The sequence below is a fragment of the uncultured Lutibacter sp. genome (assembly GCF_947495725.1).
GTDB lineage: Bacteria > Bacteroidota > Bacteroidia > Flavobacteriales > Flavobacteriaceae > Lutibacter.
In genome coordinates this window covers 115,344-346,029 of sequence record NZ_CANLZZ010000002.1, presented here as the reverse complement: position 1 = coordinate 346,029, position 230,686 = coordinate 115,344, and the positions used below count along the sequence as shown (strand labels likewise).

Below are 230,686 nucleotides of genomic sequence, written 5' to 3'. Positions count from 1 at the left end.
ATCTTCCGTATCAATTCCTCGCCCAGTATCTTTAACGTGTACAATTAAGTTGTTATTCTTACGTTCAAAATCTATTTTAATTGTATCTCCTGATTTTGTGTATTTAAATGCATTATTTAACAAATTATTAAATATCTTCTCTAATTTATCTTTATCTGCTGAAACAAATATTTTCGAATCATTATTTTTTAATTCAAATTCTTTTTTATCAATTTCAGCCATAAACTTAAAATCGGAAACCAATTCTTCAATAAATTCATTAAAACAAAAACTTGTAAAATGCATTTTCAACAAATTAGCATCGGCTCTTTGAAAATCGTGAACCTGATCTATTAATTGAGATATTTTTTTAGACTGACGTTGAATAATTGACAGTTTAGAACTAACATCTTTATTGCTTTTAAACCTATCAGCTAAAATTGAAACCGGACCAGATATTAACGTAAGTGGTGTTTTTATTTCATGTGAAATATTGGAGAAAAATCGCAATTTAGCTTTGTTTAAGTCTTTTACATTATCAATTTCTAATTGTTCAATTTCAACTTTATGATTTAAAGATTGTATTTTTAAAACTACATATACTACAATGTAAATTAATAAACCTAATAGCGATAAATACAGAAAATATGCCAACCCTGTTTTCCAAAATGGAGGCGTTATATTGATTTTTAGTTTTTTAGGAGGAGTCCAGTTTCCAGCGGCATCAGAAGCCATAACATTTAACTCATATTCGCCAGCAGGCAAACCATTGTAATGAATTGTATTTTGATTTGACGGTACTTCAATCCATTCCTCACTAATTGGCAACAATCTATATTTTAAACTATGGTTTTTAGGGTTTGAAAAGTGAAGAGAAATAAGATCTATCGAAAATACATTTTCATTATATTTTAAATTAATTTTTTCAAGTTCCGTTAAACTCGATTGCAATAATATTCTATCGTTTATTGTGTCCCCTGGCTCAATAATATTGTTAAACAGTTTAAATGCTCCAAACTCTAATCTGGGTAGTATTTCTTTGTTCGAAATTTGATCCGGTTCAAAATAACAAAATCCATCAAGCCCAGAAAACACCAATGTTTTTTTCCCAACTGCTTGAGCCGCATACCAAAAATCTTCAAATGGCAAACCGTCCTCTTTGGTAAACCTCCTTACACTAAAATCTTTTATGTTAACTTTATTTAGTCCAATATTTGTGCTTACCCATAAATTATTTTCTTGATCGTATAATATGCTTTTTACAACATTATTTGATAATCCATTTTTTTCTGTTAGAGATAAAAATTCTGGATCTTTTTCGCTGTTAATTACTTTGCAAATTCCTCCTCCTTCGGTACCAATCCATAACTCTTTATTTGGCAACCTTATAATAGACGTTACAAAATTGCTTGATATTGATTTTTTATCATTGTAAGAATTTACATATTGATCAACTTTAATATTTTCTACTTTAACATTCTTATTTTCAAGGCTTAATCTATACAACCCGTCCGAATCGTCGCCAACCCAAATAAAATCATATAAAGGGTCTACATAAATAAATCTAATTAGCGATAATTTATTTTTTTGAAAATATGGATGCTTTTCATTAAGAGATACTATTTTTTGTACATCTCCATCTTTATTAAAAGAAATCCTATGAATATCTGAAGAACTTCCTATCCAAATATTTCCTTTTTCATCTTCCGCAATTGTTCTTGGTTGAATACTGTTGTATTTTTTTGAAAAATCATCAGTAATATTTTCAATTCGTGTGCTGTTGGCCTTTACCCTACATAAACCTTTTACTGAAATTTTAAACCATAAATTCTTTTTTGAATCAACAAAACAGTATCCAACATTTTTTCTTAGGCTTTCGGGTAAATTAAATGGTAGCGGGTCAAATTTTTCTTTACTAATATCAAATATGCCTAAACCGCCTTGACTTGCAGAAACGTAAAATCGATTTTCATCTAGAGTTGATAAACTAAGTAGGTTGTTTGTTTGAATGGCATTTTTAAAATCCATTTCAGTATTAAAACTTCTAAATAAGTTTTCATTTATATCAAATTGAAAAACTCCTTTATTAAAAGTTGTAACCCAGCATCCACTTTTAGTATTAGATGCAATTGAACTTATTCTTGTTACTCCTGATTTTAAGAAAAACCGTGATATTTTATAATCTTTACCCTCTGTAAAAGAAAAAACATTATTTATCTTTACAACACCCTCAGTGGTTGTACCTAACCATAAATTATTCAATTTATCAATTGACAAACTTGAAAACTTATATTCCTTTAATTCAATGCTTTTTAATTTAAATTTTTCCTCAATTGGTTTATAATTTATAAGTGCAACTCCGCTGTTTAAGGTTACCAAAAACGTATTTCTGTTTACTTTTACTAAATCATTTGTTGGAGTATTGACTTCTAGTTTATTATGTAATACTTTTTGAAATTTTCCAGTATTAATATTGAATAACTCTAACCCATTACTAGCACAAAATAAATACTTTTCATTATCAATTTTAAGTCCCGTAAAAAAACTATTCTTGCCCGATTTATAAGAAGTTTTATAACTCCTTATAAATGAATAATCTTCATCAAAAACCATTATACCATTATCTTCAGTAGCACATACAATTAGTTCATTATGTTTATCTACTAAAATTTCTCTAACAATTGGCCCGTTAACACCTTTATTTAAATCATTATTTGAATAAATATTTTTAAACTGCTCTGTTATATAATCGTAAATTGTAATACCTCTATCTGTACCAATCCACAAATTACCATTTGTATCTTCCTTTAAAGATCTAACTCTATTGCTAACTAATAATTTTTCATCAACAGTATTTTTATAAGTTTTTAAACTATAACCATCATATTTATTTAATCCGTCATAGGTTCCAAACCATAAATAACCTTTTGAATCTTCAAGTATTGAAGTAACACCATTATGCGCTAATCCCTCGTATATAGAAAGTTGTCTCGAATATTCCAAATTTGATTCTTGAGAAAACAAACTTGTTATTGAAAATAAGACTATAAAAAATAATTTAAATGTTAATTTTAACATAGAATAAATTTGACATTAAAATAACTTAAATTCATTAAAACTTAACTTACTATTAACCAATTATGGATAAAAACAAAAGTAATTAATTTTAAGTAAACTATTCTATTAAACTTATATAAGCGCTGATTTCACTAAGAAAAAGTTATTTTTTAGAGTTATTTTTCTTCTAAAAAATGTTTATACAAAAAAAGCTTCTCAATTGAGAAGCTTTTTTGTTGACCCACAAGGACTCGAACCTTGACTGACGATACCAAAAACCGGAGTGCTACCATTACACCATGGGTCATTTTGCGGGTGCAAATTTAAAGTAAAGTTTGAATTCCGCAAATAAATTTCACTTTTTTTTTAATAAAATAAATTTAATCTAATCTTTTAATACATTATTAACTATTGATACATACCTTATTTTTCAATAATTACGTTTAATTTTATTAAATTCGCCTCGTACAAAATATACCTTATGAATTCATTCAATTTTTCTAAATGGAACACCATTCTTGGATGGGCAACATTTACAATTGCATTAATTACTTATTCGTTAACCCTAGAACCTACCGTGAGTTATTGGGATTGTGGAGAGTATATTTCAACAGCAGTAAAATTAGAAGTTGGACATCCACCAGGGGCACCATTATTTCAAATGCTTGGTGCATTTTTCGCAATGTTTTCTACAGATGTTACCGAAATAGCTAAAATGGTAAACTTTATGTCAGCGCTTGCAAGTGCTTTTACAATTTTATTTATGTTTTGGACCATTACAATTTTGGCTAAAAAATTGGTTAAAAAATCTTCCGAAATTTCTAAAAGTTCATCTATTGCTATTTTAGGAAGTGGAGCTGTAGGAGCTTTAACTTATACTTTTTCCGATAGTTTTTGGTTTAGCGCAGTAGAAGGTGAAGTATATGCAATGTCTTCTTTTTTAATGGCTTTATTATTTTGGCTAGGTTTACGTTGGGAAGCCGAAATTGGTAAACCAGGAGGCGATAAATGGCTTTTATTAATAAGTTTTGTTGTTGGGTTGTCTTTTGGAGTTCATATTTTATCTTTACTTGTAATTCCTTCAATTGTATTTTTATACATTTATAAAAAATATAAAAATTTAAATCCTAAGCAGTTTATAATCGCCAATATTGTGTCGATACTTGTATTAGTTTTTGTTTTTAAAATGTTATTCCCATTTACATTAAAATATTTTAGTGCATTAGAATTGTTTTTTGTTAATTCTATTGGACTTCCATTTAATTCAGGAACTATTATTGCTGGAATTTTACTAATTGCTGGGTTTTATTTTGGATTGAATTATACTCACAAAAAAAATAAGGTTGAAGCTAACACCATTCTTCTATCTGTTCTATTTATTATGATTGGCTTCTCTTCCTGGTTAATGCTTCCAATTAGAGCAAATGCAAATACAACCATAAACGAAAATAATCCATCAAGTGCAAGAGAATTACTTGCCTATTACGATCGTGAACAATATGGAGATGCAAATGTTTTTTACGACACATATTACTCCGTAGTTTACAATAGAGATATTGATGAGAGCAACCCAACAAAAGATGACAAACCAAAATATGAAAAGGATGAAAAGCTAGGTAAATATGTAATTGTTAATCATTATAAAGATGCGCTTCCAAATTACAGTGATAAACATAAAGGGTTTATTCCTCGAATGGTAAATCCTGATCCTTCGGTAGTTAAAAATTACAAAGCTATAGCCGGAATTCCTCAAAATAGTAAAAGAAGACCAACATTTATCGAAAATATAAAATTTATGATCGATTACCAATTTGGTTATATGTATGGAAGGTATTTTATGTGGAATTTTGTTGGAAGACAAAGCGATGAACAAGGTCAGCTTGATTTACAAAATGGTAATTGGATAAGTGGAATTAGTTTTATTGATGAATTATTTTTAGGACCACAATCTAAATTACCTTCAGAAATAAAAAATAATAAAGGTAGAAATGCTTACTTTTTTCTTCCCTTAATTTTAGGAATTATAGGACTTCTTTTTCATCTTAAAAAAGATAAAAATGATTTTTATGTGCTACTAATGTTCTTTGCATTTACAGGACTTGCAATTATATTTTACACAAATCCGAAACCCTTTGAACCTAGAGAACGTGATTATGCTGTGGTAGGATCGTTTTATATTTTTGCTATTTGGGTTGGATTTGGAGTTTTAGCCATTTTCGAAAAATTAAAACAATACGCAAACAAACAAACTGTGGCAATAGCAGTTTCCGTAATTTCTTTAATTGCCGTCCCTTCTTTAATGGCTTCCGAAAATTGGGATGACCACGACAGATCAAATAGATACACATCTCATTTAAATGCTAAAGCTTATTTAGATTCTTGTGATGAAAATGCCATTTTATTTACAATTGGCGATAATGATACTTTCCCCTTATGGTATATGCAAGAGGTTGAAAATTATAGAACTGATATGAAATTAGTTAACACTAGCTTATTTCAAACAGACTGGTATATTGACCAAATGAAACGCAAAACCTATAAAGCAGACCCTATTCCTTCACAACTAACACATGATAAATATAAATGGGGCACATTAGATGTTGCCTATTACTTTGAGGAATTATTCCCTCAATTGAAAGATTCAGTAGTAGATATAAACTATTTTATGAAATGGGTAGAAAGTGACAAGGATATAACCTATTATGATTTAGATGATGACGGTATAAAAGAAAAAGTACTACCTACCAATAAAATAAGAATTCCTATTGATAAAGATGCTGTTTTAAAAAATAAAATTGTTGCCGAAAAAGACGCCGATTTAATTGTTCCTTTTATAGATATTAAATTTAGTGGCGCACTAACAAAAAACAGAATTTTAATGCTAGATATTTTAGCAAATAACAACTGGGAAAAACCAATTTATTTTACAGGTGGCGCACAAGCAGATGAAGAATATATATGGCTTAAAGATTATTTACAATTAGATGGTCTAACATACAAATTAGTTCCAATTCATACTCCAAATGAAGGTAACTTCTTTGAAATGGGTAGAATTAACACAGACATAATGTATAGAAATGTTAAAAATTGGGACTGGAGAAACATAACCGATGATAATATATATTTAGATCCTGAAACTAGAAAAAATTCGGTTACTTACCGAAATAATATGGAACGCTTGGCCAGAGAATTAATGAATGAAAAGCAATTTGATAAAGCTGAGGAAATCCTCGATATCTCACTTGAAAAAATGCCCGTTCATAAGTTTGGACATGTTAGTATGTTAATTTCATATATAGATTTATACTACGGATTAAACAAACCTGAAAAAGCACGAAAATTAGTTTCAGAATTAAAAACAGTTTTTCAAGAAAATTTAACTTATTACAGTCAATATGACGAGCGTAATATTGATTCTGTATTTGACCAAATAGAGCGAACATTTTTAATGTACGATCAGTTAGTTAGAACTTCTATTAAATTTGATGATGATGAAGAATATGCAACTAGTATTAAAGAGGAATACGTTGTGTTTTTAAAACTATTCGATTTTTTAATGCCAAGTGAACAACCTTCAAATTAATGAAACCTTATTTTATTAAAACTCCAAATCTAATTAAAATCATTTTTAATAAATGGATTTGGAGTTTTAACAATAAAGAAAAGGTCCTATTTTTAACTTTTGATGATGGTCCAACACCCGAAATAACAAACTGGACATTAGATCAATTAAATAAATTCAATGCTAAAGCTACTTTTTTTTGTATTGGTAAAAATGTTGTTCAACATCCTGAAATATTTCAAAATATAGTTGACAATAATCATTCTATTGGTAATCATACTAACAATCATTTAAACGGTATCAAATATTCAGCTGAAGCATATATCAAAAACTTTAAAAAAGCACAAAATAACATTCCTTACTTCAAAACTAAATTGTTTCGACCACCTTATGGACGATTAACACTTAAACAAGGAAATAGAATAAGAAAACAAGGATATAAAATTATTATGTGGGACGTTTTAAGCGCAGATTTTGATCAATCAATTTCATTGAAAAAGTGTTTCGATAATGTTGTGAAAAATGCAAAGAATGGAAGTATTATTGTTTTTCACGATAGCCTAAAAGCTAGTAAAAATTTACAAAATACGCTTCCAAAAGTTCTAGAATACTACAGTTCGAAAGGTTACACATTTAAAAGCATTAGCTAGCTTTTAAACGTATTGCTGTACTAAGCTTATTAAGGTATTGGCATCTTGCTCTCCAGACTGCCTCCATTTCATTTCTCCTTCTTTATATATAATAAAGGTTGGATTCCCTTTAATTCGCAATGCATTTGCCAATACTTCATTTTTTTCAACATCTATTTTAATCACTTTTGCACTATCTCCAAGTGCTGCCGCAACATCACGTAATATTGAATGTAAATCATCTGAACCATCTTCCCAATCCGCATAAAAATCTATTAAAACAGGAATTTCAGAGCCAATTAATTCTCCAAATTTTGTCATAACCTTTTATTTTTAATTCAGTACAACTTCAAAAAAATATGAAGCTGCCTATATACAAATGTAACATTTTAATTGAATAATGGCAATTTACAGCTTAAAGAGCTATTAATCAATTAAATCAATTTGTCTATCATGATATCCTAGCAGATATAAAACTCCATCCAATCCTATGCTTGAAATAGAACTTTGGGCATTATCTTTTACCGTTGGTTTTGCGTGAAATGCAATACCTAAACCAGCAACATTTAACATTGCTAAATCATTTGCTCCATCACCTACTGCAATGGTTTGACCAATATCTATTCCTTCTTTTACCGCTATTTCTCGAAGATATTCGGCTTTTTTATTTCCATCAACAATTTCACCCAGATAATTACCTGTTAATATTCCATTCTCTATTTCTAATTGATTAGCATATACATAATCCATACCTAGCTCTTTCTGTAAATAATACCCAAAATAGGTAAACCCACCAGAAAGAATTGCTGTTTTAAAGCCATAACTTTTAAGTGCATCTATTAATCTTCTCGCACCTTTGGTAATTGGTAAATTTACTGCCACATCTTGCAGTACATCTTCACTTAAACCTTTTAAAAGTTTCATTCTTTCTTTAAAACTTTCTTTAAAATCAATTTCGCCATTCATTGCGGATTCTGTAATAGCTTTTACCTGCTGTCCAACTCCTGCACGTTCAGCCAATTCGTCAATAACCTCAGTTTGAATTAAAGTTGAATCCATATCAAAACATACCAAACGTCTGTTTCTTCTAAATATATTATCTTCTTGAAAAGCGATATCTACATCTAAATCTTTAGAAATTTTCATAAACTTCTCCGTAAAATCAGCTTTACAATCTATTTTTCCTCTTATAGATAATTGTATAGATGCTCTCGGATAATCTTCTTCCTTTACCAACGACAAACGACCGGTGAGTCTTTTTATAGAATCAATATTTAGGTTTTTTTCGGAAATAACTTTCGTTACCTCAGAAATATGTTTTGCTTCCAATTTTTCACCTAAAATTGTAATAATATATCTGTTTTTACCTTGAAGTTTTACCCATTTTTCATAGTTATCTAAAGAAATTGGTTCGAACTTTGCCGAAATACCTAACTCGTATGATTTAAAAAGCAAATCTTTGAGTACTGCCGCAGAACGTTTTCCAGACTGGATTTCAAACATCATTCCTAATGACAAAGTATCATGAATGTTTGCTTGACCAATATCTAAAATTTTTGCACCGTATTCTGATAAAACGCTTGTTAATGATGAAGTTAAACCAGGTTTATCTTGACCTGATATACTTAATAAGAAGATTTCTGTTGCCATAATTTATTTAATGGCGTGAAATTGATAAATTTTTTGATAACAACCAAGTAGTAAAGCTTTAAATTATTATGAAGTTTATTGATTTTACATATTTAATTATATCCTTAATTAAATAACAATTATTAAACTTATAGTCTATTCAATTTTATTTTTTTAATTTTCTTAAGGTAATAACCGTAATTTCTGGCCAAATTCCCACTCTTCCAGGAAATGCTAAAAATCCAAATCCTCGATTTACATTAATATACCTATTAAACTCTTTATAAATCCCAGCCCAATATTTATAAACATATTGTACTGGACTCCATTTAAACCCTGGAATTTCAATTCCAAATTGCATTCCGTGTGTATGACCACTTAAAGTTAAATGATAATTACTTTCATGATTTCTAACCACTTGCTCCCAATGCGATGGATCGTGGCTCATTAATATTTTAAAATCTTTATTAGATATTTTTGAGGAAGCTAATTCTAAATCGCCTGCTTTTTTAAATCTACTTCCCCAGTTTTCAACTCCAACCAATGCTATTTTATCTTCGCCTTTATTTAAGTAAATACTATCATTTAACAAAAGGTTAAACCCAATTTTAGGGTGAATATTTTTAATTTTCTGAAAATTGTTCTCTTTTTCTTCCGCTGATTTCCACCTAACATATTCTCCATAATCATGGTTTCCTAAAACCGAATACTTTCCATCTTTTGCTTTCAATGATTTAAAATGAGATATCCAAGGATCCATTTCATCTGCTGTATTATTTACAATGTCTCCTGTAAATAAAATAACATCCGATTCTTGCTCATTAATCAATTCCATTCCATAGGATATTTTATCTGCATCATCAAAACTACCGCTATGTATATCCGATAGGTGAGTAATTTTATAGCCATCGAAAGACTCAGGTAAATCATCAAAAAACAAGGTGTGTTTTATTACTTGGTAGTTATATTTCCCTCTAACCATTCCATATAAAACTGAGGTAAACGGTATAGCAGCCAATCCTAGAGCAACTTTACTAACAAACGCTCTTCTTTCTGGAAAAAAAGAAGTTTCATTAGATTTTGACACATAATTGAATCCCGTCTTAAATATTCTAAATACATCTTCGCTAAACATTATTAGGAGCGCAATAATTTTTGGAGCAAAAGCTAATATTAACAAACCAAAAGCCAACATTACCTGTTGATTCAAACCCTTAGAATCCCCTATAGAATTTATACTGTAAATTACATTTACAATTACTGCAATTGATACTAACCAATAAGCAATATAAATTATCTTGTTTTTTGTAACCGTTTTTACACTTTGAAAAGCATAAAAATCAATTAATAAAAATATTATTATAAAAACTACCCATCTAATCATAAAAACAAATCTAAATTTATTTTTTGATAAGGTATTCCAGATTTATAAACATTAAGCTAATTTTAACAAGTTGAGTACTTAATGTATGGTTCCATTTATTGTTTTACAAAATTATTTAAAAACTTTCACCGCCACATTTATTACAAAAATTTATTCATATAGACACCTCATTTTAATAAAGGCAATTACAGTTAATCTTAAATCTTTATATTAACAAAAAATAAAAAATTATATTTGCTTTATAGCTTTAACATGTTATAAAAAACATTTTTTCAACAATTAGTTACCCTTTGCATTATGAGCCAAAAAAGACTTTTTTTATTAGATGCTTACGCCTTAATTTTTAGAGGTTATTATGCCTTAATTAAAAATCCAAGAATTAATTCTAAAGGAATGGACACCTCGGCCATATTAGGTTTTACAAATTCCTTATTAGATGTAATAAAAAGAGAAAAACCAGATCATTTGGCAGTTGCTTTTGACAAAGGAGGTTCAGACATAAGAAATGAAGCTTTTCCCGAATATAAATCAAATAGACAAGAAACTCCTGAGGCTATAAAAATAGCGGTACCTTATATTCATAAAATATTGGAAGCAATGCATATTCCAATTATTGAAAAACAAGGTTTTGAAGCAGATGATTTAATAGGAACACTTTCTAAACAAGCGGAAAAAGCAGGTTACCAAACATTTATGGTAACCCCGGATAAAGATTTTGCTCAATTGGTTTCAGAAAATATTTTTATGTACAAACCAGCTCGAATGGGCAATGGCATAGAAATTTGGGGGATTCCTGAAGTTCAAAAAAGATTTGAAGTTGAGCGTCCCGAGCAGGTAATTGACTATTTGGGAATGATGGGAGATGCCGTAGATAACATACCTGGTTTACCTGGCGTTGGCGATAAAACCGCTAAAAAGTTTATTAAGCAATATGGCAGTATGGAAAACCTTTTAGCAAACACCCATGAATTAAAAGGAAAAATGAAAGAAAAAGTTGAAGCGAACAAAGAACTCGGTTTACTTTCTAAGCAGCTAGCAACTATAATTTTAGATTGTCCTGTTGAGTTTCATGAAGAAGATTTTTTACTAAATCATCCTAATATTGAAGAAACAAATGAAATATTTAAAGAGTTAGAATTTCGAAGAATTTCTGCAAGTTTGCCAACTATTTTTAAATCATTTCCTGCATTTGGGCAAGAGTCTATTGAAAATTTAATTGAAACTTCAACAAAAGAAAAATCAACACCATCCACAAATCAGCAATTTGATTTATTTTCAGCACCAAATGACGAAACATCACAATCGCATTCAGGATATGATTCAAACGAAAATCGCAATCATTTTTATCAATATGTAAAAACTCCTTTGGCAAGAAAATTATTGCTTAAAAAATTACAAGAAAAATCATCCGTTGCAATTTATTTAGAAATAATTGGCGAAAATTGTTTTGAGTCCCAAATTATAGGAATTGGTTTTTCATATGAAAAAGGTAAAGGACACTATATTCCAATTATAGCTAAAGAAGAGAACAATATTTTAAACGAATTTAAGCCGTTTTTTGAAAATGAAACAATTGAAAAAATAGGACACGACCTTAAATATACTATTAAGGTATTGCTCAAAAACAATATACATTTAGGTGGCCAGTTATTTGACACGGAATTAGCACATTATTTATTGCAACCAGATATGAGACATGATTTAAATGTTCTTTCTGAAACTTATTTAAATTATCAACCCATACACTTAAATGATCTTATAGGAAAAAAAGGCAAAAATCAACTTTTAATTGAGGATATTGACATTGAAAAACAAACTCAATATGCCGTTGAAAATGCAGATATCATATTTCAACTAAAAGAAATTTTTAAAAACAATTTAAATGAATTAAACCTTAATAGTTTATACAATGACATTGAAATTCCAGTTTTAAGAGTATTAGCCTCAATGGAATTAGAAGGAATTAAATTAGATCAGGAATTTTTAAATTCGTTATCTAAACAATTAACTGAAGACATAAATAATCTCGCAAACTCCATTTATTCTGAAGCTGGAGTTGAATTTAATTTAGCTTCACCAAAACAATTAGGAGATGTTTTATTTGATCACCTAAAACTTGTTGAAAAACCAAAAAAAACCAAAACAGGTCAATATGCAACTGGAGAAGAAATTTTATCAAAATTAGCCTCCAAGCATTCCATTGTTCAAGAAATATTAGAGTGGAGAAGTTTGGTAAAACTTAAAAACACTTATATCGATGCCCTACCAAAAGAAGTAAACAAAGTTACAGGTCGTATTCACACAACATATAGTCAGGCAGTAGCAGCAACAGGAAGATTAAGTTCTAACAACCCAAATCTACAAAACATACCTATAAGAACAGAACGTGGAAGACAAGTAAGAAAAGCATTTGTACCACGAAATGAAAATTACACATTAGTAGCCGCCGATTATTCTCAAATTGAATTACGTATAATTGCCGCCTTAAGTGAAGATGAAAGCATGATTGAATCTTTTAGAAGAGGTGAAGATATTCATGCTGCAACAGCAGCTAAAATATTTAACATACCTTTAGAGAAAGTAACACGTACTCAACGTGGAGATGCAAAAGCAGTAAACTTTGGGATAATATATGGCCAAGGAGCTTTTACATTAGCGCAACAATTAAATAAATCGAGAAGTGAAGCAAAAGAATTAATAGATAATTACTACAAAACTTTCCCTAAGTTAAACAAGTACATTTCGAATCAAGTTAATTTTGCTCGAGAAAATGGATATGTAGAAACAATTTTAAACAGAAGAAGAAATTTAAAAAACATTAATTCACAAAACGCCATTGTACGAGCTGGTGACGAACGAAACGCAGTAAATGCTCCAATCCAAGGAAGTGCAGCTGATATAATTAAGATTGCTATGATTCATATTCATGAATTCTTAACAAAAGGCAATTATAAAACCAAAATGTTATTACAAGTTCATGATGAATTGGTTTTTGATATGTTTAATGATGAAATAGAAGAACTTAAACCTATAATTAAAGAAAAAATGGAAAGCGCCTTTAAACTATCAGTCCCATTAACTGTTGATTTAGGTATTGGTCAAAATTGGCTCGAAGCACATTAATAAAAAACAAGGTTTAGTATTAGTATTATCATAAAATATATAGACCATTTATAGTTTGTAAAACCACCCATTTATAACTTACATTAAATATTTAAAATTATTATTTATTAACTTTCTATAAAACAAACTTTTAAGTGTTTTTGACACTTAAAACAATATACTTAATTTCCTATTTGATTTATAAATAATTGTTCGTACATTTGCACTCCCTTTTTAGGGAGAAAAAAATAATGTTTAACAATAACAAAGAATTTAATTGTGAGTAAATTAAGTTACAAAACAGTATCAGCTAACAAGAATACCGTTACTAAAGAGTGGGTATTAGTTGATGCAGACGGCCAAACGTTGGGTCGTCTAGCTTCTAAAATAGCAATGCTAATTAGAGGTAAATACAAGCCAAATTACACTCCTCATGTAGATTGTGGAGACAATGTAGTGGTTATCAACGCAGAAAAAATTAATTTAACTGGTAAAAAATGGAGTGACAAATCTTACATTCGTCACACAGGCTATCCAGGAGGACAAAGATCATTAACTGCAACAGAAATGTTTGAAAAAGACCCAACACGTCTTGTTGAAAAAGCAGTAAAAGGAATGTTACCTAAAAACAAATTAGGTAGTGCGTTGTTCAGAAATTTATATGTTTATCATGGAACTGAACATAATCAAACTGCACAATCACCTAAAGTTATTAACCTTAACGATCTTAAATAATGGATACAATTCACAAAATAGGTAGAAGAAAAACTGCAGTAGCTCGTGTTTACCTTTCGGACGGAAATGGAAACATTACTGTAAATAAAAAAGATTATAAAGCTTACTTTACTACTCCAACATTACAATACAAGGTTTTACAAGCATTAAACTTAACAGATAATGCTGAAACTTTTGATATTAAAGTAAATGTGTTTGGTGGTGGTGTAACAGGACAAGCAGAAGCTATTCGTTTAGCAATTTCAAGAGCGTTAGTTGAGTTAAATCCTGAAAACAGATCAATTTTAAAACCAGAAGGATTACTTACTAGAGATCCTAGAATGGTTGAACGTAAAAAATTCGGTCAAAAGAAAGCAAGAAAAAAATTCCAATTCTCAAAACGTTAATCGTTTTATACAAAAATTGGTACACCAAATCATTTGGTGTTTCATTGAAATTAAAAACAAAGTTGTCGTTGATCAGTCAATGACTGTAAAAAGTTTAGCATCCAAATAGGGAAGATCGATTATTCGCTACTTCCCTATTGCTAAGTCTCAACGGAACGTAAACTAAATACAAATGGCAAATATTGAAATTAAAGAATTATTAGATGCAGGTGTACACTTTGGTCACCTAACTAGAAAATGGGATCCAAACATGGCTCCTTACATTTACGGAGAGCGTAACGGAGTTCACATTATCGACCTTTACAAAACCGCTGCAAAAATTGAAGAAGCTTCTGAGGCTTTAAAGAAAATCGCAGTTTCTGGAAGAAAAATACTTTTCGTAGCTACAAAAAAACAAGCAAAAGAAATTATTTCAGATAAATCTAAAAGTGTTAATATGCCTTACATCACTGAAAGATGGCCAGGTGGTATGTTAACTAACTTCATTACTATTAGAAAAGCAGTTAAAAAAATGGCTACTATTGATAGAATGAAACAAGATGGTTCATTTGATGCACTTTCAAAAAGAGAAAAATTACAAATTAACCGTCAACGTGAAAAACTTGAAAAGAACTTAGGTTCTATTACAGATATGACACGTTTACCAGGTGCTATTTTTGTAGTTGATGTAAAGAAAGAACACATTGCTGTTGCTGAAGCTAAAAAATTAAACATTCCTATTTTTGCAATGATTGATACTAATTCTGACCCAAGAGGTATTGATTACGTAGTTCCTGCAAATGATGATGCATCTAAATCTATTGAAAAAGTATTAGGTTTTATAACTGATGCTGTTGCTGAAGGATTAGCTGAAAGAAAAGCAGGAAAAGATAAAACTGCAGAAGCTAAAGCTTAATTAGAAGTTAACAAAAATTAATATAACATAGTTGAATTTATTTCAACAAAAAATAAAATAAAATGGCAAAAATTACGGCCCAAGAAGTTAATAAATTAAGACAGTCTACCGGAGCTGGTATGATGGACTGTAAAAATGCACTTGTTGAAGCAGAAGGAGATTTTGACAAAGCAATTGAAATTTTACGTAAAAAGGGACAAAAAGTTGCTGCTAAAAGAGCTGATAGAGATTCCAAAGAAGGTGCAGCTATAGCAGCAGTTAATGAAAATGCTACTGAAGGAGCTATTATTTCATTAAACTGTGAAACTGACTTTGTTGCTAAAAATGATGCATTTGTTGCTTTAGCACACGAATTTGCTGCAATTGCAGTGAACTACGATTCAAAAGAAGCATTTTTAGCTGCTGATTTTGGAGGAATGACAGTTGCTGAAAAATTAATTGAGCAAACTGGTGTTATTGGTGAAAAGTTAGAAATTGGAGCATTTGAAAGAATTTCTGGTGGTTTTGTTGGAGCATACATTCATGCTGGTAACAAAATTGCTTCAGTAACTGCTTTATCTGAAAATGTTGACGGTGCTGATGTAATTGGAAAAGACGTTTCTATGCAAGTTGCAGCAATGGGAGCTTCAATCTTATCATATAAAGATTTTGACCCTGCATTTGTTGCTTCTGAAACTGAAGCTAGAATTGCAGTTATCGAAAAAGAAAATATTGAATTAGGAAGATTAGGAAAAACTTTGAAAAATGTACCTACCTTTATTTCTAGATCTCAATTAACTGATGAAGTTCTTGCAAAAGCAGAAGCAGATATTAAAGCTGAATTAATCGCTGAAGGTAAGCCTGAAGCTATATTAGACAGAATTGTACCTGGAAAATTAGAACGTTTTATTTCTGACAACACTACTTTAGATACTGAGCAATGTTTATTGGATCAAAACTTTATTAAAGACGAAAAAATGACTGTTGCTGATTATGTAGCGAAAGCTGGTGTATCTGTTACAGGATTTAAAAGAGTTTCTTTAGCTTAACAATTTGTAAAGCATTTAAGATATAAAAAAAGCCTCGCAAATTGCGAGGCTTTTTTTATATCAAATATTTATCTCTTACCTAGTTTGTATCCTTTTAGCGAAAAGTACAAAATAATAATATAGCAAGGAAGTAAAATCCAATAACTAGAAGTATATGCACTTGCCAAAACCTCTCCATCTGTTACTCCTTTTAAAATAAGATTTTCCTTATTTAAATCAACTAATTTACCATACAACGGCGGAATAACTGCACCACCTGCAATTGCCATAATTAATAATGCAGATGCGGTTTTCGTAAATTTCCCTAAACCATCTAAAGTTAATGGCCATACTGCTGGCCAAACCAACGCATTTGCCACACCTAATGCCGCAACAAATAAAACAGATGTAAAGCCAGTTGTTATCAATATACAAATACTAAAAATAATTCCCAGTAAAGCACTAATTTGTAATGCTCTATGTTGTTTCAAATATTTAGGAATTAAAACTACACCCAATCCATAAGTAGCAACCATTGCCATAAGTGTAAAGGTTGTAAAGAACTTGGCCTTTTCGGCCGTAAAACCTAATGATATACCATATGCAATTATTGTATCACCCGCAATTACTTCTGCTCCTACATACACAAACAGTGTTAATACTCCAAGCCATAAATGTGGAAACTGAAATATACTTGTTTTAGATGTTTCTCCTTCAAATGCGTCATTTATTGGTGATGCTTCAACATGTGGTAATGGTGCTTTTCTGATTAAAACACCTAACACAACTAATACTACCGCCATTATAATGTATGGCATTACAACATTATCAGCCATTACGTCCAAAAGCTTACCTTTTTCTTCAATTGAAACTGTACTTATTTTATTTTTTACTTCATCAATTCCTGATAACAAAAGTGCTCCAAAAATAACTGACCCTAGTGCACCCGCAACCTTATTAGCAATACCCATAATAGCTATTCTCTTTGCTCCGCTTTCAATAGGCCCCAAAATTGTAATATATGGATTAGCCGCAGTTTGTAAAACCGTCATTCCCGTACCTTGTAAAAATATTCCTCCTAAAAACATCCAATATGTTCTTGCTTCGGCAGCCGGAATAAAAACTAAAGCTCCAATTGCCATAATAAAAAGACCTAAAGACATTCCTTTTCTATACCCAATTTTATTTAATAAGTATGATGCTGGGAGTGCCATTACAACAAATGAAATATATGATGCCGATGCTACTAAATATGATTGTGCTTCAGTTAACTCATTAATAGTTTTCATAAATGGAATTAAGGCTCCATTTATCCAAGTAACAAATCCGAAAATAAAAAACAGTCCGGCAATTATAATAATTGGAATTATAGTAGCATTATTTTTACTTTCTGAAGAATTTTCAAAATTGGTCATAAATTCACTAATTAAAATTTAACCGTGAATATACAAAATTGAACCACATCGTAATTTAAATGAATAGTAATTTCCTTAAATTCTATAAAATTCACTTATTACAATCCATTTAAACTTATAAACAATTTCATATATTTGCATAACTTTCAAAGAAATTATGGCTTACAAAAGAATTTTATTAAAATTAAGTGGCGAAGCTCTTATGGGCGAACGTCAACATGGAATTGACCCTAAAAGGTTATCGGAGTATGCTCAAGAAATCAAAACAATTGTAAATCAAGGATATGAAGTTGCAATTGTAATTGGTGGAGGTAATATTTTTAGAGGTGTGGCAGGTGCAAGCAATGGAATAGATCGTGTGCAAGGAGATTATATGGGTATGTTAGCTACCGCTATAAACGGTTTGGCTTTACAAAGTGCCATTGAAGCTGCTGGAATTAAAACTCGATTATTAACTGCAATTAAAATGGAGCAAGTTGCTGAACCTTTTATTAAAAGGAGAGCTGTACGTCATTTAGAAAAAGGACGTGTTGTTATATTTGGTTGTGGAACAGGAAACCCATACTTTACAACTGATACGGCTGCAGTTTTAAGAGCAATCGAAATAAACGCAAATGTAATTTTAAAAGGAACTAGAGTTGATGGTATTTACACCTCAGATCCTGAAAAAAATAAAGATGCTGTTAAGCTAGACACATTAACATATGAAGATGCAATTAATAAAGGTTTTAAAATTATGGATTTAACTGCATTTACATTAAGTCAGGAAAATAATTTACCTATTATTGTTTTTGATATGAACACTAAAGGAAATTTAGAAAAAGTTGTTTCAGGAGAAAATATTGGAACAAAAGTTGATAAAGTAAAAATTAATTAAATTTTTCAATTATGAATGAAGAATTAAGTTTTATAATAGATAGCACTAAAGAATTGATGCAAAATGCAATTACGCATTTGGATAAAGAATTTAGAAATATTAGAGCTGGAAAAGCGAGTCCATCAATGTTAGGAAGCGTACAAGTTGATTATTATGGGTCTCAGGTACCTTTGAGTCAAGTTGCAAATGTTGGAACTATGGATGCTCATACTATTACCGTTCAACCTTGGGAAAAAAAGATGCTACATGAAATTGAAAAAGCTATCATGATTGCAAATTTAGGGTTTAACCCAATGAATAATGGTGAAATTGTTATTATCAATGTTCCTGTTTTAACTGAAGAAAGACGTAAAGAATTATCAAAACAGGCAAAGGCAGAGGCAGAAGTAGCAAAAGTTAGTATTAGAAATGATCGAAGAGAAGCAATGAACGAAATTAAAAAAACGGATGCTTCTGAAGATATGAAAGCTAATGCGGAGGTTGATATTCAATCATTAACAGACAAATATATTAAAATTGTTGATGAGCATTATAAAGTTAAAGACGAAGAAATAATGAAAGTTTAATTTCCTTTATATTAAGGGTTAAACTTATCATAAAATAAAAAAGCACTCTAAAGAGTGCTTTTTTATTAAACTATATTTGCTTCAATTGAAAAATTAATTAAATGAGAAAAATTCTTTTTATTATTTATTTACTACCATTAGTAATTTTCTCTCAAACACAAATTCAAGGTTTGGTATTGGATGTAACAACTAAAAATCCACTTCCATTTGCTTCCATAGTTGCTAATAATGGCTTTGGAGCATTAACCAATGTTGATGGAACTTTTTTAATAGAAACAAAAACTCCGTTTAATGAATTAACAATTTCGTATGTAGGTTACGAAACTTCTAAAATTTCAGTTAATCCAAATAATAAATTTATAAAAGTACTTTTAAATACTTCCGTTGAAAGCTTAAATGAAATTGTAATTACTTCAAAAGAAAATCCGGCACTTCAAATAATTAGAAACGTAATAAAAAACAAACCCCGAAATGATATTGAAAAGTCATTAAGAAGTTTTAAATTTAATTCTTATAATAAAATACTTGTTACAGCAAATCCAGATTCTATAGATGGCAAAATAGATTCGGTTTTTATTGTTAAAAAAGATGGAATAAAAGAATTTTCTAGACTAGATTCTTCCAACTTTAAATTTAAAAAAGATATTTCAAAACATCATATTTATATTTCTGAAAAAATATCTGAATTCAAGTTTCAAAAAGGCAAAAAGAAAAAGGAACTTATTCTAGCGTCAAGAATGGCAGGATTAAAACAACCAATCTTTGAAATATTAGCAATTACATTTCAAGACTTATCTTTTTATAAAGAATTTTATACTCTGGCTGGTACTAAATATACAAATCCTATTGCTAATAACGCTCTTAAACACTACAACTATAAAATTTTAGACACCGTAAAAAATGAAAAAGGCTCTTCTATTTTAGTTTATTTTAAACCAAAAGAAAAAAAAGAAATTCTTGGAATAGAAGGTGTTTTGTACATCGACTCAGAATTATATGCAATTACCAAAGCAATTGCAGAATTAAAAGGAGTGGTAAATGTAAAAGCCACTCAAAATTATAGTTTCAAAAAAAATTATAATATTTGGTTTCCTTCTAATATGAATGTTGTTCTAAAAAAAGGTAATAATAATGAAAAAATTGCCCTTTTTGGTGGAGCTCTTCAGGTTTCAAAAAACAATAAAAATGATTCTATTTTAAACACCAAAGAAAAAGAAGAGAGTGATATTACTTATTTCATTTCCAAATCTGTGAATTCAAATATTTTAATAAATACACCAGTAAAAGTAAAAAAATCCTCATCTACCATTGAATTTATGGACAATGCACATAAAAAAAATGAAGACTTTTGGAATATTTACAGAACCGATTCTTTAACAAAAAGAGGTGAAAATGCCTATATCTTTTTAGATAGTATTTCAGAAAAAGAAGGTGTTGACAAAAAAATAAATTTAGCTCGAAATATTTTAAAAGGTTATTTTCCAACAAAATACATTAATCTTAATTTAGGTAAAATTTTAAACCTTAATAATTATGAAGGATTAAGATTAGGATTTGGCGGTGAAACTAATAATAATTTTTCAAATAAATTTAAAATAGAATCGTATATAGCGTACGGTACAAAAGATAAAGATTTTAAGTACAGTATTGGCGCATCAACACGTTTAAATAAAAATTCGAATACATGGTTTGGCGCTAATTTTACAAACGACTTAAAAGAAGCGGCTGCATTAAATTTTATAAAAGAAAACAATTCGTTTTCGCCAATTAACCCTAGAAATTTAAATATTGATAAGTTTTACAATTACAAAACATTTAGTGCATTTATAAAACACGATATTCAACCAAATTTAGAAAGTAAAATACAGTTTAGTAGTGGAGATTATTTACCTGTTTTTGACTATCAATTTATTTCTTCCTCCAAAAATTTAGTTAATTACAAGTTAACAACAGCAGTTGTTGGATTTCAATTTAACCCAAAAAATGAATATATGAATTCTCCATTGGGTAAAATAACTATTAAAAATAGATTTCCTCAATTTACATTTCAAATTACCAAAAGTTTTGATGATGTTTTACAAGGAGATTTCGATTTTACACAGATTAATGTTAGAGTTTTACAAAAAATAAATAGATTGCAAAAAGCAAAAACAACAATTTTAGCTGAAGGTGGAATTGTATATGGAGAAGCACCAATTTCTCACTTATTTAATTCAACACCTAATTATACTTTTAAAAGTCCTTGGATAAAACGTATAACATTTGCAGGTAAAAACAGTTTTGAAACTATGGGTTATAATGAATTTATTTCTGACAAGTTCGCTGCCATCCATATAAAGCATCAACTAAATTCCTTTAAAATAGGATCAAAATTTAAACCCCAACTTACACTAGTAACACGTGCAGCAATTGGGTCTATTAAAAACCCCGAATACCACATTGGATTGCAATTTAAAACCTTAAATAAAGCATATATAGAGAGTGGACTCGAATTTAATAGTTTATTTAAAGGGTTTGGAATCAGTTCATTCTACAGATATGGCGCATATAAAAATGCAAATTGGAGCGATAATTTAGCCGTAAAATTAACTTATAAATTAAGACTTGGTTTTTAATAAGTAACAAGTTAAAAGCCCAACTATTTTGTTACCTTTGCAAAAATTTTTTTATGGATTTTTGGTCTCAAGTCTCAAGATTAATCTTAAAAGGAAGGTATATTATACTAGTTCTTATAGCAGCCTTCACTTACTTTTTATCACTTCAAATGGAAAACATGCGTTTTTCATATACAGAAGCAAACCTATTACCCGAAAATCATGAAATAAATATTGAATATAAAAAGTTTTTAGACCTTTTTGGAGAGGAAGGCAATTTGGTGATACTTGCAGTTCAAGATTCTACAATATTTAATGTAGACAAATTTAATGCTTGGAATAATTTATCCAAAAAATTAAATGCATTTAATGAAGTTGATTTTACTGTAGCCATTGGAGACATTCAAAAACTAAAGAAAAATACATCAAAACAAAGGTTTGATGTAGAACCGCTATACGATAAAGAACCTACAACAAATGAAGAAGTATTAAAAATAAAACACGAACTTTTTGAAAACCTTCCATTTTTTGACAATTTTCTATACAATAAAAAAACGGGAACCATACGAACTGTTGTTTACATGCGTAAAGACATTGTTAATACAGCTGCAAGAAAAGACTTTATTTTCGATTCTTTAAACCCAACTATTGAACAATTTGAAAAAAACAATAATATAGATATACGCGTTTCTGGTATGCCATACATACGCACTATGAACGCACAAAATATAATAGATGAAATTGGAATGTTTGTTGGACTTGCACTTGGTATAACAGCATTAATATTCTTTTTCTTTTTCCGTTCGTTTCGAGCCACCTTTATAACTTTATTAGTAGTTAGTATTGGTGTTATTTGGGCATTTGGCTTTATTGGTTGGTTTCAGTATGAAATTACTGTTCTTATGGCTTTAATTCCGCCATTAATTATTGTAATTGGAGTTCCAAATGCAATATTTTTAATTAATAAATACCAGCAAGAAGTAAAAAAACACGGTAACCAGGCTAAATCATTGCAACGCGTAATTTCAAAAGTTGGAAATGCCACTTTAATGACCAATGTTACAACTGCCTCGGGATTTGCAACATTTATTTTTACAAAAAGTCAATTGCTTAGAGAATTTGGTACCATAGCATCCATAAACATATTAGCCATTTTTGTGTTGGCATTATTAATTATACCAATTATGTATAGTTTTATGCCATTGCCAAAAGAAAAACATTTAAAACATTTAGAACGTCAATGGATTGATCGCATTGTTAATTGGATGGAATCTATTGTTAGGCATCATAGAATTGCGGTTTATATTACAACAACTACAATTATAATTATAAGTATGATTGGAGTTTACATGATTAAAGTTTCAGGAAGTTTAATTGAAGACATGCCAAAAGGCAAACAATTTTTTAAAGATATTGTCTTTTTTGAAGAAGAATTTGGAGGAATTATGCCTTTAGAAATTATGATTGATACCAAAAAAGAAAATGGCGTTATGAAACTTTCTACTTTAAGAAGAATGGATAAATTAAATGAAACCATTGACGAAATTCCACAACTCTCTAAATCCATATCAGTTTTAAACATTGTAAAATATTCTAAGCAAGCTTTTTATAGCGGAAAACCAGAATATTACCAATTACCCAGTAATCAAGAGAAAAACTGGATACTTTCTTACACCAAAAATTCAACTTCCAACTCCGATTTACTAAACAACTTTGTAGATTCAACAGGAAGATATGCCCGAATGACAACCTATATGAAAGATATAGGTACAGAAAAAATGGCCATTATAGAAGATCGCATTCATCAAAAAATAGACAAAGAATTTCCTAAAGAAGATTATAAAGTAAGAATGACGGGAGGAGCTCTTATTTTCTTAAAAGGAACAACTTTTTTAATTAACAACCTTGTTATTTCATTGTCTTTAGCAATTTTATTAATAGCAATTTTTATGGCTGTAATGTTTAGGTCGTTTAGAATGATTTTAATTTCTTTACTCCCAAATGTATTTCCACTACTAATAACAGCAGGATTAATGGGTTATTTAGGCGTACCGATAAAACCATCAACAATTTTAGTTTTTAGTATAGCCTTTGGAATTTCTGTTGATGATACCATTCATTTTTTAGCAAAGTATAGACAAGAGTTAAAAGAAAACAATTGGAGAATAAAAGAATCTGTTTACGCAGCTTTAAGAGAAACAGGAGTAAGTATGTTCTATACTTCAATAGTATTATTTTTTGGATTTTTAGTGTTTACTGTTTCAAGTTTTGGAGGCACAATTGCATTAGGTGGTTTAGTTTCTATTACTCTGTTATTTGCAATGATTTCTAATCTTATTCTTTTACCTTCATTATTACTTTCATTAGAAAAAAGTATTGCTAATAAAAAAGTTTTTAAAGAACCTATTTTAGATATCTTAACTCCAGAAGATGAAAACGGTGACAGGTAGTTATAAGTGATTAAAAACATTTCTAATTTAGGTAATTCAATAGTAAACTTTCCTTTCCAACTTTCATTAGTTCATGTATATTTGTTATTCCTAATAATTCGAATATGAATAGAACTAATGTAGCTGAACTTTTAAGTTCAAAGAATTTTTTACAAGATGTAAATTTAAAAGGATGGGTAAGAACTTTTAGAGCAAATAGATTTATTGCTATAAATGACGGTTCTACCATTAATAACATTCAATGTGTTGTAGATTTTGAAAACACAGACGAAAATATATTAAAACAAATTACAACTGGTGCAGCTGTTTCCATTTCAGGAATTTTAACTGAAAGCCAAGGAAAAGGTCAGTCGGTTGAAATTCAAGTTAATAAAATTGAAATACTTGGAACTTCAAATCCCGATGAATATCCAATTCAACCAAAAAAACATAGTTTCGAATTTTTAAGAGAAAATGCACACTTAAGAATTCGAACATCTACCTTTAGCGCAGTTATGAGGTTAAGATCTGCTCTTTCCTTTGCTGTTCATAAATATTTTACTGAAACAGGATTTTACAATTTTCATGCTCCAATTATTACAGGTTCAGATGCCGAAGGAGCAGGTGAAATGTTCCAGGTCTCAACATTAGACCTAGGAAACATTCCTAAAACTGAAGAAGATAAAGTAGACTATTCGAAAGATTTTTTTGGAAAAGAAACAAACTTAACAGTTTCTGGTCAATTAGAAGCCGAAACCTATGCAATGGCATTGGGAAAAGTTTATACTTTTGGACCAACTTTTAGAGCCGAAAACTCAAATACAACACGCCATTTAGCCGAATTTTGGATGATTGAACCTGAGGTTGCATTTAATAATTTAGATGACAATATGGATTTGGCAGAAGATTTTATTAAATATGTAATTTCATACGTTTTAGATAATTATCCTGATGACCTTGCCTTTTTAGACAACAGACTAACTCAAGAAGATAAAAGCAAACCTGCCGCAGAACGAAATGACATGTCATTAATAGAAAAATTAAATTTTGTAGTAGATAATAATTTTAAGCGTTTAACTTACACTGAAGCAATTGATATTTTAAGAAACTGCAAGCCAAATAAGAAAAAAAAGTTTCAATTTCCAATTAATGAATGGGGAGCAGATTTACAAAGTGAGCATGAACGCTATTTAGTTGAAAAGCATTTTAAATGTCCAGTAATATTGTTTGATTATCCTGCCAATATAAAAGCATTCTATATGCGTTTAAATGATGATGGGAAAACTGTTAGAGCAATGGATGTTTTATTTCCAGGAATAGGTGAAATTGTTGGTGGTAGCCAGCGAGAAGAACGTTTAGATGTTTTAAAACAGAAAATAACAGATTTAAACATCGACGAAAAAGAACTTTGGTGGTATTTAGATACTAGAAAATTTGGAACCGCTGAACATAGCGGATTTGGATTAGGATTTGAACGATTGGTACAATTTGTTACAGGAATGGGAAATATAAGAGATGTAATCCCTTATCCTAGAACTCCACAAAATGCCGATTTCTAAATAAAGCACATTAAAATATTACAATTATATATAATTAGTTTTTTGTATTTTTATAAAAAACCACAATAAATATTTATGCTTAAACAGAGCTTACAATTTAAATTATTACAAAAATTATCTCCTCAACAAATTCAGTTAATGAAGTTAATTCAATTGCCTACACAAGCATTTGAACAAAAACTAAAACAAGAATTAGAGGAAAATCCTGCTTTGGAAAGTGGTAAAGAATCAATTGATGAATACGAAAATTCACAAAATGATGATTATGATGATGATGGAAATGAAAGTATAAGTACTGACGATATAAATATTGATGAATATTTAAGTGATGACGAAATTCCTAATTATAAAACCCAAGCAAATAATTATTCATCTGATGATGACGAAAAAAATGTTCCATACGCTTCTGGAACTTCCTTTACACAACATTTAAAGAATCAAATGAACACCTATCGTTTAACAGAAAACGAAGAAATAATATGTGATTTTTTAATTGGAAGTATTGACGAAAGTGGCTATTTAAGAAGAGATTTAATCGATGTTTTAGATGATTTAGCATTTACCCAAAACATATTTTCAACTATAGAGGAGCTAGAAAAATTATTGCATTTAGTGCAGCAATTAGATCCTGCTGGAGTTGGAGCTAGAGATTTAAAAGAATGTTTAATTCTTCAATTAAAAAGAAAAAAAGAAAAACCAAGTAGAGAACTTGCAATTAATATCCTTGAAACTTCATTTGAACATTTTGCAAAAAAGCATTATAAAAAATTATTAAAAAAACTTCATATATCAGAAGAACAACTTAAAGAAGCAATTTCTCAAATAGAGAAACTTAACCCAAAACCTGGAGGTTCATATGTTGGTAATAATAAAATAGCGGAACAAATTGTTCCAGATTTTAACATTAGAATAGTTGAAGGAGAACTAGAATTAACGTTAAACTCCAGAAATGCACCCGAATTACACGTTTCAAAAGAATATAACGATTTATTGTTAGGCTATAAAGATTCTAAAGAAAAATCTAAGTCGCAAAAGGAAGCTGTACAATTTATAAAACAAAAATTAGATTCCGCAAAATGGTTTATTGACGCTATTAAACAACGTCAGCAAACATTATTACTAAATATGAATGCAATTATGCAATATCAAAAGGAATATTTTTTAACCGGAGATGAGCGTAAATTAAAACCAATGATTTTAAAAGATATTGCAGACACTATAAACATGGATGTATCAACAGTTTCAAGAGTTGCAAATAGTAAATATGTAAATACACCTTATGGAACTACCTTAATAAAAGATTTCTTCTCTGAATCAATGAAGAATGATCAAGGAGAAGATGTTTCAACTCGTGAAATAAAAAATATTTTAGAAACCGTAATAAAAGAGGAAAACAAAAAGAAACCTTTAACCGATGATAAATTATCAATTATTTTAAAAGAAAAAGGTTACCCTATTGCACGAAGAACAGTTGCAAAATATAGAGAGCAATTAGATATACCAGTTGCTCGATTAAGAAAGAAAATTTAGGAAAATGGCTGTGAAATTTTCAAAATTTATTTCTATATTTTTTCATCCGATTAATTTTCCAATAATTGGGGCATTTATATATTTTTTATTCATTCCTAAACATATTTTTAAACCGCAAGAGTATACCATTTTAATGGTTATTTTTATTGGAACCTATGTGTTTCCTTTGGTATTTCTTTACCTTCTTAAACGCTTTGGAATGATTAATAGTTACTATATGGCAAATATAGAAGAACGAAAATTTCCCACACTATTATTCCTTTTTATCTCTATAATAATTGGAAATTGGCTTTATAGAACTGAAATTGTCCATTTATTATCTATATTGTATTTTGGATATGGGTTAGGATTTTTAGTATCCTATATCTTCTTATATCTCAATTTAAAAATAAGCCTTCACACTGCTGCTATTGGAGGATTAATTGGTTTTTTAATCTATTTTAGCATTTCCTATAAATTAAATATTATTGGAATTATATCCGCGTTTTTTGTTTTAGCAGGAATTATTGCATCTGCTAGACTACGATTAAAAGCACACACTCTTTCAGAAGTTTTTATTGGATTCCTAGCGGGTATATTTACTCAATTTATCACCTATGCTATTTATTACATAATGTAAAAGATAACTCCAATTTTAAAATCTTTTAAATCTAAAGGTTCATCACTTACATTTCCTTCTTTAAAAATTGGATTTAAACCATAATAAATAAACAAATTCCAGGTACTATATCCTGCCGATAAAGTTAATCCATATTGAAATTTATTAATTTCGGATATTTTTTTAACTTTAATTGACTCAAGATCATCTTTATATACAGATTCTGAAATAAACAGATATGAAGCCTTAATACCAGCATAAACCCTAAAAAACTTATACTTTTCTAAAGTTGAATTCCTCCATCTTAATTCAAATGGTATATCAATTGAATGCAATCTCAGTGAATTTGATTTATAATCAGATGCCAATTCAAATGTAGTATCAAAATTATTTTTCGAAATTTTCAGGTTTTGGATAAAGACATTATAACCGTAACCTAAACCTAGGCCTAAACCAAATTTCCCTTCAATGTTAAATGGTACATCTTTTATAAACCCAAATGAAAGCCCCCCTGAGAAACCATTTTCAGAAAGTTCACTAGGCTTATTCGTTAAAATATTGTATGTTAATGATAAATATAATTGATCCTCTAAATAAGGCGATTTTAACGAATCTTTCTCTTCTTGGGCAGTTACTATAACAAAGCTAAAGAGGAATACTATAAAAAGATTTTTTTTTATCATAAAAACAAAGATACTTTATAAACACAAAAAAGGCAACCATAACTGATTGCCTTTTTTGTGTTTATGAAAATAACAATACTAATTAGTAAAATTACTTTTTAGGTCATTTCCTTTTGTTGTTGAAAAACTAACTTTAAGAGCGTTTATATCTCTTAACTGTTCTTTAATATCCAATATAGTACCTACGTTAGCTTCTTTATCTGCTTTTATTGAAGTAGTCATATACTTAACTTCTTCTTCCTTTCGAGCAGCTCTTTCTGCAAAGATAAAACTTGGTACATCATTCACGTCAATAATTTTATCATTAACCTGAATTTTATCCCCTGCTATTCTTGTATCTTTTGATTTACCAACATAAATTGTACTTACCAAACTTTTGTGCTCTAATTTCTTTACTTCACTTGCAGTTGGTAAAATTGGTTTTTTAATTAATAAATCTGTCTCCCTCATAGTTGTTGACACCATAAAAAAGAATAACAACATAAATACAATATCAGGTAAAGATGCCGTAGAAATTGCAGGTAAACCTTTTTTCTTCTTTTTAAATTTACTCATATCTGATATTATTTAATTGGTTCTGGCTCTGAGATAATTTGAGGATAACTATCCTTTAAAAAGTCAATTTTCTCTTTTAATTTTTCTCCACCATTATCATTATAGTCCTTTAACATATCGCTATATGTTCTTTTATATTTTGCCAAAGCTAAACGATTTCTCAACTCATTATAAGATGCCTCAATTTCATTTTGAATAGACACATACATACCATAAGTAGTACCTCTATCACTTTGTAAAGATATAATTGCCTTAGATGGGTGATCTGAAGATGCCGGATCTTTTGCACCTTGACAATAATCACAAGGTGTTCCAGGAGTACCATCTGCTTTTGGAGCAGAAACACCACCTCCATTGTCAATAAAATCCATCGCTATTTTTCTAATATCAGAAACCTGAACAAAGTCAGTTCCTTCAATTAAAATTTGATTGTTTCTATTAACCGTAATATCTAAAACATTCTTTTCTTTAATAGTAACTTCAGGAGTATCTTCAGTTTTCTCAGGTAATTTACGAGCAATCCCTGAATCAACATCCATAGTTGTAGTTACTAAGAAAAATATTAAAAGCAAGAACGCAATGTCCGCCATTGAACCAGCATTAATTTCTGAATTTTCTCTTCTTGCCATAGTTCTTTTATTTTGCTAGTCCTTTAATAAAGTCTAATAGGAAAAATACTAATCCAATAGCTCCTAATATAAAACTAAAGTTTATACCAGTACTTACCCATTTAGAAATACTTCCAGCTTCTCCATCTTCTAATACTCTTCCACTTACATCTAATACTGCAGCATCTGAAGAAACAGAATATGCAATAACCAAGATTACAGCTAATGCTCCTAGACCAATCAATGTTCTTTTAAGCACTTGTGGATTTTTAACCAAGTTTATTAAAGAAAACACTACAGAAATTACTGCAGTAGCAATTAAGATAAACTTAGCAAAGCTAATAAACGGAGAAACAATACTTGCCTGTACATCGGCATCTGTTTCTATTGTATCATCACCTATCATAACAATTCTAATGAAGAAGTAGAATGCTACTAATCCAATAAGACCCGCTACAATAGTTAATATTTTTGATAGTTTCTTATTCATAATTTCTCTTATTTTTTGTGTTTAACCAAAAGGTCAACAAGTGAAATTGAAGCATCTTCCATATTATTAACAATACTATCTACTTTTGAAATAATATAGTTATAAAATATTTGAAGAATAATTGCAACAACTAAACCAAATACTGTTGTTAATAATGCCACTTTAATACCACCTGCAACAACAGTTGGAGAAATATCTCCTGCCGCTTGAATAGAGTCAAATGCACTAATCATACCAATTACCGTTCCCATGAAACCAAGCATTGGAGCCAAAGCAATAAATAAAGATAACCAAGAGATATTTTTCTCTAATAATCCCATTTGAACTCCACCGTAACCTACAACTGCTTTTTCAGCTGCATCTACACCTTCGTCCATTCTATCTAAACCTTGATAAAATATTGAAGCAACAGGACCTTTTGTATTTCTACAAACTTCCTTTGCAGCTTCTACTCCACCAGATGCTAAAGCCTCGTCAACTTTATTTACTAATTTTTTAGTATTAGTAGTTGCCATATTTAGATAAATAATTCTTTCGATTGCGATTGCCAACCCTAAAATTAAGGCTACTAATACAATTCCCATAAAGAAAGGTCCACCTTCAATAAAACGTTGTTTTAATTCTTGGTGAAATGTTTTCGATTCCGCGTCAGCAACTTGTTCCGTTTTTGCTGCATCTTGTGCAATAGCCTTAGGAGCTGCTCCAAATAACAATAATCCTGTGATTGCAAGGATAGTAAATACTCTTTTCATCGTGTAATAGTTAATTTATTAATTTTTATGGTTTAAATATATTAATTTTCTCTGCTAAAGTAATATTTTAAGAGTAAAATTAAGGAAATTCATTCGTCAAAAACATCTCTTTTTTTACAACTTTGCGAATGGCAAGTAACAAAAAAATGTTGAATTTTAAAAGTTTTATAGACACTTTAAATTATTTTTTTTTCGAGCTATGTATTTTTTAAATTCATTAAAATAAAATCATAAAATTCTAATTTTATTGTATTATCGTCTGTAAATTTAACAATTATTTGCCAATATTTTAATAGAAAAAAATATTTTTAACTAATTTCACCTCTTATTGAAGTTTCAAAAATTTCTTTGAAACCAGTTTTTGGAATATCTTGTCCTAACATGTACATTAATTTCGCCAAAGCAGACTCTGTTGTTATATCTTTTCCATCAATAATTCCCATCTCTTTCATTCTTTCGCTCGTTTGGTAATGTCCCATTATAACAGAGCCACTTAAACATTGTGTTACATTAACTATTACTATATTTTTCTTTAACGTTTCTTCTAAAACAGTTAAAAACCATTCTTCCGTTGGTGCATTTCCCGATCCATAAGTTTCCAGTATTACCCCTTTTAGATCTTTAATTGACAATATACTTTCAACAATATTTTTATTAATTCCAGGGAATATTTTTAAAATAACTATATTTCTATTTAAATTTTTTCTTACAATTAATGGTTTATTTGTCTCCTTTTTCTTCTGAAGCTGCTTATTAAATTTTAAATGAACTCCACTTTCAGCCAAAGGGGTTAAATTTGGCGAAGCAAATGCTTGAAAATGTTCTGAATTAACCTTGGTAGTTCTATTTCCTCTGTATAACTTATACTCAAAATATAAACAAACTTCTGAAACTATTGAACGTCCATTTTCTTGTGATGATGCAATTTCAATAGAAGTTATTAAATTTTCTTTAGCATCTGTTCTTAAATCACCAATTGGCAATTGTGATCCTGTAAAAATAATGGGCTTATTCAAATTTTCTAACATAAAACTTATTGCCGATGCAGTAAATGCCATTGTATCTGAACCATGTAGTACCACAAAACCATCAAAATTTTTATAATTATTTTCCAGAATTTCAGCCAAATTAATCCAATGCTCAATATTCATGTTAGATGAATCTATAGGAGTTCTAAACGAAATACTCTCTATTTTACAATTTAATAGATTAATTTCTGGAATTTGCTTTAATAATTCATCAAAATTAAAAGTCTTTAATGCCCCGGTTTTAAAGTCCTTAACCATACCGATTGTTCCTCCAGTATATATTAAAAGAATTTTAGGTTTTTTTGTCATTTTGTCTATATGCTAAAAAATGGAATAATTTATGTTGTAAATTTACCAAATTATAATACATTAACTAAAAAAGAATAAAAATGGGTGGATATTATATAATTATTGGTCTTATCTCAATAATAAGTTGGCTAGTAAGTCAACAATTAAAAAGAAAATTTAATTATTATTCAAAAATTCAATTACAAAATGGGCTTAGCGGAAGAGAAATTGCTGAAAAAATGTTGAAGGACAATGGCATATTTGATGTGAAAGTAATTTCAACGCCTGGACGACTTACGGATCATTACAATCCAAGTAATAAAACTGTAAATTTAAGTGAAGCTGTTTATAACGAAAGAAATGCGTCGGCTGCTGCCGTGGCTTCACATGAAGTAGGTCATGCAGTTCAGCATGCACAAGCTTATCAATGGCTTCAAATGCGTTCCAAACTAGTTCCAGCAGTTAGTATAACTTCAAAATTTTCTATGTGGTTAGTAATTGGAGGAGTTGTATTAGGTGCTGCTTCGGGTAGTTCTGGTATAGGATTTACCATAGCAATTGCGGGACTTGCAATGATGGCATTAGCAACGGTATTCAGTTTTGTAACACTTCCTGTAGAATATGATGCTAGCAATAGAGCCTTAGCTTGGTTAAAAACCAATAATATGTTAACCGCTAATGAACAAGATGGAGCAAAAGATGCATTGAAATGGGCAGCAAGAACCTATTTGGTTGCTGCACTTGGTTCACTTGCAATGCTATTTTATTGGGGATTGAAGATTTTTGGATCAAGAGATTAACAAGAATAAAATTATTGAATTTTTAATTATCTCTTAACCTATTGAAAATGGACCAACTATTGGCGTTTTAGTGGCTTTCAGTTACTTTAGATACTTTTCTATGTTTTTTTATTGGTGAAGGAGAATTTAATTGTTGCTTACAAAAATTCCGTAATTTTGGTAAATAGAGGCTTCTATAATACTAATATCTTATAACAAGTATTATAAGTTTTTTTAGCTATTCTATTTTTTTTTAGAATAGTTTTATCTAATTAATGCAGATACACTTATTTTTCTTTTATTTAAAATAAATGTAAAAAAAAAGGATATGAAATTTCATATCCTTTTTTTTTTATAATATTTAAAATTAATCCTCTTGAGGAATAATTTTAAAATCTTCCATAAATTTTGTGGTATAGTTTCCAGACAAGTACTGTTCATTTTCCATTAATTGCCTATGGAAAGGAATTGTTGTTTTTATACCTTCAATAACAAATTCATCTAAAGCTCTTCTCATTTTACTAATAGCCTCTTCCCTAGTTTGAGCCGTAGTAATTAACTTTGCTATCATTGAATCATAATTAGGTGGAATAGTGTATCCAGCATACACATGCGTATCAACTCTTACTCCATGACCACCTGGAATATGTAAGGTTACTATTTTCCCTGGACTAGGTCTAAAATCGTTAAAAGGATCTTCTGCATTAATTCTACATTCAATCGAATGTAATTTTGGCATATAATTTTTACCAGAAATTGGAATTCCTGCAGCTACTTTTATTTGTTCATAAATTAGGTCGTGATCTATAACCTGTTCCGTAATTGGGTGTTCAACTTGAATTCGCGTATTCATTTCCATAAAATAGAAATTTCTATGCTTGTCTACTAAAAATTCAATTGTTCCCGCTCCTTCATATTTAATAGATTCTGCTGCCTTAACCGCTGCATCACCCATTTTTTTTCTTAATTGAGGAGTCATAAACGGAGAAGGTGCTTCCTCTGTTAATTTTTGATGACGACGTTGAATAGAACAATCTCTTTCTGATAAATGACAGGCCTTTCCAAATGAATCTCCAATAATTTGAATTTCAATATGACGAGGTTCTTCAATCAACTTTTCCATGTACATACCATCATTTCCAAAACAAGCAAAGGCTTCTTGTCTTGCGGCATCCCAAAATTCTTTTAATTTATCTTTCTCCCAAACGGCTCTCATTCCTTTTCCTCCTCCTCCAGCAGTTGCTTTTAACATCACAGGAAAGCCCATTTCATTTGCTAAGGTTTCCGCCTCCTCAAAAGTTTCTAAAATTCCATCTGAACCAGGAATAGTTGGCACACCTGCAGCTTTCATAGTGGCACGAGCTGAAGCTTTATCTCCCATTTGGCTTATCATTTCGGCTGAGGCTCCAATGAATTTTATTCCATGTTCTTCACAAAGTTTTGAAAACTTAGCATTTTCGGATAAAAAACCGTAACCTGGGTGTATTGCATCTGCATTGGTAATTTCCGCTGCAGCTAAAATAGATTGCATTTTCAAATAAGATTCACTACTTGCTGGTGGTCCAATGCATACTGCTTCATCGGCAAATCGAACATGTAAACTTTCAGCATCTGCAGTTGAATAAACTGCTACAGTCTTTACTCCAATTTCTTTACAGGTTCTAATAACTCTTAAAGCTATTTCACCTCTATTGGCTATTAATATTTTTTTAAACATAAATTCTTCTAATTTTCAATGATCAAATAACAAATTCCATAAATACATGGATTTTGAGAATTAAAAATTGGGATTTATATTATGATGGATCAACTAAAAATAGAGGCTGTCCAAATTCAACCGGTGTTCCATCTTCTAATAGTATTTTAACTATTTTCCCAGATACTTCAGCTTCAATTTCGTTGAATAATTTCATAGCTTCAACCATACACACAACTGTATCTGGACTTACATTGTCACCTACTTCAACAAAAACAGGCTTGTCTGGTGAAGGTTTTCTATAAAAAGTCCCAATAATTGGTGAAGTAATTTCTATGTATTTTGATTCAGCAGAATCAGCTTTATCTTCAGTTGAAGCCGCTTCAACCGGAGCTGATGTTCCAACTTGTGGTGTAAGAGACATTTGAGGCATACCCATTGGTGCTTGTTGCACAATAGTAGTTTCAGTTTTTTCAGCTCCTGTTTTAATGGTGATTTTAATATCCTCCATTTCTAATTTAACCTCATTTGCACCTGATTTGGCAACAAATTTTATTAAATTTTGAATATCTTTTAAATCCATATTCATTAAGTTTTAGTTGTTAATGTTATTTAAGAATTATATGCCCAAGTTAGGTAGATTGACCCCCAAGTAAATCCACCTCCAAATGCGGCAAAAATTATTTTATCTCCTTTTTTTAATTGTTTTTCGTAATCGGCAATAAGCAATGGTAGTGTAGCCGATGTAGTGTTTCCGTAATTTTGAATATTCATCATTACTTTTGAGCTATCTAATTTTATTCTATTAGCTGTTGCTTCAATAATACGCTTATTTGCTTGGTGTGCTGCTAACCACGCAACATCATCTTTTGTCAAGTTATTTCTAGTTAACATTTTTTCAGCAACGTCGGCCATATTAAAAACTGCATTTTTAAAAACAGTTTTCCCTTCTTGATATACGTAATGTTCTCTTTTATCAAATGTATCTTTGTTATAAGGATAACATGAGCCGCCAGCTTTCGCTCTTAAAAATTCTCTTCCTGCTCCATCACTTCTTAAATATTCATCTTGAACTCCTAGCCCTTCTTCATTAGGTTCAAATAAAGCAGCACCAGCTCCATCTCCAAAAATTATACAAGTAGCTCTATCTGTATAATCAATCATTGAAGAACATTTATCTGCACCAATTAATAATACTTTTTTGTATTTACCTGATTCAATATATCTGGATGCTACGGACATCCCATATAAAAAACTAGAACAAGCTGCTTCTAAGTCGAACCCGAAGGCATTTATTGCTCCAATTTCAGTAGCAACATATGCAGCGGTTGCAGCTGCTTGCATATCTGGTGTTGCTGTGGCAACTAATACAAGTTCTATTTCTGTTGGATCTAAATTTTTCTTTTGAATTAATTCTTCGGCCGCTTTAATTGCCATATAAGAGGTGCCTAAACCTTCTCCTTTTAGAATTCGCCTTTCTTTGATTCCGGTACGTGTAGTAATCCACTCGTCATTGGTATCTACCATTTCCTCCAACATTTTATTTGTTAAAACGTCTTCTGGTAAATATTTACCCATGGCTGTAATTGCTGCAGTAATTTTAGTCATATTTATATGTCTTTTATAAAAAAAGAGTGCTCAAAGTAATGAAATTAATTTTACTTTTATGATAATTTTCAACACAAATAAACAAATTTCACTCCAAAAAACACAAAAAACCCTCAATTTGAGAGTTTTTTTAATTCTTTTTTTAATACCTATTAAGCTTGAACTTCTTCAGAATCAATTACTATTTGACCTCTATAATAAAGTTTTCCTTCATGCCAATGAGCTCTGTGGTATAAATGCGCTTCACCTGTAGTAGGATCAACCGCAACCTGAGGAGCTACAGCTTTGTAATGAGTTCTTCTTTTGTCTCTTCTAGTTTTTGATATTTTTCTTTTAGGATGTGCCATTACTCTTATTTTTTTCTATTAGTATATTCTTTAATTTATTCCATCTTGGGTCAATTTCTTTCGATTCATCGACCTCTAGACTTTCGTCTATATCATTAATTTCAAATTCTTTTAACTTTTCTAACATGTCCGATTTTAAAGTTCCGTCCTCAACTCCAGGATGCACTTTTTTTATTGGAACATCTAATACAATTGCTTCATATATATATTGGGCAATGTTTAATTTAAATTCTGAATGAGGTATTATTAATAATTCCTCGTTATCATTATTAAATTCGTCTCCAAATTTCACAATTAAATAAAAACTTGTTTCAATTGGTTGGTGAAATAACTCATTTGTTAAATCACAAGAAACCTCAACCCAACCTAAAAAAGTAAAATTTAACTCAAACATTGTAGCCTTTTTTAAAAAGGATACATTTACGTTTACGTTTGAATTGTAAAACTCTTCGTATTTAAAAAAATTAAAGAACTCTTTTTCTATCTTATAATCAAATTGAGAAATTCCTTCCTTTAAACCAACAAAAGAAATATCATAATCTTTTAAATCTTTCATAATTGAACTTCAATTTGAGCGTGCAAAGATATAAATTATAATATAAAAGCATAAAAAAAAAGTAAAATTTATACTTTTTCTTTAGTTTGTTTTGATTTTAAAATGTTTTTAGTCAAACTTTTATACTCTTTTCTAGTTTTAAACACTTTAATTCCAGTAAAAACCGCTTCTTTAAAGGAATTAACATTTGCTTCATTTTTACCCGCTAATTCATATGCGGTTCCATGATCAGGAGATGTTCTAATTTTATCTAAACCGGCTGTATAATTTACCCCTTCGCCAAATGATAACGATTTAAATGGGCCTAAACCTTGATCGTGATACATTGCTAAAACCCCATCGAAATTTTTATAATTTTCTGAACCAAAAAAACTATCTGCAGCATAAGGCCCATAAACTAGTTTCCCTTGGTTTTGAATTTCTAAAATTGTTGGTCTAATTATTTCATCATCTTCATTACCTATTACTCCATTATCTCCACAATGTGGATTTAAACCTAATATTGCAATTTTCGGTTTAGAAATGGCAAAATCCTGAACCAAAGTATTGTATAGTACTTCTACTTTAGCTTTAATTAATTGAGGGGTAATTGTTTCAGAGACTTTTGAAACCGGTATATGTCCTGTTATTAAACCTATTTTTAATGAACTTGTCATTAAAATCATTAAACTTTCGCCTTTAAGTTTAGATTCTAAATATTCTGTATGCCCAGGAAATTTAAATTCCTCCGATTGGATATTATCTTTATTTATTGGGGCCGTAACTAATACATCAATTTCTTCATTAATAAGAGCATTTGTTGCCGCCTCTAATGATTCAAAAGCTAATTTACCTGATTGTGCTGTGGGTTTCCCCAAATTAATTTGTATTTCATCTTTCCATAAATTTAACACATTAATTTTTCCGTCAATAGCGGCATTTATATGTTTAATACCATTTACAGGAACATTATTGTTTAAACTCTTTTTATAAGTTGAAATTAATTTTGTGCTACCAAATATAATAGGAGTACAAAAATCTAACATTCGTTTATCTGAAAAGGTTTTTAAAATAATTTCTATACCAATTCCATTAAAATCCCCAATAGAAATCCCTAATTTTATTTTTTCAAATTCATCCATAAATACACTTATAATGCTTAATTTTGAGTTCTCAAAAGTAATGAATTAAATTAACAAATTATGTTTACAGGTATAATAGAAGGATTGGGATTAGTTAAAAATATTGTTAAAGAAGGAGATAACTTACATATTAGTATAGAATGTGATTTTACTTCAGAATTAAAAATTGACCAAAGTGTTGCACATAATGGTGTATGTTTAACTGCTGTAAACATTAAAGATTCTACTTATACCGTAACTGCAATTAAAGAAACTCTTGATAAAACTAATTTAAAACATCTTAAAATAGGTGATAAAGTAAACCTTGAGCGCGCAATGATTTTAGGAGCGCGTTTAGATGGTCATATTGTACAAGGGCACGTGGATCAAACTGCAATTTGTACAGAGGTTATTGAAGAAGATGGTAGTTGGGTTTTTAGTTTTGAATATGATAGTTCCTTAAATAATGTTACCATTGAGAAAGGCTCAATTACCATAAATGGAACTAGCTTAACAGTTGTAAACTCTAAGAAAAATAGTTTTTCTGTTGCTATTATTCCTTACACCTATGAACATACTAATTTCCATACTTTTAAAAATGGAACGGTAGTGAATTTAGAATTTGATGTTATAGGAAAATATGTTGCTAAATTACTAGAAAAATAATTTTTATTTTTTCTTTAATAAAGAATAAACTCCAAAAGCAACACCCGAAATTAAAAGCATTGACAAACCCCCATCAATAGGTAAACCTGGTTGTCCATCATTAGATTTTGGAAATGGTGGTATTTTGTTTGCAAATACATTAAAGCATGTAAAAACTAACAGAAGACTTATATAGTATCTTATCGGGGTACGATACATATCAATAGTTGGGGTTAACTAAATTTTAATGATAATTCAAACAAATATAACAATTTTCAATTGATTTAAACTTTACAAATCTATAAACGGTAATAAATCACAAATAATTAGAGCATATCCTACAACTAATTGGAATATAGCATTGATATTTTTTTATTTTTTACCAAAGCAAAAAAAAATCAATAAAAAAATTGCAACCTAAAATTGATTTAAAAATAATTCCGAAATTTAAAAAAAAGCCTTACATCTCTGTAAGGCTTTAACGTTTCTAAAAAGTGGTCCCACTTGGGCTCGAACCAAGGACCCTCTGATTATGAGTCAGATGCTCTAACCAGCTGAGCTATGGGACCTGAAACAGGTTGCAAAATTACTACTTTTTATATTATACACAACTGTTTTTTTATTTTTTTAAAAATATTTTTAATAAGTTTTTTTAATTCTTTCTTAATCTTACACTTAAGATATTAAAAAATAACTGTTGATTTAGTTTGCAAGTTAATTATGCTTTATAATTTTTCCTTAGCCATACTTTTTGGTACTCTCTTTTTAATATTAAAAACACTAATTGGTGAACTATTACTTCAAACTTCTCCTGTCCAACTTTTGCTAACTCTTTTTCTGAAACATCTATACGATATACTAAATTTAAATAATCATCATATTTATACTTCAACAAGCTAAGAATTACTTCGTTTAAATGGTCAAAAAGTTTTTCGGTAGATAATTCTAAATTGAATTGTATATCAATATTTGCTAATTCAAAATCCTTGTTTAGTTGTTGAATTAGATTTACAACTAAATTTTCAGATTCTAAAACACCAATTAATTCAATTGAATTTTTGGGTGTTAACATTATATCGTACGTTTCATTAAACCTAAACCAAAGTTCTTAAGAACCTCTTTTTTATTCTCTGAAATTGATAAGTCATCTAAATATTTAAACGCCTTTTCAGTATAATTCTGAATTTCATTTTTAATTAAATTATCAATGCTATTATCCTTAAAAATTGAAGTAACTTTCTGTACCTTACAACCATCAATATCTTGCGAATTATACAATGTAAATAACTCTTTTTTTACATTTTCATCGCAAATTTCAGCGGCTTTTAAATACAAATAGGTTTTTTTATTTTCTATAATATCGCCTCCTATTTGTTTCCCAAAGGTCTCTGCGTTTCCAAAAGTATCTAAATAATCATCTTGTAATTGAAACGCTAAACCTAAATTTAAACCAAAATTATAGATAACTTCTGTTTCCTTTCCTGAAGCATTTGAAACCATTGCCCCCATTTGCATTGCCGCCCCAATTAAAACCGATGTTTTATTGGTTATCATTTTTATATATTCGTTAATAGTAACATCATTTCTAGTTTCAAAATCAATATCCCATTGCTGCCCTTCACAAACTTCCAAAGCTGTTTTGCTAAATAACAACATTAGCTTTTTAAACAAATTGGGCTCATAATTTTCAACGCATTGATAGGCCATAATCAACATTGCATCTCCAGATAAAATTCCTGTATTCTCATCCCACTTTTTATGAACAGTTTTCTTTCCTCTTCTAATTGGAGCACTGTCCATTATATCATCATGTACCAATGTAAAATTATGAAACACCTCAATTGCCAATGCAACATCCAAAGCTTTTTTATAATCTTCACCAAACAAATCACAAACCATTAAGGCTAAAATAGGTCGCAATCTCTTACCTCCTATTTCCAATATATATTCTATTGGTTTATAAAGATTTACAGGCTCTTTTACCTGAATTTTTTCATTTAAGAAACTTAAAAACTCTTGCTTAAAATCTTCTAAATTCATTCCATTTTGTTTAAGTGTAAAAATACACTTTTATAATAAATGGAATTCAATTAAGACTCAATTGTTATAAAAGTGTTAAAACTAAGGAAACTTTTTTTGTTTCTAAAGTTTCCTTAACTATATTTGCACACTCAATTTTAAGATAGAAATTTGAATAAATGAAAGAATTAATACTAAAAAAAACCGGAGATATTTTTCTGAAATTTGGTTTTAAAAGTGTAACAATGGATGATATTGCTAACGATTTAGCAATATCAAAAAAAACGTTGTATAAATATTTTAAAAATAAAGAAGATTTAGTTGATCAAGCAATTATTGGTTTTCACGAGGAATGCTTATGTAAAATTAATGGCATTTGCTCTTTTGGCTATAACGCTATTGAAGAAAATTTTGAAATTAAAAAAATTTTCAAAGATTTACTTCAAAACTCAGATGAATCTCCAATGTTTCAACTAAAAAAGTATTATCCCAAAACTTATAATAAGGTAATGACTAAAGAGTTTAATGTATTTCAAAACTGTATCATTACAAATATTAACAAAGGAATTTCAGAAGGATTGTACAGAAATAATTTAAACCAATCTGTTATTTCAAGGTTTTATTTTGCATTGGTTTTTAGCGTGCACGATGAAAATTTATTTACCTATAAAAAAAATTCGGTAAAACAACTAGAAATTGATGTACTAGAATATCACACCCGAGCAATTGCAACCGAAAGAGGAATTAAAGAGCTCGAAAAACAACTATTAAAATTAAACAATATTTAGTAATGAAAAAATCGCTAATAATTACACTCACTCTATTAATAAGTGTAGTATCAACTGCGCAGCAAAGTATATCACTTTCACTAGATCAAGCAATTGATTACGCATTAAAAAACAGTTATACAGCTTTAAACGCTAACCGAGACATAAACGCAGCTAAATTAAAAAAATGGGAAACCACAACAATTGGTTTACCTCAAGTAAGCGCCACAATAGATTATCAGAATTGGATAAAACAACAAGTTTCTTTAATTCCGGCAGAATTTTTTGGTGGAGTTGAGGGAGAATTCGCAGAAGTTGCTTTTGGCACAAAACAGAATATGACAGCAACAGCAACTCTTAATCAGTTAATTTTTGACGGCTCGTATATTGTTGGGTTGCAATCGGCAAAGGTATATTTACAAATTTCGGAAAATGCAAAAGAAAAAACCGAGTTAAGTATTCGCGAAGCCGTTATAAATGCATATGGTAATGTTTTAATGAGCGAAGAAAGCGCTGAAATATTACAAAACAACTTAGCTTCCCTACAAAAAACACTTAATGAAACAACTGAAATTTATAAAAATGGACTAAATGAAGAAGAAGATGTTGAACAATTAAAAATTACATTGGCGTCTGTAAAAAGCAATTTATCACGAACAAAAAAATTAAATAAAATTGCTTATCAAATGCTTAATATTACTTTAGGTATTGACATAAACACAAACCTTATTTTAACAAATAAGCTATCAGAACTAGCACAAGAATCATCTGTATTTAATTTCAATTCTGAAAATTTTAATATTGAAGATCATATTGATTATAAAATTGCTAAAAACACCGAAAAATCAAACGAATTACTGGTAAAACTAGAACAAAGTAAAGCATTACCTACATTATCTAGTTTTATTAATTTTGGATATTCTGGGTTTGGTCAAGATTTTAATTTCCTTAAAAGTGAACAAAAATGGTTCGATTCCTCAATGTTAGGTGTAAGCTTAAATGTTCCCATTTTTAGCAGTTTCGCAAGAAATTCGCGAACACAACAAGCAAAAATTGAATTAGATAAAGCAAAAACCGATTTAACCCAAATACAACAAAATTTATTATTGAAATTAGCATCAGCCAAAACTGATTACAACTATAACATTGAAGAGTTAGAAACTTCAAAACAAAATTTAGCGCTAGCTAAACGTATAGAAAACAAACAACAAATTAAATTTTTTGAAGGAATCTCAAGCAGTTTTGAACTCGCTGAAGCTCAAAGACAATTATATCAAATGCAACAAAATTATTTACAAGCAATGCTAAATGTAATAGCAAGCAAAGCAACTTTAGACAACGCCTTAAACACACCTATTAACTAATAATCAATAGAAAAAAACAATGAAAACTAAATTAAACATATTACTAATAATTTTCGCCATAACATTAAGTAATTGCGGAGGCGGTGAAAACGTAAAAGTAAACACTAAAAATATTGAAAAATTAATTGAAAATAATGACTTAAGTGGTTTAAAATCAGCAAAAGAAAAAATAACTGCAGAATACTCTTCTTTAAGAAATGAATTAGACAGAATTAATGAAGTATTAGCAAAGTTAGACACCGTTACAAAAGCTTATGATGTAACAGCTATTAAAGTTAAAGATACTTTATTTTCACATTTTGTAGAATTTCAAGGAAACGTAAAAACAAAACAAAACCTAGTTATCCTTTCCGAATACAACGGAACTTTAAGTAAAGTTTATGTAAAAGAAGGACAAAATGTTGTTAAAGGTCAAATTTTAGCAAAAATTGATGATGGAGGATTAAGTAAACAAGTTGCCCAATTACAAGCACAAGCCGAATTGGCAAAAACTACATTTGAACGTCAGAAAAAATTATGGGAACAAAAAATAGGTTCTGAAATTCAATACTTACAAGCCGAAACTAATGCAAAAGCAGCTCAAAACTCCTTAGAGCAATTAAAAGTTCAATTAGGAAAAACAAATGTTCGAGCTCCATTTTCTGGAACAATAGACAATGTAATTACAGACCAAGGTTCAATAGTTGCTGCTGGCACTCAATTATTTAGAATTGTAAACCTAAACAGCATGTATGTTGAAGCCGAAGTACCAGAAAAGTACATAACCTCAATAAAAAAAGGAACATCGGCAAAAGTTTACCTACCAATGTTAGACCAAACTATAGAAAGCAACGTTCGCCAAGTAAGTAACTTTATAAACCCTAACAACCGCTCGTTCACTATTGAAGTTGCTGTTCCTAATAAAAACGGAAATGTAAAACCAAATTTAACTTCCAAAGTAAGTGTAAATGACTACAACAATGAGAAGGCAATATTAATACCCCAAAGTGTAATTTCTGAAAATGCAAATGGAGAAGAATATGTTTATGTTACCTCTGTTGTTGACGGAAAAACAAAAGCCAAAAAAGTAATTATAAAAACTTCAAAATCCCAAGGAGGAGTTATTGAAATTACTAATGGTTTAACAATTAACGACGAATTAATTGTTGAAGGAGCAAGATCTATTAGAAACGGACAATTAATTAATATCAAGTAACCAATGGCTAATAACAAAACTGAAAAGGAATTTGGTTTATCCTCGTGGTCAATAGACAATAAAACTACTATTTATGTTATTGTAGCAATATTTCTATTTGTTGGATTATCGGCTTACTACAGTATGCCGCGCGAGAGTTTTCCCGAAATAAAAGAAACCAAAGTATATATAAGTTCTGTATACCCAGGAAATACAGCCGAAGATATTGAACGATTAATAACCGACCCTCTTGAAGAGGAAGTGAAAAATATTTCTAATGTTGTTGAAGTATTATCTACATCACAAGAAGATTATTCAATTATTACAGTTGAATTCGATGAAAATATAACTGTAGAACAGGCTCTTCAAAAGATTAAAGACGAAGTTGACGCAGTAAAAGCAGGCGAAGATTGGCCAACATATAACAATGCCAAAATTGAACCTAATGTTTTTGACTTAAATATAGCTGAAGAAACTCCAATTTCTAACATCAATATTTCTGGAGATTACCCAGTTGAAAAGTTAAAAGAATATGGAGAATATTTAGAAAAAGAAATTGAAGCTTTCCCACAAATTAAACAAGTTGATATTAGAGGAGCCCAAGAAAAAGAAGTTGAAATTGCGGTAGATATTTATAAAATGACGGCTGCAAAAATTAGTTTTGACGACGTAATTAATGCAGTTGGTGGTGGTAATGTTACAATTTCAGCAGGAAATTTAATTTCAAGTGGACAACGCAGAAACATTCGAGTTATTGGAGAAATTAAAGACCCTAAAGAACTTGAAGATTTTGTAGTAAAATCGGAAAATGGAGCAACTTATTTAAAAGATATTGCTAAAATTGCCTTTAAAGAAGAAGAGAAAACTACATACGCCCGATCATATGGAGAAAATGTAGTAATGCTGGAAGTTAAAAAACGTTCAGGTAAAAATATGATTCGTGCTGCAGAGCAAATTGATGAATTAATTACAAAAATAAAAAAGAATAATATTTTCCCTTCAGATGTTAAAGTTGAAGTAGCAAACGATCAATCAGATATGACTATAAACCAAGTAAACGACTTGGTAAACAACATTATTTTTGGTATTCTACTTGTAGTAGGAGTCTTAACTTTCTTCTTAGGTTTTAGAAATGCGCTATTTGTTGGTTTCGCTATTCCAATGTCAATGTTTATGTCGTTTATGATATTAAACTTGTTTGGCTACACTTTAAACACAATGGTACTTTTTGGTTTGGTAATGGGGCTAGGTATGTTGGTTGACAATGGTATTGTGGTTGTGGAAAACGTTTATCGTTTAATGGACGAAGAGGGAATGAGTCGAACCGAAGCTGCAAAAAAGGGTATTGGAGAAATAGCTTTCCCTATTATTATTTCAACAGCAACAACAGTAGCTGCTTTTTTACCATTAGGATTTTGGCCTGGAGTAATGGGACAATTTATGATGATTTTACCAATTACACTTTCCATTGTTTTAGGTTCTTCATTATTTGTAGCTGTATTTTTTAATTCAACCTTAACTTCAAACTTTATGAAGGTTGATGAAGGTGAAAAAGATGAAATAAACGTAAAACAATTAATACTTTATAGTGGTATTTTATTTGTTGTAGGGTTATTAATATTTATTGGAGGAGGAGCAATAAAAGCACTAGGAACTCTAATGATATTTATGAGTATAATGCTTTGGATTTACAAATTTGCATTAAGTAAAATTGCCGATTATTTTCAGAATGTTATTTTAAGAAAATTAGAAATTTCATATAGAAAATTCTTAAAATTTGCATTAACTGGATTTATGCCGTATGTATTTTTATTTGGAACTATTGCTTTGTTATTTATTTCGTTTGTGGTAGTTGGAATTGCACAACCTAAAGTTGAATTTTTCCCGGATAATAAACCAAATCAAATTATTGTTTACATAGAATATCCTCAAGGAACAGACATTGAAAAAACTAATCAAATAACAAAAGAAATTGAACAAGATGTTTATGCCGTAATAGAAAATTATGTAGATGATGAAGGTTACAACTACATGGTAGATTCTACAGTTTCTCAAGTTGGTGAAGGTGCAGGAAATCCACAAACCGATGGCGGTTCTAGTGCAGAAATGCCACATAAAGGAAAAATTACAGTTTCACTTAGAGAATTTAAATTCCGTAGAGGAAAAGATAGTGAAGAGCTGCGTAAAGAAGTTCAGGCGGCCGTAAAAGGATATCCAGGTGTATTAGTTTCTGTTGAAAAAGATGCAAATGGACCTCCTGTAGGTTACCCAATAAATATTGAAATTTTAGGTGATGATTATGATGATTTAATTGCTACCGCCGACCAAATGAGAACATTCTTAAACCAAAAAGGAATATCTGGTGTAGAAGAATTAAAAATTGATGTTAATAAAGATAAACCTGGACTTAGAGTTAATGTAGACAGAAAAAAGGCTGGTGAACTAAGTATTTCTGCTAGCCAAGTTGGTATGCAAATGCGTAGAGCATTATTTGGTGAAAAAGCAGGTGTTTATAAAGAAGGAGGCGAAGACTACGATATTAATGTTCGTTTTAACAGCGAAAATAGATATAATAAAAGTTCTTTATTCAATCAAAAAATAACCTTTAGAGACCCTGCAAATGGACAAATAAAAGAAATCCCTGTAGCGGCATTAGTTTCAGAAAAAAACAATAATTCATTTAGTGCAATTAAACACAGAGACCTAGAGCGTGTTGTTTTACTATATTCTGGAGTATTGGCTGGTTATAATGGAAATGAAGTGGTAAACCATGTAAAAGCCGAACTAAAAGGTTTTGAAATGCCGAAAAATGTAAAGTACAAATTTACTGGTGAAATGGAAGAACAGGAAGATAACATGAACTTTTTAACTGGGGCGTTATTAACTGGTCTTGGTTTAATTCTATTTTTATTAATATTCCAATTCAACTCCATATCAAAACCATTAATTATTATGATGGCAATTTTCTTGAGCTTTATTGGTGTCCTATTTGGCCTAGTAATATTTAATATGAACTTTGTTATTATGATGACAATGGTTGGTATTATTTCTCTTGCCGGTATTGTGGTAAATAATGGTGTAGTACTACTCGATTATACAGAGTTATTAATGACAAGAAAGAAAAATTCAATGGGATTACCTGCCAACTATCAATTACGTAATGAAATAATTTTTAATTTAATTGTTGAAGGTGGAAAATCTCGTTTACGTCCTGTATTATTAACTGCAATTACAACCGTTTTAGGGTTAGTACCTTTGGCAATTGGTTTAAATATTGATTTCTTCTCGCTATTTAGTGAGTTCGATCCAAAAATTTATGTGGGTGGAGATAATGTAGTTTTTTGGGGACCATTAGCTTGGACAGTAATATTTGGATTAACATTCGCTACTTTCTTAACATTGGTAATTGTCCCTGTTACATTCTATCTTGTTAATAAATTAAAATATAGAATTAAGCGCAACAGACAATAATATTAAATAAAGTTTGATAAAGAAAAGCCTCTTTTATAGAGGCTTTTTTTATTTTTACACAAATGAAACCACAAAAAACATATACGGTTACTGAAGCTACCCAAGCATTAGAACACTTTTGTGCTTATCAAGAACGTAACCATAAAGAAGTTGAACAAAAATTGCGAAATCTTAATATGATTCCAGAAGCTCGAGATCATATTATTTTACATTTATTACAAAACAACTTTCTAAATGAAGAACGCTATGCCAAAGCGTATGTACGTGGAAAATTTAACCAAAATAAATGGGGAAAAATTAAAATAATAAAAGAACTTAAATTTAAAAATATTTCTTCCTACAATATAAAAAGTGGTTTAAAAGAAATCTCTGAAGAAGATTATTTACTAACTCTTGAAATGTTGGCTACAAAAAAAAGTAACTTAATAAAAGAGCCTAATCAATTTAAAAAAACAGCCAAATTAGCAACTTATTTAATTTCAAAAGGCTATGAAACTGAACTAGTTTTTCCAATTGCTAAAAAGTTGGTATTAAATAAAATATAACTGATTTCCATCATATTTATTTGTTTCTAATTTTTCTAATTTTAGTTATTAATAAAAGTAAAAAATTATTCTTATGAAATCGTATATTACTGTTTTTCTCTTTCTTATTTTCAGTTCTTGTTTATATGCTCAACAAACAACATTACCAAAAAAAACAGCAAAAGGAAATTTACAAGAAATTACCCTTTTTTATGATAATGGTAACATTATGCAACATGGATTTTACACAAATGACGGTAAATTACATGCTTCTTGGGAAAGTTATAACATGGATGGTACAAAAAAATGCTATGCAACTTATAACTACGGAGTTAAAGTTGGAACTTGGACTTATTGGAGTAAAGATAAAATTACCAAAGTAGAATATGATAATAATAAAATTATTAGTATAGAAGAATTTGACAATCCAGAAAAACCAAAAATTAATGAATAGATTTTATTAGTTTGTTTTTTATAAAAATTGAATCGTGTTTTTTGGTTTGTTTAATTACATCTTGTATGGCATCATTTGGAATAGTTACTGAAAGAACATAATGCTCAATTTTCCACTCTTTACCATATTTTTTTACAACTCCCGAACCTCTGCAAATTCCCATCCAGGTATTTAAAAGTTCATCAAACCAACCTAAATTTGGACTGTTTTCAGAATTTAAATAAACATTTCTTTCAATTACTTTAAAATCCCAAGCTTTACCTTCATCAAAATAAGGTTTGCTAAATTTTTTAAACTCATTGATACTCCAATTTTCAGAAGCATCTGTACCAATAAAAACACCATTATTAGACATTGCATTGAAGTAGGCTTCAAAATTCGCATCAGCTGCGTTTTTGTGCCAATTATTAATTAAACTGTTGATAGTTTCCTCTTCATCTAACTTCTGCTTTAAATTATTTTTTGTTGGTAAATTGTTACAACTTAAAATAGTTAAACAAATTAAAATAAAGGCGCCTATTTTTTTCATAAATTATTGTTTTTTTCTAGAAACTCTAGGGCTTATTTTCACTCTAGCATCATTCTGTTTTTCTATTTCAATAGGCACTTCTGTATCAACATCTAATGCATTTTGTATGTCTTCAGCTTTATAAATTGTGTTTATTTTAGAATTAACAGCCGAATATAATTCAATAATTTTTTTCACCTCCTCCTTTACTTCATCCTTAGAAATTGAAGGAATATTAGCCATATCTGATAACCTAAGTGTTTCGTTATGAAGTACGTTAAATCTGGCTACTACATTTTTTTCTTTTAATTTATCAACTCTTATAGAATCCTTCATAATTTGCACTAAATCCGAAAGTTCTTTTGCATTGTTCAATGCTTCGAGGTTTGAAACATTGTAATACTTTAACATAAAACTATCTACATCTTTATACTCTTTCCAGTGATTTAATGCTCTCTTGGCATTAGGAATTAAGGTTTCGCTTATATTATTTACAATCCTATCAGAATCAACCACTAAGGAGTCAATATTTTCGGATACTTCCACCACTTTTCTTTCATCTTTACAAGAAAACGTTAGAAGAATGATTATTAATAAAACTGGATATATATGCCTCATTGTAAAACTAATTAGCCCCAAAAATACTAATAAAATAACTGTTCTAATTAAAAATTATTATTTTCATAAAAAACAATTACAAAGAAATTGAATATTTAATTTCAGTATATTTGATAAAATCAAAATTGAATTATTTTAAATGAGTAACGGCATTTTAATTATTGGAGCCTGCGGGCAAATTGGCACTGAATTAACTTTAAAATTGCGTGAATTAAACGGAAATAAAAACGTAATTGCTTCAGATATTAGAGAGGGAAACAAAGAACTAATGAAGTCTGGTCCGTTTGAAATAGTTAATGCAATGGAGTATGAATCTATTTTGAGCACTATTGAAAAGTATAATATTACTGAAGTATATTTAATGGCTGCAATGCTTTCTGCCACAGGCGAAAAATTTCCTGATAAAGCTTGGCAATTAAATATGGAGTCTCTTTTCAACGTTTTAAATTTAGCTAAAGTAGGGAAAATAAAAAGATTGTTTTGGCCAAGCTCTATAGCTGTTTTTGGACCAACAACTCCAAAAGAAAACACACCTCAGCAAACTGTTATGGAACCTAGCACTGTATATGGAATAAGCAAACTTGCAGGTGAAAGATGGTGTGAATATTACCACAATAAGTATGGAGTAGATGTAAGAAGCATTAGATATCCAGGCATAATAAGCTGGAAAACCCAGCCTGGAGGTGGAACTACAGATTATGCCGTAGAAATATTTCATAAAGCATTAATTATTGGAAAATATAACTGCTTTTTAAGTAAAGACACTAAATTACCAATGATGTACATGGATGATGCCATAGATGCTACCGTGAGTATTATGAATGCAAAATCTGAACATATTAAAATTCGTTCATCCTATAATTTAGCTGCAATGAGTTTTACTCCAGAAGAATTAGCACTAGAAATAAAGAAAATTGTGCCCGAATTTAAAATTTTGTTTAACCCCGATTTTCGACAAAAAATAGCTGACAGTTGGCCAAAAAGTATTAACGACATAAGTGCTAGAGAAGATTGGGGATGGAATCATAATTTTAACATAAAAAAAATGACAGAATCAATGCTAAACAATTTATACTCGAAATACGAAATTGTTTAAAAGTTTATAAACTTTTTCAATCTTTCATTTCTAAAATTAAATCTTTTTTTAAAGAAATCAAACCTTACCAAACCCCTCTAACAGCTAATATTACATTTGTATCTAACTGATATACAGACCTGAAAATTACTAAAACGTTTTAGTAATTTTTGATTTTATATGACATACATCATATCTTTAAACTATTGGTTACTCTAATTTTGTAGGGTAATTTTTCAGTTAAACAAAATAATAAATAAAACATATAATTATGAATATTTCACATATCGAACATATTGGAATAGCAGTTAACAACATAGAAGAATCAATAAAATACTACGAAGGTGTTTTAGGATTAAAATGTTATGCTATTGAAGAAGTTGCGGATCAAAAAGTTAAAACAGCCTTTTTTATGGTTGGTGAAACTAAAATTGAATTACTAGAAAGCACTTCTCCTGATGGGCCAATAGGAAAATTTATTGCAAAAAAAGGACAAGGAATACACCATTTAGCATTTGCAGTTCCTAATGCATCTGAAGCTTTAAAATTAGCTGATGAACTCGGAGTTCAGCTTGTTGACAAAGTTTCTCGTAAAGGAGCTGAAGGTTTAAATATTGGATTTCTTCACCCAAAATCAACACAAGGAGTACTTACTGAACTTTGTTCAAAAGAATAATTGACAAGCTAAAACATAACACATAAAATGGCAAACCAAGATAAAATTAACGAACTCATTGAAAAAAGAGTTAAAGCAAAACTAGGTGGTGGTGAAAAACGTATAGATTCACAACACGCTAAAGGTAAATTAACAGCACGTGAACGTATTGATATTCTTTTAGATGATGATAGTTTTGAAGAATTTGACATGTTTGTAACACACAGAACAAAATCATTTGGTTTAGATAAACAAATTTATTTATCCGATGGTGTTGTAACTGGGCACGGTACAATTGACGGAAGAATTGTTTATCTTTTCGCTCAAGATTTTACCGTATTTGGAGGTTCATTATCTGAAACTTATGCATTAAAAATATGTAAAGTAATGGATATGGCAATGAAAATTGGAGTTCCAGTAATTGGATTAAATGATTCAGGAGGAGCTCGTATCCAAGAAGGTGTTAGATCTTTAGCGGGGTACGCAGAAATTTTCCAAAGAAACATTATGGCTTCTGGTGTTATTCCTCAAATATCATCAATTTTAGGTCCTTGTGCTGGTGGTGCAGTTTATTCTCCTGCATTAACTGATTTTACTATTATGACAGACCAAACAAGTTATATGTTTGTAACCGGTCCTAAAGTTGTACAAACAGTAACAGGTGAAGTTGTAACTACAGAACAGTTAGGTGGTGCAAAAATTCATTCTACAAGATCTGGTGTATCCCATTTCTTAGCCGAAAGTGATGAAGAAAACCTAATGTTAGTTCGTAAAATATTAAGTTACCTTCCTTCAAACAATTTAGAAGAAGCTCCAATAATTACTTGTAACGATCCAATTGATAGATTAGAAGATGCCTTAAATGAAATTATTCCTGAAAATCCTAACCAACCTTATGATATTGTTGATGTAATTTCAATTTTAGCAGATAATGGTGAATTTACAGAAGTACATAGAAACTATGCAAGAAACATATGTGTAGGTTTTGCAAGATTTAATGGTCATCCTGTTGGAATTGTAGCAAATCAACCAAAATATTATGCAGGAGTTTTAGACATAGAAGCTTCAAGAAAAGCAGCGCGTTTTGTACGTTTTTGTGATGCATTCAACATTCCACTTGTAACTTTAGTTGATGTACCAGGATTTTTACCAGGAACAGGTCAAGAATACGGAGGAATTATTTTACACGGAGCAAAATTATTATTTGCTTATGGTGAAGCTACTGTACCTAAAGTAACTATTACGTTACGTAAATCTTATGGTGGAGCTCACGATGTAATGAGTTGTAAACAATTACGTGGTGATGTAAACTACGCTTGGCCAACTGCAGAAATTGCTGTAATGGGTGCTAAAGGAGCCGTTGAAGTATTAGAAGGTTCTAATATTAGAAAAATTGAAGATGCTGATGAAAAACAAGAATACATCGATAAAAAAGAGGAAGAATACACTCAAAAATTTGCAAACCCATACGAGGCTGCAAAATATGGATTTATTGATGATGTAATTGAGCCAAGAAATACACGTTTCAGAATTATTAGAGCACTAGAATTACTTCAAAACAAAAAAGAAGTAAATCCTCCTAAAAAACACTCAAATATTCCATTATAATGACAGTACTACCTTTATTTACAGATCAAATTAGCGAAGGATACGTTATTTTGATTACAGGATTACTTATTGTTTTTAGTGCATTAGTTACGCTCGCCTTATTCTTTAATTTTGGTTTGCCCGTTTTACTTTATGTGTATAAAATAATCACTAAAAGAAAAGACAAAAAAATTAGTGAAATTAAAGTAGAAGCAGATCGCGATTTTACAGGAGAAATTGCCGCAGCAATTGGTGCAGCAGTTCATATGTATTTAGATCAGCAACACGATCATGAAAGCGCTATTTTAACAATAAAACAAGTTAAAAAACCATATTCACCTTGGAGTTCTAAAATTTATGGAACGCAAAACAGATTATAAAAGATGAAAACTTATAAATTTAAAGTAAACGAAAACGGGTATACCGTTAATATAAAATCACACGAAGATAACATTATAAACTTGGAAGTAAATGGTACTACTTATGAGGTTAAAATGAAGGAGGAAATTAAAAAAACTAAAACTCCTACTTTGGTTCGTGCAGCATCAAAAAGACCTGCTGAACCATTAAAAGTAAATCCTAAATCACAAAAAACAAGAATTGTGGCCCCAATACCTGGAGTTGTATTGTCAATTGATGTTAAAGTTGGAGATTCTCTTAAAGTTGGTGATAGAATGCTGGTTTTAGAAGCTATGAAAATGGAAAACAATATTGTTTGTGAAAAGGCTGGTACAATTACCGCTATAAAAATTGCAGTAGGACAACAAGTGCTTCAAGATGAATTAATGATTGAACTAGAATAAAACAAACAAAATGAAAAAAGTAATTTTAATATTTTGTGTTTTATCATTGTTGATCTTTATTAGACCAGCGTTAGGTTTAAACACAAATTCAAGCTCAGCAAATAGCGGAACTGCCGTTTCGACCACTCAAGTGGATGATTCTGGAGACAGTGTATTTGAAGGAGCATTTAAAGGAATAAAAACATTTTACAGTTATACAGGATTTGCAAATGCAACTTCTGGAAACTTAATAATGATTATAATAGGTATAGTATTTATTTACTTAGGTATTAAATATGATTATGAACCCTTATTATTAATTCCAATTGGAACCGGTGTTATATTAGGTAATATTCCTTTTGTAGCCGGTAATCAAACTGGTATATACGAGACAGGGTCAGTTTTAAACTACCTTTATTTTGGAGTTGTTAAAGGTATATATCCACCGCTAATTTTCTTGGGAATTGGAGCAATGACAGATTTCTCATCATTAATAGCAAATCCTAAATTAATGTTATTAGGAGCAGCTGCACAAATAGGTGTATTTGCCACATTTTTAGGAGCCCTATATTTAGGATTTAATCTTCCCGAAGCTGGTGCTATTGGAATTATTGGTGGAGCCGATGGACCAACCGCAATATTTCTATCATCAAAACTAGCAAATGGTGTTAATATTTTAGCTGATGGAACCGTAGTTAAAAACTTAATTGGTCCAATTGCTATTGCGGCTTATTCATATATGGCATTAGTACCTGTTATTCAACCTCCATTAATGAGATTGTTAATTTCAAAAGAGGATAGAAAAATTAGAATGAAGCCACCAAGAGCGGTTACTCAAAAAGAAAAAATGATTTTCCCTGTAGTTGCTTTATTGTTAACAACTTTTATTTCACCAAGTGCATTACCACTATTAGGTATGTTATTCTTTGGTAATTTATTAAAAGAATCTGGAAGAACAGAAAGATTAGCTGATACAGCTAGAACTAAATTAATTGATATTGTAACAATTTTATTAGGTGTTACGGTAGGAGCTTCAACACAAGCAGACATCTTTATCACTAAAGATTCATTATTAATTTTTGGTTTAGGAGCTATCTCATTCGTTATTGCAACTTGTGGAGGTTTACTATTTGCTAAATTTATGAATAGATTCTTAAAAGGAGACAACAAAATTAATCCATTAATTGGTGCCGCAGGTGTATCTGCCGTTCCAGACAGCGCACGTGTTGTACATCATGAAGGATTAAAATCGGACCCAAGTAATTATTTATTAATGCACGCAATGGCTCCAAACGTATCTGGAGTAATTGGTTCTGCAATTGCAGCAGGTATTATATTAAGTTTCTTAGGGTAATTAAATATAAACAAACAATAATCTTATAAAAAATGAAAATACCAAATTCAATGACTGCAGATGAGGCAGTTAAATTAATAGAGTCAGGAAATAGAGTATTAATACAGGGTGGTTCAGCAACTCCTCAAGCTTTAATTAAAGCAATGGTTGCTAGAGCTCCAGAATTAAAAAACGTAGAAGTTGTTCATTTACATACTGAAGGTGAGCACGGTTATACAAATCCAGAACTAAGAGAAAGTTTCCATACAAACGCCTTCTTTATTGGAGGAAACATTAGAAAAAATATTGGTGATACAGCAGATTATATTCCAATTTTTTTGAGTGATATCCCTAGTTTATTCCGTCAAGGATATATGGACTTAGATGTTGTAATGGTAAATGTTTCTCCACCAGATAAACATGGTTTTTGTTCATTAGGTGTTTCAGTTGATATTGTTCTATCTGGAATTGAACAAGGTAAAAAGGTAATTGCACAAATTAACCCTTTAATGCCTCGTACTTTTGGAGATGCTCAAATTAACATTAGCAATTTTGATGCTTGTGTTGAAATAGAAGAAGAAATCTATGAAATGAAATTTGTAGAACCTTCAGAAACTGAAAGTGCAATTGGTAAAAATATTGCTGAAATTATTGATGATGGAGCTACGCTTCAAATGGGTATTGGAGGAATTCCAAACGCAGTTTTAACTTTCTTACATAACCACAAAAACTTAGGTGTACATACAGAAATGTTCGCAGAAGGAATTGTAGATTTAGTTGAAAAAGGAATTGTTAACGGTTCGAAGAAAAAAACAAACCCATATAAAATTGTATCAGGTTTCGCAATGGGTACTCGTCGTTTATACGATTTTATGGATGATAATCCAGAAATTGAAATGAGAGACATCGCCTATGTAAATGATACTGCAGTTATTCGTCAAAACCCATCTGTAACAGCTATTAATTCTGCTATCGAAGTTGATTTAACTGGTCAAATTTGTGCTGATTCAATTGGTATGAGAATGTTCTCTGGTGTTGGCGGACAAATGGACTTTATGCGTGGTGCCGCCCTATCACATGGTGGTAAGCCAATTTGCGCTATTACTTCAACAACAGCTAAAGGAGTTTCTAAAATTGTATCTTCACTTAAACCTGGTGCAGGTGTTGTTACAACTCGTGCTCACGCTCGTTTTGTTGCTACGGAATATGGTGTTGCTGAATTATTTGGAAGAAGCTTAAAACAAAGAGCTGTTGCTTTAAGAGATGTTGCACATCCAGATAGTAGAGAAGAATTAGACAAAGCTATTTTCGAAAGATTTGGAAGTAGTTTAATGGTTAAATAAATCTATTAAAATTAGAGTTCTTAATTTTTGTAATTTTAAGAACTCTAAATTTTAAAATCATAATAAATTCACATATAATGAGCGATAAAAATAAAGCACTTTTTTCTGAATTCCCTCCCGTTACTACGGAGCAGTGGATGGAAAGAGTGACCGCAGATTTAAAAGGAGCTGATTTTGATAAAAAACTAGTTTGGAAAAACCTTACTGGCATCAATATCCAACCTTGCTACAATACAGAAAATAAAATCACGCAGCTTAAAAATACTGGAGAAAATTCACAATCATTAGTGAATTACCGTAACGTTGCTGTTACAACTGCTGAAAGCGGTAACAAACTAGCTATAAAAGCAATTGAAGAAGGAATGAACGGAATCATTTTCACTTTAAAAGAAAATGTTTCTGCTGCTGCACTTTTAAATGGTATTGATTTAAATACAACAACCGTTTCATTTGAAATAGAAGCTAATGCTGTTGCATTTGCAACAGATTTACTGAACTACGCTAAAGATAGCGACCTAAAAGGATACATAAACACAGGTATTATTTCAAATTATGTAACAACTGGTTCTTTTGACGAAAGTCAAGTTGAAGTTGCTGCAGAATTAGTAAAACTAACTGCTGATTTTCCAAACTTTAAAGCAATTACCGTTTCAGGAACTGAATATTTAGATTCAGGTGCAAACCAAGTTCAAGAAATTGCTTACACATTAAACTCTTTAGTTTTCTTAATTGAAAAACTTTCAGAAAAAGGTGTTGAAGCACAAATAATATTTAACAACTTAAACTTTAAACTAGCAATTGGTTTAGAATACTTTGTTGAAATTGGAAAATTTAGAGCATTCAATAGTTTATTAGCTGAAGTTGCTGCTAAATACGGAGTTGCTGAATTAGCAAATACTATTACAGCAAAAACTTCTATATGGAGTAAATCTGTAACGGATGCTGAAACTAACTTATTACGTTGCACAACTGAAGCAATGTCTGCAATTTTAGGAAATGTAGATGGTGTTTTAATTGATGCTTACGATAAAGAATTTAAAAATTCTTCAGATTTTTCAAGTAGAATTGCTGGTAATATCACTACCATTTTAAGAGAAGAATCTTACTTTGGTAAAGTTTCAAATCCAGTTGATGGATCTTATTATATTGAAGAAGTTTCTTCAAAAATAGCTGAAAAAGCGTTAGAATTATTCCAAGCTATTGAAGCTGAAGGTGGTTTTTACTCTGCTTTTGAAAACGAAACAATTCAAGCTCAAATTGCTGAAATTCGTTTAAAAAAATTAAAATTAATTAGCCAACGTAGAACTCCATTAGTAGGTGTTAACAAATACCCTAACTTAATGGAAACTGTTGCTGTAGATGTTCTTTCTAAAGGAGGAACAGAAAATTCTAAAGTGTTAACTCCAAGAAGAGCATCGTTAGAAATTGAAGCTTTAAGAAGAAAAACTGAAGAATTAGTAGCAGAAACTAATGTACGTCCAATTGTACAACTAGCTAGTTTTGGAAACTTAAATATGCGTAAAGCTAGAGCAGCCTTTGCTTACGATTTTATTGGTGTTAGCGGTTTTGACGTTCACCAAGAAGAAAGTTTTAACAGTGTTGAAGCCGCTGCTACAGAAAGTGCAAAATCAGATTCTCACGTTGTAGTTATCTGTAGTTCAGATCAAGATTATGATGAAAGTGCTGTTGCATTTATTAAAGCATTTAGAGCTATTGCTAAAAACAAAGTATTGTTATTAGCTGGTGCTCCAAAAAATATAGATGAATTAACTGAAGCTGGTTTAGATGGTGTTGTAAATATGAGAACTGATGTTCTTGTTACACTTTCTGCTATTCAGGAAAAAGTTCAAAAAACCTTAAAATCTTAAGAAGTATGAAACCAGATTTTTCAGATATAAAATTAAATTCAGCTGTTAAGCAAACAGCTGCAACTTCAGAGAATCAAGACGTTTGGAATACTCCTGAAGGAATCCCTGTAAAAAAACAATTTGCAAAAGAAGATATTTCAGAAGCAGAACATTTAGGTTACGCTGCTGGTGTACCACCATTTTTAAGAGGTCCTTATAGCGCAATGTACGCTATGCGTCCTTGGACGGTTCGTCAATACGCAGGTTTCTCAACTGCAGAAGAATCAAATGCTTTTTACAGAAGAAATTTAGCTGCAGGTCAAAAAGGACTTTCAGTTGCTTTTGATTTAGCTACACACCGTGGATACGATTCTGATCACCCACGTGTAACTGGTGATGTTGGTAAAGCTGGTGTTGCTATAGATTCTATTTTAGATATGGAAATTTTGTTCGATCAAATTCCATTAGATAAAATGTCTGTTTCTATGACAATGAATGGTGCTGTATTACCAATTATGGCCTTTTATATTGCTGCTGCAAGAAAACAAGGTGTTTCTTTAGACAAACTTTCTGGAACAATTCAGAATGATATTTTAAAGGAATTTATGGTGCGTAACACTTACATTTACCCACCTGCACCTTCAATGAAAATTATTGGAGATATTTTTGATTATACAACTCAAAATATGCCAAAGTTTAACTCAATTTCTATCTCTGGTTACCATATGCAAGAAGCTGGTGCAACTGCAGATATTGAATTGGCTTATACATTAGCAGATGGTATGGAGTACATTAGAACTGGATTAAAATCTGGTTTAAAAATTGATGAGTTTGCTCCACGTTTATCATTCTTCTGGGCGGTTGGTATGAATCACTTTATGGAAATTGCAAAAATGCGTGCTGCACGTATGCTTTGGGCAAAAATCATTAAGTCTTTCAACCCAAAAAATCCAAAGTCAATGGCATTGCGTACGCATAGTCAAACTTCAGGATGGAGTTTAAGTGAGCAAGATCCTTTCAACAACGTAGCACGTACTTGTATTGAAGCTATGGCTGCTGGTTTAGGTGGAACGCAATCACTACACACAAATGCATTGGATGAAGCTATTGCTTTACCAACAGATTTCTCTGCACGTATTGCACGTAACACGCAAATCTTTATTCAAGATGAAACGCAAATGACCAAAGCGGTTGATCCTTGGGCTGGTTCTTACTATGTTGAGTACTTAACACAAGAGATTGCTAAAAAAGCTTGGAAATTAATTGAGGAAGTTGAAGAACTTGGTGGAATGGCAAAAGCTATTGAAACTGGAGTTCCAAAATTACGTATTGAAGAAGCTTCTGCACGTAAACAAGCTCGTTTAGATTCTGGTCAAGATATTTTAGTTGGTGTAAACAAATTCCAAACAGCTGAAAAATCTAACATCGAAATTTTAGAGGTTGACAATACAGTGGTTAGAGATTCTCAAATTGCTCGTTTAAATAAATTAAAAGCTGAACGTAATTCAGAAGTTGTTGCTGCAAAACTAAAAGCATTAGAAGATTGTGCTGGCGGTGCTAAAGGTAACTTATTAGAACTTGCTGTTGAAGCTGCGGAAAATTTTGCTACTTTAGGTGAAATTTCTGATGCTTTAGAAGTTCATTTTGGAAGACATAAAGCGGATACTAAATTAATAAGTGGTGTGTACGGTAAAGAAGTAGATAACGATAGTACGTTTGCAAAAGCTCAAAAATTAGCTGATAAATTTGCAGAAATAGAAGGTAGAAGACCAAGAGTTATGATTGCAAAAATGGGTCAAGACGGTCACGATAGAGGTGCAAAAGTAGTTGCATCTAGTTTCGCTGATTTAGGTTTTGATGTGGATATGGGATCTTTATTCCAAACTCCTGAAGAAGTTGCAAAACAAGCTATTGAAAACGATGTTCACTTTGTAGGTGCATCAAGTTTAGCTGCTGGTCATAAAACATTAATTCCTCAATTAATTGAAGAATTAGCACGTTTAGGAAGACCTGATATTATGGTATTTGCAGGTGGAGTTATTCCAGCTCAAGACTATGAATACTTATTCGAAAGAAAAGTAGCTGCTGTATTTGGTCCTGGTACTGTTATTTCAGAATCAGCAATTACAATTATGGAAAAATATTTAGAGCAAGAATAAGCTTCTAGATTTTAGATATAAAAAATCCCGAACATTCATTTGTTCGGGATTTTTGTTTTCTATTGTAATTCTTAATAACCAAAAAAAGGTTTAAAGCAATTTCAATAATAATAATTTATTAGCTCTGTTAGGTTTGTTTTATATCCCGCTTTAGAAAAATCTTTAAGTTGAATTCCTTGTGACTTTACTATTGAATCTGTTGTTAAATTTAATTGACCTGTTTCAATTCCTTTTAGTTCAACATTTGAAAAAATAGTTCCTTCAATTGGGGTTAACTCATCTTCTGCAACTGCATCATATTGTGCTAATTGTCTTAATCTTATGCTTTTTGAATCACTATTGAAAATATTATTTTTCCAAGAGGTAATACCAATTGCCGAAGAATAACCTTTCATAACTTTCCCTAATTCACCTTTAATATGCTCAGGTGATGTGTTTGTTGGTCCTTTAAAAATAATTGAATTTGCAACTAAAACATTTTTTTCAAATGTCATGTCAGAGGAATTTGCATAAGCAATAGATTGTAATCCTTTATCAAGGAAAACATTGTTTTTATAAGTGCAATTACGTGTCATATGAGCTTGAACAGGAACTGCTGCGTTATAGGATAAATTATTTTCTACAACACAGTTTTCACAGCCTTCATCTAAATAGTAAGCATAAACATTAATTCCAGATTCTAGTTTAGATAGAACAACATTATCTTTTACAATTGTGTTTTTATGGCCAAACATATAAATAGCTCCTCCATCTTGCATGAAGGTTTTTATATTATGAATTACATTGCCTTCGACTAATGAATTATTACCTAATCCATTAATTCCACAATAAGGCATATTGTAAATTTCATTATAAGAAATAGTATTGTTATTTCCACCTCCAATAATACCAACAGCACTCATATATACTAAACCAATATCATGTAATTTGTTATTTTTTATTCTGAAATTATTAGCTCTAAATGAAATAGCACCGGCACCACAGTTATATATTTCACTTTCTTTTACTGAAATATTATCACCGTTAAGTCGAATTCCCCAGCCACCAACATTTTTTATAGTTACGTTTTTGAGTGAAATATCACTAACCTTTTTTCCGCTAATTGCTCCTTCAAAACGATTTGCTCCATAACCACCAGTAATCAGTTTTGTGGTTGTAGAAGATAAATTTAAACCTTCAATAGTTATATTTTTTGTGTTTGGTTCTAAAGAAATTATATTTTGATGTTTTGGCACAACAACCTCAAGTTTTGATATATCTTCACCTTTTTCAGGCCAATAATACAATCGTTCACGAGTTCTATCTAAATACCACTGCCCAGGTTTTAGCATACCTTCTTTGGTATTCCAAACCACATAAGTTTGTGCATTTTTATTTCTTTTTGCAAAAGCTCCTGGAGGGTGCTGACTTTCATTATCGAATTTTAGAATATGATTCTTTTTATCATGTTCTTTGAGCCCTACAAGTGTTTCATCCCATTCGTGATAAATGGTTAATTCAGCATTATTGATATCTATTTCAGGATTTAAATCTTCAGGAATATATTTTAGTGTTGTTTTTTCTGTTTGCGTTGGTTTTCTTTCCCAGCCACCAGCTTCAGATGACAGCCACCTAACATCAAAAACATTTAAATGAGTAAATGCTCCTTTTTCTGGAAATCGCGCTCTTTCTTGATAGTTGCCATTTACTTGAATCATTCTAAAATCCCATTCTCTATTTCTTGTATTGGGCACTTCAGCATAAATAAATTTATCCTCAGTTTTAAAATCAGTGAATTTAACACCTCCAAATAAAGTGGGTGCTACTTCACTCCCAGCTTTTATAACTAAGCTATTATCTTTATTGGTCAGTTTTATATTTACATTGTAGTATTTTCCTGGGTGAATAAGAATAGTTTTCTCTCCATTGGTTTTTCTTGTTTCAATTATAGCTCGTTTTATTGATTTAAAAGGTGAATCAATGGAACCATCATTAGTGTCGTTTCCAGTTATGCTAACATGGTATTGCACATTATTAGTTTCTCTACAGCTTGAAACTGTAAATACAAGTAGCGAAAAAATTAATAACGTATAAATTGGAGTTAATCTCATAGTTGCTTTTTTTAATATTTGTTTTAACACTGTAGTTGTTATTCTTTTAATCTTCGTTTATTATACATCCAGTTATCGCCATTTTTATAGGCTGCTAAAGTGGTTGAATGAAAAGAAGGCCAATTATAATTGCCACGAGCCTTTTCAATTCTCTCATTTCCGAACATTTCAATTGATGGTAGTTTAAAAGACTTTATTATTTTGGTGAGTTCAGCCCTAATTTGTTGAGTTTTTTCGCTTTCCTCCATAGGTGTATAATCTAATAAATTTCCAGATGGTGCACACTTCCAAATACCTCCGTGGCCATCCATCATATATTTTTTTGTTCTTACCGTTCTCTCTAAGTCTAAAAAACTAAATACATAAGGTTTTTCCTTAAATGGTTTGTTTTCAAGAACAGGTTTAAAACTTACACCGTCTAATTCTTTTATGCTTGAAGTATTAACACCTGCAACTTCTAAAACTGTTGGATACATATCGGTAAAATCAACCATAACATCGCTAACTCCTTTATTTTTAAGTGCGCCTCCAAAAACAATAAGTGGCACCCGAACTCCAAGTTCTGAACAAGAACCCTTTCCATTAGCTAAAGTTGCATTGTCTGCGGTAAAAAATATAATTGTATTATCATAAACATTTGACTCTTTTAATGTTTGCACTAATTCGTCTACATAATATTCTAATCGCTTAATTTGGGAGCTAAAACCAGGTTTAGATCTTTTATTAGTACTATTTGCAACTGGCGTTTCAAACCAAGGATCGTGTGGCAAAACCATTGGGTAATATAAAAAGAAAGGTTTATCTCGTTCTTTTTTAATAAAATCTAATGCGAATTTTTGACAAATATCTGGCGCAAAAGTGTTAGTATCACTAGGTTGTAATTCACCATTATTTATTACACATCCGTTCCAATAGAGTGCAGGATATTGTCCTTTTTTACTCCCTATTATTGCCTTGTCTTTAAAAGTTTCAGAAGGTTTAGACCAAGAAAACCAAAGCCCATCCCAAACTACTTTACCTTCAAAGGGATTAAAATAGCCTCCTAATAGGGAATATTCATCAAACCCATACTCTTTTTGCCCTGCATTACCCGGTAAATGCCATTTTCCTGAAATAGCAGTTTCATATCCTTCATCTTTTAAAACTTTAGACATTGGTATATGTTTTTTTGCAAAATTTGGATTATGGTTACTCAACTTGTTGCCAAACACCCCTGTTTTTGAACCGTATTTACCGGACATTAACATGGCTCTTGCTGGCATACATAATGGAGAAGCCCAACACGTAGTGAATTGTACGCCTTCATAAGCCAAAGCATCAATTACTGGAGTTTTATTTCCAGAAGCGTGTTTTGATGTTGCATAACAAGAGAATTCAACAGCGCTGCAATCATCTATCATCAAAAAAATGATGTTTGGTTTTTTCTCTTGTTGACCATAAATCAAAAAGCATTGTAGCAAAAATAGAATTGTAAGTTTAAAGGTTTTCATTATTCAAATGGTATTAATAATTTCATTTTAAAATTTAGATTTTTCTATATATTTATTGTGTTTTATAAAACATTTACTTCAAACTCCTCATTAAAAATGGCAAATTAAATCCAATTGACTAAATTAAATTCGTTGATATAATTGCCTATAAGCATTAGGAGATTTTTGCTTGTACTTTTTAAACTGCCTATAAAAAAAAGATAAATTGTTAAACCCTGAGGCATACCCTACTTGTGATACAGACAAATCTGTTTCTATTAGCATTTTACTAGCAATGGTTATTTTATATTCATTAACATAACTTGAATATGTTTTGTCAAATGTTTTTTTAAAAAAACGGCAAAAAGCTTCTTTACTTAGAGATAACTTATTTGATAGTTCGGTTAACGAAGGTTCATTTTGGAAATTATCTTTAATATAACTATTAATTACATTTACTCTTGTACTTTCTTTTAAAGAAAGATCTTTTCCAAAACTTGGCCCTGCTAGTAATTCAATTGAAGCACTTGTAGCCAAAACATTTAAAATGTTTAAAAAAGTTAATATTCGCTCAAATGGACTTTGTTCATAAATGGCACTAAACGAATTTTCAAGAGAAAGAGCAGTTTCAACATCAAAAGAAATCCCATAACTCGATTTTGACAAGAGTTTTTTAATACTTGTAAATTCAGGTTTATCAAGCCAATTGAGTAATAATGAATCATCCCATTGAATTATTACGCATTTAACAGGCTTATTTTTAGCATCAATAGTTTTCCAAGAATGTGGAACATTTTTTCCTACCAAAACCAAATCACCCCTATTAAATTGCTGCATAGAATCTCCAACATATCTTATTCCTGAACTTTGAATCATAAAAGTGAGTTCATATTGTGGGTGAAAATGCCATTCAGCCTTAAATTCTTTCTCCTCAAATAGTTTAACTTTAAATGAATTATTTGGTGATGTAGTAACTTGTTTTAATTGAGCCTTCATAAAATAAAAATACTAAAAAATGCAAACTATTGATGTAAATTTAAAAGTAAAATCAATATTAATCAATATAGTACATAGTTAGTGTAATATTCTATATTAATTCAACAAACAAATTAATGATATTTGCATCAATAAATACCTAATTTAAAATGAAAAATTTAGAAATAAGAGACCTTAAAATTTTTAAAGCATCTACACCTTTAAAAAAACCAATTTCGGATGCTACCCATACGCTAACAGAAATTTCGTTTTTAATACTTCGAATTCAACTAGAAAATGGTGTGGTTGGAGAGTCTTATTTATTATCATTTCAGTATTCGCCAAATGCTATTGTTGGAGCTTTGAAAGATGTCATTCCGCATATTATTGGACATAAAACCAACGAAATGGGAATTGTATATGACAAATTAAATCATTTAGGAGAATATTTTGGTAATCAAGGTATTAATAGATGGGCTCAAGCTGCAGTAAATATTGCAATGTGGGATGCTTGGGGTAAAACTTTAAACCAACCTGTTCATAAAATTCTGGGTGTATGTAAAGAAAAAGTATCTATTTATGGCAGTGGAGGTTGGATTTCTTATTCTATTGACGAACTTATCGAAGAAGTTACAGATTACGCCAATAGAGGATTTAAAGCAGTAAAAATTAAAGTTGGTTCACCAAAAGTAAGTACCGATGTAGAGCGTTTACGCTTGGTACGTGATGCTGTAGGTGATAAAGTTGATATTATGATGGATGCTAACCAAGGTATGGATTTACCTTCTGCAATGAAATTATCTCGTCAAGCAAAGGAACTAAATATAAACTGGTTTGAAGAGCCTGTTAATCACCAAAACTTTCAAGCATTTGAAATTTTAAAGAACCAAGCAGGTATTTCTTTAGCTATGGGTGAGCGCGAATTTGACACTTTACCTTTAAGAGAATTGGCTAGTAGAAATGCATTAGATATTTGGCAACCAGATATTTTAAGAATTGGTGGTGTAGAAAAATGGCGTGAAAGTGCTGCATTAGCTCAAAGTTTCAACTTACCAGTATTACCTCATTATTATAAAGATTATGATGTACCGTTATTGTGTACAATTCCAAATGGAGTTGGTGCAGAATCTTTTGATTGGGTAGATCCATTAATTGACAATCCAATGGTGCTTAAAGATGGTTGTGCACAACCACACGATTTACCTGGTTGGGGATTCAATTTTATAGATGATTGTTTAACTGAAATAAAATAATATGGGATTAGAAGTTTTTTCATTAGAGAATAAAATTGCATTAATTACCGGTGGTGGAACAGGAATTGGACTTGGTATTGCAAAAGCATATATTGAAGCTGGAGCTACAGTAGTTTTAACCGGCAGAAGAGAAGAAGTTCTAGAAGAAGCAGTGGCTGAATTAGGAAAAAATGCACATTATCGTGTAAATGATATTACCAATAAAAAGGAAATTCCAAACTTGGTAAAAGATATTGAAACTAATATTGGACCATTAGAAATTTTGGTAAACAATGCTGGAATCCATTATAAAGGAATGGCTCAAGATACTGCCGATGAAGATTTTGAAAGAATCTTACAAACCAATGTAATGTCTGTTTTCGCTTTAACTCGCGAATGTGCAAAATATATGCTTCCAAGAAAAAAAGGATCAATTATAATGATTGGTTCTATGGCAGGATTATTTGGCATTGATAAAGTGGTAGCTTACGGAACATCTAAAACAGCACTAACAGGACTCGTTAACGCTTTGGTAACAGAATATTCTACAAGTAATGTACGTGTAAATGCAATTGCTCCAGGATGGATAGAATCTAACATGTTTTTAAATGCTATTAATAACGATCAAGAGAGAAAACAACAAATAACTAATCGAATTGCTATGGACCATTTTGGACAAACTAGCGATATTGGTAATGCAGCTGTATTTTTAAGTTCTGAAGGTGCAAAATACATAACAGGAGTTGTATTACCTGTTGATGGTGGTGCAACCGTAAATTTTTAAATTAAAAACAATGAAAAAACCAACATATATAACTGGTGATTACTCAAAAAGCCCTGCATTTAACAACGAAAGCCGACTAGTTTACGGAACTTCTGGTTTAGGAGGTGTTTGGGGAAAAGTAGATCAGCGTGATTCTATTGATGCTTTATTGTATTCTTTTAAACATGGAATTGAAGCTTTAGATACCGCTCCTTCTTATGCAAACGCAGAATATTATGTAGGAATGGCTTTAAAAGAATGGAAAGGCAAAAAACCTTTTATAAGTACTAAAATTGGACGCTTAAAAGGAAAAGATGCTTTTGAAGTGAAACTAGATTACAGTACAGATGGTATGAAACGAAGTCTAGATAATAGCTTAAAAACATTAGGTTTAGACCAAATAGACTTATTGTTTTTACACGAACCTCAATTGGTTCCTATGGGAAATATTGATGAAGTTTTAAATACCTTAAAAGGATTTAAATCTGAAGGGTTGGTTAAATCTTTAGGAGTTGGTGGAAATCCTTCTCAAGAATTTATGCCTTTTGTAACCAAAGAAAACTTTGATGTAGTTTCTGGTTTTTTACATATGGATGCTTGTAATTTATCTGCTTTTAATGGAGAAATTCAAAAATATCACAATGAAGGAATTACTTATTACGCAGCTTCTGCCCTACACTTTTCATTATTAGGAAATCGTTTTGAAACTTACAAAAAAGATGGCGTTGATGGTGAATGGATTACTCAATTAGATTTGGAAAACGCTATTAGAGTTAAAGAAGTTGCAGATAAATACAAAATGTCTTTAGCTACACTTTCTCAACGTTATTTATTTTCCATAAAAGAAGCAGACAGGGTGGTAATGGGTGCAAGAACACCTGAACAAATAAAAGCAACTATTGATGATTGGAATGCTGGGAAATTACCAGAACAAATTTTTAATGAAATTACAGAAATAATAATATCATGAAAGCAATAAGATTGAATGAACCAGGAAAATGGGAAGCATTGCAAATCCCTGAACTTGATAAAACACTTTTGCCAGGAGAAGCTTTGGTTAAAGTAAAAAAAATCGGTGTTTGTGGAACAGATTTACACGCATTTAATGGAAGTCAACCTTTTTTTAGTTACCCTAGAATTTTAGGTCATGAACTAGCTGTAGAAGTAGTTGCAATAGCAAATGATGTTGAAACCGTAAACGTTGGAGACCAATGTTCTGTTGAGCCATATTACAATGAGGGTGTAAACCAAGCTGTAAGAAATGGAAAGCCAAATTGTGGTGATAATTTAAGAGTTTTGGGTGTGCATGTAGATGGAGGAATGCAAGAGTATTTTAAATATCCAGCTAAGTTTTTACATGTATCTAACACCTTAACGGAAGATCAATTAGCAATGATAGAGCCTCTAGCAATAGGCTGTCATGCGGTAGATAGAGCACAAATATCACACAACGATATTGTTTTGGTAATTGGAGCAGGTCCAATTGGTTTAGGAACTATTCAGTTTGCACAATTAACAGGAGCAAGAGTTATTGCTATGGATATTGATGATGTAAAGCTTGAAAAATGCAAAGAGATTACTAAAATAAGTGATACTATCAATGCACTTGGAGATGTAGAAGAATCACTAGCTGAATTATTAGATGGCGATTTACCAACCATTGTTTTAGACGCTACAGGAAATTCAACATCTATGATGAACACCTTTAAATATGCAGCTGCAGGCGGAACTATTGTATTTATTGGTCTTTTTATGGGTGATGTAGTTTTTAACGATCCTAATTTTCATAAAAAAGAATTAACCTTAAAAGCTAGTAGAGCTGCAATGGGTGAAGATTTTAGTCGAATTATTAGATTAATTGAAGCAGGTAAAATTAATGCCACATCATTTATTACTCATAGAATGAGTTTTGATGATGTTCCAACAGAATTTGAAAAACTGTACACCCATAAAGATTTAATTAAAGCCGTAATTGAGCTATAATAATTTACACCAAACAATATTCAACTATGTCCAAATCAAAAAGTATAACAACTTCAAAATATCTTGTTCCATTAATCATCATTATGTTATTGATGTTTTTTTGGAATTTAAGTAGGAATATTAACGACGTCCTTATTCCACATTTGAAGCGAGCATGCGAATTAACCGATTTTGAGTCCTCGTTAGTTCAATCCGCATTTTTTGGAGCCTATTTTATTGTAGCGCTGCCCGCTGGTTGGTATATCCAGAAAAAAGGATATCGAACAGGAATTATCACCGGTTTAATAGTTGCAGCGTTAGGAGCTTTTTTATTCTTTCCAGCTGCAGAAACTAGAATCTATTCTTTCTTTTTAGCGGCATTGTTTATCATGGCCGCTGGTTTCGCTATTTTAGAAGTAACTGCATCCCCTTATATTACAAAATTAGGGGACCCAGATGGAGCTTCCAGCAGATTGAGTTTATCTGCAGCAATAGGTTCGTTAGGTGCAACCATTGCGCCTTTTCTTGCTGCAAAACTTTTACTCCACGAAGTAGATATTGAACAAACAACCATTGATTCTTTTTCGAGTGCAGAGTTACAGACTTTTTTAACAGGCGAAGCAGATTTGGTTAAAGCACCCTATTTAATATTAGGAGGTATTCTTGCCTTGATAGCGATTGTTGTACTTTTTGTAAACTTACCTGAAATAAAAGATGGTGACGATAATTCTTCAGAGAAAAAGCCTCTAAAAGATATTTTAAAATTCAAGCATACTCTTTATGGTGTTGGAGCAGAATTCTTTTATGTAGGTGCCGAAGTTGGTATTGTTAGTTTTATTATTCGTTATGCAAAATGGTTAGATATTCCAGACTTGACAGAGCAAAATTCAGCAATTTTTATCACCATTTTTATGGCTTTGGTTTTGCTTGGTCGATTAGTTGGAGTTTATATATTGAATATATTTAAACCAGCAAGAGTGTTAGCTTTTTGCAGTATTGGCGCCTTTGCAATGGTTTCTATTGCAATGACTTCAAGTGGGTATTTCTCTTTAGGATGCTTGGCCTCTGTAGGGCTATTTACATCGATAGTGTATCCCATTATTTTTAGCTTGAGTATGAAAGATTTAGGTGGATATACTAAAACAGGTTCTTCAGTATTCCTTTTAGGAATTGTTGGTGGCGCCATTGTCCCACCATTAATGGGGTATATTTCTGACGTTTACAACATTCGTTATTCGTTTATTATTCCACTTATTTGCTATGTCTATTTACTATTTTTTGCTATTGCAGGGCATAAAGTAAATATTAAAGAAAGGTCTGAAGTTTCAAACTAGATTCTTATGGAATATTCAATCAATCAATTTAGACGTTTTACCTTTTTTTTAAAAACTGTTTCAAGACAAACTATATCTGCTTTTTTTAAGAATGATATAGAAAAAATAAATGCTAATGGAATTTTAAATTTAGAAGGATATCAAAAGGGAAATCAATATTTTTTTATTGTGGATGTGCTTCCAAATAAGAGCTTTAATGATGTGAAAAAAGTATTTGAAAAAGGGCTACTTCAACCTAAAGCTTTAGAACGCATTTATGAATTAGATCAAACTGAGATTTATTTAGCTAACGAAGGACAATTAAAAACAAAATTAGGAAACATTAAAAGATTTGTTTGGACGTTACTTTTAGAAGAAGATCCAAATTTAATAGCTGAATATAAAAAAGCTCACAGCATAGGTAAAGCTTGGCCAGAAATAACCTCAAACATGAAATCTGTTGGTGTTAAGGATATGGAAATATATTTAAACGGTAACCAAGCCATTTTGATAATGGACACTAAACCGAATTTTGATTTAGAAAAAGCAGGTCCTAAATGGCAGAAACTTCCACGTGAAAATGAGTGGCAAGAGTATGTGGCTAAATTCCAACGTACAAGTCCGGAAAGTTCCATTCAAGAAAAATGGATAGATATGGAAAAAATTAACTTTTTACAATGATCGAAAATTACCGCTAATATAAAATTGAAACTTATGAAAATCACATTCCATAAATTAGCAATTCTTGTACTCTTGACCTCATTCTTAGCTTGTAACGAGGCTAAACCAGATAAAGCAGAGACCAAAACTGTAACCTACCAAGAAAATTGGAAAAGCCTTGAACAGTACAAAATTCCGCAATGGATGAAAGATACCAAGTTTGGAATATTTATTCATTGGGGACCAAATTCAGTTGCTGAATTGCATACAGATTGGTATCCTAGATGGATGTATTTGGATGACGGAATTATAAACCCCCAAACAGGAGAAATAATCAATAAAAAACCGCATCCAGCATTTGCCTACCATAAAGCAAAGTTTGGTGACCAAAAAGATTTTGGTTACAAAGATCTAATTCCGTTATGGACTATGGAGAATTTTAACCCAACCGAATGGGTTAGTTTGTTTAAAGAAGCCGGAGCACAATATGTAATTCCAGTCGCTGAACATCACGATGGTTTCGCTTTATACGAATCAAGTATAACACCTTGGAATTCAGCTAATATAGGGCCTAAATATGATGTTTTTAAGGCATTAGCTGATGAAATTAAAAAACAAGGATTAATTTTTGGTGCCAGTTCTCATTTGGCTTTTAACTATAATTTTTACAACCAACAAGACTATTTTGATACAGGCAACCCAGAATATGCCGATTTGTATGCACCTCCTCACCAAATGGGAGATTCTGTAAGTTCAGATTGGTTAGAAAAAACTTGGTGGCCAAGAACAAAGGAAATTATAGATAAATACCAGCCAGATATTTTATGGTTCGATTTTTATTTAGATAGACCTGAGTTTGTTCCTTATCATAAAAAATTGGCTGCATACTTTTACAATTCAGGTGTAAATCGGCAAAAAGAGGTGGTTTTACAAACCAAAAACTTCAAATTTGAATCGTACCCTAAAGGAACTCATATGTTCGATTTGGAACGAAGTAAATCAGATAAAATTTTAACAGAATACTGGCAAACAGATACATCAATAGGAAAAAACTCGTGGTACTATGCTAAAAACTGGATTCCAAAATCTTCTAAAAACTTAATAGCAGATTTAGTAGACATTGTAAGTAAAAATGGTTGTTTATTACTAAATATTGGACCTAAAAAAGATGGAACTATTCCTGATGATCAAAAAAAGACTTTGTTAGAAATGGGTAAATGGCTAAAGATTAATGGAGAAGCTATTTATGGGGCTAAGCATTGGAAAATTTTTGGAGAAGGACCTACCAGAGCAACTCAAGGTCACCTTGCTGAAAGTAGAGATAAAAATTTTACAACAGAGGATATTCGATTTACTCAAAACAATGGGAATATTTATGCATTTGCATTGGTGCCTTCAACCAAGAAAGAGGTTTCAATCAACTATTTAAATACTTCTAATATAAAAATAAAGTCAATTGAACTATTGGGTTATAAAGGAGAAATATTGTTTAAACAAACTGAAGATAAACTGATAATTGAAAAGCCCATAGATGCTTCATTAGATTTCACTTGGGTTTTTAAGATAAATTAAACTCAATAGGACGGGCTAGAAATACTTTGTTTATATTGTGCTTGCGCAGTAATTTTGTATATTTTAATCTTAAGGAAATCTGCTGGTAACTAAAGGAAATTCTTGCTAAAAAATTAACGAATACGGTTCTGAATAAATATAAATTTTAAACTTATGAAATATAAATTTTTAACACTGTTTATGCTTCTTTTACACCTCAATATATTGGCTCAAAATAAGCAACCTAATATTATTTTTATAATGTCTGACGACCACGCAGCTCAGGCTTTTGGAGTTTATGGTAGCAGGCTTTCAAACTTAAATTTAACACCCAACCTAGATAATTTAGCCAATCAAGGAATTCGTTTTGATAATGCATTTTGTAATAATTCTATTTGTACTCCAAGTAGAGCTTCTATTATTACAGGACAGTATCCACAAACCAATGGAGTACTTGATTTAGATACTGCATTAAATCAAGAAAAACAATACCTCCCTAAAGAGTTAAAAAAATTGGGGTATTCTACTGCTATTATTGGGAAATGGCATTTACATAATGAACCAGTAGCTTTTGATTATTATAAGGTTTTACCTGGTCAGGGAAAATATTTCAACCCAAGTTTTCATGAAAAAGGTAAAGGACAATGGCCAAATAATAAAGTTAAAACAGAAGGACATTCATCAGATGTAATTACAGACTTAACCATTGATTACCTCGTTAACCGAGACAAATCAAAACCTTTCTTCTTAATGCACCATTATAAGGCCCCTCATGACTTTTTTGAGTATGCTCCACGTTATGAAGAATTTTTAGCTGATACTGAAATTCCAGAACCTTCTAGTTTATATTATCAACCCAATTGGGGGTCTGAAGGGGTTAGAGGTATTAATGACTCGTTAACCACTTATATTGGGACTTCAGTTTCAGACCGTCATATGTACCGTAATTATAATTGGATGTTAAATGGAGGAAAGTATAAAGGAAAAGAATCTGCGCATCAAGGTTATCAAACCTATTTGAAAAAGTATTTACGTTGTGTTAAGGGAGTTGATGATAATTTAGGGAGACTATTCGATTTTTTAAAATCTGAAGGTCTTTGGGAAAACACCGTAATTATTTATACAGGTGATCAAGGAATGATGTTAGGTGAACATGATTTACAAGATAAAAGGTGGATGTACGATGAAGCCATGAGAATGCCTTATATTATGCATTATCCTAAAATGATTAAACCCAAAAGTGTAACAGATCTTTTAATTAACAATACGGATTTTGCACCAACAATGATAGAATTGGCAGGAGGTAAGACACCCAATTATATGCAAGGAAAAAGTTTTATAAATACTCTTAAAGGTAAAGAAGAAAAGGATTGGAGAACTGCTACATATTACCGATATTGGATGCACATTATTCATCATTATGTGCCAGCACATTTTGGTGTTAGAACCAAAGATTATAAACTTATATTTTACTATGGAAAACATTATTTAAATCCTTCTGAATTTGATAAACACTATTGGGCTACACAATATTATGGCATAGATAGAGAGACACCTCATACTTGGGAGTTTTATGATTTAAAAAACGACCCTGAAGAATTAAATAATAGATATAATCACCCAAAATATAAAGACATAATTGCAGAACTTAAAGTTGAATTGAAAAAACTTCGAGCTGATTTAAATGAAACAGATAAGAATTATCCTAAAATACAATACATTGTAGATAAGCATTGGAATGATTAATTTAGCGAGAGTCAAAAACACTAAATAAATACTATGAGACAATTAACTACCACAATCTTATGCCTTGTGTTAATTTTCTTTTCTTGCGAAGAAAAAAAAGAGGTTAAATTAGAAACTGAAATTACAAAAGAGCAGTACACTCAGGACGATTACGATTTCCTAGCTATTAGTAATCCAGAAAAAATGAGTGCTGCTTCCAAACGAGCTCTTAGAAATAATTATCACAAAAACGAAGAATGGTTTGGAATATTTAGCAATCAAGCCATAAAAGGTGATGTTGGATATGAAAAAGGTGTGATTCGCCGTGACCCTACTATGGTTATCCTAGTAGATGGATTATACTATACTTGGTATTCAAAATCAGTAGGAAAAACTTATGGCTTTGGAACAGGAGATCCCGATAAAAAAGTATTTCCCTGGGATAAAACAGAAATTTGGTATGCCACATCAAAAGATGGTTGGGATTGGAAAGAACAAGGTGTTGCTGTAACCTACGGACCTCAAGGAGAATATGATGATCGCTCAGTATTTACACCAGAAATTTTAGCTCATAATGGCAAATACTATTTAGTGTATCAATGTATTCAATATCCATATGTAAACCGATCATTTAATACTGTTGGGATGTCAATTTCCGATAATCCAAACGGCCCTTGGAAACGTTTAAAATCACCAATTTTAGAAGCTGCTAAAGATGGGGAATGGTTAGGTGAAGAAGACAGTAGATTTGCTGTAAAATCTCAAGGAAGTTTTGATAGCCAAAAAGTACATGACCCAACTTTATTGTATTACAGAAATAAGTTTTATCTGTATTATAAAGGAGAACGCATGGGAGAAAGAAATACTGCAGGTGGACGTGAAATAAGATGGGGTGTTGCCATTGCAGATAACATTGAAGGGCCTTATGTAAAATCAGAGTACAATCCAATTACTCATAGTGGACATGAAATTTGTGTTTGGAAATATAAAGATGGAATTGCTTTGGTATCATCAGCAGATGGACCAGAAAGGCAAACAATTCAGTATTCCGAAGATGGTATCAATTTTGAAATTATGTCTTATATAAATTGGGTACCATCAGCTATGGGCTTAGTAACAACTTTAGACAATGATAAACATCCTACCGAAGCCTTAAGTTGGGGGTTGCATCATCTTTCTAAAAATTATCCCGGTCAACCTTGGTGGGCAGGTGATCAATATTTATCAAGGTTTAGTTTTTCTCGAAATAGAAATACCAAAGCTGAATTTGCAGAATCTAAAAACAATTAACCATGCGCTATCTTTGTTTACTTTGTACCGTAGTTTTTACCAGTATATTATTTGCTCAAACTACTCCTAAAACATTTAAAAATCCTATCCTTACGGGGTTTTATCCTGACCCTTCAATTTGCCGTGTGGATGACACTTATTATATGGTAAATTCAAGCTTTGAATGGTTTCCTGGCTTGCCTATTCATAAAAGCAAAGATTTAGTGAATTGGGAAAAAATTGGGCACGGTTTACATCGTTCTAATCAAATAATGTATAAAGATGGTCTAAAAAATTCCAATGGAATATTTGCTCCAAGCATTCGATACCATAAAGGAACGTTTTACATTATTACAACTATGGTAGGGCAAAATGGGAACTTTATAATTACAGCTAAAGACCCTGCTGGACCTTGGAGTGATCCAATGTGGATTAAAGATGCACCCGGAATTGACCCATCACTTTTTTGGGATGAAGATGGTAAATGTTATTATACTGGAGCAGGTATTATTGACGGTTCAAATAGAGAATGGCCAGGGAAAAATGGCATATGGATGCAAGAAATTGATCCAGATAAAGGAATTTTATTAGGGAAACCAAAACAGTTAACTTATGGCCATGCATCTAATGCTCGCTGGGCTGAAGGACCACATTTGTATAAAATTAACGGTGAGTATGTGTTATTGATTGGTGAAGGAGGAACGAGTGAATTTCATGCTGTAACCATTTTTAATAGTAAAAAACTTTGGGGACCTTATATTCCGAATCACGCGAATCCTATAATGACCCATCGTCATTTAGGTTATACGTATCCTATTATTCAAACCGGTCATGCAGATTTAGTTCAAACTCAAAATGGAGATTGGTGGTCGGTTATGCTAGCAAAACGACCAGTTGATGGGTATTCAATTTTGGCACGTGAAACATTTTTGGCTAAAGTAGAAATGACAAAACAAGATAGTGGTATCACTCCAATTTACAACCCTGGAAAAGGATTGCTTCAAATTGAACAAGAAAGACCAAATTTACCTTGGACTCCTGTACCTCAACTAAAAACTATAGATGAATTTGATTCTGAAAACATAGATTTAGAGTGGAATTGTCTTAGAAATTATAAAACTCCTTGGTTTAAACAAGTAAATGGTAAAATGGAAATCAATCTACGTCCACAAACTGTAAATGAATGGAAAAATCCTTCTTACTTAGCCAAAAGAGTTAAATCTCATCATTTTGAAGCATCAACTAATATGGAATTTTCTTCAAAAAAAGAAAATGAAAAAGCTGGCCTTGTTTTATACAGAAAATCTTCAATCCATTACCAATTAATGAAAGAAAAAAACAGCATTGTACTTATCAAAACAATTGCAAAAGAAGTAAATGCAGAAAAGGGAATTAGTGAAATTATCGCTGAAAAACCTTATAGAGAAAAGAATGTTGCTTTAAAAATTATTGGCGATGGGCTAAACGCAAAATTCTATTTTGGTTCAAACAAAAATGATTTACAACAAATTGGAGATACACAAGACTTATCTAACTTTGGAGATGAAATTGCTTGGGGTTTTAATGGTACTTATGTAGGAATGTACGCTACATCATTGGGTGAAAGAAGTAAAAAGAAGGCTTTATTCAATTGGTTTGAATTTAAAAATTCAAAGTAGATTTTTATCTTTTAGAATACATATTGATGTATTATTAACAGTAAATTAGCTAAAGAACACTATTTTTGCTGCTTCAAATTAAGATATGGATTTTTCAAAGGTAAAATTAGTAGTATCAGATATGGATGGAACTTTACTCAATTCTAAAAGTGAAGTGAGTTCTAAATTTCTAAATATTTACAACCAATTAAAAAAACTCAACATTCAGTTTATTGCAGCAAGTGGAAGACAGTACTTTAGTATTGTTGATCGTTTTGATAAAAGTATTAGAAATGAAATAACCATTGTTGCTGAAAATGGCGCTTTTGCAATGCATGGAGATCAAGAATTGTTTACGTTAAGTTTACCTTCAGAATATATTACAAAAAGCATTGATACTTTACGAAAACTCAAAAATGTTTATATTGTTTTATGTGGAAAAAAACGAGCTTATATTGAAACTAAAGACAAGGCATTTATTTCAATGTTTAAAAATTATTATTCGGAATATACTACAGTTGAAGATTTAAATGTAGTTACAAATGATACTTTTTTTAAAATTGCCGCATTTCATTTTGATTGTTCTGAAACAAATATTTACCCAGCAGTTAAACATCTGGAAAATGAATTACAAGTAATTGTTTCGGGAGAACATTGGTTAGACATTTCTCATTCAAACGCCAACAAAGGCTTCGCTTTAAATATCCTTCAGAAGCAATTAAAGATTTCAAAAGAAGAAACTATGGTTTTTGGAGATTATAATAACGACTTAAAAATGCTAGAATTAGCGGATTTTAGTTATGCTATGCAAAATGCCCATACCAACGTAAAAAAAACAGCTAAATATCTTACAAAAACAAATGATGAACAAGGCGTTGAATTTATTCTTAAACAAGTTATAAACTCTAGAAAATAAGTTTTTAAAATTCTTTTGTTAACTAGTTTTTTATGTTGGATAATGGTGTTCTCTAAAACAGGATGAGATTCTGAAATAAATATAAATTAAAACGACTTTTTAAACTCTTCAATCATTAGTTGCGCAGCTTTTACTGGTGAAATTTTCGCAGAAATAATTTCTTTTTCTAAAACCGAAAGATGCTCTTTAATATTAGCTGAACCATAAAATAGATTTTTCAACTCTTCGTTAATATTATTATACATCCAATCTATTTGTTGATGATTTCTATTTTTTTGAAAATAACCATTCTCATCAACCAATGCTTTAAATTTTGAAACTTCATCCCAAACAGTATCAATTCCAATATTTTTTATAGCTGAAGCAGTACTAACTACTGGGCTCCAACCAGATTCCGACTGCGGAAATATATGTAAAGCATTTTGGTATTGTAAACGAGCCATTTCACTCATTCTAACATTATCTCCATCAGCTTTATTAATCACAACCATATCGGCCATTTCCATTATTCCCTTTTTAATGCCTTGTAACTCATCACCTGCCCCGGAAAGCATTAATAATAAAAAGAAATCAGTCATGCCATGTACAGCAGTTTCCGATTGCCCTACTCCAACAGTTTCAATTAGAATAACGTCATATCCACCTGCCTCACAAAGTAACATAGTTTCACCTGTTTTATTTGCAACTCCTCCCAAAGTGTCTCCAGATGCAGATGGACGAATATAAGCTTCCTGCATATTTGCAAGGTCTTCCATTCTGGTTTTATCTCCTAAAATACTTCCTTTAGACCGTTGACTACTTGGGTCGATAGATAAGATAGCTACCCGCTTGCCTTGTGTAATTAAATACTTACCAAAAGACTCTATAAAAGTACTTTTTCCAACTCCAGGGACACCTGTAATTCCAATTCTTATTGAGTTTCCTGATTTGGGTAAAACAGCTTGAATAATTTCTTTAGCTAATACTTTATCACTTTCTAAATTACTTTCAATAATGGTAATTGCTCTAGAAAGCAATACTCTATCTCCTTTTAAAATCCCTTCAATATAGGCTGATGCCGCTAACCTTCCTTTTGGCTTGTAATTTTTCATTAAGAATAATATAATTCATTAAAAACAATCATCAAATATACTAATAATGATAAAATCAATCATTACAATTACACGGTTTTGTTACACCAAGAAAATGAAAAATCGAGTCTAAATTTTTATATTCAAATCTAGTCGAACTCTTGTTCCCGTCTCTAAATTGGTACTAGTTGTTTTAATACCTTCAACTAAAAAAGCTCTAAACACCATATTAAAGTTATTATTTAAATTATACTTTGCCGAAATCTCGTGTCCTTTAAAATTACTTGTACGTGTCATATTTGAATTACCCCATCTAAGCCAATCATCTTGAGCAAAATAATCTATAACAGCGTATTTTTCAATATGAGCATACGTGTATCCAATTTGAAATTTTTCTAAATTATATTTTAAACTTCCTGTGTAACCGTTTTTTTGGTCTTTATAAGTTGATAATATATTTTCATTTAAATTATAATTTTTTAAATTTCTTATGAAATCAAAACCTAGTAAAAAATCATTTAATTTTATTTGAAAGCTCGAAGACCAAATAGAATAATCAAGAAAAAATGTACCCGTATCATCTGGCGTATCGGGTAATTTTGAGCCTTTTATAATTCCAGAAGCAACAATAAAGTTTTCATCACCAAGTTTAGAATCTAACTTTAATTGGGCAATAATAATATTGCTATCTTCACTAAACTTTCCTCCTCTACTTCCAGTAATAAAATATCCCATCACAGGAGAGATTTTTGAGTTATTATTAAAAGAGAAACTTTTACCAAATGAAACACCTTCTGGGTTTACGTCGTTATTCCATAGCAAACCATTTTGTCGCCAAAAAGACATATTTTGTTTCCCTAAATTAGCCCAATACCCATTATTAGATTTAATTTTCAAATAAGCCAAGTCAATCGAAAAATCATCCGAATGGAATTCTTTTCCTATTGTTATATGAGGCGATTGCTGGTTTTTAGCATTACCTGTTCTTATTCGTGCTCCGAACTGGAAACTCTTATTTAAAGTATATTGAAATCCTGCACGCAATCGGTATCTCAATCTATCACGATCATCCCTATAAGATCCATCCATTTTTCTTGAATCACGATCCAATTCAGCCCTAAATCTAAAATCGCCTATAAATTTTAAATCACTTTTTATTTCTTGTGAATATGATTTTAGAATACAAAAAATTAAAAGTATTCCAAAGGTTAAATTCTTGATAATTTTTAATCTAATCATCTATTTTCTATCTCCGAATATTCTTAATAAGAATAAAAATAGATTTATAAAATCTAAGTATAAAGACAAAGCTCCAAGTATTGCACTTTTCTCCATACTCTCTTCATTTTCAAAACCATTAATTGCAATTCGCTTTAATTTTTGTGTATCATAGGCCACTAAACCTACAAAAATAATTACACCTAAATAAGTAATTATCCAGTACATCAAGGTGCTTTCCATAAATATATTTACAACAGATGCTATAATAATACCTATTAAAGCCATAAACGCAATATTTCCAATTTTAGTAAGATCTCGTTTTGTAGAATATCCATACAAACTCATTGCACCAAAAGTACCTGCAGTAATTATAAATGTAGAAGTTATAGAACCAGACGTGTATGCCATAAAAATAAATGATAACGTTACTCCATTTAAAACTGCATACAATAGATATAGCAACATTGCTGTATTGGTTGCTAATTTATTAATGCGAGCAGAAATATACCCAACCAAAGCTATTTCACCAATTAAAAGTCCGTAAAATAAAATTTTATTACCAAAAACTATTTGCATTAGCTGCTCTGAGCCTGCAACAAAATAGGCTGATAAGCCTGTGATTAATAATGCTATTGCCATCCAGTTATAAACTTTCGTTAAGTAAACTGAAATATTTTGACTTAAATCGAGCTGTTTTTGACTAAAATCGTTATTTGAAATGTTTTCCATAGTTTAATAATTTTAATGAAAACAAAAGTAAAAATATGTATTTAAATTAAAGTGAAAATTTATATAAAATAAACTAAAAAAATAAAGAAATTTGCGTTGTAAGTATCTATTGAATTTTACGTCAAAAGAATGATAAAAAGTAAAAGAATGAAAAACCAATTAATTAAAGATAGCTTAGAAAAAGCAATTACTTATAAATCGTATAGATCTCTAATAAAAAAATTACTTATTGAAGAAAAATCTACTGGAAATATTCAGAATGATGATATGCTAAATTACAGTGCTTTAAACGACAAGCGTATGGATCGTTTAGACAAAACCATAAAAATTGCTGAAGAAACCGTATCTTCTTTAAATCAAATAAACAACAATTATATTCTTTTGGCTATAGCTGAAGGTTGGTGTGGTGATGCCGCTCAGGTTTTACCTGTAATACATAAAATAATAGAATCCTCATCTAAAATTGATTTAAAGATTGTACTTAGAGATGAAAATGAACTATTAATGAATCAATTTTTAACAAATGGAGGAAAAGCTATTCCTAAAATAATTCTCCTTGATGAAACGTATAATGTTATTAATTCTTGGGGACCAAGACCTTCAATTGCAACGCAAATGGTAAATGATTATAAGGAAAGTAATGGAGGTTTAGATGCTGAATTTAAAAAAAACCTTCAAGTTTGGTATAATAAAGACAAAGGTAAAAACATTCAAAGTGATATAATTGAGTTATTTGCAACTACAAAAGTGGAACTGATTTAATTTAACATACATTTGTGCAATAAATTAAAACAATGATTGTAGATTTTAGTAAAATTCCCGATGAAGGAAAACTTTGGATATTTCCATCGAGTAGAAAATTTTATCCTCAAGAAATTGAAGAATTAATTGAAGGTATTGGAAATTTCCTTTCAACTTGGACAAGTAATAATTCTGATTTTAATTGCGCATTTAAGTTAGAATACAACCGGTTTATAGTTGTTGCAGTGGATGATGTAAAAACCAAACTTTCTTTAAAAGCACACGATGAACTAATTGGTTATATTTTACTACTTGAAAAAAAATATAACAACATACTATTGGATAAAATAAATGTTTGCTACAAACAAGGCGAACACGTACAATACAAAGAATTACCTGATTTTAAAAAAATGATAAAAAACAGAGGTGTTTCTGAAAAAACAACAGTTTTTAACAACCTTGTCACAACTGTCGAGGAGTATAAAAACAATTGGGAAATTAATATTATGGATAGCTGGCTGGATCGTTTTTTATAAAAAAGACATTCCCATTCCAAACGACAAACTATTTAATCGCCCATTTTCGAAATTGGCGATTTTTTTTTGATGAAAATCCATACTAACTATAACACTGTACTTTTTTATTGTTGAAATATGATATCCTATTCCAACAATATTATAAGTCCCACGCTCAAATGATTCACCAAATTTAAGCAATTTCCCTACTCCTACTCTTATATAAAGCTTATCATCATCAACTTGAAAAACCGAAAATTTTGAATCCAAAAAATAAGGTACAGCCAATACTTCTAAATCGGGATGCCAATCAAATCCTAAATTAATTCCAGCAGTAAGTCTTTTAACAATATTCACATCAATTCCAGAACGTAACATTAAAGCTCTTGGAGCAATTATAGACCAATCAACTTCGTCGAAATAAGCATCATACTCACCAAAATTTTCATTTGCGGTAAATGTTGTATTGATCGTGAAATTATAATTAAAATTGTTTTGAGAATAAGATATTGAACAAATAAAAATTGCAAAAATTAGAAAAAATCTTTTCATAAAATTTATAGCTAAATGTTTGCTATAAACTCATCAATAGTCATACCGTTTTCGACGTTAAACTCACCTATTTTTGTTCTTCTTAATGCAGATAAATGCGCTCCAGAATTTAAGGCTAAACCAAAATCGTAAGCTAAAGATCTAATATAGGTGCCTTTGCTACAAACAACTCTAAACTCAACTTTTGGAAAATCTACGTTGGTTATTTCAAATTCGGTTATGGTTATTTTTCTCGACTTTATTTCAGTTGTTTCTCCAGCTCTTGCAAGTTCGTACAAGCGTTTTCCGTCCTTTTTTATAGCTGAAAAAATTGGTGGTTTTTGATTAATTTCACCAATAAACTGTTTGGTAGTTTTTAGAATTAACTTTTCTGAAATATGATCTGTTTTAAAAGTCTCATTAATTTCGGTCTCTAAATCGTAACTTGGTGTAGTTGCACCTAAGGTTATGGTTCCTGTATATTCTTTAATTTGGCCTTGGTACTCTTCAATTTTTTTTGTGAATTTTCCAGTACAAATTATTAATAATCCTGTTGCCAAAGGATCTAATGTTCCTGCATGACCAACCTTAATATTTTTAATTTTAAACTGTTGTTTAATATTCCATCTCAATTTGTTAACTACTTGAAATGAAGTCCAATTTAGAGGTTTGTCAATTAATAAAACCCGGCCATTTTTATAATCTTCTAACGTCATTATTTATTATAAAGAGTTACTGAAATTGCTATTACTCCTACTATAAAACAATACAATGAAAAGTACGATAGTTTACTTTTTTTTACAATTGCAATCATCCACTTACAAGCAAATAAACCAGCTATAAATGAGGCAATAAAGCCAACTAGTAAATATCCTATTTGATTACTTTCAAAATTAATTGAACCAGACATTACATCTTTCCCTATTTTTCCAAAAATTAATGGAACAACCATTAAAAATGAAAATCGTGCAGCTTTTGTTCGATCAATTCCCAGCAAAACTGAAGACGAAATTGTTGCTCCCGATCTAGATATTCCCGGCAATATTGCTAAGGCCTGTGAAATACCTATAACAATGGCATTAAAAAACGACACCTTTTTTGTTGTGTTTTTAGCTTTATCTGCAAATAATAAAAGCAATGAGGTAATTATAAGCATAAAACCAACTAACAATACTTGTCCTCCAAAAAATGATTCGAATTGTTCTTCAAAAAAAAGTCCTGCAAATACCGCCGGAATCATAGATACAATTATTTTTAATGAAAATTGTAACTCTTCATTCCATTTAAACTGAAACAGACCTTTTATAATTTGAAATACTTCTGCTCTAAAAATTACTAAAGTACTAAGCGCTGTTGCAAAATGTAGTACCACTGTAAAAGTTAAACTTTCATTTGGTAAGGAATCATCACCAAAAAGTGTTTTGGCTAATTCTAAATGTCCACTTGAAGAAACTGGTAAAAACTCGGTTAATCCTTGAATAATCCCTAAGATTATTGCTTCAAAATAATTCATACTTTACTTTGACGATTTTGCCATAATAGCATAAATTTCAATTCCTAAACCTATTATTACAAGTGTTGGAGCTAATCTAATTCTTCTAAAATTATATATTTCTTCGTTAAAAACATCAGGGTTATCGCTACCGCCTCCGGCCATTAAAACAAAGCCTAAACCAATAACAGCCAATCCAATTAACATTATTGTATAATTTTTTTTACCAAAAAGTAATTTACTTTTTTTCTCCTCTTTTTTCTTATTCATTTCTTAGTAATAAAGTTCGTCGGTTCTTAAGTTTAAAAAACGTTGTGTTGCAAAAAACGTACTAATCCAAGTTATTAGTATGCCCATTAAAATAATACCAGCAAATAGTATTGCTAACACTTTATAATCAGCCAATAATTCAATTTCTGGAACCATTTTATTTACATAAAAAATAAAACCTATCAATCCTAAAATAGATACAATTGCACCAAGTATACCAAGCTTTATGCTTTTCCATATAAAAGGTAAACGTATAAATCCTTTTGTTGCCCCAACCATTTGCATAGTTTTAATGGTAAACCTTTTAGAATAAACCGAAAGTCGAATTGAGCTATTTATCAATACCACAGCTATTAGTGTAAATAAAGCGCTAAATAACAACATCCAAAAACTAATTCTGTTTATATTTTTTGTTAATAATTCTATTAATGGTTTATCATAAACAACTTCTGCAACAATACTTCTATTAAGTAGTTGTTTTTCTATTTCTGCCATTGCTTCTGGTGTTACATAATCTGACTTTAAACTAACATCAATAGCGTTTTTTAAAGGATTACTTCCCAAGAAATCAATAAAATCTTCACCTATTTCTTCTGAATATTTTTTTGCAGCTTCTTTTTTTGAAATATATTTAACATCTTTTGAATATTCGGCTTTTTTTAATTCCGCTTTTAAAATTTCAACATCATTAGCTTTTGCATTTTCAGTTAAAAAAATGGTTACTGCTACTTTTTCTTTAAAATGATTTGCAATACTGTTGGTTTTCAACAAAATAAGACCTAAAAGCCCTACTAAAAATAACACCAATGCAATACTAATTATTACGGAGAAATAAGAAGAACGCAATCTTCTTTTTTGATATTTATCAAATGAATTATTCAAAAGTAATTTTTTATTAAAATACGTTGCAATATACAAATTTAACTATTAGATAGTTAATAGTAAATATGGGTTTTTAACAATAAAACTAATTAACTACTAGAATTGCTAAAATCACATTTATTACAATAGTAAACTAAAAAAAATTAAAATTATTTTTAAAACAATCCATAGTAAAAACAGAATTTGTGTACATTTAAATTATATTTTTGCAAAATGGAAACAAACAGACAAAAAAAAATAGCAGGAGTTTTACAAAAAGACTTGGCAGAAGTACTGCAAAATGCAGCACGAGACGGAATGAAGGGAGTTATTATATCTGTTACTAAAGTTAATGTTACTTCCGATTTAGGACAAGCAAAAGTGTATATAAGTGTTTTTCCTCAGTTAAAAAGAGAAATAATTTTAAAAGGAGTTCAGGAAAACACCTCGTCCATTCGTTACGAAATGGCAAAACGCACAAAAGATCAGTTAAGACGTATGCCTGAATTGTTATTTTTTATTGATGATAGTTTAGATTATATTGAAGATATTGATAATGCTTTAAAAGGAAAAAAAGAAAATCCAATTAAAAATCCGGATATTTTAGACAAACGTCAAAAACGCTAACTTGAATTTTCCTTTATACATAGCCAAACGATATTTATTTTCAAAAAGCAGCAATAACACCATAAATATAATAACTTTAATTGCTGCTATTGGAGTAATTATTGGAACTTTAGCTTTGTTCATTGTTCTTTCCGGTTTTTCGGGCTTAAGAGCTTTTAGCATTGGTTTTTTAGACACCTCAGATCCTGACATAAAAATAACATCTATAAAAGGGAAATCCTTTCTAATTAGTGATACAATTAAATCGCATTTAGACGAGCAAAATGGAATTGCATCCTATTCAAAAGTAATTGAAGAACGCGCCTTTTTCGAATTCAATAAAAAAACACACATAGCCTACATAAAAGGAGTTGACACTAATTTTACAAAAGTTACTCGAATTGATTCTACAGTTTATGTGGGTACTTGGCTAGATCCGCAAATACCTGCCGGCTCAATTGTTGGTAATGGTATTTCAAATTTGTTGTCTGTAGGTGTTTTTGATTTTTTAGAGCCTTTAAAAATTTATGTTCCAAAACCAGGAAAAGGTTACGCTATAAACCCTAAAAATGCTTTCAATCAAATTGAAACACAGCCAATTGGAGTTTTTGCGCTAACTGAAGAAATGGACAAAAAATTTACTTTTATTTCGTTAGAGCTTGCTCAAACTTTATTGAATTATGCTCCTAATCAAATTTCTTCCATTGAATTAAAAGTAACCAATTTAGACAACCGAGAACAAATTATTGAAGACTTAAAAAGCAAACTGGGCACAAATTTTAAAATTGAAACCAGGGAACAGTTAAACGCTATCTTTTATAAAATGTTAAATACTGAAAATTTGGCTTCTTATTTAATTTTTACCTTGATTTTAATTATTGCTCTTTTTAACGTAATTGGCGCCATAATTATGATGATTTTGGATAAAAAAGACAATTTAAAAACACTTTACAATTTAGGAGCTACTATTAAAGATATAAAACGTGTTTTTATTTTACAAGGTTTTTTACTTTCTGTTTTTGGATTAATTATAGGACTGTCTTTAGGTGTTATTTTGGTGCTATTGCAAAAAAAATATCAGTTATTTATGATAACACAACACCTTGCCTACCCAGTTGAATTTACGTTTCAAAATTTATTTACAGTAATATTAACAATCTTAATTTTAGGTTTTATTTCCTCAAAAATAGCAAGTAGTAGAATCTCTAAAAAACTGGTAGAGTAATATTTAAATTTCACTATTTTTGAAATAAAAAGATGAAAAAGATTACGCTACTATTCTTGTTTGCTATAACAATTACAAACGCTCAAAGTAAAAAAACAAACACATATTCAGATGAATACATAAAGTTCTCCTACCCTAAAACTTGGAAAATATCTCCCAAAAAAAATAGCTCAGACAATCTAGTAATACTATATGCAAAAAAAAGTCATAACTCTATCTATAAAATCCCTACTACAAAAATTAGTTTTTACAAAACGTTGAAAAGCGATTACATCTCTATAGATGAATATATGAACAATAGATTGTAACTACTTTTAAAAAATTCAAAAGAAGCAAAGGTTAAAACTTTAGATAGCAAATTCGGACCTTTAAAAATTGTTTCTTTTATCTTTAAAAACTACGTTTCTAATATTCATTTGGAAGGCAGAGACACTAAAATAATCGAGTATAATTTTATGCATAATAATGCTATTTACTCTATGTACTACGAAGCTACTTTAGATGAATTTGACAAATTTTTAAATATCTCAAAAGGAATATTCTCCTCAATTGAATTGTATTAAAAAGTTAAGGCTTTTTAAAAACAAACAACTTGTTTTCCGAATCACTCACAATATAAATTTTATTGTTATGTATTACAATTCCTTCTGGTTTATGCACTGGAATTGAATAACTTTTAAACAGTTTTCCTTTATTAGATATTTCATAGATTTTTTGCGACTCATCACTTACTAGCCATAAATTACCCGTTTTATTATCAAAACAAATTCCCGATAAATCATTAGCAAAATCCACTTTAAAAGAGTCTAATTCTTTTCCCTTTTTTGTAACTTTTAAAACCTCAGTTGGTGAACTTTCGTTCACTATAAAAAAGCAATCTTCTTTTTCAGAAAAACAAAGTCCTTCTAATCCGCTATTATGTTTTTTTTGACTTCCTTTAATTTTGTATTTCTTGTCTGTTTCACCAGTCGATTTTAACTTAATTAAAGTTCTTTTATTTTCGTTTACAACATATACTCGCTCATTTTTAATAGCAACTCCTTCTAAATCGGTAAAATCAGTTGCAATTTTTTCAACAACTTTTCCTTCTAATGTAGTTTTATAAACGAGTCCATTATAGTCGCTTGTAATATACAAGTGGTTGTTGAAAAAAGTTATTCCTGAGGGTTCTTGTATATTTAATTTTATCTCAGTTAAAACTGATATACTTTTTTGAGACACTAATTTACACGCGCATAAACTCGAAATAAAAACAATAATAAATAGTATTTTTTTCACTAAATAAAGTTATGCAAATTTTTGAAGTACTTCATCAAAAGTATCAAAAACATCTTGTGCCGAATCTGAAGTTACCATTTTTAATCGATACTCTTTAAAGTGAGGAATTCCTTTAAAATAATTAGTATAGTGTCTTCTAGTTTCCATAACACCAACTATTTCACTTTCTTTCCAATCAATTTCCATTTGCAAATGGCGTTTTGCCATTTCTACTCTATCGGCAATTGTAATTTCAGGTAAATGTTCACCAGTTTCAATAAAATGCTTCACTTGTTTAAAAAACCAAGGATTTCCAATACTAGCTCTTCCAATCATAGCGCCATCTAAGCCATAGTTATCACGCATTTCAACTGCTCGCTCTGGTGTATTTACATCGCCATTTCCAAAAACTGGAATATGCATTCTAGAATTATTTTTCACCTTAGCAATAGGAGCCCAATCTGCTTCTCCTTTATACATTTGCGCACGTGTTCTACCGTGAATTGAAATTGCAGCACAACCTACATCTTGCAAACGCTCGGCAACCTCAACAATTTTTATTGAATCTGTATCCCAACCCAATCGTGTTTTTACAGTAATTGGTAAGTTGGTATGTTTAACCATTGCATCGGTTAGGGAAACCATTAAATCAATATCTTTTAAAATACCTGCTCCTGCTCCTTTGCTTACCACTTTTTTAACAGGACACCCAAAATTAATATCAATAATATCTGGTTTAGATTGCTCCACTATTTCAACGGTACGTAACATTGATTCTAAATTGGCTCCAAATATTTGAATACCAACTGGACGTTCTTTTTCATAAATATCGAGCTTTTTTCTACTTTTGGAGGCATTGCGAATTAATCCTTCGCTCGAAATAAATTCGGTATAAACCACATCTGCACCTTGTTCTTTGCATAATGCTCTAAACGGTGGATCACTTACATCTTCCATTGGTGCTAACAACAACGGAAAATCATTTAACTCTATGTTTCCTATTTTTACCAAACTAAAAATTTTTGGCTGCAAATTACGTAATTTTTTAAATATCCTTTACCATAAAATTCAACTTCAACATTAATACTTATTTTAACTTTTACAAACTCCTTTTGTCTGAGACAAAAGTTGGTTGAATGAGGTCTAAATTTTACCTTCTTTTAAAAATTAATACTTAGCTGAGTTATCTTTTACTTATTTATAATACAAGTTTATTAGTAGCAATTGAAATACTTATTAAACTGTATTTTTATTCAAAAAAATAAATAAACCTAACAGGGGTTTAAATCTGTTAAGCTTATTTTTTAATTTTCTTTATTTATTCTTTTATTTTATTGCTCATAGAACTTTACTGCTCCTGAATGAATATCATACATTGCTCCAACAATCTTGATTTCACCTTTGCTTTGCATTTCAGCCAAAACTTCGCTATCCTTTAAAATTTTATCGATAGTTAACATTACGTTTTGTTCAGCTACATTGTTTACAAACTCTATATTTCCAGAGTTTCTTAAACTATAATCTTCAGGTAAAGTTACTGCATTAACGGCTGGTTTAATTTTTGACAACATTCCGGTAAGCTTTCCTAATTTAGCATCGTCACACGCTCCTTTTACAGCTCCACATGCAGTATGGCCTAAAACCACAATAAGCTTAGTTCCTGCCAATTTACATGCAAACTCCATGCTTCCTAAAATATCATCATTTACAAAGTTACCTGCAATACGCACACTAAAAATGTCTCCTAAACCTTGGTCAAAAACCAATTCTGCAGATACCCTAGAATCTATACAACTTAAAATTGTTGCAAATGGAAATTGTCCTTCACTAGTATCATTTACCTGTTCTAATAAGTTACGGTTTGCTTTTAAATTATCTTGAAATCTTTTATTTCCTTCAATTAAATATTGTAATGACTTCTCTGGAGTCATAGTTGCTTGTGTTTCTCTTGTATGTGCTTTCATATGTGTTTTGTTTTTTTAAATAAATTATGCTTCAGAAACTAATAACGAAACGTTTAACTTGCTTACTACCTCTTTTAATGATGTGTCAGCATTTACAGTGTTATTTCCTTTATTTTTATCTCTATCTACACATAATAAATTAATGTTGTTTTTTTGTAAATACGAAGAAAGTGTTTTCATAGCATTCGCGTTTTGCTCAAATACATACTCTACCATTTTTTCTTCGTTTAATTTTGATGTGTCTTTAGTTACATCTTGACTATTAAGAATTCTAAAAGATTTTAATGGCGCTTTTGTATGCGGCATTAAATCGTTAGAAAGCTCAGTTTTCATAATTTTATTAGAACCATTTAATACTCCTAAAGACATTTTTTCATTGGGTGCTAATGCGTTTTCATTTGAAGAAATCATTATAACTCCATTAAACTTTTTTAGTACAAAGCGTGTAATGCTATCTCCAATTAATTTAAAAGGAGCCGCCTTTCGATGGCCTAAAACAATAATATCTAGATTGTAAGCTTCTATTTGTTTTTGAATTTCTTCTTTCACTTTTCCAAATGCATAATTACCATTGATTTTTACATCGTATTCTTTTGAAAAGCTATTAACAATGTCATTTATTTTCTTTTTGGTTTTCTTATGCTCTTCATTTAAAGTTCGCATTGTAGTTAATTGGTTATCTCTATCTACAATATCTATGTATTCTTTAACATGAAATAATGTTATTTCCGCACCAATCATCTTAGCTAAACTTACACTACTTTTTAATGTTGAATTTGCTGTTTTCTTTAAGTCCGAAAGTACGAGTATTTTATATTTAAAATTTCTCATGTCTTACTAACTTAAACTTATGTTAGACTTAGGTCTCAATTGAAAAAACTCAATAAAACTAGATGGATTTTCAACAATACCTCTTTTTGAAATTAACTTAATATCAATATTTCTTTCTTTTGCTTTAAATGCAAAATCCTCTAAAATCTCAATAATATCATAGTCCAAATACCTGGTTTTAGTAACATCAAATTCTAAGTAAGTATCTATAGGTAAACTATCTAATTCTTTTAAAATAGCACCTTTATTAAAGAAGGTTACCTCCTCAGCAAGTTCCATTTTAATTTTATGTTTTCCGTTGCTCTTATCTTCAATATGAAGAAAGTGAGAGTTTTGATAACTTTTTAATAAAATAACAACTATCCCAACTAATAAACCTAATCCAATACCTACTAATAAATCCGTAAATACAATTCCAATTACTGTAACAAAAAACGGTACAGATTGTTTCCAACCTAACTTGTACATTTTTTTAAATAATGCTGGTTTAGCTAATTTATACCCCACAATAAAAAGGATGGCTGCTAATACCGAAAGAGGAATTTTATTAATAAGTCTAGGAATAAGAATTACTGCAGTAAGTAGTAAAAGACCATGAATAATTGCCGACATTTTAGTTCTTCCTCCAGATTGAATGTTAGCAGAACTTCTTACAATTACTTGTGTTATTGGTAAACCTCCAATTAATCCAGAAACTATATTACCAGTTCCTTGTGCTAATAACTCTCTATTTGTTGGAGTAACATTTTTATGTGGATCTAACTTATCTGTAGCCTCTACACATAATAAAGTTTCTAAACTAGCTACTAATGCTATTGTAAATGCAACAATCCAAACTTCCGGATTTGTAATTTGAGAGAAATTTGGAAAACTAAATTGTCCTAAAAAAGAATCTAAACTTTCTGGAACAGGAACACTAACTAAATGAGAAGGACTAATACCAAACTTTGAATTAGATCCTGTTATTAGAAAGTAAATAATACCTGCAACAACAGCTACTAACGGACCTTGTATTAATTGAAATATTTTTCCTTTGTTTGATAAAACATTACTCCAAAATAATAAAATACCTAAACCAATAAAACCAATAGTGGTAGAACCTAGGCTAATATTATTTAAAGCCATAAAGATTTCAGAAAATGTATTTTCTCCATCAATTTGAATGAACGCAAAGTCACCTTCTGGATCTGAATTATATCCAAAAAAATGTGGAATTTGTTTAAGAATAATAATAATTCCAATTCCTGTTAACATTCCTTTAATTACTGAAGAAGGAAAATAATACCCAATAATTCCTGCTTTTAAAAATCCAAAAATTAATTGAATAATTCCACCTAAAACAACAGCTACCAAGAAGTTTTCATAACTTCCTAAAGTTCCAATTGCTGTTAAAACAATGGCTGCCAATCCTGCAGCCGGACCACTAACTCCAATTTTAGAGCCACTTAAAGACCCTACCACTACACCTCCAACAATTCCAGAAATTAAACCTGAAAAAAGAGGAGCACCACTGGCTAATGCAATACCTAAACATAATGGTAATGCAACAAAAAACACGACTATACTCGCTGGCAAGTCACTTTTAATACTTTTAAACATACTATAAATAGTTTTATTTTAGTTACTCAAAACTAAAACTTGATAAATTTTAATGATTATTTCTAATTAATATATTGAACCGATTTATGAAATATGATAATCGGGAGGAGGAGAAATAATATCTAGATACGGTTTACCATATTTTTTACTGAAATACAGTAAATTAATTTTTAAATACGATACTGAAATACCTGAATTATTTGATTTTACTTGAGGAAACATAACCTGAAATTCCAAATTCTTTTCGCTTTCTTCATCATCAGGAGTAGTAATAACTAATGAAATATCAATAGAATTATCAACCATTGTAAGAATAGTTGGTAAGCCTATAAATAGCAGAAAAAGTACCGAGAAAAATAAAGAAATCCCTCTTTTTTTCATTTCATTTTTGTTTTTATCGACGGCAAATATAGTAATACTTTTAAAAATAATAGTATTACTATCATAAAAAAGTGTTAAGCTTTTATATAGTCATTGTAAATTTCTTTTTTTGAGGTACTTATTTCTAAGAAATTAACGGAATAAATTAAACAGAAGTTTCTTTTTTTAGTAAATTGGAAACAGGGTTGGTTAAACTATTTAATAGCTATTAAGTTCTATGAATGCAATTGATTCGAAGAAAAAAAGCAACCTTTTCAAAAACTAAATCAACTTTATCAACTAACTAATGTTACTTTTTATATCAATTATTTAAATTAATAAGTGCAATAATTTCTTTTTAACTAGTAATACTCTTATATTTACAAGAAATACTTAGTAATTTATGAATAATTTAAACATAAATTTTGACGTAAATAAAGAGCTATATTGTAAAAAACCCGACTCATCTGAATTAGGTAAAAAGATACTTTCAAAAAGTATTGAATTAATTGATAAAATTGGTTTTGAAGCTTTTACATTTAAAAAATTAGGTGAAGAAATTAATTCTCCTGAAAGCTCAATTTATCGCTACTTTAAAAATAAACACATGTTGCTAGTTTACTTAACTAGTTGGTACTGGAGATGGATTGAATATCAAATTGTTTTTGCAACAACCAACGTTGAGTCTCCAAAAGAACGTTTATTAAAATCTATTAGCATACTTACAAAACCTGTAATGGAATCAACATTAATTCCTTATATAAACGAAACAAGATTAAGTAATATTATTATTTCTGAATCTATAAAATCTTATCATACAAAAGATGTAGATGCTGAAAATAAGAAAGGTTTTTTTAAAGCTTATAAAATGGTAGTACAACGCGTAAGTGATATTTTATTAGAACTTAAACCTGATTTTCAATATCCGCATATGCTAGCTTCAACAGTAATTGAAGGAGCACATCATCAAAAATATTTTGCTGAACATTTACCTTCTTTAACAGATATTACTGAAGAAAAAAATACTATTGAACAGTTTTATACTGAAATGGCTTTAAATTTTATTAAATAATTACTAACTTAAAACAAAAAATGAAAAATTTATTTGACTTTAAACACTTTCGAGGTGATTTATTTGGAGGAATAACTGCAGGTATTGTAGCATTACCATTAGCACTAGCTTTTGGGGTTAGCTCTGGGCTAGGTCCAAGTGCAGGACTTTATGGAGCTATTTTCATCAGTTTTTTTGCAGCTCTTTTTGGAGGAACTAACACGCAAATTTCTGGTCCAACAGCACCAATGACAGCCGTAAGTATGGTTGTAATTGCAGGAATACTTGCTACAAATGATGGTGATTTAACAAAAGCATTACCAATTATTCTAATGGTGTTTCTATTAGCAGGTCTTATGCAAATAGGTTTAGGAATTATTGGTCTAGGAAAATATATTAGGTACATTCCCTACCCTGTTGTTTCCGGATTTATGACTGCTATTGGAGTTATTATTTTGGTTACTCAAATTTTACCATCTATAGGTTACTATCCTAAAGAAGACGTTGAATTCGTAAACCAGTTTAAGCCACAAGCTGAAGAATTAATTCTTGAAAATATTTTAAAAGACGAAGCAGGTGAAGGTATTTTAGTAATTGAAGATTTTAAAGAAACTATTAACCGTGCTCAAGAAGTGACTCAAAACGACATTTTAAAGGAATCCAAAACACTAGCTGGTAAAGAAGCTTCAGGAGTTTTGGGCGCTTTAAAAGTATTTCCAAGAGCAATACAAAACATAAATTGGTTAGAACTAATTTTAGCTTTAGGAACTATAATAATAATTTATGGCTTTAAACGAATTACAACAAAAATACCTAGTACATTGGTTGCACTTGTAGTAATGTCTGCAATTGCTATGTTAGCCAATTTAGATTATAGACCAATTCCTGAAATACCACAAGGTTTACCCGAATTTCAACTAGGAATATTTACTGGCTTTAGCCTAACAGGGTTAACACCTTATATTTTCACAGCATTAACGTTAGCACTTTTAGGAGCTATTGACTCGTTATTAACAAGTGTGGTAGCTGACAATATGACAAAAACTAAACACAAACCTAATAAAGAATTAATTGGTCAAGGTATTGGAAATAGTATTGCTTCATTATTTGGTGGTATTCCAGGTGCAGGAGCTACAATACGCACAGTAGTAAATATTAATTCTGGAGGAAAAACAAGATTATCTGGAATGATTGCAGGAGTTTTACTGTTTATTGTACTATTAATATTAGCACCTTTAGCTTCAAAAATTCCAGCAGCTGTTTTAGCAGGAATCTTAATTACAGTTGGTATTGGAGTTATGGATTATAAAGGATTAAAAGCAATTCCTTATTTACCAAAAGATGTTAAGGTAGGACCTATAAAATTCAGTATGGAAGTGCTAATAATGCTTACTGTATTAGGTTTATCAACTTTTTGGAACCTAGTTTATGCTGTTGGTATTGGATTGGTTATTGCTTCTTTAATGTTTATGAAAAAAATTGGAGATTTAACTGCACAACGATCCGATGTTAAAACCTTAAAAGAAGAAGCCTGGAAAGATGAAATAGGATTCCCTGAAAAATATAAAGAAGAAGTATTTATTAAACACATTAAAGGACCGTTATTTTTTGGATCTACAAGTGACTTTCAGCAATTAGCTCAGCAAATTCCAAAAACAGCCTCAAAAGCTATTATTCGTTTGGGCCGTATGCAGTATATGGATCAATCTGGTTTATACGCAATGGAAGATGCATTACAAGAGTTACAATCACATGATATAACTATATTGTTTGTAGGACTATTAGAACAACCGAGATACCTAATGGAACGAATTGATATTATTCCTGATTTAGTGCCAGAAGAACAAATTTTTGAAAATTTTAAAGATTGTTTAGTTTGGGTTAAGAATAATGTTAAGAATAAAAGTTTGAAATTAGAATAAAGATTTCAATAACAGTACAGTCATTTAAAAAATAAAATTACATTAAAAAATATTATAAAATGAGAACACAAACTAAAGAAATACAGGATAATTTAACACCAAAATGTGCACACGACATTTTAGTTCAAGGAAACAAAAGATTTGTTGAAAACTTAAAGGCACAAAGAAATTTAAAAGATCAAGTTTTTGAAACAAGCAAAGGTCAATATCCTTTCGCTGTAATATTAAGCTGTATAGACTCTAGAGTACCAGCTGAATTAGTTTTTGATCAAGGAATTGGAGATATTTTTAGCGTAAGAGTAGCAGGAAATATTGTAAACGAAGATATTTTAGGTTCAATGGAGTATGCTTGTAAAGTTGCAGGTTCAAAAATTTTAGTTGTTATGGGACACACAAAATGTGGTGCCGTTACAGCTGCTTGTAAAAATGTTAAATTAGGAAACATAACTCCTCTACTTGAAAAAATAAGTCCTGCTGTTAATTCTATTCGTAAAGATGATACTGAATTAACAGATGAACAAATAGAAGATGTAAGTTTTGAAAATGTAAATGTTTCTATTGACAGAATTAGAAAAGAAAGTCCAATTTTAGCCGAAATGGAGAAAAATGGAGAAATTGAAATTGTAGGTGCATCTTATGATGTAAACACAGGTTTGGTTGAATTTCATTAAGAACTAGATTTTTCATAAGTATAACACTTTATTTAAACCCAATAGTATAAATTTGAAGTTGAAAACTACACTTATGAAAACATACAATTGGGCCATTTTAGGCTGTGGAAATATTGCGAAAAAGTTCGTTACAGAACTACAAGGTTTAGGTAACGCAAATTTATATGCCACAGCATCTAGAAATATTGATACTGCAACTAGTTTTGCTTCAGAATTTAATTTCGAAAAAGCATATGGTTCGTATCAAGAAATGGTAAATGATACTAATGTTGATGTTGTTTATATAGCAACACCGCATAGTTTTCATAAAGAACATACACTACTTTGTTTACAACACAAAAAAGCTGTTCTATGTGAAAAAGCATTTGCTATAAACACTAAAGAAGTAGAACAAATGATACAAGCTTCCAAAGAAAACAACACGTTTTTAATGGAAGCTTTTTGGGTTATTTTCAGACCTAAATTCAACAAGGTTCTTGAGCTTATAAATACTAAAAACTTGGGGGAATTAAAGTTTGTAAAATCAGACTTTATGTTTAACGCTCCTTTTAACAAAAATAGCAGATTATACAACTTAGATTTAGGTGGAGGATCATTATTAGATATTGGAATTTACCCTGTTTTTACAGCACTAATGTTATTAGGAATTCCTGACACTATTGAAGCCATGCCTCATTTTAGTCCTACAAAATCCGAAGAAAGCATATCAATGCTTTTTGGATATAAAAATGGAGCAACAGCAGTTTTAAACTCAAGTTTAAAAGCAGCTTACAAAAACGATGTTGAACTTGTTTTTGAAAACGGAATTATAAAATACGATCGTTTTTCAAAAGATGCTATTGAATTAACCTTGAACAATACTAATGATAAAATTTCATTTAACCCTGGTCCAAATATGGGATATCAATTTGAAGCAATTCACGTAATGGAATGCTTAGAGAACAACTTAATTGAAAGCCCAATTTTAACAAATACAGTAAGTTTAAATTTGATGCACATATTAGATGAAATAAGAAAAAAAGCAAATATTGTTTACCCAAATCACGACTAGATATTATTTTAATTTTTTGAACAAATAATTAATTATCTTTGCGGAAATTAGAAGATAGGAAAACGAAGTATGAAAAACATTAGAAATTTTTGCATTATTGCCCATATTGACCACGGTAAAAGCACATTAGCAGATAGACTGCTCAGTTTTACAGGCACAACTACAGCTCGCGAAGAACAAGCTCAGTTATTAGACAATATGGATTTGGAACGTGAACGTGGTATTACCATTAAAAGTCACGCAATTCAAATGGATTATAGTTATGAAGGAGAAAAATATGTGCTTAATTTAATTGACACTCCTGGCCACGTAGATTTTTCATACGAAGTTTCAAGGTCTATTGCAGCTTGTGAAGGCGCACTTTTAATTGTTGATGCAGCTCAAAGTATTCAAGCACAAACAATTTCAAATTTATATTTAGCTTTAGAAAACGACCTGGAAATTATTCCAGTATTAAATAAAGTTGACTTACCAGGAGCAAATCCCGAAGAAGTTACAGATGATATTGTTGATTTGTTAGGCTGTGATCCGGAAGATGTAATCCACGCAAGTGGAAAAACTGGATTTGGAGTTGAAAACATTTTAAAAGCTATTATTGAAAAAGTTCCAGCTCCAAAAGGAAATGTTGATGAACCATTACAAGCTTTAATTTTTGACTCTGTATACAATTCCTATCGTGGTGTTGAAACTTATTTTAGAGTTTTAAATGGAGAAATTAAAAAAGGGCAACGAATAAAATTTATGGCTACCGACAATGAGTATTATGCTGATGAAGTTGGTACATTAAAATTAACACAAGTTCCTAAACCTAGCATAAAGGCAGGTGATGTTGGTTATTTAATAACTGGAATTAAAACAGCCAGTGAAATTAAAGTTGGAGATACTATTACCGATGCTCTTAAACCAACTCAAAATATAATTGAAGGATTTGAAGATGTAAAACCAATGGTTTTTGCTGGAATTTATCCAGTCGATACTGAAGATTATGAAGAGCTTCGTAATTCCATGGAAAAACTTCAATTGAATGATGCTTCCTTAGTATTTATTCCTGAAAGTTCTGCTGCTTTAGGATTTGGATTTAGGTGTGGATTCTTAGGAATGCTACATTTAGAAATTATACAGGAACGTTTAGAACGTGAATTTGATATGACGGTTATTACTACCGTGCCAAACGTATCATACCACGCTTTTACGAATAAAAATCCCGATACAATATTACTAGTAAATAACCCTTCTGATTTACCTGAACCTTCTAAACTAAACAGAGTTGAAGAACCTTTTATTAAGGCAACTATTATTACAAAATCCGATTTTGTTGGCCCCGTAATGAGTTTATGTATAGAAAAACGAGGGCAAATTTCAAATCAAACTTACTTAACTCCTGAACGTGTTGAATTAACTTTTGAGATGCCATTAGCTGAAATTGTATTCGATTTTTACGATAGATTAAAAACCGTTTCTAAAGGATACGCATCTTTTGATTACCACCCAATTGGTTTAAAGGCTTCTAAATTGGTAAAAGTAGATATTTTATTAAACGGACAGTCAGTTGATGCACTTTCTGCATTAATTCATGCAGATAGCGCCTATTCTATTGGTAAAAAAATGTGTGAAAAATTAAGACAATTAATACCACGTCAACAATTCGATATTCCTATTCAAGCTGCAATTGGAGCTAAAATTATTTCCAGAGAAACTGTAAAAGCACTTAGAAAAGATGTTACAGCAAAATGTTATGGTGGTGATATTTCACGTAAACGTAAATTATTGGAAAAACAAAAGAAAGGTAAAAAACGTATGCGTCAAGTTGGTAATGTAGAAATTCCACAAGAAGCATTTATGGCCGTATTAAAATTGAATGATTAAATTATAAATTTAATATATTAACATAAAAAAGCCCTTCCACTTTAAAAAGTAGAAGGGCTTTTTTATAAAATACAGTTCAATTACTCTCCGTGCATCCAAGCTTTTTTAGCTAACAATTGTTCTTCAGTTTCAACGTGATCTTCATCAGGAACACAACAATCAACTGGACATACAGAAGCACATTGAGGCTCATCGTGGAAACCTTTACATTCTGTACACTTATCTGTTACAATAAAGTAGAACTCATCAGATATTGCTTCATTCATTTCATCAGCGTCAGCTTCTTCTCCATTTGGTAAAGTAATGGTTCCGCTTAATTCTGTTTCATCTGCATACGCCCATTCACTATCTGGTTCGTATATTGCATTATTTGGACATTCTGAAATACATGCGTCGCAATTAATACATTCGTCTGTTATTTTAATAGCCATATTTTCTTAATTTAATTTTTAAATAATTACAAATTTATAAATTTTTAAACAAGTGAGTGTGATAAAAGTCATTTATAGATTTAAAAACTAACTATAAATTTGAGATAGTCAAAACAGTGTGAAAAAATTTGTATAAATTTAAATAAAATTTTCTAATTAGCATAAATTATGATTACAGCTAAAATAAAGGGTCAACCTGAAGCGTTAGAAGCAGTCATCATCAGATTTGTTGGTGATTCAGGTGACGGAATGCAGTTAACAGGAACACAATTTTCAGACACTTCAGCAATGTTTGGAAATGATATAGCAACTTTTCCAAATTATCCCTCTGAAATAAGGGCGCCACAAGGAAGTTTATATGGGGTTTCAGGATTTCAGGTTCATATTGGTAGTGTTGAAATTAGCACACCCGGGGATGAGGTTGATTTACTTGTTGCAATGAATCCTGCTGGATTAAAAACTAACTTACACGCCGTTAAACCTGGTCATACCATTATTGTAGATACTGATTCTTTTACTAAAAAGAATTTAGAAAAAGCTCAATACGAAACCAATCCATTAGAAGATAATAGTTTAGAAAATTATCGTGTAATTGAAGTTTCAATGACATCCTTAACCAAAGAATCTTTAAAAGGTGTTGAAGGTTTAGATAATAAATCAATTACTCGTAGTAAAAATATGTTTGCTCTAGGAATGGTTTATTGGATGTATGATAGATCTACAGAGCATACAGAAGATTTTTTCAATAAAAAGTTTAAATCTAAACCAAATGTAATTGAAGCTAACACCAGAGTTTTAAAAGCTGGTTTTAATTATGCAAATACATTAGAACTAATTCCAAACTCATATACTATTTCTCCAGCTAAAATGGCTCCTGGAACCTATAGAATTATTATGGGTAATACAGCTACGGCTTGGGGATTTTTAGCTGCTGCTGAAAAATCTGGATTAGAATTATTTTTAGGTTCATATCCAATTACTCCTGCGACTGATATTTTACACGAATTGGTTAAACACAAGCATTTTGGTGTAAAAGCATTTCAAGCTGAAGACGAAATTGCAGGTATTGCATCAGCCATTGGAGCATCATTTGCTGGAGATTTAGCTATTACAACTACATCTGGACCAGGTTTGGCTTTAAAAGGTGAAGCACTTGGTTTAGCTATGATGATTGAACTTCCTTTGGTTGTAGTGAACGTTCAGCGTGGTGGACCTTCGACAGGATTGCCAACTAAAACTGAACAATCAGACTTATTACAAGCCATGTATGGGCGAAATGGTGAAAGCCCAGTAATTGTTATTGCTGCAAGTACACCTGCAGATTGCTTTGACTTTGCCTTTGAAGCTTCAAAATTGGCATTAGAACATATGACGCCGGTTATTTTATTAACTGATGGATATATTGCTAATGGATCGGCTCCTTGGAAAATTCATTCTGTAGACGATATGCCTGAAATTAAAAACAACTTGGTAAATGAAGTAAAAGAAAATTGGCACCCATATAACAGAAATGAAGATACATTAGCTAGAAATTGGGCAATCCCAGGAACTCCTGGCTTAGAACATAGAGTTGGTGGACTTGAAAAAGATAGCGTAACAGGTAATGTTTCCTATGTTCCAGAAAATCATGAATACATGACTAAAATTAGAGCAGAAAAAATAAAACGTGTACAAAACTATATTCCAGATGTTGAAGTTGAATTTGCCCAAACGGGAGACTTATTAGTTATTGGCTGGGGAGGAACTTATGGTTCATTACATTCTGCTGTGAAACAAATAAATAAAGAAGGGTACGATAAAATAGGTTTTGCTCATTTTAACTATATTAATCCGCTTCCAAAAAACACAAGACAAGTATTGGCAAGATTCAAAAAAGTAGTTGTGTGTGAATTAAATAATGGGCAATTTTCAAAAGTATTAAGTAATAACTTTAATGGATGTGAATTTATACAATTCAATAAAATACAAGGTTTACCTTTTGGAAATACTGAATTAATTGAAAAATTTAAACAATTAGTACAATAATTATGGAAACAGCTGAAAAAAAATATACATTCAAAGATTTCACTAGCGACCAAGAGGTTAGATGGTGCCCTGGTTGTGACGATTATGTTATTTTAAGATCTATGCAAAAAGCACTTCCTGATATGGGTGTAAAAAGAGAAGACGTGGTATTTATTTCTGGAATTGGGTGTTCTTCGCGTTTTCCATACTATATGAATACATATGGAATGCATAGTATTCATGGTAGAGCTCCAGGAATTGCTTCAGGAGTAAAATTAGCAAATCCAGATTTAAGCGTATGGATAATTACAGGAGATGGAGATGCTATGGCAATTGGTGGAAATCATTTTATACATGTACTACGTAGAAACATTGACCTTAATATAGTATTGTTTAATAACGAAATTTACGGTTTAACAAAAGGGCAGTTTTCACCAACATCATTAGTTGGACAAAAAACAAAATCTTCTCCTTATGGAAATATTCAACAGCCTTTTTCTCCTGGCGAATTAGCAATGGGAGCTCAAGCCCGTTTTTTCGCAAGAATTGGAGGGAATAACCCAAAAGATATGACCAATATATTTATTGAATCTCATAAATTTAAAGGAACTTCCTTAATAGAAGTTTTACAAAATTGTGTAATATTTAATGATGGTTGTTTTAAAAGCGTTACCGATAAAACTGTAAAAGAAGATCAACAAATTTACCTTGAACACGGAAAACCTATGATTTTTGGTAAAGAACGTAACAAAGGTTTAATTCTTAATGGTCTAAAACTTGAAGTGGTAACAATTGGAGAAAATGGTATAACCCAAGAAGATTTGCTGGTTCACAATGCCAAAGAACAAGATCCAACATTACATCAAATGTTAATTCGATTACAGTATCCTGTTGCAACAGGTGTAATAAGAAGCTTTGATGATATTACGCTTGAAGAAAGAATGGATGATGTTACAAAGCAAGTAAAGGCTAATTCAAACTTCAAAAAAACAGACGATTTATTCTTCTCTGGTGAAACATATGAAGTTAAGTAATAAATGTTGCAATGATACCTGATATAAATCAGGTATCATTCTTTTCCGTACTTTTACATTTATACTTTAAAAAAAAACTAATTCTTATTAAATAATTCAATTAATCTACTACTTTTGTAGACTAACTAAAAAAACGCATAAAAATGGGCTCAGAAGCAATTATTGTATTTCTGTTAGCTGGCATTGTATTAGTTGCTGGCGCAAATTTTTTATCGAATCTAATTTCGCATAAGTCCGATAATCCACAAAAAAGAGAACCATATGAAAGTGGTATGACTACGGTTGGCCCTACCTGGGTTCAATTTAAAGTAGGTTATTACTTATTTGCCATTTTATTCTTAATCTTTGATGTTGAAGTTGCATTTTTAATTCCTTGGGCAGTGGTTTTTAAGGATGTAGGTGCTGTTGCTTTTATTGAAATATTAGTATTTCTGGTAATATTAGGATTAGGTTTGTTGTATGCGTGGAAAAAAGGAGCATTAAAATGGGAGTAGATAAAAAAAGATTTATAAGTGAATTGGGAGATGATGGAAGAACTCCTGTAATTCCGAAAGATTTTCCAGGGAAAGTAATTCCAGCAGGAAATGGAGCTAATGTAATTGTTACTTCACTAGATCAAATCATAAATTGGGGACGATCAAATTCGCTTTGGTCGCTCTATTTTGGTACAAGTTGTTGTGCCATTGAAATGATGCAAACTGGTGCCGCAAAACACGATTACTCAAGATTTGGATTTGAAGTTGCACGTCCTTCCCCTCGTCAGGCAGATTTAATTATTATAGCAGGAACCATTGTTAACAAAATGGCACCTGTTTTAAGAAGATTATACGATCAAATGGCCGAGCCAAAGTATGTAATTGCAATGGGAGCTTGTGCTATTTCTGGTGGACCATTTTTCTACAACACTTATTCAGTTGTAAAAGGTGCAGATCACGTAATTCCAGTAGATGTTTACGTTCCGGGATGTCCGCCTAGGCCTGAAGCTTTATTAGAAGGAATGCTAATGCTTCAAGATAAAATTAGAACTGAAAACATGAAACATAAAGAGAATCCTATTGATGGATTTGATGAAGGTAAATAAAAGAGCAGTTATGACGAACGAAGCATTACAAAATTTAATAAGCAGTTGGAATTTTGAATTAGAATTCACGGAAGAAGGCTCTCAATTTTTAAATATTTCTGTTAAACCTGAAAGCTTTCACCAATTAATGTCTCAATTAAAAAGTAATAACGAAACATATTTCGATTATTTGTTTTGTGTTACCGGTATGGATTGGGGTAAAGAATTAGGTGTGATTTATCATTTAGAATCTACCAAGCACAGACATATTATTGTTATAAAAATAAAAACAGACGATAGAGAAAATCCAACCTTTGATACAGTTTCTGATATATGGAAAACTGCCGATTTTCACGAACGTGAAGTTTTTGATTTCTTTGGAATAAAATTCAATAACCATCCAAATTTAAAACGGTTGTTTTTAACAGATGAATGGGAAGGATTTCCTTTAAGAAAAGATTATGTAGATGAAATTAATATGGTTATTAAATAAATAATAATGGATACAAACATTGCAAATAGCAACTTAAAATCTGAAGATTATTTTATAAATATGGGACCTCAGCACCCTGCAACGCATGGTGTTTTGCGATTACTTTTAACCATTGATGGTGAAATAATTAAAAAGGTTGAACCAGATTTAGGATACATACATCGTTCTATTGAAAAAATGTGTGAACGCGATAGTTATCAGCAAATTGTTCATTTAACTGATAGAATGGACTATTTGTCTTCACATATTAATAATGAAGCAGTTTGTTTAACTGTTGAAAACGCATTACAACTAGAAGTTCCTGAACGCGTAAAAGTAATAAGGACCATTATTGGCGAATTAACTCGAATTGCGTCACACTGTTTATGGTGGGGAGTGATGGGAATGGATGTTGGAGCCTTAACAACTTATTTTTACGGTTTTAGAGATCGTGAAATGATTAATGACATTTTTGAAGAAACCTGTGGAGCTCGTTTAACAATGAACTACAATATTCCAGGAGGTTTAATGTTCGATATTCATCCTAATTTTGTAAAAAGAACAAAGGATTTTGTAGCTCATTTCAAAACAAAAATCCCTGAATATGATAAATTACTAACTGGAAATGTAATTTTTCAAAAAAGAATGAAAGGTGTGGGGATTTTAAGCAAAGAAGATGCAATTTCTTTTGGCGCTTCTGGTCCTGTTGCTCGTGGTTCTGGTTATTCATGTGATGTTAGAAAATACCATTCATATAGTGCTTTAGATAAAGTAACTTTTAATGAAGCTTTAAAAACCGAAGGAGATAGTTTAGCGCGTTACGAAGTTAGAATTCAAGAAATGTGGGAATCACTTTCTATTATTGAACAATTAATTGATAATATTCCTGAAGGCGAACATAAAGTTGCTACAAATGCAGTAATTAAATTACCAAAAGGTGAGTTTTATCAAAAAGTTGAAACCGCAAGAGGTGAATTAGGTGTATTTATAAATAGTACAGGAACTAAAAATCCCTATAGGTTAAAGTTTCGTTCTCCAGGATTTTCAAATTTATCGCTGTTGAATCATATTGCAGTTGGTGGTAAAATTGGAGATTTAGTAGCTTCTATGGCAACATTAGATTTGGTAATTCCTGATATAGATAGATAAAGAATTATGATTTTAAGTATAAACATTGTAGAAAATAATATGCTAAATATGCTTCTAATTGCAGCAATCTATTTAGGAATATTTTCTGTTGCTGGATTATTTTTAGTGTTATTAGAGCGTAAAGTAGCAGCTTGGTTTCAATTGCGTTTAGGTCCAAATAGAGTTGGACCATGGGGATTATTACAAACTATGGCAGATGCTTTAAAACTAGTTTCAAAGGAATTAACTGGTACTGTAAAAGCTGATAAATTCTTATACAATTTAGCGCCTTATTTTGTAATTATTTCAAGTTTAATGGCATTAGCTGTATTTCCTTTTACACAAGAATTTCAAGCATTTGACATAAATATTGGTATCTTCTTTTTAATTGCAATATCATCAATTGGTGTTATTGGAATTTTATTAGGAGGTTGGGCAAGTAACAATAAATTCGCCTTAATTGGTGCTATGCGAAGTGGAGTTCAAACTATAAGTTATGAGCTTTCCGTAGGTTTATCGCTGGTAACTATGGTTTTACTTACTGGTACTCTGCAACTTTCCGAAATTATTGAAGTTCAAAAAAATGGTTGGCTTATTGTTCAAGGTCATATTCCTGCAATTATTGCATTTATGATTTATATGATTGCCGGTACTGCTGAAACAAATAGAGCGCCTTTTGATATGGTTGAAGCTGAAAGTGAATTAGGAGCTGGTTTTCATACAGAATATTCAGGAATGAAATTCGCCTATTTCTTTTTAGCCGAATTTATAAATATGTTCATTATTGCTGCTATTGCAGCCACCGTATTTTTTGGAGGATGGCTAGAGCCAGCTTGGTTAACACCACTTGGTATTGCAGAAGTATTTCCAGCTATAGGTGTTTTCTGGTTTTTGGGAAAAACGTTCGCCTTGGTATTTTTAATGATGTGGTTTAGATGGACATTCCCAAGGTTAAGAGTTGACCAATTATTAACATTAGAGTGGAAGTATTTGTTACCACTTAACTTACTAAATATAGTGCTTATGGCTCTAATTGTTTGGTTAGGTTTAACAATTCAAATATAGATTATGAGTTATTTTGGAGATATATATAAAGGAATAAAAACGCTGCTCACGGGTATGAGTGTTACCGGAAAGGTGTTTTTAAATAATAAGAACAATTCCATTACTCAACAATACCCTGACAATAGAGAAACCTTAAAAATGTTTAACCGTTTTCGAGGTGAAGTTGTAATGCCTCACAATGAAAAAAATGAACATACGTGTACTGGTTGTCAGAAATGTGAAATTGCTTGTCCTAATGGTTCTATTGAAATTATTTGGGACAGACAAATTGACCCTGAAAGTGGGAAAAAGAAAAAAATGATTGACCAACACATTTACCATTTAGGAATGTGTACAATGTGTGGATTATGTATAGAAGCTTGCCCAACTGATGCTATTTTATGGGCTCAGAATTACGAAAATTCAGTTTACGATAGATCAGCTTTAACAAAAGTTTTAAATCAACCTGGCTCTAAAATTATGCCTGGTGTAGAAGACTAAACATATGGAAAGATATATATTTTACATTTTAGCAGTAATCCTAATTGTTTCGGCAATTGCATCTGTTTCAAGCAAAAAAATGTTGCGCTCTGTTATTTATTTATTATTTACACTTTGTGGAATTGCAGGAATCTATTTTTTAATTGATTATAACTTTTTAGCCGCCATTCAACTAACAGTTTATGCCGGTGGAATTATTGTGTTAATCATATTTTCTGTAGTTCTAATCCATCACATTGAAATGGAATTAGAAGTTGCTAAACTCTCTAAAAAAATAATTGTTGGTTTGGCTTGTGCAATTGGTCTAGGAGTTTTCTTAACCACTATTTACTCACATCAATTTAATGTGGTTGAAAATTATAATTCTGTTACTACAGAACAAATTGGTTTAAAGTTATTGAGTTATGATGAAGGTGGTTTTATTTTACCATTTGAAGTAATAAGTGTTTTATTATTAGCTGCAATGATTGGAGCCATAGTAATTGCGAAAGGGAAAAAGATGGAAGATGGAAGACCAAAGTCGGAAGTTTTAAATGAAGATAAATAAATTATGAAATTCAAATTTGAAAACTTATTGATTTGGCAGAAAGCTATGGAAATTGGGGAAGACATTAATTTATTGTCAGAAAAATTTCCTAATAAAGAAATATACAATCTTTCATCTCAAATTAGAAGAGCTGTAGATTCTGTAGCATTAAATATTTCTGAAGGCTCAATAGGACAAACAAATCCTGAATTCAAACGTTTTATGGGTTATTCCATAAGATCTTTAGCTGAAGTTGTAACCTGTTTACACAAAGCTTATAGAAGAGAATATATTACAGAACAAGAATTTAATAAATATTATGAAGCGTCATTTAATCTAATGAATATGATGATTGCTTTTAGAAAAAATATAAAATAATGAAAAATCAACTTCAGTCTTCTTTCTTTTGTCCTCAGGCTTCAGACTTCGGACTTCAAACTTTAAAAATATGATAGCCGGAATAAGCATTTACGAAATATTGACCGTTACTTCTATCCTATTCTTTATTGGAGTTTATGGTTTTTTAACACGGAAAAATTTGATTTCAATATTAATGTCAATTGAATTGATATTGAATGCATCAGTTATAAACTTTGTTGTTATCAACAAATATTTATATCCAGATATGTTACAAGGAGTCATTTTCTCCATTTTTATAATTGCCGTTGCCGCTGCCGAAACAGCTTTAGCAGTTGCTATTATTATTAACCTATACAGACAAATTGCTTCTGTAGAAGTTAAAGACACTGAAATTATGAAGTATTAAAATAAAGTAAAAAGGAACACAATGAATTTAAAAAAAATCGTCAACCTGAACTTGATTCAGGCTCTCACTCTAATTTTCAATCACTCTGATGAGATTCTGAAACAAGTTCAGAATGACGACAAAATTAATTTCTAATAGTTCACTCTAAACTTAAAAAAATGAATTTTACATATATCATATTAATTCCGTTAATTCCTCTAGCAGCTTTTTTACTGTTAGGAATTTTTAATCAAAAAATTAAACCAGCTGTTTCTGGCTATATTGGTGTTGCTGGTTTATTAACCTCAACCCTATTATCATTTTATTCTGCATATCAATACTTTTTTGTTCACGGAAAAGTTGATGGAGTTTACCAAACACTTGTTCATAAAACAACTTGGATGATTTTTACTGATACCCTCGCTATTGACATGGGTGTATTAGTTGATCCAATTTCAATAATGATGTTAATTGTTGTTTCTATAATATCGTTAATGGTACACATTTATAGCAGAGGTTATATGAAAGGAGATGAAGGATACACTAAATTCTTTGCTTTTTTAGGCTTATTTTCATTTTCAATGTTTGGACTAGTTTTAGCCACTAACCTATTTCAAATTTATATTTTTTGGGAATTAGTAGGTGTTTCATCATATTTATTAATAGGTTATTATTATACAAAAAATTCAGCAGTAGCCGCAGCAAAAAAGGCATTTATAGTTACTCGTTTTGCTGATTTAGGTTTCTTAATAGGAATTTTAATAGTTGGATATTACGCAGGAACTTTTGATTTTGAAACGCTAAATAATCCTGAAGGAAGTGCCATTTTAAATTGGGCATCTACTTCATTCATGGGCTTATCGGTTTTAACTTGGGCATTAATTTTAATGTTTATAGGTGGTGCCGGAAAATCTGCTATGTTTCCTTTACATATTTGGTTACCAGATGCAATGGAAGGTCCAACACCGGTTTCAGCATTAATACACGCAGCTACAATGGTTGTTGCGGGTGTTTATTTAGTAGCGCGTCTTTTTCCAATGTATTATTTTATTGAAGATGGATTCGCTTTAAATATTGTAGCGTATGTAGGAGCATTTTCTTCATTATTCGCTGCAATTATTGCTATTACCCAAACCGATATTAAACGTGTTTTAGCATTTTCAACAATGTCACAACTAGGTTATATGATGTTGGCTTTAGGAGTTTCAGGATACGATGGACATGAAGGTGTTGGTTATATGGCTTCTATGTTCCACTTGTTTACACACGCCATGTTTAAAGCATTATTATTCCTAGGCGCAGGTTCTGTAATACACGCTGTACATAGTAATTATTTAAAAGATATGGGAGGTTTACGAAAGTATATGCCAATTACAAATGCTACATTTTTAATTGCTGCTTTAGCCATTTCAGGAGTTTTTCCACTTTCGGGTTTCTGGAGTAAAGATGAAATTTTAGTTGCTGCTTTTGAACACAACAAACTAATTTATGGTGTTGGTGTTTTTGTTGCTGGGTTAACTGCTTTTTATATGTTTAGATTATACTTCGGAATTTTCTGGGGAAAAAACACACAATACAAACACGCACCACACGAATCACCTTTATCAATGACATTTCCTTTAATCGTATTGGCTTTGATAACTATTTTTTCAGGATTTATTCATTTTAGTGAATATATAGCACCTGACAGAATTGGATTTGAAGCTCATTTAAACATTCCTTTAGCCATTGTAGCCACAGTAGTTGGTTTTACTGGAATTGGATTGGCTTGGATATTCTATAAAAAAGAAAATGACTTGTCAGTTAAATTCGCAAACGCATTTGGACCTTTTTACAAGTGGGCTAGCGATAAATTTTATTTTGATGAGATTTATATGTTCGTTACCAAAAAGATTTTATTCAATGGAGTTGCAGGAAACATTGCCAAATTCGACAAGAAGATTGTAGATGGCACAATGGAAGGTATTGGTAATAAAACCGTTGTGGTTTCAGAAAAAATAAAAGGAATGCAATCTGGTAAAGTACAAGATTATGCTTTTGCTTTTATTGCCGGGGTAGTGATTATTGCTTTAGTATTTACTTATTTATGGACTAGTTAAAAAATTAATAAAATGAAATTGACAAATATTGAATTATACCTCAACCTAAACTTGTTTCAGGTTCTCAAAAGAATCAGCACTCAATATGATGAGATTCTTAAACAAGTTAAGAATGAAGATGTTCATAAACCAATTTCAACTATTATTTAGAAAAAATAATTATGGATATTTTATCACTTTTTGTCACCGTTCCTGTGTTAACAATAATAGCCTTGGTTTTTACTAAAGGTTTAAAACAGGCGCGAATAGTTTCAATGGTTGGAAGTTTAATTCAACTTGGAATGGCCATCAATTTAGTTTTTGCTTACTTCAAAGAAAGAGCAATTAACGATAGTATTATGGTGTTTACCAAAGATGTTGTTTGGTTTGAACAGTTCAACATTCATTACGCCATTGGTGTTGATGGAATTTCAGTTGCTTTACTTTTACTAACTGCTATTGTTGTTTTAGCAGGAGTTTTTATTTCTTGGAAAATAGCAGATTTACCTAAAGAATTTTTTATCTCTTTGTTAGTTTTATCTACCGGAGTTTACGGGTTCTTTATTTCAATTGACTTATTTACAATGTTTGTTTTTTACGAAATAGCGGTAATTCCAATGTATTTATTAATTGGTATTTGGGGAACCGGCCCGAAAGAGTATTCAGCAATGAAATTAACCTTAATGTTAATGGGAGCATCTGCTGTTTTACTGGTTGGTGTATTAGGAATATATTTCAATTCGAATGCAGATGGTGGAGCTTTAACTTTTAATATTATTGAAATTGCACAAGTAAATATTCCTTTCGAAGCTCAAAAATTATTTTTCCCTTTAACTTTTATCGGGTTTGCAGTTTTGGGAGCTTTATTTCCATTTCACACTTGGTCACCAGATGGTCACGCATCTGCACCAACAGCAGTTTCTATGTTACACGCAGGTGTATTGATGAAACTTGGTGGATACGGAGTATTTAGAGTGGCAATGTATTTATTACCAGAAGGTGCATTGCATTGGGATTGGTTCTTTATTATTCTTGCAGCAACCGGCGTAATTTATGGAGCTTTTGGAGCGATTAAACAAAAAGATTTAAAATATATCAACGCTTACTCTTCGGTGAGTCACCTTGGAATGGTGCTATTCGCTTTATTAATGTTGAATAAAACTGCTTGGAACGGAGCCATTTTACAATCGCTTTCTCACGGATTTATGACCGCATTATTCTTTGCCTTAATTGGAATGATTTACGGTAGAACACACACCAGAGATATTACTAAACTAGGAGGATTATTAAAAGTGATACCATTTATTTCAGCTATTTATGTAATCGCAGGATTAGCCTCTTTAGGTTTACCCGGTTTTAGTGGTTTTGTTGCTGAGATGAACATATTTGTAGGTGCATTTCAAAATGAAGAACTATTCTATAGAGTTGCAACCATAATTTCAGTTTCGGCAATTGTTGTAACTGCTGTTTACATTTTACGTGTAGTTGGAATTATGTTAATGGGACCAGTTAAAAATTCAGAGTTTTTAAACTTACCAAAAGTTACTTGGTACGAAAAAACAGGGATTTTACTATTACTAATTCCAATTGTAGCAATGGGAGTTGCACCACTTTGGTTAAGTAATATGATTTTGGCAAGTTTAGAACCGTTTATTCAAGGAGTATTGTAAAAAAAGTAAGAAGTTTGAATACAGAAGTTTTAACATCACTGGGTACAATTGAAGTGATTTTTATTAAAAACGAAATAAATTAAAATAATGAATTTTAGTAATTTTTTATTAATGAGACACGAAATTTTACTGCTAGCAATAACATTGTTATTATTAGTAGGAGAAATTTTTATACATAAAAACAAAAAAGAAAGTCTTGTCCATTTAGGCGTGTTTTTGTTTGCAATTCATACAGCCGTTGGATTTTTACACTTAGAAGAAAGTAGTTTGTTTGGAGGCTCTTTTCAATCTAATAATTTAATTCATTTCTTTAAAAATGTATTGAATGTTGGTGTGCTAATTATATTGTTGCAATCCGCAGATTGGATTCAAGAAAAAATTGTTTCACAAAATAGGGGTACAGAATTTTTTATTTTACTATTCTCATCACTTTTAGGAATGTATTTTATGATTTCTTCGGGTGATTTCTTAATGTTTTATATAGGATTAGAACTATCTACTCTTCCATTAGCTGCTTTAGCCGCTTTTGAAGTATCTAAAAGAATTTCTAGTGAAGCAGGTATCAAATTAATACTTTCAGCTGCTTTGGCCTCTGGCGTATCATTATTTGGTATTTCAATGTTATATGCGACTTCGGGTTCCATTTATTTTAATGATATTATTGCCATAATTACTGCAAACAACTTAACAATTTTAGGGTTTATACTTTTCTTTACCGGATTGGCTTTTAAAATATCGTTAGTACCATTTCATTTTTGGACTGCTGATGTTTATGAAGGAGCTCCAATTAGTGTTGCTTCTTATTTATCAGTAATTTCAAAAGGTGCAGCTGTTTTTATTTTAATGATATTAATGTTTAGTATTTTTAAACCATTAATGCACGTTTGGGAAAACTTGGTTTATGTAGTGGCATTAGCAACTATGTTTACTGGTAATTTATTTGCACTTCGACAAAAAAATATGAAACGTTTTTTGGCATTTTCATCTATTGCACAAGCTGGATTTATTTTACTAGGTTTAATAACAGGAACACAATTAGGTGTTGCTACTATTGTTTATTTTGTATTGATTTATATATTTTCTAACCTTGCTGCTTTTGGAGTTGTACAAGCAATTTCGTTAAAAACAGGAAAAGAAAATATGGATGATTATAATGGCTTATATAGAACCAACCCATTATTAAGTTTGATAATGATGTTCGCACTATTTTCATTAGCGGGTATTCCACCAGTTGCAGGATTTTTTGGTAAGTTTTTCCTATTTACGGCAGCTGCAAGTAAAGGATACTATTTATTGGTGTTTTTAGCCGTTGTTAACGTAACAATATCATTGTATTACTATTTATTGGTAATTAGAGCAATGTTTATTAGAAAGAACGAAAATCCAATTCCGTTTTTTAAAAATAAACTTTATATGCGTTTAGGCTTATTAATTACAGTTATTGGAATTTTGGTATTAGGATTATACAGTCCATTATACGATTATATTTATGAATTAAGTAGCGTTTTAAATTAAGATTATGGCATTAGCAGGAAAACATACTTTTGGAAGCATTGGAGATACTAGAGTAACTTTTGTTGAAAAAAAGATTGATGAGAATCGTAAAAATTTTCTTCAAAAATTATTGGAACATAATGGTTTTGAAGTTATAATTCAAGAAGAAAAAAGAAAAACTGAAGAAGAACCTCAGTTGTATACAGTTGCCGTTACTGATATGGTTTTTAACCCAACTATTTGGGTTTTCGAACGCAAACTCAAAACATTAGATGGTAGAAAAGTAACTCAAGATTATTGGAACCAAAAAACTGATGATACTAATCCTCATTATTGGAATTATGCCAATTAGTTTATAATACTCCTAGTATTTTATCCATTACCCAACTTGTATGCAAACCACTTTTTCCTGTTGAAGGATGGTTAAACTCATTCAAAAGAGCATCTCTCATGTTTAAAATATGATAATATTGAACATTTTTAGGGTGCTCAATAATAAGACTTTCATTTTTTGTATTAGAATTTAAGACTATTGGGTTTTCATTAAAAACAGAGAATTCTATTTTTCCTTTACTACCATAAATTACTACTCGATCTTCATTTAAACCTGTTCCAAAATTCCAATTTCCCGAACCCGTTATCCCATTTTTATGAACCCAACAGGCCGTTACAGAATCTTTTGCTGTATACAATCCTTGTTGGTTTAAACTAATTCCTTTTGCCTTTTCAATATCACCCAAAAAATAGGTAAACAAATCGAGACCGTGACTTGCTAAATCGTCAAAATATCCTGCGGGTGCAATTGAAGCATCTGTTCTCCAATTATACTCTTTTGATAAATCTAAATTACTTGCTGGTATGTTTAAACATGAAGATATGTGCCTAAGTACACCTATCTCTCCATCATCTATCCATTTCTTTACTTGTGTAAATCTTGGCAACGACCTCCTATAGTACGCAATAAACAGAGGTGTTTTCGTCTCTTTAAAAGCGTTATAAATAGCTAAACTATCTGCATAACTTGGTGACATTGGTTTTTCAATACAACAAGGTTTTCCAACTTCAGCAACTTTAAGTCCATAAAATTTATGAGTATCTGGCGGTGTTGCAATATAAATTGCATCAATTTCTTTATCGTTAATTAATTCGTCAGCATTAGCATATGATTTTGGTACGTTGTGCCTTTTTGCGTAATCCAATGCCAATTCATAATTTCTACGCATTACTGCATCCAAAGAAAATCCTTCAATTGAATAATAAGGGGGTCCACTTTTTATTTCGGTAACATCTCCACATCCAATTATTCCCCATCTTATTAGTTTTCTATTTTTGTTCTGAAAATTCATTTCTATACCTTTAATAAACTTTTTTTAAAGATACTAATTACAATTATTTAATGCGAAAAAAATTAATTTTCAATAAGCCGAAAGTTAACTTCGCTAATAAAATCATATAAAATATGATCAACAATTTGTTGCGTTTCATTTGGAAATTCGAGCGAAACTTTTAAATCATTTTTAATCCAATTTTCAATTTTTGGAATGTGTTTTTTCTTTAAAGATTTTAAAACTGGCACACCAATTTCTTGTAAAGCTTTTGCATTAAAATGCTGCTCATATTGATTTTTCATTGGTATAACCATTAACTTTTTCTTCAAATAAATTGCTTCTGCAGGTGTTTCAAATCCAGCACCACATAAAATTCCAGTACAAGATGCCAAGCTCTTTTCAAATTTTTTACTATTAATTGGCTTTATGTAAACGTTTTTTTTCTGATAATATTTATTTGTTTTTTTTGAAAATACTTTCCATTTTACTCCTTTTATTTTCGATAATATTTCAATTAATTTTTCATCGGAATAAGCTGGTAAATAAACTGTATAATGATCTTTTTCTGTACGTTTTAATACACGTATATCAGTTCTAATAATTGGGGAATAAATATTTTTATTGTATTTTTTAAAATGAAAACCATAATTTTTACTGCCTTTAGCATAATTTTTAATTATAAATTTCCCAATTAAATCTTTATTGTTAGGTTTAGGCACATTGGCAGTATATAACGCTCCTTGATGGCTTAATGATATGCATTTTACACCTCTAAGTTTACAAGCCCAAGCAGAAATTGGCTCAAAATCGTTTATAACAACATCATAGTCTTTAACTGGACATTTTATAATTTCTTTAAAAACTCTAATAGGATTATTTTTTATTATGGTTTTAAAAAAATCAATTCCACCATTTTTACCAAAGTAAAAACTAAGTCCTTTATAAAAATATTTTATGTTGTATTTTAGTTTAATTTCGGCCTGGTTTCCACTTATTAACAAATCTACTTGAGCTCTATTCAAAATAGCCGGAATTACTTCTTTAGCCCTACTTAAATGCCCGTTTCCTGTTCCCTGAATTGCGTATAATATTTTCATTAATTATTAAATCTAAAATCGGCTACCAATTCTCCAAAGATTTCTTTTGATGTTTTATCTATAACATCTTGCTCTAAATTACTTTCTTCAACTTCTTTTTTATAATGACTATCATCGTATTTATAAATTACCCATTCTTTTTTACTGTATTCTAGAGCAGTTAAATTTTCAACCCAATCTCCAGAATTTAAATAAGTGACATTTCCTTTCTCTGTAATAACTTTTTTAATTGTGGGTTTATGAATATGTCCACAAACAACAAAATCGAAATTATTTTCAATAGCAATTTTAACTGCTGTATCCTCAAAATTATTAATAAACTTTACTGCCGTTTTTACACTATCCTTAATCTTTTTGGACAATGATATTTTTCCTTTTCCCATTAAAGAGCTAAAATAATTTACCGCCTTATTTAATAGAATTAATACATCATAACCAACAGATCCAAGTCTTGCTAACCATTTTGAATGTTTCATGATAACATCGAAAACATCTCCATGAAAAAACCAAGCTTTTTTATTATCTAACTCTAAAACTAATTTATTTTTTATTGATAGAGAACCTAATTCAAAACCAACAAATTTCCGAAGCATTTCATCATGGTTTCCCGTAATATAATAGATTTCTTTACCCTGTGAACTTAAATTTATTAAATACTTAATAACCTTCATATGAGATTTTGGCCAATAACGCTTGCTAAATTGCCAAACATCTATTATATCTCCATTTAAAACAACCGTTTTTGGATTGATACTTTTTAAATACTTCAGTAATTCTTTTGCGTGGCATCCATATGTACCCAAATGAACATCTGAAATAACAACAATATCTAGTTTTCTTTTACTTTTATTAGAACCCACTAGCTAATTTAAATTATTAATTTAGAGCAATTAACAACTTTACTATTGCCTTAAAGTTTCCTTCTTATTAACTAAAAGTTAAAAATTAATTATGAAAATATCTAAAAGTTAAATTTATTCTGGGGTTCATTATTTTTTTGCTTTTAGGCACACTATGAATCCAGTTTTTTTGAGTTGAACCTTTCATTACCAACAAAGTTCCTGCCTCTAATAAAAGATCTACTTTTTGCTTTGTTTTGGTATGTTTTAATAAAAATTTTCTTGCTGTACCTAAACTAAGTGAGGCAATAACAGGGTTTTCTCCTAATTCTTTTTCATTATCGCTATGCCAAGACATTCCTTCATTACCATTATGGTACAGATTAAGAAGGCAAGAATTAAAAATTGACCCCGTTTTTAATTCTACAAGTTTTTTCAAAGCTAATAATTCTGGTGTCCAATTTAATGCCCTTTTAGTTGTTCCAGCATACGAATACTTATAATTTTCATCTCCAAACCAAGCCACTTTTCGTGCAGTTATAATACGCTTACCATACATTATTAACTCATCTTGTTGCCAAAAGCTAGCTCTATAAAAGTTATTGAAGTAAAAATCGCATTCTTTTAAATTTAAAACCAAGCCAAGGTGTAAAACTTCCCCATCATAAGGCAGCTTATTCTCGAGACCATTTGTATTAAATAAATCCATTTTACAAGTTAAAAAGACAAAGTAAATAGTTTAAAATTATAATTTTTAACGCAATTTATTTAATCCATTTCTTCATTTTAAAATATATCAATGCAATAATGAAACTTAGTATCATAAAACCAACAGCCGCTGGATATCCGAATCGCCATTCGAGTTCTGGAATATTTTTAAAGTTCATTCCATAAATTCCAGCAATAAGTGTTGGCAAAGAAATACAAACTGTAATTATTGTTAATGTTCTAAATATTTTATTTTGCTCTAAATCAATTTTACTATTTAAATTCTCCTTTAAGTCATCCAGCCTATCAAAATTAAACTGGATATAATCTGAAATTACAGCAATATCATCTAACTCTAAATTTATCTTCGTTGTAATTGTCTTTTCCTCAAATTTATTTTGAATAAGTAAATGTAAAATTCTTTGAAAATTACTTATGGACTCCTTAATTAAAAGGTTATTAAAATTTAAGATCATTATTAAATCTAAATTTTTAGAATTAAATTTTTTCGAGAATAAAATATTTTCATAGAATTGCTTTATTTTATTTGATATTATTTCTGTTAAATCGGCATAATAATCAGAAATTATCCCTATCTGAAACACAAAATGTTCTAAATGTGAACTGAAATTTATACTTGTAAAATCGTATCTTGTTTTGGTTAAATTCACAAAATCTTTATCAATGTTTGACGATAAAAAATAAAAAACTACTTGTTCTTTAATTATTATAAAGATCTTTTCTTCTTTGAAAAGATTTTTAGAATTGTAATTGGGAATTGAAAAAGTAAATGATAGTTGATTGGATGATTTTTGGAAGTGAGAACTTATTTCAATGTCCTCTTTTTGATTAAAAATTGAAATGTCTATTTCAAATTTATATGAAATTTCTTTTAAAACTGTACTAGTATAATCAATTATACGAATATTAAACAGATCTTTAGACTCATATTTTATTTCACTAATAGAATTTATTTTCTTTATTACATTAGTTTTTAAATATAATTCTATCATAATACTATTTATTATTACTGTGATTTAGAAAAAACCATAACATATTATAACAATGTAAAAAGCAATAATAATTCTTAAATTATTGTTTTTCCTATATATATAAGTATGTTTCCTTTTTCAATTTTAAAAGTTGCATCAATCGAAGAAATAATATGAATTACACCTTTATTATCCTTTAAAAATAACGGAATTGCCTGAGGCTCTTCTTCAATCTCATTTAAAAGTTTTAAATAATGCTCCTGTGAATTTACTGGTACTTCATTTACCAAAGGAAAGTCTCGCACTATTTCGCTTAAATTTAAAAAATCATCCTTATGGGTAAATAATTTATCCTTGGAAACTATATTTCCAGATTTCATTTCTTCTGTTGAAATAATTCTAAAAGCTCCATTTTCGCCAAATATTTCACTAAATTTTTCAATAACATATTCATTTACGGCTCCTCCTCCAGTTAAAGCTAATAAATAACCTATATCATTTAGTTCAACGTCGTCTAACAAATCATCCGAATAAATATCTCCTTGTATAGCCTCTAAATCTAATTCTTTTGCCTTTTCAATATGTCCGGCATTATTATCAATTAAAACAACTCTTCTTCCATTTTTCTTTAAATAACTTGCAATTAACCTTGCAAAATTTGTTGCTCCTACAATAATAATTCCATCAGAAGTTTTTAGAAATACGCCAATTAAACGAGCAAACAAACGTGCGGTTGTGGCATTTAACAATACTGTTCCAAGTACAATCATAAACACCAAAGGCGTAATATATTCGGCTCCTTCTACTCCAGATTTCATTAACTTACTTCCAAATAAAGAAGCAATACCTGCAGCTACAATACCTCTTGGACCAACCCAACTTATAAAAACTTTTTCGTTAATTTTTAAATTTGAGCCTATGGTACTTAAAAATACCGCTAACGGCCTTATTACCAATATAACAATACCAAATAAAATTGCCGATTTCCAATTATATAAAAGCATCATGTCTTCTATATTAATATTAGCTGCTAATAAAATAAATAGAATAGATATTAGTAATACACTTATGGATTCTTTAAAATAAAGAAGTTCTTTTATATTTTCTAGTTTGTTATTTCCCAAAACCATTCCCATTACAACAACAGCTAATAAACCAGATTCATGGGCAAAAACCTCCGACTCTACAAAAACTAATAATACTGTTGATAATGAAACCACATTTAATAAATAATGAGGTATCATGTTTTTATTTATGGCAAAAGCTAATGCATGAGCAAATGTAAAACCAAATGTAGTTCCAAAAAGTAGTATTTTCCCAAATTCTATTAAAGCAGTTCTAGTAAAACCACTACCACCACCAACACTAATAAATTCAAAAACCAATACGGCTACTAAAGCTCCTATTGGATCTATTAAAATTCCTTCCCATTTTAAAACTGCCGATACATTCTTTTTTAGTGGAATATTTCTCAGTATTGGTGATATTACCGTTGGACCAGTAACAATAATTAAAGCTGAAAACAAAAAAGATAATTTCCAACTTAAATCAAATACATAATGAGTTGCTATACCCGCTCCAAAAAATGTAATTGCCGAGCCGAGTGTAATTAATTTGGTTATTACTGGCCCTACAGTTTTAATTTCATTTCGTTTTAATGTTAAACCACCTTCAAAAAGTATGATGCTGATTGCAAGTGAAACAAAATAATAAAGGCCTTCTCCTGGAAATAATCCTTTTTCGCCATTCCAAATTGGCTCTATCCATTTTTCACCATCTTCCGATAAAAATTCAGCTGCAATAGGCCCCACCAATAATCCAATTAAAATTAATGGTAAAATTGCTGGAATTTTAAATTTCCATGCAACCCATTGAGCTAAAATTCCTAAAATAATAATTCCTGCTAATTCAACCATTGCTCTTTTTTTAATTGATGGCAATATAAATATATTTTACCACTTATTAAATGGTTTTTGAGCTATTGCCGAGTTATAATATTGTTTTTTTCCGGTTACTTCTTTACCTAACCAAATAGGTTTTTCGTAAACAGTATTTTCTGAAGGAAGTTCAATTTCTGCAACAACCAATCCTTTATTTAAGCCTATAAATTCGTCTACCTCAAAAAATAAATCATTATTAACTGGAACAATATATCTGTATTTTTCAATAATATTTGGCTCACAGAGTTTTAATAAACTTTCCGCTTCAATTTTACTTATTTCCTTTTCCCATTCAAAACGTGTTGTTCCTGAATTATTTCCAATACCTTTAACCGTTATAAAACCTTTTTCGTTAGTTAATCTTATCCTAACAGTTCGCTCTGGAACGGTTGATAAAAAACCTTGTGAAATTTTAATTTTTTGTATTGCATGTTTTTTAAATTCGCCTTTTACCAAAAATTTACGTTCAATTTCTAAGCCCATAAAATGTTTCTTTAACTTCCAAACATTAAAACTCCTAAAACTATAGAGCCAACGCCTACCCCAAATCCTAAAATATTTGAAAATCCTGAAGACTTTTTATCTTGTTTTTGAACAGACTTAATGTTTTCCTTAATAAGAATAGTTTCAGTAGGTTTGTTATCTTTAATTACAAAACCAATATAATTCCCATCATTGGAAAGCTCTATTTTTTCATAAATAAATTCTTCGCCGTCATCCATAGTAACTTTATAATAACCTTCACTTGTGTTATTCGCAGCCTCATTTAGAGAAATAGGATCTTGAAAAACTTTACAACTATGAACTGATGTAAGAAAAAGTATAAAAATAAATATTTTTAAAATCTCTTTTTTAACAGTGATTTTTTTTTGTGTCATTTTAAATAGGGGTTTATAGAGTAATTAAGCAAACAAGATACATTTTTAATTAAAACAAAACAATTGTTGAAATACAATTCAAAACTGTTTATAAAATAAGTAAAATACCTCTCCTACATTTTTAATACATATAAAAACCATGTTTAAAAGGAAAGTTATTAAACCTACATTCTAATTTTGAGAAACTTCAATTCTCAGGTTCTCACCTTCAAATAATTCAATAATTTGAGCCTTACTAAAAAAAGTACTTCTTCCTGAAGATTTTTCAATAAGATTATTTTGATAAACAAAAAGTAACAATTCGCCTTTAATATTCTTATAATTTAACTTTACAATGGTATCGTTAGCGGTTTTTAGTATTATTTGATGACCTTTAGCATTATTAAAACCATTAATAAGTATTGAATAAAAATGCTGTTTATTGGAAAATGAAAAAGAGTATTCTTTTTTTAAACTTTTTGGTTTTATATCGGAATACTTAAATGAATACAAATTGTCTGATTTGTACAATTTCACAAAATGTTCGCCTTTTTCAATACTACCAATTTCTTGACTAGCCAAAACTGAATAAAACATTATAAAAAAAACTACAATTCCAAACTTCATTTATACTGGGGTTGATTCTATTGCACAAAAAAACCTGCAGTTAATGCAGGTTTTAAATTTTGCTCCCCCTCTTGGGCTCGAACCAAGGACCCTCTGATTAACAGTCAGATGCTCTAACCAACTGAGCTAAGGAGGAATGCAATTTGCTTTTGCGAGTGCAAATATACAAGCTTTTCTTCTTTTTGCAATCTTTTTTTTAAAAAAATCACATTTTTTTTTATTTTTTTTTCATTCAAAATATAAACCCTTGTAAACTACAATTTTAGAATCTCAACTATTTTACCTTTTTTTTTATTGATTTTGATTTTTTGTTATAAAAATTCTTTTTAAAAAATTACTTTAATATTGTAAGTACCCTATTTTTATTAAAAATACAATAATTTCAAAATTCTAATTTTTAAAAGTGTTGTTCTAGTAAAAATTGTATTTTTACTCCCACTAAATTAACAAGACTACATATATAATTATGGATAAATTTTCATTTTTAAATGCTGTTCATACAGAATTTATAGCCGATCTATATGATCAGTATTTAATTAACCCTGATGCAGTTGAAGCGAGTTGGAGAAGTTTTTTTCAAGGATACGATTTTGCTAATGAAAAGTATTCTTTAGACGATGCTGAGTTTGAGGTTCCTGATAATGTATTGAAAGAATTTAAAGTTATAGATTTAATAAATGGTTACCGTACACGTGGACATTTATTTACTAAAACAAATCCTGTTAGAGCCAGAAGACAATATACACCAAGTTTAGATTTTCATAATTTTGGATTGTCGGAAAAAGATTTAGATACTGTATTTGATGCTGGTAATTTAGTAGGTTGTGGAAAAAATACTTTAAAAGTAATCATTACACATTTAGAAACTATTTATTGCGATTCTATTGGAGTTGAATATATGTATATTAGAAATCCTGAGGAAATAAAGTGGTTTCAAAGTAAGCTTACAAAAAACTCAAATCATCCAAATTATTCTACGGAATCAAAAAAATACATTCTTAAAAAACTAAATCAAGCTGTTACATTCGAAAGTTTTTTACAAACAAAATATGTTGGTCAAAAAAGATTTTCTTTAGAAGGTGGAGAAACCTTAATTCCTGCCATAAGTTCGGTTATTAGAAATGCTGCTGAAATTTATGATGTAGATGAGTTTGTTTTGGGAATGGCTCACAGAGGGCGGTTAAATACTTTAACAAATATTTTCAGAAAACCTATTCGTGATGTTTTTAGCGAATTTGAAGGAAAAGATTTTGAAGATGAAAATATTGATGGTGATGTAAAATACCATTTAGGTTTAACCACTTCAAAAACTCTTAAAAACAACAAGGAACTTAAAATGAATTTGGTTCCTAACCCGTCTCACTTAGAAACTGTTGGTCCAATAGTTGAAGGAATTGCAAGAGCTAAAATTGATAAAATATATAACGGTGATAATTCTAAACTACTACCAATTATAGTTCATGGAGATGCTGCAATTGCAGGACAAGGCTTGGTTTATGAAGTAACACAAATGAGTAAATTAAATGGTTACACAACTGGAGGTACAATTCATATTGTTGTAAACAACCAAATTGGATTTACAACAAATTATTTAGACGCTCGATCTAGTACCTATTGTACTGATGTGGCTAAAGTTACTCTATCACCTGTTTTACATGTAAATGCAGATGATGTTGAAGCAGTAGTTCACGCAATTGAAATGGCTTTAGCCTTTAGAATGGAATTTAAAAGAGACATTTTTATTGATTTGTTAGGTTATAGAAAATATGGTCATAATGAAGGTGATGAGCCTCGTTTTACACAACCTAATTTATATAAAGCAATTGCCAAACATCCAAATCCACGAGATATATATGCCAAAAAATTAATTGAAGAAGGCGTAATTGATACAGCATTTTTAAATAACACTATTGAAGAATTTAAAAATTTACTAGAAGAAGAATATCAGCAATCAAAGGCACTTGAAAAGTCCAAAGTAAGTGAATTTATGCAGGATACTTGGAATGGGTTTACTAGAAGAAGAGCAGATGCAATGTTAACTTCAGAAGATACAAGTTACCCCAAAACAGAATTAGAAAACATTGCTAAAGTGGTTTCTACAGTTCCTAAAGGTGTTAAGTTTTTAAGAAAAGCCGAACGAATTTTAAATGATCGTCGAAAAATGGTTTTTGAAACCAACGCAATTGACTGGGGTATGGCAGAATCTTTAGCCTATGGAAGTTTGTTGAAAGAAGGATTTGATGTACGCATATCAGGACAAGATGTAGAGCGTGGAACTTTTAGCCATCGTCATGCCATTTTAAGAGATGAAATTTCCGAAGAGAGAATCAATTTATTAAACACTTTAAGTGAACAACAAGGGGAAATGTATATCTATAATTCCCTTCTGTCAGAATATGGAGTTCTTGGTTTTGATTATGGTTATGCCATGGCAAATCCAAATACACTAACAATTTGGGAAGCACAATTTGGAGATTTCAGTAATGGAGCCCAAATTATATTCGACCAATATTTGTCTGCTTCCGAAGATAAATGGAAACTTCAAAATGGTATTGTTGTCTTATTACCACATGGTTATGAAGGGCAAGGATCAGAACATTCATCGGCCAGAATGGAACGTTACTTACAACTTTGTGCAGTTGATAATATGATAGTTGCAGATTGTACAACTCCTGCAAACTTTTATCACCTATTACGTCGACAAATGAAACGTGATTACCGCAAGCCACTAATTGTGTTTACACCAAAAAGTTTATTACGTCATCCGCTGGTAGTTTCAACAATTGAAGAAATATCAAATGGCTCTTTTCAAGAAGTAATCGATGATACTATAAATCCTGAAAACGTAAAAAAATTAGTTTTCTGTACTGGTAAGTTTTATTATGATTTATTAGCCGAAAGAACTACTTTAGATAGAAATGATATTGCATTAGTAAGAATAGAACAATTATTTCCACTTCATTTAGATAAGTTACAAGCAATAATAAATCGTTATCCAAATGTAGAAAAATATATATGGGCACAGGAAGAGCCAGAAAATATGGGAGCTTGGAGCTACATGTTGCAACGTTTTAGATTGGTTCATTTAGAGGTTGCATCTCAACCGTTTTATTCGGTTCCGGCAGCGGGATCAACTGCAAGATTTAAAAGAAGACATCAACGTATAATTGATAATATATTTGAAACTAACTTATAAAAAAATCGTCTTTAAAAGACTTTAAAATATTTAAAATATGATTTTAGAAATGAAAGTTCCCTCTCCGGGAGAATCAATTACAGAAGTAGAAATTGCAGCATGGCTTGTTGAAGATGGAGATTATGTTGAAAAAGATCAGCCTATTGCAGAAGTAGATTCAGATAAAGCTACCTTAGAGTTACCAGCTGAAGAAAGTGGTATTATAACTTTAAAAGCTGAGGAAGGAGATGCCGTTGAAGTAGGATCTGTGGTTTGTTTAATTGATATGGATGCTAAAAAACCAGAAGGAACAACAGAAAAAGAGATTTCAAAAGTAGAAGCTCCAAAAGCTGTAGAAAAACCTACTGAAACAACAACTACCTATGCTAGTGGAAGTGCTTCACCTGCCGCTAAAAAGATTTTAGAAGAAAAAGGTATAAAACCTTCTGAAGTAAAAGGAACTGGTAAGGATGGAAGAGTTACAAAAGATGACGCTGTAAAAGCTATACCAAGTATGGGGACACCTGCTGGTGGGTCTCGCGGTTCAGAAAAAACAAAACTTTCTATGTTACGTAGAAAAGTAGCTCAACGTTTGGTTTCTGTAAAAAATGAAACAGCAATGTTAACTACTTTTAATGAAGTAGACATGAAACCTATTTTTGATCTTCGTAAAGATTTTAAAGAGGATTTTAAAGCAAAACATGGAGTTGGTTTAGGATTTATGAGTTTTTTCACTTTAGCAGTTGTAAGAGCCTTAAAAATGTATCCCGATGTTAACTCAATGTTAGATGGAGATTATAAAATTGCTCATGATTTTCAAGATATTTCAATTGCAGTTTCCGGTCCAAAAGGACTAATGGTTCCTGTTATTAGAAATGCAGAAAACTTATCATTTAGAGGAGTTGAAAGCGAGGTAAAACGTTTAGCTATTAGAGCTAGAGATGGTCAGATTACAGTTGATGAAATGACAGGAGGTACATTTACCATTACTAATGGAGGTGTTTTTGGATCCATGTTATCAACTCCAATTATAAATCCACCTCAAAGTGGTATTTTAGGAATGCATAACATTGTTGAAAGACCTATTGCCGTTAATGGTGAAGTGGTAATTAGACCAATTATGTATGTTGCTCTATCTTACGACCACAGAATTATTGATGGTCGTGAATCTGTTGGTTTCCTAGTTGCGGTGAAAGAAGCTTTAGAAAACCCTATCGAAATTTTAATGGACAATAATCCAAAAAAAGCATTGGAATTATAACATTCAAAACAATAAATTTATAAAAGCCGAGCCTAGTGTTCGGCTTTTTTTTATGACAAATATCATACTATTTAGAATTAGTCTAAATAATTATTGCGTGTTATTTAGATTGATTCTAATATTGCAAAATAAATTTGAGAATAAGAAATAATGACTGCTTTTAGGAACATCTATATTTTAAAAATCTTAAACTTTTTAAGTTTAAGTATTATACTATTAAATATAGTTAACAGCAGTATTTATACACATGCTCATCAACTTGCAAATGGAGAAATTGTAGTTCATGCACATCCTTTCAACAAGCAACAAGATGACAGTCCATTTAAATCACATAAACATTCAACTATTGAGTATGTTATTTTAAATACATTTAACCTATTTCTAACTAGTAATTTTTTGTTTGTAGCTTTAGGTATATTCACTCTTTATACTAAGAAATATTTCATACTTAAACCTCTTCACCAACAACGCGCATTTCACTATTCAAAAAACAAATCTCCCCCTTTTAAAATAGTTACATAATTAACAATTATTAAACAATTATCTATTTTAAAAATAAAAAATGCAAAAATACATTTTAGCATTGGTTACACTATTGCTAACAGGACAATTTATAACTGCACAAGACAATTTTTCGAGTGCAACCTTATTAGGAAAAGTAAAAAATAATGGGAGTGAAATCCCTTATGCAACCGTATCAATTAAAGGAACACATATTGGAACTTCAACCGATGAGTACGGCACATTTAATATAAAAAATATAAAACCTGGTTTTTATACAGTTCAAATTCAATCGGTAGGTTTTAAACCTTTCGAACAACTAGTAGATTTAGAAACTAATGAAGAATTAACTATTACAATTGAACTTCAAGCTGATGTTCTCGGCTTAGAAGAAGTTGTTATTACAGGAAATAGAAGTAGAATTATGCGTAAAAAAGCTTCATCAATTGTAAATGTAATTAATACCGAAATTTTTCAATCTACACAATCCGTTACATTAAGCGAAGGACTAAATTTCTGTTCTGGTTTACGAATGGAAAATGATTGTCAAAACTGTGGATTTAGCCAAGTTAGAATGAATGGTTTAGAAGGTCCATATTCTCAAATCCTTATAAATAGCAGACCTATTTTTAGTGGTTTGGCAGGCGTTTATGGTTTAGAATTAATTCCTGCAAATATGATTGAAAAAGTAGAAATTATTCGCGGTGGAGGTTCTGCTTTATATGGTAGTAATGCTATTGCAGGAACCATAAATTTACTTTTAAAAGACCCAATCCAAGATTCTTACGAGGTTGGAGTAAACAATACCTTTATTGGTGTTGGAGAAGGCACTACCACTACAGATTATTCGTTAAACTTTAATGCCAATGTTGTTGGTGAAAACGATAAAAACGGAATTTCAATTTATGCTTTCCACAGAAATAGAAAACCTTATGATGCAAATGAAGATTCATTTTCTGAAATAGCTTTGTTAAAAAACTCAACTTTAGGTTCAAGAATGTTTCAAAAACTAGGATCTAGAGCTAAAATTTCTTTAGATTTTTTTCATATTAATGAAGAAAGAAGAGGAGGAAACAAATTTAATGTTCCAAATCATGAAGCTGACATCTCGGAATATGTTGAGCATAATTTAACTACTACTGCTGTTACTTTTGAGCAATATTATAGAGAAAACGACTTATTTTCAATATTCGCTTCAGGTCAAAAAATTAATCGAGATTCTTATTACGGTGCAGAGCAATCTTTAAGCGACTATGGAAACACCAAAGATTTTACGTTTAACTCCGGAGTTCAATACAATGCAAAATTTGAAAATTCGGATTTAGTTTCGGGAATTGAAAATACCTACTCTGCTCTAAAAGATAAAAAACTAGGGTACTTAGATATAGGCAATGCCATAATTGTAAATAATGAAATAATTTCTATTCCCCACACCGAAAACACAACCATTGCAGACCAAAAAATGAATACCTTTGGAGTTTTCTCGCAATACGACATTAGATTTAACAAACTAAAATTATCGTTAGGCGCAAGATTTGATTCATATCAGGTTAAGGATGAAGAAAAAAATGCAAAAGAAAAAACCGGAAACGTTTTTAGTCCGAGAATTAATTTTTTGTACGACGTTCAACCAAATTTACAAGCTCGTATAAGTTATTCTGCCGGTTATAGAGCTCCTCAAATTTTTGATGAAGATTTACATATTGAATCTTCAGGATCTAGAAAAGTTATTCATGTAAACGCTCCTAATTTAGAACAAGAAACAAGTGATAGTTTTATGGCTTCTTTAGATTATAGCAAATCGTTTGGAACTAGTTCTTTTGGTATATTAGCCGAAGGTTTCTACACAAAACTTAAAAATCCTTTTACTAATGAATATTCTGATCCAAACGAAAATGGAACTGTAACTTACACAAGAATTAACGCTAAAAAAGGAGCTACGGTTGTTGGTGTAAATCTTGAATTAAACTATGTTCCTAATTCTAATTTAAAAATAAAGGCTGGTTATACCATCCAAAAAAGCGAATATGAAGAAGCTCAAGAATTTGATGAAAAAAGCTTTTTTAGAACACCCGATAATTATGGTTTTTATACAATTGACTGGGAGGCAACAGATACATGGTGTATTATTGGCACAGGAACTTTTACAGGAAAAATGTTAGTGCCGTATTTTGGACCAACAATAAACAATCCTGAAGAAGGTGAGTTAAGAAAATCAAGAAACTTTTTTGATGCTGGTTTAAAAATTACCAAAACCATTAAATTTAAACACAACAATATAGAAATTTCAACAGGTATGAAAAATATTTTAAACTCATACCAGGATGATTTTGACTCAGGAATTTACAGAGATCCAGGCTATATTTACGGCCCAATGAATCCACGAACAATTTATTTTGGGTTAAAATTTGGAAACATTTTAAACTAAAACAATTAAATAATAGCCGATTTAATTTAATTTGAAGCCGAACAAAATTTGTTCGGCTTCTCATATATTATTCCATATCAAATCTAACACCTAAGGAAATATTGTTTTGATCTACTGTTTGATCCTTAAATATTGGTGACAAATCATATTTTACATACACAGCAGTGTTTTTAAATGCAATATAAGAACTAACACCATAAACCAAATTACTGGCATTATAATCTCGTTTTAATTTGTCTTTAACCTTATCTCCATCAATAGAATATTTCAATTTTTGACGAGTTCCTATATTAAAACCAGCATAGCCTCCAATTCCAAATTTAAACTTATTGTAGGTATTGTATCGGTAATAATTATCCTTAACAATTTTCTTAGAAGGGCCAAATTCAAAATGAACTGGAATTACTAAATTAGTAATACTTAACTTCGATTTTTTTAAGTCATATGGAAAAACCTCAAGAGAAGTTTCCCCTCCATTTTCTACAAAATAATTATTATCAACAGGTTTGTATCCGTTTATTTGAACAGAAACACCATACTTTAAGCGCATAAAATTGGTTTTTTCAAACACTCTTGTTCTCCAAGCCCAACCCAATTCAAAAAAACGAGAGCCTCCAAATTTATAAGGCGAATCATCTAATTTTTCTCCATCAATTATGGCATTGTTTAAACCAAAAGCAATTACTAAATCACTGTAAGTTCTTCTGTCGTATTTTTTTGGCTTATTATTACCTTTCGTTTTAACTCCAATCAAAGTACCTTTGTTTCCTCCAATACTAAAACCTCCCATTGAAGTTTCTCCTTCATTATCATCATAACCATTATCATTTCGTTCTAGCAGTGCAATTTTATTTTCTATTATTGCTGTTCGGTTTTCAATATTTAAAGCTCTTTTTTGAGCAGCTTTTTCCTTTAACTCTTTTGCTTTTTCTTCTGTAATTTCTCCATTTTGCAAACGCTTCATTATATTTTCAACTTCAGTCTTTAAAAAATCACGTTCTTCAGTTGTAATTTTTTCTTTCTTCTCATTTAAAATTTTAATTCTATTACTATTATAATTTTCTTGCGCACCAATAAACTGTATTCCTAATACTAATGCTAATATTGTTACTAATTTTGATATATTAATCATTGTGAATGTTTTTTAAATTGTTCTTTAATCATTTCTTTGCGCAATGACAGTTTTCATATGCTCATAATTTAATTTCAAAGTCTCTAAAATCTTTGTTCTTGTAGACTTGTCTATATCTGCTTCAACGTCTTGAAGCAATTTATATGCGTCAACTGTTTTAATATTCTCATTATAAATTCTTTCTAAAGCCAACTTTTTCTGTGCATTTTTCAACAACAAATCAACATCTGTTGTTGACACTGAAATATGTTTGGTTTTTAAATCTTCAATTTGATTAATTACAAGTTCAATTTCTTGGTTTTCTTCATTACTTACAGCACTTACCTCCTTTTCCAATCCATTTTTTGAAATAATATCACTTTTTACAATATTACTTTCAACTCTTGCAATAACCGGTTTTCTATTTCCATTTAAATTATTAAGTGGTTTAACTATTGTTTTTTCCTGTTTAGTTTTTTCTAATTTTTCATTAACTATAAGCTCAAAATTATCATCCTCAGCAACTAATTCTTCAATTTCTACTTTGTTTATTGACTTCTCTTTTTGAGGTATTGGAGATGTAACTATTGTAGGCTCTGTTGATTCTTTTTTATGGTTAAAAAAAATAGACACAACAAATAAAACACCAACAATACATGCTGCAATTCCAATAATTCTTAAAAACTTGATATTCTTTTTATCTTCTTTAGATTGAAGCGAATTTGCCAATTTATTCCAAGAATTCTCAGAGGGTTTTATAGTTCTTTTTTCAAGCTTTCTTTTTATGTCCTGTTCAAAATTATAAGGTTCCATTGCTTGTTTTATTTAGTGTGTTAATTTTTTGTTGAAGCATTTTTCGGGCTTTAAACAACTGCGATTTAGAAGTTCCTTCTGAAATTTTCAACATTTCCCCAATTTCATGATGTTTGTAACCTTCAATAGCATACATAACAAAAACCATTTTGTAACCATCAGGTAAAGCGTCAATTAAATACTGTATTTCTTCAACATCAATTAAAGAATAAATAGAGTTTATAGGCTCACTATTTAATTCAATTTCATCTACAGAAAATTCAATGTGTTTTTGCTTTCTTAAAAAAGAAATGGATTCTCTTATCATTATTTTTCTAATCCACCCTTCAAAACTACCAGTATTTTCAAACTTATTTAAATTAGAAAACACTTTTAAAAATCCATTTAACATAACTTCTTCTGCAAAGTGAATATCTTTTATATAATACCTACAAACACTGAGCATTTTTGGAGCATACAAACTGTATAGCCTTTCTTGTGCGCTACGGTTTTTTTGAATTGCTCTTTTTATGAGCTTTTCTTCGTTATTAAAAAATTGAATGATTTTCACAAATTACATCTTATCTCTCTATATTTTAAAAGACGCAAATTATATGCAAATGGTTGCCTGAAGTTTATTTTTTTTGAAAAATTAATTAATAAAAGCTATTTTAATACTTATAAACTAGCTTTTTTAAAAAAAGGCATTTGTTTTTATAATCTATAATTGCTTTGCCTTTTTCTAAAATATCTGCTCCAATAATACCATCAACAGCATCAGCGTCATGTTCGGTCAATGCAGTATTCACATGCGACAAATCTAAGAGTACTAAATTAAAATTTTTAAAATTCCATTGGCCTAATTTTATTTCATTGCTCGATGAAACCATTGTGTCCATTCCAATAGCTCCTGCTCCTGCTGCTTTAGTATTTGAATCTTCAAGACTTAACTCAAACTTTTCTGCCAAATTCATTGCAACACAAGAATTTGAAGCTCCCGTATCTAAAATAAACCTTCCTTTAACGTTATTAATAAAAGCTTTTACCTCAAAATGATTTGTGTTTATCTTTTTTAAATTAATCTTTACGTAGCCCTTTCTTTTAAGAATGTCCTTTAAATTCATTTGACAAAACTAATGTTTTTTGAAAAGAAAATAACCTACAAATAATAATATTGGTACTAACAACAACCATAAAAATAAGTTGTTAGATTGTTTATTTAATTGATTTTCACCAATAAAAACAAAACTAGCCCAATAATATGGCGACTTTTTTACAGAAGAAACCTTTTTATTTTTCAAATAATCTAATTTAGACTGGTGCAGTGCAGAAGATTTATTATTATTATTTGCATAATTTTTGTAAAAACCAGCCATTAATTGCTGTGTAGATTTATCGTTAACCTTCCAAAGTGAAACTATTAAATTTTTAACTCCAGCAAACGAAAATCCTCGTGCCAAACTCATTACACCCTCCCCTTTTCTTAGGGTTCCAATACCTGTTTCACAGGCACTTAACACAACTAAATCCAAATCGAGTTTTTGACCATAAATTTCAGGTAAATACATAGTTTCATCATAAAATTCAATTGCTGGTGGAACAAAGTAACTTCCTGCAGATGCATGTGTAGATAGATGAAGAATTGAATGGTTGGCATCAATTTTTAAAAACGCCTTCTTCAATGCATCTTCATAAATTAAAAATTTACCCGTTGTTTCTTTCTCAATAGTTTTGGCTTCTTGGGCCGTAAAACTTAATTCGGTCAATTCTCTATGATTATTTTTAAAAACTGGAAAAAATCCTAAAATGTTGTTTTGTTTTTTATTTATCTTTTTAGAATCGTTCAATAAAATAGATGCAGAATAAGAATAGCTTATTGTTGAAACATTTAAGAGGTATGGCAATTTTTCAAAATTAAGCAAATCGGTTTTTTCTGTTAACAATGCATCAAAGGGAACAAACGAGAATATTCCATCAGGAATAATTATTAAACTTCTTGGAATTTCAGTTTTAAAAAGCTTTGAATAAAGCTTATTTGCAAGTAGTTTATAAGTTTCTATATTATTTTGAATATCAGATCCTCTATTACTTGAAAACATTGAAATAAACTTTGAAAGCTCATTAATCAACTCACTATTCTTTTCAATTCTAATTAAATTTATAGGTTTATTATTTGAAACTGAAAAAATGTAAACAAATTTTTCTCCATCAAAAAACTCCATTAAAAGTTGTTCTTTTTTTAAAATATTATCTTTTAACTTTTTAACAGTTACAATCTTATTTATATCTGTTTTTAAACTTGGAAATTTCTTATCAATATCTTGTTTAATAAGATGAAGCTTGTTAAAAACGTTTTCTCTTTTGGAAGTTAATTTTGCTAATAAAATTAAATTTGCTTTATCACCTTTTAATTGCTCTAGCGTTATGTTGGTATTAAGTTCTCCTTTTTTTAATAATAATTCGTTTTCTTTTATAAATAATGAATCATTTTTAAACGAAGACTTTAATAAAGAAAGCTCCTTATTTTCTAGTAAAACCCTCGATTTTGTTTGTTCCGAAAAATAAAATGCCTTTTTAATCCAATCAATATTTTTTGTTTGTTCGAAAAGAGTATAGCACAAATCAATACATTTTTCACTTCTAAGTCTATTTTCTTGCTGTTGCAATAATTTTGAATTTTGACTTAAATAACTACTTCTTAATTCATTTTCAATTAAAAATGAAAGTTCATAATTTTCAATTGCTTCGAAAGGTTTTTCAAGTTTAACTAACATTTTAGCTCGCCCATCTAACGCTTCTTTAATTGTATTTTCTGGATAAAAATATTTAGACTTTGGATTTTCGTAAATGGATTTGGGCTTATAATTAGGTAATAATGTAATTAGGGATTTCTGATAACTACTTAACGCTTTTTGGAATTCATTATTTAAGCTGTAAGTTTCTCCAATACTATTGTATATTTTGGCAACTTCTCTATTATTGGCCCCATAATATTTTTTGGAAAACCATAATGCATTTTCAAACTCTTTTAAAGCTAAATCAAACTCATTAACAGAAAGAAAACAACTCCCCAAGGTATTCAAATTTCTAATGGTAATAGTTACATCTTTTTTTAGGTTTGATTTTTTCGAAATATTGACAAACTTCTTAGAGTTTTCGCAATCGCCCAACATTAAGAAATTAATAGCAATATCAGAGTTTATCTTTGCTTTTTGCTCGTTTGTTTTTACGTTTAACAAAGCCATATTTAACAAGTTAATAGCCTCTTTAAAAGCGCCTTTTGCCCTGTAAACGGCTGCCAAATTTAAATATGCCGATGCCAACTGACCTTCATTATTTAATTTTAAAACCTTTTCAATTGTTACTTTTAAAATATCTTCGGCTCTATTTAAATCGCCCAAACGGGTGTAATTATTGGCTAAGGGTTTTAAACAGTACTCTACAATATTATAATTAAGAGAATTCTTTTTAAAATATGCAAAAGCCTTTTCGTAATAGTTTATTGATTTATTTATAAAACCAAATTCTTTTAATTGGTAAGCATAATTTATATAAAAATACAATTGTGCAATTTTTTCATTTTTGGTTTCAGCATTTCGCCACAAATCCAATTCTAATCTTTCGAAAATAACTAAATTCTCTGTACTTGCATTTGCAGCAAATTCATCTAAGTGAACATAAATATATTCAGAAAAATCATCTTTATTCTTTAAGGTATTTATTTGGTTAAGAAAAGTATTATTTAATTGCTGTGCAAAGGCAAAATAGGTATTAATGCATAGCAATAAGAAAATCCAGTTTCTACTTAAAATAAATTTTATATTTTCCAAATTGCATAAAAATGAAGTTGTGAATTCGGCTCATTAAAATTGTAAATATATCGTGCTCCTAAACTTGGTCCAATTCGCGATGCACCTATTGTAATATCTCCAAATACTCCATATTTAATATCTGTAAATGGATTGTTATCTTTTGTAGTAATTACCGTTGACGCTCCTTCAATTAACCTTCTTGGTTCATTATTACCCATAAAAGTATAATAATCTGTTCGGGTTTCAATTTCTGTATTATTCGAAAAATCTAATGAAATTTGCGGTCCAACTCCTAACCCAATAACACCATTTAAATTATATCGAAATGAAATAGGAACAACATCAATTGAATATTTAGATGTTTTAGAACTAATTTCTTCACTTTTTAGAACTCCATCAAATGCAGTTCCGTCGGGTAATTGAAGTACATCTATTTGTTCATTTAATGAACTAAACTCATTATATTCATGGGTTGTAAACATTAATTCAGCTTGTAAATATTTTTTATATGATTTATAGGGAGAAACAGTTGCTCCAAAAAAGTAACTTTTAGAATCCTTTAAATCTGGAAAACTATTGTATCCTGCTTTTACACCAATAGAAACCCCTGGCTTAAACCGAGAAGTAGAGGTGTTAGTTATAATTGGTTCGTTCTTATCAAAAATTATTGCTGTTTTACTCTTTGAAGATACTTTATGAAAATCCTTTCCAAATTTCATCGAATATTTTACAAACCCTTTTGTTGAATCCTTATCATGCACTCCTTTTTGTGCAGTTCCAGGAAGGTAAATATTTTTAAACTGAAATGAAATTTGATTTTTTGAAATAATTGTATCTATACAACTATAATTAACTTCTTGTTCATCTGGGCAAATTGGACATTTCGGATACATATCCAACACTTTAAGTGATTGCTTATCCAACATATCAGGAATATCAACATTTAGCTTAATTAAACGCGCTGGACCTTCCCCATCATTTTGAAACCTTACTTTATATTTCAATCGTTTAAAACGCACTAGTCTATAATTTAATCTAGTATCATAAACGGCCATTTTATTGGGATCGTGTGATGTTACAATTTCCATTTCTTTTGTTAACACCTTATGATCATCAATACCTCTTTCCGGAACATAAACACTTCTAATCGAAATAACAGCACTGGTATCTTTTAACATTTCTGGAGTAGTTTTAAATGTAAAAAACATATTTCGCTCTTCATTTACTTGCATTTCGTTAAAGTCATATACCTTGACATCTTGATAATAGGTTTTTGCATCTTCTAATGTTAAAGGTAAATTCTGTTTTAATGTGTCTGCTATTATTAAATTTTTATTTACAAATGTGGAAATACCTGTAGTTTTAATTAATTCTTCCTTTGAAATAAATGTAGCGTTGCTTGCTATTATTTCTTCACTATTCTCTTGTTCATTATTATATAAACGAGTTTCAATTAATTCAAAGTTTTTGTTTTTATATTTTTTTTCATTAAAAAAGACATAAATTTTTCCATTTGTGGCATATTCCTTATCGTTTCCATAACTCAAAATCATTTGAATTTCTTCATTTGGAACTGGCTCTCTATTTGTTTGCAATCGAAATCCGTTATGATTACTTATTAATTGATGACCTGAGTTGTTAGAATAATTATTGTCTTGTATAACCGCAACCTCTTTAGGTCTAGTTAATGGTGGTTTACCATCATCGTAATTATTTGTTACCGAAAGCTGTACTTTGTAATTTCCTTTTTCTTTATAGCTATGTTGTGGTTCTTTTTCGAAACTATATTCTCCATCTCCAAATTCCCAATAAAATGAATAAAATGCCTTGGGAGCACCAGCAATTTGATTTAATTCTGGAGTTATAGGAGTGAACGAAACTTTATTTCCATTTAAATTATAATCAATAGTAGCCGTCCTCACAAGTGTATCATTTACAATGGATTGTGAATATCCAATATTAAAAAATAAAACTAAAATCGCACTTAGAAATAAACTTTTCATAAAATCACCTTTTTAACAAATATAGAAAAACATTCTAAATGAACTAAAATTTGATTCTTTCTCATAAAAAAAGGCTACCTAAACAGGTAGCCTTAAATATTTATTCTTGTTGTTATTTAACTATTCAACTTTAAAAGCAATAGGTAAACTATATTTTACACCAACAGGTCTACCTCTTTGTTTTCCTGGAGTCATTTTAGGTAATGATTGTACAACTCTAATAGCCTCCTCTTGTAATCTTTTGTGAGGGGCACGTGCCATTACATCAGTAATATTACCTGTTTTATCAATTTTAAACATTACAAAAATACGCTTAACACCTGGTGCTAATCCTAAATCAGATGCTAAATCAGCATTAAATTTTTTGTTTACGTGTTTTGTAATTTTTTCTTGAAGACAAGCTCTTAACTGTGCTTTACTTCCTTTACAACCTGGAAATACAGGTACGTCTTCAATAATAGCGAAAGGAACGTCTTCAATAACTTCTTCCACTTCTTCTACCTCAATAATTTCTTCAACCTCAACGGCTTCATTTTCATCAGTTTCAGTAGATTCTATTACTGTTTCTTCAATTTCTTCTTCATCTTCAACAACTTCAATTTTATCTGGAGTTGGTGGTGGTGGAGTTTTTGGTTCTGGCGGTTTTACTTGCTCAATTTCAATAGTTTGCTCTTCATCATCCATGTTTAAAACTACTGGACCAAGGTCGTCAATTATTCTATCATAAGTTTTTTTCTCAATGGCTAAATAAACCACCAATAATGCTAAAACTAAACCTAACTGCATAAAAATCTTGCTGTAGTTTTCTAGATTTGCTTTTGGATTCTTTTTAATCTGCATCTGTAAAATATTTTATAGTTCGCTAATTTAATAATTTTAATACAACTTTTGCAACATTATTATTCTAATTAAAAACTTTTTTTTGCAAATAAAAGTTGAATATTGTAAAAGCTAATACAATACCAATAAAATTCGCAACTAAATCTTTAAATTCAAATTGTCTATACGATGTTATACTTCCTTGTAAAACCTCAATAATTGTGCCATATAAAAACACAAGCATTGAAATTAACAAATTCATTTTCAGTTTTTTAATGCTATTTTTTGAAGCAACTAACCAACTAAGGTTTAATAAAAAATAAGCCGAGGAATGAATTATCTTATCGGAAATACTAATAGTTTTTGGCATATTACTGCCTATTGATACTAGACTGCCCCAACCTATTAATATTGTTAAGGTAATTGCTACAATAAATATTAATTTACGCTCCAATTAATTCAGAATAATCATCAGCAGAAAGTAATTCTTCTATTTGAGAAACATCTTTAATAGAAATTTTAATCATCCATCCTTCTCCATATGGATCCGAATTTACCTTTTCTGGTTCGTCTTCTAATGCTTCGTTAAACTCAATTACTTCTCCTGTTATTGGCATAAATAAATCTGAAACTGTTTTTACAGCTTCAACTGATCCAAATACTTCATCTTTATCAACAGTTTCATCTAATGTATCAACGTCTACATAGACTATATCTCCTAATTCACTTTGCGCAAAATGTGTTATACCAATTGTTGCTATATCACCTTCAATTTTAATCCACTCGTGATCTTTTGTGTATTTTAATTCTGTTGGAATGCTCATTTTTTTTGTAAAATTTATGTTATTATATATTAATTTCCTAATACGTACCTAACACTTAACCCAGAACTAACAGACTGTCTTGGGAAAGTTGTTGAAATTGCATACTGAGAAGAACTTTGATCAAAATAAAAAGAAGCTGTTAGGTTTTTATTTATTGCATAATCTGCAAAGAATTTAAAGGACAATAATCGTTGTCCACCCGTAACCTGATTATTATCTTGGTCAATTGCTCTTATCACAGTTATATTGTCTCTTAAAGATAAATCTGCCCTTAAATCTAAATCCCCTTTTAACTTGGTTAATTTCCCTCCAAATCTAAACTTCATTGCCAAATCTTTAATTCTATACCCCATACCAATAACATATTCCATTCCTTTCATTTGGGTAATGGTGTTATTATTAAAATTTAATGTAAGTCTTCTATCTTTGTCTACACGACCACTAAATGATATTGAATTTTTCATTTTCATATCAACTTTTAAAAGTGGACTAAATTCTTCAATTAAATCTACATTTGTAAATAGTGTTTTGTTAAAATAATTACCAACAATATCTTTTTCTATGTAAGGGTCTTGGGCATTATACTCTAAATTATTGCTAAAACTTAAAATTGAATATCTAGAATCGTAACTGTGCGATAATGAAAAACTTCTAAAAGTTTCTTTAAACCATTTCATTTTCATTAAGCCTTTGTAATTAATTTGCCAACTTGGAATAGGCACATCTCTAAATGCCGTTAATTTTACTTTTGTAGCATCTTTACCTGTATATGCAGCTATAAATGCTGGAAGAGAAACTTGCTGACTAGTTGGCCCAAATCCGTCTACTGACTGGCCTGTTTCTTGTGATAATCTTTGTGCAATTATAGCTCTATTAGCTTTAAATTGCTCAAAATTAGCATCGCTATTACTAAATGATGTTTTTAACATATTATAACTAATCATAAAATTACCAACTTCAGTAATTGGTGAATTTTCGGTTAAAACATTATCTATAATATCCAATTGCTGTGATGAGTTTTTTGTATATGTTTTATTTCCTCTTAGCTCAATATCAAAATTTTCAAAAGGTTCAACAGTAATTGTCATATCAAATTTATTCATATGCGTTCTACTGTAAGTTTTATTATAGTAAGGATCATCTTCTTCTCTAGAAATTAACCATCCGTTTTCCAAAGCTCGTTGTCTAATATCAATTTGACTACCAAAAACAAAACCTAATGATGGAGCAACGCCTCCATTAAAGTTATCTTGTCCTAAAAACCCTATTTCAGGCACATATCCAGGTAAAAAAGTTCCATTATTTTCAGAATAATTAAATCGCGCTTTTTTAACAGATGTGATTAAGTTATAAAATCCATCTTTAAACTGTTGTCCTGTTGATTTCTTTTTGCTCGATGTTCTAGTTGTTGGTCTTTTTATCGCAGATTCTAGTTCTTTTTTTGATGATTTAGATTTTTTTCCACTGAACAACTTAGTTAATCCCACATTTCTATAAAACTTGTTAAAATCTACATCTAAACCAAAATTATGCGTGTTAGAATTTTGAATTACATTTCCAATTTTATCTACATAAGATTGAGAAGCCGCTTGCCAATCAAAATCTGCCGTATAACTATAATCAGCTTTTACAAAATCTAACAGTGGTAATTTATCAATTGGTATTTTATAGGTCCCATTTAATGATTGATGGTAATGATCTGGCCTTCCCATTGAAAAGAAATTATCAAAAATTTGAATTTCATCTGCTGCCGTAAAATCATCATAAATATGATTATTTGCTGCTCTAAAATTAAATTGTAGTGACTTGGTTAAATTATAACCAATACTATAATCCCAATCAAATAAGAAATATCGCTGTTTAAGTGTTGGAAGTTGAGGTAAACCTTCAATTAAACTTCTAGACAATTGCTCATTATAAGTTCTAAATATATTTGAATTTACTGCAATTGTAGATGGAATTAAGTTAATATTTAAATCTTTTATAAATTTAAAATATTTACTATTTAAACCTTCCCAATTTTTAAATGGCTCTATACTTTTAGGTTCGAAGCTATAATTATAATTTGCCGAAGCTCTTACATTTTGATCAACAAATTTTTCGACATTATAATCTCTATGGAATGTTTCATTATATGCATATGATACCGATAAATTTTCAATGTTATAAAAACGTTGTTTAGCCTCTGAATTAGGATTAAATTCTTTTCTAACATTAATTAAACTTATGCTTTTTCTTTTTGTATAATCTTGACTTTGTTCCCTATTTGGACTGTTTTCAATTGTTGTTTCTTCGAATAAAACATCTTGATATTGAGCATCGTATTTTGGGTCTTTTACTTCTTCCGAAACACTGTAATTTAAAGGTAAAGAAACCCCCCAAGTTTTTGGCAATAGCTTTCCTACATTTACATTTGTAATTAAATCATAAAGTTTTGTATCCTCTTGACTTCTTTCATTTACTCTTTGTTCAATACCTCCAAAACCTTTGGTTTCCATTCTTCCGGTTACAGCAACATCTGCAAAATCCGCTATGTTAGCATCCGCACTAACAACTGCTGCCCATCCTCCTTCATTATCAAACTCTGATACACGCATTTCGTTAAACCATACTTCTGCGCTTTGACTAGAGTTTGAAACGTTTTTAACCCCTAACATAATAGTTCTAATATTAGATAAATTAGGGTTTCCTTTAACTCTTATATCATAACCTTCAAGATCTTCAATTGGCGAAACAACCCCATCGGCTGGGTAAACCTCATTTGGAGCAATTCCCTCTTCAAATCTCAATAACTTCAATTTCCCTAAATACTCTAAAAAAGCATCAATATTGTTCTCTTCTGGCCAAACACCAAGCGCTGAAGAGGCTCCATATTCTGAAATTGTTAGTAGCTTTTCAATTTGATAATAATTATCATTTAAGTCACTACCTATTCTAATAACTGCCTTTAATTCTTCATTTTGAACTTGTGGTCTTGTTTGCACACCTTCGGCGTGGAGAAATAATTTTAAATGCTTATACATTCTTAAATCAACTCTTACATTTTTATATATTGCACGAGTATCATTTGGTTCTAAATCTGTAACTTTTAATGATAATGATTGTTCATTTTGCTTTTGCAAAGTTGTACTTCCTCTTAAAATTTCTCTTTTAATTCCTGGAGGTAACACATAAGGAATAGGATTTCTATCTTCATTTTCCTGAATGTTAACTACACCTACTTCAAAATTTTGTAATTCATCTTTTGTTAGATCTTGAGGTGTGCTAATATTTTCATCTAAAGTTTTGGTAAATCTTCTCCAATCACCTCTTACAAGTTGAATTTCTCCAAAACGCAAAACTATTGGCATTTTAAACTTTGTTAAAAACATTCGCATAAATCGAATAGAATTAAAACCCGTAATATCATTTACTACCTCATCTGGAGTACTAACCTGAATTCTAAATTGCAACCATCTAAATTGCTTTACACTTCCATCTTCTAAAGTAACACTCACCGTTTTTTCATCAACAATATGATTTTTTCCAACTGTTAAATCATTTTTATTCATTGAAACCTTATACTGATAATAACTTTCAACAGAATTCATTGTTTGATCCTTATCAATATCCTCGGTATCGGGATAAGTAGTTGCCGATGTTGGGTAACTTTCTGTAGATAAATTGTTTGTTGGTGAATTTCCTTGAGTATTGTTAAATTTCTTGTATCTAGTTATTATGGAAGCATCGGTATTATCATATTCCGAACTTCTAAAATATTGGTAATTATCATTTGCAGGATCTTCTCCAAATGTAGTTCCAAATTTCGCTCTTTCCTCTTCATCATTTAAACCGTCAAAACCAATATCTTGATTCAATCGTTCCGAATCATCATCACTAAAAGCATATAATAATGATTGATTTGTAGGGATTTTACCCCACATAGTTTCATCGGTATTGTTTGTACTTAATGGATCTTCTGGCAATCCATTTTCATACATTTTTCTACCATCTTTTAAAATATCTTCTGAAATATTACCTAAGTTAAAATATAAATCTCCCACCTGGTTCGATGGATCTGCTGGATTAACACCCGTAGGAAGTCCTTCTTCATTGGTTATAGAATAATGATCGTAAGGATCCATTAACCAAAACTGAATGTATTCTACATTCGATTGTTCAAAATTGGTAGTATTTAATGCCCTTGTAATTCCTCCCCATCTTTCTTCTGGATTTGTAAACTTACCAGTGGCATCTACATTATTTGTATCGTAATTATAACTTCCTCTTTCATTTGGAAAATAAGCTAAATCAAAAGTTCTAACAATAGTTGACTGTGTTAAATCTAAATCTTGTTCTGGAAAAAGTTCTTCGTATCTCACTCTTCTAACTTCTGCTCTTGAAAGTTCTGTATTGTCAATATTTCCAGGTTTTAAAGATGAACCACCATAAAATAGAGGGTCAATTATATACCAAGCTAATTTGGCTCTTTTATATCCATAAGTTATGTCTGAAGCATTTCCCCCTAAATCAAATTGAGTTTGATATTGAGGTGTACTTGCCAAATGCCATTGTTGAACCGATTTAATTTCTAAAGGTATTTGAGATCCTTCAAAATCATCCACATAAGATGTTGCCTCACCTTCTAATTCAATTCGTTTTGGAGAACCCGGTTTTAAATAAGCAAAATCTCCGCGTATAGAAAAATTAGATTCGTAATCTGTATCTATATTTGGCAATTTATTTGCTAACTTGGTTAAAAACGGAACTTCAGTTCCATAATTGGCATTTAACCCAAAAATGGTATTGTTTATAGGCTCTTGTCCAAATAGAGCTTTTTGGGTAATTGGTCTTTCATTTAAATTTAAAAAAGTTGCTCCTGCAATTAATTTATCAGAAAATTTATGCTCTATATCAACTCCAAAAAAACGTTTTGTTTGTAAATTAAAGGCTGCATTGTTTTCAACAGAAACTTGTATAGGGGCGTTAGAAGCCTCCAAACTAGGATTCACAATTTGAACTCTTCCCATTTGATAATCTACTACATAATCCACACCTTCAACTAATTCTCTTCCTCCAGTGGTAACTCTAACCGAACCTTGTGGAACATTAAATGCTCCCAATGGAATTCCATTTGCACTTTCCGATTTGTGATATCCTTTTAATAAATATTTATCCTTTTGCTGAAAATTATTTCGAGCTTCAGACTGTGTTATTTCGTATAGTTCATTAAATATATATTGTTCATCAGCAGCATCAGTTAATTTCAATTCTAAATCACTACCAAATGGTTCAATCGTTGGAAAAATAATATAACCTTTTTCCGAATTAACAGTTGCACCTTCTACATAATCAAAATAACCATCGCCTTCTGGTACTGAAAACTGACTTTGATCAAGTCTATCTATATCTAAAAGATTTAATAGCGTTCTATCTGAAATACCTGGAGATTGCGCATTTTGCAGCATATTTATTGGAACACCCGTTGCATCATCGGAATACAATAATTCCAATCTAAATCCTTCTTGTTGCATTCTATAAGTTTGTAAAGAATATACATTCTTCATCATTAAATCCCACATAGGAATTTTTGTACTTATAATCTCACTTCTTAATAATTTTACAACAATATTATCTGGTGCAATAATACCGTCACTTGTTAATTCTCCAACCCTATAAACTTTAGAATCACCGCTAACAGTATATTCAAATGAAACTGCTAACACATCAGAATCTGCCAATCTTCTATTCAGTGAAATAAAACCTAATTGAGGGTGCAAAAGAAACTCATCAGGACTTAATTTTATTGCGTTCTCTAATACAGAATAATCTCTACCTTGCTGCATAGCAAATGGCGCAAGACCATTTCCTACTGTAGAAATTTTTCTAACCGGATTATTACTTTCAAGAATTGAGTTAATATCATTTGCTTCATTTTCAGGATATTGAAAACCTGGTGACGGAGTAACATTTGCAGGCCCAATATTTGTTGCATCACCTTCTCCTAAATCAGATAAAGCTACAATATTTCTTATATCTTCAGTTGTAGCATTTCTATTAGTAACCCAAACTTCAATTCTTGTAATATTTATTGGACTGTTTATTAACGGATAATCTTTTAATGCCGCATTATAATTATCTCTAAAATATTGGGAAATAAAGAAATGCCTATTCGAGTCATAATCTGTTGCTTGTAATTCAAACTCTTGGATAGTGGAGCCACCTTCTGCTGCCACTGATCTTGTTTGTGATTTTTGCTCAGCAAATACACCTGTTACTGTTGTTTTTCCAAATTGAAGTTGCGTTTTAACACCAAATAAACTTTGAGCACCAACAATTAAAGAATTTTTTAAAGGCATACTTACATTTCCAACTTCTATTTTTTGTAAAATATCGTCTTCTGTTGGATTGTATTCTAATTTAATTTGATTTTGAAAGTTAAAGGTTGATTGTGTATCGTATTGTGCTCCTACTTTTAATCGTGTTCCAACTTTCGCTTGAATACTTGCACTTATTTCTTGGTCGAAGTCAAAAGTAAAACTACTTCTATTTCTTTCTGATAATTGTGGATTATCAACCTTTTGGTACAATATTCCCATCTTTACTAAAACAGAACCTTGTGGGTTTACCTCTATAGTATTACCTCCAAAAATAGACTGAAAAAAGTCTGATTCTACGTAATATGTTGGAAGTAAATTCTTTTGAGCATCTGCGCTCCCTAATTTTTTACTGTTTGTTGCACTAATTTTATTTTTATAATACTGCAACATGTCTTTCTTAAGCTTGTATTTCTTATACTCCTCTTGAGACATATAAACAGGGCGCTTTAAATAATAATCCCCTATTTTCTCAACAATTACATATTTACCTAAATCTGTATCGTATATTATTTCAGATTTTGCAGGATCCGATAGAAACAAACCTCCTTCTTGATTACTTTTAAATGGGTATTTTAATTTTGTTGAATCACCAACCTGTTCAACTTTTAAAGTATCGCTTAAATTCTTAACTGGCGGTGCTTGAGCAAATATTGTTGTTTGATAAAACAACAATAAAAAAAGGATTATATATGCTTTAAATATAATTGGTTTATTTTTCAAATCTTATAAATTTTTAAGCGCTTTTTTAATTAAAATTTCAACAGTAACGTCCGCATCTTCTAATAAAATCTTATCTAAAGCTTTTTCACTAAGTTTTTTATTAAAACCTAAAACTTCTAATGCTGTTAACGCTTCATCTTTATTAGTATTGCTTGCAATACTTGAAATTTCGCCCTCAATTGAAAAGGTTTTTGATATTTTATCTTTTAAATCTATTATAACTCTTTGAGCTGTTTTTGCACCAATTCCTTTTACTGACTGAATAACACCTACATTACCTGATGCAATTGCCTGCTGAATTTCATCGGTTGACATTGAAGAAAGCATAGTTCTCGCAATACTAGGCCCAACACCCGAAACAGATATTAATAACCTAAAAATTTCACGTTCTACTTTATCGAAAAAACCAAACAACGTATGAGCATCTTCTTTTACATAAAAATGGGTAAACAAAAATACATTTTCCAGGTCTTCCAACTTTGAAAATGTATTTAGTGAAATATGCAATAAATACCCTACACCATTGGTTTCAACTACAGCGTATGTAGGGTTTTTCTCTACTAATTTTCCTTTTAAATGAGTAATCATTTTACCTATGGGTGTTATCCCCCAAATGTAGTAAAATATTCTTTATTATTTTTAGCATTTTCTTGCGCATCGATAACGGCTACACAAACCATATTTACTATCTCATCTACACTAGAACCAAGCTGTAATATTTGAACAGGTTTTTTAAGCCCCATTGCAATAGGCCCAATCACTTCAGATTTATTTAGACTTTTAATTATTTTATGACTAATATTTGAAGCATTAAGGTTTGGAAATATTAATCCGTTTACTTTTTTATTATGAATTTTTGTAAATGGAAAAGTTTCTCCTCTCAAAGTTCTACTTAAAGCAAAATCTGCTTGAATTTCTCCATCAATATTAATTTCTGGAAAATTACCATGAAGCATTTCTATGGCTTCTGAACCTTTATTAGCCGATTTTGATTTTGCTGAACCAAAGTTTGAATATGATAACATTGCCAACACAGGGTCTATACCAAATAATTTCATAACTCTATGTGTCATTCTTGAAATTTGAACCAACTCTTCGGCATTTGGGTTTATATTAAAAGCTGTATCCGAGAAAAATAATGGCCCTCTATCTGTAATTAGAATACTTGTGGCAGAAACACGTTGAACACCATCTTCCATTCCAATTAACTCAATTATTGGTTTTGCAACAGTAGGAAAGCTTCTAGAATATCCTGAAACCAAAGCATCAGCTTCTCCTTCATTTACCATCATGGCTGCAAAATAATTACGTTCACGCATCCATTTTTGAGCCTCTAGCAAGGTAATTCCATCTCTTTGTGCTTTTTCCCAATAAGCCTTCGCAAATCTAGTTCTTCTCTCTTTTTCTTCATCCGATTTTGGATCTATTATTTGCAGGTCTGCATCAAAATTAAGTTCTTGTTTTAACTCTTCAATAACCTCTTTATCTCCTAAAAGAATTGGTATTGCAATACCATCATCATAAACAATTTGAGCTGCTTTTAAAACATTTAAGTGGTCCGCTTCAGCAAAAACAACACTTTTTGGATTTGCTTTAGCTCTTGACATAAGCAAACGCATTAACTTACTTCCAGTACCCAACCTTTCTGCTAACTCTTCTTTATAAGCATCCCAATCGGCAATTGGTTTTTTAGCCACTCCTGTTTCCATTGCGGCTTTTGCAACCGCTGGAGGTATTTCGGTGATTAATCTAGAATCAAATGGTTTTGGAATAATATATTCTCTCCCGTACTGAATATTAGTTTCTCCATAAGTAATATTCACTTGCTCAGGTACACTTTCTTTAGCTAAATTTGCTAAGGCATGTACAGCTGCAATTTTCATTTCTTCATTAATTTTAGTAGCTCTCACGTCTAAAGCTCCTCTAAAAATAAATGGAAATCCTAACACATTATTTACCTGATTAGGATGATCGGAACGACCAGTTGCCATAATCACATCTTTACGAGTACTTACAGCTAAATTATATTCCATTTCTGGATTTGGATTTGCCATAGCAAATACAATTGGGTCATTTGCCATAGACAATAACATTTCTGGAGTAACAACATCGGCAATTGATAAACCAATAAAAACATCGGCATTAACCATTGCATCTTCCAAAGTTTCTAATTCTTTATCTGTAGCAAACTCTGTTTTTTGAGGTGTTAAATTATCTCTATTTGTTCTAATAACTCCTTTACTGTCGCACATTACTAAATTTTCCTTTTTAGCTCCAATTGCTAAATACAAACGCGAACAAGAAACGGCTGCTGCACCTGCTCCATTTACAACAATTTTCACTTCTGAAATATTTTTACCTGCAATTTCAACTGCATTTTTTAATGCCGCTGCTGAAATAATTGCTGTTCCGTGTTGATCATCGTGCATTACCGGAATATCCAATTCTTCTTTTAGCCTTCGTTCTATTTCAAAAGCTTCAGGAGCTTTAATATCTTCAAGGTTAATTCCTCCAAAAGTTGGTGCAATATTTTTTACTGTTTCAATAAATTTATCTACATCTTTTGTATCAACTTCAATATCAAAAACATCAATATCTGCAAATATTTTAAAAAGCAATCCTTTTCCTTCCATAACAGGTTTCCCTGCCAGGGCTCCAATATCTCCTAATCCTAAAACTGCTGTTCCATTTGAAATAACAGCTACTAAATTACCTTTTGAAGTATATTTATAGGCATCTTCAGGGTTTTCTTCAATTGCTAAACAAGGCTCTGCAACTCCAGGTGAATATGCCAAGGATAAATCTTTCTGGGTTGCATATTTTTTAGTAGGAACTACTTGTATCTTTCCTGGTGTTGGCTCTGCATGATAAGCCAACGCCTCACTTCTTTTCTTCGAATTCTTCATTATGTTATTTAAATTGATTGAAACAAATTTATCAATTAATCAATAAAACAACGTGTGATTACATTTTTTTATTCCTAAAATGTAATATTTATAACATATTAAAAACAACAGTTAAAAACGACTAAATCATTACGACTTTAAAAAAGAGATATTACGATTTAATCCAGAGAACTTTGCTCGTTTTACTGCTGATTTTTTAAATACTTGTTTAAATGCAGTTTCAGTAATCTCATTCCAATCGTTTTTTGTCATGTATAATAAATCTGGATGTGGATTAAATTTTTTTTCGGAATGTGATTTTGAAAACCGGTTCCATGGGCAAACATCCTGGCAAAGATCACAACCAAACATCCAATCTTCAAATTTCCCTTTTTCTGAAGAAGGAATTTCTTCTTTTAATTCTATAGTATAATATGAAATACATTTTGAACCATCAACAGTATTGTTTGGTAATATTGCTTTGGTTGGACAAACATCAATGCACTTTGTGCATTTTCCACAATGATCAGTTATAAAAGGATTATCATATGCCAGTTCTAAATCTAGAATTAATTCAGCTAAAAAGAAAAATGAGCCTTTATTTTTTTGAATTAACAATGAATGTTTCCCTCTCCAACCCAGCCCACTTTTTTGCGCCCAAGCTCTTTCCAAAACAGGAGCTGAATCTACAAAAGCTCTACCATTTACTTCTCCTATTTCATTTTGAATAAAAAAAGAAAGTTCTTTTAACTTAGATTTTAAAACGTGATGATAATCTTCTCCATAAGCGTATTTCGCAACCTTATAAGAATCTTTATTTTGTATTTCTTTTGGAAAATAATTAAAAGAAAGTGTAATTACAGATTTTGCTCCTTCAACCAACAAACGTGGATCAAGACGTTTATCAAAGTAATTTTCCATATAGGACATTTTACCATGATAATCGTTTTTTAACCACAATTCTAAATTAGTTGCTTCCTCTTCTAAAAAATCAGCTTTTGCTATACCGCAACTTTCAAATCCTAAGCGTTTTGCTTCTTGTTTAATAGCATTTGAATATGTTTGCTCTAGATTCATAAAACAGCAAAAATACTGGATTTTTTTTCATTATAAAACTCAACATAAATGTTAAGTATTACTATCAATCTCTTATTTTAAACGCAACAATATAGTTTTATTTCCAACCAGTAATTTTCATTATTTTTTTATAAATATCATTGTTTTGATAAATGCCTTGAAATTCTTCTGATCCTGGTCCAAAGGCAAAAACAGGAATCAACGTTGTTGAATGTCCGTGAGTGGAAAAGGTTAAATTAACATCGTTATAATCACTATATTCCGTACCATGTTGGTTTACTTTCTGGTTTGAAGACAAGGATAAACCTCCGGTTTCGTGATCTCCGGTTACAACCACTAAGGTATTTCCATCTTTCTCAGCAAAATCTAATGCCTTACCAACAGCATCATCAAAATCTAATAATTCTGTAACTACGTAATTTCCGTCATTTGAATGACCTCCCCAGTCTATTTGAGAACCCTCTACCATCATAAAAAAGTTGGAGTTGTTCTTACTTAAAAATTTTATACCTAAATCTGTGGCATTTTCTAAAAAATCACCTCTATTTTCAGTCATTTTAGGCATCCCATCTTGAGCCAATAAAAATCCTACTTTTTGAGCGTCATTTATGTTATTAAAGCTATCTAACGCAATAGTGTCCATAACAAATTCTTTAGACTCTAACTCTTTTAATAAATTACGTTGATCCTTTCGTTTGTTAAAATATTTTAAACCACCAGCTGCAAAAAAATCAACATCTGAAGCTACCAAATCTAAGGCAATATCTTCAGCTAAATTTCGACTTAATGAATGTGCATAAAAAGCTGCTGGCGTTGCATGTGTAATTGAAGAAGTTGCAATTAATCCAGTTTTAATATTTTTCAAAGAAATAACTTCTACTATATTTTCAATGGCTACAGAATCTGTATTTACACCAATAGCTCCGTTATATGTTTTTTCTCCACTTGAAAAGGCTGTTGCTCCTGCAGCAGAATCTGTAATGCTATCACTTGCCGATGATGTATTAATTAGACCAATATTTTTAAAACGACCATAATTTGGCGAAGTTTCCTTAAAATAAAAAGCTGTTGATACTTGTGCTAATCCAGTACCATCGGCAATTAATAAAATTACATTTTTTGGATTTGTTTTTTTTTGAACTTCTACTTTTTCGACACAAGAAAATAGTACAAAAAAAACTAAAATTAATATTGTTTTTATTAGTTTCATTTTATGATTTTTAATTACACAAAGGTAAAAATATTTGACTTTTAAACTAGTTTAATATAAGATTATCATATTGTAAAAAATGCCGCAATTGCGGCATTTTATTATTTATCTTTTTTATTAAAATAATAGGTTGATTCATCAGGTCTAAAAGCTCTATCAAACCATAATGGTCTTCTTTCACCATTTGGTCCAGGAGCTGGCCTTGTCATCGCTAACCATTCTTTAAATATTTCGTGAGATTTATTAGTATCTACAAAAATATCTCCATATTTTTCTTCATTGCCTGGTTTTTCTATTCTAACACGTTGATGCCAACAATGCATTCCACTTATTGGATCTGGATGAACTGCGTGAGTTATATTTTGATGTACTCCTCCATCTTTCCAAAAAATTCGTTTAGAATCTTTATCGCTAGATTCAAAAGGTTTTATACCCGAAATAGTATTCATTTTCCAAGCTCCTTTTCCATCTCCCTCGATATTCACAGTATTTGTAGCCCAACGGTTTCCAATTTTATCTTGTGGTCTGCGCCATCGACCAATATGATGTGAGCAAGCAACAACACCTGGTTTCATACTTTGGGTGACCCATACTTTATCTATAAAATAGCCAATATCGGTATTCATTTTTACCAAATCACCTGTTTGGAACCCCCATTTTTTAGCATCATCAGGATGCATCCATATAGGATTTCTGTTTGAAATTTCCACCAACCATTTTGCATTACCAGAACGTGAATGAATTAAAGTTGGAAGCCTAAACGTAGGTACTAAAACATACTCACCTTTAGATTTATCTAAATTATCATTATGAATATGACTTTTTATATAGGTTGGTGTGGCATATTCTGGCCATTTCCAATCTACCATGGTTTGTGAATAAAACTCGTTTTTACGCGATGGTGTTGGAAAACCTACACAAGCTTTTCCTTTTACCATTACACCAATTGCTTTACCATTTTTTGAAATTACATCGGTTACAGGATCAACTATTGAACCTTCTAACTGTTCTTTTGAAAGCTCATTTTCATTTACTTTATAAGATTCTCCTTTTTCTATCTCAAAAGCACCGTATTTTTGCATGTATTGTAACTCTGTTAAACCTTCAGATTTTGCTTTTTCAGGTAATCCTTTTACACGTTCAAAAATGTACTGGTAATACTCGTCAATGGTAATTTTTTCTCCTGGACGGTATGGCGATTCAAAATGTTTGCGTATTCCCATACTTCCATCCGGGTCAATTCTCCAAGATAATTCAATAAAGAATTCATCTTCTTCCCAAACTTCACCTGGATTTGATTCATAAGTTAACTTTACAGGTTTTCCGTTTCTTCTTGCAGCTTCGCGCAATACTGGTTGACGAAAAGCAACCCAAGTTCCACCATGAGTAGCATAACTATTTAAATCGTGACGCTCCGAAGCCAATCCCATTGGTAATACAAAATCGGCATAAAAAGCAGTTTCATTCCAAGTAGGTGTTAATGCTGAGTGTAATCCAAATTTAGATTCATCGGCATACATTTCCATCCAAGTAAATCCGTCAGGATACGTCCAAACTGGATTAAAAACCCTTGAAAAATACACATCCATTTTACCTCTTCCTTCCTTTAAAAAGTGAGGTAATAATTGACTCATTTCAAAAAATGCCAAAGGATATTCTTTAGGAAAATGTAATTCGTTCCATTTTTTTTGTGGCTTTGGTGGGTTTGGTTGTGTTGGCTTAAATTTGTTCCAACTATTTGGTGATGTTCCTCCTTTTGCACCAACTGCTCCTGTTAAGGTTGTTAAAAAGTGTAATGCTCTTGCAACACACCAACCTCCCAAATTTGAAGCTCCTGCAGCACGCCAGTTATGCGAAGCAAAACGCTCTCCAGCTTCACCAATTTTATGAGCAATTTCTACAATCATATCGGCTTTTACACCGGATTCTTTTTCTGCAAATTCAGGAGTAAATTCTTTATACTCATCAATCATTGCAGCAATATAATTCTCAAAAGTTATTTCTTTATCTGAATGTCTTGCTCTTAAATATTCCTTCCAATTTGTCCAATTTTCTAAATATTCTCTATTATACAATCCTTCTTGAAGAATAATTAATGCCATTGCCAATAAAACAGCAGCTTCGGTCCCTGGGTATGATGGCAACCAATAATCAGACATGGAAGCGGTGTTTGACAAGCGTGGATCCATAGTTGCCAATTTTGCTCCTTTCATTTTACCTTCAATAATACGTTGTGCATGTGGATTGAAATAATGTCCAGATTCTAAATGTGCAGAAACTAATAAAATAAACTTTGCTTCGGCGTGATCTGGTGAAGGACGATTATAACCATACCACAAATTGTAGCCAAATCTAGCACCCGAAGAACAAATATTGGTATGTGAATTATGCCCATCAATTCCCCAACCCTGTAAAATCCAATTCATAAATTTTTCTTTCCCTGGCCTTCCAACATGATATGCAATTTCGTTATGTCTATCTTCTAAAATTGCTTTTCTAATTCTATTTGCAATTGTATCTAAAACCTCATCCCAAGAAACACGTTCCCATTCTCCTTCTCCTCTTTTTCCTTTTCTTTTTAAAGGAAATAAAATGCGATCCGGGTCAGTTAATTGATTTATAGAAGCTGGTCCTTTAGCGCAATTTCTTCCTCTACTTCCTGGATGGTGTGGATTTCCTTCAAACTTTTTAACTTCTTGTGTTTCTTTATCAATAAAAGCTGTTAAACCACAAGCACTTTCACAATTAAAACATGTTGTAGGTACAATTTGATATGTTTTTTTCTCCTTTTTAGGCCATACTTTTGGATCGTATTCAACCCAATTGTCCCATTTTTCTGGTGGAGGAAAATTCTCATACATTTTAGCAACTTCTTCATCTGAAAACTGACGCATGTCTTTATCAAACTCTTGATAATTATCTTTATGCAGATTTGGAATTATACCCATTTTTTCTGCTATATTTTCTATAAAAGACGGTTTTTTGTATCCCATTGTATAATTTTTAATTTATTCTTGTCATATTGAGGGAAGCGATAAATCTATTGTGAGATTCTTCACTTTGTTCAGAATGACATCTATTTTACGCTAACGGAATTCTTTGCGGTGCTTCCACCCAAATTTTTTCTGTGGCAATAATCCCTATTAATACTAATACTGAAGCGCCAATTGTTAACGGTTCTGTATTTCCAAAAATCAACAATGCTAATGGAATTAAGTTTCCTAAAAGCACAGTTACTAACCAAAACAGGTTTTTATATCTTCCTTTAGTTATCATTTTTACAACTGTTTTTGCAGCTGTTGTTGGGTGCGTAATTGTTAATTCGGTTACCAACGTAAATAGATTTACTATTAGTGAAATAATTATGGTATTTGTTAAAATACTCATCCAATTTTCGTTTCCAAAAATTAAGGCCGCCAAAACAAATATTGATGCTCCTGCCATAATACTGTGCACAAGCATATGCAATGGTAATGTTGGGCTTTGCCAAAAATCGCGTCCTTTTGCTTGTGCAAATAGGAATGCTGTATATACGGCTAATAAAATTGCAAAAATAGCTGTTAACCATAATAACGGAATTTCAGGAATACCTAATTCGAAAAACGTATTTGCTCCCCAAATAGTAACTAATAATCCAAAAATAGTTATAGTATAACCACCTTTTACCAACCAAGAATTCCATTGCGGACGTAACAAAACGTTTAAAAATCTATCTGGTCTATCTAAATCCATTACTAAAAATAAGCCCGTTAAGGCCAAGCCAACCAATGAAATTCCAGCCGACCATAATTTTGCTGTTATAGAAACTTCATAGCCTAAAATAATTGCTAAAAATGGAATTAAAAATGCACCTGCGGCTATTGCTTTTGTAAACACATATGCAGAAACTTCCCATCCCCATAGAATTCCTTTATCTGGTGTGTCATAAACTCTGCGAGCCTTACCAGTTAACACATCAATATAATTAGGGTTTTCAGAATCTTTTCTTTGATAAGCCGCTTGCATATCATTATCAATTGTCATTTGTAGTAAATCAACATCCCCGTTAGAGTGCAACATCTTTTCTGCAGCTTTTGCATAATGACCAACACCTCGAGCTTGAGAGTTCCATAATCCTGGACCAGATTTGGCCGTAGCTTCTGGAATTAATGAGGCATCATCTCCATCAATATAAAACAGATTTGGATTAGTACCTTTTTCGGGCTTTCTAACTTTTACTGCCTGGCGCGCTAATAATTCTGAAATTTCTGTATTTGGGTTCTCCATATCACCTGCAATAATTGCGTGTTCGGGACAGACGGAAACACAGGCAGGTTCGCGACCAACGTCAACTCTATGAGCACAGTAATTACATTTTGCTGCCGTATTGTTATCCGGATCAATGTATAAAGCATCGTATGGACAAGCTTGCATACACGATTTACAACCAATACATCGGTTATTATCGAAGTCTACAATTCCATCTTCTCTAGTATGAAGTGCTTCTACTGGGCAAATTTCAACACAAGGTGCATCGGTACAATGATTGCATCGCATAACAGAAAAAATTCTTCGAGTATTTGGAAACTCTCCTTTTTCAATTTGCTTAACATATGTTCTGTTAACACCAACCGGCACATCGTGTTCTGATTTACAAGCCGTTGTACAAGCATGACAACCAATACATTTTCGATTATCTATTATAAAACCATATTTCATTTCTATAAAATATTTTGAAGTTCTATCAAAGTTAGTTATTAGAAATATTAGTTTTGTAACAAGAATCACACAAGCAATTTATTGATTTTATTTATAATGATTCTAAATAAAATAACATTACTTTTGTAGAAACGCAGAATATAATTTATGAAGATAGAGCTTTTATTTTTTGGTATTGCTACAGATTTAGTTGGTGAAACTAAATTAACATATGATGTAAATAATATTACAACTATTGAAGATTTACAAGCATCATTAATAAGAAGCTTTCCTAAATTAAAAAACCTTCACGAATTTGCAATTGCTGTTAATGAAGAATATGCAAATGATGGACAACTGTTAAAAAAAAATGATGTTGTTGCTATAATTCCACCAGTTAGTGGAGGCTAATTAAATTTTATTTAAATTTGAAATAAACAGCCATAATATTTATTTATTGAATTAGGAATTCTTAGCTATGAGTAAAAAGACACTAACCAGAAAGAAAGAAAAGCCAACAAACTTCATTTTTACTGGTATTCAATATGAAAAAAAAATTAATATTCAATTATTTGAATACAACAAAACTGGTTTAACAGAATTAACAACAATTAAAGAAAGTGAATTTAACGATTTTAGCGATTTAGAAAAACAATATTGGTTAAATACACACGGTATACACGATGTTTCAATAATTGAAAGTTTATGTAAAAAAATTGGCATTCATAATTTAACAATTCAAGATATTTTGGATGTAAATCAACGTCCTAAAATTCAGGAATTTGAAGAATATTGGTATTTTTCAATAAAATCCATTTTACCTTCAACAAATAACGAAATTAAATCGGAACAACTTAGTTTTGTTCTTGGTAAAAATTATTTGGTTTCATTTCAAGAACAAAAAAACGACTATTTTGAACATATAAGACAGCGTTTACGTGAAAAAGCAGGAATTGTTCACGAACGAAGTACCGACTATTTGTTGTATTTACTTTTAGAGTCTGTTTTAGATAATTATTTTGAAACTGTTGATGCAATTTCAGAAAAAGTAGAAAATTTTAAAATTATAGATGTAAATAAAGATCCATCTCCTGAAATTTTAACTGAAATCGAAATCTACAAATCTCAACTACAATCATTAATAAAAGCAATAGGTCCAATCAAAGAGTTTGTTTCCAAAATTGAGCGTGAAAATTTTGTTTTAATCCAAAAAAAACATCGAAAATATTACTTTGAAATAAAAGATATATGTTTAACCTTATTGGATAATTGTGAGAAGTCTGAAAAACGGTTGGAGAGTTTAATAAATCTATTTTTTTCTGTCCAAGGTCATCGTATGAACCAAGTAATGAAAACACTAACAATTGTTTCAACAATATTTATACCGCTTACTTTTATTGCAGGAATTTACGGAATGAACTTTGTTAATATCCCCGAATTAGGATTTAAATATGGTTATCATATTATTTTGGTAGTTATGTTTCTAATCTTTTTGATAATGCTTGGCTATTTTAAAAGAAAAAATTGGTTTTAGTCTATAATAGAAAATTATTCTTTTAAATATTTTCTATCTATATAAAAAGTACCAAAAGGAATTACAGACGCTAGCAAAATAATGATGAAGGTTTTGGGTTTCCAATTTAACTCGTATTTTAATATAATAGCTAAAACGACATACGTTAAAAACAATAGCCCATGTGGCATTCCCAGAATTTTCACAAATAATTCATTTCCAACCAAATATTTTATAGGTGTTGCAATAAAAAGTAATAATAAATAAGATATTCCTTCTAATATACTTACAATTCTAAATGTTTTTTTCATTATTTCAATAATTTAGTAGTTGCCGCGAAAATACATTTTAGATTTCTTAAATTTGTATATATTTAGTTAAAAATGAAAAGCAGAACTTCAATAATAGTAACTTCTGATATATTAAACTTAAATGAATGTTACAATTTTGTACAAGATGCTTCTTGTGGTGGCATCGCATTGTTTGTTGGTACCGTAAGAAATGCAACAAAAAACAAAGAAGTTACCTTATTAGATTTTAGTGCTTACGAACCAATGGCTATTAAAGAAATACAAAAAATTGCTGACTTAGCTTTGGAGAAATTCGATATTCATAAAATTGCAATTCACCACGCGCTTGGCAAACTTAAAATTGGTGAAATCCCTGTAATTATTGCTGTATCTTCTGCACACAGAAAAGCCGCTTTTGAAGCTTGTGAATTTGCTATTGACACCTTAAAAGAAACCGTTCCTATTTGGAAAAAAGAACATTTTGAAGATGGTGAGGTTTGGGTAAACGCACATCCATAACTATAATTAACTTAACAAGTTAATCTTATTTAAAAGTTCGTCTCTATTAATGGGTTTTGAAATAAAATCATTACATCCAGCCTCAAAAGCTTTTTCCTTTACTTGGGAAAATGTAAAAGCAGTTTGAGCAATAATAATTATTTGTTTATTAAATTTTCTAATTTCCATTGCTGTTTCATAACCATTCATATCTTTCATTTTCACATCCATTAAAACAATGTCAACATCTAAATTTTTTTTACAAAATTCAATTGCATCTTTGCCATTTTTTACATGTGTAATTTCTAAATTTTCATCACTTAAAATTTCTTTCAAGTAAATAGCTGAAATATCATCATCTTCAACAATAAGAATTTTTTTAATCTTAGTTTTTTCCAATTCATTTATTTCGCAAACCTTTTCTTCTGTTTTACTAATTTTGTTTGAATAATTGACATGTGGAATCGTAAAATAAAATTGCGATCCTGTACCTTCAATTGATTCTAGCCATATTTTACCTCCATGCATTTCAACATATGATTTAGTAATTGCCAATCCTAGGCCAGAACCCTGACGCGCAAATTTATCGTCTAAATCTGCTTGTTCAAAGCGGTTGAAAACTGCCTCTAATCTATTTGAAGGTATACCAATACCAGTATCTTTAACATAAAACTGTAAAAACTCTTTATCACCAATTATTACAAGTTTGTATCCAAAATCTATTTGCCCTTTAATTGTAAACTTAATTGCATTTTTAATTAAATTTGATAAAATAGAATCAAATTTTGATTTGTCTATTTCTAAATACGCTAATTCATCTGATAAGCCATTAGAATAATTTAACGATATACCTTTATTTTCTGCTTCAAGCTTAAAAAAATTGAATAAAATACCAATTCTATGATTAATATTTATCTTGGATAATACCAAACTTACCTGGTTTGTTTCAATTTTAGAAATATCAATTAAATCATTTACGGTATTTAACATTCGATTTCCACTCTGCTTAATAATTTTTAAGAAATTTTGTTTTTTCTCTTCAGAAATATTTTGTTTTTCTAACAGTTCTGCAAACCCTAAAATTCCACTCATAGGAGTTCTAATCTCGTGACTCATATTTGCTAAAAATGCTGTTTTTAATCGATCACTTTCTTCAGCTTTTTCTTTAGCTTTAACAAGTTCAATTTCTCTAATCTTCCTATTTGTAATATCGTGCACTATACCTTGAATAGTATAACCGTTGCCATACATTAAATAGCTAATTGAAACTTCTAAAAAGAGTTCTTTATTATTTTTTGTAAGCCCTTTAAATTCATACTTAAATGGTTTTTTTAACTTACTATACTTTTCCTTTAATTTTTCAACTTCAACTTTTTCGTTAGGACTCAACAATTTGGAAGTATCAAAATTTGGATCTAAAAGTTCCTTTTCGGTATAACCAAAAAGTTCTTCAAATTGTTTATTAATTAACTTAAATTGTCCTTTTTGCTGAATAAAAATTGCATCGTATGAATTCTCAATTAGTTTTCTGTATTTTGTTTCACTCTCTATTACTAAATGAGTTTTTTTTAAAACTTTTTTGCGTAAACTTATTGACCATAACCAAAGTGATAGCAAAACTATAGAACCAAGACCAATTACCCAGTATATAACATTTAATAAACTACTTGGCAATTCACTTGTTGTGGCATAAATCCATTTATTATAAATCTCTTTCTTTTTTTTCTCATCAATATGGTTAACCGTTTTATTAATAATATCAAATAATTTTAGGTTATTTTTTGAAACCCCAACCGAAAGAGAGTTGTTATACCCACTTTCTCCTGCAATTTTTAAATTACTAATGCCTTGCTTATCAATTTTATAGGTTGCATACATTTGATTGGCAATGTATGCATCATAAGTTTTTAAAGAAACTTCTCTTAAACCTTCAAAATTACCAGTTAATTCAACTGGATTATAATTTGCATAGTTTAATAATAAATAATCTCTAATTGCATATTTTTTATCAATACATAATTTTTTTCCATTTAAATCATCCATTGATTTAATATTTGAATCCTTTCTAGTAATTATAACATACGGTATTCTAATTAATGCATTGGTAAAATTTAAATATTCGCTACGACGTTCAGAATAGGCAATTCCAACAATTATAAAATTTTTAGCCGTTTTGGAATATGCTATTAAATCACTCCATTGGTTAAAATATTTAACTTTAATTTCAACTTCGAGTTTCTTCTCAATTTCTTTGAAAAAATCAACTAATAAACCTTCATATTCACCTTTATCATTATAAAAAGCATTTGGAGGAGCGCTATAACCAAACAAAACTTCAATATCTTCTTTATTGTTTTGAATCCAAGTTTTTTCTATTGGCGATAAAAAGTTTTGATCTGTTTTATTACAAGAAACTATTGTAAAAAATATAAATAATATCTGTATCCAATAATAGAAACAGCAATTACTTAATTTATTTATCTTTTTCACAATAGTAATAGGTTTTTGAATGTAAAAATACACTCATTTTTTAAATTGGTAAAATCTTTAATATTTGCAGTTTTTCATTACCTCTTAAACTATCTTCATTTTTTTTAATAAAAAGGAAGCATTCATATTTTTACAAATTCCATCTTTTAATTGGTAATCGAAATTTAACTCGTCATTAATAATTTCTGCATCGAAATAATAGTTTTTTACCTGCATTAATTCTTTTTCAATTTCACACAAACTCAAATCGTGTGTTGCAATAATTCCGGTAGAATTTGAGGCTACTAATTTTTGAACAAATTTCTTAGATCCTATAGCTTTATCTGTGCTATTTGTGCCTTTTAAAATTTCATCGAGAATAATAAAGTAGTTGTCCTCCTTTATTTCATTAACAATAAATTTTAGTCTTTTTAATTCAGAAAAGAAATAAGATTCATCGTCGGCCAAGGAATCTGTTGTTCTCATACTTGTAATTAACTTAATTGGATAATATTCAAAACTTTTAGCGCAAACTGGCAAACCCATATTTGCCATAACTATAGATAATGAAACTGTACGTAAAAAAGTACTTTTCCCTGCCATATTTGCACCAGTTATAATAAAAAATTGTTCATTCTTTATACTAAAATTATTGTCAATTCGCTGTTCTTCTTTTAGTAAAGTATGTCCCAAATTTTCTGCCTTAATTATGTTACCTCCTTTATTAATTTTTGGAAAAACATAGTTTGGATGATTAAACCGAAAATTGGCTAATGAATTTTGAGCATCAAAAAAGGCAATTACTTGAAACCAATTTTCTACATTGCTTTTATAAGCTTCAATCCATTTTTCAATTTTATAAACCTGAAACAAATCTCTTAGAAACAATCCATTTCCTGCAATTGCAATTATTACATTATTTCGTTGATCCAAAGCATCTAATAGTTTAGAATATTGTTTAAAAATATGCGATGCACTTTCAGTTTCAGTTTTAATTTCCTCTTGTTTACCCTTTAGAATTTTAGACTTAAAAGTGGTATTTTCAATCTCATTTAATAGTTTATGGTATTGCTTAAATGTATCTTTTGCATAACAGGCATTATTATAAAGTACATTTACTTTTTTCAGATAAATACCCGAAAAAACCAATCCAATTAAAAACCATAATAATAGTATTACATCAGGAATTAAACGCAAACCTACACCAATAATAATTGCAACTGAAACTATAGAAAACACAATTGGAACAAATGATAACCATTTAGGAAATACTAACTTATAACCATGTATCCATTTTACAATTTCTTTTGCAGAATGTTGTACCTTAACCAAACTTGCAATTGCCGAAAAATGCTGTCTCCAAGCCGGTTTATTGCTCAACTCGTCAATACCTTCTTGTTTTTCTTCAATAGTTTCAATTGGATTTGAAGTTAATTCCTGAACAAGTTCAAATTTTCCTTCGGCCGTTACGGTTCGATTACAATATTGAAAAAAGGATCCTCGCCCAAACAAATCTATATCGTAACTATAAGCGTGTTTTGGATTAATAAATTCACTTCCGTCATCTAAATTCAAGTAATCTCTTTTTAATACTTTTATTTCTGTATTATTAATTGAAATTAAACTTTTATTTAAATTAAAATTATATTGAAGATTGCTGTGCTTTAAAACTAAATATATAAATACAATTATACCAATACCAACAACTATTAAAACTGCCGATATATTTCCAAAAAACAGATAGATACCTAAAATAATTGCTAAAAAAGTACTTAAACGTAGTAAACTAGAAAATGTAAGTTTCTTTTTAAATTTGATTGATTCTTGTTCAAAAATTGCTTTTTGATTTCTGTAAAATTCTTGTGGGTTTTGCATTTAATAATTGTCAATTCCTTTAACTAAACTAACAACAGATAGCAAAGGATATTTTTCTTTTAGTTTTAAAGTTACATCATAACTTGTAATTCCTTTTTTACAAATAATAACATATTTTTTATCAAAATCAGGATTAAAATCTTCAACATTAAAAGTTTTATATGGAATTTTTTGATGCACTTTAAAAGGTATTGGCGCATCTGTATGATTTAAAACACTTATAACTTCCATTTTATAGTCCGTTTCAATTTTTTTAAATTCTGAAGCAGTAATTAATAAATTTGTATCTTGAGTTTCGCAATAAGTATCTAAATAATCTGAATTTTTAAAAATATCTTCAATATTTATAGATTCGTTTTTACGCAACTTCATTTTAAATTGAGAATTTTCCAACGCATTGTAAATCAACAATTGGTTTGTAATTAATTTACCTGTCTTGGTTAGAAACTTTACAACTTCATTTGCTTGCATTAAAGCAATAACACCAACAATTGGATTCATTGTGCCAGCTTCTTCACAATTTGGAATATCCGTTGCTATTGTTGGAAATGCATCTCGTAAATTACAGCTAAAACCACCTGTATTATTTAACACATTAAAAGTTGCTACATAACCATCAAATTTATACAAAGAACCATAAACCAGTGGTTTTTTTAAGAGCACACAAGCGTCATTAATTAAATATTTTATTGGTAAACTATCTGTTCCATCAACAACAATGTCAAAGTTGGATATTAAGTCTAAAATTGAATTTTTATCAACAGCTTTATTTGCAAAAGAAACTTTTGTAAATGGAGCTCTTTCTTTAACAGCTTTAGCAAGAATTTCTGCTTTAGATTTATTTACATCTTTCACTTTATAAAAAACCTGTCGATGTAAATTTGAAACTGAAACGGTATCAAAATCTACCAAATGTAAATTACCAATTCCGCTGGCCGCTAAATAAACCGCAATTGGGCTTCCCAAACCTCCACAACCTATAATCAATACTTTTGCATTTTGCAATAGTTGTTGCCCATCCTCTCCTATTTCCAAAAGTGTAGTTTGACGTTTAAAAAAGTCCTCTTTTGTAATCATTGCAGTTTTGTTTTTCCCAATTCGTTCAAAGTATATATTTCATCTTTCACTTCAAAATATTTACTTAATTTTTGAAGGTAATTGAAATACTGTAAATCTCCAAAACCATATACTGTTTCAGCATTTTGCCAAAGCAATAATTGTCTTATTATTTCATTTTTTGAAAAAGAATTACTTTCTATTAATTCAAGTATTTTGTTTTCAATTTCATTCAACCCGTTTTCCTTAGGAAAGGTTTCTAGGTGTTGATCTATTGCTTTTTGTAAATACCTAAATTTTGAATGTTTGAAATTATAATTTTTAAGGTTATCTTTCTTATTCTCAACAAATATTTTCCAACAATTATTTGCAAACTCTAAATTAGTTTTAGAAATCTTTATTCTATTTTCTAATAAATTAGGGTATTGTTTTGGCATATAATTAGAAAGTGATTGTAACTCATTTTTTCCTTTCTCATAACCTGTACACACTAAAAAATAGGCAACATCTTTTCTAAAACTTTGCAATAAATAAGAACAAGCTGCTATTAAATTCACCTGGCAAAATAGATCATACTCAAACCATAAAACTACTTCGTCAAATTTTTCTAAATCTTCTAGTTGAATAATTTCCTTAATAGTTTTATCAAAATATTCTAATCGCTCAACTCCAAAATTTGTTTTAATATAACTGTAACGATTCATCCAAAAATCATCCGAACCAACTTCAATTTCTATTGGACCTTCACATAAAAGTTCTCTCCAAACTACAACTTTACCTTTTATTATTGTTTGCTTAAAAATTTGCGCTGTATAATCACCATTTACAACGTGTAAAACATTATCCATTTATTTCCTTGTATGCAGATTTAAACTCCTCTGGAGTATTAATATTTCTAATTAAATTATCATCAATTTCAATAATTTCAACTTCAGAATTTATCAATACTTTTCGTGGACAAGAGTATCCTTGAGCTAAATAATTTAACAATAACGTATAACTTTTTGGTTCCCAAATAGTAATTAAAGGTTCTGGAAATTGTTTACCTTTTCCTTTTATGGTTGTTGCAACTTTTGAAGGATTTCTATTTTTTAATAATAGTTGAATTACCTCATCATTTACAAAAGGTAAATCGGTTGCCAACACTAACCAAGCCGAATCTGGATTTTTCTGAAATGCAGAACAAATTGCACCAAACGGGCCTAATCCAATAAACTTATCGGTAATTTTATTTTCAATTTTCACCTTTTGGTCTTCGCGAACAGATAAATAGGTTTTAACATTATTCTTTTGCAACATTTCTATAACAACCTCTCTCTGACTTTTTCCAAAAAAATCAAGTTTTCCTTTATCAGTTCCCATTCTAACACTTTTCCCTCCGGCTAAAACTAAACCTGTAACAGGAGCAATTTTTTCCTTAATTAAATTTTCAATATGTTTTGAAATTTTATGAGTTTCTGAAATATGATAACAGTGTAGATTTTTTATTTGAGGGTTGTGTTCTTCTAAAAAATCGAAAAATTTAGATTCTTTATCTAATTTAATAATAAATTGAATGTTAATTAATTGCTGTAATCTTTTTAATACTGATGCTTCTTTATCGTTATCCAACACCAATATTTGTTTTGCTCCTTGGAAATGATTTCCATTTATAAATACAAAATCAAATTGCGAAAATTGGCTACGCTGATTGAATTTATTTACATCAACATTTGAGTTCGCATTTAAGTTACCCGAAGAATGAAAAGTAAATATTTCCAAATTATTTTTTTGAATCTCTTTACTGTGTGAGGCGTCAAAATATGCTAACTTATAATCCGTTAAATTTTCTGAAACTGATTTCACTAAATCAGAAATTATATTGCATTTAGTCCCTAAAATAGCAATTTCATTTGGAGCAAAATTATCATTATTTCTCAGCTTTAACTTAGCGTGCTTTTGATGTTTACCCATTTTTTATATCGCTTTTTCCACCAGTTTTCTCAACCAGCTTCACTTCTTTTATTATCATTTTTTGCGAAATAGCCTTACACATATCGTACACCGTTAAAGCTGCAATATTTGCACCTGTTAAGGCTTCCATTTCCACACCTGTTTTCCCTTCAATTGAAACATTACACAAAATTTCTATATGTTCTTTATCTACAATATCAATATCAATATCAACACCATTAATTAATAACGGATGACACATTGGTATTAATTCTGAAGTTTTTTTAACTGCTTGAATTCCTGCAATAATAGCCGTTTGAAAAACCGGTCCTTTTTTAGTTGTTAGCTCTTCATTATTAAAATAAGCAACAATTTCTTTACCTAAATACATTGTTGCCTTAGCAATGGCGTTACGTTTGGTAATTTTTTTATTACCAACATTTACCATTTTAGGTTGATTTTTTTTATTGATATGTGTGAAATCTGATTCCATATGAGAATATTCTGAATCACGTTCAGAACTGTGTTTATCTATAATTAATAAGCGGGAAAACCTCTCCTTTGGTAAAATTAGTTTTATCATTTGGTAATTCCAAAAAAGCATCAGCATCAACTAAATTTGCTAAATCGCCAGATCCTTTACCTGAAACTGGAGTTGCATAAGTTTTTCCATTTTCTATGTTAGTTTTAACTTGCAAAAAATAGGTTAAACTAGGTTTAAAATAAAAATCTTCGGTTAATATCGCTGTTTCCCTATTATTTAAATTTAATCCCATAGATTTTTTATACCAAGGTGTAAAATATTTTAAACAACTAACAAAAGTTGAAACCGGATTTCCTGGAAATGCAAAAACCGTTTTCACACCTTTTTTACCAAACCAAAACGGTTTTCCCGGGCGTTGATTCACCTTATGAAATAATTTTTCTACGCCTAAAAAATTTAAAACTTCAGGAATAAAATCGAATTTCCCTTTTGAAACTGCTCCACTAAAAATTAACACATCGAAATTAGATAAGTAGTTTTCTATTTTAGCTTTTAAAACCTCTTTATTATCTAAAATATGCGCTGTTTCTGCATTTATATTTAATTTTTTTAATAAGGAAACTAATGTATAAACATTACTTCTTCTAATTTGGTGTTCCGCTGGAGTTTCTGTTATTTCTACCAACTCATTACCTGTTGAAACAATTATTACTTTTGGTTGTTTACCAACTTTTACTTTCGATTTTCCAACAGTAGCCAGCACACCTATTTCTGCCGCTGTAATTACTTTGTTTTTCTCAATTAATACATCTCCAGCTGTTCTATCTAATCCTTTTTTATGAATATTTTGAAAATCCTTAACCGATTCTAAATTAACAGTTGCAACTCCATTTTTAATAGTTAACAATTCGTATTGAATAACAACATTTGTATTTAAAGGCAATACTGCTCCTGTCATAGCCTCAACACAATTAAATGTATCTTTAAGCGTAATTTGAGGACTTCCAGCAGCTTGTACGCCTTCTATTTTAAAATCTCTTTCTCCAGAATTGAATGTGGCTGCATTAATTGCAATTCCATCCATACTTACTCGATTAAATGGAGGGAAATCTCTATCGGCTATAATGTCTTCTTTTAAAACACGACCTTCACATTCTAAAAAATCAATCTCTTCAACTCCAAAATCTTCGGTGTTGTTAAGAATAATTTTCAAGGCTTCTTTTACTGTTGTTAATTTCATTTGAAAAATTATGAGTTCATAATGATTTTTGGTAATTGAAAAATTATTATTAGTAATTTACTTTACCCTCCAATTGTAGACATACTTTCAGATACATCATTTCCTCTGTTTTCTTCGGCAATAAAACCATTTTCTGGTTTATTATGAACGGTTTTTATAAATAATTCCTTTAGCTCTTCATCGCTAGCTCCATTTCTTATAAAATCTCGTATATTAAAAACACCTCCATCAAATAAACAGTTTTTAAACATACCTGTTGCTGTAATTCTAATTCTATTACAATCGTTACAGATAGTTCTAGTAAATGCCGGTATAATTCCAAAATTACCTTTGTAGTTTGGTATTTTAAAATTTACTGAAGTAGATGATTTTGAAGAAGAAACTTGTTCAATTTTGGGATAATTCTCTTTTATATGATTTAGTATTTTATTGAAATTCCATTCATCTTCCATAATTCGCTGGCCTTTTCCATTAAAAGGCATTTCTTCTATAAATCGAACAGCAATATTCTTATCTTTTGAAAGTTCTACAAAGTCAATAATTTCATCGGTATTAAAACCAGATTGAACTACAACATTTAATTTTAAGTTTAAATTACTTTTTTCTAGTTTTTCAAAAGTATCATAAACGTTTTCAAACACATCACGCCGTGTAATTTGAGCAAATTTTTCTCTTTTTAAACTATCAATACTTAAGTTAATGGCGTTTATTTTAAGTTCTTCTAATTTATCTATATGATTTGAAATTAATGCTCCATTAGTAGTTATGTTAATTTCATTTAGTTTATCGTTAAAAGAAAGTGATTCTAAAAAATTAACAAAATCTTTTCGAACAAAAGGTTCACCTCCTGTTAAACGAACCTTATTTACACCTAATTCTGAAAGTATTCGAGTTATTCGATACATTTCTTTATACGATAGTAATTCTTTTCTATCAACAATATCAATTCCTTGAGATGGCATACAGTATTGACATCGCAAATTACACCTGTCTGTAACTGCTAATCGTAAATAACTTATTTTTCTACCAAATTTATCTTTTAACTCCATTATTGTTGAGAGTAATTTTGTTTCTACCCAAAGTTATAATTTGATCTTTCTCCATCTTTTTTAAAACTCGTGAAATTGCTTCTCTAGTAACTTTTAAATCACGCGCAATATCAAAATGCTTTCTTGGAATTAAATTACTTTTATGAATTAAACTTGTTTCTTTTAAATACTTTAGAACTCTAAATTCTAAATTCTCAAAAGCCAAATCATTAACCTTTTCTATTACTTGTGATGTTTGTATTTGATTAATTTTTAAAAAATAATTTCTCCATAACTGAAATTTATCAAACCATAAATTTACAGTTTTAATAGGGACTGCAATATAAGTAATATTAGTTTCAGCTTTAATTCTAATTTCACTTTTCTTATTTTGAAGTCCATAAGAAATGGCAATTGCGCTTAATTGAGCATCTGATAAATAATGTAAAAATAGTCCATTTCCTTTACCATCTCTTCTCATTACTTTTGCAATACCTGAAACAATAATTGGAACAAAATGAACATCTCGTCTAATTTCAAGTAATATTTGATCGGGCTCAGCATTTTTTAAAATACCATATTTCCCAATTTCTTCTATTAATTTTTCATCAAAAATAGTTGTGAATAGATTTTTAGCAATTTCATTTACTATCATAAAATGCCATATTAATGAGGCAATTTATCTTTAAATGCTCCATACATAAAAGCCCCCAAGGTAGCCCCAAAAATAACTACTAAAATAGATACCACTCCCTTACCTATAAGGACAAACATTGGACCTGGACAAGCACCTGCGAGCGCCCAACCTAGTCCAAAAAGAATACCTCCTAAAAGATTTCTATATAAACCTTTTTTCTTTGGTGATACATGTATATCATTTCCTTCAAAGGTTTTTACCATCTTTTTCTTAAATAAAAACATGCTTATCATACCTAGTATAACAGCCGATCCAATTATTCCATACATATGAAATGATTGAAATTTAAACATTTCGTATATTCTATACCATGAAATTATCTCTGCTTTGGACATAACAATACCAAAAATAATTCCTACCAATAAAAATTTAATATATTTCATAATTAGAATATTAAAGGTAAAATTAACCATGTCATTATTAATCCTCCAATAAAAAATCCGATAACAGATATTAGTGAAGGAATTTCTAAGTTACTTAAGCCTACAATTGCGTGGCCCGATGTGCATCCACCTGCCCATCTAGCACCAAAACCTACCATAATACCAGCTATTAACAGAATTAAAAATCCTTTTAAACTCAACATAGTTTCAATACTAAAAATTTCGTCTGGCAAATATGAAGACCCTGCATTTTGTATTCCAATATCTGCTAAGTCTTGAATTGTTTGTGGATTTATTGCAACGGCTTCAGTTGTAGTTAACCATTGCGTAGAAATAAAACCACCTAAAATAGCTCCTATCACAAAAATTAAATTCCATGTATTTTCTTTCCAATCAATTTTAAAATAATCTACAAACTTTCCTGCACCACCAATGGAACAAAAAGTTTCTAAATTAGACGAAACACCAAAGCGTTCGCCAAAATAAAATAGCAAAAACATAACAATTGCTATCACCGGACCTGCAACATACCATGGCCAAGGTTGAAAGATAAAATCCATAATTTATTTATTTGTTTGTATATAAATGTATCATATAAATTAAATTACTATGTGACATTTGTTACAAAGCGCTAAAATTCTAAAATTTCTATTTTATTCCTATACAACCTAATTTTACCCTCATTTTCAAGCTGTTTTAACAATCTTGAAATAACAACTCTAGATGTGTGCATATCATAAGCAATGTCTTGATGTGTTGTATTTAAAGTTGTTTCACGTAATATTTGAGCTTTATCGGTTAAATATTTATACAAACGCTCATCCATTTTCATAAATGCCAAAGTATCAATAGTTTCCATCATTTCATTTAGACGAATATTGTAACTATCAATTACAAAATTTCTCCAAGATTTATATTTTACCAACCATTCATCTAATTTTTCTTTTGGTAGAAAAATAATTTCAGAATCTTTTTCTGCAATTGCCCTAATTCCGCATTTACCGTTAGAAATTGCACTTGCAAATGAACTTGCACATGTATCTCCTTTTTCTAAAAAATATAATAATATTTCTTCTCCTTTTTTATCTTCTCTAACAATTTTTATGGCTCCTTCTAATAACAAAGGTACGCCTTTCATTTGGTCTCCTAAATCTACCAATAATTCTCCATCACGTAATTTTTTATAAATTCCAACTTGCTCAATTTCATCTAATAACTCCTTTTCAAAAACAAATGAATAAAATTTGTCTAATTTCTCTCTTATCATTTTATATACTTTAATATTATGTTAGTAGCACCAGTTTTGTTTTTTACATAATTTCCAGCCTTCTTCCCGGTTTCAACAAACTGATTTTTTAATTTTAACTTGTTTAAAAGTACGGATAATTTTTTAGATTCCTCTACAACAAAACAAGCTCCTTCTTCTACTAGTTCAACTGCTTCTAAAAACTTATAATAATTAGGCCCAATAATTATTGGAATTCCAAAAGTAGCAGGCTCTAATACATTATGAACACCTGATTTCGTATAACCTCCACCAACATATGCAACATTGGCATAACTATATATTTTGGTTAAAATACCAATGGTATCAATAATAAAAACCTGATAGTCTTTCAATTCAACATTTTCTTTTTCTGAAAACAACACAACCTTTTTGAAAATTGATTTTTTTAATTCATTAATATCTTCTGGGTTTATATTATGAGGTGCTATAATAAATTTATCATTAGCTGAAGCTTCATTATTTATATAATCCACCAATATGTTTTCATCATCTTTCCAAGTACTTCCCGCTACTATGGTAAAGTGTCCGTTCTTAAATTCGTCTATAAAATTTAGAGTATTATTTTGTTTTGTTATTTCAAAAACACGATCAAAACGCGTATCTCCAGCCAATGTTATATTGTTAAAGTTTATGCTATTTAATAATGATTTTGATAACTTATCTTGAACAAAAAAATGAGAAAATGCTTTTAATGATTTTCGCAGCCAACTTCCATACCATTTAAAAAAAGCTTGATTTTCTCTAAAAATTCCAGAAACTAATATTGTTTTTATTTGTTGTTTTTTAAGTTGATTTAAAATGTTTGGCCAAAATTCGTACTTTACAAAAATTGCAATTTCAGGATGAACTATATCCAAAAATAAATTCGCATTATTTATGGTATCCAATGGTAAATAACAGATTACATCAGCAAAATTATAATCCTTACGCACTTCGTATCCCGACGGAGAAAAAAATGTAAGTACAATTTTTTTAGAAGGTTCACTTTCTTTTAACTTTTCAATAATTGGTCTTCCTTGCTCAAATTCTCCTAATGATGCACAATGCATCCAAATAACTTTATCATCAACAGAAATTTCATCTGAAAGTTTTAAAAATGAATCTTTTCGTCCGCTAACAAACAGTTTTATTTTTTTATTAAATGGGGCAACCAATTTAAGCCCTAAACTAGCTAAATAAACAAGAAAATTGTACACATAATGCATAAAAGCAAATGTACAAAATATGCATAAAAAAACTCCCTAACTTTTCAGTTAGGGAGTTTAAATTTTAAATAGTGAATTTATTAAGCTTCGAAAGGCTCAACAGAAACATATGATCTATTATCTTTTCTTTTTTGGAATTTTACCAAACCGTCCACTTTAGCGTGTAAAGTATGATCTTTTCCCATATATACATTCTCACCAGGGTGGTGTTGAGTTCCTCTTTGACGGATAATTATATTACCTGCAATTGCAGCTTGCCCACCAAATATTTTTACTCCTAGTCGTTTCGATTCTGATTCTCTACCATTCTTCGAACTACCAACTCCTTTTTTATGTGCCATTGTTTTATAGTATTAAAGGTTAAACTTTACAGATTTATTTTTCAACGCCTCCGTCTAACTTATCTTGTAATTCTTTTAATTCATCCCATTTACCATCAGCAGCCAATTGAGCTTGCGTTGGCCATGTATCAGTTACGTGATTTCCACGAACATCAGCAATAATTTCAGAAATTTTAGCTGGCTTTGATTTTGCCAAATCAGCATAAGTTACAATCCCAGCAGCTACTAAAGTTTCAGCGATTTTTGGACCAATTCCTTCAATCTTCTTTAAATCATCTGCTTTAGTTGCTTTTTTTGGAGCTGCTTTTTTAGCTTCTGCTTTTTTAGCTGCTTTTTTAGCACCACTTGCAACAATTCCTTCAATTTGAATTTCAGTTAAAGCTTGGCGATGACCATTCTTTTTTCTGAATCCTTTTCTACGTTTCTTTTTGAAAACGATAACTTTATCACCTTGTAAGTGACTTAAGATTTTGGCCGTTACTTCGGCTCCTTGGATAGCTGGGGCGCCAACTGATACTGCACCTTCGTTGTCTAAAAGAAGAACTTTATCAAAAGAAACTTTTGATCCTTCTTCTTCTTGTAAACGATGTACATAAACCTTTTGGTCTTTTGCTACTTTAAACTGCTGCCCTGCTATTTCTACAATTGCATACATACGTATAGTTTTTATTCGCTTTGTTAATAATATTTACCTTTTTAATTAAGGCGGGTGCAAATATAAAGTTTTTTTACTATTAAACAAAACAAATATTCATCTAAGAATTCTCTCATTTTGAAGTATTTACAAATAAAATAATAGGCATTTCAAAATTTTATTTTATGTATTGACATTTACTTGCAATTAAATTACAATTTTTAAACTAAAAATACTTCAATTTTATTTATGGAATTTAAAAATTAATTTAACCAAAATAATGCTTAAAAAATCTCTTATTTAGCTTTATTCACCATATAAACGCCCAAAAGAATAATAAAGGCAGCTATAAACTGAATAAAGGAAATTTTTTCACCATCTAAAACACCCCAAGTGATAGCTACAATTGGAATAATATAAGTTACTGAAGAGGAGAAAATAGGTGAAGATATTTGAATTAATCTATTAAACATTAATTTTGCCAAACCAGTCCCAAATATCGCCAAAACAATAAGATATCCTAGTCCTGTAATGCTGCTTTCCGTAAATTCAAAAGTGCTAAAAAAACCTGTGAACCACAATAGTATAAGAGTAGGTAAAATTAAAACAACAAAGTTTCCAACAGTAATGGTTAAAGCATCTATATCGTGTAAATATTTTTTTAAAATGTTTATATTTAATGCATAAAAAATAGAAGCAATTATAATAAAACTCGAATAAAAATAATCTTGGTTGGGATTTAATTCTGCTCCTTTTAAAATTAACATTAACGTTCCAAACAAACCAATTAAAACCCCAATCAATTGTCTTTTCCTAAAGCTAAATCCAAAAATTAAAGCTCCAATTATTAAAGTATTTAAAGGTGTTAATGAATTTAAAATAGAAACCACAGCACTATCCATTCTTTCAACGGTGTAAGCCATTAAAAAGGCTGGAAAAAAAGAACCTAAAAAACCACTCAAAGTTAAATAATACCAATGCCTACGATTAATTCTCAAAATCTTTCGAAAACCTAATAAAATTATAAAAACCGAAGTAATTAAAATTCTAAGCGCTCCAACCTGCATTGCTGTTAAACCTACCAAAGCATATTTCATTAAAATAAATGAACTTCCCCAAATTAATGATAGCGCAAATAAATAAACCCAACGTAACTTATTATATTCCATTTTCTAAATAAAATGCAAAATTCGTTTAAATATTCGGAATTGAAGTTATTAGTTCATAATTTCGCTTAAAATTAGCTACTTTAAATAATTATGAAAAAAATAATCTATCTTTTAGTTATTACTATGGCTCTTATTTCTTGTAAAGAATCTAAAAATGAAGAGCGTTTAAAAACAGACAGTAATAAACAAGTTGAACTTACTGAAAACCTTAAAAGTATTGAGGTAGACATTGAAGGTATGACTTGCGAAATTGGATGTGCACGTTTAATTCAGTCTAAACTTTCTAAAGTTGACGGTGTTACTTATACAAACGTCGATTTTGAGTCGAAAAAGGGAGTTATTACATTTGACCAGAACAAATTAAGTGCAGCCGATATTTCTTCTAACATTAACAAAATTGCTGGAGGAGATCTGTATTCTGTTTCAAAAACTACAGAATTAGAAGAAATTATAACCAAAATGAAATAAATGAATGAGTTAAGTCAATATTTATTATTATCATTTTAAAAATTAATTATTTTTATTGTTTCTTTGTAATATCAATCAAATCAATTAAATATTATGAAAACAATTAAATTATTAATTGCTATTGCACTTATTAGTGTAATTACCGTTTCTTGTAAAGAAACAAAAAAAGAAAATGTTAAAGACGCAATCTCTACAGAAGTTGACGCTGCTAAAGAAGCACTAGAAGATGCTGCTGAAGAAGCAACCGACGCTGTTGAAGATGCGGCTGAGGAAGCAGGTGACGCTGTTGAAGGAGCAGTTGAAAGTGCAGAAAAAGCTGTGGATTCATTAGCTGCTGATGTAAAAGATGCTGCCGAGGCTGCTAAGAAAAAACTTGAAGATGGTGCTGAGGCTGTAAAAGATGGTGCAGACAAAGTAAAAAAAGAAGTTAAAGAAGGTGTTGATGCGGTAAAGGACATTACCAAACAATAATTATTATTCTTTTTAAAATTTTAAAAACTCCAATTATAAATTGGAGTTTTTTTATGCCTTAAACTTTCTTATCCCATAGGAAAGAAACAATAAACTTATAAAATATAACAAACCTACTAATTGATGGCTAACACCTAAAAATAAAGGTATTTTACCTTCAACATTTAACACAGTTAACACCCCTAAAATAACCTGTAAAAACACCAAATAAAGTGATAAATTTAGCCATAATTTTGGTTGAAACTTAACTTTATTCTTTAACTTAAAAAACATATAAATGGTTAATAAAAGAAGGAGGTAAGCTAAAATTCTATGTGTAAATTGAATAAATGCAGGTGCAAATAAATAACTATCGTAGTTAATCATATTTTTCCAAGTCCAGTTTTCAGAATTCAATAACACGGCAGGAACAAATTCACCATTCATATCGGGCCAACTTGGATAATATAACCCCGCTCGCATTCCAGACATTAAGCCTGCAAAAATCATTTGAATAAAAGTAACACCTAAAACAAGAGAAACACTTGTTCTTAATTTATATGATTTACTTCCTCCGTAGCCATAAACATCGGCAATTGTTTTTACCATAGCAGCCACAACTAATAGCGCCAAAATAAAATGAATAGTTAATTTATACGCATTAACCCAAGGTCTGTTAACGAGTCCACTTTTAACCATTATCCATCCAGCTGAGGCTGTTAAAATAGTTAGCAAAACAACTACAAATAAACGCTTTACTAAATAAAAATTTATCTTTTTTCTAATAAGAAATATCACAAATGGAATTAAAAAAATAAACCCTAAAGATCTCACCCATAACCTATGAAAATATTCCCAAAAGTAAATGAACTTAAATTCTTCTAAATTAAAAGTTGAGTTAATTTTATGAAACTGAGGGGTTTGTTTATACAATTCAAAGGCCTCTATCCATTGTTGAGCATTTAATGGCGGAATTACTCCTGTAATTACATCCCATCGAGTTATAGAAAGACCTGAACCTGTAAGGCGTGTTATTCCACCTAGAATTACTTGACCAATTAACATTAACAAACCAAGAATTAACCAATTTCTAATTAATCTTGAATACTTATACTCGTTTCTCATAATTTATTTCCATTCTAAAGTTTCAACCAAATGAACTAAATCTTTTTCAATATATTTTATTGCTGGTTTAATTGAATCATAATTTGGTTTCACATAAAAATAAAGCGAACCTGCCAATACATGGTTTAAACTATCGGTTGCAACAAACTGCAAATTTGATGCTACATTTCCTTCTACATTGTACAATTTTGCAAAAACTCTTTTTTCAAAATTTTCATAAGGAAGCGCATCGGGAATTGCATCGGCCTTAATTGCATGTTCGAAAGTTAACTTTTCAACCTCTTTTAGTATTTCAGTTAAGTTATTTTCAACGGTGCGATATGTTATATGAATACTTGCTTTTAATTTTGGATATTTAAGTATTGCCCAACAATTTGATTTAACATCTATTTCTGTTAAACTTGAAGTTTCAAAAAAATAAGGACAATTACTATCAATTTCAGCATAAATTACTTCGGGATAATTTAATTTAAGAAATGGTTTTGGTTTGGGAAGTGTATTGTTATTACAAGAAATCATACATATAACAAATACTAATAAAACTATAAAATTTTTCATTCTAAAGACTATGAGTTTCTATGTATTGTAATTTTAATTTGTTTAATTCGTTTCTTATCCATAGACTCGATTTTAAAAGTATATGGTTTAAATTTAATAACTTCATTTTTCTTTGGAAACTTTCCGCAGATTTCTAAAATAAAACCAGCAATAGTTTCTGATTCTCCCTTATTCTTATCAAACAAATCGGTATCTTCTACCTCCACAATTTTATAAAAATCTTTTAGGTTGGTTTTCCCTTCAAAAACAAAATTATTTGCATCTAATTTTGAATATGAAACATCATCATCATCAAACTCATCATTAATATCACCAACTATTTCTTCAATAACGTCTTCTAGTGTAATAATACCACTTGTACCTCCATATTCATCTACTACAATTGCTAAATGATTTTTCTTTTCTTGAAATTCTTTCAATAAATCATCTAATTTTTTATTCTCAGGAACAAAGTAAGGGTCTCTTATTAGGCTTTGCCATTTAAAATTAGATTTATTTAAATGAGGCAACAAATCTTTAGCATATAAGACACCAATTATATCATCGGTGTTTTCACTATAAACAGGATTACGAGAATATCCTTTATCTACAATTTTCGAAATTACATTTTCATAAGTCTCCATATTAGAAAGTGCAAATACGTCAATTCTGGGGGTCATAATTTGACCGGTTTCTGTATTTCCAAAACTTACAATTCCTTCTAATATTTTTTGTTCGTCTTTTGTTGTTGATTCGTTAGATGTTAGTTCTAATGCTTGCGACAATTTTTCGACTGACAAACTAGATTGTTTTTGCCCCAATCTGTTTTCTATTACATTTGTTAAACTCATTAAAGGAGCACTTACAAATGTTAAAAGTTTACTTAGTATTTTTAATGGAAACGCCATAAATGATGAAAACTTAAGAGCGTTTCTTGTGGCATAAACTTTTGGCAAAACCTCACCAAAAAGTAAAATTAAAAACGTTACTAAAACTACTTCTATTAAAAATTTTAATAAGACCGACGAAATATGACTAAAAACTGATTCGCCTATATAAGCAAATATTAAAACAATTAAAATATTTATAAAATTGTTAGAAATTAATATTGTTGCCAAAAGTTTTTGCGGATTCTCCAGTAGTTCAACAACAATTTTATCTTTACTTAACTTTGATTGGGCTGCAGCAACAATCTTTTCTTTTGAAAGTGAAAAAAAAGCAACTTCTGCACCGGAAATTAAGGCAGAGAGTAAAAGCAATAAAAAAAGCGCAACTATACTTATTAATAACCAAATATTAATACTCTCTAATAAATTTATTAATAAAAATGTGGGCTCAGGATCCAAGTACTTTTAATTTAATTAAACTTAAAATGGCAAATCATCGTCGCCACTAACTTCGTTAACTGAAGGGTTTGGCTTTGTTGTTTCTGATTTCGGAGCAACATTTGGAGATGGGTTATTCAGTTCGCTTTTTGTACTTAAAAAAGTCATATCTACAACGTGAATTTCGGTAGTATATCTTTTAGACCCATCTTCACCTTCCCATTGACGTGTTTTAATTCTACCTTCACAATAAACTTTATCACCTTTATTCAAATATTTTTCACAAATTTCGGCTAGTTTATTTCGCACAACAATATTGTGCCACTCTGTTGTGGTTACTTTTTCTCCCGTTTGCTTATTTGTGTAGGTTTCGTTTGTGGCTAATGGAAAACGGCCAATAGAATTTCCACCATCAAAGTAGTGCATCTTTACTTCATCGCCTAAATGCCCTATTAAAATTACCTTATTTATTGTTCCAGCCATTTTTTTTAGATTTAATATTCAAAAGTACTAAAAAAATTAGTTGAAATTAAATTCGTTTAAAAAATTATCAATCAGAACTGGAACAGGTAATTGCTTAACAACCTGCCAGGTTTGGTTAAAATTTTTACTAGAATTGGTTTTAATTAACCAAAACTTTGAATAAATATGCTGATGAGACAATTTATGTGGTTTAGAATTATTTTGTAAAAGTTTTAAATTGACTTTATTTGTACCCAATAAGCTTTTAAACAATTCACTTTCAATTAATTCTTCTTCGTTAATTGGACACAAAGTTTCAACTAATGGAAATTGGTACATATTTTTCCATATACCCTTTTCTCTTTTAACCATTTTTGTTAAATCATTGTCGGTTTGAATTACCAAATAATTAAAATACCTTTTTTTTACTTTAATCTTTTTTTCCTTTACAGGAAGTTCTTTAATTATTTTTTTTGATAATGCTATACAACTATTGTTTAGCGGACAAATTTCACAATCTGGATTTTGAGGTTTACACATACGCGCTCCAAATTCCATTATTGCCTGGTTATGAGTTCCCGAATTTTTAGTATCTATAAGTTCCTGAGCTAAATTTTTAAATTCTTTAACTCCTTTGGTTGAGTTAATAGGTGTTTCAATTCCAAAATAACGCGCTAACACTCTATAAACATTTCCATCTACAACTGCTGTTGGCTCATTAAAACATATGGATGCAACGGCAGATGCCGTATAATCGCCAACTCCTTTAAGTTTTAACAACTCATTATATGTACTTGGAAACACACCATTTAAATCATTGACAATATATTTTGCCGAAAAGTGCAAATTTCTAGCTCGTGAATAATAACCTAAACCTTGCCATAGCTTTAACACTTCTTCTTCTGAAGCATTTGCCAATTCATAAACCGTAGAAAATGCCTCAACAAACTTTAAATAATAGTCCATTCCTTGGTCTACTCTAGTCTGTTGTAAAATAATTTCAGATAACCATATATAATAAGGATTATTTGTTGCTCTCCAAGGCAAACTCCTTTTGTTATGTAAATACCACACTATTAATTGGTTAGAAAAATTCATTGGTTTTTTTAATAAATGCAATAATACATGTTTTAATTGATTAAATTTTAATGAATTAACTTTTTGATTTTGATTTATATATCCTATATTTGCCGTCTTAATTTTATAATAACATATATAACAATATTTAAAAATGACGAAAGCAGAAATCGTATCGAATATTTCAGATAAATCTGGAATCGAGAAAGCAGATGTTTTAGCAACTGTTGAAGCGTTTATGGACGAGGTAAAAAATTCTTTAGAAAAAGGAGATAATGTTTACTTAAGAGGATTCGGAAGTTTTATAATTAAAACAAGAGCCGAAAAAACTGGGAGAAACATTTCGAAAAATACAACAATAAAAATACCAGCTCACAATATCCCTGCCTTTAAACCTGCAAAAGTATTTGTAGAGGGTGTAAAAAGCAGCGTTGAAGTAGCTTAAGCTAAAAGAAATTATTAACATAACAACATTTTATTATGCCAAGTGGTAAAAAAAGAAAAAGAGCTAAAATCTCTACTCACAAACGTAAGAAAAGAGCAAGAGCAAATAGACACAAAAAGAAAAAGTAAGCTTAGCTTACTTTTTCTTTGAATTTTAAGAAAGTTCATTGAAATAGATAGTTATTTAATATTAACTATCGTTGGGTAAAATTCCTGAAAACTTATTATAAATCGTTCAAATAAAGCAATATTGCTTTTTTGAACATAAAAACAATTCAGAGTGAAAACAGAATTAATTATACGATCAAATTCCTCTGATATTGATTTTGCCTTATTAAAAGATGGAAGATTAACTGCGTTAAATAATGAATCTAATGGAAATAAATTTTCTGTTGGAGATATTTTTTTAGCTAAAATTGGTAAAGTACTTTCCGGATTAAATGCCTCGTTTGTTAACGTTGGTTATGAAAAGGACGGTTTTTTACATTACCATGATTTAGGAGCACAGTTAACCTCTCTAAATAAATTTATTAAAGGTATAAGCTCAGGTAAAATTAAAGATTACACTTTAAAAAACTTTCAACTAGAAAAAGACATTGATAAAAATGGAAGTATAGTTGACGTTTTAAAAACAGGTCAAAACTTATTAGTTCAAATTGTAAAAGAACCAATATCTACCAAAGGTCCTCGAATGAGTTCTGAAATTTCAATTGCAGGTAGATATTTAGTATTAGTTCCTTTTTCAGATAGAGTTTCCGTTTCACAAAAAATTATGGATCCTGATGAAAAAGAACGATTAAAAAGACTAATAAAAAGCATTAAACCTAAAGGTTTTGGAGTTATTATTAGAACCGTTGCAGAAAATAAAAAAGTAGCGGAACTAGATAAAGATTTGCAAAATTCTTTAGAACGGTGGGTGGTTATGTGTAAAAAAATAAGAAATTCAAAAGCACAACAAACACCAATTAAAGTACTAAGCGAGTTAAATCGAGCTTCTTCAATTTTAAGAGATATATTTAACGATTCTTTTACTAGCATTGTTACAAATGATGAAACAATGTATATAGAGACTAAAGAATATCTTCAAGAAATTGATCCAGAAAAAGAATCCATTGTATCATTATACACATCGAAACTACCAATTTTTGAGAAATTTGGTATTGAACGCCAAATAAAAACATCATTTGGAAAAACTGTTTCTATGAGCAAAGGTGCTTATTTAGTAATTGAACACACGGAAGCACTTCATGTAATAGACGTAAATAGTGGTAACCGATCCAATAAAGCAATGTCTCAAGCAGATACCGCATTGGAAGTTAATTTAATTGCAGCATCAGAAATTGCACGGCAATTACAATTACGTGATATGGGTGGAATTATTGTGGTTGATTTTATTGATATGCACACGGCTGAACATAGACAAAAGCTCTATGATCATTTAAGAAATGAAATGGCATTTGATAGAACAAAGCACAAAATATTACCTCCAAGTAAATTTGGTTTAGTACAAATTACACGACAAAGAGTTAGACCTGAATTAGTAATTAAAACAAAAGAACCTAACCCAAGCGGCGAAGGTGAAGTTGAGGCTCCAATTGTTATTTTAGACAAAATTGAAGCTGAACTAGAAAAACTTATTAATTTAAAAGGGCATAAAAAAATTGTACTTAATGTACATCCTTTTATTGCTGCCTACTTAAAAAAAGGAATACCATCAATACAACATAGATGGTTTTCAAAACATAAAAAGTGGATTAAAATTTTACCAAGAGATGCTTATCAATATTTAAAATTTGAATTTACCAATTCAGAGGGTAAATTAATTAAATAAGGCATACACAATATCTATAAAAGTCCCGCTTAATGCGGGGCTTTTTTTTTAAAACCAATACCCAACATTAAAATACCAGAATTTTTGAGTATGATCCGGGGACCAAGCATAGTTTATTTCAACTGGCCCTAAAAAAGTTTCAATTCCATATCCAAGCATATATCCCGATTTGGTGTTTTCAAAAATCTTCCCTTCATTAAATAAATCTCTTTCCACTCTCGCAAAATTAGCAGTTGCTGACAAATAATTTTTAGGTAAAAATTCCAATCGAGCTGTTAAACCAGACTTCAAAAAAGAATTTGAATTTAATTCAGCAAAGTCATAACCATTAAACGGAATAAAACTATTTATAAAATTTTTACCATAGCCTCCAACATTATAATCCAACGCCCTATTTTCATTATCTCCAATTGTAATACCTGCCTCAGAAATAAAGTGCATTGTTAAATTATTAAAGAATGTATACGCAAAGCCTATTTTTCCTTTAAATTGTGAAAATGAAGAAAAATTTTCGTTAAAATCTGAAGACCCTAAATACCACCTAAAATCCATATCTAAGTAGGCTCCTTTCTTTTGAAAGTATTTTTTATCATAGGTATCAATCTTTAAATAACCTATCAAATTTAAATAATCCGAATTATCAAAATACAATCTTTTCTTATCGTTTGCATTTAAATTATTATTTTCTAAAGAAGAAATAGTTTCGGTAAAAGCCTTTAAATGTTTATACTCACCTCCAACTCCAATGGCAAACTTTCTGCTAAAAACCGTTTGAAAGTATATTTGATTTGTAAAATCTTCATAAACTAAATTTATTTTATTTACACTTCCTTCATCAAAATTAACATTAGAACTAAAGCTATTGTATCTAGATTTTATACCAAAACTTGTATAAAACCCATTATCTATAAAATAATTTAAATTATATCTTATATTATCTCCTAAAATTAAATCTGTTGAAAAAATATCATTTTTATTAAATAGGTGTTTGGTTGTTAAATTCAATAAAATTCCTGTTTTATATATATCATCATAGTGTACACCAAGCTGTAATAAATTTGATACTCTATGTTCTTTTACTTTAAATTTAACTATACATCCATCATTTTCATGTATTATTCTATATTGAATATTCTCAAAATTCTTTGTTGCTGTTAAATTATTAATACTCTCAACTAACCCTTTATAACTAGTTATTTCTCCTGTTTTTAAGTTTAACTTTCCAAGTATATAAGCTCGTGTATAATTTAAATTTCCATGGATTTCAATTTTTTTAACGAGAAAATTTTCTCCATAAACGTTATTATTATTTTTACTCTTTGTCTTTAGCTGACAACTAGCAATATCTTTTAATTGTTCCAATTTTTCAAGAGCGGCAATTTCACCTTCTTTTAAAATTTCATTTATTTTATCAAATGAAACTACGGTGTAATCTCGCATATTAGGTTTAATAACCAAATCAACAATATTGTATTTATATACTAAAGTTTTATACATTTGAAAACCAACAATTTGATTCAATATTTTAACTGCCGAATTCAATTCCTCTTTATCAGCTAATCCACTTTGAATATCAACACCAATAATTACATCGGCACCCATAGCTAATACTTCTTCTACAGGGAAATTATTAACAACTCCTCCATCCGTAAGCAATTTCCCGTCAATTTCTACAGGAGCTAATAATGTTGGAAATGATCCACTTGCTTTAACTGCTTCAGGTAAAAATCCTTTATTTAAAACTTCTTGAGTTCCAGTTTCCAAATTTGTAGCTATACAAACGAATGGTATAGGTAATTTATTAAAATCGTTAATACTGTTAACTTGCTGTGTTAACTCAGTTAATAAATTTAATACATTTTGCCCTTCGGAAATAGCTACTGGAATACCAACTTTCTTATCCTGAATTGGAACCGATATCGCATAATTTTCTACGCCTTCTTTTTCATAAAATGGTTTTGCTTTCCTTGGCAATTCATCAGATAAAATTGTATTGAAGTCTATTCTTTTTACTATTGAATCTAATTGGTTAGCTGTGTAACCTGAGGCATACAATGCGCCAATAATTGCCCCCATACTTGTTCCTCCAATATAATCAATTCTAACTCCTGCTTGTTCAATTATTTTTAATGCCGCAATATGCGCCAATCCTTTTGCGCCTCCTCCGCTAAGAACAAGACCTACTTTTATATCTTTTTTAATCGAGTCATTTTGGGAAAACCCGATTGAAATCGAAAACATGAATAAGATTAGCATTATCTTTTTCATTAATTTTTATTTTTATTAAAATGGTTATAAACTTTTATTGCTCTAGATTTACCAACTACTTTCTCTATTTCTTCAAGTGATGCCAATCCAACTCTTTTTGCCGATTTAAAATTCCTTAATAAAGATACAACAGTTTGTTTACCTATGCCAACAATTTGTTCAAGTTCATTTTCTAATGCGCTTTTGCTTCTTTTATTTCTATGATGTGTTATTCCAAATCTGTGGGCTTCATTTCGTAATTGTTGAATAATTTTTAGGGTTTCAGATTTTTTATCTAAATATAAAGGAACAGGATCATCGGGATAATAAATTTCTTCTAGTCTTTTAGCAATACCAATTATTGCTATTTTATTTCTTAACCCTAAAATATCTAAACTTTTTAAAGCCGAAGATAGTTGCCCTTTTCCTCCATCAATTACAATTAGCTGCGGTAACTCAATACCTTCTTCTTGTAAACGTTTATACCTTCTAAAAACTACTTCTTCCATTGAAGCAAAATCATCGGGTCCTTCAACAGTTTTAATGTTAAAATGTCTGTAATCCTTTTTACTTGGTTTACCGTTTTTAAACACCACACAAGCCGCTACCGGATTTGTTCCTTGAATATTTGAATTGTCAAAACATTCAATGTTTCTTGGCTCTTCACTTAACCTTAAATCTTTTTTCATTTGGGCCATTAACCGTTTTACATGTCTGTCTGGATCAACAATTTTAATTTGTTTAAACTGTTCTTGCCTATAATATTTTGCATTTCTAATACTTAACTCTACAATTCTTCTTTTATCTCCTAACTTTGGGACAGTAACTTTAATTTTTTCACCTAAATCAACCTTAAAAGGCACATAAATTTCGTTCGATTGTGAGTTAAATCGTTGTCTAATTTCAATAATGGAAAGTTCTAATAATTCTTTATCCGTTTCATCTAATTTCTTTTTAATTTCTGAAGTATGCGATTGAATAATTGCTCCATTGGAAATTTTAAAAAAGTTTACATAACTATAACTTTCATCCGAGACAATTGAAAATACATCAACATTAGTAATTGAAGGGTTTACAACGGTAGATTTTGATTGATAATTGGATAATAAATCTATTTTTTCTTTTATTTTTTGTGCTTCTTCAAACTCCATTTTCTCGGCAAAGGACATCATTAAACTATGAAACGATTTTATAGCCTCTTTAAAATCTCCTTTTATAATATTCCTTATTGCAGTTATATCGTTATTATAATTTTCTTCTTCTTGTAATCCCTCACATGCGCCTTTACAATTTCCAATATGAAAATCGAGACAAACTTTATATTTCTCTTGCTCAATATTTTGTTCACTTAAAAAATAGCTGCACGAACGCAACTGATAAAGTTCTTTTATTAAATCTAAAAGTGCTTTAGCGGTTCTAACCGAGGTATATGGACCGTAATATTCCGAACCATCTTTAATAACATTTCTAGTTAAAAAAACACGTGGGAAACGCTCTTTTTTAATACAAATCCAAGGATAAGTTTTGTCATCCTTCAACATTACATTATACCTTGGCTGGTATTTTTTTATTAGGTTATTTTCTAATAATAATGCGTCGGTCTCTGTATTAACAACAATATGTTTTATATCTGCAATCTTTTTTACAAGTACATTTGTTTTCCCATAGTCGTGGGTTTTATTAAAGTACGATGCAACTCTTTTTTTTAAATTTTTTGCCTTTCCAATATACAGAATAGTCCCATTCTTATCATAATATTGATAAACTCCAGGCTGTGTTGGTAATGTTTTTATTTGAATTTCTAGTTTCAAAAAATATTTTATTTAAAAATGAATGAATAAAAGTACTATTTTTTAAGTAGCTTTTAGTTTCTGTATAAAAATCTAACATTTTTTGATTTAAACACAGTCAATTTCTATATTTTTGCGATAAATTCAAAAAGGCTAATTTTTTTGAATTCAATTTTAAATAATTCGTAAAGTATTGGAAAAATGAAATATTGGAAAAAATTTTCTAAAGAAAAACTAATAAAAAAAATAGATAAAGCCTTAGAATCAACAGTTGATTTTGAAAATAGCAATTATTTAGGTTACCCAGTTTCTAAATTAGATGAAAATGTTTTTAATACTAGTGGTGCTTTTTTAAACGACTCACCACTGTTAAAGTCGTTTATTGCAAATCCAAATAACATAGGATGCCATACTGTAGGTAAAAGTGAAGAAGCATTTAAAGGTTCGCAAAAACTAGAAAAGGAAGTAATTCGTGTATTAGCAGTTGATATTTTTAAAGCAGTTGAAAACGAATATGATGGGTATATCGCCACTGGTGGAACAGAAGCCAATATGCAAGCACTTTGGATTTATCGTAATCTTTTTAAAAAAGAATACAATGCCAATTTAGATGAAATGGTTATTCTTTCATCTGAAGATACTCACTACTCGGTTCACAAAGGTTCAAATTTATTAAGCATTGAAAATGTTAGTATTCCGGTTGATTTTAATTCAAGAGAGATTATTAAAGGAGAATTAGACACCATTGTTAAAAATTTGATTTCTGAAGGAAAAAAGTACTTCATGGTAATTTCAAATATGGCAACTACTATGTTTGGATCCGTCGATAATCCGGATATGTATGCCGAAATTTTAGAGAAATATAAGGTTGTTTATAAAATCCATGTAGATGGTGCTTTTGGCGGATTTATTTATCCTATTTCAAATAAACAATCCACTATAAATTTCAAAAACCCACATGTTTCTTCAATTACAATTGATGCACACAAAATGCTACAAGCACCTTATGGAACTGGTGTGTTTTTATGTAGAAAAAATTTAATTGAAAATGTACTAACCAAAGAGGCTCAATATGTGGATGGAATGGATTTAACAATTGTTGGAAGTCGTTCAGGTGCGAATGCAATTGCTGTTTGGATGATTTTATTTAGCTATGGTTATTATGGGTGGTTCGAAAAAATTAGCACATTATTGCTACGTACTGAATGGTTTTGCGAACAACTAACCAATTTAAATATAGAATATTATAGAAATCCATTTATGAATATTGTTACGCTAAAATCGGAATATGTTCCTTCTAATTTAGCACAAAAATATGGCTTAGTACCTGACACGCATAATGGAAAAAATAACTGGTATAAAGTTATAATGATGGATCATGTTGAAATTCATGATTTGCTAAAATTTGTTAAAGCTTTAAAAAACATTAAATAAGCTAAAAACTTTAAATAAGCTAAAAACTTTAAAAAAATGCTCGTTATTAGCGAGCATTTTTTTTAAATTAATTTCATAAAAATAAGAATATAATAAATCCCCGTTATTATAAATATTACACCTGTTATTTTTCGAATTCTCTTTTCTACTTTTGAAATTTTATTATAAAATAGCCCAACATTTCCTGCTGCGAAAGCCAATAAATATGTAAATAAAATAACCGGAATTCCAGTACCAAAAGCAAAAACAATTGGTAAAAATAATCCATCTACACTAGAAATTGTCATTGGAATTAGCATTCCAAAATAAAGAGCTCCACTATATGGGCAAAAAGCCAAAGCAAAAATTGCTCCTATTAAAAATGAACCCAACAAACCGTTTCCTGTAAATTTCTCTGCTAGTTTATCAGTAAAATTAGTTTTGTTTAAAAAATTTAATCTTATAATATTAAGCATAACCAAGCCAATAATAATTAGCAAAGGTCCTAAATATTTTTCGCCATTTTGCTGAAAAAACTTTGCTATATGAAACTTACTAGCACCTAAAAATAAAATAACTCCTATTATAGTATAACTAAAAGCTCGTCCTAATGAATAAATAATTCCACTTAAGAAAACCTTTTTTTTACTAGTTATATTTTTTGAAATATAAGCTGTAGCCGAAATATTAGTTGCTAAAGGACAGGGACTTATCGATGTCATTAACCCTAAAATTAATGCCGAAACTATAGGGATATTATAATTTTCGAGCAATGATTTTAAAATTTCCATTTAAATTTTTGCTAACTCAACATCAATTTTAGATTTCAACTCATCCGAAAATGCTTTTGTGTCCCTTCCATTCATAAAAGCAAAATCAGTCAAATTAATGGCTGTTTCAGTACCATCAACAATTACATTTAAAAATAATGAGGTTCCGGTTGCTTCAAACTTTTCCGCTGTTTTAAAATTTTCTTCCTCATCAACATTTATGGTTTTAAAAGTAATTTTGTTTGCTTTTAATTCTTTAGAAAAATAAGTTTCCAAAGTATATTTTGTATTGCTTTCAATAGCATTACATGTCATACACCTATGAGTTGAATGAAAATCGATTACCTCAATTTTATTGGTTAAATTTTTATTAACCTCTGCTTCTTTTTTTGAAGTTTCTTTACAAGAAAATAATACTCCTATTACCAAAATTAATACACTAAGCTTTTTCATTTGTGATCTATTTATTAGTTAAAAAATTATATTAAAAACATATCCTGAAATTATTATACATAAAGTTACTACAGAAAAAAAGATACCTATTAATTTTACGGTCATAACTTTCTTAAGCAACATAGCTTCGGGTAACGATAAACCAACAATTCCCATCATAAAGGCAATTGCCGTCCCTAAAGGAATGCCTTTTGAAACCAATACTTGAATTACAGGTAATACACCTGAAGCGTTCATATACATTGGAACCGCCATAATTGTTGCTAAAGGAACTGCAAAAAAATTATCTTTACTCATGTATTGTTCAAAAAAACCTTTTGGAATATACCCGTGCATTAAACCACCAATAGCTATTCCTACCAAAACATAAGGTAAAATTCCTTTTAAAATATTCTTTGTTTCATTCCAAATTGAGGGGATTTTATCTTTAAAAGAAGTTCCTTCTAATTCAAATGCCTCTGTTTCTTTTTGGGAATTTGCTAAAACTTGTTGCACCCAGGGAGATAGATATTTCTCCAACTTTAATTTTTGAAGAATCATTCCTGAAATTGTTCCTAATAAAACACCACTTACTACATAAATTACAGTTGTTTTTAATCCGAATAATCCAATAAACAAACCTATAGCAACCTCATTTACTAAAGGAGATGTAACCAAAAAAGCAAAAGTAACACCCAGTGGTATACCTCCTTTTACAAAACCAATAAATAATGGCACAGATGAGCACGAACAAAACGGAGTAACAACACCAAAAAGTGATGCCATTAAATATTCAAAACCATACAATTTCTTTCGAGATAAATAATTACGTACTTTTTCAACAGGGAAATAACTATTTACAATTCCCATTAAGAAAATAATTACAAAAACTAATAGTAATATTTTTATACTATCGTAAATAAAAAAGTGTAGGGCTTCTGTTAAACGGTTTCCTTTTTCTAAATTAAAAATCGTAAAAACCAACCAATCTGCTAAATGCTCTATCCATTCGAACATATGTTATTTATTTTTAAGTGTTTTTTCCAATAAAACGTATTACCGATCCTTTTCCTTTATGATGAATTCCTTCATTTAAATCAATAATTTCCTCAAACAATTGTATTCTTTCTAGTGCTTTAAAATCATTTTCAATTTCTTCAAGTGTATAAAGCATTTCAATACTTTTTGGCCCAAAACTCTTATTATTTTCTTTATTAATTTCGAGCTGTTTTTTGCTAAAACCTTCTAAAATTAATATTCCATCCTTTTTTAACCATTTAGTTACTTTTTGATGGTATTGAGATTTTACATTCAAAGGAAAATGTGCATATATTAAAGCTATTACATCAAATGAATTTTCTTTAAAGTTGATTTCAGAAAACTCCCCAACAACATAATTAATGTTTACATTATTTAATGAAGCCAGTTTTAAAGCTTTTTGTTTTCCTTGTAAACTCATATCGAAACAAGAAACGTCTAAACCTTTTTTAGCAGCAAAAACAGCATTTCTTCCTTCTCCTTCAGCCGGTAATAAAATAGTTCCTTTTAGTTTTAAGTCGTTAATTACTTTTTCAAAAAACACATTAGGCTCCACACCATATGCAAATTCATTTGCGCTATATCTTTCATCCCAAAATGCTTTCATTTTATTCTAACTTGAGTAATTTTTTAACTAAATTTAATGTGCAACTTTAACTAAAAATTCAATTATTTAGCAATTCTTAATGCCTTTGCAAAATGGTTACTAAACTCGCTTGCTTCAATGGCTTTAGCTGATTTTTCAATGTCGTAATCAACTCTTCGAAATATTACTTCTATATCTGAGATTGCTTCTTTATTTAATTTAACTACAGCGTAACAAACTCTGGGGTCTCCATCTTTAGATTTTCCAACTGAACCAATATTAATTATATGTTTTTGTTTCATGTTTTTCTCAATTATTCTATAAAATGGTTTGTGTGTATGTCCACATAGTAATACATCCGCTTTGCTCAATTCCATCATTTCCAAAACTTCATTTTCAGGATAATCTTCAACCATGTAATCTGTAATTGATTTTACACTTCCATGAACCATTAATAAGTTAAAAAACTGATCACTGTTAGAAAACGAAAGCGATAAATGTCTAGGTAAATTTTTTAAATAGTCCTTATTATCTTCGCTAACCAAGGCTCTTGTCAGCACCTTATTTGACAGCTTATCTTCATTACTAATAGGTTTCAATAGAGCTTCTTCATGATTTCCCATTATTGTTGGAATTTTCCTTTTTCTAATTTCGTTTACTACTTCATTTGTCCAAACATTGTAACCAACTAAATCTCCTAAGCAATAAATGGCATCAGGTTTAATCAATTCTACATCTTTAAAAAAAGCTTCAAGCGCTGGTAAATTGGCGTGTATGTCAGAAAAGAAAACTATTTTCATGCTTTAATAGGTTTACTATAATATTTTTTCTTCAACCAAAGTGATACGTTTACTAAACCAATTAAAACCGGTACTTCAACTAAAGGGCCAATAACACCCGTAAATGCTTGTTGAGAATTAATTCCAAAAACTGCAATTGCCACTGCAATAGCTAATTCAAAATTGTTTCCTGTTGCTGTAAAAGCCACAGCTGCATTTCTTTTATAATCTATATTCATAGCCTTCCCCATAAAGAAACTTACAAAAAACATCAACACAAAATAAATAACTAAAGGCACTGCAATTTTTAAAACATCTAATGGAATTTCAACTATTAAATCTCCTTTTAAACTAAACATTAGTACTATTGTTGCTAATAAAGCAATTAATGTAATTGGCGATACAAATGGAATAAATTTTCTATTGTACCAATTTTCTCCTTTATATTTAATTATATACTTTCTACTTAAAAATCCGGCTACTAAAGGAATTCCTAAATAAATTAATACACTTTGTGCAACTTCATAAATAGTAATATTTACATCAAATCCTTCAAGTCCGAAATAAGCAGGTAACACTGTTATAAACAACCAAGCATAAAAGCTATAAGTTATTATTTGAAACACGCTATTTAGCGCAATTAATGTTGCTCCATATTCTCTGCTTGCTCCTGCTAAATCGTTCCAAACAATTACCATTGCAATGCAGCGTGCCAACCCAATTAAAATTAATCCAGACATATAACCTGGCTCATCTCTTAAAAAAATAATTGCCAGTGCAAACATTAAAATTGGACCAACAATCCAATTTAAAAACAAGGACATGGACATTAACTTTGTATCCTTAAAAACAGTTGGAATTAAGCTATAATCAACTTTTGCCAATGGTGGATACATCATTAATATTAGGCCAATTGCTAAAGGAATATTTGTAGTTCCTACTGAAAGCGATTCGGTTACACTAGCCATATGAGGGTAAAAATATCCTATTGCAACTCCTAATGCCATTGCTAAAAATATCCACAATGTTAAAAAACGGTCTAAAAATTTAAGTCTTGTTTTCATTATTTCTTAATTTGAGAAAAAACATATAACATCTCAGAACCTATTTGATTGCTTCGTTCCGTGTATTTTTCAGCTTGTTGTGGTGTATTGTCAAAAGACTTTGGGTCGTCATATTTTACAGGAAATCGTGCTTCAGCACCCAGAACAATAGGACAACCAACATCTGCGTTATTACACGTCATTATTGCTGCAAACTCACTTTTTGGATTAAATTCATTGTCATATGTTTTAGAAAATGCAATTATAGAAGGTTCGTTTTCGTCATATTTAATACTATACACCGGATTACTTCCTTCTGTCAATTTTAATATTTTTAACCCTGCTAATTCTAATGCTTTCCCTGCCATAGGAAACATTGCTGTAGCTTCTGTACCTCCAGAATAACAACGTACATTTTTAACATTAAAATAATGAGCTGCAACTTGTGCCCAAACCTGTGACAAATGACTCCTGCGTGAATTATGCGTGCAAATAAAGTTTAGGTTTACATTTTTATCTTCTACAACTTTAGATTGAATATAGTTAATTAAAGGTTTTAATGCCAACTTTCGTTCATTTGAAACTTCTAATTTCTTTAAAGAAATTATTGTATTTTTTATTTCTTGAAATATCATTTTTTAATTTTTTAGTTAGTTGATTTTCTTTATGTTGTTTCAAGTATTTTAATTTTGTAGAAATTTATTCACAAGTCTTTATTATAGTGAAATCCTTCTCAAACATTTGACTATTCTCCAGTAAATAAACACTAGTAAAGCTCTTGATTTAGCAACAACCAGATTCTTTTTCGTCCGTTGAACAACATGAATCATTTAAATTCTCATCAGAACAACAAGCATTGTTTGAAAAGTTATCAACCAGCATAGCTTTAACTTCTTCTTTACTAGGTACTTTCCCGTTTAAAACCACTTTTTCATCAATTACAATTGCCGGGGTACGCATAACATCGTACATCATAATATCCATTATTTCAGTAATTTTTATAATTTTAGCTTCTAAATTTAGTTCGTTTACAACTTCAGAAACTACTTTTTCTGTACTTACGCAACTTGGGCAGCCTGTGCCTAAAATTTTTATTATTTTCATCTTTACTTTTTTTAACTACACGATTCGTTTAAAATTTGCTTACTGAAAAAATCGTTAAATAAATTCTTAGCCAATTCCCAATTTTCCTTATTAATACAGTATTTAATTTTAGGTGGATTTACTTCTCCTTGAATTAATCCTGCATCTTTCAACTCTTTCAAATGCTGAGAAATAGTTGATTGCGCTAACGGAATAACCTCTAACAAATCACCTGTAAAACAACAGCTTTGATTTTCTAAATGATTTAAAATTTTAATACGAGTTGGGTGTCCTAGTGCCTTTGCAAACCTAGCTAATCGCTCGGTTTCGGCTAAATAATCTATTTGTTGATTTGTTCGTTTCATAAGTTCATCGCAAATGTACGATAAGATTCTTAATTTCAAAAATATTTTAAACTTTTTTAAAATTCTATAGTCTAAACTTCAAACAAAAAACAAATAATGAAAATATTAGGTAGACTTCTATTAATTACAATGCTTGGGTTTCAATGCAATTATGCTCAAAAACAATGTTACTCTATTGTTGACACAGGAGTTAATGAATTTTATAGCGACAGTTCCATTATTAAAAAACCTAATAAAAATGACAAATTTTACGGACAAGATGCTCACTATTCTGGAAATCAGGCATCCTACACTAATAATGGAAACAAAACTATAACTGACAATGTTACTGGATTAATGTGGGAACAACATATGGGTGAAAAAATAACTTTTAATGAAGCATTTGAAAAGGCTAAAAATTCAAATTTAGGTGGCTATACCGATTGGCGTGTTCCAACTATTAAAGAGTTGTATTCATTAATTCAGTTTACCGGACAAGTGAAAGGAGCGCATTCAATAGAATTGTTTATAGATACCGATTACTTTATACAACCTTTGGGCAACACATCAAAAAATGAAAGGGAGATTGACGCACAAACTTGGTCCTCAACAGAATATGTAGGTAGAACTATGCGTAACGATGAAACAGTATTTGGAGTAAATTTTATTGATGGAAGAATAAAAGGATATCCAAAATATAATCCCCGTACCAAAGAACCAAATATGATGTATTTTAGAATGGTTAGAGGAAATACTTCTTACGGTAAAAATAATTTTATAGACAATGGAGATGGAACCATAAGTGATTTATCAACTGGTTTAACGTGGCAAAAAGCCGATGACGGAATTTCAAGAAATTGGGAGGAATCTTTAGCCTATGCCGAAAACTTAAATCTTGCAGATAAATCTGACTGGAGATTGCCAAACGCAAAAGAATTACAAAGCATTGTAGATTATACACGCTCATTACAAACAACAAACTCACCTGCTATAAATCCTATTTTCGTTACTTCAGAAATAAAAGATGTTAATGGAAATATAAATTATCCTTTCTTTTGGACCTCAACCACACATAAAGATGGTGTAAACCCTTATGGAAGCGCTGTTTATTTTGCTTTTGGAGAAGGACAAGGTAAAATGCGTAACAAACTAATGGATGTTCACGGTGCTGGTTGTCAACGTAGCGATCCAAAAAGTGGAAATCTAAATGAATATCCTCAATTTTTCGGCCCTCAAGGCGATGTTCGATATGTATATAATTATGTTCGTTGTGTTAGAACTACAAACTAATAAACATTAAAAAAATATGAAACTTAATAAATTTACCTTTTTAGGTTTATTATTTGTATTCCTTATTTCTTGTGAAAACAATAATGATGATGCTAATATAAATAACCAAGATAATGAAAACGACAAAGTTATTGAATTACCAACTCCAGATAAACCATACTCAATTGTAGATACCGGCGTAACCGATTATTACAACAATGATGCAATAATTTCAAAACCAGGTACAAACGATTCTTTTTTTGGACAAGATGCTAACTACAGCGGAAATCAACCTTCGTATACAAATAATGGAAATGGAACTATAACAGATAACGTAACCGGATTAATGTGGGAACAAGATATGGGTGAAAAAATTTCATTTACTGAAGCGTATACAAAAGCGTCCAACTCAACTTTAGGAGGTTATAATGATTGGAGGGTTCCAACCATAAAAGAATTATATTCACTAATACTATTTTCAGGTAAAGTAAAAGGTGAAGTAGCGATAGATTTGTTTATAGACACTAATTACTTTACTCAAAAATTAGGTGATACTTCAATTGGCGAACGAGAAATTGATGCTCAAACTTGGTCTTCAACCGAATATGTTTCAACAACAATGATAAATATTGAAACTGTTTTTGGCGTAAATTTTATTGATGGTCGCATAAAAGGATATCCTAAATTTAAACCAAGTTCTGGTGCAGCAAACAAAATGTATTTTAGAATGGTTAGAGGAAATACTAATTATGGTAAAAACAATTTTATTGATAATGGAGATGGAACTATAAGTGATTTATCAACTGGTTTAATGTGGCAAAAATCTGATGATGGAACTTCTAGAAATTGGGAAGAATCTTTAGCATATGCGCAAGGTTTAACACTTGGAAACAAATCGGATTGGCGTTTACCAAATGCAAAAGAATTACAAAGTATTGTAGATTACAACCGGTCTCCAAAAACTAGCAACTCACCTGCCATTGACCCACTTTTTGAATGCACCGAAATTACTGACCCTGATGGAAACGAAGGTCAATATCCATTTTATTGGACTGGAACAAGCCATTTGGATGGTGCAAATCCATATTCTTCCGCCGTTTATATTGCCTTTGGAACTGGACAAGGAAAAATGAATGGCACTTTAATGGATGTTCATGGAGCTGGCTGTCAACGTAGTGATCCTAAAAGTGGTAATAAAAATGATTATCCTCAATTTTTTGGTCCACAAGGAGATGTTAGGTATGTATATAATTATGTTCGTTGCGTAAGAACAATTAATTAGACTTTATGAAAAAGCTGCTTAAATACTTAATATTCGTACAATTTAGTGTAATAATTTCATGTTCAAATAGCAATGAAATTGAACATATTGTTGACACAAATACAAATTTAACCGAACTAGAAGGTGAAAATAATAAACCAAATATTCTTTTAATAATAGCTGATGATATGGGTCTTGATGCAACACCTGGCTACAACATTGGGAGTCAAAAACCTATAATGCCAACTTTAGAAAATATAATAAAAAGTGGTGTAAAATTCACCAACGTATGGTCTAACCCAACATGTACGCCTACAAGAGCAACAATTTTAACAGGTAAATATGGCTTTCGAACAAATGTAGTTAAGGTTGATGATGTACTTTCCACCTCTGAAACATCAATTCAAAAGTACATAAATCAGAATTTAGAAAATAAATATAGTAATGCCGTAATTGGAAAATGGCATTTATCTAAAGATAGTAATCATCCTAGCCAAATGGAAATTGATTATTATGCTGGTTCGTTAATCGGTTCTTTAAAAGATTACAATAATTGGAGTTTAAATATAAATGGTGAAACCACCAATTCAACTGATTATAACACAACAAAATATACCGATTTAGCAATAAACTGGGTTAAAGACCAAACCGATCCTTGGTTTTTATGGTTAGCTTACAATGCCCCTCATACGCCATTTCATTTACCACCAAACGAATTACATTCGAAAGGCTTTTTACCAACCGATGAGGCAAGTATTAAAGCAAATCCAATGCCCTACTATTTAGCAATGTTAGAAGCAATGGATACTGAAATTGGACGTCTTTTAGGAAGTATGACTTCTGAAGAAAAAGAAAATACTGTTATTATTTTTATTGGTGACAACGGAACACCCGGAGCAGTTGCCCAAGAATATAATTCTAAACGAGCAAAAGGATCTCTTTATGAAGGTGGAATTAATGTACCAATGATAATTTCGGGTAAAAATGTTGCTAGAATAAATGATACTGAAGATGCACTAATTAACCTAACAGATTTATATGCTACAATTGCTAATTTAGCAGGCATTAATGTTTCAAACATTAACGACAGTTTCAGTTTTCATGAATTATTATCTACAACTAGTGAAGGAAAAAGAGACTATATTTACTCAGAAATGGAAGGAAATTCAAATTTACTAAGTAAAACTGTTAGAAATAAAACCCATAAATACATCCTATTTGATGATGGTTCAGAATCTTTATTCAATCTAAACGAAAAACCTTTTGAAACAAAAGATTTACTAAGAGTAAATAATCTTCCATTAAACGAAAGTGATAGTAAAATAAAGGATGAATTGGTTATAAAACTAGCAGAGATTAATCCGTAATCTCCATTGATTCTTCTTCCTTTGGAAAAGCTTTTTTATTGAAAACTATTAAAATACCAACAGCTATTGAAATAGCTGCATCTGCTACATTAAAAATTGCATTAAAGAAAGTAAATGGTCTACCACCCCAAATAGGAATCCAACTTGGTAAGTCCCCACTCCAAATTGGAAAATAAAGCATATCTACAACTTTACCAAACAATAATTTACCATAAGGTTCATCGGCAAAAAGCGTAGCAACTCCATTGTTTGGGGTATCGAAAATAACACCGTAAAAAACTGAATCAATAATATTACCCATTGCACCAGCAAAAATTAACGAAATAGCAATAACTAAAACTCCCGGAGCACTTTTTTTAATTGAACTATGTAACCAGTAACCTATACCTACAATAGCGAATAACCTAAAAACAGTTAAAAATAATTTCCCTGTTTTACCACCTAACTCGGCTCCCCAAGCCATACCATTATTTTCAATAAAATGAATTCTAAACCAATCAAAAACAACTACTTCTTCTCCATACAAAAAATTAGTTTTTATATATATTTTACTAATTTGATCTATTAGCAAAACTGTTATTATAATAATTAAAGATTTTTTCAATTTCAATGGTTTTTCAGGTACTAGTATAAAAAATGAAGCTTCTTTAAAAGAAGCTTCTTAATAATAAAAATGTTAATTTACTTACGATTGCATGTTTTTTGCCTCAATACTTAATGTAGCATGAGGAACTAATTTTAAACGTTCTTTTTGAATAAGTTTTCCTGTAACACGGCAAATACCATAGGTTTTATTTTCAATTCGAACTAAAGCATTTTTTAAATCTCTAATAAACTTTTCTTGTCTAATTGCCAATTGAACATTTGCTTCTTTAGACATAGTTTCTGATCCTTCTTCAAAAGCTTTAAAAGTTGGGGAAGTATCGTCAGTACCGTTATTACTATCGTTTTTAAATGAACTTTTTAATAAATTTAGGTCTTCCTCCGCATGAGCTATTTTATCTTTTATAATATCTTTAAACTCGGCTAAATCTGTATCGGAATATCTATTATTTTCATTCATAGTATTAAATTTTTTCAATTAATATTTTAGTGTTTACATCATCAAAAGCAATTTCCGTGCCTTTTTCTAAAAGATCTTTAAACACTAACTCGCTTGTCAAAGTTTCTGTTTTTATATATGCTTCGTTCGCTTGTATAGAACGCTCTAATATATCATTTTTTTGAATAATCAGTTGAATTCTATCGTTTACTTCTAAACCTGTTTCTTTTCTTAAATTTTGAACCCTGTTTATTAGTTCTCTCGCATTCCCTTCTCCACGCAACTCTTCTGTAATGGTAACATCTAAAGCAACCGTTAAACTACCTTGATTTGCTACCAACCAACCTTCAATATCCTGAGAAGTAATTTCCACTTCTTCTAGTGCTAAATTTACTAATTTTTCATTTATTTTAATAGAAATTTCTCCTTGTTTTTCAACAATTGCTATTTCTTCTTGAGTTAAATTCTGGATAGCTTGACCAACAAAACGCATATCTTTTCCAAACCTTGGCCCAAGTACTTTAAAATTAGGCTTTATAGTCTTTACTAAAATACCTGAGGCATCATCTATTAACTCAATTTCTTTAACATTTACTTCCGATTTAATTAAGTTTTCAACAGCCAAAATTTCTTCTCGATCTTCTTCATTTAAAACAGGAATCATAATACGTTGTAATGGTTGACGTACTTTTATCATTTCCTTTTTACGTAACGATAAAACCATTGAACATATTTTTTGAGCCTGTTGCATTTTATGTTCTAATTTATTATCAATTAAATCTTCATTGCTTTTTGGAAATTCACCTAAATGTATAGATTCAAAATTTTCTTTTCCCGATACGGATATTAAATCTTTGTAAAGATTATCCATAAAAAATGGTGCTATTGGCGAACCTAATTTGGCCACTGTTAGCATACAAGTATATAACGTTTGATAAGCCGAAATTTTATCTTGCCCATACTCTCCTTTCCAAAAACGTCTTCTACTTAAACGAACAAACCAATTACTTAAATTTTCACCAACAAATTCTTGAATTGCACGTGCCGCTTTTGTTGGCTCATACTCTTCATAAAACTTTTCGACATTTTTTATTAACGTATTTAATTCCGACAGTACCCAACGATCAATCTCTGGTCTATTTTTAATAGCTATTTCATCTTCGGCATAAGTAAAATTATCCAAATTTGCATATAATGAAAAGAAAGAATAAGTATTGTATAGAGTTCCAAAGAATTTTCTACGCACTTCATCAATTCCATCAACATCAAATTTTAAATTATCCCAAGGGTTTGCATTTGAAATCATATACCAACGTGTAGCATCTGCTCCATATTTATCCATTGTTTCAAATGGATCTACAGCGTTTCCTAAACGTTTAGACATTTTTTTGCCTTCCTTATCTAAAACTAAACCATTAGAAACCACGTTTTTATAAGCAACAGAATCAAAAACCATTGTTGCAATTGCGTGTAATGTATAAAACCAACCACGAGTTTGATCAACCCCTTCAGCAATAAAATCTGCAGGGAAGAATTTTTTCTCGTCTATTAATTCTTTATTTTCAAATGGGTAATGCCATTGTGCATAAGGCATAGAACCAGAATCGAACCAAACATCAATTAAATCGCTTTCACGTTTCATTGGTTGTCCTTTTGGCGAAACTAAGATTACTCCATCAACCACATTTTTATGAAGATCTATTTTATCATAGTTTTCTTCACTCATGTTTCCAACTTCAAAATCAGCAAAAATATCTTCCTTCATTAAACCTGCTTCTACAGATTTTTTCATTTCAGCTTTTAATTCCTCAACAGAACCTATCATAATTTCTTCGGTTCCGTCTTCAGTTCTCCAAATTGGTAATGGAATCCCCCAAAAACGAGAACGTGATAAATTCCAATCGTTTGCGTTTTTTAACCAGTTTCCAAAACGACCTTCTCCTGTTGATTTTGGTTTCCAGTTTATTGTTTCATTTAAATCAAACATTCTGTCACGTTTTTCCGTAACTTTTACAAACCAAGAATCTAATGGATAGTATAAAACTGGCTTGTCTGTTCTCCAACAATGTGGGTAACTATGACGATATTTTTCTACGTGAAATGCTTTATTTTCTTCTTTTAATTTTATCGAAATTTCAACATCTAATGAACGTTCTGGAGCTTCACCATCATTGTAATATTCGTTTTTAACATACTTACCCGCAAATTCACCCATATGCTTAGTGAATCTTCCTTGTAAATCAACTAACGGGACAGGATTACCGTTATCATCTAACACTAACATTGGTGGTACTTCTGGAGATGCTTGTTTTGCAACCATTGCATCATCTGCACCAAATGTTGGAGCAGTATGCACAATTCCAGTACCATCCTCAGTAGTTACAAAATCTCCGGCAATTACTCTAAAAGCATTTTCTGGGTTTTGATACGGTAGTGTATATGCTAATAATTGTTCATATTTAGATTCTAAAATATCAGCTCCCTTAAATTCTTGAACTATTATAAATGGAATTTTTTTATCATTTGCTTTGTATTCAGAAAGTAAGGCTTCATTTTCAACAGCAAAGAATTTTTTACCGAATTGTTTACCAACTAAATTTTTAGCTAAAACAACATTTATTGGTTCAAAAGTATATTGGTTAAATGATTTTACCAATACATATTCTATCTTCTTCCCTACAGTTAAGGCTGTATTTGAAGGTAATGTCCAAGGAGTTGTTGTCCATGCTAAAAAGTGTACATCTCCATCTACTTTTTGTAAAAATTCTGGCAATGTATTTTTTACAGCTTTAAACTGTGCAACAGCAGTTGTATCCGTTACATCTTGGTAAGTTCCCGGCTGATTTAATTCGTGAGAACTTAAACCAGTACCTGCTTTTGGTGAATATGGTTGAATTGTATAACCTTTGTAAATTAAATCTTTCTTATACATTTGAGCTAACAGCCACCATACTGTTTCCATGTATTTTGGCTTGTAGGTTACGTATGGATCTTCCATATCTACCCAATAACCCACACGTTTTGTAAGATCGTTCCAAACATCGGTATAACGCATTACTGCAGTTCTACACGCTTGATTATAATCTTCAATTGTTATTTTTTTACCTATATCTTCTTTGGTTATACCCAATTCTTTTTCAACACCTAATTCAATAGGTAGTCCGTGAGTATCCCAACCTGCTTTTCGTTTTACTTGAAAGCCTTGCAAGGTTTTATAACGACAAAATATGTCTTTAATAGCACGTGCCATAACGTGATGAATACCAGGTAAACCATTAGCTGAAGGTGGTCCTTCAAAAAATACATATGGTTTATTTTCATCTCTTGTAGCTATACTTTTTTCGAAAATATTCTCTGCTTCCCAAAACGCTAAAGTCTCATTGGCTACTTTAGTGAGGTTCAATCCTTTATATTCTCTAAATTTTTTACTCATTTTTTACCCTTAATTCAATTAGTTTGCGAAATTACGTATTTTCTTCAAAATAATAGTGTTATAAATAGCAAAAAATACCTGATTAAATAATCGATTTTAGAAGTTTTATTTTAAGTTTATACCTAAAACAAAACTCATTTTAAAAATGATTCAACAAATTATCTCAAATTCTTATAAAAATGCTAAGAAAATTCCTTTGAATTGTGATTCAAAATTTGTGTTTTTTAGCGATTGCCATAGAGGTGATAATAGTTATGCCGATGATTTTACCCATAATAGAAACATTTACTTTCATGCTTTAAGAAACTATTACGAAAAGGATTTTACTTATATAGAGTTAGGTGATGGAATTGAGCTTTGGGAAAATAGAAATTTTAATGAAATTTTTAAAGCTCATCAAAATGTATTTTTACTGCTAAGGGACTTTCATTTAAAAGGAAAACTTCATATGATTTGGGGAAATCATGATATGGTTTTAAGAAAAGATAAAAAAGTTGATAAATTATTAGGCTCTTATTTTGATGAAATAACCTCAACAGATAAAGATTTATTAAAAGGTTTAAAGTTTAACGAAAGTATTATTTTAGACGTTGAAGGATTTGAAAAAAACATTTTATTAATACATGGACATCAGGCCGACTTTTTTAATTATGTATTATGGAAATGGAGTAGATTTTTAGTAAGAGTATTATGGAAACCTTTGCAAATACTTGGAATTAAAGACCCAACAAGTCCGGCTAAAAATTTTAAAGAACTTTTAAGAGTTGAAAAACGTTTAAAAAAATGGATTGACAGTAATAATAACCAAATGGTTATTGCAGGCCATACTCACAGACCACGATTTCCAGAACCAGATGAATTACCGTATTTTAATGATGGAAGTTGTGTTCACCCAAGATCTATTACTGGAATTGAAATTGTAGACATGCAAATTTTCCTTATAAAATGGCATACCATTTCAACTAAAGATGGTACTCTTCAAATTGTTAGAACTATATTAGAAGGACCTAAGGATATTGATAGTTATTTAAAATAAAAAAAGCGTCTTAAAAAAGACGCTTCCTTAATCTCAGGGAAATATTAATCCCTTTAACTAATCACTAACCTACCTTATGACACCACAATTTTAAATAAGTCACATTAAAAACAAAAAAAAGCGTCTTAAAAAAGACGCTTCCTTAATCTCGGGGTCAACATTTAAACTTTGGGGTCTAATTGTATCCCTTTAACTAATCACTAACCAATTGATAAGACACAGCTTTTTTTAATTGGTCACAAAAAAAGGAAAAATTAAATACCTCGTTCTTTTTGAATTTGTTCGTAAGCTTTTTGTACTTGTTTAAATTTTTCTTCTGCTCCTTTTACATGCTCATCTCCTAAATGTTGTAATTTATCGGGATGGTATTTTTTTACCATTTTTCTATATGCTTTTTTAACTTCATCGTTAGTTGCCGATTTTTCAATTTCCAAAATAGTATATGAACTTTCTGAACTATCATAAAACATTGCTTTAATAGATTCAAAATCTTGCTGACTGATATATAAATAACTCGCAATAGTTTTAATTGTATTTACTTCAGGTTCCGTTACAATTCCATCGGATTTTGCAATTCCAAACAAAAAATGAATGAGTTGTAAACGAGAAGCATGGGTCATATTTTGCCTTATTTGTAAGCAAACCTGTCTTGTTGAAATATTATTGTTTTTAATAAACCCTTTAAAAAGCTTAAATGCATGACTAGCTCTCTCTTCTCCGTACATGCTTTTAAAATGACTTCGAACATAATTAAGTTCGCGTTGATCAATTTTCCCATCCGATTTTATAACAGTTGCTGAAAGCAGTAACAAACTTATTTCAAAATCACCTGATTGTGCATTTCTACTTGAAGTTTTATAAGTTCTAGCTCTTTCCACATCTGCCGAAGTAAAACCATCAATAAAACTTCCTACTACATAACCTAAAACACTACCAATTGGTCCTCCAAAGGTAAAACCCAATCCAGCACCCAGCCATTTTACAAAATTTCCCATAAATAAAATTAAAGTTCAAATATACATCGTTTTATTAGTAGTTTAAATAACTTATATAGTTGCAATTGTTAAAAAAACAATAAACTTTTTACATTAAAAAACCATTAAACCCTAACTATTTTGATTATAAAGGTTGCAAAATTATTAAATAGTTTTTTTCAATAAATTTGAAAAGAAAAAAATTATGTAGGTTTGCACCTATAATTACGTCTAATAAAAAAAATCAAAATAATATGTATCCACCAGAATTAGTAAGACCAATGCAGGAAGAATTAGAGCAAGCTGGTTTTATATCATTACACACAGCTCAGGAAGTTGAAAAAATGTTACAAACAGAAGGCACAACTTTGGTAGTTGTAAATTCGGTATGTGGTTGCGCAGCAGGAACTTGTCGTCCAGGAGCAATTGCATCTTTACAATTTGATAAAGTTCCAAATAACTTAGTTACCGTATTTGCAGGAGTAGATGCTGAGGCAACTGGAAAAGCAAGAGAATTTATGATTCCTTTTCCGCCTTCATCGCCAGCAATTGCTTTATTTAAAGATGGAGTTTTAGTACACATGCTAGAAAGACATCACATTGAAGGAAGACCAGCAGAAGTAATTGCTTCTAATTTAGCTGGAGCTTACGAAGAATATTGTTAATTTATTTTATACACAAATAAAAAAAGGATGGTTTAAAAACCATCCTTTTTTTATTAAAAATTATCTACTTCTTGGTATGCCTTTATAACAGCTAGCTCCCCCTCTTTACCTTCTAACGAATTTCCATGTTCCATTCCTAAAACACCATCAAATCCCTTGGAATGAATATGTTTAAAAATATTCTTATAATTAATTTCTCCGGTCGTAGGCTCTTTTCTTCCTGGATTATCTCCCATTTGGAAATATGCAATTTCGTTCCAAGCCTTATCAATATTTGGAATAATATTTCCTTCATGAATTTGCTGATGATAAACATCAAACAATATTTTACACGATGCACTATCTACGGCTTTACAAATTTGATATGCCTGTGGAATCTTATTTAAAAAAGCACCCGGATGATTAAAAAAATTTAACGGTTCCAAAACCATTATTAAATTATGTTTTTCTAATATTTCAGAAGCATATTTTAGCGATTCAACAACATTTGCAGTTTGATAACCAATATCTTGTTTTAAATCAACAAAACCAGGAACTACGGTCATCCATTTAGCATTAACCCGTTTAGCAACTTCAACTGATTCTTTTATTTGCTGTAAAAATTCACTTCTAAAACTCTCTTTTCCTGACGTTAAACTTGGCTCCTTCCAATAAATTTTATGAGCAACAAATACACCCATAGTCATGTTCCTTTTTAACATTGTTTGTGCCATTTTCTCTTGAAGTTCAACTGGTTTTTTTTTCATACCATTATCTTCAAAAGCCACAAAACCTTGATCTGCCATAAAATTTATTTGATCAATCTCATCTTTTCCCGCATGGTGCTTAAACATTCCTAAATGAGGTGCATATTTTAATTTAAAAGGATTTAAATTCTCACTTCCTAATCCGGGTATCTCCATTCCTTTTATACCTGTAACACCCAATCCAGCTACAGATGCAGCAACTACAGTTTTTTTTATAAATGATCTTCTTTCCATAAACTTTGTTATTTATGTAATTCTAAAATTAACTAAATTATCTTGGTTACGCCTGGCACGGGAATTGGGTAATTCCCATCCAAATCTGGAACAACTGGCGGAATAGTTTCCCAAGTTAAAGAATTTTCGTCTGGCACTAATAAATGTGATGAATTCATTGCAGCATCCCAGGTAATAACTTCTCCGGTATAAGTTGCCATTCTGCCCATTATTGCCGCCATAGTGCTTTTTGCTCCGTATTCCGTATTATTTATTGGTTTTCCGTTTCTAATTGATGCAAATAATTGGTCATGTTCTTCTTGGTAAGGATTTTTATTTCCTTTACCATTGTGCAAATAAAGCTCCTTACCTTTGTATGATTTTAAAGATGCAATATTTCTTCCGCTTGTATTTACGGTTCCTTCCGTTCCTTGAAAAGTTTCAGAAACACGTTTCATACAATCTTTTTGATGTCTACATTGACTTGAAATTACAGCTCCTCCAGGGTATTCAAATTCAACAAAATGATGATCAAAAATTTGACCATGGTCTTTTCCTTTTCTAACCTCTCTTCCTCCCATTCCTTGTGCTTGTATAGGATATTCGCCAATAAACCAATTGGCGACATCAATATTATGAACATGTTGTTCTAAAATATGATCGCCACAAATCCAATTAAAATAATACCAGTTTCTCATTTGGTATTGCATTTCAGTCCAATTTTCTTGCCTAGGTCTTACCCAAACTCCGGCTCCATTCCAATATACTTGTCCCGAAATAATTTTTCCAATATCTCCTTTTTGAATTCTTTTAAATGCTTCTAAATAATTTTGCTGATACCTTCTTTGTAAACCAACAACAACGCTTAGATTATTAGCTTTTGCCAATTTCGCAGCTTCCAAAACCTTTTTAATCCCAGCCACATCAGTTGCAACTGGCTTTTCCATAAACACATGTTTACCTTGTTTAATTGCATATTCAAAATGTTGCGGTCTAAAACCTGGTGGTGTTGCTAAAATTACAACATCGGCCTCGTCAATTGCTTTTTTATATGAACCAAAACCAACAAATTTATTTGCTTCGGATACCTTTATTTTGTCTGTTCCAAATGCGCTTGACAAATTCTTATAAGCTTTATCTAATCTATCTTGAAATAAATCGGCCATTGCAACCAATTCAACATTTTCATCTGCCTTTAACGCTTGGCTTCCTGCTCCAGATCCTCTTCCTCCACAACCAACAATTGCCAATTTTAATTTCTTTTCACTTTTAAATAATGGTGCTGATGAAAGAATAGAAGGTGCTAATAATATTCCTCCTGTAAGTAGTGTTGATTCTTTCACAAAATTTCGTCTTGACAGATTTTTTTTGAATTGATTCATGGGTTGGTATGTTTATTTAATTTCTAATAATTCTATATTTCTAAACTCAACTGGGTGACTTTCGCTTTGAAGTGAAATAAACCCTTCTTTTAAAGGTTCTCCTTCTTTTTTCTTCCAAAATTCAACATTAAAATCTACTTTTCCACCAATCTGAGGCTTGTAATATGTCATCACTGTTTCTCCATTTATTTTATGAGAAATAATAGAATCGTTTTTAACCAAAATTTCAAGTTGTACCCATTGGTCTCTATGAAATGTTTTAGAGCTTGATTTAATACAGTGTTTTTTTTCTAAATCATCTTTTAAATAAATATGAGTTCCAGGTGTACAAACATTCCCTGTTGGTCTTTCTTCTTTACCTAAACCTCCCAACAATTGAACTTCAATTGAAACGGGGAATTTTTGATTAATGTGCATCGTTTCTGGAGATTGACAATGAATCATAACACCACTATTTTTTGTTGCCCAACTAGCCATATCTTCTAGTTGTTCACCAATAAATCTATATTCTAATCGCAATTTATAATTAGAATATGGGTTTTTATAAAAAATATGTCCAAATGAATTATTAAAGGTATTTTCATATTCGTCATAATTAACCTGTAAAACCCCTCCTTCAACAACTCTAAAAGTATTTTTATAATTTTCATTTAATTTATGGCCAGTAATTTTAACATTCCAGTCTGTTAAATCTTTTCCATTAAAAATAGAAACCCATTTTTCGTTGTTACTTTGAGCTTTACATAAAAAAGTAATTGTAAATAGTAAAACCGTTATAATTGATATTTTTTTCATACTTAAATTTTATAATGACCAAGCGTTTCCAACATCGGATAAGGGAACACAACCTTCATAATTTCCTGGGATAGGATCGTAACTTAAAACATTTTCTCCAACTTTTTCAGAAGTGCAGTAACCAAAAATGGTATAATGTCTTATTGAAAATAAAAACTTATACATTAAATATTGAGGTTTTCTATCTTGTGAAATAGCTTTTTCTTTTTGCTTTTGTTCTTTTAAAATCCTAGATGATTCTTCTACAGAAAGATTAAAAAACGTCTTGAAAATTTGTTCAAATTCTTCTTTTCTTCCTTTTAAAATCGATTTATTAAAAGTGTTTTCAAATTTCTCTTGAAATAAACTTGCTCCTTTTTGAACTATTTTTTTATTTGGTTCCTTTTCAACTTCAAAGTACATTAAGTCCATAAATTGAGGTACGTTAACCTCTAATGCTCCAACAACATCTGATTTAGGCAAAATTATATCCACTATTTGTGTAACCATAAACTTTTCCTCTTCTGAAAAAAATAATGGTTTCCATGATGCTGTTTTTTCAGTACAAGATGATAATAAATTAAAAACAGTTGGTGCGGCAACTGCATACCCAATTCCAAGTGTCAAATTTTTTAGTGCTAATCTTCTGTCCATATTATTATTTCTTATGCCTTTTATTAAATTCTTTGACCGCGTGATTTGCCGCTCTTGCTGTAAAAGCCATATACGTTAATGATGGATTTTGACAAGCAGATGAAGCCATAAATGCACCATCGGTAACATACACATTAGGTACAGTATGAATTTGATTGTATTTATTTAAAATAGATGTTTTTGGGTCGTGTCCCATTCTTGCCGAACCCATTTCATGTATTGCTATTCCAGGAAAAGATTTTTTATTATAACCCTTAACATTTTTAAAGCCTGCAGTTTTTAGAATTTCCACTGCCTCATTCTTCATGTCCTCCTTCATTTTCAATTCGTTTTCCTTATATTCAACATTAAAATTGATAGTAGGTAATCCCCATTCATCTAATTTCTCATAATTCAATGTTATTTTATTATCGTGGTAAGGCAAGCATTCTCCAAAAGCTCCAATCCTAATAGTCCATTCTCCTGGTTTTAATAAATCTTCTTTTAAGTTTTCTCCAAAAGTCATTTCATTTAATGCTCTTTTCCAATTCGATCTTCTTCCACTACCTTGGTACCCATACCCTCTTAAAAAACCTTTATTTTTCGTTTCTTTATTTATATTTCTAAAACGTGGTATATAAAAACCACTTGGCCGTCTACCTTTATAATAAACATCTTCAAAACCTTCAACTGTTGCAGAAGCACCTGCTCCGCTAGTATGATCCATAACGTTATGACCTAACTCTCCACTATCGTTCCCCAATCCATTTGGAAATCGTTTAGATTTAGATTGCATTAATATACCTGCTGAAGCTATTGCCGAGGCACAACTAAAAATGATATCCGCTTTAAAAAATATCTTCTCTTTTGTCTCCGCATCTACAATTTTTACTCCCGTAGCTTTTTTAATCTTCTCGTCATAAACAATTTCATAAGCTATTGAATTTGGTCTCAAATGCATATTACCTGTTTTTTCGGCAGCTGGAAGTGTTGATGAATTACTGCTAAAATAACCTCCAAAAGGACAGCCTCTTACGCATCTATCTCTAAACTGACAATTAGATCTTCCTTCGTGCACGGCATCTCCAGTTTTATGGGCACATCTTCCAATAGTTAATTGTCGGTCTGAATAATTTTCTGAAATTTTTTTCTGTAATTCTTTCTCTACACAATTTAACTCCATTGGTGGACCAAACTTGCCATCAGGTAATTGAGGTAATCCTAAGTTCTCACCAGAAACACCAATAAATTCTTCAACTTTATCGTACCAAGGAGCTATATCTTTATAACGCACAGGCCAATCTACACCGTGTCCATCTTTTTTATTTGCTTCAAAATCTATATCGCTTAATCTATAAGATTGTCTTGCCCACATTAAAGATCTTCCTCCTACATGATAACCACGAATCCAGTCAAATCTCTTTTCCTCATTATAAGGATGTTTAAAATCATTTACAAACCAGTGGGCACTAGCCGGATTTAAAACATAAGATCTATTTTGTTTGGGTTTCTGTTCTATATCTTCTGGATTTTTGTTACCTCTGTATTTAAAATCCCACGGATCTTGATTCATAGTTGGGTAATCAACAATATGCTTAACATCTCTTCCTCTTTCAAGAACTAATGTCTTTAATCCGTTTTCACAAAGTTCTTTTGCTGCCCATCCTCCTGTAATTCCTGTGCCAATAACAATGGCATCATATTTATCGGGATGTTCCAATATTTTTTCTTCTTGCATTAAATGAATAAATTATATTTGAATTCAATTTTTAAATATAAAAAAATTGAATCTAATTCCCTAACTAATATAAAATAAGTAATTTGCGTATTCAAAAATTCAAAAAACCCATTTTATAAGTATTTTTATAAACTATTAATTTTAAAACCCTATTGTATGAAGCGTAGAAATTTTATTGCTAAAACATCTAAAGCCAGTGCCGGTTTAGCTATTTTAGGTTTGTATAATTGCAAATCATTTTCAAAAGAAAAAACAACTTCTATAATTGAAATAAAAAGTCCTTTATTTTTTAAAATTTCTTTAGCACAATGGTCTTTACACAGAGCGCTACGTAAAAACACCATAGATAATTTAGATTTCGCTTCAAAATCTAGAAGTTTTGGTTGTGAAGGTTTAGAATATGTAAATGGCTTTTTTAAAGATAAGGCAAAAAATTTCTCGTATTTGAAAGAAATGAATTTAAGAGCCAATTCGGAAGGTCAAAAAAATGTATTGATAATGATTGATGGCGAAGGTTCATTAGCAAACCCAGACGCAAAACAAAGGTTACAAGCAATAGAAAATCATTATAAATGGATTGAAGCTGCTCATTTTTTAGGTTGCCATGCAATTCGAGTAAATTTAGCTGGTGGAATTAACAAAGATGACGCCATAAAAGACAGTATTGATTCCTTATCAAAACTATCAGAATTTGCAAAAGGATCAAACATTAATGTATTAGTAGAAAATCATGGTGGCTTCTCTTCAAATGGAGCTTGGATGAAAACTGTTTTCAATAATATTCAAAATAAAAACTGCGGTACTTTACCAGATTTTGGTAATTTCTGTATTAAAAAAGATAAAGATAAAAATTGCATTGAAGATTACGATCGTTATACCGGCATACAAGAATTGCTACCATTTGCCAAAGCCGTGAGTGCAAAATCTTATGATTTTGATTCAAATGGAAATGAAACCACTATTGACTATTTAAAAGTAATGAAAATGGTAAAAAATTCTGGGTACAATAGTTTTGTTGGAATTGAATTTGAAGGCAACAATGTGTCAGAAGAAAAGGGAATTGAATTAACAAGAGATCTTTTAATTAAAGTTGGCAATCAATTATCATAATTAAGTAATTAACCAAACCAATATATAAATACATGGAACAAATTAACAAAAACAGGCTCTTTTTAGCAGCTTGCATTTCATTAGTAGTTACGGCAATGACATTTGCAATTAGAGCAGGAATTTTAGGGCAATTAGGTACAGATTTTGGCCTAACAGATACTCAATTAGGGTGGGTAAATAGTATGGCCTTTTTAGGATTTCCTATTGCTACAATTTTTGGAGGACTTGTTTATAATACTTTAGGTGCTCGAAAATTAATGATTATCGCTTTTATATCTCATTTATTAGGAATTATATTAACCATTTTTGCAGGTGGTTTTTGGACATTACTTATTTCTACTTTCTTTATTGGTTTTGCCAATGGATCTGTTGAAGCTGCTTGTAATCCATTAGTAGCAGATATGTATTCAAAAAACAGAACAACAATGCTTAATAAGTTTCACGTTTGGTTTCCAGGTGGTATTGTAATTGGTGCATTATTATCTAAATTTTTAACTGACGCTGGCTTAAGTTGGCAACTTCAAATTGCAAGTATGTTAATTCCTACATTACTTTATGGTTTCTTATTTTTTGGACAAAAATTTCCAAAAAACGAAAATATGGTTGCCGATACTTCAATGAATATAAAAAGTTTATTAACACCACTTTTTATCTTTATGGTAATTTGTATGACTTTAACAGCAACAACAGAGCTGGGTACGCAACAGTGGGTTGAAAAAATATTAGGTAATAGTGGTGCAAGTCCCATGTTAATTTTAGCTATGGTAACTGGTTTAATGGCTGTTGGTCGTTATTTTGCAGGTCCAATTATTCACAAATTAAATCCTCCAGGCGTTTTATTAGCATCTGCAATAATTGCATTTATTGCAATATATATGATGAGTTCTGCAACTGGTGGAATGGTATATGTATCGGCAATTTTATTTGCAATTGGAGTATGTTATTTTTGGCCTACCATGATTGGATTTGTAAGTGAATACCTTCCAAAAACAGGCGCATTGGGAATGTCTCTAATTGGAGGAGCAGGAATGTTTGCTACAAGTATTTGGCAGCCAGTAATCGGCTCTTGGCTAGATGGTGCAAAAGCAACTGCTATTGAATCGGGCGTTTCTATAGAACAAGCAGAATTAATAGCAGGACAAGAAACTTTGAGTAATATTGCAATATTCCCTATGGTTTTAATTGTACTTTTTGGAATATTATTTTTTAATCGTAAAAAATTGGAAGCTTTAAGAATTAAATAGCTTTATTTAAACAACATTTAAATAAAATCCGCTTATTAATTAGGCGGATTTTTTATTTTTACCTCATGAATAAAAAAGCAATAATTTCAAATACTAAATCGTTTGTACAACAATCTTTATGCGATGCTGAAGGAGGACATGATTGGTTTCATATTTTACGTGTTTGGAACAATGCAAAACTAATAGCCGCTACAGAAAATGTAGATATTTTTGTGGTAGAATTAGGCGCTTTACTTCATGATATTGCAGATTCTAAATTTCATGACGGAGATGAAACTGTTGGCCCAAAAGTAGCCCGCGAATTTTTAGAGAGTCAACAGGTTTCAGAAGAAATAATTATTCATATTGAACATATTATTAAAAATATTTCATTCAAAGGAGGAAACTTTAACCAAAATTTTTCGTCGCCCGAATTAGATGTTTTGCAAGATGCTGATAGGTTAGATGCCATTGGAGCCATTGGAATTGCTCGTTGTTTTAACTACGGTGGTTTTAAAAACAGACCTTTATACAATCCTGAAATTGCTCCAAATTTAAATATGACAAAGGAGGAATACAAAAATTCAGTTGCTCCTACTATTAATCACTTTTACGAAAAATTACTATTGTTAAAAGAAAGAATGAATACTGAAACAGGAAAAAAAATTGCTGAAGAGCGTCACAAATTTATGGAAACATATCTTCAGCAATTTTTTAATGAATGGAATGGTTTAAATTAAAACCATCTCTAATTTTGTGATTAAAATTGTAAATCTGCCATTATATCAAATTCATCAGAAATAGCCTTATCTTTTAAATTATCGAAAAAACTTGTAGAACCATATTTAACGTTAAATTTTGATCTATCAATTTTTAAGCTTGCGTTCGCTTTATTGCCATTTACTAAAAATTCAAAAGTTATTTCATTTGTAATTCCTTTTATTGTTAAATCACCCGTAATATTATAGGAGTTTTCTCCTATTAATTTAACTTTTTTGAATACCAATTTTGCTGTTGGATTTTCTTCAACTCCAAAAAAATCATCAGACTTTAAATGCCCTTCTAACTTCCCTTTATATTCTCCTTCTAAGTCTGTGCAAGTAATTGAAGCCATATTAATTGTAAACTCTCCACCAACCAATTTGTCTTGATTAAAATGTAAAGATCCTGCTTGTAAGGCAATTGTTCCTGTATGAGAACCTGCTACTTTATAACCTTTCCACACTAATTTACTGTTTTCTATTTTAATATCTTTTTGCTCCTTTTTTATGGATGTAAAAGAAAATGTAACAAGAGCAATTATAGTAACAATTACTAATTTTTTAATTGAATTTTTCATGTTTATTTGTTTTAAAAATTACAATACAAATATGAGAAACTCTGATTTAGAGAAAAATAAGGTAGTTTATGAAATTATGTTAATGTAGGTTAACATTTACTATTCTAACAGTAATTGACTTTTAATTTTACTAAGAAATTCTTTTGTAATTCCTAAATAAGATGCAATCATATATTGAGGAACTCGCTGCTCTATTGTAGGATACATATTTTTAAATTGAACGTATTGTTCTTTTGCTGTAAGACTGAAATTTCTAACAATTCGTTTTTGTGTTGAAACAAATGCACGTTCTACAATTTTCCGAAAAAAGCGTTCAAGTTTTGGAATTTCTATAAATAATTCTTCAATCGCATCAAAAGAAAACTGAATAAGCTCGGTATTTTCAATACATTGCACATTAAAATCGGCTGGAGATTGAGCAATGAAACTTCCCAAATCCGAAGTCCACCAATCTTCAATTGCAAATAAAATAATATGTTCTTGCCCACCATCATCCATATAGAATGTTTTTGTGCAACCAGAAATTATAAAGCCTGTGAATTTACAAATATCGCCTTGTTGTACAATGTATTGACTTTTTAAATACTTTCTATAAGTAACTTTTGATAGCAACAATAATTCTTCCTCATTAGTTAAACTAATATACTTTTTAAAACAATCTAATAAAGGCTTTGGATCCATTTGGATAATTTTTCAAATAGTTTTAATTAAAGTTTGGCTTTCTTTTTTCTAAAAATGCTGTTGTACCTTCTTTAAAATCTTCTGTTCCAAAACTCACACCAAATTGCTCAATTTCCACACTGTAACCATTTACACAATTTGTATAATTAGCGTTAATCGCTTCTATTGCAGCTGCAATAGCTATAGATGAATTTCTTGCTATTTTACTGGCTAACTTTTCACATAACGGTAATAATTCTTCAAATTCAACAACATAATTAACCAGACCATATTCTTTTGCTTCTTCTGCTGAAATCATTGTAGCAGTCATAATCATTTCCATAGCCTTACCTTTTCCAACTAATTGAGGTAAACGTTGTGTGCCGCCATAACCCGGAATTACACCTAAACTAACTTCGGGCAATCCCATTTTGGCATTGGTACTAGCCACTCTAAAATGTGCCGCCATTGCTAACTCCAAACCACCACCTAAAGCAAATCCATTTATAGCAGCAATAACTGGAGTATTTAAATTTTGTACAAAGTTGAATAATAGCTCATGTCCTTCTCTTGCTAGTTCAGTTCCTTGGTTTACATTAAAATTAGCAAATTCGGAAATATCGGCACCTGCAACAAATGCCTTTTCTCCACTTCCAGTAACAACAATAACTTTTACTAAGTTGTCTTCTTCTAAAGTTTTAAATGCTCTGTGTAATTCCTCAATAGTTAATTTATTAAGGGCATTTAATTTAGACGGTCTATTAATTGTAATAATTGCTAAACTATCCTTTTTTTCGATTAAAACATTTTCAAAATTCATCCTTTATTTTTTTGGTAAAATAATATTAAAAACGGTTCCTTTATTATAGGTTGTTGTAAACGTTATTGTGCCATCATAAGCTTCAATTATATTTTTAACCATTGGCAATCCTAATCCCATACCGCTCGACTTTGTTGTAAATTTAGGTTCAAATATTTTATCTTTATCTTCATCAGAAATTCCTCCTCCATTATCAGCAACAATAATAAACACCTTATCGTTATCATCTTCAACAGTTACTTCTATTTTTTTATTTTCAACTTCAGACAAAGCATAGATTGCATTTTTAACCAAATTAGTTACTACTCTAATTAGTTGGGTTTTATCCAATTCGGCAATAATAATATCTTTACTTGAAAAAAACGAAATATAATCTTTTGCAAAAATATCAAGAGCTAATTTCACTACTTCAACCACATTTAATTCTTCCCGTTTTTGAGTTGGCATTTTGGCAAAATTTGAAAAAGCTGAAGCTATGGAACTCATTGTATCAATTTGTTGAATCAATGTTTTGCTGTATTCATTTAACTTATTATAAATATCTGGATCATTCGGATCAAATTTACGCTGAAAACTTTGCACCGTTAATCGCATAGGAGTTAAAGGGTTTTTAATTTCATGGGCTACTTGTTTTGCCATTTCTCGCCAGGCTTGCTCGCGTTCACCTTTCGCCAATTTAACCGCACTTATCTCCAATTCGTCAACCATTTTATTATAAGCATTTACTAAAGTGAAAATTTCTGAACTCGCATTCTCTAAAATAATTTTCTCATTAGAGGTGTTTAATCTAGTTTGATTCATTTTATCTGTAATTGCTTTTATATTTCTAGTTATATAACTTGAAATGAAATAAGCTAACCCAATAGCAAGTAAAAACATTAGTAAATAAACATAAGCCATTCTTAATAAAAACTCCTCCAAATCTTTATCTTGAGCAGTATTATCTTGTACATATTGCAAATTTAAAATACCAATTGGTTTAAACTTATTGTCGGTAATATATGTATACGATGATTGTAAACTTTGCCCTTTTACCGTTCTTGTGTTTAAATAACGATGCTGTGCATTATTCATTACACCTTTTAAAACAGTATCACTTAAAACTGTTGGAGCATCACTTTTTACGAATCCAGAATGTGAAGTTTTAGCTATATTTCCAGATAAATCATAAATGTTAATTTCTAATTTTTCAATGTCAGAAATTTCATAAATTTTATCTCTAAAAATGTATTCTAAATTTTTTTCTTCAACAGGAAATGTGTTTCCGTTACCGCTATTTAGCCAATAATTTATAGCTGCTTTTACAGACTCTTCTTTTCGCTCTAGCCTTCCTTGGTTGTATTCATCGGTTTGTTCTTTATATTGAAAAATAGTGACTGCCGCAATTAAAACAGAAGCCAATAAAATTAGCAATATCATTGCTAAAAAAATTCTATATCGTAAAGAAAGCTGTTTAAATTTCATATGTTAAGCTACGTTGTACTTTTATTATACTTATAAGTAAATATAACCAAAAAATACTCTTTGACATTTAATTTCACTTTAGAATAGTTACTTATATTTTAATTTAAATAGTAAAATAATACCTGTTAAAATTAATGTAATAATATTTGCAAAAATCATTGGGATGCTATTTAAATATATTCCATAAACAAGCCATAATATAACCCCAGAAACCATAACCAAATACATGGTTAACGAAATATTCCCTGCCGATTTTGTTTTCCACGTTTTATACACCTGGGGAACATAGGCTGCGGTTGTTAAAATTGCAGCAAGAAAACCTAAAATTTCATATGTATTAACCATTTAATTGATTTAGAGTCAGTGTTCAAAATTAAGCAAAAAAAAAAGACCTTTTAAAAAGTGAAATAATCGTAACTAAAATATGATTTAGTTTCTGAAATAAATTCAGAAAAACGAAATTTCAATACTTTTTAAAAAGTCTCTTTTACTACCTAGTTAACAATAACTAGTTAAATATTTCTTTGTAAACTATTTCACCTTTTACAATATTTAATCCTTTTTTCAACGGTGCATTTTCATCACAAGCTTTTTCCCAACCTTTGTTTGCAATTTGTAAAACATATGGCAATGTTACATTAGTTAAAGCTATTGTAGAAGTATATGGCACAGCACCTGGCATATTAGCCACACAATAATGTACAACATCATCTATAATAAAAATTGGATCTTCATGAGTTGTTGCTCTTGTAGTTTCGATACATCCACCTTGATCTACAGCAACATCTACTATTACAGTTCCTGGCTGCATATCTTTCAACATATCACGTGTTATTAATTTTGGTGCTTTTGCTCCTGGAATTAAGACACCTCCAACAATTAAATCGGCATCTTTTATATGTCTTCTAATATTATATTCACTTGAAAACTCGGTAATAACATTGTTTGGCATAATATCATTAATGTAACGTAATCGATCCATGTTAATATCTAAAATATTAACAATCGCACCTAATCCGGCAGCCATTTTTGCTGCTTGTACACCAACAATTCCACCGCCTAAAATTAATACCTTCCCTGGTTTTACACCTGGAACTCCGCCTAATAAAACACCTTTTCCTTTAATTGGTTTTTCTAGGTATTTTGCCCCTTGCTGAATTGCCATTCTACCTGCAACTTCTGACATAGGAATTAATAATGGTAATGTTTTATTCACTTCAACAGTTTCATAAGCAATACAAACTGCCTTACTATCAACCATTGCGTCAATTAAATTTGTGTTTGAAGCAAAATGAAAATACGTAAAAAGAATTTGTCCTTCTTTAGCTAATTTATACTCCTCTTCAATAGGTTCTTTTACTTTCACAATCATGTCTGCTATTGCATATACCTCTTCAATTGAAGGAAGCATTTTTGCTCCTGCTTGAACATAATCATCATCGCTAAAACCACTATCAAAACCAGCTCCAGCTTGAACATAAACTGTGTGATTATTTTTGATAAGTTCAAAAACTCCCCCAGGAGTTATTGCCACTCTACTTTCGTTATTTTTTATTTCCTTTGGAAGACCTACAATCATTATAATTAGATTTTTATATATTTCACAAAATAAATAAAAAAAAGAGCCTTTTTTAACATTTATATTAAAAAAAAAGCTCTTTTTATGAAAATATTAACATCATTCCTACGATATTAATAATAATAGATAGTATCTTACCAATTATCCTACAATATTCACAATTTTTCCAGGAACTACAATTACTTTTTTAGGAGTTCTTCCTTGTAATTGAGCTTGAGTTTTTTCGTGAGCCATTACAGCAGCTTCAATATCTTCTTTACTCATATCTAATGGTAATTCCATTTTAAAACGCATTTTCCCGTTGAATGAAATTGGATATTCCTTACTACTCTCGATTAAATGTTTTTCGTCGAAAATTGGGAAATCAGCAGTTGAAACCGATGTTGTATGTCCTAATTTACTCCATAACTCTTCAGCAATATGCGGCGCATATGGCTCAATAATTACAGCTAACGGTTCTAAAATCGCACGCTTGTTACATTTTAAAGCAGTTAACTCATTTACAGCAATCATAAAGTTTGAAACAGAAGTATTGAATGAGAAATTATCAATATCGTATTCTACTTTTTTAATTGTTTTATGAAGCGTTTTTAACTCATCTTTTGTTGGTTCCTCATCTGAAACTGAAAATTCTCCATTTACAATGTACAATTTCCATAATTTTTTTAAGAATGAATGCACTCCTGTAATTCCTGAAGTTTTCCAAGGTTTAGATTGTTCTAATGGACCTAAAAACATTTCAAATAAACGTAAACTATCAGCTCCGTATTCTTCGCAAATAGTATCTGGATTTACCACATTGTATTTCGATTTCGACATTTTTTCAACCTCACGATCAACAATGTATTTTCCATCTTCTAAAACAAATTCAGCATCCTTAAATTCTTCTCGCCAGTTTTTAAATGCTTCTACATCTAATTCATCTGAAGTATTTACAAACGAAACATCTGAATGTATCTTTTGAACTTTGTAATCTCCTTTTAATCCTTTTGAAACAAACTTATTTTCACCCTCAACTCTATAAACAAAAGCCGAAGTTCCAGTAATCATTCCTTGGTTGATTAATTTTTTAGCAAATTCATCGTTTGGAACTAAACCTCTATCAAACATAAATTTTTGCCAAAACCTTGAGTACAATAAATGACCTGTTGCGTGCTCACTACCACCAATGTATAAATCAACATCTTGCCAATAATTAATAGCTTCTTCAGAAAAAATAGCATCGCTATTATTTGCATCCATATAACGGTTAAAGTACTGTGAACTTCCTGCCCAACCTGGCATTGTATTTAACTCTAATGGAAAAATAGTTTCGTTATTAATTAAATCGTTATTTACAACTTCATTTTTCTCAACATCCCAAGCCCAAACAGTTGCATTTCCTAAAGGTGGTTGACCATCTTCAGTTGGTAAATATTTCTCCACTTCTGGCAACAAAATTGGCAAATGTGCTTTGTCAATCATTTGTGGCATTCCATTTTTGTAGTAAACTGGGAATGGTTCTCCCCAATAACGCTGGCGACTAAATACCGCATCACGTAAACGATAATTTATTTTTCCGTAACCAATTCCACGTTGTTCTATTTCGTAAATAATACGTTTCATTGCCTTTTTATAGGTCAATCCGTTTAAGAAATCTGAATTTGCAATTTTTACACCTTCTTTTGTTGAACAAGCTTCTTCAGAAATATCAATTCCTTCAAAAATATTTGGAATTTCTAAACCAAAATGATTTGCAAAAGCATAATCACGCTCATCTCCACAAGGTACTGCCATTACAGCTCCTGTTCCATAACTTGCCAATACGTAATCTCCAATCCAAATCTGCACTTTTTCACCAGTAAAAGGATGCAATGCATACGCACCTGTAAATACACCTGAAATGGTTTTTACATCTGCCATACGCTCTAATTCACTACGTTTAGCAGTAGCTTTTACATACGTTTCAACAGCTTCTTTTTGTTCAGCAGTTGTAATTTTTGAAACTAAATCGTGTTCCGGAGCCAAGGTCATAAAACTCACTCCGTAAATAGTATCAGGGCGTGTTGTGAATACTGAAATTAAATCATTTTCAAATCCGTCAACCTTAAAATCTACCATTGCACCTTCTGAACGACCAATCCAATAAGTTTGAGAATCTTTTAAAGGTTGAGGCCAATCAATTTTATCTAGCCCATCTAATAAACGTTGTGCATAGGCAGTAATTCTCATACTCCATTGCATCATTTTTTTACGAACAACTGGATGACCTCCACGTTCTGAAACTCCGTTTACAATTTCATCATTTGCTAATACTGTTCCTAAAGCAGGACACCAGTTTACTTCGGTTTCAGACAAAAATGTTAAACGGTATTGTAATAGTATTTCTTGTTGTTTTTCTTCTGAATAGTTATTCCATTCTTCCGCAGAAAAAGTTGGAGTATCTTCATCACAAACAGCATTTACATTTGCATTTCCTTCCGCAGCAAAAACCACTTCTAATTCTGAAACTGGCATTGCTTTATCAGCATCTTTGCAGTAATACGACTCAAATAATTGAATAAAAATCCACTGTGTCCATTTATAATAATTAGGATCAGAAGTTCTTACTTCACGAGACCAATCAAATGAAAAACCAATTTGATCTAACTGCCTTCTATAAGTTTTAATATTCGCTTCGGTAGTAATTGCTGGGTGTTGCCCAGTTTGAATAGCATATTGTTCAGCAGGCAATCCAAAAGAATCGTAACCTTGCGGATGCATTACATTAAATCCTTTATGGCGTTTGTAACGTGCATAAATATCACTTGCAATATAACCTAACGGATGCCCAACGTGTAACCCAGCTCCAGAAGGGTATGGGAACATATCTAACACATAAAATTTAGGTTTCTCCTCTTTCCCTTCGTCTCCGCTCTGGGCAGGATTTTCAGCTTTAAACGTTTGATTCTCTGCCCAATATTCTTGCCATTTCGCCTCTATCTCTCTAAAATTGTATTCCATACTACTATTCAAAATTTTGAAAGTGCAAAGTTACGTTTTATTAATAGAAATCTAAAGCGTAAATTTATGGTTTAAAGAAAATTGTAACTTTCTAAAAACTAAAATAAAATGGCTAAAGAAATTGGTTTAGTTTTATCGGGTGGTGGTGTTAGAGCAATTGCGCATATTGGATTTATAAAAGTTTTATTGGAAAACAACATAAAACCTACTCGTGTTGCAGGTACAAGTGCCGGTGCTTTGGTTGCTGCATTGTATGCTTACGGCTATAACCCAGAAGAAATGATTTCATTTTTTAAACAAACACCTTTTATAAAATTTTCGTTGTATGCTTTACACAAGCCTGGCATTATGGATAGCGAAAAGTATGCTAATTTTTTTGCGAAATTCTTTAAAAACAATTCATTTGAAAATTTAAAATATCCTTTAACAGTTACCGCAACAGATTTAATTTCTGGAAAACTTACTTATTTTAATACTGGTGAATTAATAAAACCATTAATTGCATCTTCTGCTATACCTCCAGTTTTTTCACCTTTAGAAATTGAAAACGGATTGTATTGTGATGGTGGTGTTTTAAATAACTTTCCTGTGGAACCTTTATTAAATAAATGCGATTTAATTTTAGGAAGCTTTGTAAATCCTTTTACAAAAATTAAAAAAGAAGAAATTAATTCTTCCTTGCAATTACTATATCGGGTATACCATATTGGAATGGATGCTGGTAATATTGAAAAGTTTAAACAGTGCCATTATGTATTTTCACCACCTGAAACTTCACAAATTGGAGCTTTAGAATCTGATTCTATTGACAAAGCTTTTGATTTGGGCTATAAACTAGCTAAAGCTGAAGAACAAAATATTTTAAAAGCTATTCAATAAAAAAAGCCGTACAAATTGCACGACTTTTTTTCTATATTTTACTCATAATCTATGCTTTTATTGGAACTGTTACAATTACATTTCCAAATCCAAAATACATATTTATTGCTTCCGCTTCACCATCAAATGCAATTGAAAACGCTTCAATAGATTCATCTGATTTTGAAACTTTTCCAGATACTCGTACAATATCCTCACTTTCTTTATAAAAATAAGAACCCCAAACATTTTCTGCAGAACTTAAAATTACCGTCCACTCATTTTCGGCTGGAATTGTAAATAATGTGTATTTTCCAGCTTTCACATCTTTTCCTCCAAAATTAACATCTTTATAAAAAGTAATTTCTACAGCTTCATTTGCTCCTGTTCTCCATACTTTTCCTTTTGGAGCTAATTTCTCTAATGATCTTCCTTTTAATTGCGGTCTACTATAAATTACTTTAATGGTTTTATTAGATTCTTTATAACTAGTTGGAAATGCTGCGGCATCCATTGGACTTTTATCTAATTTTGCAAATTTTTGAGCGGAAAGCTCATTTGTAAACAACAATACTATTGCCATAACAGCAATTAAAAATACATTTTTTTTCATCTTAATACTTTTTTGATTAATTATTAATAGTATGTTTTGTCTCCTAAAAATAGAATTCCCTACACAAAATTTCAATTATTTTTGTTAATGTTTAAAACTTAAATCAAAAAGCACTCCTAAAATTGTTTAATTTCGCTCTCAAAAAGCAAATTTATTATAAACAAAGAAACATATAAAGCACATTTAGCATTATTAGGCGCCAATGTTATTTATGGTATGAACCATATTATAGCAAAAGACATAATGCCGGAAAAATTAGGTCCAACAGCATTTATTTTTCTTCGAATTTTAGGCGCTAGTCTTTTATTTTGGACAATAAATAGTTTTATAAGAGAAAAAATTGACAAAGAAGATTATTTTAGATTGATTGTTTGTGGTGTTTTAGGTATTGCCATTAATCAATTGCTTTATTTTCATGGATTAAATTTAACTTCTCCAATCGACGCTTCCATTATTTATACTTCTGTTCCAGTTTTAGTGTTAATTTTTAGTTATTTCATACTAAAAGAAAAAATTACAACTACTAAAATGATTGGTATTTTTATTGGTGGAATTGGAGCTCTTTTATTAATTTTATATGGTAACAAAAATGAAGGAACTAGCACTATTTTAGGAAATGCTTTCATATTTTCTAACGCCATTTTTTACGCATTTTATTTAGTTTATGTAAAACCTTTAATGAAAAAATACCAACCAATTACCGTAATAAGTTGGGTATTTTTAATAGGTTTTATATTTATGATTCCGGTTGGGTTGAATAATTTTCTTTCAATCAATTTTAAAGCCTTTACCTTAAATACTTATCTAGTTATTGCTTTCGTATTATTTGGAACCACTTTTTTAACCTATTTATTTAATATTTATGCACTTTCAAAAGTGCCACCATCAGTAAATGGAAGTTATATTTATTTGCAACCAGTTGTTAGTTTTGTTATGGTAAGTATTTATGCTTTTGTTTTAAACAAAAATGAATATGCCCAAGATATTAACATTATAAAAATTATAAGCTCAATACTCGTAATTGCAGGTGTTTATTTAATTAGTACCAAAGGGAAAATTAAGCAAACTAAAACAGGTTAACTTTTTCATTATGAATGCAGTATAACGAAATAAAGAATCTTTACAACTTAACTAAACATAAGATACTTCATTAACGAGCAGTATGACATTAAAAAAAAATAAATTAAAAACTACTTTGCCTTTCTTGCTCTATTTTCCTGTGGTAGTAAGGTGAAATAAATTAAATCATTAGTTGGTGTTGGAATACCTAATTCTTTTCCTAAACGAACAATTGTACCATTTTGAGCCTCTAATTCTGACGGTTTACCATCCATAATATCTCGCTGTAATGAAGCCGTTGTTTCATATGGCAAAGACTCAATTATTTCAAATTGTTTTTCTATAATATTTTTAGGTAAATGAACTCCTTTTCCTTTAGCAACAGCATAAATTTCCTCTGCAGTTTTTAATAGCATATTTTTAATATATGGTGAAGCAATCATTTCGCCATGAGAAGCTCTTGTTAAAGCTCCCAACGCACTAACAGTAGTAATATACAAATACTTTATCCAAATTTCTTTTTGAATATCATCGGCTACTTTATTTGTAATTTTGGCATCTTTCAACACCTTTTCTAGTTGAAGAATTCTTTCAGTTTTATTGTTATTCAATTCACCAAAAACAATAGTTGGCTCATAAGCAACGTGGTTTATTACTCCGTAATTTTCAACAAAACTTACTACCTTACACAAACCTCCTAAAATGTGTTTTTTATCAATAATAGAAGCTAAAATCTCATGATTATTACAGCCATTTAATAATGAAATTACCATTGTATCTTCGTTTAAAACTGGCTTTATAATTTTAGCTACTTCAGATAATTGCCATGTTTTTACACTAATTATAATTAAATCAATATTTTTTATTGTTGAAATTTTATTGGTTGCGTTTGCAGGGTTTACTAAATGATCTCCGTTTATGCTTTTAAGTTGCAATCCTTCTTGCTTAATTGCCTCTAAATGTTTTCCACGAGCTATAAAAGTTACATTATTTCCCGCCTGAGCCAAACGAGCTCCAAAATATCCACCAACTCCACCAGTACCATATATTACTATGTTCATAATTTTTTGAAATTAAATATCAAAAATAACGATTTATTACAAAGACATAAGCTTTAAACCTAGAAAAAAAGTTCTTGGCATTGATGGACCATAGATATAATTACTATCACGATTTTTACCAGAGTCAAAATCAGATTGATAGTTATCTAACATATTTTTAACCCCTACATACAGCTCAATTCCTATCTTTAGTTTTTTTGCATTTAAAGCATAGGACGATTTAAAACCTAATTCTGTAAAACTTTGTGACTTTACAAATTCATCTTTTAATTGTTCAGGCGCTCCTGCTAAATGCAAAACATCCATTTCTCCTGTATATATAAAATTAATTGCAGTATTAAACTTTTTTGAAGGAGAAAAAGTTAGTGTTGTATACCCATACAAGTTAGGAGTTCTTAAAAATTCTTTTTTTGAAGGTAATTCTTCAGAATATAAAACTGATTCGCTAAACTCACTTGCTTGCAAAGTAAAGCCCGTTTCTAACTGAACTTTTTTATTATAATTTGCACGTAATTCCAACGTAACACCTTTTACGGTTGCTGCGTCTCCATTACGCTTTTCAAAAACTTCACCAAATTCATCTTCACCTAGAGAGTGCTGATAAAACGCATCATTTAACTTCGTGTAAAATCCTTCTAATGTAAAACCGGCAATAAATTTTTCTGAAGCTTTATCATAGTTAATAGATGTTGTTAAACTTTGAGATCTTTCTTCTTTCAAGTTATTTGCCAATCGAATTCTTGATATTCCTCCACCGGCAAATGCAATATGCAAATCGGCATCAAATGCTTGTGGAGCCTTAAATCCTGTTCCATAAGTAAACCTAAATTGCGTTTTTTCTATTGGTTTATACAACAAAGAAACTCTTGGACTAAACACAAAACTATCCAAGAAATTGTGTTTATCTGCTCTAAACCCTGTTAAAACGTTCCATTTTTCAGAAACTTCCCAATCACTTTGAGCAAACAAACCAATGTTGGTTGTTTTTTGATTTATTAAATAATTATAAGCTTCAATTTCATCATAAACTTTATCTTCAACAAATTCAGTTCCAATAGATATTGTATTTAAACCTTTTAAAAAACTTAAGAACTTATGATTGAATTGCATTCCTCCTTGATAAGTTTTCACATCTGAAATTCCGTATGGAGGATTTTCTAAGTGATTTTGAATCTCATTTTCTTCATCTGGAAATATACCTGTATAATGGTCTCTATCTGTTTTTTGCGTCGAAAAATAAGTTATTATTGAGCTATTATCATTATTAAAATTTATTTGATAATCTAAAGTTCCCATAAATACATAATGTGTTCTCTCTTCAGATTGCTGAGTTAACAAAGCTGGTTTATTAATCATTTCACCACCATATCTATATTCATTTAAATAACCAACACTTAACTCTAACTTTTGATTGTTAGTTGGCATAAAAAAACTGCTTACTCCAAACGAGGTGTTTTTTAGTTTTGGTAATTCGGAAAAATTATCATCATTTGCATCATACATTGTTCTATTTCTATGATTCAAAAACACAGAAAATCCAGCGTTTTCACTCTTATTTACAACCGTTGTATTAGCATTTAAAATATTTTCAAAGGCAGCATTTTTTATACTTTGATGCGTATAACTAAATTCAAAACTATTATTCTTTGGAATTTTAGTAATCACATTAACAGTTCCTCCAATAGCTCCAGAACCGTACAAAGCAGATCCTCCACCTCGAACTATTTCAACTCTATCTATCATATTTGCCGGTATTTGCTCTAAACCATACAATCCCGTAAGTGGGCTAAAAACTGGTCGGCCATTAATCAATATTTGTGAATATCCACCCGAAAGGCCATTCATTCTTAGTTGTGTATAGTTACACGTTTGACAATCAGTTTCTACACGTAAACCAGTTTGAAAACGCAAACCTTCGGACAAACTGCACGCCTGTACATCATTAAGTAATTTACTATCAATCACGTTTACAATTACCGGAGAATTCGTTTGTTTTTTAAATGTTCTTGTTCCAGTAACAACAACTTGTTCTAAACCAAATAAATCCTCTTCTAATTCAAAATTTAAAACTCTGGTTTCATTGTTTTTTAATGAAACCATAACTTCTTTAGCCTTATAACCAATAGCACTTGCAACAACAATAAATTCTCCTGCTGCAACTGCAAATTGGTACCTTCCACTAATGTTAGCCGAAGAACCAATTGTTGAGTTTTTTATATAAACTGTTGCTCCTGGAATTGGATTATTACTATCAGTTACAATTCCTTTAATTATTGCTGTGTTACTTGTAGTGTTTTTTGCAAATACCGCTATACAAAATAGCAATATTACTATATTAATAAATGTTTTCAATGTTTCTGATTTTTTTACAAATCTATAATTTTTTTTAGACTTGTCTAAATTTATATTTATATTGTTAAAAATTGTATATTTGCAATTGATGGAATTTAAATTATCACAAACCGAAGAAAACTATATTAAGACTATTTATAGTATTGAGATACATTTAGGTAAAAGTGTAAGTACAAATAAAATTGCCGAAAAATTAAAGACAAAAGCTTCTTCAGTTACGGATATGATTCAAAAATTATCGGAAAAAAAACTTGTTAATTATAAAAAATACCAAGGCGCTAGTTTAACTTCAGAAGGAAAATCAATTGCTGTAAAAATTGTAAGAAGACATAGACTTTGGGAAGTATTTTTAGTTAATAATTTGGATTATGCCTGGGATGAAGTTCATGATTTAGCTGAACAATTAGAGCATATAAAATCAAAAACTTTAATTGATAAACTTGAGGCGTATTTGGAATATCCAACACATGACCCACATGGCGATCCTATTCCAGACAGAAATGGCAATATTGAACACCATAAAAATATTATGCTTTCATCTGCAAAAGTTGGTGAAAACTGCCAAGTAATAGGCGTTAAAGATTCATCCTCTTCATTTTTAAAATTTTTAGACAAAACCAATATTAAATTAGGTTCTCAACTAAAAATAATTTCTATTGAAGATTTTGATCATTCAATGATTATAGAAAATAATGGAATTCAAAATTCAATTTCAAACCAAATTTCAAAAAACTTATTTGTAAAAAAATATTAGATAAATGGAACAAATTATTAATTATTTCGAAAGTATAGACCCAATTTTAGCTGCATTTTACGCAACCGTATTTACCTGGGGATTAACAGCTGCTGGTGCCGCTCTTGTCTTTTTTTTCAAAGGATATAATAGAGCTGTTTTTGATGGTATGTTAGGTTTCACTGGTGGTGTAATGGTAGCCGCTAGTTTTTGGAGTTTGCTAGCTCCAGGTATTGAAATGAGTCCTGGCGAAGGTTTTATTAAAGTAATTCCTGCTGTAGTTGGTTTTGGATTAGGAGCACTGTTTTTATATGGGCTAGATAAGATACTTCCGCATTTACATATTAATTTTAAGGAAACAGAAAAAGAAGGTGTTAAAACTCCTTGGCACAGAACAACCTTATTAGTTTTAGCTATTACTTTACACAATATTCCAGAAGGACTGGCAGTTGGAGTGTTATTTGGTGGTGTAGCAGCAGGGTTTGATGGTGCAACCATTGGTGGTGCAGTTGCCCTTGCAATTGGAATTGGATTGCAAAATTTCCCTGAGGGTTTCGCAGTTTCTATGCCCATAAGAAGACAAGGAGCGAGCAGAATGAAAAGTTTTTTATATGGTCAATCTTCAGCCATTGTAGAGCCTATAGCAGCAGTAATTGGAGCCTGGGCAGTATTAACTTTTCAACCTATTTTACCTTATGCATTATCTTTTGCGGCCGGAGCAATGATATTTGTTGTTGTGGAAGAGGTTATTCCTGAAACCCAAAGAGATAAATATACCGATATTGCTACCTTAGGTTTTATTGGTGGCTTTATTGTTATGATGACTTTAGATGTTGGATTAGGTTAAAATAACTAAAACTCTACAGAAATTGTAGTGTCGTAATATTTTTTTTAAGAAATAATATAAGCATTTTCAACCAATAATATCTTCTTATACCTTCCTTCAAAAATATTTTTATAATGGGCTAATACATCAACAGATTTGGCATTGTAAATAATTTGCTCCTTAATATTATTTATGAAACCGTGAATTGCTATTTGATATATATTCTCAGACTTTGAGCCTTTATAACTTGAAGAATATGCAATTTTATTAATAATAAATTTTTGCTCTTGTTTATTGTACTTTTGTGCAGATTTGTAAAACACATTTTCGTACTTAACTTTAATATTTGTAGCTTTAAGTTTGGTATTTTGCGCATATGACATAGCGCACGCAAAAACAATTATAAGTATAAATAGTTTTTTCATGATATTTAGATTTTTTTTAATAGTAGGTATCTAAATTTAACTAAAAAAATTTATTTATTAAAAAATCCCCTAACAACTTCCGCAACCAGGATCGCAATTTCCATTCTTTTTTGACTTAAAAAAGTAAGTTTTAATTAAAAACCCAATGGCTATTCCTAGTGCTATGTAAACTAAAATATTTTGCATTAACTAAATATATTAAATGCTATTACTGCGGAAACATATGCTAAAATACCCATACCAACCAATTGAAGTAATGGCCAAACCCAACTATTTGTTTCCCTTTTAACTATTGCCAAAGTTCCAATACACTGCATTGCAAAAGCATAAAACAATAATAATGAAATTCCTGTAGGGAAATCAAAACGTTTTTTTCCAGTATCAGGATTAATTTCAGCTGCCATTCGCTCTTTAATTGTTCCTGTATTTTCATCGTCACTATCAACATTATAAATTGTTGCTAAAGCACCAACAAAAACTTCACGAGCTGCAAAAGAACTAATTAAAGCAATTCCTATTTTCCAATCGTAGCCCATAGGTTTAATAACTGGTTCAATTGTTTTTCCCATATAACCAATATACGAATTCTCTAATTTATATGAAGCTATTTTCTTTTGTAGTTCAGCTGAATTTATATTTTTATTTTCTGGCATTTCTGTAACCGTTTCTTCAGCATTTTTGAAAGATGATGGTCCGTTTGAAGCTAAAAACCACAATACTACCGAAAGCGCTAAAATAATTTTCCCGGCTCCAAAAACAAATGCCTTGGTTTTTTCAACAACTTCGTATATAATATTTTTTAATGATGGAATTTTATAATTTGGCATTTCAATTACAAACAAACTTTTACTCTTTATTTTTAATAAATGGTGCAGTAAAATTGAAGATGTAATGGCCGCTGTAAAACCTAGCAAATACATAGCCATCATTGTTAAACCTTGTAAATTTAAAAATCCAAATATTCTTTTATCTGGGATTATTAACGCAATTAATATTGCATAAACTGGCAATCTAGCTGAACAAGTTGTAAATGGAACTACTAAAATTGTAATTAAGCGCTCTTTCCAACTGCTTATATTACGTGACGCCATTATTGCTGGAATTGCACATGCTGTACCGGAAATTAATGGAATTACACTTTTTCCACTCATTCCAAATTTTCGCATTATTTTATCCATTAAAAAAACAACCCTACTCATATAACCTGTTTCTTCCAAAATTGAAATAAATGTAAATAGAATTGCAATTTGAGGAATAAATATGATTACACCTCCAATTCCTGGAATAATTCCTTCAGCTATTAAATTTGTAAACGAACCGGGCGGCATAAC

At 30.3% G+C, this 230,686-nt stretch carries 210 protein-coding genes and 3 tRNA genes (2 of these 213 only partly in view); 90 read left to right on the top strand and 123 right to left on the bottom strand.

Translation table 11 applies throughout. The annotated features are described in order from the left end of the window. Together Q0776_RS05260 and Q0776_RS05255 are read right to left on the bottom strand one after the other, a co-directional pair. Positions 1-3,057 carry the 5' portion of a two-component regulator propeller domain-containing protein gene (locus Q0776_RS05260; RefSeq protein WP_298365756.1) on the bottom strand. Its footprint begins 1,086 nt before the window's first position, so the window shows 3,057 of its 4,143 coding nt (coding positions 1-3,057); its start codon is at positions 3,055-3,057; its stop codon lies beyond the left edge, outside the window. A gap of 215 nt (positions 3,058-3,272) precedes the next feature. Beyond that, positions 3,273-3,343, bottom strand: a tRNA-Gln gene (locus Q0776_RS05255). Between the two features lie 174 nt (positions 3,344-3,517). Here Q0776_RS05255 and Q0776_RS05250 point away from each other — a divergent pair. Together Q0776_RS05250 and Q0776_RS05245 are read left to right on the top strand one after the other, a co-directional pair. Beyond that, complete coding sequence (locus Q0776_RS05250; RefSeq protein WP_298365754.1) at positions 3,518-6,619, top strand: DUF2723 domain-containing protein; 3,102 nt, start codon at positions 3,518-3,520, stop codon at positions 6,617-6,619. Further along, on the top strand, positions 6,619-7,248 hold the full coding sequence (locus Q0776_RS05245; RefSeq protein ID WP_298365751.1) for a polysaccharide deacetylase family protein: 630 nt from the start codon (positions 6,619-6,621) through the stop codon (positions 7,246-7,248). The genes Q0776_RS05250 and Q0776_RS05245 overlap by 1 nt, the downstream gene beginning before the upstream one ends. 3 nt (positions 7,249-7,251) lie before the next feature. Here the strand turns inward: Q0776_RS05245 and Q0776_RS05240 are convergent, their stop codons facing one another. From Q0776_RS05240 to Q0776_RS05230, 3 genes are all read right to left on the bottom strand, one after another. Beyond that, complete coding sequence (locus tag Q0776_RS05240) at positions 7,252-7,548, bottom strand: thioredoxin family protein (protein ID WP_298365749.1); 297 nt, start codon at positions 7,546-7,548, stop codon at positions 7,252-7,254. A gap of 105 nt (positions 7,549-7,653) precedes the next feature. Then, entirely contained in the window at positions 7,654-8,877 is a 1,224-nt protein-coding gene (gene serB, locus Q0776_RS05235) for a phosphoserine phosphatase SerB (RefSeq protein WP_298365747.1), read from the bottom strand. A 145-nt stretch (positions 8,878-9,022) separates the two neighbouring features. Further along, on the bottom strand, positions 9,023-10,240 hold the full coding sequence (locus tag Q0776_RS05230) for a metallophosphoesterase (RefSeq protein ID WP_298365745.1): 1,218 nt from the start codon (positions 10,238-10,240) through the stop codon (positions 9,023-9,025). 294 nt (positions 10,241-10,534) lie between these two features. Between Q0776_RS05230 and polA the strand changes: the two genes are divergently transcribed. From polA to tsf, 5 genes are all read left to right on the top strand, one after another. Beyond that, positions 10,535-13,363 (top strand): DNA polymerase I, encoded by a 2,829-nt coding sequence (gene polA / locus Q0776_RS05225; protein WP_298366395.1) that lies wholly within the window; start codon positions 10,535-10,537, stop codon positions 13,361-13,363. Between the two features lie 258 nt (positions 13,364-13,621). Then, positions 13,622-14,077 carry a 50S ribosomal protein L13 gene (gene rplM, locus Q0776_RS05220; protein WP_298365743.1) on the top strand — a complete coding sequence of 152 codons (456 nt, stop codon included), beginning with the start codon at positions 13,622-13,624 and terminating at the stop codon, positions 14,075-14,077. Next, the gene (gene rpsI, locus Q0776_RS05215; protein WP_298365740.1) at positions 14,077-14,463 is read left to right on the top strand and encodes a 30S ribosomal protein S9; all 387 of its coding nucleotides are present in this window, start codon (positions 14,077-14,079) and stop codon (positions 14,461-14,463) included. The genes rplM and rpsI overlap by 1 nt, the downstream gene beginning before the upstream one ends. Before the next feature lie 172 nt (positions 14,464-14,635). Then, on the top strand, positions 14,636-15,358 hold the full coding sequence (rpsB, locus tag Q0776_RS05210) for a 30S ribosomal protein S2 (protein WP_298365738.1): 723 nt from the start codon (positions 14,636-14,638) through the stop codon (positions 15,356-15,358). 62 nt (positions 15,359-15,420) lie between these two features. After that, on the top strand, positions 15,421-16,386 hold the full coding sequence (gene tsf, locus Q0776_RS05205; protein ID WP_298365736.1) for a translation elongation factor Ts: 966 nt from the start codon (positions 15,421-15,423) through the stop codon (positions 16,384-16,386). Between the two features lie 68 nt (positions 16,387-16,454). Here tsf and Q0776_RS05200 read toward each other — a convergent pair whose 3' ends face one another. Further along, on the bottom strand, positions 16,455-17,780 hold the full coding sequence (locus Q0776_RS05200; RefSeq protein WP_298365734.1) for a sugar MFS transporter: 1,326 nt from the start codon (positions 17,778-17,780) through the stop codon (positions 16,455-16,457). Between the two features lie 157 nt (positions 17,781-17,937). On the opposite strand from Q0776_RS05200, the gene pyrH reads away from it, so the two are divergent. From pyrH to Q0776_RS05165, 7 genes are all read left to right on the top strand, one after another. Beyond that, positions 17,938-18,657: a UMP kinase gene (gene pyrH, locus Q0776_RS05195; RefSeq protein ID WP_298365732.1), complete on the top strand. Its 720-nt coding sequence runs from the start codon at positions 17,938-17,940 to the stop codon at positions 18,655-18,657. 11 nt (positions 18,658-18,668) lie between these two features. Then, a complete protein-coding gene (gene frr / locus Q0776_RS05190; RefSeq protein WP_298365730.1) occupies positions 18,669-19,223 on the top strand; it encodes a ribosome recycling factor in 555 nt (184 codons plus the stop codon). A gap of 101 nt (positions 19,224-19,324) precedes the next feature. Beyond that, positions 19,325-21,838, top strand: a complete 2,514-nt coding sequence (locus tag Q0776_RS05185) for a DUF5686 and carboxypeptidase-like regulatory domain-containing protein (protein ID WP_298365728.1) — start codon at positions 19,325-19,327, stop codon at positions 21,836-21,838. Between the two features lie 53 nt (positions 21,839-21,891). Next, entirely contained in the window at positions 21,892-24,267 is a 2,376-nt protein-coding gene (locus Q0776_RS05180) for an efflux RND transporter permease subunit (protein ID WP_298365726.1), read from the top strand. 104 nt (positions 24,268-24,371) lie between these two features. Next, positions 24,372-25,805 (top strand): asparagine--tRNA ligase, encoded by a 1,434-nt coding sequence (asnS, locus tag Q0776_RS05175; protein WP_298365724.1) that lies wholly within the window; start codon positions 24,372-24,374, stop codon positions 25,803-25,805. Positions 25,806-25,880: 75 nt separating this feature from the next. Next, positions 25,881-27,335, top strand: a complete 1,455-nt coding sequence (rpoN, locus tag Q0776_RS05170) for an RNA polymerase factor sigma-54 (RefSeq protein WP_298365722.1) — start codon at positions 25,881-25,883, stop codon at positions 27,333-27,335. A 4-nt stretch (positions 27,336-27,339) separates the two neighbouring features. Then, the gene (locus tag Q0776_RS05165; RefSeq protein WP_298365720.1) at positions 27,340-27,954 is read left to right on the top strand and encodes a hypothetical protein; all 615 of its coding nucleotides are present in this window, start codon (positions 27,340-27,342) and stop codon (positions 27,952-27,954) included. On the opposite strand, the gene Q0776_RS05160 is transcribed toward Q0776_RS05165, so the two are convergent. The 6 genes from Q0776_RS05160 to Q0776_RS05135 all read right to left on the bottom strand — a co-directional run bounded on the left by Q0776_RS05160 (position 27,942) and on the right by Q0776_RS05135 (position 32,358). Next, positions 27,942-28,616: a porin family protein gene (locus Q0776_RS05160; RefSeq protein ID WP_298365718.1), complete on the bottom strand. Its 675-nt coding sequence runs from the start codon at positions 28,614-28,616 to the stop codon at positions 27,942-27,944. The two genes, Q0776_RS05165 and Q0776_RS05160, sit on opposite strands and share 13 nt — an antisense overlap. A gap of 78 nt (positions 28,617-28,694) precedes the next feature. Then, positions 28,695-29,171: a biopolymer transporter ExbD gene (locus Q0776_RS05155; protein WP_298365716.1), complete on the bottom strand. Its 477-nt coding sequence runs from the start codon at positions 29,169-29,171 to the stop codon at positions 28,695-28,697. 8 nt (positions 29,172-29,179) lie between these two features. Continuing rightward, a complete protein-coding gene (locus tag Q0776_RS05150; RefSeq protein ID WP_298365714.1) occupies positions 29,180-29,800 on the bottom strand; it encodes a biopolymer transporter ExbD in 621 nt (206 codons plus the stop codon). Between the two features lie 7 nt (positions 29,801-29,807). Next, positions 29,808-30,269 (bottom strand): hypothetical protein, encoded by a 462-nt coding sequence (locus Q0776_RS05145; RefSeq protein WP_298365712.1) that lies wholly within the window; start codon positions 30,267-30,269, stop codon positions 29,808-29,810. Positions 30,270-30,277: 8 nt separating this feature from the next. Further along, the gene (locus Q0776_RS05140) at positions 30,278-31,021 is read right to left on the bottom strand and encodes a MotA/TolQ/ExbB proton channel family protein (protein ID WP_298365710.1); all 744 of its coding nucleotides are present in this window, start codon (positions 31,019-31,021) and stop codon (positions 30,278-30,280) included. A gap of 308 nt (positions 31,022-31,329) precedes the next feature. Continuing rightward, positions 31,330-32,358 (bottom strand): asparaginase, encoded by a 1,029-nt coding sequence (locus Q0776_RS05135; RefSeq protein ID WP_298365708.1) that lies wholly within the window; start codon positions 32,356-32,358, stop codon positions 31,330-31,332. 80 nt (positions 32,359-32,438) lie between these two features. Between Q0776_RS05135 and Q0776_RS05130 the strand changes: the two genes are divergently transcribed. Beyond that, positions 32,439-33,137, top strand: a complete 699-nt coding sequence (locus Q0776_RS05130; protein ID WP_298365706.1) for a zinc metallopeptidase — start codon at positions 32,439-32,441, stop codon at positions 33,135-33,137. Between the two features lie 346 nt (positions 33,138-33,483). On the opposite strand, the gene accC is transcribed toward Q0776_RS05130, so the two are convergent. The 6 genes from accC to pdxA form a co-directional block, all read right to left on the bottom strand. Beyond that, positions 33,484-34,833, bottom strand: a complete 1,350-nt coding sequence (gene accC, locus Q0776_RS05125; RefSeq protein ID WP_298365704.1) for an acetyl-CoA carboxylase biotin carboxylase subunit — start codon at positions 34,831-34,833, stop codon at positions 33,484-33,486. Between the two features lie 79 nt (positions 34,834-34,912). Continuing rightward, positions 34,913-35,395, bottom strand: a complete 483-nt coding sequence (gene accB / locus Q0776_RS05120) for an acetyl-CoA carboxylase biotin carboxyl carrier protein (protein ID WP_298365702.1) — start codon at positions 35,393-35,395, stop codon at positions 34,913-34,915. A gap of 29 nt (positions 35,396-35,424) precedes the next feature. Next, positions 35,425-36,420 carry a beta-ketoacyl-ACP synthase III gene (locus Q0776_RS05115; protein WP_298365700.1) on the bottom strand — a complete coding sequence of 332 codons (996 nt, stop codon included), beginning with the start codon at positions 36,418-36,420 and terminating at the stop codon, positions 35,425-35,427. Positions 36,421-36,572: 152 nt separating this feature from the next. Next, positions 36,573-36,767 carry a 50S ribosomal protein L32 gene (rpmF, locus tag Q0776_RS05110; protein WP_089381594.1) on the bottom strand — a complete coding sequence of 65 codons (195 nt, stop codon included), beginning with the start codon at positions 36,765-36,767 and terminating at the stop codon, positions 36,573-36,575. After that, positions 36,754-37,323: a DUF177 domain-containing protein gene (locus Q0776_RS05105; protein WP_298365696.1), complete on the bottom strand. Its 570-nt coding sequence runs from the start codon at positions 37,321-37,323 to the stop codon at positions 36,754-36,756. The genes rpmF and Q0776_RS05105 overlap by 14 nt, the downstream gene beginning before the upstream one ends. Positions 37,324-37,391: 68 nt before the next feature. Then, a complete protein-coding gene (gene pdxA, locus Q0776_RS05100) occupies positions 37,392-38,444 on the bottom strand; it encodes a 4-hydroxythreonine-4-phosphate dehydrogenase PdxA (RefSeq protein ID WP_298365694.1) in 1,053 nt (350 codons plus the stop codon). A gap of 60 nt (positions 38,445-38,504) precedes the next feature. Here pdxA and Q0776_RS05095 point away from each other — a divergent pair, with 60 nt between their 5' ends. Then, a complete protein-coding gene (locus tag Q0776_RS05095) occupies positions 38,505-39,089 on the top strand; it encodes a riboflavin synthase (RefSeq protein WP_298365692.1) in 585 nt (194 codons plus the stop codon). A 3-nt stretch (positions 39,090-39,092) separates the two neighbouring features. On the opposite strand, the gene Q0776_RS05090 is transcribed toward Q0776_RS05095, so the two are convergent. From Q0776_RS05090 to Q0776_RS05075, 4 genes are all read right to left on the bottom strand, one after another. Further along, a complete protein-coding gene (locus tag Q0776_RS05090) occupies positions 39,093-39,287 on the bottom strand; it encodes a PID-CTERM protein-sorting domain-containing protein (protein WP_298365691.1) in 195 nt (64 codons plus the stop codon). 276 nt (positions 39,288-39,563) lie between these two features. After that, positions 39,564-39,637: transfer RNA gene (locus Q0776_RS05085), tRNA-Ile, on the bottom strand. Between the two features lie 149 nt (positions 39,638-39,786). Then, positions 39,787-40,140 (bottom strand): hypothetical protein, encoded by a 354-nt coding sequence (locus Q0776_RS05080; protein WP_298365689.1) that lies wholly within the window; start codon positions 40,138-40,140, stop codon positions 39,787-39,789. Continuing rightward, on the bottom strand, positions 40,140-41,108 hold the full coding sequence (locus Q0776_RS05075) for a polyprenyl synthetase family protein (RefSeq protein ID WP_298365687.1): 969 nt from the start codon (positions 41,106-41,108) through the stop codon (positions 40,140-40,142). The genes Q0776_RS05080 and Q0776_RS05075 overlap by 1 nt, the downstream gene beginning before the upstream one ends. Before the next feature lie 158 nt (positions 41,109-41,266). Between Q0776_RS05075 and Q0776_RS05070 the strand changes: the two genes are divergently transcribed. From Q0776_RS05070 to Q0776_RS05045, 6 genes are all read left to right on the top strand, one after another. After that, positions 41,267-41,875 carry a TetR/AcrR family transcriptional regulator gene (locus Q0776_RS05070; protein ID WP_298365683.1) on the top strand — a complete coding sequence of 203 codons (609 nt, stop codon included), beginning with the start codon at positions 41,267-41,269 and terminating at the stop codon, positions 41,873-41,875. Between the two features lie 2 nt (positions 41,876-41,877). Beyond that, positions 41,878-43,218, top strand: a complete 1,341-nt coding sequence (locus Q0776_RS05065) for a TolC family protein (RefSeq protein WP_298365681.1) — start codon at positions 41,878-41,880, stop codon at positions 43,216-43,218. A 19-nt stretch (positions 43,219-43,237) separates the two neighbouring features. Then, the gene (locus Q0776_RS05060) at positions 43,238-44,413 is read left to right on the top strand and encodes an efflux RND transporter periplasmic adaptor subunit (protein WP_298365680.1); all 1,176 of its coding nucleotides are present in this window, start codon (positions 43,238-43,240) and stop codon (positions 44,411-44,413) included. Positions 44,414-44,416: 3 nt separating this feature from the next. Beyond that, positions 44,417-47,863: an efflux RND transporter permease subunit gene (locus Q0776_RS05055; RefSeq protein WP_298365678.1), complete on the top strand. Its 3,447-nt coding sequence runs from the start codon at positions 44,417-44,419 to the stop codon at positions 47,861-47,863. Between the two features lie 62 nt (positions 47,864-47,925). Next, positions 47,926-48,408, top strand: coding sequence for a regulatory protein RecX (locus Q0776_RS05050; protein WP_298365674.1), 483 nt, complete (start codon positions 47,926-47,928; stop codon positions 48,406-48,408). A 73-nt stretch (positions 48,409-48,481) separates the two neighbouring features. Then, positions 48,482-48,841 (top strand): hypothetical protein, encoded by a 360-nt coding sequence (locus Q0776_RS05045; RefSeq protein WP_298365672.1) that lies wholly within the window; start codon positions 48,482-48,484, stop codon positions 48,839-48,841. Here the strand turns inward: Q0776_RS05045 and Q0776_RS05040 are convergent. Together Q0776_RS05040 and Q0776_RS05035 are read right to left on the bottom strand one after the other, a co-directional pair. Further along, entirely contained in the window at positions 48,831-49,370 is a 540-nt protein-coding gene (locus tag Q0776_RS05040) for a nuclear transport factor 2 family protein (RefSeq protein WP_298365670.1), read from the bottom strand. The genes Q0776_RS05045 and Q0776_RS05040 overlap by 11 nt on opposite strands. A gap of 3 nt (positions 49,371-49,373) precedes the next feature. Then, the gene (locus tag Q0776_RS05035) at positions 49,374-49,967 is read right to left on the bottom strand and encodes a hypothetical protein (RefSeq protein WP_298365669.1); all 594 of its coding nucleotides are present in this window, start codon (positions 49,965-49,967) and stop codon (positions 49,374-49,376) included. Between the two features lie 139 nt (positions 49,968-50,106). Between Q0776_RS05035 and Q0776_RS05030 the strand changes: the two genes are divergently transcribed. From Q0776_RS05030 to scpA, 9 genes are all read left to right on the top strand, one after another. Beyond that, positions 50,107-51,063, top strand: coding sequence for an NAD-dependent epimerase/dehydratase family protein (locus tag Q0776_RS05030; protein ID WP_298365667.1), 957 nt, complete (start codon positions 50,107-50,109; stop codon positions 51,061-51,063). A 250-nt stretch (positions 51,064-51,313) separates the two neighbouring features. Continuing rightward, positions 51,314-51,718, top strand: a complete 405-nt coding sequence (gene mce / locus Q0776_RS05025) for a methylmalonyl-CoA epimerase (protein WP_298365665.1) — start codon at positions 51,314-51,316, stop codon at positions 51,716-51,718. 27 nt (positions 51,719-51,745) lie between these two features. Beyond that, entirely contained in the window at positions 51,746-53,305 is a 1,560-nt protein-coding gene (locus tag Q0776_RS05020) for an acyl-CoA carboxylase subunit beta (protein WP_298365662.1), read from the top strand. Then, positions 53,305-53,664 carry an OadG family transporter subunit gene (locus Q0776_RS05015; RefSeq protein ID WP_298365660.1) on the top strand — a complete coding sequence of 120 codons (360 nt, stop codon included), beginning with the start codon at positions 53,305-53,307 and terminating at the stop codon, positions 53,662-53,664. The genes Q0776_RS05020 and Q0776_RS05015 overlap by 1 nt, the downstream gene beginning before the upstream one ends. 3 nt (positions 53,665-53,667) lie before the next feature. Then, positions 53,668-54,087, top strand: a complete 420-nt coding sequence (locus tag Q0776_RS05010; protein WP_298365659.1) for a biotin/lipoyl-containing protein — start codon at positions 53,668-53,670, stop codon at positions 54,085-54,087. Between the two features lie 10 nt (positions 54,088-54,097). Then, positions 54,098-55,420 carry a sodium ion-translocating decarboxylase subunit beta gene (locus Q0776_RS05005; RefSeq protein ID WP_298365658.1) on the top strand — a complete coding sequence of 441 codons (1,323 nt, stop codon included), beginning with the start codon at positions 54,098-54,100 and terminating at the stop codon, positions 55,418-55,420. A gap of 32 nt (positions 55,421-55,452) precedes the next feature. Next, the gene (locus Q0776_RS05000; RefSeq protein WP_298365657.1) at positions 55,453-56,742 is read left to right on the top strand and encodes an acetyl-CoA hydrolase/transferase C-terminal domain-containing protein; all 1,290 of its coding nucleotides are present in this window, start codon (positions 55,453-55,455) and stop codon (positions 56,740-56,742) included. Between the two features lie 77 nt (positions 56,743-56,819). Beyond that, the gene (locus tag Q0776_RS04995) at positions 56,820-58,610 is read left to right on the top strand and encodes a methylmalonyl-CoA mutase family protein (protein WP_298365656.1); all 1,791 of its coding nucleotides are present in this window, start codon (positions 56,820-56,822) and stop codon (positions 58,608-58,610) included. A gap of 5 nt (positions 58,611-58,615) precedes the next feature. Next, positions 58,616-60,748, top strand: coding sequence for a methylmalonyl-CoA mutase (scpA, locus tag Q0776_RS04990; RefSeq protein WP_298365653.1), 2,133 nt, complete (start codon positions 58,616-58,618; stop codon positions 60,746-60,748). A 101-nt stretch (positions 60,749-60,849) separates the two neighbouring features. Here scpA and Q0776_RS04985 read toward each other — a convergent pair whose 3' ends face one another. From Q0776_RS04985 to Q0776_RS04975, 3 genes are all read right to left on the bottom strand, one after another. Continuing rightward, complete coding sequence (locus Q0776_RS04985; protein ID WP_298365651.1) at positions 60,850-62,838, bottom strand: right-handed parallel beta-helix repeat-containing protein; 1,989 nt, start codon at positions 62,836-62,838, stop codon at positions 60,850-60,852. Between the two features lie 38 nt (positions 62,839-62,876). Next, complete coding sequence (locus tag Q0776_RS04980) at positions 62,877-64,328, bottom strand: sulfatase-like hydrolase/transferase (protein ID WP_298365650.1); 1,452 nt, start codon at positions 64,326-64,328, stop codon at positions 62,877-62,879. Positions 64,329-64,451: 123 nt separating this feature from the next. Then, positions 64,452-65,303 (bottom strand): AraC family transcriptional regulator, encoded by an 852-nt coding sequence (locus Q0776_RS04975; RefSeq protein ID WP_298365648.1) that lies wholly within the window; start codon positions 65,301-65,303, stop codon positions 64,452-64,454. 149 nt (positions 65,304-65,452) lie between these two features. Here Q0776_RS04975 and Q0776_RS04970 point away from each other — a divergent pair, with 149 nt between their 5' ends. From Q0776_RS04970 to Q0776_RS04920, 11 genes are all read left to right on the top strand, one after another. Then, the gene (locus Q0776_RS04970; RefSeq protein ID WP_298365646.1) at positions 65,453-66,535 is read left to right on the top strand and encodes a mandelate racemase/muconate lactonizing enzyme family protein; all 1,083 of its coding nucleotides are present in this window, start codon (positions 65,453-65,455) and stop codon (positions 66,533-66,535) included. A 1-nt stretch (position 66,536) separates the two neighbouring features. Further along, entirely contained in the window at positions 66,537-67,298 is a 762-nt protein-coding gene (locus Q0776_RS04965) for a glucose 1-dehydrogenase (RefSeq protein WP_298365644.1), read from the top strand. Between the two features lie 10 nt (positions 67,299-67,308). Further along, positions 67,309-68,247 (top strand): aldo/keto reductase, encoded by a 939-nt coding sequence (locus Q0776_RS04960; RefSeq protein ID WP_298365642.1) that lies wholly within the window; start codon positions 67,309-67,311, stop codon positions 68,245-68,247. After that, complete coding sequence (locus Q0776_RS04955; protein ID WP_298365640.1) at positions 68,244-69,260, top strand: zinc-binding alcohol dehydrogenase family protein; 1,017 nt, start codon at positions 68,244-68,246, stop codon at positions 69,258-69,260. The genes Q0776_RS04960 and Q0776_RS04955 overlap by 4 nt, the downstream gene beginning before the upstream one ends. Before the next feature lie 26 nt (positions 69,261-69,286). Beyond that, positions 69,287-70,573 (top strand): L-fucose:H+ symporter permease, encoded by a 1,287-nt coding sequence (gene fucP / locus Q0776_RS04950; protein ID WP_298365638.1) that lies wholly within the window; start codon positions 69,287-69,289, stop codon positions 70,571-70,573. A 6-nt stretch (positions 70,574-70,579) separates the two neighbouring features. Then, positions 70,580-71,233, top strand: coding sequence for an L-rhamnose mutarotase (locus Q0776_RS04945; protein WP_298365636.1), 654 nt, complete (start codon positions 70,580-70,582; stop codon positions 71,231-71,233). Between the two features lie 33 nt (positions 71,234-71,266). Further along, positions 71,267-72,784 carry an alpha-L-fucosidase gene (locus tag Q0776_RS04940; protein ID WP_298365634.1) on the top strand — a complete coding sequence of 506 codons (1,518 nt, stop codon included), beginning with the start codon at positions 71,267-71,269 and terminating at the stop codon, positions 72,782-72,784. Between the two features lie 153 nt (positions 72,785-72,937). Continuing rightward, positions 72,938-74,509, top strand: a complete 1,572-nt coding sequence (locus Q0776_RS04935; RefSeq protein WP_298365632.1) for a sulfatase — start codon at positions 72,938-72,940, stop codon at positions 74,507-74,509. A 33-nt stretch (positions 74,510-74,542) separates the two neighbouring features. Further along, positions 74,543-75,778 (top strand): glycosyl hydrolase, encoded by a 1,236-nt coding sequence (locus tag Q0776_RS04930; protein ID WP_298365630.1) that lies wholly within the window; start codon positions 74,543-74,545, stop codon positions 75,776-75,778. A gap of 2 nt (positions 75,779-75,780) precedes the next feature. Further along, a complete protein-coding gene (locus Q0776_RS04925) occupies positions 75,781-77,415 on the top strand; it encodes a glycoside hydrolase family 43 protein (protein WP_298365628.1) in 1,635 nt (544 codons plus the stop codon). A gap of 85 nt (positions 77,416-77,500) precedes the next feature. Next, positions 77,501-78,310 carry an HAD family hydrolase gene (locus Q0776_RS04920; RefSeq protein WP_298365625.1) on the top strand — a complete coding sequence of 270 codons (810 nt, stop codon included), beginning with the start codon at positions 77,501-77,503 and terminating at the stop codon, positions 78,308-78,310. A gap of 86 nt (positions 78,311-78,396) precedes the next feature. Here Q0776_RS04920 and meaB read toward each other — a convergent pair whose 3' ends face one another. The 3 genes from meaB to Q0776_RS04905 form a co-directional block, all read right to left on the bottom strand. Further along, positions 78,397-79,401 carry a methylmalonyl Co-A mutase-associated GTPase MeaB gene (meaB, locus tag Q0776_RS04915; RefSeq protein ID WP_298365623.1) on the bottom strand — a complete coding sequence of 335 codons (1,005 nt, stop codon included), beginning with the start codon at positions 79,399-79,401 and terminating at the stop codon, positions 78,397-78,399. 108 nt (positions 79,402-79,509) lie between these two features. Then, positions 79,510-80,619 carry a putative porin gene (locus tag Q0776_RS04910; protein WP_298365622.1) on the bottom strand — a complete coding sequence of 370 codons (1,110 nt, stop codon included), beginning with the start codon at positions 80,617-80,619 and terminating at the stop codon, positions 79,510-79,512. Further along, complete coding sequence (locus Q0776_RS04905) at positions 80,620-81,330, bottom strand: Bax inhibitor-1/YccA family protein (RefSeq protein WP_298365619.1); 711 nt, start codon at positions 81,328-81,330, stop codon at positions 80,620-80,622. Between the two features lie 147 nt (positions 81,331-81,477). Between Q0776_RS04905 and Q0776_RS04900 the strand changes: the two genes are divergently transcribed. Continuing rightward, positions 81,478-82,092, top strand: coding sequence for a thioredoxin family protein (locus Q0776_RS04900; RefSeq protein WP_298365618.1), 615 nt, complete (start codon positions 81,478-81,480; stop codon positions 82,090-82,092). 32 nt (positions 82,093-82,124) lie between these two features. After that, positions 82,125-82,607, top strand: coding sequence for an ABC transporter ATPase (locus Q0776_RS04895; RefSeq protein WP_298365617.1), 483 nt, complete (start codon positions 82,125-82,127; stop codon positions 82,605-82,607). On the opposite strand, the gene Q0776_RS04890 is transcribed toward Q0776_RS04895, so the two are convergent. From Q0776_RS04890 to Q0776_RS04870, 5 genes are read right to left on the bottom strand one after another with little or no spacing between them, the layout of a single operon-like run. Further along, positions 82,602-83,138: a hypothetical protein gene (locus Q0776_RS04890; RefSeq protein WP_298365616.1), complete on the bottom strand. Its 537-nt coding sequence runs from the start codon at positions 83,136-83,138 to the stop codon at positions 82,602-82,604. The genes Q0776_RS04895 and Q0776_RS04890 overlap by 6 nt on opposite strands. An 11-nt stretch (positions 83,139-83,149) precedes the next feature. Continuing rightward, a complete protein-coding gene (gene truB, locus Q0776_RS04885; protein ID WP_298365614.1) occupies positions 83,150-83,833 on the bottom strand; it encodes a tRNA pseudouridine(55) synthase TruB in 684 nt (227 codons plus the stop codon). Continuing rightward, positions 83,833-84,630, bottom strand: coding sequence for an undecaprenyl-diphosphate phosphatase (locus Q0776_RS04880; RefSeq protein ID WP_298365612.1), 798 nt, complete (start codon positions 84,628-84,630; stop codon positions 83,833-83,835). The genes truB and Q0776_RS04880 overlap by 1 nt, the downstream gene beginning before the upstream one ends. A 3-nt stretch (positions 84,631-84,633) precedes the next feature. Next, positions 84,634-84,879: a DUF3098 domain-containing protein gene (locus Q0776_RS04875; protein WP_298365610.1), complete on the bottom strand. Its 246-nt coding sequence runs from the start codon at positions 84,877-84,879 to the stop codon at positions 84,634-84,636. 3 nt (positions 84,880-84,882) lie between these two features. Then, positions 84,883-85,761: a permease-like cell division protein FtsX gene (locus tag Q0776_RS04870; protein WP_298365608.1), complete on the bottom strand. Its 879-nt coding sequence runs from the start codon at positions 85,759-85,761 to the stop codon at positions 84,883-84,885. Between the two features lie 213 nt (positions 85,762-85,974). Here Q0776_RS04870 and rbfA point away from each other — a divergent pair, with 213 nt between their 5' ends. From rbfA to Q0776_RS04855, 3 genes are read left to right on the top strand one after another with little or no spacing between them, the layout of a single operon-like run. Continuing rightward, positions 85,975-86,367 carry a 30S ribosome-binding factor RbfA gene (gene rbfA / locus Q0776_RS04865; protein WP_298365606.1) on the top strand — a complete coding sequence of 131 codons (393 nt, stop codon included), beginning with the start codon at positions 85,975-85,977 and terminating at the stop codon, positions 86,365-86,367. A gap of 1 nt (position 86,368) precedes the next feature. Further along, complete coding sequence (locus Q0776_RS04860; protein ID WP_298365603.1) at positions 86,369-87,571, top strand: FtsX-like permease family protein; 1,203 nt, start codon at positions 86,369-86,371, stop codon at positions 87,569-87,571. Between the two features lie 32 nt (positions 87,572-87,603). Then, positions 87,604-87,879 carry a hypothetical protein gene (locus Q0776_RS04855; RefSeq protein ID WP_298365601.1) on the top strand — a complete coding sequence of 92 codons (276 nt, stop codon included), beginning with the start codon at positions 87,604-87,606 and terminating at the stop codon, positions 87,877-87,879. Between the two features lie 259 nt (positions 87,880-88,138). On the opposite strand, the gene Q0776_RS04850 is transcribed toward Q0776_RS04855, so the two are convergent. The 6 genes from Q0776_RS04850 to Q0776_RS04825 form a co-directional block, all read right to left on the bottom strand. Further along, positions 88,139-88,849 carry an SdiA-regulated domain-containing protein gene (locus Q0776_RS04850; protein ID WP_298365599.1) on the bottom strand — a complete coding sequence of 237 codons (711 nt, stop codon included), beginning with the start codon at positions 88,847-88,849 and terminating at the stop codon, positions 88,139-88,141. Between the two features lie 9 nt (positions 88,850-88,858). After that, positions 88,859-89,839: a tRNA dihydrouridine synthase DusB gene (gene dusB / locus Q0776_RS04845; RefSeq protein WP_298365597.1), complete on the bottom strand. Its 981-nt coding sequence runs from the start codon at positions 89,837-89,839 to the stop codon at positions 88,859-88,861. A 320-nt stretch (positions 89,840-90,159) separates the two neighbouring features. After that, positions 90,160-90,792 carry a carbonic anhydrase family protein gene (locus Q0776_RS04840; protein ID WP_298365595.1) on the bottom strand — a complete coding sequence of 211 codons (633 nt, stop codon included), beginning with the start codon at positions 90,790-90,792 and terminating at the stop codon, positions 90,160-90,162. Between the two features lie 24 nt (positions 90,793-90,816). Continuing rightward, entirely contained in the window at positions 90,817-91,623 is an 807-nt protein-coding gene (locus tag Q0776_RS04835; RefSeq protein WP_298365593.1) for a universal stress protein, read from the bottom strand. Positions 91,624-91,629: 6 nt separating this feature from the next. After that, positions 91,630-93,222 carry a SulP family inorganic anion transporter gene (locus Q0776_RS04830; protein WP_298365590.1) on the bottom strand — a complete coding sequence of 531 codons (1,593 nt, stop codon included), beginning with the start codon at positions 93,220-93,222 and terminating at the stop codon, positions 91,630-91,632. An 84-nt stretch (positions 93,223-93,306) separates the two neighbouring features. Next, on the bottom strand, positions 93,307-93,603 hold the full coding sequence (locus Q0776_RS04825) for a hypothetical protein (RefSeq protein ID WP_298365589.1): 297 nt from the start codon (positions 93,601-93,603) through the stop codon (positions 93,307-93,309). A 382-nt stretch (positions 93,604-93,985) separates the two neighbouring features. Here Q0776_RS04825 and Q0776_RS04820 point away from each other — a divergent pair, with 382 nt between their 5' ends. From Q0776_RS04820 to lepA, 5 genes are all read left to right on the top strand, one after another. Next, positions 93,986-94,654, top strand: coding sequence for a TetR/AcrR family transcriptional regulator (locus Q0776_RS04820; protein ID WP_298365587.1), 669 nt, complete (start codon positions 93,986-93,988; stop codon positions 94,652-94,654). 20 nt (positions 94,655-94,674) lie between these two features. Next, positions 94,675-96,555 carry a SulP family inorganic anion transporter gene (locus Q0776_RS04815; RefSeq protein WP_298365585.1) on the top strand — a complete coding sequence of 627 codons (1,881 nt, stop codon included), beginning with the start codon at positions 94,675-94,677 and terminating at the stop codon, positions 96,553-96,555. A 59-nt stretch (positions 96,556-96,614) separates the two neighbouring features. After that, the gene (locus Q0776_RS04810) at positions 96,615-97,226 is read left to right on the top strand and encodes a carbonic anhydrase family protein (protein ID WP_298365583.1); all 612 of its coding nucleotides are present in this window, start codon (positions 96,615-96,617) and stop codon (positions 97,224-97,226) included. Between the two features lie 73 nt (positions 97,227-97,299). Continuing rightward, positions 97,300-98,277, top strand: a complete 978-nt coding sequence (locus Q0776_RS04805) for a Gfo/Idh/MocA family oxidoreductase (RefSeq protein WP_298365581.1) — start codon at positions 97,300-97,302, stop codon at positions 98,275-98,277. Positions 98,278-98,346: 69 nt separating this feature from the next. Beyond that, positions 98,347-100,143, top strand: coding sequence for a translation elongation factor 4 (gene lepA / locus Q0776_RS04800; protein WP_298365580.1), 1,797 nt, complete (start codon positions 98,347-98,349; stop codon positions 100,141-100,143). 80 nt (positions 100,144-100,223) lie between these two features. Here lepA and Q0776_RS04795 read toward each other — a convergent pair whose 3' ends face one another. Continuing rightward, a complete protein-coding gene (locus tag Q0776_RS04795) occupies positions 100,224-100,574 on the bottom strand; it encodes a 4Fe-4S dicluster domain-containing protein (RefSeq protein ID WP_298365579.1) in 351 nt (116 codons plus the stop codon). Positions 100,575-100,742: 168 nt separating this feature from the next. On the opposite strand from Q0776_RS04795, the gene Q0776_RS04790 reads away from it, so the two are divergent. The 15 genes from Q0776_RS04790 (at position 100,743) to Q0776_RS04720 (ending at position 114,682) form a co-directional block, all read left to right on the top strand. Continuing rightward, positions 100,743-102,599, top strand: a complete 1,857-nt coding sequence (locus Q0776_RS04790; RefSeq protein ID WP_298365578.1) for a 2-oxoacid:acceptor oxidoreductase subunit alpha — start codon at positions 100,743-100,745, stop codon at positions 102,597-102,599. Positions 102,600-102,601: 2 nt separating this feature from the next. Beyond that, positions 102,602-103,612 (top strand): 2-oxoacid:ferredoxin oxidoreductase subunit beta, encoded by a 1,011-nt coding sequence (locus Q0776_RS04785; RefSeq protein ID WP_298365575.1) that lies wholly within the window; start codon positions 102,602-102,604, stop codon positions 103,610-103,612. 143 nt (positions 103,613-103,755) lie between these two features. Then, entirely contained in the window at positions 103,756-104,106 is a 351-nt protein-coding gene (locus tag Q0776_RS04780; protein WP_298365573.1) for an NADH-quinone oxidoreductase subunit A, read from the top strand. Continuing rightward, positions 104,097-104,693: an NADH-quinone oxidoreductase subunit NuoB gene (gene nuoB / locus Q0776_RS04775; protein ID WP_298365571.1), complete on the top strand. Its 597-nt coding sequence runs from the start codon at positions 104,097-104,099 to the stop codon at positions 104,691-104,693. Before Q0776_RS04780 ends, nuoB begins: the two co-directional genes overlap by 10 nt. A gap of 10 nt (positions 104,694-104,703) precedes the next feature. Beyond that, positions 104,704-105,165 carry an NADH-quinone oxidoreductase subunit C gene (locus Q0776_RS04770; RefSeq protein WP_298365569.1) on the top strand — a complete coding sequence of 154 codons (462 nt, stop codon included), beginning with the start codon at positions 104,704-104,706 and terminating at the stop codon, positions 105,163-105,165. A 6-nt stretch (positions 105,166-105,171) separates the two neighbouring features. After that, positions 105,172-106,293 carry an NADH-quinone oxidoreductase subunit D gene (locus Q0776_RS04765; protein WP_298365567.1) on the top strand — a complete coding sequence of 374 codons (1,122 nt, stop codon included), beginning with the start codon at positions 105,172-105,174 and terminating at the stop codon, positions 106,291-106,293. Between the two features lie 6 nt (positions 106,294-106,299). Further along, on the top strand, positions 106,300-107,337 hold the full coding sequence (gene nuoH, locus Q0776_RS04760; protein WP_298365565.1) for an NADH-quinone oxidoreductase subunit NuoH: 1,038 nt from the start codon (positions 106,300-106,302) through the stop codon (positions 107,335-107,337). Between the two features lie 3 nt (positions 107,338-107,340). After that, on the top strand, positions 107,341-107,817 hold the full coding sequence (locus Q0776_RS04755) for a 4Fe-4S binding protein (protein WP_298365563.1): 477 nt from the start codon (positions 107,341-107,343) through the stop codon (positions 107,815-107,817). Between the two features lie 4 nt (positions 107,818-107,821). Then, complete coding sequence (locus tag Q0776_RS04750) at positions 107,822-108,364, top strand: NADH-quinone oxidoreductase subunit J (protein ID WP_298365561.1); 543 nt, start codon at positions 107,822-107,824, stop codon at positions 108,362-108,364. A gap of 3 nt (positions 108,365-108,367) precedes the next feature. Further along, positions 108,368-108,721: a four helix bundle protein gene (locus tag Q0776_RS04745; RefSeq protein WP_298365558.1), complete on the top strand. Its 354-nt coding sequence runs from the start codon at positions 108,368-108,370 to the stop codon at positions 108,719-108,721. A 70-nt stretch (positions 108,722-108,791) separates the two neighbouring features. Further along, positions 108,792-109,109, top strand: a complete 318-nt coding sequence (gene nuoK / locus Q0776_RS04740) for an NADH-quinone oxidoreductase subunit NuoK (protein WP_089381662.1) — start codon at positions 108,792-108,794, stop codon at positions 109,107-109,109. A gap of 158 nt (positions 109,110-109,267) precedes the next feature. Continuing rightward, positions 109,268-111,187, top strand: a complete 1,920-nt coding sequence (nuoL, locus tag Q0776_RS04735) for an NADH-quinone oxidoreductase subunit L (protein WP_298365556.1) — start codon at positions 109,268-109,270, stop codon at positions 111,185-111,187. A gap of 161 nt (positions 111,188-111,348) precedes the next feature. Then, a complete protein-coding gene (locus Q0776_RS04730) occupies positions 111,349-112,836 on the top strand; it encodes an NADH-quinone oxidoreductase subunit M (RefSeq protein ID WP_298365554.1) in 1,488 nt (495 codons plus the stop codon). 111 nt (positions 112,837-112,947) lie between these two features. Beyond that, complete coding sequence (locus Q0776_RS04725; protein WP_298365553.1) at positions 112,948-114,351, top strand: NADH-quinone oxidoreductase subunit N; 1,404 nt, start codon at positions 112,948-112,950, stop codon at positions 114,349-114,351. Between the two features lie 4 nt (positions 114,352-114,355). Next, complete coding sequence (locus tag Q0776_RS04720) at positions 114,356-114,682, top strand: hypothetical protein (RefSeq protein WP_298365552.1); 327 nt, start codon at positions 114,356-114,358, stop codon at positions 114,680-114,682. A gap of 1 nt (position 114,683) precedes the next feature. Here Q0776_RS04720 and Q0776_RS04715 read toward each other — a convergent pair whose 3' ends face one another. From Q0776_RS04715 to Q0776_RS04670, 10 genes are all read right to left on the bottom strand, one after another. Then, complete coding sequence (locus Q0776_RS04715) at positions 114,684-115,676, bottom strand: Gfo/Idh/MocA family oxidoreductase (RefSeq protein WP_298365551.1); 993 nt, start codon at positions 115,674-115,676, stop codon at positions 114,684-114,686. A 62-nt stretch (positions 115,677-115,738) separates the two neighbouring features. Next, positions 115,739-116,755, bottom strand: coding sequence for a glycosyltransferase family protein (locus tag Q0776_RS04710; RefSeq protein WP_298365549.1), 1,017 nt, complete (start codon positions 116,753-116,755; stop codon positions 115,739-115,741). Next, the gene (locus Q0776_RS04705) at positions 116,755-117,615 is read right to left on the bottom strand and encodes a UDP-2,3-diacylglucosamine diphosphatase (RefSeq protein WP_298365548.1); all 861 of its coding nucleotides are present in this window, start codon (positions 117,613-117,615) and stop codon (positions 116,755-116,757) included. Before Q0776_RS04705 ends, Q0776_RS04710 begins: the two co-directional genes overlap by 1 nt. 85 nt (positions 117,616-117,700) lie before the next feature. Beyond that, complete coding sequence (locus Q0776_RS04700; protein WP_298365546.1) at positions 117,701-118,303, bottom strand: alpha-ketoglutarate-dependent dioxygenase AlkB; 603 nt, start codon at positions 118,301-118,303, stop codon at positions 117,701-117,703. A gap of 55 nt (positions 118,304-118,358) precedes the next feature. Then, positions 118,359-119,315: a CorA family divalent cation transporter gene (locus tag Q0776_RS04695; RefSeq protein ID WP_298365543.1), complete on the bottom strand. Its 957-nt coding sequence runs from the start codon at positions 119,313-119,315 to the stop codon at positions 118,359-118,361. A gap of 74 nt (positions 119,316-119,389) precedes the next feature. Next, positions 119,390-121,210 carry a sodium:proton antiporter gene (locus Q0776_RS04690; protein WP_298366393.1) on the bottom strand — a complete coding sequence of 607 codons (1,821 nt, stop codon included), beginning with the start codon at positions 121,208-121,210 and terminating at the stop codon, positions 119,390-119,392. 36 nt (positions 121,211-121,246) lie between these two features. Further along, entirely contained in the window at positions 121,247-121,717 is a 471-nt protein-coding gene (locus Q0776_RS04685) for a CYTH domain-containing protein (RefSeq protein ID WP_298365541.1), read from the bottom strand. An 11-nt stretch (positions 121,718-121,728) separates the two neighbouring features. Continuing rightward, a complete protein-coding gene (locus Q0776_RS04680) occupies positions 121,729-122,112 on the bottom strand; it encodes a hypothetical protein (RefSeq protein WP_298365539.1) in 384 nt (127 codons plus the stop codon). Positions 122,113-122,283: 171 nt separating this feature from the next. Beyond that, entirely contained in the window at positions 122,284-122,718 is a 435-nt protein-coding gene (locus tag Q0776_RS04675) for a hypothetical protein (RefSeq protein WP_298365538.1), read from the bottom strand. A gap of 62 nt (positions 122,719-122,780) precedes the next feature. Then, positions 122,781-122,854 (bottom strand) — tRNA-Asn (locus tag Q0776_RS04670). 330 nt (positions 122,855-123,184) lie between these two features. Here Q0776_RS04670 and Q0776_RS04665 point away from each other — a divergent pair. The 3 genes from Q0776_RS04665 to Q0776_RS04655 all read left to right on the top strand — a co-directional run bounded on the left by Q0776_RS04665 (position 123,185) and on the right by Q0776_RS04655 (position 130,083). After that, positions 123,185-125,914, top strand: a complete 2,730-nt coding sequence (locus Q0776_RS04665) for a 2-oxoglutarate dehydrogenase E1 component (protein WP_298365537.1) — start codon at positions 123,185-123,187, stop codon at positions 125,912-125,914. Positions 125,915-125,951: 37 nt separating this feature from the next. Then, entirely contained in the window at positions 125,952-127,154 is a 1,203-nt protein-coding gene (odhB, locus tag Q0776_RS04660; protein ID WP_298365535.1) for a 2-oxoglutarate dehydrogenase complex dihydrolipoyllysine-residue succinyltransferase, read from the top strand. A gap of 562 nt (positions 127,155-127,716) precedes the next feature. Continuing rightward, positions 127,717-130,083: a TonB-dependent receptor gene (locus Q0776_RS04655; RefSeq protein WP_298365532.1), complete on the top strand. Its 2,367-nt coding sequence runs from the start codon at positions 127,717-127,719 to the stop codon at positions 130,081-130,083. A gap of 67 nt (positions 130,084-130,150) precedes the next feature. On the opposite strand, the gene Q0776_RS04650 is transcribed toward Q0776_RS04655, so the two are convergent. The 16 genes from Q0776_RS04650 to nrfD form a co-directional block, all read right to left on the bottom strand. Beyond that, the gene (locus Q0776_RS04650) at positions 130,151-131,215 is read right to left on the bottom strand and encodes a hypothetical protein (protein ID WP_298365530.1); all 1,065 of its coding nucleotides are present in this window, start codon (positions 131,213-131,215) and stop codon (positions 130,151-130,153) included. Positions 131,216-131,239: 24 nt separating this feature from the next. Next, a complete protein-coding gene (locus Q0776_RS04645; protein ID WP_298365528.1) occupies positions 131,240-132,007 on the bottom strand; it encodes a hypothetical protein in 768 nt (255 codons plus the stop codon). After that, the gene (locus tag Q0776_RS04640) at positions 131,994-132,557 is read right to left on the bottom strand and encodes an RNA polymerase sigma factor (RefSeq protein WP_298365527.1); all 564 of its coding nucleotides are present in this window, start codon (positions 132,555-132,557) and stop codon (positions 131,994-131,996) included. The genes Q0776_RS04645 and Q0776_RS04640 overlap by 14 nt, the downstream gene beginning before the upstream one ends. A gap of 100 nt (positions 132,558-132,657) precedes the next feature. After that, entirely contained in the window at positions 132,658-133,110 is a 453-nt protein-coding gene (locus Q0776_RS04635; RefSeq protein WP_298365526.1) for a retropepsin-like aspartic protease, read from the bottom strand. Between the two features lie 9 nt (positions 133,111-133,119). Further along, positions 133,120-135,816: a CHAT domain-containing protein gene (locus Q0776_RS04630; protein ID WP_298365524.1), complete on the bottom strand. Its 2,697-nt coding sequence runs from the start codon at positions 135,814-135,816 to the stop codon at positions 133,120-133,122. Beyond that, positions 135,804-137,801: a PKD domain-containing protein gene (locus Q0776_RS04625; RefSeq protein WP_298365521.1), complete on the bottom strand. Its 1,998-nt coding sequence runs from the start codon at positions 137,799-137,801 to the stop codon at positions 135,804-135,806. Before Q0776_RS04625 ends, Q0776_RS04630 begins: the two co-directional genes overlap by 13 nt. 120 nt (positions 137,802-137,921) lie before the next feature. Continuing rightward, positions 137,922-138,641: an energy transducer TonB gene (locus Q0776_RS04620; protein ID WP_298365519.1), complete on the bottom strand. Its 720-nt coding sequence runs from the start codon at positions 138,639-138,641 to the stop codon at positions 137,922-137,924. A gap of 64 nt (positions 138,642-138,705) precedes the next feature. Next, positions 138,706-138,990: a VanZ family protein gene (locus Q0776_RS04615; RefSeq protein WP_298365517.1), complete on the bottom strand. Its 285-nt coding sequence runs from the start codon at positions 138,988-138,990 to the stop codon at positions 138,706-138,708. Positions 138,991-139,063: 73 nt separating this feature from the next. Beyond that, positions 139,064-139,444: a glycine cleavage system protein GcvH gene (gene gcvH / locus Q0776_RS04610; RefSeq protein ID WP_298365515.1), complete on the bottom strand. Its 381-nt coding sequence runs from the start codon at positions 139,442-139,444 to the stop codon at positions 139,064-139,066. Between the two features lie 29 nt (positions 139,445-139,473). Next, the gene (gene sprA, locus Q0776_RS04605) at positions 139,474-146,523 is read right to left on the bottom strand and encodes a cell surface protein SprA (protein WP_298365512.1); all 7,050 of its coding nucleotides are present in this window, start codon (positions 146,521-146,523) and stop codon (positions 139,474-139,476) included. Between the two features lie 3 nt (positions 146,524-146,526). Beyond that, the gene (gene ruvA, locus Q0776_RS04600; protein ID WP_298365511.1) at positions 146,527-147,111 is read right to left on the bottom strand and encodes a Holliday junction branch migration protein RuvA; all 585 of its coding nucleotides are present in this window, start codon (positions 147,109-147,111) and stop codon (positions 146,527-146,529) included. A 14-nt stretch (positions 147,112-147,125) separates the two neighbouring features. After that, the gene (locus tag Q0776_RS04595) at positions 147,126-149,429 is read right to left on the bottom strand and encodes an NADP-dependent malic enzyme (protein ID WP_298365510.1); all 2,304 of its coding nucleotides are present in this window, start codon (positions 149,427-149,429) and stop codon (positions 147,126-147,128) included. A 129-nt stretch (positions 149,430-149,558) separates the two neighbouring features. Then, positions 149,559-150,485: a tRNA epoxyqueuosine(34) reductase QueG gene (queG, locus tag Q0776_RS04590; RefSeq protein ID WP_298365508.1), complete on the bottom strand. Its 927-nt coding sequence runs from the start codon at positions 150,483-150,485 to the stop codon at positions 149,559-149,561. 97 nt (positions 150,486-150,582) lie between these two features. After that, complete coding sequence (locus Q0776_RS04585) at positions 150,583-151,695, bottom strand: alkaline phosphatase (RefSeq protein ID WP_298365506.1); 1,113 nt, start codon at positions 151,693-151,695, stop codon at positions 150,583-150,585. A 101-nt stretch (positions 151,696-151,796) separates the two neighbouring features. Then, positions 151,797-154,688 (bottom strand): molybdopterin-dependent oxidoreductase, encoded by a 2,892-nt coding sequence (locus tag Q0776_RS04580; RefSeq protein WP_298365503.1) that lies wholly within the window; start codon positions 154,686-154,688, stop codon positions 151,797-151,799. Between the two features lie 88 nt (positions 154,689-154,776). Next, entirely contained in the window at positions 154,777-156,393 is a 1,617-nt protein-coding gene (gene nrfD / locus Q0776_RS04575; RefSeq protein WP_298365501.1) for an NrfD/PsrC family molybdoenzyme membrane anchor subunit, read from the bottom strand. A 147-nt stretch (positions 156,394-156,540) separates the two neighbouring features. On the opposite strand from nrfD, the gene Q0776_RS04570 reads away from it, so the two are divergent. After that, positions 156,541-156,783, top strand: a complete 243-nt coding sequence (locus Q0776_RS04570) for a MoaD/ThiS family protein (RefSeq protein ID WP_298365499.1) — start codon at positions 156,541-156,543, stop codon at positions 156,781-156,783. A 67-nt stretch (positions 156,784-156,850) separates the two neighbouring features. Further along, the gene (gene corA, locus Q0776_RS04565) at positions 156,851-157,906 is read left to right on the top strand and encodes a magnesium/cobalt transporter CorA (RefSeq protein ID WP_298365497.1); all 1,056 of its coding nucleotides are present in this window, start codon (positions 156,851-156,853) and stop codon (positions 157,904-157,906) included. Between the two features lie 14 nt (positions 157,907-157,920). On the opposite strand, the gene Q0776_RS04560 is transcribed toward corA, so the two are convergent. Next, positions 157,921-158,196 (bottom strand): DUF3817 domain-containing protein, encoded by a 276-nt coding sequence (locus Q0776_RS04560; protein WP_298365495.1) that lies wholly within the window; start codon positions 158,194-158,196, stop codon positions 157,921-157,923. A gap of 72 nt (positions 158,197-158,268) precedes the next feature. Between Q0776_RS04560 and Q0776_RS04555 the strand changes: the two genes are divergently transcribed. Continuing rightward, positions 158,269-158,694 carry a molybdenum cofactor biosynthesis protein MoaE gene (locus Q0776_RS04555; RefSeq protein WP_298365491.1) on the top strand — a complete coding sequence of 142 codons (426 nt, stop codon included), beginning with the start codon at positions 158,269-158,271 and terminating at the stop codon, positions 158,692-158,694. Positions 158,695-158,700: 6 nt separating this feature from the next. On the opposite strand, the gene Q0776_RS04550 is transcribed toward Q0776_RS04555, so the two are convergent. The 16 genes from Q0776_RS04550 to Q0776_RS04475 form a co-directional block, all read right to left on the bottom strand. Then, the gene (locus Q0776_RS04550) at positions 158,701-161,163 is read right to left on the bottom strand and encodes a transporter substrate-binding domain-containing protein (RefSeq protein ID WP_298365489.1); all 2,463 of its coding nucleotides are present in this window, start codon (positions 161,161-161,163) and stop codon (positions 158,701-158,703) included. An 84-nt stretch (positions 161,164-161,247) separates the two neighbouring features. Beyond that, positions 161,248-163,017, bottom strand: a complete 1,770-nt coding sequence (locus Q0776_RS04545) for a DNA mismatch repair protein MutS (protein ID WP_298365487.1) — start codon at positions 163,015-163,017, stop codon at positions 161,248-161,250. Continuing rightward, on the bottom strand, positions 163,018-164,094 hold the full coding sequence (locus Q0776_RS04540) for a HesA/MoeB/ThiF family protein (RefSeq protein WP_298365485.1): 1,077 nt from the start codon (positions 164,092-164,094) through the stop codon (positions 163,018-163,020). It abuts the gene before it with no gap. Further along, positions 164,091-164,921 (bottom strand): DUF1835 domain-containing protein, encoded by an 831-nt coding sequence (locus tag Q0776_RS04535; RefSeq protein WP_298365484.1) that lies wholly within the window; start codon positions 164,919-164,921, stop codon positions 164,091-164,093. Before Q0776_RS04535 ends, Q0776_RS04540 begins: the two co-directional genes overlap by 4 nt. Next, positions 164,914-166,026 (bottom strand): NTP transferase domain-containing protein, encoded by a 1,113-nt coding sequence (locus tag Q0776_RS04530; protein ID WP_298365483.1) that lies wholly within the window; start codon positions 166,024-166,026, stop codon positions 164,914-164,916. The genes Q0776_RS04535 and Q0776_RS04530 overlap by 8 nt, the downstream gene beginning before the upstream one ends. After that, entirely contained in the window at positions 166,019-166,498 is a 480-nt protein-coding gene (moaC, locus tag Q0776_RS04525; RefSeq protein WP_298365482.1) for a cyclic pyranopterin monophosphate synthase MoaC, read from the bottom strand. The genes Q0776_RS04530 and moaC overlap by 8 nt, the downstream gene beginning before the upstream one ends. Before the next feature lie 34 nt (positions 166,499-166,532). Then, entirely contained in the window at positions 166,533-167,729 is a 1,197-nt protein-coding gene (locus Q0776_RS04520; protein WP_298365480.1) for a molybdopterin molybdotransferase MoeA, read from the bottom strand. A gap of 62 nt (positions 167,730-167,791) precedes the next feature. After that, positions 167,792-168,778 (bottom strand): GTP 3',8-cyclase MoaA, encoded by a 987-nt coding sequence (gene moaA / locus Q0776_RS04515; protein ID WP_298365479.1) that lies wholly within the window; start codon positions 168,776-168,778, stop codon positions 167,792-167,794. Then, entirely contained in the window at positions 168,762-169,412 is a 651-nt protein-coding gene (locus tag Q0776_RS04510) for a Crp/Fnr family transcriptional regulator (protein ID WP_298365478.1), read from the bottom strand. Before Q0776_RS04510 ends, moaA begins: the two co-directional genes overlap by 17 nt. 11 nt (positions 169,413-169,423) lie before the next feature. Continuing rightward, entirely contained in the window at positions 169,424-169,837 is a 414-nt protein-coding gene (locus Q0776_RS04505) for a DUF6691 family protein (RefSeq protein WP_298366391.1), read from the bottom strand. A 2-nt stretch (positions 169,838-169,839) separates the two neighbouring features. Continuing rightward, the gene (locus Q0776_RS04500) at positions 169,840-170,397 is read right to left on the bottom strand and encodes a YeeE/YedE thiosulfate transporter family protein (protein WP_298365476.1); all 558 of its coding nucleotides are present in this window, start codon (positions 170,395-170,397) and stop codon (positions 169,840-169,842) included. A gap of 71 nt (positions 170,398-170,468) precedes the next feature. Then, on the bottom strand, positions 170,469-171,104 hold the full coding sequence (locus Q0776_RS04495; protein WP_298365474.1) for a Crp/Fnr family transcriptional regulator: 636 nt from the start codon (positions 171,102-171,104) through the stop codon (positions 170,469-170,471). After that, a complete protein-coding gene (locus tag Q0776_RS04490) occupies positions 171,101-172,330 on the bottom strand; it encodes a glycosyltransferase N-terminal domain-containing protein (protein WP_298365472.1) in 1,230 nt (409 codons plus the stop codon). Before Q0776_RS04490 ends, Q0776_RS04495 begins: the two co-directional genes overlap by 4 nt. Before the next feature lie 80 nt (positions 172,331-172,410). Further along, positions 172,411-172,671 carry a 50S ribosomal protein L27 gene (rpmA, locus tag Q0776_RS04485; protein ID WP_298365469.1) on the bottom strand — a complete coding sequence of 87 codons (261 nt, stop codon included), beginning with the start codon at positions 172,669-172,671 and terminating at the stop codon, positions 172,411-172,413. Between the two features lie 34 nt (positions 172,672-172,705). Continuing rightward, positions 172,706-173,326, bottom strand: a complete 621-nt coding sequence (rplU, locus tag Q0776_RS04480) for a 50S ribosomal protein L21 (RefSeq protein WP_298365466.1) — start codon at positions 173,324-173,326, stop codon at positions 172,706-172,708. Positions 173,327-173,601: 275 nt separating this feature from the next. Continuing rightward, positions 173,602-174,474 (bottom strand): DMT family transporter, encoded by an 873-nt coding sequence (locus tag Q0776_RS04475; protein WP_298365464.1) that lies wholly within the window; start codon positions 174,472-174,474, stop codon positions 173,602-173,604. A 90-nt stretch (positions 174,475-174,564) separates the two neighbouring features. Here Q0776_RS04475 and Q0776_RS04470 point away from each other — a divergent pair, with 90 nt between their 5' ends. Continuing rightward, positions 174,565-174,942, top strand: a complete 378-nt coding sequence (locus Q0776_RS04470) for a heavy metal-associated domain-containing protein (RefSeq protein WP_298365460.1) — start codon at positions 174,565-174,567, stop codon at positions 174,940-174,942. Positions 174,943-175,035: 93 nt separating this feature from the next. Then, on the top strand, positions 175,036-175,413 hold the full coding sequence (locus Q0776_RS04465) for a hypothetical protein (protein ID WP_298365457.1): 378 nt from the start codon (positions 175,036-175,038) through the stop codon (positions 175,411-175,413). A gap of 51 nt (positions 175,414-175,464) precedes the next feature. Here the strand turns inward: Q0776_RS04465 and Q0776_RS04460 are convergent, their stop codons facing one another. The 5 genes from Q0776_RS04460 to mutY are packed head-to-tail and all read right to left on the bottom strand — an operon-like array spanning position 175,465 to position 179,939. After that, the gene (locus Q0776_RS04460) at positions 175,465-176,517 is read right to left on the bottom strand and encodes a COX15/CtaA family protein (protein WP_298365454.1); all 1,053 of its coding nucleotides are present in this window, start codon (positions 176,515-176,517) and stop codon (positions 175,465-175,467) included. Positions 176,518-176,520: 3 nt separating this feature from the next. After that, positions 176,521-177,075, bottom strand: a complete 555-nt coding sequence (gldD, locus tag Q0776_RS04455) for a gliding motility lipoprotein GldD (protein WP_298365452.1) — start codon at positions 177,073-177,075, stop codon at positions 176,521-176,523. Positions 177,076-177,083: 8 nt separating this feature from the next. After that, positions 177,084-178,400, bottom strand: a complete 1,317-nt coding sequence (gene gldE, locus Q0776_RS04450; protein WP_298365449.1) for a gliding motility-associated protein GldE — start codon at positions 178,398-178,400, stop codon at positions 177,084-177,086. A gap of 21 nt (positions 178,401-178,421) precedes the next feature. After that, the gene (gene ssb, locus Q0776_RS04445; protein ID WP_298365446.1) at positions 178,422-178,862 is read right to left on the bottom strand and encodes a single-stranded DNA-binding protein; all 441 of its coding nucleotides are present in this window, start codon (positions 178,860-178,862) and stop codon (positions 178,422-178,424) included. A gap of 36 nt (positions 178,863-178,898) precedes the next feature. Then, the gene (gene mutY, locus Q0776_RS04440) at positions 178,899-179,939 is read right to left on the bottom strand and encodes an A/G-specific adenine glycosylase (protein ID WP_298365444.1); all 1,041 of its coding nucleotides are present in this window, start codon (positions 179,937-179,939) and stop codon (positions 178,899-178,901) included. 133 nt (positions 179,940-180,072) lie between these two features. On the opposite strand from mutY, the gene Q0776_RS04435 reads away from it, so the two are divergent. After that, positions 180,073-180,363 carry an HU family DNA-binding protein gene (locus tag Q0776_RS04435; RefSeq protein ID WP_298365442.1) on the top strand — a complete coding sequence of 97 codons (291 nt, stop codon included), beginning with the start codon at positions 180,073-180,075 and terminating at the stop codon, positions 180,361-180,363. Between the two features lie 279 nt (positions 180,364-180,642). Continuing rightward, a complete protein-coding gene (locus Q0776_RS04430) occupies positions 180,643-182,193 on the top strand; it encodes a ribonuclease E/G (protein WP_298365440.1) in 1,551 nt (516 codons plus the stop codon). A 48-nt stretch (positions 182,194-182,241) separates the two neighbouring features. On the opposite strand, the gene Q0776_RS04425 is transcribed toward Q0776_RS04430, so the two are convergent. Next, the gene (locus Q0776_RS04425; RefSeq protein ID WP_298365438.1) at positions 182,242-184,461 is read right to left on the bottom strand and encodes a patatin-like phospholipase family protein; all 2,220 of its coding nucleotides are present in this window, start codon (positions 184,459-184,461) and stop codon (positions 182,242-182,244) included. Continuing rightward, positions 184,461-186,251: an excinuclease ABC subunit UvrC gene (gene uvrC, locus Q0776_RS04420; RefSeq protein WP_298365436.1), complete on the bottom strand. Its 1,791-nt coding sequence runs from the start codon at positions 186,249-186,251 to the stop codon at positions 184,461-184,463. Before uvrC ends, Q0776_RS04425 begins: the two co-directional genes overlap by 1 nt. Before the next feature lie 180 nt (positions 186,252-186,431). Between uvrC and Q0776_RS04415 the strand changes: the two genes are divergently transcribed. After that, positions 186,432-187,664 carry a pyridoxal-dependent decarboxylase gene (locus tag Q0776_RS04415; RefSeq protein ID WP_298365433.1) on the top strand — a complete coding sequence of 411 codons (1,233 nt, stop codon included), beginning with the start codon at positions 186,432-186,434 and terminating at the stop codon, positions 187,662-187,664. A gap of 62 nt (positions 187,665-187,726) precedes the next feature. On the opposite strand, the gene Q0776_RS04410 is transcribed toward Q0776_RS04415, so the two are convergent. The 9 genes from Q0776_RS04410 to Q0776_RS04370 all read right to left on the bottom strand — a co-directional run bounded on the left by Q0776_RS04410 (position 187,727) and on the right by Q0776_RS04370 (position 193,739). Further along, a complete protein-coding gene (locus Q0776_RS04410; RefSeq protein WP_298365431.1) occupies positions 187,727-188,434 on the bottom strand; it encodes an aromatic aminobenezylarsenical efflux permease ArsG family transporter in 708 nt (235 codons plus the stop codon). Then, complete coding sequence (locus Q0776_RS04405; RefSeq protein ID WP_298365429.1) at positions 188,435-188,866, bottom strand: nitrophenyl compound nitroreductase subunit ArsF family protein; 432 nt, start codon at positions 188,864-188,866, stop codon at positions 188,435-188,437. A gap of 18 nt (positions 188,867-188,884) precedes the next feature. Continuing rightward, on the bottom strand, positions 188,885-189,862 hold the full coding sequence (locus tag Q0776_RS04400; protein WP_298365426.1) for a permease: 978 nt from the start codon (positions 189,860-189,862) through the stop codon (positions 188,885-188,887). 13 nt (positions 189,863-189,875) lie between these two features. After that, the gene (locus Q0776_RS04395) at positions 189,876-190,490 is read right to left on the bottom strand and encodes a class I SAM-dependent methyltransferase (protein ID WP_298365424.1); all 615 of its coding nucleotides are present in this window, start codon (positions 190,488-190,490) and stop codon (positions 189,876-189,878) included. A 62-nt stretch (positions 190,491-190,552) separates the two neighbouring features. After that, positions 190,553-191,269 (bottom strand): metallophosphoesterase family protein, encoded by a 717-nt coding sequence (locus Q0776_RS04390; protein WP_298365421.1) that lies wholly within the window; start codon positions 191,267-191,269, stop codon positions 190,553-190,555. After that, positions 191,266-192,312 carry an ACR3 family arsenite efflux transporter gene (gene arsB, locus Q0776_RS04385; RefSeq protein WP_298365419.1) on the bottom strand — a complete coding sequence of 349 codons (1,047 nt, stop codon included), beginning with the start codon at positions 192,310-192,312 and terminating at the stop codon, positions 191,266-191,268. The genes Q0776_RS04390 and arsB overlap by 4 nt, the downstream gene beginning before the upstream one ends. Continuing rightward, positions 192,312-192,926 carry a protein-tyrosine-phosphatase gene (locus tag Q0776_RS04380; RefSeq protein WP_298365417.1) on the bottom strand — a complete coding sequence of 205 codons (615 nt, stop codon included), beginning with the start codon at positions 192,924-192,926 and terminating at the stop codon, positions 192,312-192,314. Before Q0776_RS04380 ends, arsB begins: the two co-directional genes overlap by 1 nt. 148 nt (positions 192,927-193,074) lie before the next feature. After that, entirely contained in the window at positions 193,075-193,395 is a 321-nt protein-coding gene (locus tag Q0776_RS04375; RefSeq protein WP_298365415.1) for a thioredoxin family protein, read from the bottom strand. Positions 193,396-193,406: 11 nt separating this feature from the next. Then, positions 193,407-193,739 carry a metalloregulator ArsR/SmtB family transcription factor gene (locus Q0776_RS04370; protein WP_298365412.1) on the bottom strand — a complete coding sequence of 111 codons (333 nt, stop codon included), beginning with the start codon at positions 193,737-193,739 and terminating at the stop codon, positions 193,407-193,409. Between the two features lie 96 nt (positions 193,740-193,835). Between Q0776_RS04370 and Q0776_RS04365 the strand changes: the two genes are divergently transcribed. Genes Q0776_RS04365 through Q0776_RS04355 form a run of 3 tightly spaced genes read left to right on the top strand, consistent with a single transcriptional unit; the run spans position 193,836 to position 197,615 of the window. After that, positions 193,836-195,008: a DUF1566 domain-containing protein gene (locus Q0776_RS04365; RefSeq protein WP_298365411.1), complete on the top strand. Its 1,173-nt coding sequence runs from the start codon at positions 193,836-193,838 to the stop codon at positions 195,006-195,008. Between the two features lie 16 nt (positions 195,009-195,024). Next, complete coding sequence (locus tag Q0776_RS04360; RefSeq protein ID WP_298365409.1) at positions 195,025-196,269, top strand: DUF1566 domain-containing protein; 1,245 nt, start codon at positions 195,025-195,027, stop codon at positions 196,267-196,269. A gap of 5 nt (positions 196,270-196,274) precedes the next feature. Next, positions 196,275-197,615 carry a sulfatase-like hydrolase/transferase gene (locus Q0776_RS04355; protein WP_298365406.1) on the top strand — a complete coding sequence of 447 codons (1,341 nt, stop codon included), beginning with the start codon at positions 196,275-196,277 and terminating at the stop codon, positions 197,613-197,615. Here Q0776_RS04355 and Q0776_RS04350 read toward each other — a convergent pair. From Q0776_RS04350 to ileS, 3 genes are all read right to left on the bottom strand, one after another. Continuing rightward, positions 197,605-198,225, bottom strand: coding sequence for a lipoprotein signal peptidase (locus tag Q0776_RS04350; protein WP_298365402.1), 621 nt, complete (start codon positions 198,223-198,225; stop codon positions 197,605-197,607). The two genes, Q0776_RS04355 and Q0776_RS04350, sit on opposite strands and share 11 nt — an antisense overlap. A 75-nt stretch (positions 198,226-198,300) precedes the next feature. Beyond that, positions 198,301-198,678 (bottom strand): TraR/DksA C4-type zinc finger protein, encoded by a 378-nt coding sequence (locus Q0776_RS04345; RefSeq protein WP_298365400.1) that lies wholly within the window; start codon positions 198,676-198,678, stop codon positions 198,301-198,303. A gap of 4 nt (positions 198,679-198,682) precedes the next feature. Next, on the bottom strand, positions 198,683-202,090 hold the full coding sequence (gene ileS, locus Q0776_RS04340) for an isoleucine--tRNA ligase (protein WP_298365397.1): 3,408 nt from the start codon (positions 202,088-202,090) through the stop codon (positions 198,683-198,685). A gap of 145 nt (positions 202,091-202,235) precedes the next feature. Here ileS and Q0776_RS04335 point away from each other — a divergent pair, with 145 nt between their 5' ends. Further along, a complete protein-coding gene (locus Q0776_RS04335; RefSeq protein ID WP_298365395.1) occupies positions 202,236-203,126 on the top strand; it encodes a metallophosphoesterase family protein in 891 nt (296 codons plus the stop codon). 254 nt (positions 203,127-203,380) lie between these two features. On the opposite strand, the gene Q0776_RS04330 is transcribed toward Q0776_RS04335, so the two are convergent. Next, on the bottom strand, positions 203,381-204,121 hold the full coding sequence (locus Q0776_RS04330; protein ID WP_298365393.1) for a TerB family tellurite resistance protein: 741 nt from the start codon (positions 204,119-204,121) through the stop codon (positions 203,381-203,383). 233 nt (positions 204,122-204,354) lie between these two features. On the opposite strand from Q0776_RS04330, the gene Q0776_RS04325 reads away from it, so the two are divergent. Beyond that, positions 204,355-204,765: a BrxA/BrxB family bacilliredoxin gene (locus Q0776_RS04325; protein ID WP_298366389.1), complete on the top strand. Its 411-nt coding sequence runs from the start codon at positions 204,355-204,357 to the stop codon at positions 204,763-204,765. A 53-nt stretch (positions 204,766-204,818) separates the two neighbouring features. Here the strand turns inward: Q0776_RS04325 and Q0776_RS04320 are convergent, their stop codons facing one another. Genes Q0776_RS04320 through Q0776_RS04300 form a run of 5 tightly spaced genes read right to left on the bottom strand, consistent with a single transcriptional unit; the run spans position 204,819 to position 210,251 of the window. Further along, complete coding sequence (locus Q0776_RS04320) at positions 204,819-205,745, bottom strand: TIM barrel protein (RefSeq protein WP_298365391.1); 927 nt, start codon at positions 205,743-205,745, stop codon at positions 204,819-204,821. A gap of 32 nt (positions 205,746-205,777) precedes the next feature. Continuing rightward, positions 205,778-207,067: a Gfo/Idh/MocA family oxidoreductase gene (locus Q0776_RS04315; protein WP_298365389.1), complete on the bottom strand. Its 1,290-nt coding sequence runs from the start codon at positions 207,065-207,067 to the stop codon at positions 205,778-205,780. A 51-nt stretch (positions 207,068-207,118) separates the two neighbouring features. After that, complete coding sequence (locus Q0776_RS04310; RefSeq protein ID WP_298365387.1) at positions 207,119-207,901, bottom strand: DUF1080 domain-containing protein; 783 nt, start codon at positions 207,899-207,901, stop codon at positions 207,119-207,121. 9 nt (positions 207,902-207,910) lie between these two features. Next, the gene (locus tag Q0776_RS04305; protein WP_298365385.1) at positions 207,911-208,534 is read right to left on the bottom strand and encodes a gluconate 2-dehydrogenase subunit 3 family protein; all 624 of its coding nucleotides are present in this window, start codon (positions 208,532-208,534) and stop codon (positions 207,911-207,913) included. A 4-nt stretch (positions 208,535-208,538) separates the two neighbouring features. Then, positions 208,539-210,251, bottom strand: a complete 1,713-nt coding sequence (locus tag Q0776_RS04300) for a GMC family oxidoreductase (RefSeq protein WP_298365383.1) — start codon at positions 210,249-210,251, stop codon at positions 208,539-208,541. Between the two features lie 156 nt (positions 210,252-210,407). On the opposite strand from Q0776_RS04300, the gene Q0776_RS04295 reads away from it, so the two are divergent. The 3 genes from Q0776_RS04295 to Q0776_RS04285 all read left to right on the top strand — a co-directional run bounded on the left by Q0776_RS04295 (position 210,408) and on the right by Q0776_RS04285 (position 213,324). Beyond that, the gene (locus tag Q0776_RS04295; protein ID WP_298365380.1) at positions 210,408-211,361 is read left to right on the top strand and encodes a TIM barrel protein; all 954 of its coding nucleotides are present in this window, start codon (positions 210,408-210,410) and stop codon (positions 211,359-211,361) included. Between the two features lie 32 nt (positions 211,362-211,393). After that, the gene (locus tag Q0776_RS04290; RefSeq protein ID WP_298365378.1) at positions 211,394-212,605 is read left to right on the top strand and encodes an MFS transporter; all 1,212 of its coding nucleotides are present in this window, start codon (positions 211,394-211,396) and stop codon (positions 212,603-212,605) included. 65 nt (positions 212,606-212,670) lie between these two features. Next, positions 212,671-213,324 carry an HD domain-containing protein gene (locus tag Q0776_RS04285; RefSeq protein WP_298365377.1) on the top strand — a complete coding sequence of 218 codons (654 nt, stop codon included), beginning with the start codon at positions 212,671-212,673 and terminating at the stop codon, positions 213,322-213,324. 20 nt (positions 213,325-213,344) lie between these two features. Here the strand turns inward: Q0776_RS04285 and Q0776_RS04280 are convergent, their stop codons facing one another. The 7 genes from Q0776_RS04280 to leuS all read right to left on the bottom strand — a co-directional run bounded on the left by Q0776_RS04280 (position 213,345) and on the right by leuS (position 221,428). After that, the gene (locus Q0776_RS04280; RefSeq protein WP_298365376.1) at positions 213,345-213,923 is read right to left on the bottom strand and encodes a YceI family protein; all 579 of its coding nucleotides are present in this window, start codon (positions 213,921-213,923) and stop codon (positions 213,345-213,347) included. Between the two features lie 99 nt (positions 213,924-214,022). Beyond that, complete coding sequence (locus Q0776_RS04275) at positions 214,023-214,604, bottom strand: Crp/Fnr family transcriptional regulator (protein WP_298365375.1); 582 nt, start codon at positions 214,602-214,604, stop codon at positions 214,023-214,025. 22 nt (positions 214,605-214,626) lie between these two features. Beyond that, positions 214,627-215,403, bottom strand: coding sequence for an enoyl-CoA hydratase-related protein (locus tag Q0776_RS04270; protein WP_298365373.1), 777 nt, complete (start codon positions 215,401-215,403; stop codon positions 214,627-214,629). Positions 215,404-215,406: 3 nt separating this feature from the next. Continuing rightward, on the bottom strand, positions 215,407-216,867 hold the full coding sequence (locus tag Q0776_RS04265; protein ID WP_298365371.1) for an ATP-binding protein: 1,461 nt from the start codon (positions 216,865-216,867) through the stop codon (positions 215,407-215,409). Between the two features lie 87 nt (positions 216,868-216,954). Then, on the bottom strand, positions 216,955-217,212 hold the full coding sequence (locus Q0776_RS04260) for a SemiSWEET transporter (RefSeq protein ID WP_366138781.1): 258 nt from the start codon (positions 217,210-217,212) through the stop codon (positions 216,955-216,957). Between the two features lie 163 nt (positions 217,213-217,375). Continuing rightward, positions 217,376-218,446: an alanine dehydrogenase gene (gene ald / locus Q0776_RS04255; protein ID WP_298365369.1), complete on the bottom strand. Its 1,071-nt coding sequence runs from the start codon at positions 218,444-218,446 to the stop codon at positions 217,376-217,378. A gap of 141 nt (positions 218,447-218,587) precedes the next feature. Continuing rightward, positions 218,588-221,428 (bottom strand): leucine--tRNA ligase, encoded by a 2,841-nt coding sequence (gene leuS / locus Q0776_RS04250; RefSeq protein WP_298365366.1) that lies wholly within the window; start codon positions 221,426-221,428, stop codon positions 218,588-218,590. Positions 221,429-221,536: 108 nt separating this feature from the next. Here leuS and Q0776_RS04245 point away from each other — a divergent pair, with 108 nt between their 5' ends. Next, the gene (locus tag Q0776_RS04245) at positions 221,537-222,307 is read left to right on the top strand and encodes a patatin-like phospholipase family protein (RefSeq protein WP_298365364.1); all 771 of its coding nucleotides are present in this window, start codon (positions 221,537-221,539) and stop codon (positions 222,305-222,307) included. A gap of 49 nt (positions 222,308-222,356) precedes the next feature. Here the strand turns inward: Q0776_RS04245 and Q0776_RS04240 are convergent, their stop codons facing one another. Beyond that, positions 222,357-222,899 (bottom strand): DUF2911 domain-containing protein, encoded by a 543-nt coding sequence (locus Q0776_RS04240; RefSeq protein ID WP_298365361.1) that lies wholly within the window; start codon positions 222,897-222,899, stop codon positions 222,357-222,359. 129 nt (positions 222,900-223,028) lie between these two features. On the opposite strand from Q0776_RS04240, the gene Q0776_RS04235 reads away from it, so the two are divergent. Further along, positions 223,029-223,979 (top strand): DMT family transporter, encoded by a 951-nt coding sequence (locus Q0776_RS04235; protein WP_366138960.1) that lies wholly within the window; start codon positions 223,029-223,031, stop codon positions 223,977-223,979. 110 nt (positions 223,980-224,089) lie between these two features. Here Q0776_RS04235 and Q0776_RS04230 read toward each other — a convergent pair whose 3' ends face one another. Both Q0776_RS04230 and Q0776_RS04225 read right to left on the bottom strand, forming a co-directional pair. Continuing rightward, positions 224,090-225,019 (bottom strand): 2-dehydropantoate 2-reductase, encoded by a 930-nt coding sequence (locus tag Q0776_RS04230; RefSeq protein WP_298365359.1) that lies wholly within the window; start codon positions 225,017-225,019, stop codon positions 224,090-224,092. 36 nt (positions 225,020-225,055) lie between these two features. Beyond that, positions 225,056-227,371, bottom strand: coding sequence for a TonB-dependent receptor (locus tag Q0776_RS04225; protein ID WP_298365357.1), 2,316 nt, complete (start codon positions 227,369-227,371; stop codon positions 225,056-225,058). 88 nt (positions 227,372-227,459) lie between these two features. Between Q0776_RS04225 and Q0776_RS04220 the strand changes: the two genes are divergently transcribed. Continuing rightward, entirely contained in the window at positions 227,460-228,125 is a 666-nt protein-coding gene (locus Q0776_RS04220) for a metal-dependent transcriptional regulator (RefSeq protein WP_298365355.1), read from the top strand. 4 nt (positions 228,126-228,129) lie between these two features. Continuing rightward, positions 228,130-228,951, top strand: coding sequence for a ZIP family metal transporter (locus Q0776_RS04215; RefSeq protein ID WP_298365353.1), 822 nt, complete (start codon positions 228,130-228,132; stop codon positions 228,949-228,951). A gap of 44 nt (positions 228,952-228,995) precedes the next feature. On the opposite strand, the gene Q0776_RS04210 is transcribed toward Q0776_RS04215, so the two are convergent. The 3 genes from Q0776_RS04210 to feoB all read right to left on the bottom strand — a co-directional run. Beyond that, positions 228,996-229,355, bottom strand: coding sequence for a hypothetical protein (locus Q0776_RS04210; RefSeq protein WP_298365350.1), 360 nt, complete (start codon positions 229,353-229,355; stop codon positions 228,996-228,998). Between the two features lie 69 nt (positions 229,356-229,424). Further along, positions 229,425-229,541: a FeoB-associated Cys-rich membrane protein gene (locus Q0776_RS04205; protein WP_298365348.1), complete on the bottom strand. Its 117-nt coding sequence runs from the start codon at positions 229,539-229,541 to the stop codon at positions 229,425-229,427. Further along, positions 229,541-230,686 carry the 3' portion of a ferrous iron transport protein B gene (gene feoB, locus Q0776_RS04200; protein WP_298365345.1) on the bottom strand. The gene runs 966 nt beyond the window's last position, so 1,146 of the gene's 2,112 nt are visible here — the last part of the coding sequence; the start codon falls outside the window, past its right edge — the gene reads right to left on this strand; its stop codon occupies positions 229,541-229,543. The genes Q0776_RS04205 and feoB overlap by 1 nt, the downstream gene beginning before the upstream one ends.

What these genes read in the sequence shown, in the direction of transcription:
- Q0776_RS05250 (WP_298365754.1), top strand. Translation starts at nt 3,518, where the DNA reads ATGAATTCATTCAATTTTTCTAAATGGAACACCATTCTTGGATGGGCA.
- Q0776_RS05245 (WP_298365751.1), top strand. Translation starts at nt 6,619, where the DNA reads ATGAAACCTTATTTTATTAAAACTCCAAATCTAATTAAAATCATTTTT.
- Q0776_RS05240 (WP_298365749.1), bottom strand. Translation starts at nt 7,548, where the DNA reads ATGACAAAATTTGGAGAATTAATTGGCTCTGAAATTCCTGTTTTAATA.
- serB (WP_298365747.1), bottom strand. Translation starts at nt 8,877, where the DNA reads ATGGCAACAGAAATCTTCTTATTAAGTATATCAGGTCAAGATAAACCT.
- Q0776_RS05230 (WP_298365745.1), bottom strand. Translation starts at nt 10,240, where the DNA reads ATGATTAGATGGGTAGTTTTTATAATAATATTTTTATTAATTGATTTT.
- rpsI (WP_298365740.1), top strand. Translation starts at nt 14,077, where the DNA reads ATGGATACAATTCACAAAATAGGTAGAAGAAAAACTGCAGTAGCTCGT.
- rpsB (WP_298365738.1), top strand. Translation starts at nt 14,636, where the DNA reads ATGGCAAATATTGAAATTAAAGAATTATTAGATGCAGGTGTACACTTT.
- tsf (WP_298365736.1), top strand. Translation starts at nt 15,421, where the DNA reads ATGGCAAAAATTACGGCCCAAGAAGTTAATAAATTAAGACAGTCTACC.
- Q0776_RS05200 (WP_298365734.1), bottom strand. Translation starts at nt 17,780, where the DNA reads ATGACCAATTTTGAAAATTCTTCAGAAAGTAAAAATAATGCTACTATA.
- pyrH (WP_298365732.1), top strand. Translation starts at nt 17,938, where the DNA reads ATGGCTTACAAAAGAATTTTATTAAAATTAAGTGGCGAAGCTCTTATG.
- frr (WP_298365730.1), top strand. Translation starts at nt 18,669, where the DNA reads ATGAATGAAGAATTAAGTTTTATAATAGATAGCACTAAAGAATTGATG.
- Q0776_RS05185 (WP_298365728.1), top strand. Translation starts at nt 19,325, where the DNA reads ATGAGAAAAATTCTTTTTATTATTTATTTACTACCATTAGTAATTTTC.
- Q0776_RS05180 (WP_298365726.1), top strand. Translation starts at nt 21,892, where the DNA reads ATGGATTTTTGGTCTCAAGTCTCAAGATTAATCTTAAAAGGAAGGTAT.
- asnS (WP_298365724.1), top strand. Translation starts at nt 24,372, where the DNA reads ATGAATAGAACTAATGTAGCTGAACTTTTAAGTTCAAAGAATTTTTTA.
- rpoN (WP_298365722.1), top strand. Translation starts at nt 25,881, where the DNA reads ATGCTTAAACAGAGCTTACAATTTAAATTATTACAAAAATTATCTCCT.
- Q0776_RS05165 (WP_298365720.1), top strand. Translation starts at nt 27,340, where the DNA reads ATGGCTGTGAAATTTTCAAAATTTATTTCTATATTTTTTCATCCGATT.
- Q0776_RS05160 (WP_298365718.1), bottom strand. Translation starts at nt 28,616, where the DNA reads ATGATAAAAAAAAATCTTTTTATAGTATTCCTCTTTAGCTTTGTTATA.
- Q0776_RS05155 (WP_298365716.1), bottom strand. Translation starts at nt 29,171, where the DNA reads ATGAGTAAATTTAAAAAGAAGAAAAAAGGTTTACCTGCAATTTCTACG.
- Q0776_RS05150 (WP_298365714.1), bottom strand. Translation starts at nt 29,800, where the DNA reads ATGGCAAGAAGAGAAAATTCAGAAATTAATGCTGGTTCAATGGCGGAC.
- Q0776_RS05145 (WP_298365712.1), bottom strand. Translation starts at nt 30,269, where the DNA reads ATGAATAAGAAACTATCAAAAATATTAACTATTGTAGCGGGTCTTATT.
- Q0776_RS05140 (WP_298365710.1), bottom strand. Translation starts at nt 31,021, where the DNA reads ATGAAAAGAGTATTTACTATCCTTGCAATCACAGGATTATTGTTATTT.
- Q0776_RS05135 (WP_298365708.1), bottom strand. Translation starts at nt 32,358, where the DNA reads ATGACAAAAAAACCTAAAATTCTTTTAATATATACTGGAGGAACAATC.
- Q0776_RS05130 (WP_298365706.1), top strand. Translation starts at nt 32,439, where the DNA reads ATGGGTGGATATTATATAATTATTGGTCTTATCTCAATAATAAGTTGG.
- accC (WP_298365704.1), bottom strand. Translation starts at nt 34,833, where the DNA reads ATGTTTAAAAAAATATTAATAGCCAATAGAGGTGAAATAGCTTTAAGA.
- accB (WP_298365702.1), bottom strand. Translation starts at nt 35,395, where the DNA reads ATGGATTTAAAAGATATTCAAAATTTAATAAAATTTGTTGCCAAATCA.
- Q0776_RS05115 (WP_298365700.1), bottom strand. Translation starts at nt 36,420, where the DNA reads ATGACTAAAATTACTGCAGCAATTACAGCCATGGGTAAATATTTACCA.
- rpmF (WP_089381594.1), bottom strand. Translation starts at nt 36,767, where the DNA reads ATGGCACATCCTAAAAGAAAAATATCAAAAACTAGAAGAGACAAAAGA.
- Q0776_RS05105 (WP_298365696.1), bottom strand. Translation starts at nt 37,323, where the DNA reads ATGAAAGATTTAAAAGATTATGATATTTCTTTTGTTGGTTTAAAGGAA.
- pdxA (WP_298365694.1), bottom strand. Translation starts at nt 38,444, where the DNA reads ATGGATGAATTTGAAAAAATAAAATTAGGGATTTCTATTGGGGATTTT.
- Q0776_RS05095 (WP_298365692.1), top strand. Translation starts at nt 38,505, where the DNA reads ATGTTTACAGGTATAATAGAAGGATTGGGATTAGTTAAAAATATTGTT.
- Q0776_RS05090 (WP_298365691.1), bottom strand. Translation starts at nt 39,287, where the DNA reads ATGTATCGTACCCCGATAAGATACTATATAAGTCTTCTGTTAGTTTTT.
- Q0776_RS05080 (WP_298365689.1), bottom strand. Translation starts at nt 40,140, where the DNA reads ATGTTAACACCCAAAAATTCAATTGAATTAATTGGTGTTTTAGAATCT.
- Q0776_RS05075 (WP_298365687.1), bottom strand. Translation starts at nt 41,108, where the DNA reads ATGAATTTAGAAGATTTTAAGCAAGAGTTTTTAAGTTTCTTAAATGAA.
- Q0776_RS05070 (WP_298365683.1), top strand. Translation starts at nt 41,267, where the DNA reads ATGAAAGAATTAATACTAAAAAAAACCGGAGATATTTTTCTGAAATTT.
- Q0776_RS05065 (WP_298365681.1), top strand. Translation starts at nt 41,878, where the DNA reads ATGAAAAAATCGCTAATAATTACACTCACTCTATTAATAAGTGTAGTA.
- Q0776_RS05060 (WP_298365680.1), top strand. Translation starts at nt 43,238, where the DNA reads ATGAAAACTAAATTAAACATATTACTAATAATTTTCGCCATAACATTA.
- Q0776_RS05055 (WP_298365678.1), top strand. Translation starts at nt 44,417, where the DNA reads ATGGCTAATAACAAAACTGAAAAGGAATTTGGTTTATCCTCGTGGTCA.
- Q0776_RS05050 (WP_298365674.1), top strand. Translation starts at nt 47,926, where the DNA reads ATGAAACCACAAAAAACATATACGGTTACTGAAGCTACCCAAGCATTA.
- Q0776_RS05045 (WP_298365672.1), top strand. Translation starts at nt 48,482, where the DNA reads ATGAAATCGTATATTACTGTTTTTCTCTTTCTTATTTTCAGTTCTTGT.
- Q0776_RS05040 (WP_298365670.1), bottom strand. Translation starts at nt 49,370, where the DNA reads ATGAAAAAAATAGGCGCCTTTATTTTAATTTGTTTAACTATTTTAAGT.
- Q0776_RS05035 (WP_298365669.1), bottom strand. Translation starts at nt 49,967, where the DNA reads ATGAGGCATATATATCCAGTTTTATTAATAATCATTCTTCTAACGTTT.
- Q0776_RS05030 (WP_298365667.1), top strand. Translation starts at nt 50,107, where the DNA reads ATGAGTAACGGCATTTTAATTATTGGAGCCTGCGGGCAAATTGGCACT.
- mce (WP_298365665.1), top strand. Translation starts at nt 51,314, where the DNA reads ATGAATATTTCACATATCGAACATATTGGAATAGCAGTTAACAACATA.
- Q0776_RS05020 (WP_298365662.1), top strand. Translation starts at nt 51,746, where the DNA reads ATGGCAAACCAAGATAAAATTAACGAACTCATTGAAAAAAGAGTTAAA.
- Q0776_RS05015 (WP_298365660.1), top strand. Translation starts at nt 53,305, where the DNA reads ATGACAGTACTACCTTTATTTACAGATCAAATTAGCGAAGGATACGTT.
- Q0776_RS05010 (WP_298365659.1), top strand. Translation starts at nt 53,668, where the DNA reads ATGAAAACTTATAAATTTAAAGTAAACGAAAACGGGTATACCGTTAAT.
- Q0776_RS05005 (WP_298365658.1), top strand. Translation starts at nt 54,098, where the DNA reads ATGAAAAAAGTAATTTTAATATTTTGTGTTTTATCATTGTTGATCTTT.
- Q0776_RS05000 (WP_298365657.1), top strand. Translation starts at nt 55,453, where the DNA reads ATGAAAATACCAAATTCAATGACTGCAGATGAGGCAGTTAAATTAATA.
- Q0776_RS04995 (WP_298365656.1), top strand. Translation starts at nt 56,820, where the DNA reads ATGAGCGATAAAAATAAAGCACTTTTTTCTGAATTCCCTCCCGTTACT.
- scpA (WP_298365653.1), top strand. Translation starts at nt 58,616, where the DNA reads ATGAAACCAGATTTTTCAGATATAAAATTAAATTCAGCTGTTAAGCAA.
- Q0776_RS04985 (WP_298365651.1), bottom strand. Translation starts at nt 62,838, where the DNA reads ATGAGATTAACTCCAATTTATACGTTATTAATTTTTTCGCTACTTGTA.
- Q0776_RS04980 (WP_298365650.1), bottom strand. Translation starts at nt 64,328, where the DNA reads ATGAAAACCTTTAAACTTACAATTCTATTTTTGCTACAATGCTTTTTG.
- Q0776_RS04975 (WP_298365648.1), bottom strand. Translation starts at nt 65,303, where the DNA reads ATGAAGGCTCAATTAAAACAAGTTACTACATCACCAAATAATTCATTT.
- Q0776_RS04970 (WP_298365646.1), top strand. Translation starts at nt 65,453, where the DNA reads ATGAAAAATTTAGAAATAAGAGACCTTAAAATTTTTAAAGCATCTACA.
- Q0776_RS04965 (WP_298365644.1), top strand. Translation starts at nt 66,537, where the DNA reads ATGGGATTAGAAGTTTTTTCATTAGAGAATAAAATTGCATTAATTACC.
- Q0776_RS04960 (WP_298365642.1), top strand. Translation starts at nt 67,309, where the DNA reads ATGAAAAAACCAACATATATAACTGGTGATTACTCAAAAAGCCCTGCA.
- Q0776_RS04955 (WP_298365640.1), top strand. Translation starts at nt 68,244, where the DNA reads ATGAAAGCAATAAGATTGAATGAACCAGGAAAATGGGAAGCATTGCAA.
- fucP (WP_298365638.1), top strand. Translation starts at nt 69,287, where the DNA reads ATGTCCAAATCAAAAAGTATAACAACTTCAAAATATCTTGTTCCATTA.
- Q0776_RS04945 (WP_298365636.1), top strand. Translation starts at nt 70,580, where the DNA reads ATGGAATATTCAATCAATCAATTTAGACGTTTTACCTTTTTTTTAAAA.
- Q0776_RS04940 (WP_298365634.1), top strand. Translation starts at nt 71,267, where the DNA reads ATGAAAATCACATTCCATAAATTAGCAATTCTTGTACTCTTGACCTCA.
- Q0776_RS04935 (WP_298365632.1), top strand. Translation starts at nt 72,938, where the DNA reads ATGAAATATAAATTTTTAACACTGTTTATGCTTCTTTTACACCTCAAT.
- Q0776_RS04930 (WP_298365630.1), top strand. Translation starts at nt 74,543, where the DNA reads ATGAGACAATTAACTACCACAATCTTATGCCTTGTGTTAATTTTCTTT.
- Q0776_RS04925 (WP_298365628.1), top strand. Translation starts at nt 75,781, where the DNA reads ATGCGCTATCTTTGTTTACTTTGTACCGTAGTTTTTACCAGTATATTA.
- Q0776_RS04920 (WP_298365625.1), top strand. Translation starts at nt 77,501, where the DNA reads ATGGATTTTTCAAAGGTAAAATTAGTAGTATCAGATATGGATGGAACT.
- meaB (WP_298365623.1), bottom strand. Translation starts at nt 79,401, where the DNA reads ATGAAAAATTACAAGCCAAAAGGAAGGTTAGCGGCATCAGCCTATATT.
- Q0776_RS04910 (WP_298365622.1), bottom strand. Translation starts at nt 80,619, where the DNA reads ATGATTAGATTAAAAATTATCAAGAATTTAACCTTTGGAATACTTTTA.
- Q0776_RS04905 (WP_298365619.1), bottom strand. Translation starts at nt 81,330, where the DNA reads ATGGAAAACATTTCAAATAACGATTTTAGTCAAAAACAGCTCGATTTA.
- Q0776_RS04900 (WP_298365618.1), top strand. Translation starts at nt 81,478, where the DNA reads ATGAAAAACCAATTAATTAAAGATAGCTTAGAAAAAGCAATTACTTAT.
- Q0776_RS04895 (WP_298365617.1), top strand. Translation starts at nt 82,125, where the DNA reads ATGATTGTAGATTTTAGTAAAATTCCCGATGAAGGAAAACTTTGGATA.
- Q0776_RS04890 (WP_298365616.1), bottom strand. Translation starts at nt 83,138, where the DNA reads ATGAAAAGATTTTTTCTAATTTTTGCAATTTTTATTTGTTCAATATCT.
- truB (WP_298365614.1), bottom strand. Translation starts at nt 83,833, where the DNA reads ATGACGTTAGAAGATTATAAAAATGGCCGGGTTTTATTAATTGACAAA.
- Q0776_RS04880 (WP_298365612.1), bottom strand. Translation starts at nt 84,630, where the DNA reads ATGAATTATTTTGAAGCAATAATCTTAGGGATTATTCAAGGATTAACC.
- Q0776_RS04875 (WP_298365610.1), bottom strand. Translation starts at nt 84,879, where the DNA reads ATGAATAAGAAAAAAGAGGAGAAAAAAAGTAAATTACTTTTTGGTAAA.
- rbfA (WP_298365606.1), top strand. Translation starts at nt 85,975, where the DNA reads ATGGAAACAAACAGACAAAAAAAAATAGCAGGAGTTTTACAAAAAGAC.
- Q0776_RS04855 (WP_298365601.1), top strand. Translation starts at nt 87,604, where the DNA reads ATGAAAAAGATTACGCTACTATTCTTGTTTGCTATAACAATTACAAAC.
- Q0776_RS04840 (WP_298365595.1), bottom strand. Translation starts at nt 90,792, where the DNA reads ATGAAAGCACATACAAGAGAAACACAAGCAACTATGACTCCAGAGAAG.
- Q0776_RS04835 (WP_298365593.1), bottom strand. Translation starts at nt 91,623, where the DNA reads ATGAGAAATTTTAAATATAAAATACTCGTACTTTCGGACTTAAAGAAA.
- Q0776_RS04830 (WP_298365590.1), bottom strand. Translation starts at nt 93,222, where the DNA reads ATGTTTAAAAGTATTAAAAGTGACTTGCCAGCGAGTATAGTCGTGTTT.
- Q0776_RS04825 (WP_298365589.1), bottom strand. Translation starts at nt 93,603, where the DNA reads ATGAAAAAAAGAGGGATTTCTTTATTTTTCTCGGTACTTTTTCTGCTA.
- Q0776_RS04820 (WP_298365587.1), top strand. Translation starts at nt 93,986, where the DNA reads ATGAATAATTTAAACATAAATTTTGACGTAAATAAAGAGCTATATTGT.
- Q0776_RS04815 (WP_298365585.1), top strand. Translation starts at nt 94,675, where the DNA reads ATGAAAAATTTATTTGACTTTAAACACTTTCGAGGTGATTTATTTGGA.
- Q0776_RS04810 (WP_298365583.1), top strand. Translation starts at nt 96,615, where the DNA reads ATGAGAACACAAACTAAAGAAATACAGGATAATTTAACACCAAAATGT.
- Q0776_RS04805 (WP_298365581.1), top strand. Translation starts at nt 97,300, where the DNA reads ATGAAAACATACAATTGGGCCATTTTAGGCTGTGGAAATATTGCGAAA.
- lepA (WP_298365580.1), top strand. Translation starts at nt 98,347, where the DNA reads ATGAAAAACATTAGAAATTTTTGCATTATTGCCCATATTGACCACGGT.
- Q0776_RS04795 (WP_298365579.1), bottom strand. Translation starts at nt 100,574, where the DNA reads ATGGCTATTAAAATAACAGACGAATGTATTAATTGCGACGCATGTATT.
- Q0776_RS04790 (WP_298365578.1), top strand. Translation starts at nt 100,743, where the DNA reads ATGATTACAGCTAAAATAAAGGGTCAACCTGAAGCGTTAGAAGCAGTC.
- Q0776_RS04785 (WP_298365575.1), top strand. Translation starts at nt 102,602, where the DNA reads ATGGAAACAGCTGAAAAAAAATATACATTCAAAGATTTCACTAGCGAC.
- Q0776_RS04780 (WP_298365573.1), top strand. Translation starts at nt 103,756, where the DNA reads ATGGGCTCAGAAGCAATTATTGTATTTCTGTTAGCTGGCATTGTATTA.
- nuoB (WP_298365571.1), top strand. Translation starts at nt 104,097, where the DNA reads ATGGGAGTAGATAAAAAAAGATTTATAAGTGAATTGGGAGATGATGGA.
- Q0776_RS04770 (WP_298365569.1), top strand. Translation starts at nt 104,704, where the DNA reads ATGACGAACGAAGCATTACAAAATTTAATAAGCAGTTGGAATTTTGAA.
- Q0776_RS04765 (WP_298365567.1), top strand. Translation starts at nt 105,172, where the DNA reads ATGGATACAAACATTGCAAATAGCAACTTAAAATCTGAAGATTATTTT.
- nuoH (WP_298365565.1), top strand. Translation starts at nt 106,300, where the DNA reads ATGATTTTAAGTATAAACATTGTAGAAAATAATATGCTAAATATGCTT.
- Q0776_RS04755 (WP_298365563.1), top strand. Translation starts at nt 107,341, where the DNA reads ATGAGTTATTTTGGAGATATATATAAAGGAATAAAAACGCTGCTCACG.
- Q0776_RS04750 (WP_298365561.1), top strand. Translation starts at nt 107,822, where the DNA reads ATGGAAAGATATATATTTTACATTTTAGCAGTAATCCTAATTGTTTCG.
- Q0776_RS04745 (WP_298365558.1), top strand. Translation starts at nt 108,368, where the DNA reads ATGAAATTCAAATTTGAAAACTTATTGATTTGGCAGAAAGCTATGGAA.
- nuoK (WP_089381662.1), top strand. Translation starts at nt 108,792, where the DNA reads ATGATAGCCGGAATAAGCATTTACGAAATATTGACCGTTACTTCTATC.
- nuoL (WP_298365556.1), top strand. Translation starts at nt 109,268, where the DNA reads ATGAATTTTACATATATCATATTAATTCCGTTAATTCCTCTAGCAGCT.
- Q0776_RS04730 (WP_298365554.1), top strand. Translation starts at nt 111,349, where the DNA reads ATGGATATTTTATCACTTTTTGTCACCGTTCCTGTGTTAACAATAATA.
- Q0776_RS04725 (WP_298365553.1), top strand. Translation starts at nt 112,948, where the DNA reads ATGAGACACGAAATTTTACTGCTAGCAATAACATTGTTATTATTAGTA.
- Q0776_RS04720 (WP_298365552.1), top strand. Translation starts at nt 114,356, where the DNA reads ATGGCATTAGCAGGAAAACATACTTTTGGAAGCATTGGAGATACTAGA.
- Q0776_RS04715 (WP_298365551.1), bottom strand. Translation starts at nt 115,676, where the DNA reads ATGAATTTTCAGAACAAAAATAGAAAACTAATAAGATGGGGAATAATT.
- Q0776_RS04710 (WP_298365549.1), bottom strand. Translation starts at nt 116,755, where the DNA reads ATGAAAATATTATACGCAATTCAGGGAACAGGAAACGGGCATTTAAGT.
- Q0776_RS04700 (WP_298365546.1), bottom strand. Translation starts at nt 118,303, where the DNA reads ATGGATTTATTTAATACAAATGGTCTCGAGAATAAGCTGCCTTATGAT.
- Q0776_RS04695 (WP_298365543.1), bottom strand. Translation starts at nt 119,315, where the DNA reads ATGATAGAATTATATTTAAAAACTAATGTAATAAAGAAAATAAATTCT.
- Q0776_RS04690 (WP_298366393.1), bottom strand. Translation starts at nt 121,210, where the DNA reads ATGGTTGAATTAGCAGGAATTATTATTTTAGGAATTTTAGCTCAATGG.
- Q0776_RS04685 (WP_298365541.1), bottom strand. Translation starts at nt 121,717, where the DNA reads ATGGGCTTAGAAATTGAACGTAAATTTTTGGTAAAAGGCGAATTTAAA.
- Q0776_RS04680 (WP_298365539.1), bottom strand. Translation starts at nt 122,112, where the DNA reads ATGACACAAAAAAAAATCACTGTTAAAAAAGAGATTTTAAAAATATTT.
- Q0776_RS04675 (WP_298365538.1), bottom strand. Translation starts at nt 122,718, where the DNA reads ATGAAGTTTGGAATTGTAGTTTTTTTTATAATGTTTTATTCAGTTTTG.
- Q0776_RS04665 (WP_298365537.1), top strand. Translation starts at nt 123,185, where the DNA reads ATGGATAAATTTTCATTTTTAAATGCTGTTCATACAGAATTTATAGCC.
- odhB (WP_298365535.1), top strand. Translation starts at nt 125,952, where the DNA reads ATGATTTTAGAAATGAAAGTTCCCTCTCCGGGAGAATCAATTACAGAA.
- Q0776_RS04655 (WP_298365532.1), top strand. Translation starts at nt 127,717, where the DNA reads ATGCAAAAATACATTTTAGCATTGGTTACACTATTGCTAACAGGACAA.
- Q0776_RS04650 (WP_298365530.1), bottom strand. Translation starts at nt 131,215, where the DNA reads ATGATTAATATATCAAAATTAGTAACAATATTAGCATTAGTATTAGGA.
- Q0776_RS04645 (WP_298365528.1), bottom strand. Translation starts at nt 132,007, where the DNA reads ATGGAACCTTATAATTTTGAACAGGACATAAAAAGAAAGCTTGAAAAA.
- Q0776_RS04635 (WP_298365526.1), bottom strand. Translation starts at nt 133,110, where the DNA reads ATGAATTTAAAGGACATTCTTAAAAGAAAGGGCTACGTAAAGATTAAT.
- Q0776_RS04625 (WP_298365521.1), bottom strand. Translation starts at nt 137,801, where the DNA reads ATGAAAAGTTTATTTCTAAGTGCGATTTTAGTTTTATTTTTTAATATT.
- Q0776_RS04620 (WP_298365519.1), bottom strand. Translation starts at nt 138,641, where the DNA reads ATGCAGATTAAAAAGAATCCAAAAGCAAATCTAGAAAACTACAGCAAG.
- Q0776_RS04615 (WP_298365517.1), bottom strand. Translation starts at nt 138,990, where the DNA reads ATGCCAAAAACTATTAGTATTTCCGATAAGATAATTCATTCCTCGGCT.
- gcvH (WP_298365515.1), bottom strand. Translation starts at nt 139,444, where the DNA reads ATGAGCATTCCAACAGAATTAAAATACACAAAAGATCACGAGTGGATT.
- ruvA (WP_298365511.1), bottom strand. Translation starts at nt 147,111, where the DNA reads ATGATTACTCATTTAAAAGGAAAATTAGTAGAGAAAAACCCTACATAC.
- Q0776_RS04595 (WP_298365510.1), bottom strand. Translation starts at nt 149,429, where the DNA reads ATGAAGAATTCGAAGAAAAGAAGTGAGGCGTTGGCTTATCATGCAGAG.
- queG (WP_298365508.1), bottom strand. Translation starts at nt 150,485, where the DNA reads ATGAATCTAGAGCAAACATATTCAAATGCTATTAAACAAGAAGCAAAA.
- Q0776_RS04585 (WP_298365506.1), bottom strand. Translation starts at nt 151,695, where the DNA reads ATGAAACTAATAAAAACAATATTAATTTTAGTTTTTTTTGTACTATTT.
- Q0776_RS04580 (WP_298365503.1), bottom strand. Translation starts at nt 154,688, where the DNA reads ATGGGATACAAAAAACCGTCTTTTATAGAAAATATAGCAGAAAAAATG.
- nrfD (WP_298365501.1), bottom strand. Translation starts at nt 156,393, where the DNA reads ATGAAATATGGTTTTATAATAGATAATCGAAAATGTATTGGTTGTCAT.
- Q0776_RS04570 (WP_298365499.1), top strand. Translation starts at nt 156,541, where the DNA reads ATGAAGATAGAGCTTTTATTTTTTGGTATTGCTACAGATTTAGTTGGT.
- corA (WP_298365497.1), top strand. Translation starts at nt 156,851, where the DNA reads ATGAGTAAAAAGACACTAACCAGAAAGAAAGAAAAGCCAACAAACTTC.
- Q0776_RS04560 (WP_298365495.1), bottom strand. Translation starts at nt 158,196, where the DNA reads ATGAAAAAAACATTTAGAATTGTAAGTATATTAGAAGGAATATCTTAT.
- Q0776_RS04555 (WP_298365491.1), top strand. Translation starts at nt 158,269, where the DNA reads ATGAAAAGCAGAACTTCAATAATAGTAACTTCTGATATATTAAACTTA.
- Q0776_RS04545 (WP_298365487.1), bottom strand. Translation starts at nt 163,017, where the DNA reads ATGCAAAACCCACAAGAATTTTACAGAAATCAAAAAGCAATTTTTGAA.
- Q0776_RS04540 (WP_298365485.1), bottom strand. Translation starts at nt 164,094, where the DNA reads ATGATTACAAAAGAGGACTTTTTTAAACGTCAAACTACACTTTTGGAA.
- Q0776_RS04535 (WP_298365484.1), bottom strand. Translation starts at nt 164,921, where the DNA reads ATGGATAATGTTTTACACGTTGTAAATGGTGATTATACAGCGCAAATT.
- Q0776_RS04530 (WP_298365483.1), bottom strand. Translation starts at nt 166,026, where the DNA reads ATGGGTAAACATCAAAAGCACGCTAAGTTAAAGCTGAGAAATAATGAT.
- moaC (WP_298365482.1), bottom strand. Translation starts at nt 166,498, where the DNA reads ATGGAATCAGATTTCACACATATCAATAAAAAAAATCAACCTAAAATG.
- Q0776_RS04520 (WP_298365480.1), bottom strand. Translation starts at nt 167,729, where the DNA reads ATGAAATTAACAACAGTAAAAGAAGCCTTGAAAATTATTCTTAACAAC.
- moaA (WP_298365479.1), bottom strand. Translation starts at nt 168,778, where the DNA reads ATGGAGTTAAAAGATAAATTTGGTAGAAAAATAAGTTATTTACGATTA.
- Q0776_RS04510 (WP_298365478.1), bottom strand. Translation starts at nt 169,412, where the DNA reads ATGATAGTAAATGAAATTGCTAAAAATCTATTCACAACTATTTTTGAT.
- Q0776_RS04505 (WP_298366391.1), bottom strand. Translation starts at nt 169,837, where the DNA reads ATGAAATATATTAAATTTTTATTGGTAGGAATTATTTTTGGTATTGTT.
- Q0776_RS04500 (WP_298365476.1), bottom strand. Translation starts at nt 170,397, where the DNA reads ATGGATTTTATCTTTCAACCTTGGCCATGGTATGTTGCAGGTCCGGTG.
- Q0776_RS04495 (WP_298365474.1), bottom strand. Translation starts at nt 171,104, where the DNA reads ATGATAAGAGAGAAATTAGACAAATTTTATTCATTTGTTTTTGAAAAG.
- Q0776_RS04490 (WP_298365472.1), bottom strand. Translation starts at nt 172,330, where the DNA reads ATGCATTATGTGTACAATTTTCTTGTTTATTTAGCTAGTTTAGGGCTT.
- rpmA (WP_298365469.1), bottom strand. Translation starts at nt 172,671, where the DNA reads ATGGCACATAAAAAAGGAGTTGGTAGTTCGAAGAATGGTAGAGAATCA.
- rplU (WP_298365466.1), bottom strand. Translation starts at nt 173,326, where the DNA reads ATGTATGCAATTGTAGAAATAGCAGGGCAGCAGTTTAAAGTAGCAAAA.
- Q0776_RS04475 (WP_298365464.1), bottom strand. Translation starts at nt 174,474, where the DNA reads ATGGAATATAATAAGTTACGTTGGGTTTATTTATTTGCGCTATCATTA.
- Q0776_RS04470 (WP_298365460.1), top strand. Translation starts at nt 174,565, where the DNA reads ATGAAAAAAATAATCTATCTTTTAGTTATTACTATGGCTCTTATTTCT.
- Q0776_RS04465 (WP_298365457.1), top strand. Translation starts at nt 175,036, where the DNA reads ATGAAAACAATTAAATTATTAATTGCTATTGCACTTATTAGTGTAATT.
- Q0776_RS04460 (WP_298365454.1), bottom strand. Translation starts at nt 176,517, where the DNA reads ATGAGAAACGAGTATAAGTATTCAAGATTAATTAGAAATTGGTTAATT.
- gldD (WP_298365452.1), bottom strand. Translation starts at nt 177,075, where the DNA reads ATGAAAAATTTTATAGTTTTATTAGTATTTGTTATATGTATGATTTCT.
- ssb (WP_298365446.1), bottom strand. Translation starts at nt 178,862, where the DNA reads ATGGCTGGAACAATAAATAAGGTAATTTTAATAGGGCATTTAGGCGAT.
- mutY (WP_298365444.1), bottom strand. Translation starts at nt 179,939, where the DNA reads ATGAATTTTTCTAACCAATTAATAGTGTGGTATTTACATAACAAAAGG.
- Q0776_RS04435 (WP_298365442.1), top strand. Translation starts at nt 180,073, where the DNA reads ATGACGAAAGCAGAAATCGTATCGAATATTTCAGATAAATCTGGAATC.
- Q0776_RS04425 (WP_298365438.1), bottom strand. Translation starts at nt 184,461, where the DNA reads ATGAAAAAGATAATGCTAATCTTATTCATGTTTTCGATTTCAATCGGG.
- Q0776_RS04415 (WP_298365433.1), top strand. Translation starts at nt 186,432, where the DNA reads ATGAAATATTGGAAAAAATTTTCTAAAGAAAAACTAATAAAAAAAATA.
- Q0776_RS04410 (WP_298365431.1), bottom strand. Translation starts at nt 188,434, where the DNA reads ATGGAAATTTTAAAATCATTGCTCGAAAATTATAATATCCCTATAGTT.
- Q0776_RS04405 (WP_298365429.1), bottom strand. Translation starts at nt 188,866, where the DNA reads ATGAAAAAGCTTAGTGTATTAATTTTGGTAATAGGAGTATTATTTTCT.
- Q0776_RS04400 (WP_298365426.1), bottom strand. Translation starts at nt 189,862, where the DNA reads ATGTTCGAATGGATAGAGCATTTAGCAGATTGGTTGGTTTTTACGATT.
- Q0776_RS04395 (WP_298365424.1), bottom strand. Translation starts at nt 190,490, where the DNA reads ATGAAAGCATTTTGGGATGAAAGATATAGCGCAAATGAATTTGCATAT.
- Q0776_RS04390 (WP_298365421.1), bottom strand. Translation starts at nt 191,269, where the DNA reads ATGAAAATAGTTTTCTTTTCTGACATACACGCCAATTTACCAGCGCTT.
- arsB (WP_298365419.1), bottom strand. Translation starts at nt 192,312, where the DNA reads ATGAAAACAAGACTTAAATTTTTAGACCGTTTTTTAACATTGTGGATA.
- Q0776_RS04380 (WP_298365417.1), bottom strand. Translation starts at nt 192,926, where the DNA reads ATGATATTTCAAGAAATAAAAAATACAATAATTTCTTTAAAGAAATTA.
- Q0776_RS04375 (WP_298365415.1), bottom strand. Translation starts at nt 193,395, where the DNA reads ATGAAAATAATAAAAATTTTAGGCACAGGCTGCCCAAGTTGCGTAAGT.
- Q0776_RS04370 (WP_298365412.1), bottom strand. Translation starts at nt 193,739, where the DNA reads ATGAAACGAACAAATCAACAAATAGATTATTTAGCCGAAACCGAGCGA.
- Q0776_RS04365 (WP_298365411.1), top strand. Translation starts at nt 193,836, where the DNA reads ATGAAAATATTAGGTAGACTTCTATTAATTACAATGCTTGGGTTTCAA.
- Q0776_RS04360 (WP_298365409.1), top strand. Translation starts at nt 195,025, where the DNA reads ATGAAACTTAATAAATTTACCTTTTTAGGTTTATTATTTGTATTCCTT.
- Q0776_RS04355 (WP_298365406.1), top strand. Translation starts at nt 196,275, where the DNA reads ATGAAAAAGCTGCTTAAATACTTAATATTCGTACAATTTAGTGTAATA.
- Q0776_RS04345 (WP_298365400.1), bottom strand. Translation starts at nt 198,678, where the DNA reads ATGAATGAAAATAATAGATATTCCGATACAGATTTAGCCGAGTTTAAA.
- ileS (WP_298365397.1), bottom strand. Translation starts at nt 202,090, where the DNA reads ATGAGTAAAAAATTTAGAGAATATAAAGGATTGAACCTCACTAAAGTA.
- Q0776_RS04335 (WP_298365395.1), top strand. Translation starts at nt 202,236, where the DNA reads ATGATTCAACAAATTATCTCAAATTCTTATAAAAATGCTAAGAAAATT.
- Q0776_RS04330 (WP_298365393.1), bottom strand. Translation starts at nt 204,121, where the DNA reads ATGGGAAATTTTGTAAAATGGCTGGGTGCTGGATTGGGTTTTACCTTT.
- Q0776_RS04325 (WP_298366389.1), top strand. Translation starts at nt 204,355, where the DNA reads ATGTATCCACCAGAATTAGTAAGACCAATGCAGGAAGAATTAGAGCAA.
- Q0776_RS04320 (WP_298365391.1), bottom strand. Translation starts at nt 205,745, where the DNA reads ATGGAAAGAAGATCATTTATAAAAAAAACTGTAGTTGCTGCATCTGTA.
- Q0776_RS04310 (WP_298365387.1), bottom strand. Translation starts at nt 207,901, where the DNA reads ATGAAAAAAATATCAATTATAACGGTTTTACTATTTACAATTACTTTT.
- Q0776_RS04305 (WP_298365385.1), bottom strand. Translation starts at nt 208,534, where the DNA reads ATGGACAGAAGATTAGCACTAAAAAATTTGACACTTGGAATTGGGTAT.
- Q0776_RS04300 (WP_298365383.1), bottom strand. Translation starts at nt 210,251, where the DNA reads ATGCAAGAAGAAAAAATATTGGAACATCCCGATAAATATGATGCCATT.
- Q0776_RS04295 (WP_298365380.1), top strand. Translation starts at nt 210,408, where the DNA reads ATGAAGCGTAGAAATTTTATTGCTAAAACATCTAAAGCCAGTGCCGGT.
- Q0776_RS04290 (WP_298365378.1), top strand. Translation starts at nt 211,394, where the DNA reads ATGGAACAAATTAACAAAAACAGGCTCTTTTTAGCAGCTTGCATTTCA.
- Q0776_RS04285 (WP_298365377.1), top strand. Translation starts at nt 212,671, where the DNA reads ATGAATAAAAAAGCAATAATTTCAAATACTAAATCGTTTGTACAACAA.
- Q0776_RS04280 (WP_298365376.1), bottom strand. Translation starts at nt 213,923, where the DNA reads ATGAAAAATTCAATTAAAAAATTAGTAATTGTTACTATAATTGCTCTT.
- Q0776_RS04275 (WP_298365375.1), bottom strand. Translation starts at nt 214,604, where the DNA reads ATGGATCCAAAGCCTTTATTAGATTGTTTTAAAAAGTATATTAGTTTA.
- Q0776_RS04270 (WP_298365373.1), bottom strand. Translation starts at nt 215,403, where the DNA reads ATGAATTTTGAAAATGTTTTAATCGAAAAAAAGGATAGTTTAGCAATT.
- Q0776_RS04265 (WP_298365371.1), bottom strand. Translation starts at nt 216,867, where the DNA reads ATGAAATTTAAACAGCTTTCTTTACGATATAGAATTTTTTTAGCAATG.
- Q0776_RS04260 (WP_366138781.1), bottom strand. Translation starts at nt 217,212, where the DNA reads ATGGTTAATACATATGAAATTTTAGGTTTTCTTGCTGCAATTTTAACA.
- ald (WP_298365369.1), bottom strand. Translation starts at nt 218,446, where the DNA reads ATGATTGTAGGTCTTCCAAAGGAAATAAAAAATAACGAAAGTAGAGTG.
- leuS (WP_298365366.1), bottom strand. Translation starts at nt 221,428, where the DNA reads ATGGAATACAATTTTAGAGAGATAGAGGCGAAATGGCAAGAATATTGG.
- Q0776_RS04245 (WP_298365364.1), top strand. Translation starts at nt 221,537, where the DNA reads ATGGCTAAAGAAATTGGTTTAGTTTTATCGGGTGGTGGTGTTAGAGCA.
- Q0776_RS04240 (WP_298365361.1), bottom strand. Translation starts at nt 222,899, where the DNA reads ATGAAAAAAAATGTATTTTTAATTGCTGTTATGGCAATAGTATTGTTG.
- Q0776_RS04230 (WP_298365359.1), bottom strand. Translation starts at nt 225,019, where the DNA reads ATGAACATAGTAATATATGGTACTGGTGGAGTTGGTGGATATTTTGGA.
- Q0776_RS04220 (WP_298365355.1), top strand. Translation starts at nt 227,460, where the DNA reads ATGGAATTTAAATTATCACAAACCGAAGAAAACTATATTAAGACTATT.
- Q0776_RS04215 (WP_298365353.1), top strand. Translation starts at nt 228,130, where the DNA reads ATGGAACAAATTATTAATTATTTCGAAAGTATAGACCCAATTTTAGCT.
- Q0776_RS04210 (WP_298365350.1), bottom strand. Translation starts at nt 229,355, where the DNA reads ATGAAAAAACTATTTATACTTATAATTGTTTTTGCGTGCGCTATGTCA.
- Q0776_RS04205 (WP_298365348.1), bottom strand. Translation starts at nt 229,541, where the DNA reads ATGCAAAATATTTTAGTTTACATAGCACTAGGAATAGCCATTGGGTTT.